At 57.1% G+C, this 168,743-nt stretch carries 167 protein-coding genes, 1 rRNA gene and 4 pseudogenes; 87 read left to right on the top strand and 85 right to left on the bottom strand.

Annotated elements, in window-relative coordinates; translation table 11 throughout:
* Positions 1-289 precede the first annotated feature (289 nt).
* Positions 290-520, top strand: coding sequence for a DUF2798 domain-containing protein (locus tag BLV48_RS08230; RefSeq protein WP_242530050.1), 231 nt, complete (start codon positions 290-292; stop codon positions 518-520).
* Between the two features lie 281 nt (positions 521-801).
* Positions 802-2,340 (top strand): alkyl hydroperoxide reductase subunit F, encoded by a 1,539-nt coding sequence (ahpF, locus tag BLV48_RS08240; RefSeq protein WP_091825829.1) that lies wholly within the window; start codon positions 802-804, stop codon positions 2,338-2,340.
* An 80-nt stretch (positions 2,341-2,420) separates the two neighbouring features.
* On the opposite strand, the gene BLV48_RS08245 is transcribed toward ahpF, so the two are convergent.
* Positions 2,421-3,305 (bottom strand): LysR family transcriptional regulator, encoded by an 885-nt coding sequence (locus BLV48_RS08245; protein WP_091825832.1) that lies wholly within the window; start codon positions 3,303-3,305, stop codon positions 2,421-2,423.
* Positions 3,306-3,465: 160 nt separating this feature from the next.
* Here BLV48_RS08245 and BLV48_RS08250 point away from each other — a divergent pair, with 160 nt between their 5' ends.
* Together BLV48_RS08250 and fghA are read left to right on the top strand one after the other, a co-directional pair.
* The gene (locus BLV48_RS08250) at positions 3,466-4,581 is read left to right on the top strand and encodes an S-(hydroxymethyl)glutathione dehydrogenase/class III alcohol dehydrogenase (RefSeq protein WP_091825835.1); all 1,116 of its coding nucleotides are present in this window, start codon (positions 3,466-3,468) and stop codon (positions 4,579-4,581) included.
* Between the two features lie 14 nt (positions 4,582-4,595).
* Positions 4,596-5,447, top strand: a pseudogene (fghA, locus tag BLV48_RS08255) (S-formylglutathione hydrolase).
* Positions 5,448-5,675: 228 nt separating this feature from the next.
* On the opposite strand, the gene BLV48_RS19475 reads toward fghA, so the two are convergent.
* Positions 5,676-5,807 (bottom strand): type 2 periplasmic-binding domain-containing protein, encoded by a 132-nt coding sequence (locus BLV48_RS19475; protein ID WP_302847876.1) that lies wholly within the window; start codon positions 5,805-5,807, stop codon positions 5,676-5,678.
* Positions 5,808-6,160: 353 nt separating this feature from the next.
* Between BLV48_RS19475 and BLV48_RS08265 the strand changes: the two genes are divergently transcribed.
* The gene (locus BLV48_RS08265; RefSeq protein WP_091825838.1) at positions 6,161-7,819 is read left to right on the top strand and encodes a sigma-54-dependent Fis family transcriptional regulator; all 1,659 of its coding nucleotides are present in this window, start codon (positions 6,161-6,163) and stop codon (positions 7,817-7,819) included.
* Positions 7,820-7,873: 54 nt separating this feature from the next.
* Here the strand turns inward: BLV48_RS08265 and BLV48_RS08270 are convergent.
* A pseudogene (locus tag BLV48_RS08270) lies at positions 7,874-8,080 on the bottom strand (IS4 family transposase); the annotation flags it as partial.
* A gap of 30 nt (positions 8,081-8,110) precedes the next feature.
* Complete coding sequence (locus BLV48_RS19550; RefSeq protein WP_340147926.1) at positions 8,111-8,245, bottom strand: hypothetical protein; 135 nt, start codon at positions 8,243-8,245, stop codon at positions 8,111-8,113.
* Positions 8,246-9,283: 1,038 nt separating this feature from the next.
* On the opposite strand from BLV48_RS19550, the gene BLV48_RS19355 reads away from it, so the two are divergent.
* The 3 genes from BLV48_RS19355 to BLV48_RS08285 all read left to right on the top strand — a co-directional run bounded on the left by BLV48_RS19355 (position 9,284) and on the right by BLV48_RS08285 (position 11,874).
* Positions 9,284-9,706, top strand: a complete 423-nt coding sequence (locus BLV48_RS19355; RefSeq protein WP_254774995.1) for a hypothetical protein — start codon at positions 9,284-9,286, stop codon at positions 9,704-9,706.
* Between the two features lie 108 nt (positions 9,707-9,814).
* The gene (locus tag BLV48_RS08280; protein WP_091825841.1) at positions 9,815-10,870 is read left to right on the top strand and encodes an aromatic ring-hydroxylating oxygenase subunit alpha; all 1,056 of its coding nucleotides are present in this window, start codon (positions 9,815-9,817) and stop codon (positions 10,868-10,870) included.
* 56 nt (positions 10,871-10,926) lie between these two features.
* Positions 10,927-11,874 carry a PDR/VanB family oxidoreductase gene (locus BLV48_RS08285; RefSeq protein WP_091825845.1) on the top strand — a complete coding sequence of 316 codons (948 nt, stop codon included), beginning with the start codon at positions 10,927-10,929 and terminating at the stop codon, positions 11,872-11,874.
* A gap of 182 nt (positions 11,875-12,056) precedes the next feature.
* Here the strand turns inward: BLV48_RS08285 and BLV48_RS08290 are convergent, their stop codons facing one another.
* Positions 12,057-12,977, bottom strand: coding sequence for a catechol 2,3-dioxygenase (locus BLV48_RS08290; protein ID WP_091825847.1), 921 nt, complete (start codon positions 12,975-12,977; stop codon positions 12,057-12,059).
* A 438-nt stretch (positions 12,978-13,415) separates the two neighbouring features.
* Between BLV48_RS08290 and BLV48_RS08295 the strand changes: the two are divergent.
* A pseudogene (locus BLV48_RS08295) lies at positions 13,416-13,850 on the top strand (transposase); the annotation flags it as partial.
* Positions 13,851-13,878: 28 nt separating this feature from the next.
* Positions 13,879-14,351, top strand: a pseudogene (locus BLV48_RS08300) (alpha/beta hydrolase-fold protein); the annotation flags it as partial.
* 73 nt (positions 14,352-14,424) lie between these two features.
* On the opposite strand, the gene BLV48_RS08305 reads toward BLV48_RS08300, so the two are convergent.
* Together BLV48_RS08305 and BLV48_RS08310 are read right to left on the bottom strand one after the other, a co-directional pair.
* Positions 14,425-14,901 carry a peroxiredoxin gene (locus BLV48_RS08305; RefSeq protein WP_091825850.1) on the bottom strand — a complete coding sequence of 159 codons (477 nt, stop codon included), beginning with the start codon at positions 14,899-14,901 and terminating at the stop codon, positions 14,425-14,427.
* A gap of 54 nt (positions 14,902-14,955) precedes the next feature.
* Complete coding sequence (locus BLV48_RS08310) at positions 14,956-15,309, bottom strand: YacL family protein (RefSeq protein WP_091825853.1); 354 nt, start codon at positions 15,307-15,309, stop codon at positions 14,956-14,958.
* A 95-nt stretch (positions 15,310-15,404) separates the two neighbouring features.
* Here BLV48_RS08310 and BLV48_RS08315 point away from each other — a divergent pair, with 95 nt between their 5' ends.
* Positions 15,405-16,748 carry an ABC1 kinase family protein gene (locus BLV48_RS08315; protein WP_091825856.1) on the top strand — a complete coding sequence of 448 codons (1,344 nt, stop codon included), beginning with the start codon at positions 15,405-15,407 and terminating at the stop codon, positions 16,746-16,748.
* Positions 16,745-17,506 carry an SDR family NAD(P)-dependent oxidoreductase gene (locus BLV48_RS08320; RefSeq protein WP_091825861.1) on the top strand — a complete coding sequence of 254 codons (762 nt, stop codon included), beginning with the start codon at positions 16,745-16,747 and terminating at the stop codon, positions 17,504-17,506. The genes BLV48_RS08315 and BLV48_RS08320 overlap by 4 nt, the downstream gene beginning before the upstream one ends.
* A 16-nt stretch (positions 17,507-17,522) precedes the next feature.
* On the opposite strand, the gene BLV48_RS08325 is transcribed toward BLV48_RS08320, so the two are convergent.
* Entirely contained in the window at positions 17,523-17,927 is a 405-nt protein-coding gene (locus BLV48_RS08325; protein ID WP_091825864.1) for a 3D domain-containing protein, read from the bottom strand.
* Positions 17,928-18,010: 83 nt separating this feature from the next.
* Between BLV48_RS08325 and BLV48_RS08330 the strand changes: the two genes are divergently transcribed.
* On the top strand, positions 18,011-18,673 hold the full coding sequence (locus BLV48_RS08330; protein ID WP_091826212.1) for a 2OG-Fe(II) oxygenase: 663 nt from the start codon (positions 18,011-18,013) through the stop codon (positions 18,671-18,673).
* 3 nt (positions 18,674-18,676) lie between these two features.
* Here BLV48_RS08330 and BLV48_RS08335 read toward each other — a convergent pair whose 3' ends face one another.
* Positions 18,677-19,669 carry a serine/threonine protein kinase gene (locus tag BLV48_RS08335; protein ID WP_091825867.1) on the bottom strand — a complete coding sequence of 331 codons (993 nt, stop codon included), beginning with the start codon at positions 19,667-19,669 and terminating at the stop codon, positions 18,677-18,679.
* A gap of 246 nt (positions 19,670-19,915) precedes the next feature.
* Here BLV48_RS08335 and BLV48_RS08340 point away from each other — a divergent pair, with 246 nt between their 5' ends.
* Positions 19,916-20,389: a YbjN domain-containing protein gene (locus tag BLV48_RS08340; protein WP_091825870.1), complete on the top strand. Its 474-nt coding sequence runs from the start codon at positions 19,916-19,918 to the stop codon at positions 20,387-20,389.
* Positions 20,390-20,431: 42 nt separating this feature from the next.
* Here BLV48_RS08340 and gcvA read toward each other — a convergent pair whose 3' ends face one another.
* Positions 20,432-21,331: a transcriptional regulator GcvA gene (gene gcvA / locus BLV48_RS08345; protein WP_091825873.1), complete on the bottom strand. Its 900-nt coding sequence runs from the start codon at positions 21,329-21,331 to the stop codon at positions 20,432-20,434.
* Between the two features lie 128 nt (positions 21,332-21,459).
* Between gcvA and BLV48_RS08350 the strand changes: the two genes are divergently transcribed.
* A complete protein-coding gene (locus BLV48_RS08350) occupies positions 21,460-21,645 on the top strand; it encodes an RSP_7527 family protein (RefSeq protein WP_091825876.1) in 186 nt (61 codons plus the stop codon).
* Between the two features lie 23 nt (positions 21,646-21,668).
* On the opposite strand, the gene BLV48_RS08355 is transcribed toward BLV48_RS08350, so the two are convergent.
* The 7 genes from BLV48_RS08355 to tkt form a co-directional block, all read right to left on the bottom strand.
* Positions 21,669-23,054: an HD-GYP domain-containing protein gene (locus BLV48_RS08355; protein WP_091825878.1), complete on the bottom strand. Its 1,386-nt coding sequence runs from the start codon at positions 23,052-23,054 to the stop codon at positions 21,669-21,671.
* A 56-nt stretch (positions 23,055-23,110) separates the two neighbouring features.
* Positions 23,111-23,989: an EamA family transporter gene (locus tag BLV48_RS08360; RefSeq protein WP_091825880.1), complete on the bottom strand. Its 879-nt coding sequence runs from the start codon at positions 23,987-23,989 to the stop codon at positions 23,111-23,113.
* Positions 23,990-24,071: 82 nt separating this feature from the next.
* On the bottom strand, positions 24,072-24,335 hold the full coding sequence (locus BLV48_RS08365) for a hypothetical protein (RefSeq protein ID WP_091825883.1): 264 nt from the start codon (positions 24,333-24,335) through the stop codon (positions 24,072-24,074).
* Positions 24,336-24,638: 303 nt separating this feature from the next.
* Positions 24,639-25,703 carry a class II fructose-bisphosphate aldolase gene (fba, locus tag BLV48_RS08375; RefSeq protein WP_091825889.1) on the bottom strand — a complete coding sequence of 355 codons (1,065 nt, stop codon included), beginning with the start codon at positions 25,701-25,703 and terminating at the stop codon, positions 24,639-24,641.
* Positions 25,704-25,736: 33 nt separating this feature from the next.
* The gene (locus tag BLV48_RS08380) at positions 25,737-26,903 is read right to left on the bottom strand and encodes a phosphoglycerate kinase (protein ID WP_091825892.1); all 1,167 of its coding nucleotides are present in this window, start codon (positions 26,901-26,903) and stop codon (positions 25,737-25,739) included.
* Positions 26,904-26,937: 34 nt separating this feature from the next.
* Positions 26,938-27,957 (bottom strand): type I glyceraldehyde-3-phosphate dehydrogenase, encoded by a 1,020-nt coding sequence (locus BLV48_RS08385; RefSeq protein ID WP_091825895.1) that lies wholly within the window; start codon positions 27,955-27,957, stop codon positions 26,938-26,940.
* A gap of 78 nt (positions 27,958-28,035) precedes the next feature.
* Positions 28,036-30,030, bottom strand: a complete 1,995-nt coding sequence (gene tkt, locus BLV48_RS08390) for a transketolase (RefSeq protein WP_091825898.1) — start codon at positions 30,028-30,030, stop codon at positions 28,036-28,038.
* 273 nt (positions 30,031-30,303) lie between these two features.
* Here tkt and metK point away from each other — a divergent pair, with 273 nt between their 5' ends.
* From metK to BLV48_RS08435, 9 genes are all read left to right on the top strand, one after another.
* The gene (gene metK, locus BLV48_RS08395) at positions 30,304-31,494 is read left to right on the top strand and encodes a methionine adenosyltransferase (RefSeq protein ID WP_091825901.1); all 1,191 of its coding nucleotides are present in this window, start codon (positions 30,304-30,306) and stop codon (positions 31,492-31,494) included.
* 276 nt (positions 31,495-31,770) lie between these two features.
* Positions 31,771-32,499, top strand: a complete 729-nt coding sequence (locus tag BLV48_RS08400; RefSeq protein ID WP_091825903.1) for a 16S rRNA (uracil(1498)-N(3))-methyltransferase — start codon at positions 31,771-31,773, stop codon at positions 32,497-32,499.
* Between the two features lie 34 nt (positions 32,500-32,533).
* Complete coding sequence (gshB, locus tag BLV48_RS08405) at positions 32,534-33,487, top strand: glutathione synthase (protein ID WP_091825907.1); 954 nt, start codon at positions 32,534-32,536, stop codon at positions 33,485-33,487.
* Complete coding sequence (locus tag BLV48_RS08410; protein ID WP_091825910.1) at positions 33,484-34,431, top strand: energy transducer TonB; 948 nt, start codon at positions 33,484-33,486, stop codon at positions 34,429-34,431. The genes gshB and BLV48_RS08410 overlap by 4 nt, the downstream gene beginning before the upstream one ends.
* 37 nt (positions 34,432-34,468) lie before the next feature.
* Positions 34,469-35,041, top strand: a complete 573-nt coding sequence (locus tag BLV48_RS08415) for a YqgE/AlgH family protein (RefSeq protein WP_091825912.1) — start codon at positions 34,469-34,471, stop codon at positions 35,039-35,041.
* Between the two features lie 13 nt (positions 35,042-35,054).
* Entirely contained in the window at positions 35,055-35,537 is a 483-nt protein-coding gene (gene ruvX / locus BLV48_RS08420) for a Holliday junction resolvase RuvX (protein ID WP_091825915.1), read from the top strand.
* Complete coding sequence (gene pyrR, locus BLV48_RS08425) at positions 35,512-36,021, top strand: bifunctional pyr operon transcriptional regulator/uracil phosphoribosyltransferase PyrR (protein WP_091825917.1); 510 nt, start codon at positions 35,512-35,514, stop codon at positions 36,019-36,021. Before ruvX ends, pyrR begins: the two co-directional genes overlap by 26 nt.
* Positions 36,022-36,041: 20 nt before the next feature.
* The gene (locus BLV48_RS08430; RefSeq protein WP_091825920.1) at positions 36,042-37,052 is read left to right on the top strand and encodes an aspartate carbamoyltransferase catalytic subunit; all 1,011 of its coding nucleotides are present in this window, start codon (positions 36,042-36,044) and stop codon (positions 37,050-37,052) included.
* A gap of 4 nt (positions 37,053-37,056) precedes the next feature.
* A complete protein-coding gene (locus tag BLV48_RS08435; protein WP_091825922.1) occupies positions 37,057-38,331 on the top strand; it encodes a dihydroorotase in 1,275 nt (424 codons plus the stop codon).
* An 84-nt stretch (positions 38,332-38,415) separates the two neighbouring features.
* Here BLV48_RS08435 and BLV48_RS08440 read toward each other — a convergent pair whose 3' ends face one another.
* Together BLV48_RS08440 and BLV48_RS08445 are read right to left on the bottom strand one after the other, a co-directional pair.
* On the bottom strand, positions 38,416-39,585 hold the full coding sequence (locus BLV48_RS08440) for a PilT/PilU family type 4a pilus ATPase (RefSeq protein ID WP_091825925.1): 1,170 nt from the start codon (positions 39,583-39,585) through the stop codon (positions 38,416-38,418).
* A 24-nt stretch (positions 39,586-39,609) separates the two neighbouring features.
* Positions 39,610-40,644 (bottom strand): type IV pilus twitching motility protein PilT, encoded by a 1,035-nt coding sequence (locus tag BLV48_RS08445; protein WP_091825928.1) that lies wholly within the window; start codon positions 40,642-40,644, stop codon positions 39,610-39,612.
* A 97-nt stretch (positions 40,645-40,741) separates the two neighbouring features.
* Here BLV48_RS08445 and BLV48_RS08450 point away from each other — a divergent pair, with 97 nt between their 5' ends.
* The 8 genes from BLV48_RS08450 to hemW are packed head-to-tail and all read left to right on the top strand — an operon-like array spanning position 40,742 to position 46,858.
* A complete protein-coding gene (locus BLV48_RS08450) occupies positions 40,742-41,434 on the top strand; it encodes a YggS family pyridoxal phosphate-dependent enzyme (protein ID WP_091825930.1) in 693 nt (230 codons plus the stop codon).
* Positions 41,435-41,461: 27 nt separating this feature from the next.
* Entirely contained in the window at positions 41,462-42,289 is an 828-nt protein-coding gene (proC, locus tag BLV48_RS08455; protein ID WP_091825933.1) for a pyrroline-5-carboxylate reductase, read from the top strand.
* A gap of 20 nt (positions 42,290-42,309) precedes the next feature.
* Entirely contained in the window at positions 42,310-42,867 is a 558-nt protein-coding gene (locus tag BLV48_RS08460; RefSeq protein WP_091825936.1) for a YggT family protein, read from the top strand.
* A 19-nt stretch (positions 42,868-42,886) separates the two neighbouring features.
* Complete coding sequence (gene metX, locus BLV48_RS08465; protein WP_091825939.1) at positions 42,887-44,059, top strand: homoserine O-succinyltransferase MetX; 1,173 nt, start codon at positions 42,887-42,889, stop codon at positions 44,057-44,059.
* Positions 44,049-44,639, top strand: coding sequence for a methionine biosynthesis protein MetW (gene metW / locus BLV48_RS08470; RefSeq protein ID WP_091825941.1), 591 nt, complete (start codon positions 44,049-44,051; stop codon positions 44,637-44,639). The genes metX and metW overlap by 11 nt, the downstream gene beginning before the upstream one ends.
* A 13-nt stretch (positions 44,640-44,652) precedes the next feature.
* Positions 44,653-45,105, top strand: coding sequence for a DUF4426 domain-containing protein (locus BLV48_RS08475; RefSeq protein WP_091825944.1), 453 nt, complete (start codon positions 44,653-44,655; stop codon positions 45,103-45,105).
* 8 nt (positions 45,106-45,113) lie between these two features.
* A complete protein-coding gene (locus BLV48_RS08480; protein ID WP_091825946.1) occupies positions 45,114-45,722 on the top strand; it encodes an XTP/dITP diphosphatase in 609 nt (202 codons plus the stop codon).
* The gene (gene hemW / locus BLV48_RS08485) at positions 45,719-46,858 is read left to right on the top strand and encodes a radical SAM family heme chaperone HemW (RefSeq protein ID WP_217632978.1); all 1,140 of its coding nucleotides are present in this window, start codon (positions 45,719-45,721) and stop codon (positions 46,856-46,858) included. Before BLV48_RS08480 ends, hemW begins: the two co-directional genes overlap by 4 nt.
* Positions 46,859-46,874: 16 nt before the next feature.
* Here the strand turns inward: hemW and BLV48_RS08490 are convergent, their stop codons facing one another.
* From BLV48_RS08490 to lptM, 6 genes are read right to left on the bottom strand one after another with little or no spacing between them, the layout of a single operon-like run.
* Entirely contained in the window at positions 46,875-47,609 is a 735-nt protein-coding gene (locus tag BLV48_RS08490; protein ID WP_091825952.1) for an HAD family hydrolase, read from the bottom strand.
* Positions 47,602-48,513: a tyrosine recombinase XerC gene (gene xerC / locus BLV48_RS08495; protein ID WP_091825955.1), complete on the bottom strand. Its 912-nt coding sequence runs from the start codon at positions 48,511-48,513 to the stop codon at positions 47,602-47,604. Before xerC ends, BLV48_RS08490 begins: the two co-directional genes overlap by 8 nt.
* Position 48,514: 1 nt before the next feature.
* Positions 48,515-49,213 (bottom strand): DUF484 family protein, encoded by a 699-nt coding sequence (locus tag BLV48_RS08500; RefSeq protein WP_091825958.1) that lies wholly within the window; start codon positions 49,211-49,213, stop codon positions 48,515-48,517.
* A complete protein-coding gene (dapF, locus tag BLV48_RS08505; protein ID WP_091825961.1) occupies positions 49,210-50,040 on the bottom strand; it encodes a diaminopimelate epimerase in 831 nt (276 codons plus the stop codon). Before dapF ends, BLV48_RS08500 begins: the two co-directional genes overlap by 4 nt.
* A gap of 15 nt (positions 50,041-50,055) precedes the next feature.
* Positions 50,056-51,309 carry a diaminopimelate decarboxylase gene (lysA, locus tag BLV48_RS08510; protein ID WP_091825964.1) on the bottom strand — a complete coding sequence of 418 codons (1,254 nt, stop codon included), beginning with the start codon at positions 51,307-51,309 and terminating at the stop codon, positions 50,056-50,058.
* Positions 51,302-51,436 carry an LPS translocon maturation chaperone LptM gene (gene lptM / locus BLV48_RS08515; RefSeq protein WP_206842283.1) on the bottom strand — a complete coding sequence of 45 codons (135 nt, stop codon included), beginning with the start codon at positions 51,434-51,436 and terminating at the stop codon, positions 51,302-51,304. Before lptM ends, lysA begins: the two co-directional genes overlap by 8 nt.
* Positions 51,437-51,575: 139 nt before the next feature.
* On the opposite strand from lptM, the gene cyaY reads away from it, so the two are divergent.
* Positions 51,576-51,896 carry an iron donor protein CyaY gene (cyaY, locus tag BLV48_RS08520; protein WP_091825970.1) on the top strand — a complete coding sequence of 107 codons (321 nt, stop codon included), beginning with the start codon at positions 51,576-51,578 and terminating at the stop codon, positions 51,894-51,896.
* 87 nt (positions 51,897-51,983) lie between these two features.
* On the opposite strand, the gene waaA is transcribed toward cyaY, so the two are convergent.
* Complete coding sequence (gene waaA / locus BLV48_RS08525) at positions 51,984-53,249, bottom strand: lipid IV(A) 3-deoxy-D-manno-octulosonic acid transferase (protein WP_091825972.1); 1,266 nt, start codon at positions 53,247-53,249, stop codon at positions 51,984-51,986.
* A gap of 126 nt (positions 53,250-53,375) precedes the next feature.
* Here waaA and BLV48_RS08530 point away from each other — a divergent pair, with 126 nt between their 5' ends.
* Genes BLV48_RS08530 through BLV48_RS08540 form a run of 3 tightly spaced genes read left to right on the top strand, consistent with a single transcriptional unit; the run spans position 53,376 to position 55,529 of the window.
* A complete protein-coding gene (locus BLV48_RS08530) occupies positions 53,376-54,383 on the top strand; it encodes a glycosyltransferase family 2 protein (RefSeq protein WP_091825975.1) in 1,008 nt (335 codons plus the stop codon).
* Positions 54,373-54,744 carry a GtrA family protein gene (locus BLV48_RS08535; protein ID WP_091825977.1) on the top strand — a complete coding sequence of 124 codons (372 nt, stop codon included), beginning with the start codon at positions 54,373-54,375 and terminating at the stop codon, positions 54,742-54,744. Before BLV48_RS08530 ends, BLV48_RS08535 begins: the two co-directional genes overlap by 11 nt.
* Positions 54,741-55,529 carry a ChbG/HpnK family deacetylase gene (locus BLV48_RS08540; protein ID WP_091825980.1) on the top strand — a complete coding sequence of 263 codons (789 nt, stop codon included), beginning with the start codon at positions 54,741-54,743 and terminating at the stop codon, positions 55,527-55,529. Before BLV48_RS08535 ends, BLV48_RS08540 begins: the two co-directional genes overlap by 4 nt.
* 25 nt (positions 55,530-55,554) lie before the next feature.
* On the opposite strand, the gene BLV48_RS08545 is transcribed toward BLV48_RS08540, so the two are convergent.
* The 4 genes from BLV48_RS08545 to BLV48_RS08560 are packed head-to-tail and all read right to left on the bottom strand — an operon-like array spanning position 55,555 to position 60,993.
* Complete coding sequence (locus BLV48_RS08545) at positions 55,555-57,024, bottom strand: glycosyltransferase family 39 protein (RefSeq protein ID WP_091825982.1); 1,470 nt, start codon at positions 57,022-57,024, stop codon at positions 55,555-55,557.
* Between the two features lie 5 nt (positions 57,025-57,029).
* Entirely contained in the window at positions 57,030-58,802 is a 1,773-nt protein-coding gene (gene msbA / locus BLV48_RS08550) for a lipid A export permease/ATP-binding protein MsbA (RefSeq protein WP_091825985.1), read from the bottom strand.
* Positions 58,792-59,814: an NAD-dependent epimerase gene (locus BLV48_RS08555; protein ID WP_091825988.1), complete on the bottom strand. Its 1,023-nt coding sequence runs from the start codon at positions 59,812-59,814 to the stop codon at positions 58,792-58,794. Before BLV48_RS08555 ends, msbA begins: the two co-directional genes overlap by 11 nt.
* Positions 59,815-59,823: 9 nt before the next feature.
* Positions 59,824-60,993 carry a nucleotide sugar dehydrogenase gene (locus BLV48_RS08560; protein WP_091825991.1) on the bottom strand — a complete coding sequence of 390 codons (1,170 nt, stop codon included), beginning with the start codon at positions 60,991-60,993 and terminating at the stop codon, positions 59,824-59,826.
* 148 nt (positions 60,994-61,141) lie between these two features.
* On the opposite strand from BLV48_RS08560, the gene lpxL reads away from it, so the two are divergent.
* Complete coding sequence (lpxL, locus tag BLV48_RS08565; protein WP_254774996.1) at positions 61,142-62,071, top strand: LpxL/LpxP family Kdo(2)-lipid IV(A) lauroyl/palmitoleoyl acyltransferase; 930 nt, start codon at positions 61,142-61,144, stop codon at positions 62,069-62,071.
* On the opposite strand, the gene asnB is transcribed toward lpxL, so the two are convergent.
* Positions 62,072-63,919 (bottom strand): asparagine synthase (glutamine-hydrolyzing), encoded by a 1,848-nt coding sequence (gene asnB / locus BLV48_RS08570; RefSeq protein WP_091825994.1) that lies wholly within the window; start codon positions 63,917-63,919, stop codon positions 62,072-62,074. It lies immediately after the preceding gene.
* On the bottom strand, positions 63,919-64,995 hold the full coding sequence (locus BLV48_RS08575; RefSeq protein ID WP_091825998.1) for a glycosyltransferase: 1,077 nt from the start codon (positions 64,993-64,995) through the stop codon (positions 63,919-63,921). Before BLV48_RS08575 ends, asnB begins: the two co-directional genes overlap by 1 nt.
* A gap of 104 nt (positions 64,996-65,099) precedes the next feature.
* Between BLV48_RS08575 and BLV48_RS08580 the strand changes: the two genes are divergently transcribed.
* Positions 65,100-65,867 (top strand): glycosyltransferase family 2 protein, encoded by a 768-nt coding sequence (locus tag BLV48_RS08580; protein WP_091826001.1) that lies wholly within the window; start codon positions 65,100-65,102, stop codon positions 65,865-65,867.
* 11 nt (positions 65,868-65,878) lie between these two features.
* Here BLV48_RS08580 and BLV48_RS08585 read toward each other — a convergent pair whose 3' ends face one another.
* The 5 genes from BLV48_RS08585 to BLV48_RS08605 are packed head-to-tail and all read right to left on the bottom strand — an operon-like array spanning position 65,879 to position 71,021.
* Positions 65,879-66,919, bottom strand: coding sequence for a glycosyltransferase family 4 protein (locus BLV48_RS08585; protein ID WP_091826004.1), 1,041 nt, complete (start codon positions 66,917-66,919; stop codon positions 65,879-65,881).
* Positions 66,916-67,752 (bottom strand): glycosyltransferase family protein, encoded by an 837-nt coding sequence (locus tag BLV48_RS08590; protein ID WP_091826007.1) that lies wholly within the window; start codon positions 67,750-67,752, stop codon positions 66,916-66,918. Before BLV48_RS08590 ends, BLV48_RS08585 begins: the two co-directional genes overlap by 4 nt.
* Positions 67,736-68,989: an O-antigen ligase family protein gene (locus BLV48_RS08595; RefSeq protein WP_091826009.1), complete on the bottom strand. Its 1,254-nt coding sequence runs from the start codon at positions 68,987-68,989 to the stop codon at positions 67,736-67,738. Before BLV48_RS08595 ends, BLV48_RS08590 begins: the two co-directional genes overlap by 17 nt.
* Positions 68,986-70,080, bottom strand: coding sequence for a glycosyltransferase family 4 protein (locus BLV48_RS08600; RefSeq protein ID WP_091826012.1), 1,095 nt, complete (start codon positions 70,078-70,080; stop codon positions 68,986-68,988). Before BLV48_RS08600 ends, BLV48_RS08595 begins: the two co-directional genes overlap by 4 nt.
* Complete coding sequence (locus BLV48_RS08605; protein WP_254774997.1) at positions 70,077-71,021, bottom strand: mitochondrial fission ELM1 family protein; 945 nt, start codon at positions 71,019-71,021, stop codon at positions 70,077-70,079. Before BLV48_RS08605 ends, BLV48_RS08600 begins: the two co-directional genes overlap by 4 nt.
* Before the next feature lie 178 nt (positions 71,022-71,199).
* Between BLV48_RS08605 and BLV48_RS08610 the strand changes: the two genes are divergently transcribed.
* Positions 71,200-72,195, top strand: coding sequence for a branched-chain amino acid aminotransferase (locus BLV48_RS08610; protein WP_091826018.1), 996 nt, complete (start codon positions 71,200-71,202; stop codon positions 72,193-72,195).
* A gap of 69 nt (positions 72,196-72,264) precedes the next feature.
* Here the strand turns inward: BLV48_RS08610 and glnE are convergent, their stop codons facing one another.
* Complete coding sequence (gene glnE, locus BLV48_RS08615) at positions 72,265-75,177, bottom strand: bifunctional [glutamate--ammonia ligase]-adenylyl-L-tyrosine phosphorylase/[glutamate--ammonia-ligase] adenylyltransferase (RefSeq protein WP_091826021.1); 2,913 nt, start codon at positions 75,175-75,177, stop codon at positions 72,265-72,267.
* Positions 75,178-75,831, bottom strand: coding sequence for a CYTH domain-containing protein (locus BLV48_RS08620; RefSeq protein ID WP_091826024.1), 654 nt, complete (start codon positions 75,829-75,831; stop codon positions 75,178-75,180).
* A 168-nt stretch (positions 75,832-75,999) separates the two neighbouring features.
* Between BLV48_RS08620 and BLV48_RS08625 the strand changes: the two genes are divergently transcribed.
* From BLV48_RS08625 to argA, 4 genes are all read left to right on the top strand, one after another.
* On the top strand, positions 76,000-76,677 hold the full coding sequence (locus tag BLV48_RS08625; protein WP_091826027.1) for a TIGR00153 family protein: 678 nt from the start codon (positions 76,000-76,002) through the stop codon (positions 76,675-76,677).
* A gap of 27 nt (positions 76,678-76,704) precedes the next feature.
* Positions 76,705-77,958, top strand: coding sequence for an inorganic phosphate transporter (locus BLV48_RS08630; protein WP_091826030.1), 1,254 nt, complete (start codon positions 76,705-76,707; stop codon positions 77,956-77,958).
* 98 nt (positions 77,959-78,056) lie between these two features.
* Positions 78,057-79,220, top strand: coding sequence for an acetylornithine deacetylase (gene argE / locus BLV48_RS08635; RefSeq protein WP_091826216.1), 1,164 nt, complete (start codon positions 78,057-78,059; stop codon positions 79,218-79,220).
* 22 nt (positions 79,221-79,242) lie between these two features.
* Positions 79,243-80,583, top strand: coding sequence for an amino-acid N-acetyltransferase (gene argA, locus BLV48_RS08640; protein WP_091826033.1), 1,341 nt, complete (start codon positions 79,243-79,245; stop codon positions 80,581-80,583).
* Here argA and BLV48_RS08645 read toward each other — a convergent pair.
* From BLV48_RS08645 to ald, 6 genes are all read right to left on the bottom strand, one after another.
* Positions 80,567-81,949: an ATP-binding protein gene (locus BLV48_RS08645; protein ID WP_091826035.1), complete on the bottom strand. Its 1,383-nt coding sequence runs from the start codon at positions 81,947-81,949 to the stop codon at positions 80,567-80,569. The genes argA and BLV48_RS08645 overlap by 17 nt on opposite strands.
* Positions 81,946-82,632, bottom strand: a complete 687-nt coding sequence (locus tag BLV48_RS08650) for a response regulator transcription factor (RefSeq protein ID WP_091826037.1) — start codon at positions 82,630-82,632, stop codon at positions 81,946-81,948. The genes BLV48_RS08645 and BLV48_RS08650 overlap by 4 nt, the downstream gene beginning before the upstream one ends.
* The gene (locus BLV48_RS08655) at positions 82,632-82,967 is read right to left on the bottom strand and encodes a PepSY domain-containing protein (RefSeq protein ID WP_091826040.1); all 336 of its coding nucleotides are present in this window, start codon (positions 82,965-82,967) and stop codon (positions 82,632-82,634) included. The genes BLV48_RS08650 and BLV48_RS08655 overlap by 1 nt, the downstream gene beginning before the upstream one ends.
* Before the next feature lie 116 nt (positions 82,968-83,083).
* Positions 83,084-83,275: a YgaP family membrane protein gene (locus tag BLV48_RS08660; RefSeq protein WP_091826043.1), complete on the bottom strand. Its 192-nt coding sequence runs from the start codon at positions 83,273-83,275 to the stop codon at positions 83,084-83,086.
* A 23-nt stretch (positions 83,276-83,298) separates the two neighbouring features.
* Entirely contained in the window at positions 83,299-83,532 is a 234-nt protein-coding gene (locus BLV48_RS08665; RefSeq protein WP_091826045.1) for a hypothetical protein, read from the bottom strand.
* Between the two features lie 49 nt (positions 83,533-83,581).
* Positions 83,582-84,703 carry an alanine dehydrogenase gene (ald, locus tag BLV48_RS08670; protein WP_091826048.1) on the bottom strand — a complete coding sequence of 374 codons (1,122 nt, stop codon included), beginning with the start codon at positions 84,701-84,703 and terminating at the stop codon, positions 83,582-83,584.
* A 135-nt stretch (positions 84,704-84,838) separates the two neighbouring features.
* Here ald and ilvD point away from each other — a divergent pair, with 135 nt between their 5' ends.
* The 4 genes from ilvD (at position 84,839) to BLV48_RS08690 (ending at position 91,685) form a co-directional block, all read left to right on the top strand.
* Positions 84,839-86,671: a dihydroxy-acid dehydratase gene (gene ilvD, locus BLV48_RS08675; RefSeq protein ID WP_091826051.1), complete on the top strand. Its 1,833-nt coding sequence runs from the start codon at positions 84,839-84,841 to the stop codon at positions 86,669-86,671.
* Positions 86,672-86,847: 176 nt separating this feature from the next.
* Complete coding sequence (gene ovoA / locus BLV48_RS08680; RefSeq protein WP_091826054.1) at positions 86,848-88,950, top strand: 5-histidylcysteine sulfoxide synthase; 2,103 nt, start codon at positions 86,848-86,850, stop codon at positions 88,948-88,950.
* Between the two features lie 70 nt (positions 88,951-89,020).
* Positions 89,021-90,250, top strand: a complete 1,230-nt coding sequence (locus tag BLV48_RS08685) for a nucleoside recognition domain-containing protein (RefSeq protein WP_091826057.1) — start codon at positions 89,021-89,023, stop codon at positions 90,248-90,250.
* Positions 90,251-90,350: 100 nt separating this feature from the next.
* Positions 90,351-91,685: a DASS family sodium-coupled anion symporter gene (locus tag BLV48_RS08690; RefSeq protein ID WP_091826060.1), complete on the top strand. Its 1,335-nt coding sequence runs from the start codon at positions 90,351-90,353 to the stop codon at positions 91,683-91,685.
* Between the two features lie 42 nt (positions 91,686-91,727).
* Here the strand turns inward: BLV48_RS08690 and BLV48_RS08695 are convergent, their stop codons facing one another.
* Entirely contained in the window at positions 91,728-92,132 is a 405-nt protein-coding gene (locus BLV48_RS08695; protein WP_091826062.1) for an acyl-CoA thioesterase, read from the bottom strand.
* A 203-nt stretch (positions 92,133-92,335) separates the two neighbouring features.
* Here BLV48_RS08695 and BLV48_RS08700 point away from each other — a divergent pair, with 203 nt between their 5' ends.
* The 13 genes from BLV48_RS08700 (at position 92,336) to phoR (ending at position 107,310) form a co-directional block, all read left to right on the top strand.
* Positions 92,336-93,379: a substrate-binding domain-containing protein gene (locus BLV48_RS08700; protein WP_091826065.1), complete on the top strand. Its 1,044-nt coding sequence runs from the start codon at positions 92,336-92,338 to the stop codon at positions 93,377-93,379.
* Between the two features lie 112 nt (positions 93,380-93,491).
* Positions 93,492-94,880 carry a phosphate ABC transporter permease subunit PstC gene (gene pstC, locus BLV48_RS08705; RefSeq protein ID WP_091826067.1) on the top strand — a complete coding sequence of 463 codons (1,389 nt, stop codon included), beginning with the start codon at positions 93,492-93,494 and terminating at the stop codon, positions 94,878-94,880.
* Complete coding sequence (gene pstA, locus BLV48_RS08710; RefSeq protein WP_091826070.1) at positions 94,873-96,147, top strand: phosphate ABC transporter permease PstA; 1,275 nt, start codon at positions 94,873-94,875, stop codon at positions 96,145-96,147. Before pstC ends, pstA (BLV48_RS08710) begins: the two co-directional genes overlap by 8 nt.
* A gap of 11 nt (positions 96,148-96,158) precedes the next feature.
* The gene (gene pstB / locus BLV48_RS08715; protein ID WP_175527628.1) at positions 96,159-97,055 is read left to right on the top strand and encodes a phosphate ABC transporter ATP-binding protein PstB; all 897 of its coding nucleotides are present in this window, start codon (positions 96,159-96,161) and stop codon (positions 97,053-97,055) included.
* A gap of 89 nt (positions 97,056-97,144) precedes the next feature.
* Positions 97,145-98,119, top strand: a complete 975-nt coding sequence (locus BLV48_RS08720) for a PstS family phosphate ABC transporter substrate-binding protein (protein ID WP_091826072.1) — start codon at positions 97,145-97,147, stop codon at positions 98,117-98,119.
* On the top strand, positions 98,109-100,325 hold the full coding sequence (locus BLV48_RS08725) for an ABC transporter permease subunit (RefSeq protein ID WP_091826075.1): 2,217 nt from the start codon (positions 98,109-98,111) through the stop codon (positions 100,323-100,325). The genes BLV48_RS08720 and BLV48_RS08725 overlap by 11 nt, the downstream gene beginning before the upstream one ends.
* 10 nt (positions 100,326-100,335) lie before the next feature.
* Positions 100,336-102,003, top strand: a complete 1,668-nt coding sequence (gene pstA, locus BLV48_RS08730; RefSeq protein ID WP_175527631.1) for a phosphate ABC transporter permease PstA — start codon at positions 100,336-100,338, stop codon at positions 102,001-102,003.
* A 50-nt stretch (positions 102,004-102,053) separates the two neighbouring features.
* Entirely contained in the window at positions 102,054-102,851 is a 798-nt protein-coding gene (pstB, locus tag BLV48_RS08735; protein WP_254775002.1) for a phosphate ABC transporter ATP-binding protein PstB, read from the top strand.
* Between the two features lie 29 nt (positions 102,852-102,880).
* Entirely contained in the window at positions 102,881-103,642 is a 762-nt protein-coding gene (gene phoU, locus BLV48_RS08740; protein ID WP_091826081.1) for a phosphate signaling complex protein PhoU, read from the top strand.
* A gap of 70 nt (positions 103,643-103,712) precedes the next feature.
* Positions 103,713-104,258 carry a chorismate--pyruvate lyase family protein gene (locus BLV48_RS08745; protein WP_242530055.1) on the top strand — a complete coding sequence of 182 codons (546 nt, stop codon included), beginning with the start codon at positions 103,713-103,715 and terminating at the stop codon, positions 104,256-104,258.
* A 16-nt stretch (positions 104,259-104,274) separates the two neighbouring features.
* A complete protein-coding gene (gene ubiA, locus BLV48_RS08750) occupies positions 104,275-105,165 on the top strand; it encodes a 4-hydroxybenzoate octaprenyltransferase (protein ID WP_091826084.1) in 891 nt (296 codons plus the stop codon).
* A gap of 105 nt (positions 105,166-105,270) precedes the next feature.
* Positions 105,271-105,966: a phosphate regulon transcriptional regulator PhoB gene (gene phoB / locus BLV48_RS08755; protein ID WP_091826085.1), complete on the top strand. Its 696-nt coding sequence runs from the start codon at positions 105,271-105,273 to the stop codon at positions 105,964-105,966.
* A 45-nt stretch (positions 105,967-106,011) separates the two neighbouring features.
* The gene (gene phoR, locus BLV48_RS08760; protein WP_091826088.1) at positions 106,012-107,310 is read left to right on the top strand and encodes a phosphate regulon sensor histidine kinase PhoR; all 1,299 of its coding nucleotides are present in this window, start codon (positions 106,012-106,014) and stop codon (positions 107,308-107,310) included.
* On the opposite strand, the gene cysZ is transcribed toward phoR, so the two are convergent.
* On the bottom strand, positions 107,264-108,049 hold the full coding sequence (cysZ, locus tag BLV48_RS08765; RefSeq protein ID WP_091826090.1) for a sulfate transporter CysZ: 786 nt from the start codon (positions 108,047-108,049) through the stop codon (positions 107,264-107,266). The two genes, phoR and cysZ, sit on opposite strands and share 47 nt — an antisense overlap.
* A 121-nt stretch (positions 108,050-108,170) precedes the next feature.
* Between cysZ and BLV48_RS08770 the strand changes: the two genes are divergently transcribed.
* Positions 108,171-109,109, top strand: coding sequence for an NADP-dependent oxidoreductase (locus BLV48_RS08770; RefSeq protein ID WP_091826093.1), 939 nt, complete (start codon positions 108,171-108,173; stop codon positions 109,107-109,109).
* Here BLV48_RS08770 and BLV48_RS08775 read toward each other — a convergent pair.
* Genes BLV48_RS08775 through BLV48_RS08785 form a run of 3 tightly spaced genes read right to left on the bottom strand, consistent with a single transcriptional unit; the run spans position 109,098 to position 110,481 of the window.
* A complete protein-coding gene (locus tag BLV48_RS08775) occupies positions 109,098-109,595 on the bottom strand; it encodes a hypothetical protein (RefSeq protein WP_091826096.1) in 498 nt (165 codons plus the stop codon). The genes BLV48_RS08770 and BLV48_RS08775 overlap by 12 nt on opposite strands.
* A gap of 17 nt (positions 109,596-109,612) precedes the next feature.
* The gene (locus BLV48_RS08780) at positions 109,613-109,870 is read right to left on the bottom strand and encodes a hypothetical protein (RefSeq protein ID WP_091826099.1); all 258 of its coding nucleotides are present in this window, start codon (positions 109,868-109,870) and stop codon (positions 109,613-109,615) included.
* A gap of 2 nt (positions 109,871-109,872) precedes the next feature.
* Positions 109,873-110,481: a YjaG family protein gene (locus BLV48_RS08785; RefSeq protein ID WP_091826101.1), complete on the bottom strand. Its 609-nt coding sequence runs from the start codon at positions 110,479-110,481 to the stop codon at positions 109,873-109,875.
* 139 nt (positions 110,482-110,620) lie between these two features.
* On the opposite strand from BLV48_RS08785, the gene BLV48_RS08790 reads away from it, so the two are divergent.
* The 4 genes from BLV48_RS08790 (at position 110,621) to BLV48_RS08805 (ending at position 116,812) form a co-directional block, all read left to right on the top strand.
* The gene (locus BLV48_RS08790) at positions 110,621-111,172 is read left to right on the top strand and encodes a TRAP transporter small permease subunit (RefSeq protein WP_091826104.1); all 552 of its coding nucleotides are present in this window, start codon (positions 110,621-110,623) and stop codon (positions 111,170-111,172) included.
* On the top strand, positions 111,169-112,548 hold the full coding sequence (locus BLV48_RS08795; protein WP_091826107.1) for a TRAP transporter large permease: 1,380 nt from the start codon (positions 111,169-111,171) through the stop codon (positions 112,546-112,548). The genes BLV48_RS08790 and BLV48_RS08795 overlap by 4 nt, the downstream gene beginning before the upstream one ends.
* 110 nt (positions 112,549-112,658) lie before the next feature.
* Positions 112,659-114,905, top strand: a complete 2,247-nt coding sequence (locus BLV48_RS08800; RefSeq protein WP_091826110.1) for a GGDEF/EAL domain-containing response regulator — start codon at positions 112,659-112,661, stop codon at positions 114,903-114,905.
* Between the two features lie 11 nt (positions 114,906-114,916).
* A complete protein-coding gene (locus BLV48_RS08805) occupies positions 114,917-116,812 on the top strand; it encodes a sensor histidine kinase (RefSeq protein ID WP_091826113.1) in 1,896 nt (631 codons plus the stop codon).
* Here BLV48_RS08805 and rep read toward each other — a convergent pair.
* On the bottom strand, positions 116,787-118,802 hold the full coding sequence (rep, locus tag BLV48_RS08810; RefSeq protein ID WP_091826115.1) for a DNA helicase Rep: 2,016 nt from the start codon (positions 118,800-118,802) through the stop codon (positions 116,787-116,789). The genes BLV48_RS08805 and rep overlap by 26 nt on opposite strands.
* Before the next feature lie 227 nt (positions 118,803-119,029).
* Between rep and BLV48_RS08815 the strand changes: the two genes are divergently transcribed.
* Entirely contained in the window at positions 119,030-120,274 is a 1,245-nt protein-coding gene (locus BLV48_RS08815; RefSeq protein ID WP_091826118.1) for a putative bifunctional diguanylate cyclase/phosphodiesterase, read from the top strand.
* Here BLV48_RS08815 and BLV48_RS08820 read toward each other — a convergent pair.
* Together BLV48_RS08820 and BLV48_RS08825 are read right to left on the bottom strand one after the other, a co-directional pair.
* Entirely contained in the window at positions 120,243-121,757 is a 1,515-nt protein-coding gene (locus BLV48_RS08820) for a YifB family Mg chelatase-like AAA ATPase (protein WP_091826122.1), read from the bottom strand. The genes BLV48_RS08815 and BLV48_RS08820 overlap by 32 nt on opposite strands.
* 29 nt (positions 121,758-121,786) lie before the next feature.
* Positions 121,787-122,074 (bottom strand): accessory factor UbiK family protein, encoded by a 288-nt coding sequence (locus BLV48_RS08825; protein ID WP_091826125.1) that lies wholly within the window; start codon positions 122,072-122,074, stop codon positions 121,787-121,789.
* 299 nt (positions 122,075-122,373) lie between these two features.
* Between BLV48_RS08825 and glnK (BLV48_RS08830) the strand changes: the two genes are divergently transcribed.
* The 4 genes from glnK (BLV48_RS08830) (at position 122,374) to BLV48_RS08845 (ending at position 126,759) form a co-directional block, all read left to right on the top strand.
* A complete protein-coding gene (gene glnK / locus BLV48_RS08830; protein WP_091826128.1) occupies positions 122,374-122,712 on the top strand; it encodes a P-II family nitrogen regulator in 339 nt (112 codons plus the stop codon).
* A gap of 46 nt (positions 122,713-122,758) precedes the next feature.
* Positions 122,759-124,033: an ammonium transporter gene (locus tag BLV48_RS08835; protein ID WP_091826130.1), complete on the top strand. Its 1,275-nt coding sequence runs from the start codon at positions 122,759-122,761 to the stop codon at positions 124,031-124,033.
* A gap of 159 nt (positions 124,034-124,192) precedes the next feature.
* Positions 124,193-124,531, top strand: coding sequence for a P-II family nitrogen regulator (glnK, locus tag BLV48_RS08840; RefSeq protein ID WP_091826224.1), 339 nt, complete (start codon positions 124,193-124,195; stop codon positions 124,529-124,531).
* 179 nt (positions 124,532-124,710) lie between these two features.
* Positions 124,711-126,759, top strand: a complete 2,049-nt coding sequence (locus BLV48_RS08845) for a putative bifunctional diguanylate cyclase/phosphodiesterase (protein WP_091826133.1) — start codon at positions 124,711-124,713, stop codon at positions 126,757-126,759.
* A gap of 7 nt (positions 126,760-126,766) precedes the next feature.
* Here the strand turns inward: BLV48_RS08845 and BLV48_RS18755 are convergent, their stop codons facing one another.
* Positions 126,767-126,919 (bottom strand): entericidin A/B family lipoprotein, encoded by a 153-nt coding sequence (locus BLV48_RS18755; protein ID WP_254774998.1) that lies wholly within the window; start codon positions 126,917-126,919, stop codon positions 126,767-126,769.
* A gap of 132 nt (positions 126,920-127,051) precedes the next feature.
* Between BLV48_RS18755 and astA the strand changes: the two genes are divergently transcribed.
* On the top strand, positions 127,052-128,095 hold the full coding sequence (astA, locus tag BLV48_RS08855) for an arginine N-succinyltransferase (protein WP_091826136.1): 1,044 nt from the start codon (positions 127,052-127,054) through the stop codon (positions 128,093-128,095).
* On the opposite strand, the gene BLV48_RS08860 is transcribed toward astA, so the two are convergent.
* On the bottom strand, positions 128,061-129,401 hold the full coding sequence (locus BLV48_RS08860) for a sensor histidine kinase (RefSeq protein WP_091826139.1): 1,341 nt from the start codon (positions 129,399-129,401) through the stop codon (positions 128,061-128,063). The genes astA and BLV48_RS08860 overlap by 35 nt on opposite strands.
* A complete protein-coding gene (locus BLV48_RS08865) occupies positions 129,398-130,108 on the bottom strand; it encodes a response regulator transcription factor (protein ID WP_091826141.1) in 711 nt (236 codons plus the stop codon). The genes BLV48_RS08860 and BLV48_RS08865 overlap by 4 nt, the downstream gene beginning before the upstream one ends.
* A 139-nt stretch (positions 130,109-130,247) precedes the next feature.
* On the opposite strand from BLV48_RS08865, the gene BLV48_RS08870 reads away from it, so the two are divergent.
* A complete protein-coding gene (locus tag BLV48_RS08870; RefSeq protein ID WP_091826143.1) occupies positions 130,248-130,712 on the top strand; it encodes a Spy/CpxP family protein refolding chaperone in 465 nt (154 codons plus the stop codon).
* A 27-nt stretch (positions 130,713-130,739) separates the two neighbouring features.
* Here the strand turns inward: BLV48_RS08870 and BLV48_RS08875 are convergent, their stop codons facing one another.
* The 9 genes from BLV48_RS08875 to ftsY form a co-directional block, all read right to left on the bottom strand.
* Entirely contained in the window at positions 130,740-131,177 is a 438-nt protein-coding gene (locus BLV48_RS08875; RefSeq protein WP_217632979.1) for a GlcG/HbpS family heme-binding protein, read from the bottom strand.
* A 21-nt stretch (positions 131,178-131,198) separates the two neighbouring features.
* Entirely contained in the window at positions 131,199-131,891 is a 693-nt protein-coding gene (gene trmB / locus BLV48_RS08880) for a tRNA (guanosine(46)-N7)-methyltransferase TrmB (protein ID WP_091826147.1), read from the bottom strand.
* 48 nt (positions 131,892-131,939) lie between these two features.
* Complete coding sequence (locus BLV48_RS08885; RefSeq protein ID WP_091826149.1) at positions 131,940-132,737, bottom strand: thiazole synthase; 798 nt, start codon at positions 132,735-132,737, stop codon at positions 131,940-131,942.
* A 56-nt stretch (positions 132,738-132,793) separates the two neighbouring features.
* Positions 132,794-132,994 (bottom strand): sulfur carrier protein ThiS, encoded by a 201-nt coding sequence (thiS, locus tag BLV48_RS08890; protein ID WP_091826150.1) that lies wholly within the window; start codon positions 132,992-132,994, stop codon positions 132,794-132,796.
* Positions 132,972-133,373: a DUF423 domain-containing protein gene (locus BLV48_RS08895; protein WP_091826152.1), complete on the bottom strand. Its 402-nt coding sequence runs from the start codon at positions 133,371-133,373 to the stop codon at positions 132,972-132,974. Before BLV48_RS08895 ends, thiS begins: the two co-directional genes overlap by 23 nt.
* A 99-nt stretch (positions 133,374-133,472) precedes the next feature.
* The gene (gene rpoH / locus BLV48_RS08900) at positions 133,473-134,330 is read right to left on the bottom strand and encodes an RNA polymerase sigma factor RpoH (protein ID WP_091826154.1); all 858 of its coding nucleotides are present in this window, start codon (positions 134,328-134,330) and stop codon (positions 133,473-133,475) included.
* A gap of 167 nt (positions 134,331-134,497) precedes the next feature.
* A complete protein-coding gene (ftsX, locus tag BLV48_RS08905) occupies positions 134,498-135,487 on the bottom strand; it encodes a permease-like cell division protein FtsX (RefSeq protein ID WP_091826156.1) in 990 nt (329 codons plus the stop codon).
* A complete protein-coding gene (gene ftsE / locus BLV48_RS08910; protein ID WP_091826158.1) occupies positions 135,480-136,145 on the bottom strand; it encodes a cell division ATP-binding protein FtsE in 666 nt (221 codons plus the stop codon). The genes ftsX and ftsE overlap by 8 nt, the downstream gene beginning before the upstream one ends.
* A 9-nt stretch (positions 136,146-136,154) precedes the next feature.
* The gene (gene ftsY / locus BLV48_RS08915) at positions 136,155-137,732 is read right to left on the bottom strand and encodes a signal recognition particle-docking protein FtsY (protein WP_254774999.1); all 1,578 of its coding nucleotides are present in this window, start codon (positions 137,730-137,732) and stop codon (positions 136,155-136,157) included.
* Positions 137,733-137,838: 106 nt separating this feature from the next.
* On the opposite strand from ftsY, the gene BLV48_RS08920 reads away from it, so the two are divergent.
* Positions 137,839-139,041, top strand: a complete 1,203-nt coding sequence (locus BLV48_RS08920) for a hypothetical protein (RefSeq protein ID WP_139253900.1) — start codon at positions 137,839-137,841, stop codon at positions 139,039-139,041.
* 18 nt (positions 139,042-139,059) lie between these two features.
* Complete coding sequence (gene rsmD, locus BLV48_RS08925) at positions 139,060-139,677, top strand: 16S rRNA (guanine(966)-N(2))-methyltransferase RsmD (protein ID WP_091826162.1); 618 nt, start codon at positions 139,060-139,062, stop codon at positions 139,675-139,677.
* On the opposite strand, the gene BLV48_RS08930 is transcribed toward rsmD, so the two are convergent.
* On the bottom strand, positions 139,651-140,268 hold the full coding sequence (locus BLV48_RS08930) for a TetR family transcriptional regulator (protein WP_091826164.1): 618 nt from the start codon (positions 140,266-140,268) through the stop codon (positions 139,651-139,653). The two genes, rsmD and BLV48_RS08930, sit on opposite strands and share 27 nt — an antisense overlap.
* 275 nt (positions 140,269-140,543) lie before the next feature.
* Between BLV48_RS08930 and coaD the strand changes: the two genes are divergently transcribed.
* Together coaD and BLV48_RS08940 are read left to right on the top strand one after the other, a co-directional pair.
* Complete coding sequence (gene coaD, locus BLV48_RS08935) at positions 140,544-141,026, top strand: pantetheine-phosphate adenylyltransferase (RefSeq protein ID WP_091826165.1); 483 nt, start codon at positions 140,544-140,546, stop codon at positions 141,024-141,026.
* 32 nt (positions 141,027-141,058) lie between these two features.
* A complete protein-coding gene (locus BLV48_RS08940) occupies positions 141,059-141,307 on the top strand; it encodes a YfhL family 4Fe-4S dicluster ferredoxin (protein WP_091826167.1) in 249 nt (82 codons plus the stop codon).
* Positions 141,308-141,350: 43 nt separating this feature from the next.
* Here the strand turns inward: BLV48_RS08940 and BLV48_RS08945 are convergent, their stop codons facing one another.
* Genes BLV48_RS08945 through BLV48_RS08955 form a run of 3 tightly spaced genes read right to left on the bottom strand, consistent with a single transcriptional unit; the run spans position 141,351 to position 144,866 of the window.
* The gene (locus BLV48_RS08945) at positions 141,351-141,887 is read right to left on the bottom strand and encodes a DUF501 domain-containing protein (RefSeq protein ID WP_091826168.1); all 537 of its coding nucleotides are present in this window, start codon (positions 141,885-141,887) and stop codon (positions 141,351-141,353) included.
* Positions 141,874-143,949, bottom strand: a complete 2,076-nt coding sequence (gene recG, locus BLV48_RS08950; RefSeq protein WP_091826170.1) for an ATP-dependent DNA helicase RecG — start codon at positions 143,947-143,949, stop codon at positions 141,874-141,876. Before recG ends, BLV48_RS08945 begins: the two co-directional genes overlap by 14 nt.
* Positions 143,946-144,866, bottom strand: a complete 921-nt coding sequence (locus tag BLV48_RS08955) for a hydrogen peroxide-inducible genes activator (RefSeq protein ID WP_091826171.1) — start codon at positions 144,864-144,866, stop codon at positions 143,946-143,948. Before BLV48_RS08955 ends, recG begins: the two co-directional genes overlap by 4 nt.
* A gap of 34 nt (positions 144,867-144,900) precedes the next feature.
* On the opposite strand from BLV48_RS08955, the gene BLV48_RS08960 reads away from it, so the two are divergent.
* Positions 144,901-145,752 carry an SDR family oxidoreductase gene (locus BLV48_RS08960; RefSeq protein ID WP_254775000.1) on the top strand — a complete coding sequence of 284 codons (852 nt, stop codon included), beginning with the start codon at positions 144,901-144,903 and terminating at the stop codon, positions 145,750-145,752.
* On the opposite strand, the gene ppk1 is transcribed toward BLV48_RS08960, so the two are convergent.
* Positions 145,753-147,927, bottom strand: a complete 2,175-nt coding sequence (ppk1, locus tag BLV48_RS08965; RefSeq protein ID WP_091826229.1) for a polyphosphate kinase 1 — start codon at positions 147,925-147,927, stop codon at positions 145,753-145,755. It lies immediately after the preceding gene.
* A gap of 50 nt (positions 147,928-147,977) precedes the next feature.
* Positions 147,978-148,988 carry a porphobilinogen synthase gene (gene hemB, locus BLV48_RS08970; RefSeq protein ID WP_175527629.1) on the bottom strand — a complete coding sequence of 337 codons (1,011 nt, stop codon included), beginning with the start codon at positions 148,986-148,988 and terminating at the stop codon, positions 147,978-147,980.
* 198 nt (positions 148,989-149,186) lie between these two features.
* Between hemB and elbB the strand changes: the two genes are divergently transcribed.
* Positions 149,187-149,840, top strand: coding sequence for an isoprenoid biosynthesis glyoxalase ElbB (gene elbB / locus BLV48_RS08975; RefSeq protein ID WP_091826175.1), 654 nt, complete (start codon positions 149,187-149,189; stop codon positions 149,838-149,840).
* A 247-nt stretch (positions 149,841-150,087) separates the two neighbouring features.
* Here the strand turns inward: elbB and BLV48_RS08980 are convergent, their stop codons facing one another.
* The 9 genes from BLV48_RS08980 to radC form a co-directional block, all read right to left on the bottom strand.
* Positions 150,088-150,834 (bottom strand): 3-hydroxybutyrate dehydrogenase, encoded by a 747-nt coding sequence (locus tag BLV48_RS08980; protein WP_091826177.1) that lies wholly within the window; start codon positions 150,832-150,834, stop codon positions 150,088-150,090.
* A 54-nt stretch (positions 150,835-150,888) separates the two neighbouring features.
* The gene (locus BLV48_RS08985; RefSeq protein WP_091826178.1) at positions 150,889-151,959 is read right to left on the bottom strand and encodes an MJ1255/VC2487 family glycosyltransferase; all 1,071 of its coding nucleotides are present in this window, start codon (positions 151,957-151,959) and stop codon (positions 150,889-150,891) included.
* The gene (locus BLV48_RS08990) at positions 151,959-152,489 is read right to left on the bottom strand and encodes a phosphatase PAP2 family protein (protein WP_091826179.1); all 531 of its coding nucleotides are present in this window, start codon (positions 152,487-152,489) and stop codon (positions 151,959-151,961) included. The genes BLV48_RS08985 and BLV48_RS08990 overlap by 1 nt, the downstream gene beginning before the upstream one ends.
* Positions 152,490-152,582: 93 nt before the next feature.
* Entirely contained in the window at positions 152,583-153,470 is an 888-nt protein-coding gene (locus BLV48_RS08995) for an alpha/beta hydrolase (protein ID WP_091826181.1), read from the bottom strand.
* Positions 153,471-153,478: 8 nt separating this feature from the next.
* Entirely contained in the window at positions 153,479-154,291 is an 813-nt protein-coding gene (gene mutM, locus BLV48_RS09000; protein ID WP_091826184.1) for a bifunctional DNA-formamidopyrimidine glycosylase/DNA-(apurinic or apyrimidinic site) lyase, read from the bottom strand.
* Entirely contained in the window at positions 154,284-155,186 is a 903-nt protein-coding gene (locus BLV48_RS09005; protein WP_091826185.1) for a DMT family transporter, read from the bottom strand. Before BLV48_RS09005 ends, mutM begins: the two co-directional genes overlap by 8 nt.
* 125 nt (positions 155,187-155,311) lie before the next feature.
* Complete coding sequence (gene rpmG, locus BLV48_RS09010; protein ID WP_027854336.1) at positions 155,312-155,479, bottom strand: 50S ribosomal protein L33; 168 nt, start codon at positions 155,477-155,479, stop codon at positions 155,312-155,314.
* Positions 155,480-155,492: 13 nt separating this feature from the next.
* On the bottom strand, positions 155,493-155,729 hold the full coding sequence (gene rpmB / locus BLV48_RS09015) for a 50S ribosomal protein L28 (RefSeq protein ID WP_091826187.1): 237 nt from the start codon (positions 155,727-155,729) through the stop codon (positions 155,493-155,495).
* Between the two features lie 198 nt (positions 155,730-155,927).
* Positions 155,928-156,602 (bottom strand): RadC family protein, encoded by a 675-nt coding sequence (radC, locus tag BLV48_RS09020; protein ID WP_091826188.1) that lies wholly within the window; start codon positions 156,600-156,602, stop codon positions 155,928-155,930.
* Positions 156,603-156,712: 110 nt separating this feature from the next.
* Here radC and coaBC point away from each other — a divergent pair, with 110 nt between their 5' ends.
* Genes coaBC through slmA form a run of 5 tightly spaced genes read left to right on the top strand, consistent with a single transcriptional unit; the run spans position 156,713 to position 161,368 of the window.
* Positions 156,713-157,933: a bifunctional phosphopantothenoylcysteine decarboxylase/phosphopantothenate--cysteine ligase CoaBC gene (gene coaBC / locus BLV48_RS09025; protein ID WP_091826190.1), complete on the top strand. Its 1,221-nt coding sequence runs from the start codon at positions 156,713-156,715 to the stop codon at positions 157,931-157,933.
* Complete coding sequence (gene dut, locus BLV48_RS09030; protein ID WP_091826192.1) at positions 157,930-158,385, top strand: dUTP diphosphatase; 456 nt, start codon at positions 157,930-157,932, stop codon at positions 158,383-158,385. The genes coaBC and dut overlap by 4 nt, the downstream gene beginning before the upstream one ends.
* 41 nt (positions 158,386-158,426) lie before the next feature.
* Entirely contained in the window at positions 158,427-159,815 is a 1,389-nt protein-coding gene (locus tag BLV48_RS09035) for a phosphomannomutase/phosphoglucomutase (protein ID WP_091826193.1), read from the top strand.
* A gap of 28 nt (positions 159,816-159,843) precedes the next feature.
* Positions 159,844-160,746, top strand: coding sequence for an acetylglutamate kinase (gene argB, locus BLV48_RS09040; protein ID WP_091826195.1), 903 nt, complete (start codon positions 159,844-159,846; stop codon positions 160,744-160,746).
* A 10-nt stretch (positions 160,747-160,756) separates the two neighbouring features.
* Positions 160,757-161,368: a nucleoid occlusion factor SlmA gene (gene slmA, locus BLV48_RS09045; RefSeq protein WP_091826196.1), complete on the top strand. Its 612-nt coding sequence runs from the start codon at positions 160,757-160,759 to the stop codon at positions 161,366-161,368.
* Between the two features lie 9 nt (positions 161,369-161,377).
* Here slmA and BLV48_RS09050 read toward each other — a convergent pair whose 3' ends face one another.
* Genes BLV48_RS09050 through gpmI form a run of 3 tightly spaced genes read right to left on the bottom strand, consistent with a single transcriptional unit; the run spans position 161,378 to position 165,434 of the window.
* Positions 161,378-162,715 (bottom strand): S41 family peptidase, encoded by a 1,338-nt coding sequence (locus BLV48_RS09050; RefSeq protein WP_091826198.1) that lies wholly within the window; start codon positions 162,713-162,715, stop codon positions 161,378-161,380.
* A 23-nt stretch (positions 162,716-162,738) separates the two neighbouring features.
* Positions 162,739-163,875, bottom strand: coding sequence for a murein hydrolase activator EnvC family protein (locus tag BLV48_RS09055; RefSeq protein ID WP_139253901.1), 1,137 nt, complete (start codon positions 163,873-163,875; stop codon positions 162,739-162,741).
* Positions 163,876-163,880: 5 nt separating this feature from the next.
* A complete protein-coding gene (gpmI, locus tag BLV48_RS09060) occupies positions 163,881-165,434 on the bottom strand; it encodes a 2,3-bisphosphoglycerate-independent phosphoglycerate mutase (RefSeq protein ID WP_091826233.1) in 1,554 nt (517 codons plus the stop codon).
* 166 nt (positions 165,435-165,600) lie between these two features.
* Here gpmI and BLV48_RS09065 point away from each other — a divergent pair, with 166 nt between their 5' ends.
* The 3 genes from BLV48_RS09065 to secB are packed head-to-tail and all read left to right on the top strand — an operon-like array spanning position 165,601 to position 166,777.
* Positions 165,601-166,014, top strand: coding sequence for a rhodanese-like domain-containing protein (locus BLV48_RS09065; protein ID WP_091826201.1), 414 nt, complete (start codon positions 165,601-165,603; stop codon positions 166,012-166,014).
* Between the two features lie 5 nt (positions 166,015-166,019).
* On the top strand, positions 166,020-166,274 hold the full coding sequence (gene grxC, locus BLV48_RS09070) for a glutaredoxin 3 (RefSeq protein ID WP_091826202.1): 255 nt from the start codon (positions 166,020-166,022) through the stop codon (positions 166,272-166,274).
* A 26-nt stretch (positions 166,275-166,300) separates the two neighbouring features.
* Positions 166,301-166,777, top strand: coding sequence for a protein-export chaperone SecB (gene secB, locus BLV48_RS09075; RefSeq protein ID WP_091826204.1), 477 nt, complete (start codon positions 166,301-166,303; stop codon positions 166,775-166,777).
* A 21-nt stretch (positions 166,778-166,798) separates the two neighbouring features.
* Here secB and BLV48_RS09080 read toward each other — a convergent pair whose 3' ends face one another.
* Positions 166,799-167,446, bottom strand: a complete 648-nt coding sequence (locus BLV48_RS09080; protein WP_091826206.1) for a tRNA-uridine aminocarboxypropyltransferase — start codon at positions 167,444-167,446, stop codon at positions 166,799-166,801.
* A gap of 98 nt (positions 167,447-167,544) precedes the next feature.
* Between BLV48_RS09080 and BLV48_RS09085 the strand changes: the two genes are divergently transcribed.
* A complete protein-coding gene (locus BLV48_RS09085) occupies positions 167,545-168,369 on the top strand; it encodes an HDOD domain-containing protein (RefSeq protein ID WP_091826208.1) in 825 nt (274 codons plus the stop codon).
* A gap of 144 nt (positions 168,370-168,513) precedes the next feature.
* On the opposite strand, the gene rrf is transcribed toward BLV48_RS09085, so the two are convergent.
* Positions 168,514-168,629 (bottom strand): 5S ribosomal RNA (gene rrf, locus BLV48_RS09090).
* Positions 168,630-168,743: the final 114 nt, after the last annotated feature.

Here is a 168,743-nt window from a genome sequence, read left to right on the forward strand (position 1 = left end):
CCGGTGTCTCGAATACCGAAGCTGCGTGAACAACGTGTTTAGTATTCACAGGTAGCAGCACTAGGAACAAGGAGCCGGCAATCATGAGCGCCAGCCCATTAATATATCGAATATTAATGTCCCATAAACAACGTTAAACGAGCCCTATCGCGTTACGCCCTGCCCAGCTGTTTTGTGTTTGTCAGTCACTCACATTAGAATATGCATAACGACTAATAAGTAATCCAACGCAATAGTCACGCCGTAGCTAATCAAATCGGTTCATTACTTTACCAAGCAGGAGCTTACTGTGCTGTCACAACGCTACACCCGTCTGGTCACCACACTACTGATGTCGATGGTCATGGTTACCCTGATGACGTTTGTGATCACCGCCATCAACACCGGTTTCACCGAAGGCTTCTCGTCACGTTGGGGCATGGCGATTCTGATTGCCTGGCCGATCGCGTTTCCGCTGATTTATGTGCTGCCCAAGCGCATGCAGATGCTGGCCGGTCGGATTTGCAGCCTGCCTCATTAAATCAGTGTACTGAGTTTGCCCCTCGAGCCTGCACCTTGCAGGCTTTTGTCCCCTTGGCACAGCCTAACCTTCGATCCATCCAACGGCCCCTTCTTGTCATCTTGGCCAGGCCAGAGCCTGTAATATATAAAAGCTATCGAACCATTAATTACGATTAATTTCACACATTCATTGCCGCTCGATACCATAGCTCCATATTCGAAATGCGCCCAACGCCGAACGGGAGATCTACAGGACAGGCGGACGGTCGCAACATATAACTTTACCGAGAGATGACGCACATGTTGGATACCAATCTGAAGCAGCAGTTGAACACCTACCTGAAGAACATTGTTACCCCGATCGAGCTGACACTGACCACCAATGACAGCGACAAGTCCAAGGAACTGGCGGATCTGACACATGAGATCGCCGAGCTGTCTGACCAGATCAGTGTGAAGGCTGGCAGCGATCGTCGCGCACCGAGCATGGCCGTTGGCGCCGCCGGTCAGACACCGCGGGTCAACTTTGCCGGTATCCCCATGGGCCACGAATTCACCTCGCTGGTACTGGCATTGCTGCAGGCCGGCGGTCATCCGTCCAAGACCGATGCCGCACTGCAGGAGCAGATCCGCAACCTGAAGGGCGAATTCCACTTCGAGACCTACATCTCGCTGTCATGCCAGAACTGCCCGGACGTGGTACAGGCACTGAACCTGATGGCGGTGCTGAACCCGAACATTACCCACACCATGATCGATGGTGCGCTGTTCCAGCAGGAAGTTGAAGAACGTCAGATCATGGCCGTGCCGTCCGTCTACCTGAACGGCGAACACTTTGGTCAGGGCCGCATGACGCTGCCGGAGATCGTCAACAAGCTGGATACCGGCGCCGCCGAGAAAAAGGCAGCCGAGCTGAACGAGCGCGAGCCTTACGAAGTGCTGGTGGTGGGCGGTGGCCCGGCCGGTGCCTCTGCTGCGATCTACGCCGCACGCAAGGGCATCCGTACCGGTGTGGTCGCCGAGCGTTTCGGCGGTCAGGTGATGGATACGGTCGGCATCGAGAACTTCATCTCAGTGCCTTACACAGAAGGCCCGAAACTGGTCGCCAGCCTGGAGCAGCACGTCAAGGAATATGAAGTCGAGGTGATCACCGAGCAGTCCGCCGCCAAATTGCGCAAGGGCGAGCTGATCGAGGTGGAGCTGGCCAGCGGTGCGACGCTGAAAAGCCGCAGCGTGATCCTGGCCACCGGTGCGCGCTGGCGTGAAATGAACGTGCCGGGCGAACAGGAGTACCGCGGCAAGGGCGTGGCCTACTGCCCGCACTGCGACGGCCCGCTGTTCAAGGGCAAGAGCGTGGCGGTAATCGGAGGAGGTAACTCCGGCATCGAGGCGGCGATCGACTTGGCCGGTATTGTTAAAGACGTGACCGTGCTGGAATTCTCCGACACCCTGCGCGCCGACAGCGTGCTGGTGAAGAAGGCGGAGTCTCTGCCCAACATCAAGATTATCAAGCAGGCGATGACCACCGAGGTTCTGGGTGACGGCAACAAGGTGATCGGCCTGAAATACAAGGACCGCAAGACCGATGAGTCTCACGTGGTGGATGTGGCCGGCATCTTCGTGCAGATCGGTTTGGTACCGAACAGCGAATGGCTGAAGGATTCACTGGAACTGACCGAGCGCGGCGAGATCGTGATCGACAGCCACGGCGCCACTTCCATGCCGGGTGTGTTCGCGGCGGGTGACGTGACCGCCACACCGTACAAGCAGATCATCATCTCGATGGGATCAGGTGCAACGGCTGCGCTGGGTGCCTTCGATCACCTGATCCGCAACTGATCGCCCCTTCAAAGCGAACTCTATCTCTCTTCAGCGTTTTGCTGACTTCCACCGCCCTTCGGGGCGGTTTTTTTGTTCAGTCACCACGGCAATCCGCCCTTGAAACGTTCAATCAGAAAATCACACAGCAGCTGCAGTCGTGGCGAGCGCTGTCGCGCCTGTGGATACACCAGCCAGACGCCGCTATAGGGGTAACGGTACTGTTCCAGCATCGAGATCAGCTCACCACGCCTCAGGGCCGGCTCGACGTAATAGTCGGGCAGTTGGGCGATCCCCAACCCTTTGCTGACCGCATCCAGCAACGCAGGGCCAGAATTGGAACGCCAGTTGCCGCTGGCTTTCAGCTCCTTGCGCTGGCCATTTTCACTGAACAGCCAGAAGCTGTTGGACCCCATCAGGCAGTTGTGTCGCCCCAGCTCTGACAGTGTATGTGGCATAGGGTGACGCTGCAGGTAACTGGCGCTGGCACAGAGGTATTCGCGCCGATCGCACAGGCGTCGCGCCAGTAAAGAGGAGTCCTTAAGCGTGCCCATGCGTACGGCCAGGTCATAGCCTTCGCTGATCAGATCGGTCTGACGGTTGGTCAGGTGCAGGTCGAGGCTGATTTTCGGGTACTGCAGCATGAAGTCGTTCAGCTGCGGCGCCAGAAAACGCTCACCGAAGGTGGTGGCACAGGTCACGCGAAGCGTACCGGAAGGCTCTGCCTGAAAACTGGACAGCTCTTCTTCCGCCGCGCTGAAGCCCTGCAGCAGTTCACGGCAGTGCTGAAAGTAGTGCTCGCCCGCTTCACTAAGCCGAAACTTGCGCGTGGTGCGATACAACAACGGCGTACTCAATTCAGCCTCCAGCCGGGCTACCAGCCGGCTGATATGCGAGGGCGAGACCCTGAGCTTGCGTGCCGCCGCCGAAAAGCTGCCCTGCTGTACTACCTCGACAAAGGCTTCTATAGCTTCCCAGTGCCGCATTCTGTGTTCCCCGCCCGTCTGATATAGACCCTGTATGCCAGAATTATTGCAGCTGAGCAAAAATAATTTTCGATTGCTGTCATTATCATGGAACAGTTCAGGGGCTACACTTGAACCATCGCGTTTATCTCAACATCTGTATTCGACTCGGGAGATCACCATGAAGTCACGCGCAGCCGTTGCCTGGGAAGCGGGCAAACCCCTCACTATCGAAGAAGTGGACGTTCAGGGCCCCAAGACCGGTGAAGTGCTGGTACGAATCGTTGCCACCGGCGTTTGCCATACGGATGCCTTTACACTCTCGGGTGCGGACCCTGAAGGGATCTTCCCATCGATTCTGGGCCATGAAGGTGCCGGTGTGGTGGAAGAAGTGGGCCCGGGCGTCACCACGTTGAAGCCAGGTGATCACGTAATCCCGCTGTACACCGCCGAGTGCGGCAAGTGCAAGTTCTGCCTCTCCGGCAAGACCAACCTGTGTCAGGCAGTACGCGCCACTCAGGGCCAGGGCCTGATGCCGGATGGCACCAGCCGTTTCTCCATCGGCGGCAAAACGCTGTTCCATTACATGGGTACATCCACTTTTTCCGAGTACACCGTGGTACCGGAGATTTCATTGGCGAAAATCCATGTCGATGCGCCACTGGAGAAAGTCTGTCTGCTGGGTTGCGGCATTACTACCGGTATTGGTGCAGTGCTGAACACAGCAAAGGTTGAACCGGGCTCCACCGTCGCGATCTTTGGTTTGGGCGGCATCGGTTTGTCCTGCATCCAGGGCGCCCGCATGGCCAATGCGGCACGCATCATCGCCATCGACGTTAACGAAGACAAGTTCGAGATGGCACGCCAGTTCGGTGCCACCGACTGCGTCAACCCGAAAGACTTCTCCGATCCGATCCAGCAGGTGATCGTCGACATGACCGACGGCGGCGTGGACTACTCCTTCGAGTGTATCGGTAACGTTCAGGTTATGCGTTCTGCACTGGAGTGCTGCCACAAGGGTTGGGGTGAATCCATCATCATCGGTGTTGCCGGTGCCGGTGAAGAGATTTCCACCCGTCCGTTCCAGCTGGTGACCGGTCGCGTCTGGAAAGGCTCCGCCTTCGGTGGCGTCAAGGGCCGCAGCCAGCTGCCGGGCTACGTTGAGGACTATATGAACGGCAAGATCGAGATCGATCCGTTCATCACCCACACCATGGGTCTGGAGGACATCAACAAGGCGTTTGACCTGATGCACGAAGGCAAGAGCATCCGCTCGGTGATTCTGTTCGATCAGTAATCAAGGAGAGTCCCATGACTCAAGCAGCCCCCGAGCTGGTCGCCAGCAACAAATGCTTTGACGGTTGGCTCAAGCGCTACAAACACAGTTCGACGACGACCGGCACGGAGATGGTGTTTGCCATCTACCTGCCACCGCAGGCACAAACGCAGCCGGTACCGGTACTGTACTGGCTGTCGGGCCTGACCTGTACGGATGAGAACTTCATGCAGAAAGCCGGTGCCCAACGCGTTGCCGCCGAACTGGGCGTCGCCATTGTTGCGCCGGATACCAGTCCGCGTGGAACCGACTTGCCCGGCGAGCATGACAGCTACGATTTCGGCTCCGGTGCCGGTTTTTATGTGAATGCGACCGAGACGCCCTGATCTGCTCACTATCGCATGTACGATTATGTGACCGACGAGCTGCCGGCACTGATCGAACAGCATTTTCCGGTAACCCAAAAACGCGCCATCAGTGGCCACTCCATGGGTGGTCACGGTGCGCTGATCTGTGCTTTGAAGAATCCGGGCCGATATGTATCGGTATCGGCTTTCGCGCCGATCAGTAATCCGATCAACTGCCCGTGGGGCGAAAAGGCGTTTTCAGGCTATCTGGGCACTGATCGCGAAGCATGGAAAGCCTGGGACAGCTGTGAACTGATCGCAACCGCGAAAGAACGGCTGCCGATTCTGGTGGATCAGGGCGAGGCGGATGATTTCCTGCAGGAACAGCTCAAGCCGGAAGCGCTGAAAGCAGCCTGTGCGTCGGCGGGACATCCGCTGGAGCTGCGCATGCGCCCCGGTTATGACCACAGCTACTTCTTCATCGCCAGCTTTATCGGAGACCACCTGCGCCATCATGCCCGGGCGCTGGGCCTGGGCTGAAGCGCCGCCTGAAACAGGCACAAAAACGCCGACCCGTGCAAGCCAGTCGGCGTTTTTCGTACGCTTTCGCGTGACGCTTAGAGCGCTGCCAGTACCGCTTCAGCGCCGCTAGTCTCGACTAGTCTTTCTCGTCCACGTTCAGCAACTCAACCACACCGTCGTTGACGATCATTGCGTAGCGCTGGCTGCGCTTGCCAAACTGGATACCGGCCAGGTCCAGGTCCAGCTTCAGACCCAGAGCCGACGCGCCAGCAGCGAAGAATCTTTCAACGTGCCCATGCGCACGGCCAGGTCATAGCCTCCGGTAATCAGAACCGTCTGGCGGTTGGTCAGGTACAGGTCGAGGCTGATTTCGGGCATTGCTCATGAAGTCGTTGAACTGGGGCGCCAGAAAGCGTTCACCGAAGGTGATGGCACAGGTGATGCGCAACTTGCCGGAGGGTTCGGATTGGAAACGGCCTTCCTGAACCACAGCCACATAGGCCTCGATTGCATTCCGCCGCCGCATTCATCTTTCCTATACAGATTATTGCTGTACTGCAATAAAAAATACCATGGCGGCGCTATTGGGGCACTAGATAATCGACTTCAGGAACCCTAAGATGAGAATGAGATCGTGGCATTTATTACCAGCGGGGATAGCTGGTTGAGAAAACACTAATATATAAAAGCGCTGATAATCGGCACCTTTTTAACTCAGAATAACTATAAAAATGGATTCATTAAAAAGCCTTCTAGGCCACCCGCTACTGGAAGACGAGATTCTGGACAAAACCGAAGAGGGCAGAATCTATCTTCTCAATCAACGCATGCTGTTACTCCATGGCTATTCCTTAGCCAACCTGCGACGTGAGTTCATCGAACACGCCGGGCTCAAAACCACCCGGGAGATATTCACAAGACTGGGCTACCAGCAGGGTGCCGAAGATGCTTTGAAGCTTAAGCAGAAGGGGGTCAAGGATCTGGATGAACTTTTCTATTACGGCCCCAAGATCCGGGAGATGGAGGGTTTCGTACTGAACCGTGCTGTAGAACGGATGCAGTACGATGAGGACACAGGCAAATTCTGGGGTGACTATATTTGGGAATCTTCCTGGGAGTCCAAGGCCCATCTGGAGCACCTTGGCGTCAGTGGTTTTCCCGCCTGTTGGTTGATGACGGGATACGCATGCGGCTACACCACAACCGTGATGGGACGCCCCATTCTGTGGAAAGAGGTCGAATGCGTGGCCATGGGTCACAAGCATTGCCGGGTTGTCGGAGTACCTCTCGAAGATGAAGAGGACATCGGCGAACATCTCAGCTTCATGCGGATAGAAGAGTTCGTCTCACCACCGAAGTCCAGCAGATGCTTGCAATTAGAGAGGTTACAGGCCGACGACAGCGAGACAGTCCTGCCCGATATCATCGGTTCATCACGCCAATTTAATGAGGTGGCCACACAATTAAAAAAAGTAGCGGTGACCAACTCTACCGTGTTGTTGATGGGTGAAAGCGGGGTTGGAAAGGAGCGATTCGCTCGCGCTCTACACTCCATCAGCAAACGTTCTGACGGCCCCTTTGTCTCAGTTAACTGTGCGGCAATACCCGCTGATCTGGTGGAATCCGAACTATTTGGTGTGGAAAAAGGAGCCTTCACCGGCGCTGTCGAATCCCGTCCGGGGCGCTTCGAGCGTGCTCACGGCGGCACATTGTTTCTTGATGAGATCAGCAGCTTACCCCTGGAAGCACAGGGCAAACTGCTGCGCGTACTCCAGGAGAGGGAGATCGAGCGAGTAGGCGGAACCAATACCAAAAAGGTCAACGTGAGAATCGTGGCCGCCGCCAACACCAACCTGTCAGAGGATGTGTTGCATGGCAAGTTCAGATCCGACCTCTACTACCGAATCAATATTTTCCCGGTGAAGATTCCACCGCTAAGGGAGCGAAAGGGCGATATCGCCTTGCTGGTCAACCTGTTTATCAACCGCTTTGCCAATGAAATAGACAAGCATATTACCGGCATTTCAAGAAAGGCATTTACCCGGCTACTTAACCATGAGTGGCCCGGAAATGTACGAGAATTGGAAAACGTCTGTGAGCGCGCGGTTATTCTTGCGGAAAATGACGGCAACATCGACATCCATCATCTGATGATCGACAACGACGATATCGCACTGGCTCAGAGCCATACACCGAACCCGATCACACAAGAATCTGCGATCGACCACCTGATCTCCAGCATTAATTCCTTCGATGAGATCGAAGACCTGATACTAAAACATGCCCTTGAGCGCAATGACGGCAACGTATCGGCTGCCGCACGATACCTGAACTTAAGACGGGGCCAGTTTGAGTACCGACTGAAAAAGCATCAGAATGCCGACAACTAAGCCTATCCCACCCGAAGAAAACCGCTACAAGTGCCGCATTACACGTAATGCTGTTCACTTAAGCGGAGCAACTTTTCGGTTCACGGGATAGCGGGTTTCGGAAATCTTGACCGCCCTCGGCCTTGAGGAGCGAGAACGGTTATCCAGAAACAGGCTGGCCACTCCAGCTCTCAGTTCCGAGAACCTTACTCCCGTTCTCGATACCGGCTGCGCAGCCGCCATCACGATTAACTGAGCCGCGATATATTGATAGGCCGGTTTAAGAGGGCTGCCCAACTCTGTCTTTTCAAACTAATGGTCCGCCATTACCCCACTCTCAAGGAACTGGCGCAACAGTGACAAGACACTGCCGTCCGTGAGCCGTCGGCTGAACTGGCGGATGATCAAGTCATGGTTTAACGTGTCGAAGTATTTCGACAGGTCCATGTCCACGATCCACTCACATCGATAACGACGAATAAACAGCGTCGCCTTGCCTATCGCGTGATGGCCACTGCGTCCCGGACGATACGACGGATGAAAGTCCGGACCAAAGATCGGTTCAATCAGGCTCTACCCATCGATTCCGGCCGCACCTCGGTTGAGTTTGACGTGTTTGAAGGCTTGATACAGACGCCGCATCGACAGCAACTGTCCGTAAAAACTGTAGTATTTCCTCATACCTGCTCAGCTTTAGGATGACGACTCCGGTCGTTCCGGTTTTATCCTCCATACTGTTGCCAGGCTTCTCAGGCGGGAACTTCATCACTACTACAGCTTCATCTGCCACCTCACACCCGCTGTGGCCTTGGCTTTTACCTTGAGCCTCAACGTCCGGTCGGGCCGGATAGAGTGTCAGGCTTCCCCGGTTACTGCACCGGCTCCCTGTCAACGATTCCACCCTCAAGCACAGCACAGGTCTGACCGAGTATCGGGCTTCGCGCTATTTTGCACGCTTACCCACCTGCACTGCCGAAGTAGGTTCACTTGCGTTGTGTACCGTTAACCTCCTATGGCTTCCTTCAGACCCTGCCGTTGGCCAGCAACACCCTTGCCAACCGGGTTGTCTTCCCCTCAGTCAGGGCGACTCCTCCTTTTTGCCGGCTTCACCGGGCAAACAAAAAATCCGGTATCCAATGAAGAATACCGGATTTTCTTAGAGCCTTCGGTCAGCAGCAAGTCTTAACCGAACAGCATTACGCGGCTCTTTTTATTTTAGTTCTGATTTCAAGAAAACATTCTGTTTTTTTTCGTCATATAGAAAAACCTGCGTATTGAAAACACTTCGAAAATCACCTAAATAAATTCAACTATTTGTTTTTAAACATTTATTCAATACTGGCCTGCTAAATGCTTAGTCATGACTGTCAATAAAAATAAAGATAGACAGTCACTATGCGTACCCCAATAAGAAGAAAAGAGAACGCCGTTTCCTGGCTTCGACCGGGAAATCCCGCCCTCGTCACACTGACACTAGCAGCCATCTTGCTGCTGAGCGCTTGCGAAGCCCCACTGAATTTGACCGGTGTCGATGGCCTGGTGCTGTCCCGCACCATCGGCAGCGAGGCCTGCGCCGATAGCAGTGTAATCGCGCTGGGCTTTGACAAGCAGCTCTGGCGTAGCGATGACGATGGCACGAGCCGGCAGGCGCTCTCCACCCCCACCCTGGAGAACCTGCTCGACCTGACCTGCGCCCCCGATGGCCGCTATTGGGCCACCGGCCAGGCCCATCCGGATCACCATCTGCCGGTGAACAAAGACACCTGTGTGTCCATTGATGACTCGCTCACCATGGTCGATGTCCAGGCACAGCACTGCACCACTGGCCAGTTCAAAGGGATTGTCGACCCCGACATGAGCCCACAAGACAAGTTCACGGTGCAAAACATGCATAGCTCAGGCAACTAAACAATAACGAATACCACCGGTCCCGTGGACATGGACAGCCCGAGACCTTTGAGAGGTGCTTGCACCAGTAACACCCCTCTTTTTTCAAATCCAAGACGAGGTTTAAACATGGAACTGATTAATAAGAAAGATACTTCATTTCTGAAGAACACCTGGTATGTGGCGGCACTCACAACCGAAATTGACGCCGACACCATGCTCAGTCGAAAAATCATCGGCGAAACCCTGCTGTTTTACCGCAAACAGAATGGCGAAGTGACCGCCATTCGCGACCGCTGCCCCCACCGATTTGCACCGCTGAGCAAAGGGGTTCGCGATGGAGATGAAATCACCTGTAGTTACCATGGTCTGAAATTCAACTCAGACGGTCAGTGTACCCATAGCTCCCACGGCAGCGGAAAGATCCCTAAAGCATGTAAGGTTCGCAGTTTCCCGGTGGAGGAGCGGGACGGTTTTATCTGGATTTGGATGGGCAATCAGGAGAAAGCGGACACTACCCAGATCATGGACTGTTCGATACTAAACCGTAAACCGGAAAGTGCCGTTGGCTACATCTACATGTACAACAAGTGCAACTACCAGCTGTTAACCGACAACATCATGGACCTGAGCCATATCGATCACCTGCATGGACCGCTCATCAATACAAACGGCAAACTCAGCCCACTGCTACCCAAAGTAGAGGAGAACGGTTCTGTAGTCTCTGTACGCTGGGACTGGCTCGCCGAGCCTGCCATGCAACTGCTCGCGGTACATCTGGAGCGCCCAGAAGATCAGGCCAACCAGTTCTTCCAGGTCAACTGGCATGCCCCCTCCAACATGCACCTACAAGTAGCTGCGGTACAGGACAGCATGGACTACGAAAACGACGGGAGGATGCTCTATGACTACCACATCATGACTCCCGAATCGGAGTTCTCCACCCATTATTTCTTCGCCTCCGCCCGCAACTATTTGGAGGATGACGCCGAATACAACGCCGCCAAGATGGCCGGTATGAAGCAGGCGTTTGTCGAAGAGGATAAACCGATGATCGAAGCGCAACAGCAGGAGATGGGCGAGGCCGGTTTCTGGGAGCTGAACCCGATTCTGCTCTCCAGCGACGCAGGCGGTATCCGCGTACGTCGAAAGCTCGCCGAACTACTCGAAATCGAATCTGCTTAAACAGACCAAAGCCTGGTCACTATAAGGGCCAGGTTTTCACACCTGAGTGCACCATTATGACGACCGAAGCCACAATAATTAAAAAAGAGACCATTGCCGACAACATCGTTCATCTGGTACTGGAAGACTGCCGGGGAAAAGGCTTTGCTCCCTTTGAACCCGGCGCCCATATCGACTTGCATATCGACGATAAGACGATTCGTCAGTACTCCTTGATCAATAGTCTCGATGGTGGGCATACGTATGAGATCGCGATCCTGCGCGAGGCCAATGGCCGCGGCGGCTCCATCAAGGTACACGACACCCTGCAACCGGGTGACAAGGTCAAGGTCGGTCCGCCACGAAACGCCTTTCCTCTGCAACGATCCGATTTCTCGGTGCTGATAGCCGGCGGTATCGGCATTACGCCAATTATATCGATGGCCGATTACCTGGAACACCAAGGCCAGCCCTTCACCCTGCACTACTGCACCCGTTCCGCTAAGGCTGCTGCACTGCGTGATCGTATCGAAAGCTCCACCTATGCCGATCGCACACGATTCTATTTTGATGACCAAGCTATGCGCTTCGACCCCACCGCGCTTGAGATCGATATTCCAGACAAACGTCTCTATGTCTGCGGCCCCCAAGGCTTTATCGAGTTCATCAAGCGTAGCGCGGAGGAAGCGGGCTGGCCCAAAGAGCGTATCCACTATGAGTCATTTCAGAAGGCCGAGGGCGGTAAAACAGGGCACGGCAAGGCATTCACCCTCATCATCGACGGCACCGGTGACCAAGTTGAGGTTGCAGCAGATGAAACTGCCCTGGAAGCGCTTGAACGCAAAGGTTATGAGATACCCTGCTCCTGTGAACAGGGGATCTGCGGTACCTGCATACTCGATGTTATTGCCGGCATTCCCGACCATCATGATGCATTCTTTACCGATAAGGAGCGACTGGAAAATCTTAGATTCACACCCTGTTGCTCACGCGCACTCACTCCTAGCTTGACAGTGAAACTCTGAGCAAACTTGGTATCTACTTCGTTAATTTTCCCGTCTGTACATATTTTAGCCGGAGCCAATCAGATAGTTCCGGCTCTTTTTTGTCTAACAACTTGTTAATAAAAACGGTAATTCAGATTTACGCACCGGAAGAGAAGGCAACCAACCAACTGAGTGAGCCGATTGGTTGCGAAGAATGTGGATCAGGTCAACACGCTGAGAAAAGCATCGTTGAGTACGCGATCATGGTAGAAGATAGCCTTGCCGAGTTGCTCCGCATCCCAGGTAATCGGCTCATGGTCGGAGTAGAAGTAGTTACCACCAGCAAACACCTCATTGCGGTTGCCGGAGGGGTCAAAGAAATAAATAGTCTTGCCGTGGGTGATGCCATGGCGAGTCGGACCGATATCGATAGATGTATCGGTCATGGAAATCAGGTCGGCAGCACGCAGCACTTCATCCCAAGACTCCAGCAGGAACGAGATGTGGTGCAATTTCCCCGGCTCCGGACACTCTATGAATGCAACATCGTGCGCTTTCATGCTAGAGGTCAAAAACGCGGCCACGCGGGTATCGCCATCCAAAACCTGTTCCACCAGATCGAAACCCAACACCTCGCGGAACAGGTCCACCGTACCGGCGATATTGGGACCATATAGCAAACAGTGATCCAGGCGCTGCGCTTTCATGCCCCTCAAGCCACGCGGCCAAGCTTCCGGGTTATGGTTGCTGACGCCCCAGCGACCGGTCTGCTCTTTGCTCGCGAACAGTTCGAATACATGGCCTGTGGGCGAGTCAAAACGCACACGACGTCCGCAACCGTTCAGTTCATTTTCGTGAATATCTTCAACCGTGCAGCCGTACTCAATCAGCTGCTGACGCAGAGTATCAACGGTGCTTTCGTTCAGGCACTTGTAACCGACAAAATCCAACCCAGGAACATCGGCTTCACGTAATACCAGAGAGAACTTGTCCACCTCGGTCCAAGCCTTAAGATAGACACGACCCTGCGGGTCTCGGTCCATTTCAATTAGACCCAGCACCTCGGTGTAGTGTTTAACTGCTTCATCCAGATCCAGTACGCGAATCTGCATATGTCCCGGTCTTAGTACGCCCTTTTTCATTTAGAACTGTCCTTTTTTGTTATAGGTAATACATTTTTTATCTTCGGAGCCCGATAGGCATGTAGATGATAAGCAATACTCATTCCAATCAGGGAATAGGTGCTTAATTTCCAAAAATTATCTTTAAAAACATAATCCTGAAAGACATCTACACATGAAAGGAGCAGTAAAACTAAATTTGAAAAAACTTTGTTCAAATTAAATTTTTTCATATGAGAAATTCAGAAGTCCGATTTCTTCATTTGAACAACTCTACCATCCCGATAAAGCGCCTTAATGCAATCACAACCAGCCCAGTGCAAAGCAAAACATTATTGCTGTAATGAAAAAATCATTTCTTATCCGTTCTATATTCGATCATATCGGTTGAACTAGGAAAGCTGCGAATAAGTCCGCCGCGTGGGATAATGCCTACTGCATACGATTAAGGACGCAGAGATAGATCAGAAACTTACATTTGCTGACAGCGAGTTCAGCAACAAGCGCCGTCAGACCCGCAAGGAGAAATTTCTGGGCCGAATAGATAAGTTGATCCCATGGACACGTCTCGAGGCCGTCATAAAGCCCCACGATCCCAAGGCCGGTAATGGCCGTCGGCCATACTCTTTTATCCACCATGCTTCGTATTCACTGCATGCAACAGTGGTATAACCTCAGTGATCCAGTCATTGAAGACGCACTGTACAAGATACCCTCAATACGGCTGTTTGCAGGCTGACACTGGATAAAGCGATCCCCGGTCACACCACCATTCTGAAGTTCCGGCATCTGCTCGAACGCCATGATATGGCCCAACAGGTTTTTGAAGAAGTGACTCAATGGCTATCTGAGATCGGTGTTCTTCTGAAAGAGGGCTCACTGGTTAATACCAGTCCGCGTGGCACCGACCTGAGAAACCAATGTGACCGACGAGCTGCCGGCACTGATCGAACAGCATTTTCCGGTAACCCAAAAACGCGCCATCAGTGGTCACTCCATGAGCGGCCACGGTGCGCTGATCTGTGCTTTGAAGAATCCGGGCCGATATGTATCGGTATCGGCTTTCGCGCCGATCAGTAATCCGACCAACTGCCCCTGGGGCGAAAGGCGTTTTCAGGCTATCTGGGCACTGATCGCGAAGCATGGAAAGCCTGGGACAGCTGTGAACTGATCGCAACCGCGAAAGAACGGCTGCCGATTCTGGTGGATCAGGGCGAGGCGGATGATTTCCTGCAGGAACAGCTCAAGCCGGAAGCACTGAAAGCAGCCTGTGCGTCGGCGGGGCACCCGCTGGAGCTGCGCCTGCAGCCGGGTTACGACCATAGCTACTTCTTCATCGCCAGCTTTATCGAAGACCACCTGCACCATCATGCCAGGGCGCTGATATCGGCCTGATATCAGCATAAAAAAACGCCGACTGCACAGAGTGCAAGTCGGCGTTTTTTATTGAGGCTCAGAACCTCAACACTTACAGCGCGGCCAGAACGGTCTCGGCGCTGCTCTTGTCGATGCCTTTTTCGTCGATGTTCAGCAGCTCGATCTTGCCGTCGTTGACGATCATGGCGTAGCGCTGGCTGCGCTTGCCGAACTGGATGCCGGACAGGTCCTGATCCAGGCCCATGGCAGAGGCAAATTCACCGATGCCGTCGGCCAGCATGATAATTTCGTCGGCGTTCTGATCCTTGCCCCAGGCGTCCATTACGAACACGTCGTTGACCGCGGTGCAGATGATGCTGTCCACGCCCTTGGCCTTGATCTCGTCAGCCTTGACCACGAAGCCCGGCAGGTGGGTCATGGAGCAACCCGGAGTAAAGGCGCCCGGTACCGCAAACAGTACCACTTTCTTGCCGGCGAAGAGGTCAGCGGTCTGAACCGCTTCCGGCCCTTCCTTGCCCATCACGCGCAGTTCTACATTGGGAATAGTGTCACCGATCTGGATGCTCATATGGTCTCTCCACAGCGTTATTGTTGACTGATTTACTCGGGATTGTAGCAGATCCTATTCATCAAGATAGTCAATCCAGCCACGCAGCAGACCGATAAAATCCTCCAGCCCCGACTCGCAGGCTTCATCGGCCAGACCAAAGCCTCCTCCCAGCTCATCCAGATCGCCTTCAGCCTGGAGCCAGACGCGTGCGCTTTCACTGTCCAGCTGCAGACTCAACTCTTGCCCATGCCAATCAAACTGCCCACGACGATCACTCAGCAGGGTTTCGACTCGCTGCAGGATACGTTCGGCTTCGCCCCGGTTATCACCCAGCGCCTCGCTCAGCCAGCGACCAAACAGCGCCTGTTCCATCTCGACGATCGCTTCGGGCTGATCGTAGAGGTCTCGTCTGAATTCGTATTCCATCGCGTTGTCTCACTCATGCATCCACTCGCGCCAGACGCGCGTAAGATGGAAATAGTACACCACCTGAACCGGGACCGGATGTCCCAGGAGATCCCATGACCGACACCCACAGCAAACCCCGCCGTGCTGCAGCAGTGCCCAGCAGCCGTTTTTCACGCATGGCCAGCCTGACCGGCCTGGCCGGGCGGGTGGCCGGCAATCTGGTTACCGAAGGCAGCAAGCAGTGGATGCAGGGCCGACGACCGGCGCTGTCCGAGCTGCTGCTCAGCCGCAAGAACCTGGAGCAGGTCGCCGACAAGCTGGCACGGATGCGCGGGGCGGCGATGAAGCTTGGCCAACTGATCTCCATGGACTCAGGGGCGCTGTTGCCACCGGAACTGGCAGCGGTACTGGAGCGGCTGCGTGATGATGCGGTGATCATGCCCGCGGCTCAGCTGGTCGGCGTACTGGAAAGCAACTGGGGCAGCGACTGGGATCAGCGCTTGGCGCAGTTCAGTTTTGATCCGGTGGCCGCCGCCTCCATCGGGCAGGTACACAAGGGCCGCACCCATGGCGGACGCGAGCTGGCGATCAAAATTCAGTATCCAGGTGTGCGTCGCAGCATCGACAGCGATATCGACAATGTTGTTTCCCTGCTGCGCCTCAGCGGTCTGCTGCCGCGAGAATTGGACATCGACCCGCTGGTGGCTGAAGCCAAGCAGCAGCTGCGGCTGGAGACGGATTACCTGCATGAGCAGCAACAGCTGCTGGCCTACGATGCGGCGCTGCTGGGCTCTCGTCATTATGATGCCCTGGCACTGCCCGGCGTCGACACCGAATTATCCACAGAACAGATCCTGTGCATGGATTTCATCGAGGGGGTCAGTCTGAAACAGGCGGCCGCTGAACAAGTCGCGCTCAAGGATCATATCCCCGCCCTGCTGCTGGAGCTGTTCTTCTGTGAGCTGTTTCAACTGCACTGCGTGCAGACCGATCCCAACCCGGCCAACTACCAGTACAACCTGCAGCAGGACCGGCTGGTATTGCTGGATTTTGGCGCCGTGCGCCGTTTCTCGATCGACTTTGTACTGCAGTATCACCATGCCATCTGTGCCGCCACCGATCGTAACCAGACGGAACTGGCGCAGGCACTGGAAACGCTAGGCTTTTTCAGTCAGCGTCATGATGCCGCCAACCGCCAGGTTGTGCTGGACATTTTCATGGAAGCCACCGAGCCGCTGCGCACGCCGGGGGCCTATGATTTTGGCAACTCAGATCTGGCCCAGCGGATTCATCAGCGCGGCATGGCAATCAGCAGCGACCCGGACGCCTGGCATACACCACCGGCAGATGTGCTGTTTCTGCACCGCAAGATGGGCGGGCTGTTCATGCTCGCCTCCCAGCTCGGTGCCAACGTCGATGTTCATGTCATCTTCAATCGCTATCGGGAGCTTTCGTGAGCCTGTTGAGTTCGTTCGATTCCCCCATCACTGCTGTACTGATCGGTGCCAGCGGCGGCATTGGCCAGGCGGTGCTGGCACAGCTGCTGGACGAACCACGGGTCAGCCGGGTATACGCTTTCGCTCGCCGGATTCCCGAGCCACTGAAACAACAGACGGAACGCAATCCGGATCGGCTCAGCCTGCACCCCATCGACTTGAGTCAGGAAGGCTCCATCATCGCCTGTGCCGAACAGCTCAAGGACGTAACCCCAAATCTGGTATTGATCACCTCGGGGCTTTTGCATTCAGAGGAGAGTTTGCCGGAGAAAAGCTGGCGCAACCTGGAGAGTGACTACTTCCAGCAGCAGATGCAGATCAATGCGTTGGCACCGGCCTTGCTGGCCAAACATCTGATCCCACTGCTGCCGAAGGATCAACGAGCAGTATTTGCGGCGCTGTCGGCACGGGTAGGCAGTATCGGAGACAACCGGCTCGGTGGCTGGTACAGCTACCGCGCTAGCAAGGCGGCGTTAAATATGCTGCTGCGCTGTACCGCGATTGAAGCCAAACGGCGCTGGCCCAAACTGGTGGTGGCGGGGTTGCATCCAGGCACCGTGGATACACCGCTGTCAGAACCGTTCCAGGCCCGTGTACCGGAAGGAAAATTGTTTACGCCCGAGTTTTCGGCCCGCTCACTGCTGCAGGTGATCGATGGCCTGACACCAATGGATTCAGGCAATGTGTTTGCTTGGGACGGTCAGCTGATTCAGCCCTGATGCGGTAGCGGGGGCCTCAACCTTCGTCTGAAACCGGCTTCCAGCGGATGGTGACATCGCGAACACCCCAGTCGAGCGCGGCCCCAACATCCTCGCCCATGTAAATGTCGATCTTGCGCTCCCAACGGGGGTGCATCTTATCCAGTACCCGGTAGGTGCCCGGCAGGCCTTCGATCTGTACCTGCATGTTGTAATCCAGGCCTTCTTCCAGCAGATCACGTGACACGGCAATCGCTTTCATTCCCGGTTTCAAGCGATCACCCCAGGCGGCAATCGCCGGGTTCCCCACCGTTTGCTCAGGTACCGAGTTATAGGCGGACGCCCTGACATCAAGTGCATGCTGCTCAGGTGCCGATTCGGCACAGCCCGAGAGCAGCAACCCACCGGCGAAGAGCAGACACTTGTATGAAGAAGATGGCATTTATCACCCTGATCGAATCTTTTGCGTGACTTTACCACTAACCGGGGGTATATAGCATCATCTCTGTTATGGAGGATACCCCTGTGTATTCACCGCCCGAACTTAATCTCGACCTGACCCAAAGCCTGTACGATAAGATCGCTGACGCACTGGTTGAGCAGGGCTATATCATTCTGCCCTCTGCCTTGCCTGAATCACTTGGCCATGCGTTGCGTCAGCACCTGCAGGCAATGGATGACGAGCAGTTTCGTCGCGCCGGTATCGGTCGTGAACAGGATCACCAGCTGCACGGCGAGATCCGCCGTGATCAGATCCGTTGGCTGAGCCATCAGTCACTGATCGAGGCACAGTATCTGCGGTGGATGAACGATTTGCGTGAAGGGCTGAACCGGCGGCTGTTCATGGGGCTGTTCGATTATGAGGCCCACTTCGCCCACTATCCTGAAGGCGCGTTCTACAAACGGCACCTGGATGCCTTCCGTGGCCAAACCAACCGCGTGCTGACAACGGTGTTTTACCTCAACCCTGACTGGCAACCTGAGCTTGGGGGCGAACTGTTGATCTGGCCGACCCATGACAGCGAAGAGGTGGTCGAAAGGGTGGTGCCCCAGATGGGCACACTGGTTCTTTTCCTCAGCGAGCGTTTTCCGCATGAAGTGCTGCCGGCACGTGCCGATCGCTACAGCATCGCCGGCTGGTTCCGGGTCAATACCAGCATCAACAACCAGATCGACCCGCCCCACTGAACCCTACAACAGTTTAAGCGGCGGCTGTTGCAACGCGCCCAGCTGTTCGCGCAACTGCAGGATATGCTCACCCCAGTAGCGTTCGGTGTTGAACCAGGTGAAGTTGTGCGGAAAAGCCGGGTCTTCCCAGCGTCGAGCAAGCCAGGCACTGTAATGCATCATTCTCAGGGTGCGCAGCGCCTCTACCAGATGCAGCTCACGCGGATCAAAATCAGCGAACTCACTGTATCCCGCGATCACCTCAGCCAGCTGCAGCTGCTGCTGCACGCGGTCATCGCCGGTCAGCAGCATCCACAGGTCCTGAATCGCCGGGGCCATGCGCGCATCATCAAAATCGACAAAGTTGGGCGTATCATCACGCCAGAGAATGTTGCCGCCATGACAGTCGCCATGCGCGCGAATCAGCTTCACCTCACCGGCGGCGGCAAAGCAGGCCTCGATCCCGTCGAGCAGATCGGCGCAGAGACTGGTGTACGCCTCACGCAGTGAAGACGGAATAAAGCCTTCACTGATCAATGCCACACTGTCACGACCGTAGGTCTGGATATCCAGCGCCGGACGGTGCACGAAGGGGCGCACAGCTCCGACCAGGTGGATTCGACCCAGAGTCTGCCCCAGCTGATACAAATGGTCGGGGTCATCCAGCTCCGGTGCGCGCCCACCTCGGCGCTTGAACAGGGAGAACCGATAATCCTTGAAATGGAACAGGCTTTCACCGGCACTGTTGGTCAAGGGTGCTACCACCGGCAACTCCTGCTCAACCAACTCAAAACAGAACTGATGTTCTTCCAGGATCTGTTCATCACTCCAGCGCAAGGGGCGGTAAAACTTGGCGATCAGTGGTTCACTTTCCTCTATACCCACTTGATAGACGCGGTTCTCGTAGCTGTTCAGTGCCAGAATACGGCCATCACTGAGGTAGCCCATCGACTCCACCGCATCAATCACAGTATCGGGCGTCAACTGGTAGAACGGTTGGAGATTTTCTTGCTGCATGAGTCACCCCGAGTCAGATAGAACGGCATTCCAGTATCATCATTTGCCACTTAAGAATCGCTAGGATGACTTGGTATGCAAAGATAAACCACCTTGATTTATTATGAATCTGCTCTTTTACCAGGAAAGATCAGGTTCTGTAATTGCAGGAAATGCCATATGTCACATCAGTCCAACGGCACTGAAGGTATAACCGAATGGGAAGGTGTACAATAAAGGACCTCAACTTAAAACATGGAGATAGTTATGAAAGCAGCATCCATTCTGCTGTTGGCAGCAGGAGTTGGCACCATGAGCAATGTTACCGGCGTTCAGGCGTCTTCTCTTGTTGAGGCCTCCGATCCGGAGAAGATCGTTCAACTGGCCCGTGGCTTCGGTTCCGCCACTTTGGGAACAGATGACTATGGTGACCCGCTTATTACGGGCCGGATTGACAGTAACAAATATGGTATCTATTTCTACAACTGCGAAGACAACAAAGACTGTGAAAACATCGTATTTTCCGCTGCCTGGGCTGACCAGCCTGTATCCTTGCAGAGAATCAATGAGTGGAACGAGACACAGCTTTTTGGCACGGCTTACCTGGACGAAGACGGCGACCCGAACATCGACATGCCCGTTAATTTGAAATATGGCGTCAGCAGCAGCAACTTCGATGACACTATCGACTGGTGGATGCTGACCATGAAGGAATTCGAAAAGTACATCCAGGACAACTGACCCACTATAGCTGACGCTGACTCATCCAGGAATGAGTCAGCGTCAGGCTTCGGACACAGGTGTCAGGTCCTGCTGCATCTCCTGCAGAATCCAGTCACGAAACGCTTGCATGCCATAGGTGAGCTGGCGCTTCTCCTGATAGACCAGATAGAACGCCCTTGGTTTGTCCAGCGTGATATCAAACGGCACCACCAGCTGTCCCGCTTCCAGTTCTCGCTGCACCAGCGCCCGATCAGCCAGTGATACACCTATCCCTTCAATGGCCGCCGACACGGCCAGTGCGGTACTGGAGAAAGACATGGTTCGGGTTGATGTGTTGGCTCTGACGCCCAGCTGCTGCAGAATCTGCTGCCATTCCTGCCTCCGTCCACTGACGTGAATAAGCGTTCGCTTGAGCAGATCTTCAGGGCTGTTCAGCCCCTCTGCCAACTTGGGGCTGCACACCGGCGTCGAGACCAGATAGCGCAGAAAATGGATATCCACCCCCCGCCAGTTGCCTTCGCCGTAATACACCGCCATATCGGTATCGGAGTGTTCGAAATCGATAAAGCCAGTGGTGGAACTGAAGCGCAGCTCCACGTCCGGGTACTGCTCCTGAAACCGGGTAATGCGCGGCACCAGCCAGCGGGTCAAAAACGCAGGCGCTACGCTGATGTTGACCGCACTCAGGTTCGGTGATGTCATCAAACGCCGCGTTGCACTTTCAATTTCATCCAGCGCCAGCTGTACGGAAGGAAGGTAGCGCTCGCCGGCCGCGGTCAGACTGACCTTGCGTTTCTCGCGCCGAAACAGCTTCAAGCCCAAAAATTCTTCAAGCAACTTGATCTGATGACTGATCGCAGACGGGGTCACGAACAGTTCCTCTGCAGCTTCGTTGAAGCTCAGGTTTCGCGCGGCAGACTCGAAACTGCGCAGGGCGTTGAGCGGTGGCAGACGGCGGATGGTGGCGCTCCTCTTATAGTTTAGTTTTTTTCAACTATAGCCTGAAAAACAATCTTTTGTGGCAATGCAGCATAGACCTTAGTATAACGCCTGAAAATTAACCCCCATTTGAGGAGCTCTACTCGAAAATGTCCGACTTCAATCGCATGGTAATGACACAAAATGGAATGGTAGACGTGGATTACTATGTTGAACAAGCTCGCCGTGAGCGTGCTGAATTCATCATGCAGGGAATCGCGTCACTGTACCGCCGCGTTGCTCGCCTGTTGAAACCGCGTCGTCCGCTGGCAGGTGCCACCGCGCTGGTTAACTGAGACAGAGTAGACTGTGGAGCGGGTCACAATCCCGCTCCTGCATTCACTTCAGCGACATCCAGTTCCTGAATCGCGGCTTTCAGCGCTGCAAAACAGTCGGCATCGATTGCCGTGTGCAAGTTCTCCGCCATCATCTCCAGTGCCTGTGCTACCGGAATGGCTCCTCGATAGGGGCGTTCAGCCGTAATGGCATCGAAGATGTCTGCGGTTGTGATAATCCGGGTTTCCCGCGTGATCTGTTCTGCCTTGAGCTGTTTGGGATATCCCTTGCCATCCAGCCGTTCATGGTGAGCGCCAGCCACCTGTGCCAATTCGCTGAATACGCCAATACGCGACAGAATCTCTTCCGTAAAGCGGGCATGATTCTGTACCTGTTGCCATTCATCCGCATCCAGCTTGCCAGGTTTGTCGAGAATGCTGTTACTCACGCCCAGCTTACCGATATCGTGCAGCAGTGCACCACGTCGAAGCCAGCGGCGCCGTTGCGGCTCGATATCCAATTGCTCGGCTATCAGATCGGTATAGAGAGCCACTCGCTCGCTGTGACCGGCGGTGTAGGGACTTTTGGCATCCACTACCTGACCAAAGGCTGCAGCCACTCGGTCCAGGTAGTCTTCATTCACCTCAATTTCATGTCCTGCCGGCGACAGAGCCAGCACGCGTTCAGGCAGCTCTGGGCTGGCCAGCATCGACCAGAAGTCAGCCGACTCCGCTGCCTGCTCAAGGGCTTTCACCAATGCCGGATCAAACCAGTGGCCGCTGCGCGCTCGCGCCTCATCCAGTGCTGCATCAGGCCCGGCCGCGGCATGGAACACCTCCACCACCTGCGCCAGTAGCGCCACGCGTGAATACAACGGAATGGCCTCACCGGACCGTTGTTCGGGTTGACCTGTTCCGCTCCAGTGTTCATCCAATGAATGGATACCGGCCGCTACCGACTCACTGAAACCCAGATCTCGCGCAATGGATGCACCCCGTTCACAGCGGGTCGCAATCAGCTCAGTGGCAATAGATTCACCGTTGCGGGCAATATTCAACAGCCGCTTGAAACGTTCGGCAACACCGGCATCACGCCCGGTATGCTGCAGCAGAAACCTGATCACCTGCGTCAGGCTACCGTTAACCCATTTAAAGTCACGCTTGAAGCCAAGATCATCCGTGCCATACAGCTGACAGATACGCGCGGCATTGCTGCTGCAGCCCAAGTCTTTCAGTAAAAGCGTGTAATACAGCTCCCAGCGTGCAGCGTCATCCAGGCCCAGCTGATCCGCCAGATGCATACCAATCCAGCAACAGCGCATGCAATGCCCCGGTGGTTGCCCCTCGGTCATGTCCAGCGCATGCGACAATGCACTGATCAGCTCTGACAGTTTCATGCCGGTGGTACCGGCCAGATTCCAGCGTTCCATTCACCGCTCCAGCAACATGTCTGGTACTCAGTATACGCACAGAGCAGCGGGTTGAGTCACCCTGCCCGCAACTCGGCCCGCGTCCACTGACGCCAGCGAGCATTCACCCAAAGCGACAACAGGATAATCGCGCCACCGATCAGCAAACGCGGGATGTCCGCATCCCGATTCCAGATCACGAGGTTGACGACCAGCCCGGCCGGCACCAGTGCATTATTCATGATGCCCAGCGTACCGGCATCCACCTGAGTCGCACCCTTGTTCCAGAAGAAGAACCCCAGCCCTGAGGCCACCAGCCCAAGCCAACTCAACACTGTCCAGTGTGTTGTCGTCTGAGGCAGACGTTCCATGTTACCCAGCATCAGAAAGGCGGGCAGTACCAGTGCAAACGCTCCGATAAAGAAAAAGCCAAACACCTGCCAGAGATTTTGCCCATCAGGATAATAGTGGCGCACCAAATGAGCATAGCCGACCTGACCCGCCGCAAAGGCAAGATTGGCCAACTGCAGAATCAGAAAACCGGTAATAAACGCCTCGCTGACACCATCGTAGCGGATAATTGCCGCGCCCAGCACAGCGACCAGCGTCGAGATAATGGGCCCGAGGCTGAAACGACGTTTCAGTGCGTTATCCACCAGTGCCACATAGAGCGGCGTGAAAATGGTGAACAGCAGCACCTCCGGCACACTGAGATATTCAAACGAGAGATACAGACAGGTATAGGTCAGCCCGAATTGCAGCGCCCCAACCAGCGTGACACCGACCATAAACCCGGGTGCAAAACGGGCAGGACGCAGCAGCGGGATAAATATCATCCCCGCCAGCACAATGCGAGTCAGGACTGAAAAGTAACTGTCCACCTGACCGGCGAGATACTCACCGATCAGGCTGAAAGACACCGCCCACAGCAGCGTGACGGCAATCAGGTAGTTCATTCATATGCTCCAGCATGATGGCATTACGCCGCAAGCATACTGGATTTTATCCCTTGAGCAGACCTGCTTGGTAGCAAGCGGTTCAACTTTGCGAGCGCGGCTGCATTACCAGCTCGGCCCATGACTGGGTCGATGTCAGATCCGGCCCTGTCACCTTGTCGGCCTCTTCCACTGCGCTGCTCTGTGTCTGCACACGCTGCGGGGCATGTGGATTGATTACATGCGGCACCTCTTCAGTATTGAACATGACCAGCCGAGGCGGACCACTCATCAAAAGGGGCTGCAGGACCTGAGGCAAGCCGGCAAAAGTCAGTATAACTGTCAGGATCATAATCAGACGCAGCATGGACGTTCTCCTTGAATCGTTTCTGAACAAACAACATCAAAAGCTGTGCCATATTAATCAAAATAATTTAATATCAATGGGTTACGAAAAAAATCAAGCGAAGATCATAAGCGTTCGGGGTTTGGCAGAAGGCAATACTGCCAAAAGTGTCGCAGAATACTTGACATATTGTGACGTGAAGAACCTATTTATTTAAAATCAATGACTTATGGCGTATCTTTTTTGCAACACACATTTACCCAACGTCCAGAAAGACAAAACCCGGCCTGAGCCGGGTTCTGGGGTATCGCATGTGCGCTCCGATCAGTTGATCTTTGCGTCCAGTTCTCCGCGCTCGTAACGCTCGGACATATGCTCCAGCGAGATCGCCTTGATCTTGCTGGCATGACCGGCGGTACCAAAGGCTTCGTAACGGGCGACACAGATCTCGGTCATCGCTTGCATGGTGGCCTTGAGGAATTTGCGCGGGTCGAACTCGGCCGGGTTTTCGGCCAGGAAGCGACGCACGGCACCGGTAGACGCCAGACGCAGGTCGGTGTCGATGTTGACCTTGCGCACACCGTACTTGATGCCTTCAACGATCTGCTCCACCGGTACACCGTAGGTTTCCGGAATCTCGCCACCGAACTGGTTGATCACCGCCAGCCATTCCTGAGGAACGGAGGAGGAACCGTGCATCACCAAGTGGGTAGTGGGGATACGTTCGTGGATCGCACGGATGCGGTCAATTGCCAGAATATCGCCTGTCGGCGGCTTGGTGAACTTGTAGGCACCGTGGGAGGTACCGCATGCGATCGCCAGCGCATCCACGTTGGTGGCCTTGACGAAGTCGGCGGCTTCATCCGGATCGGTCAGCATCTGGTCGTGGGTCAGGATACCCTCAGCGCCAATACCGTCCTCTTCACCGGCCTGTCCGGTTTCCAGCGAGCCCAGGCAGCCCAGTTCGCCTTCAACGGAGACACCACAGGCGTGCGCCATCTCAACGGTACGACGGGTGACGTCGACGTTGTAGGCATAATCGGTCGGGGTCTTGCCGTCTTCGCCCAGAGAGCCGTCCATCATGACTGAGGAGAAGCCCATGGCGATGGAACGCTGGCAGACTGCCGGGCTGGTACCGTGGTCCTGGTGCATGCACACCGGCACGTCCGGGAACTCTTCAATCGCCGCCAGAATCATGTGGCGCAGGAAGTTGGAACCGGCGTACTTGCGCGCACCGGCAGAGGCCTGAACGATCACCGGCGAGTCGGTCTTGGCCGCCGCTTCCATGATCGCACGCATCTGCTCCAGGTTGTTGACGTTGAACGCCGGAATGCCGTAGCCATATTCGGCGGCATGGTCCAGCAGCTGACGCATGGAGATCAAAGCCATGGTTTCACCCTTTGAATTGGTTCATCAAAAATCTTATTTGGCTGCACGCTGTTCCAGCATGGCAACCGCCGGCAGTACCTTGCCTTCCACAAACTCCAGGAAGGCACCACCGCCAGTGGAGATGTAAGAGATCTTATCAGCGATGTCGTATTTATCCACCGCAGCCAGCGTGTCGCCACCACCAGCGATGGAGAAACCGGCGCTGTTAGCGATCGCCAGTGACAATGCCTTGGTGCCTTCGCCGAACTGATCGAACTCGAACACGCCGACCGGTCCGTTCCAGATAATGGTGCCGGCGCTGCTCAGCAGGGCAGCCAAGTTCTTGGCGGATTCGGGGCCAATGTCCAGAATCATTTCGTCGTCGGCTACGTCGTCAGCGGACTTGATCACCGCTTCAGCGGTCTCGGCAAATTCCTTGGCAACAACGACATCAACCGGCAGCGGGATGTTGACCTTTTCCATCAGCGCCTTGGCCGCCGGAATCAGATCATGTTCGCACAGGGACTTGCCCACCGGCTTACCAGCTGCCGCGAGGAAGGTGTTGGCGATACCGCCACCGACGATCAACTGATCGCACTTCTCGGACAATGCATTCAGCACTTCCAGCTTGGTGGACACCTTGGAGCCGCCAACGATGGCAACCATCGGACGAGCCGGGTTGTCCAGCGCCTTGGCCAGCGCATCCAGTTCATTGGCCAGCAGCGGACCTGCGCAGGCGATGGGAGCGAATTTGCCAACACCATGGGTCGAGGCCTGAGCGCGGTGGGCAGTACCGAAAGCATCCATCACGTAGACATCACACAGTGCCGCCATCTTTTTCGACAGCTCTTCGTTGTCCTTTTTCTCGCCCGGATTGAAGCGTACGTTTTCCAGCAGGACCAGTTCACCTTCACCCACTTCAAAGCCGCCGTCCAGCCAGTCCTTGACCAGCGGTACCGGACGCTGCAGCAATTTGCTGATATGTTCGGCCACCGGCGCCAGCGAGTACTTTTCTTCGTATTCGCCTTCGGTGGGGCGGCCCAAGTGGGACATTACCATCACTTTGGCACCGGCTTTCAGTGCCACTTCGATGGTGGGCAGAGAAGCACGGATACGGGCGTCGGAGGTCACTTGACCATCCTTGACCGGAACATTGAGATCTTCACGGATCAGCACGCGCTTGCCGGCCAGATCCAGATCAGTCATCTTCAAAACGCTCATCAGAGGGATTCCTGTTTCTTGTTAGTTCAGTCAATCAGTCCTTGAGCTGCAGCCAGTACCGGGAGAGATCCAGCATCCGGTTGGCAAACGCCCATTCATTGTCAAACCAGCACAACAGCTTCAGCAGTCGGCCACAGGACACCCGCGTTTGGGTACCGTCAACCACCGCCGAACGGGGATCCGTATTGAAATCCACCGACGCATGCGGCTCTTCGGTATAGCCCAACAGCCCGGCCAGTTCATTGTCGGCCGCTGCGCGCAGCATAGTGTTGATCTGTTGCGGGTCGGTATCCTGCTGCAGGTTCACCGACAGGTCCATTAGCGAAACGTTGATGGTCGGCACCCGCACGTGCAGACACTCGAAGCGCCCCGCCAGATGCGGCAACAGGCGATCAATTCCACGGCTCAAGCCGGTATCCACGGGGATAATCGACTGCATGGCACTGCGCGCCAGGCGCAGGTCACTGCGGTGATAGCTGTCGATCACCGGCTGATCATTCATCGCCGAGTGGATGGTAGTCGTCACCCCACTTTCAATGCCGAAGTGGCGATCCAGCAGATCCAGCACCGGCACCACACAGTTGGTGGTGCAGGAGGCCGCCGAGGCGATGCGGTGTTCTGCCTTGAGGCTGGACTCGTTAAAGCCAAATACCACTGTGGCATCGATATCCGCCTGCGCCGGGTGCGAATACAGCAACCGCCTGGCACCGCTGGCCAGATGACGCTCGGCATCGGCTCGAGTGCGAAAGGCGCCGGAACATTCCAGCACCAGGTCCACATCCAGCTCGCCCCAGGGAATCTGCTCGGGCTCTGCCAAGCTGAATACCCGGATACGGTCACCGTTGATCAGCAGGGCTTCGCCATCGTTTTCGACAGAACAGGGAAAGCGCCCATGAGTGGTGTCATAACGGGTCAGGTAGGTGAGCGTGTCCAGATCCGACAGCTCATTGATCGCCACCACCTGCAACTGGTGCTGCAGGCCGCGTTGATAGACCGCCCTGAGCACGCCCTGGCCGATACGACCGTAGCCGTTGATCGCGATTCTGTAGCTCATCCGGCGCTCATGCTGACCAGAACTGCAACAACATGCCGCCGGGCGCACAGAGTGCCCGGCAGTACGTTTTGCAGCGGTTTACAGCAGGCCTTCAACAGTGCTGACCACATTCTCGACGGTGAAGCCGAAGTGCTTGAACAGGTCGCCGGCCGGGGCGGATTCGCCGAAGCTGCGCATGCCGACGATGGCGCCGTTCAGGCCCACGTACTTGTACCAGAAATCGGCGTGAGCCGCTTCCACGGCAACGCGAGCGGTAACGGCGGCGGGAAGTACCTGCTCCTTGTACGCCGCATCCTGCTTGTCAAAACGCTCGGTACAGGGCATGGAAACTACACGGATCTGCTTGCCCTTGGCGCTCAGCGCATCGGCTGCGTCCATGGCCAGACCGACCTCGGAGCCAGTGGCGATCAGGATCGCATCCGGAGTACCGGCGCAGTCACGCAGGATGTAGCCACCGCGTTCAATGGCGTCGATCTGAGCCGCATCGCGGTTCTGGTGCGGCAGGTTCTGACGCGAGAAAATCAGCGCGCTGGGGCCGTCGGTGCGCTGCACGGAAGACTTCCACGACACGGCGGATTCCACCGCGTCACAGGGACGCCAGGTTTCCATGTTCGGGGTCAGACGCAGGTTGGCGATCTGCTCGATCGGCTGATGCGTCGGGCCATCTTCGCCCAGACCGATGGAGTCATGGGTGTAGACGAACAGCACACGCTGTTTCATCAGGGCGGCCATGCGCACCGCGTTGCGGGCGTACTCCATGAATACCAGGAAGGTGGCGCCGTAAGGAATGAAACCTCCGTGCAGGGCAATACCGTTCATGATCGCGCTCATGCCGAATTCGCGCACACCGTAGTGGATGTAGTTGCCGTTGGCATCATTGCGGCTCAGGCCCTTGGAGCCGGACCAAAGCGTCAGGTTGGAACCGGCCAAATCGGCAGAGCCGCCCATAAATTCCGGCAGCATCGGACCGAAGGCCTCGATGGCATTCTGCGAGGCCTTGCGCGAGGCGATGGTGTCGCCCTTCTCGGCCACCTGGGCGATCCAAGCATCCGCCTTTTCAGTGAAGTCGGCCGGCAGGTCGCCGGACAGACGGCGCAGCAGTTCTTCGGCCAGTTCCGGGTACGCGGTCTGATAGGCGCTCAGTCGCTCATTCCAGTCATTTTCGGCGTTGGAGCCAGCTTCACGCGCATCCCAAAGCTCATACAGCTCTTCGGGGATTTCAAATTCAGGATGTGCCCATTGCAACGCGTCACGCGCCAGCATGATCTCGTCATGGCCCAGAGGCGCACCGTGGCACTCTTCCTTGCCCTGCTTGTTGGGCGAACCGAAACCGATGATAGTCTTGCAGCAGATCAGGGTCGGCTGCTCGGTGTTTTCACGAGCATTCTCGATGGCAGCACGAATCTGGTCGCTGTCGTGACCATCGATGTCACGGATCACTTGCCAGCCGTAGGCTTCGAAACGTGCCGGAGTATCGTCAGTGAACCAGCCTTCCACTTCGCCGTCGATGGAGATGCCGTTGTCATCCCAGAATGCGATCAGTTTGCCCAGACCCAAAGTACCGGCCAGAGCACAGGCTTCGTGAGAGACCCCTTCCATCAGGCAGCCATCGCCCATAAAGGTGTAAGTGTAATGGTCGATGATGTCGTGACCGTCACGGTTGAACTGGGCCGCCAGCGCTTTTTCGGCAATCGCCATGCCCACGGCGTTGGTGACACCCTGACCCAGCGGACCGGTTGTGGTTTCAACACCCGGGCAGTAGCCGTATTCCGGATGACCGGCAGTCTTGCTGTGCAGCTGGCGGAAGTTCTTCAGATCATCGATGCTGACATCGTAGCCGGTCAGGTGCAGCAGCGAGTAGATCAGCATGGAGCCATGGCCGTTGGACAGCACGAAGCGGTCACGGTCATACCAGTGCGGGTTGCCGGGGTTGTGCTTCATGAAGTCGTTCCACAACACTTCGGCGATATCCGCCATGCCCATGGGGGCACCCGGGTGACCGGATTTTGCTTTCTGTACGGCGTCCATGCTCAATGCGCGAATGGCATTGGCAAGTTCTCGGCGAGAGGACATCAATCTACTCCTGGGGCTGGACCCAACCTTGAGGTTTACGGAATCGGAATATAAAGGCGCAATTTTCGCCCAGATAGCGACCAGCTTCAAATCCATTTGTGCAAATGGAGTGTTTTTCATGCAGTCATCGCAAAATTTTCAGCCAAAATCGAACCAGATGTTATGCACAACCCCTGCGCTGACGTTAAAATGTGCGGTTTATTCAACCCAAACCGTATCAGCCCGGCATCGCCCCGGCTGCTCCTAACCACTGTGTGAGGATTATTACCGGAAATGAGCGAATATAGCCTGTTCACCTCCGAGTCCGTGTCTGAAGGGCACCCGGACAAAATTGCCGACCAGATTTCCGATGCCGTCCTGGACGCCATCATCGCGGAAGACAAGTATGCCCGTGTTGCCTGTGAAACCATGGTCAAGACCGGTGTGGCGATCGTCTCCGGCGAAATCAGCACTTCGGCCTGGATCGACCTGGAAGATCTGGTACGCGGCGTGATCTGTGATATCGGCTACACCTCTTCTGACGTGGGTTACGATGGCGAAACCTGCGGCGTGATCAACATCATCGGCAAGCAGTCCGTGGATATCGCCCAAGGCGTTGACCGCAGCCGTCCGGAAGATCAGGGTGCCGGTGACCAGGGCCTGATGTTCGGTTACGCCTCCAACGAAACCGACGTGCTGATGCCCGCGCCAATCACTTTCTCTCACCGCCTGGTGGAACGTCAGGCCGAAGCACGCAAGTCTGGCCTGCTGCCTTGGCTGCGTCCCGACGCCAAGTCACAGGTGACCTGCCGCTATGAAAACGGCCAGCCGGTGGCGATCGATGCAGTTGTACTGTCTACCCAGCACAACCCGGACGTGTCCCAGGCCGACCTGCAGGAAGCGGTACAGGAGCTGATCATCAAGCACGTACTGCCGGCAGAACTGCTGCACAAGGGCACCCAGTATCACATCAACCCGACCGGCAAGTTCGTCATCGGTGGCCCGGTGGGCGACTGTGGTCTGACCGGCCGCAAGATCATCGTGGACACCTACGGCGGCATGGCCCGTCACGGTGGTGGCGCGTTCTCCGGCAAGGACCCGTCCAAGGTAGACCGTTCCGCTGCCTACGCCGGTCGCTACGTAGCCAAGAATATCGTTGCCGCCGGCCTGGCCGACCGCATCGAGATTCAGGTCTCCTACGCCATCGGCGTGGCCGAGCCGACTTCGGTATCGATCAATACCTTCGGCACCGGCAAAATCAGCGACGACAAGATCATCGAACTGGTGCGCGAGCACTTTGATCTGCGTCCGTACGCAATCACCCGTATGCTCGACCTGCTGCACCCGATGTACCGTCAGACCGCGGCATACGGCCACTTCGGTCGTGATCCCTTCGAGATGACTGTGGGTGATGACACCTTCATGGCCTTCCCCTGGGAGATGACCGACAAGGCTGACGCTTTGCGTGCGGCGGCTGGAATCTGATTTCAGCCCATCCCCGGCTGATGGCCGCACTTGTGGGTGACACGCTTTTCGTCATCCATGACCGCTCGACTGCCGCCTCTGACCGCCATGGACGGCGGAAATGCCGAAAATGCAGGAGCAATTTTCGGCCAGGCGGCAGACGGTCACCCACAAGCACCGCCATCAGCCTGCCTTGACCAAAGCCTCAGTTTCGGACCGGACAATCCCCCTACAACTGGCATCCCCCACCTGCCCTGCGCCATAATAGCGGCTGAACTTTCAGTCAGCAGGACCGCTATGCGTATCCCCCGGGTATATGAACCACAGCCTTTGGCCCCCGGCCTCTGTATCGACCTCGGCGATACCACCATCCAGCACGTCATCCGTGCCCTGCGCCTGCGCGAAGGCGATCGCATCTGCCTGTTCAACGGCGATGGTCATGAATACCCTGCCGTGCTGACTCAGGTCGACAAACGCTCGGCCCAGGCAACGCTGGAACCGGCACTGACACCGACGGTCGAATCAGCATTGCAGATTCATGTCGGCCAAACCCTGTCCCGCGGTGAGCGGATGGATTATGCAGTACAGAAAGCCACCGAGATGGGCGTCAGTCGTATTACACCGCTGACCAGCGAACGCTGCGAGGTCAAACTCAAGGCCGAACGTGAAGACAAGCGTCTGCGTCACTGGCAGCAGGTAGCTATCAGTGCCTGCGAGCAGAGCCAGCGATCTCGGGTACCCGAGATCGCCGAAGTCAGCCCGCTGCTGGACTGGATTCAAACCGTCGAAGCCGATCTCAAACTGGTACTGCATCACCACACGGCTCGCCCGCTGCAGACGATGGAAGCGCCCGGCTCGGTTGCGCTGCTGATCGGCCCCGAGGGCGGACTGACCGAAGCCGAAGTGGACGCGGCACTGGCCGCCGGCTTCGAACCGGTCGCCTTTGGCCCGCGGGTGATGCGCACCGAAACCGCACCGGTTGCCGCCTGCGCCATTCTGCAGTATCTCTGGGGCGATCTGGGTTAAGATTGAACGCACATTCAGCACAGGAATTTTTCAGATGACGATTAAAGTCGGCGTGGTGATGGACCCCATCGAGCAGATCACCTACAAAAAGGACAGCTCACTGGCGATGCTCTGGGCCGCGCAACGCAAGGGCTGGGAGCTGCACTACATGGAACAGCAGCACCTGTTCCTGCGTGACGGCAAGGTGAAGGGGCAGATGGCACCGCTGAAGGTGGCCATGGACCCGGACAACTGGTTTGAGCGCGGCGAGTATGTGATACGCGACCTGGCCGAGTTGGACGTGATCCTGATGCGCAAGGACCCTCCGTTCGATAACGAATTCATCTACAGCACCCACCTGTTGGCGATGGCGGAATCCGAGGGCACCCTGATCGTCAACCGTACCGGCAGCTTGCGTGACTTCAATGAAAAGTTGTTTGCCACCCACTTTCCACAATGCTGCCCGCCGGTACTGGTGACACGCCGGGCCGATCTGTTGCGCCAGTTCCACGCTGAGCACAAGAATGTCATCTTCAAGCCGCTGGACGGCATGGGCGGCTCGTCCATCTTCCATATTCGTGAAGACGGCACCAACCTGGGCGTCATCATCGAGACCCTGACCGCCCACGGTACCCAGACCATCATGGCGCAGAAGTACATCCCCGAAATCAAGGACGGCGACAAACGCATCCTGATGATCAACGGTGAGCCTGTACCCTATGCGCTGGCCCGTATTCCCATGGCCGGTGAAACCCGTGGCAACCTGGCCGCCGGCGGTCGTGGCGAAGGCCGCCCACTCACGGATCGCGATCGCTGGATCTGTGAACAGGTCGGCCCAACGCTGAAAGAAAAGGGCCTGCTGTTCGTGGGTCTGGATGTGATCGGCGATTACCTGACCGAAATAAACGTCACCAGCCCTACCTGCATCCGCGAACTGGACCAGCAGTTTGATCTGGATATCGGCATGCAGCTGATGGACTGCATTGATGAGGTATTGAAAACACGATGATCAAAAGGGGCATGCACCTGCCGCTTTGGCATATTATGAACAGAGATCGCTTCGGCTTCATGCTGTTCATTGCCACGGCAGTACACGGTGTGCTCCTGCTTGCCTTGAGCTTCTCACTCCCTGAACGAGAACCTCCGCGCCAGACACTGGATGTCACCCTGGCGCAGTATCCGCAGCAGGACGCACCGGACAAGGCCGACTTCATTGCCCAACATAACCAAATGGGCAGCGGGAGCAATGATGACGCTACCACGCCGGCTACCACTGAAATGGCGCCACTGGCCAGTGAAACACCTCAGGAGCAGGCCGCTCAGCAGGCACCCGCACCGCCAGAACCTGAGCAACCCCCGGCACCGGAACCCGAGCCGGGCAACAGCCCCGAACAGCAGGAGAGCCAGGCACAGGGCCAGAAGGCTATTGTCGCCACTCAAAGCGAGCAAAAGCCCCGCGCCAGCGAGCCGAAGCCACAACAGGCCGCGGCTGCTCCTCCACCGGTCAACGCCAACTCCACTTCATTGCTAAACCGGGCTTTGGAAATGGCCAGCCTGCAGACACAGCTGGATCTGGAGCGTGAAACGCGTGCCAGAAAGCCTCGTGTCCTGCGCCTGACATCAGCCTCTACCCAGGCACATTCCTATGCCAGCTATCTGGATAACTGGCGTCGCCGAGTCGAGACCGTGGGCAACCTGAACTACCCGGAGCAGGCCCGCAATCAGGGGCTGCAGGGCAAACTGCGACTGCTGGTGGCACTGCGCCCTGACGGCAGTGTCGAAAACATCGAAATTCTGCAGTCCTCCGGCCACCGAGCACTTGATGAGGGTGCCATTCGCATCGTACAGCTGGCTTCTCCGTTCCAGAGTTTTCCCATTGAGCTGCGTAAGGACGTGGATCGACTTGAAATCATTCGTACCTGGAAATTTGAGAAACAGACACGGGTGTACTAAGCCTTAACCATACCCAAGCGGCGAAGAGAGATTCACCATGTCCCACACCCTTACCTCACTTCGTGATCATTTCCTGATCTCCATGCCGCACCTGCATGATGAGACCTTTACCCAAACCGTTGTCTACATCTGCGACCACAGCGAGTACGGCGCCATGGGGATTGTCGTCAACCGTCCCAGCGGTATTCGCCTGTGTGACCTGCTATCACACCTGGAGCTGGAAGACAACACCGGACTCTGGTCCGAACGCCCGGTTTTCAATGGCGGTCCTGTACGGGATGATCGCGGCTTTGTACTGCACCGCACCGAACCACAGCAGCAGTGGCTATCCAGCCATCCCATCAATGACGAAATCAGTCTGACCACTTCACTTGATATTCTGGAGGCGATCGCACGCAACGAGGGCCCTGATACCTTTCTGGTCGCCTTGGGCTACGCAGGCTGGGGTCCAGAGCAACTGGAGCAGGAAATGTGCGACAACCTCTGGTTAAGCTGTCCGGCAAATTCAGATATACTTTTCCATCTGCCGCTGGAAGACCGCCTGCAGGCGGCTGCCGCGACTCTGGGTATCAACCTGAACCTGTTGCCGGCCCATGCCGGACACGCCTGACTGAACGGACTTGATGAGCAGCGACACCCAACAGGTGCTGGGGTTTGACTTCGGCACCACACGCATAGGTCTGGCCATCGGCCAGAGCCTGACCGCCACTGCCACCCCGATTGAGCCAGTGCGGGCTCGCGACGGCATGCCTGACTGGTCACAACTGGATGCTGCCATTGCCGAGTGGCAGCCTGACGCACTGGTAGTGGGCATTCCACTCAACATGGACGGCACCATCTCCGAGATGGCACGCCGCGCACGCAAGTTCGCCAACCGGATTCAGGATCGCTACCAGCTGCCCTGTTATCTCTGTGACGAACGCCTGACCACCGCAGAAGCCAAACGCATTCACCTGGACGCCGGCGGCGGCACCAACTTCAAGCAAGAATCGATCGACGGTATCGCCGCCCGCCTGATTCTGGAGGACTGGTTCAACAGTCCCGACCGCATTCCCAGCCACACCCGACTGGAGGACCTCTATGGTATCGGGAACACTGAGTGTTGATGCACTGCTCGACAAGATGGCGAGCGAAACCCGCGCCCTGATCACCCGTCGCGATCTCAAGGACCCGCTGATGATCGGCATCCGTACCGGCGGTGTCTGGCTGGCAGAGCGCTTGCACCGGCAGCTGGAACTGACCAGCCCGCTGGGCGTATTGGATATCAGCTTCTACCGTGACGATTTCACTCAGGTGGGCATCAACCCGAAAGTACAGCCCAGCCAACTGCCCTGCGCCACCGAAGGCCGGGACATTCTGCTGGTGGACGATGTCATCATGAGTGGCCGCACCATTCGCGCCGCCTTGAACGAACTGTTTGACTATGGCCGTCCCGCTTCCGTCAGCCTGATTACCCTGCTGGATCTGCAGCGCCGTGAGCTGCCGATTCAGGCCGATGTGATCGGCGGCACTCTGGCACTGGGACCGGACCAGCTGGTCAAGCTGAACGGCCCGGAACCCCTTACCCTGACCATCCGTCAGCGTGACTGAACCGACAAGAGACTGCATCCATGTTTGAGGCCAATGACCCGAACTCCATTCAGCTGACCGCTGACGGTCAGCTGCGGCACTTCCTCACCACCGAGGGGCTGCCGCGAGAGCTGTTGATCGAGATTCTCGACACAGCGGATTCCTTCGTCGACATGGGCGAGCAGCAGGTGAAGAAAGTCCCGCTGCTGCGTGGCAAAACCGTTGCCAACCTTTTTTTCGAAAACAGCACCCGTACCCTGTCCACCTTTGAACTGGCCGCCAAACGCCTGTCGGCGGACGTGCTGAACCTGAACATCAACACTTCGTCCACCAAGAAAGGGGAAACCCTGAAGGACACGTTGATGACCCTGCAGGCGATGCACTCCGACATGTTTGTTGTTCGCCATGCCGACAGCGGCGCCGCCCATTTCATCGCTCAGCACGTGACACCCAATGTTGCCGTGATCAACGCCGGTGATGGCCGTCACGCCCACCCGACTCAAGCGATGCTGGACATGCTTACCATCCGTCGTCACAAAGGGGAATTCGCCCCGCTGAAGGTCGCTATTGTGGGTGATATTCTGCACTCCCGCGTGGCCCGCTCGCAGATCCATGCCCTGCGCACCTTGGGCGTACACGAGATACGCGTTATCGCGCCCAAAACCCTTCTGCCGCGCCACATTGAGGCACTGGGCGTTAAGGTGTATACCGAGATGGCATCAGGGCTGCGCGATGTGGATGTCATCATGATGCTGCGTTTGCAGAAGGAACGCATGCAGAGCGCCCTGCTGCCGAGTGAAGCCGAGTTCTACAAGCTCTACGGCCTGAACCGCGACAAACTGGCCTATGCCAAGCCGGATGCGGTGGTGATGCACCCCGGCCCGATCAATCGCGGCGTCGAGATCGAGTCCGAGGTCGCCGATGGCCCGCGCTCGCTGATTCTGGATCAGGTAACCAATGGCATCGCCGTACGTATGGCTGTCATGTCCAAAGCGATGAGCGGTCAGCTGTCCCAGCGAGCCGCCACTGACAATGCATCACGGGAGGCCTGAGTTGATGAATATTCTGATTTCCGATGGCCGCGTGATCGATCCGGCTCAATCGCTTGACCAGATCACCGACCTGTATATCAGCCAGGGTGAAATTTGCGCCATTGGCGCCGCTCCCGAAGGTTTTCATGCCGATGAGGTGATCAATGCTGAAGGTCAGATCGTCTGCCCCGGCCTGATCGACCTGTGCACTACCCTGCGCGAGCCGGGCCAGACCCGCAAGGGCACCATTGCCAGCGAAACCGCCGCGGCCGCGGCCGGTGGCATCACCACGCTTGTCGTGACGCCCGACACCAGTCCGATAGTGGAAACCGCTGCCGTGGCCGAATTGATCCAGGATCGCGCCTCCGATATCGGCTTTGCCCGAGTCCTGCCCATGGGGGCTCTAACCCAGGGCTTGCACGGTGAACAGCTCGCACCGCTGCACGGACTGGCCAGCTCCGGCTGCATCGCCTTTACCAACCTGCGCCGTCCCTTCGGTAACAGCCAGATTCTCCTGCGCTGCCTTGAATATGCTGCTACCCACGACCTGCTGGTGGTGTTCCAGGCACAGGATGCTGCACTGGCTGCCAACGGTTGCATGCATGACGATACCACCAGTACCCGACTGGGCCTGAACGGCATTCCCGAAGCGGCCGAAACCATCGAGGTATCACGCTGCCTGCTGCTGGTGGAGCAGACCGGTGTGCGCGCCCACTTCGGTCAGCTTTCCTGCGAACGCTCGGTACGGATGATCGAAGCCGCCCGTGAGCGCGGTCTGCAGGTCAGCGCCGATGTGGCGATCCAGAACCTGTTGCTGACCGATGAAAGCGTCAACGGCTTCAACTCGGCCTATCATGTGCAGCCGCCGCTGCGCAGCCAGCTTGACCGGGCCGGGTTACGCCAGGGACTGGTCACCGGCACCATCAGCGCCATCTGCTCCGACCATCAGCCGCATGACCCCATCGCCAAGCAGGCACCCTTTGCCGCGACCGAGCCGGGCATGAGCGGGCTGGAAACCCTGTTGCCGCTGAGTCTTCGACTGGTGGAACAGCAGTTGCTGGAGCTGCCGCAGCTGATTGAGTCACTGACGATTGCCCCTGCCCGCATTCTGGGTCTGGATGCCGGCACACTGGAAGTGGGGTCTCAGGCCGATATTTGCGTGTTTGATCCTGCAACCGAATGGACTGTGAGCGAGGACAGCCTGAGGTCCGCCGGCAAGAATACGCCATTCCTCGGTCAGACACTCAAGGGACAGGTCAAAGCCACCCTGATGGATGGTCGCATCGTGTTCCGGCGTTAACGGATCAAATTGACAGCTGCAGACAACAAAAAGCGGGAGCCTCCCGGATAGAGACTCCCGCTTTTTTTGTTCCCTGAAGCAGGATTACATCCCCTTCACGTCCACATTGCCCTTCAAGTTCAGGCTGTCGTCTTCATCCTGCAGCGTGAAACTGGGCATGTCATCCGCCGCACCATCGGCCTTGCCACTGGTTTCTTCATCCAGCTTGATCATCAGACGCAGGTCGTTGGCCGAGTCGGCGTGAGCCAGTGCCGCTTCGTAGGTGATGACACCATCGCGATACAGCTCGAACAGCGCTTGGTCGAAGGTGCGCATACCCAGGTTGGTAGACTTCTTGATCACATCCTTGATCTCGTGCACCTGACCCTTGCGGATATGATCCTGGATCAGCGGCGAGTTGATCATTACTTCAATTGCCGCACGACGCCCCTTGCCATCCACGGTCGGCAGCAGCTGCTGCGCCACAATCGCCTTCAGGTTAAGTGACATGTCCATCCAGATCTGGTCATGATGCTCGGGCCCAAAGAAGGAGATGATGCGATCCAGCGCCTGGTTGGCGTTGTTGGCGTGCAGGGTTGCCATGCACAGGTGGCCGGTTTCGGCGAACTGCAGGCCGAATTTCATGGTTTCAGCCGAGCGAATTTCACCCATCAAAATCACGTCAGGTGCCTGACGCAGCGTGTTTTTCAGTGCCACGTCAAAGGATTCTGTATCGATCCCCACTTCACGCTGAGTGACAATACTCTTTTTGTGATTGTGGATATATTCGATTGGGTCTTCGATGGTGATGATGTGACCAGCGTGATTATCGTTACGGTAGTCGATCATTGATGCCAGCGAGGTAGACTTACCGGTCGAGGTACCACCCACGAACAGAATCAGTCCACGCTTGGTCATGGAGAGCTCACGCAGCACGTTCGGCAGCTTCAGTTCATCCATGGTGGGAATATGGTTGTTGATGGCACGCAACACCATCCCCGGCGTATTGCGCTGCATGAATGCACTGACACGGAAACGGCCAATGCCGGGCGCACTGATGGCGAAGTTACACTCGTTGGTGCCTTCAAACTCGGCCAGCTGTTTGTCGTTCATGGTGCTGTACACCAGAGCGCGTGTCTGGCTGGGTTTGAGTGTTTCCTTGGTCAGCGGCCGGATGGTGCCGTCTACCTTGATCGAGGGGGCGGCACCTGCGGTGACAAACAGATCCGATGCCCCCCGGTCCACCATTACCTTCAGCAGTTGAGTAAAATCCACTGTATTGCTCCTGTTGAATCAGGCTCAGAATGAGCTGGGGGTCTTCGCCTTTTCACGGGCCGTTTCACGCGAGATCAGGCCCTTCTGAACCAGTTCAAGCAACGACTGATCCAGCGTCTTCATGCCGTAGGCGGCACCTGTCTGAATCGCCGAGTACATCTGCGCCACTTTGTCTTCACGGATCAGGTTACGTACTGCAGCAGTACCGATCATGATTTCGTGCGCCGCGACACGTCCACCCTTCGGTTTTTTCAGCAGAGTCTGAGAGATAACCCCCTGCAGTGACTCCGACAGCATGGAACGCACCATGTCCTTTTCCGCCGCCGGGAACACGTCAATGATACGGTCGATGGTCTTGGCCGCCGAAGTGGTGTGCAGGGTGCCGAACACCAGGTGACCGGTTTCCGCTGCGGTCAACGCCAGGCGGATGGTTTCCAGGTCTCGCATCTCACCCACCAGGATCACGTCCGGGTCTTCACGCAGCGCCGAACGCAGCGCGTTGGCAAAACTGTGAGTATCACGATGGACCTCACGCTGGTTGATCAGGCACTTCTTGCTTTCGTGGACAAACTCGATAGGGTCTTCAATGGTCAGAATGTGGTCGGAGCGGGTATCGTTGACGTAATCGATCATCGCCGCCAAGGTGGTACTCTTACCGGAGCCGGTGGGGCCGGTGACCAGTACCAAGCCGCGCGCCTGTTCCGCCAGATCCTGAAACACCTTGCCCATACCCAGATCATCCAGTGTGAGCACTTTGCTGGGTACGGTTCGGAATACCGCAGCCGCGCCCCGGTGCTGGTTGAAGGCGTTGACACGAAAACGGGACAGCTTGGGAACTTCGAACGAGAAATCCACTTCCAGATTCTCTTCATATTCCTTACGCTGTTTGTCGTTCATGATGTCGTACACCAGCGTGTGCACCTGTTTGTGCTCCAGTGCCGGCAACTTGATTCGGCGCACATCACCGTCTACACGGATCATGGGCGGCATGCCGGAGGTCAGGTGCAAGTCGGATGCGCCCTGTTGTACGGCAAATGACAAAAGTTCTGTAATATCCATAATCAGTCGAGATCCGCAGCAGCTTCCTTTAAACTTTACTGTTCTAGCAGAATAGGTACAGCCTGCCAATGACAGTCGTCAGTATTCATACAGCCTTATGTTAGCAGACAAATATTCAGCCGTACGCCAGCAGATCAGGCTGGCATGTGAAAATGCCGCACGCAGCCCTGACAGCGTAGCACTGCTGGCCGTGAGCAAAACGCGCAGTGCCGATGAAGTACGCGAACTGAGCCACTGTGGCCAGCGTGCCTTTGGCGAGAACTATCTGCAGGAAGCACTGGACAAGATTGACGCCCTGTCTGGCCTGGATCTCGAGTGGCACTTCATCGGCCCGATACAGTCCAACAAGACACGCCCGATTGCCGAGCACTTCGATTGGGTACACAGCGTGGATCGGCTCAAAATTGCCAGCCGCCTTTCAGAACAGCGTCCGGTACAGCTGCCACCTCTGAACATCTGCCTGCAGGTGAATATCAGTGATGAGGCAAGCAAGTCCGGCTGTACACCAGATGAGTTGCCCGCACTGGCCGACGCCGTTGCCCGGTTGCCGAATCTGCGCCTGCGTGGTCTGATGGCAATCCCGAAACCGGAAGATAATCCGCAGCGCCAGCGAGCGGTCTTTGCACAGGTGAGGCAGTTGCTGGAGCAGCTGCAGCACACTCAACCTGCGCTGGACACATTGTCGATGGGGATGTCAGCTGACACAGAGGCAGCCATACTGGAAGGCTCGACCATGGTACGTGTCGGTACCGCCTTGTTTGGTCCACGCAACCCGCCTTCAACCCGTTAAGCCACCTACAGGATTGAGACAGACATTATGAGCCAGTCACCCGTAATTGCATTCATCGGCGCCGGCAACATGGCCCGCGCCATCATCGGCGGACTGTTGGAAAACGGCTTTGCTGCCGCTGACCTCTGGGCCTCCGAGCCGGATACCGAGCGGTTGCAGGATCTGGCCGAGCGTGGCCTTAATGTGACCAGCGACAACCGTGCCGCGGTTGCCGCCGCCGATATTGTAGTGCTGGCAGTCAAGCCACAGGTGATGAAGGCCGTTGTCACTGATCTGGCAAGCGCTGTCCAGTCTCGTCAGCCGCTGATGGTATCGATCGCCGCCGGTATCAGCCTGGATGCGCTTGATCGCTGGCTTGGCGGCGAGATCGCATTGGTGCGCTGCATGCCCAACACTCCATCACTGGTACAAACCGGTGCCAGTGGCCTGTTTGCGAACAGCCGTGTCAGTGCCGAACAACGCCAGCAGGCCACCACCGTGCTGGAAGCGGTCGGCATCGCACTTTGGGTACAAAGTGAGGCTGAACTGGATGCCGTTACCGCCATATCAGGATCAGGCCCGGCCTATTATTTCCTGATGATGGAAGCAATGACCGCTGCCGGTGTCAAACTGGGTCTCAGCGAAGAGACCGCGCGCGGCTTGACTCTTCAGACCGCCCTGGGTGCCGCACGTATGGCCAGCAACAGTGAGGTGAACCCGACCGAGCTGCGCCGCCGCGTCACCTCGCCCAACGGTACGACTGAACGCGCCATCAAAACGTTCCAGGCCGAAGGTTTCGACGCACTGGTTGAAAACGCACTCACCGCTTGCCGTGACCGCTCTGTGGAGCTGGCCGGTGAGCTGTGCCAAGACTGATTACCGAGACAGGAGCCATTATGGGACAGGACCCGATCACCCTCATCATTCGCACGCTGGGTGAGATTTATGTCTTCATGCTGGTGCTGCGCTTTCTGCTGCAGCTGGCCAGAGCTGATTATTACAATCCGATATCCCAGGCCGTGGTACGCCTGACACAACCACCGGTGCGTCCGTTGCAAATGCTGCTGCGCCCGCGTGGTCGCTTTGATGCCTCGCCACTGATCGTTGCACTGGTGGTCAAGGCCGTAACGCTGCTGCTGATCTTCCAGCTCGCCGGCGCACTGGCCCAGGCATCGATCAATCCATTGCAGCTACTGATCTTCTCTGCCGTCGAGGTGATTGATACCATTCTGACAATTTATTTCTGGGCGGTGATTGGTGCCGTCATCATCAGCTGGATCTCGCCTGACAGCTATCACCCGGCACCACAGCTTTTGCTGCAGCTGACCGAACCCCTGTTTGCACTGGCACGCAAGGTAATCCCGCCGATTGGCGGACTGGATCTATCGCCGATTCTTATTTTTCTGGTGATCCAGATCCTGCAGTCCCAGCTGGGTCGACTGCTGGCGTTCTGAAATCGATTGAGAGACAAAAATGCCCGCTGTAATCCCTGAAGATTCCGTTGGTCTGGTTACACCTCGGAAAATCCATTTCGATCAGCCACTGGCGCTGAGCTGCGGCCGCAGCCTTGAACGGTGGGACCTGATGGTGGAAACCTACGGTGAACTCAATGCCGATGCATCCAACGCCGTGCTGATCTGCCATGCCTTGTCCGGCCACCACCACGCCGCCGGCTACCACGACATGGATGAACGCAAGCCCGGCTGGTGGGATTCGGCCATTGGCCCCGGCAAAACCATCGACACCAACCGTTTTTTTGTGGTCAGCCTTAACAACCTGGGTGGCTGCCACGGCTCCACCGGCCCGAACAGCCTCAACCCTGACACCGGCAAACCCTATGGCCCCGATTTCCCGATCATGACGGTTCTGGATTGGGTCAACAGTCAGGCACGACTGGCGGACCGGCTCGGCATCACTCAGTGGGCCGCCGTGGTCGGCGGCAGCTTGGGTGGCATGCAGGCCCTGCAGTGGTCGATCAGTTACCCCGAGCGGCTGCGCCACTGCGTCGTGATCGCTTCGGCTGCCAAATTGAGTGCCCAGAACATCGCGTTCAACGAGGTTGCCCGGCAGGCCATCAGCAAGGACCCGGAGTTCCATAACGGCCACTATTATGAGGAAGGCGTTGTGCCGCGTACCGGGCTGATGCTGGCTCGCATGGTGGGCCATATCACCTATCTGTCGGACGATGGTATGCGTGAAAAATTTGGCCGTGAACTGAAAGACGGTAAGCTCAGTTTCGACTTCAACCCGCAGTTTGAAGTGGAGTCATACCTGCAATATCAGGGCGAGCGATTTTCATCCTCCTTCGATGCCAACACCTATCTGTTGATGACCAAGGCGCTGGACTACTTCGATCCAGCCGGTGAACAGGGTGACAACCTGGCCGCGGCCCTGGCACCGGCCCGCTGCAACTACCTGGTGGTTTCCTTTACCACTGACTGGCGTTTTTCACCAGAGCGCTCACGTGAGCTGGTGGATGGTTTGATCGCCGCTGGCAAGCCGGTCAGTTATGCCGAAATTGACGCACCACAGGGGCACGACGCCTTCCTGATTCCGATTCCGCGCTACATGGAGGTGTTCGGTGGCTACATGAACCGCATCGCCAACAGTCTGACACCGGCCGAAGGAGAACTGAATGCGCGCTGATCTGGAAATTATTGACGAGTGGATTCAGCCCGGCTCACGGGTGCTTGACCTGGGCTGCGGTGATGGTGAGCTGCTGGCGCACCTGGTGCAGCACAAACAGGTCAGTGGCTACGGCCTTGAGATCGACCACGACAATCTGACCACCTGTGTCGAGCGCGGCGTCAGCGTGATCGAGAAGGATATCGACGATGGCCTGACCAGCATTCGCAACAACAGTTTCGACTACGTAATCATGACCCAGGCATTGCAGAGCATGCACCGCCCGGATCTCATCGTCGACGAGATGCTGCGTATAGGTCGCGAGTGCATTGTGACCTTCCCCAACTTTGCACACTGGCGTGCGCGTGGCTATCTTACCTTCAGGGGCAAGATGCCGGTTTCAAAGTTTCTGCCCTACACTTGGTACAACACACCGAACATTCATTTCTGTACTTTCAAGGATTTCGAGCAACTGTGTGTTGACCGCAATATCGAAATCCTGGAGCGGACCGTGGTTGACCACGCGCATCGCCATCGCTGGTGGATCAAGCTGTGGCCCAACATGCTGGGCGAAATCGCCATCTACCGTATTACCCGCTGACAGGAGGCCTGACATGAACCTGATTACCACCCACCTGACCCGGCTGCTATTGAGCAGCACACTGCTGCTGAGCACGACGGCTCTGGCGGAACAGATGATCTCTGATGGCCGTTATGAAATTCATTACAACGCCTTCAACTCCAGCTTCATCACCCCTGAAGTGGCGCAGCTCAACAATATTACCCGAAGCAAATACCGCGCTTTGGTGAATGTGTCGGTACTGAAGTTTGAGGAGGATGGCAGCAAGACACCGGTCACCGCTATCGTGAACGGGCAGGTCGCCAATCTACTGGGGCAGGCTCAACAGATGGAATTTCAGAAGATCGACGAAGGCAATGCGCTGTATTACATCGGCAGTTTCCGCTTTACTGAGGAAGAGCGTCTCAAAATCAGCCTGGAAGTACAGCCTGATCCGAATGAGTCTCCCTACAATATTGAATTTGAACAGACCTTTTACACGGATTGAATGAGTACATGATCAACAAAATCGTGCTGGCCAGCGGTAATCGCGGCAAGTTGAAAGAGTTCAACGAAATCTTTGCACCGCTGCAGATCGACGTAATGCCCCAGTCCGACTTTGCGGTGCAGGATGCCGATGAGACAGGCCTCAGTTTCGTCGAGAACGCCATCATCAAGGCACGACACGCTGCTCGGGCTACCGGCCTGCCGGCACTCTCTGATGACTCAGGGCTGGAAGTGGATGCGCTGAATGGTGCACCGGGGATCTACTCGGCGCGCTACGCCGGCGCCGGCTGCGGCGATGACGAGAACAACCGCAAGCTGCTGCAGGCGCTTGAACAAGTGCCCGCCGAGCAGCGCAGTGCCCGCTTCCAATGCGTGCTGGTGTTCATGCGTCACGCAGAGGACCCGACCCCTCTGATCTGTCAGGGAAGCTGGGAAGGTGTCATTCTGGATACTCCACGCGGTCATAATGGTTTCGGCTATGACCCACTGTTCTTCGTTCCCGAACTCAACTGCGCCAGTGCCGAGCTCTCGTCAGAGCAGAAACAAAAATACAGCCACCGCGGCAAAGCGGTGCGCCAGTTCATCGAACAGATCGGCCCCTGGCTCAAGCACGCATGAGCCTGCCGCCTCTGTCGCTCTACGTACACATCCCCTGGTGTGTACGCAAATGTCCCTATTGTGATTTCAACTCCCATGCCGCTCCAGAGCAGCTGCCGGAAGATGCCTATGTGCAGGCCCTGCTGGATGATCTGGACAGCGAACTGCCACTGATACAGAGGCGGCCCTTGCAGTCCATCTTCATCGGTGGCGGTACACCCAGCCTGTTCAGCGCACAGGCCATCGGACAGATCCTGCAGGGTGTTGCTGCCCGAATACCGTTTGCCGACGATATCGAGATCACTCTGGAAGCCAACCCCGGCACCTTTGAACTGGCCCGCTTTGAGGGTTTCCGGAACGCTGGCGTCAACCGCCTTTCCATCGGTGTGCAAAGCTTCAATGCCGAGCATCTGCAGCGCCTCGGACGCATTCACAATCCGGTCGAGGCCCTTGCCGCGGCCCGTGCCGCAGTGGAAATTTTTCCGCGGGTCAATCTGGATTTGATGCATGGACTACCGGAGCAGACACCGGCCGAAGCCATGGATGATCTGCAGCAGGCACTGGAAATCAACCCCGGTCACCTGTCCTGGTATCAGCTGACCATCGAACCCAATACCGAGTTTCACGCCCGCCCACCGAGTCTGCCACTGGATGAAGCACTGTGGGATATTCAGGAGCAGGGGCAGGCACTACTGGAAAAGACCGGCTACCGGCAGTATGAGATCTCAGCCTACGCTCGGCCTGGACAGCAGGCTCGACACAACCTGAATTACTGGCAGTTTGGTGACTACATCGGTATCGGTGCGGGAGCCCACGGCAAGCTGAGTCGGTATGAAGGGGGCCAACTGATCATCGAACGCCGTCACAAACTGCGCCAGCCCAAGGGCTATTTTGATCCGGCGTTGCGACTGGCAGGTCAGGAGGTGATTACGGCAGACGAGCTGGCGTTCGAGTTTATGCTCAATGCCCTGCGCCTGACGGATGGCGTCAGCGCCGAACTGTTCCGTGAGCGGACCGGCCTGTCACTGGAACATATCGAGCCTTTGCTGCAGCAGGCGCGCCAGCGAGGCTTACTGGTTGAAGCACCAAACCGGCTGGCACCTACGTTACAGGGGCGACTGTTCCTGAATGACCTGCTGGAGCTGTTTCTCGACTAGCACTCTCGCCATCGCGCTACAGTGTAGCGCGACTGTTGGCACGCAAGCCCATCTGTGACACCACAGCCGGAATGGCAGACAGACAGTTTACTGTTTCATCCGCACGAGCCGGCTGTGGCCAGTTTTGCCCTGGCAGATTCACCCAAATTGTCCACATGCCTACCTGCCGAGCCGCCTGCACATCATTGATCGGGTGATCACCCACATGTACCACCTGCTCCGGCCGCAACCCGGTATGTTCCAGCGCTTTCTCGAACATGCCGGGATGCGGCTTGGCCGAACCGACCCCGTCGGCGTTGTACTGGAAATCAAACAGGCTGCCGATCAGTGTCTGGCCTACATCGGCATTACCGTTGCTCAGCGCACCGATCACATAACCATCCCGGCGCAGCTGCTCCAGCATCGCCTGGGCGTGCTCAAACAGCTCAACCTGATGGCGGGCACGGATAAACACATCAAAGGCCGCTGCCGCCATCTGCCGAGCCTGATCATCAGAATAACCGGCACTCAGGCACCCCTGTTCCAGCAGGCGCAGGCGCACCTGAGTCATGCTGTGCGCAATATCCGGCTCCTGCTGCAGCAATCGCTGACGCATGGCCGAACCTTCGGCCAGATCGGCCAGCACATGGTTTTGAGTAAACAGCGGCGCATTCTGTTCCAGCCAATCCCAGAGCTCACGGTTTGCCTGATGGATCACCGGGTCGACCGCCCAGAGAGTATCGTCCAGGTCGAAGGTTACGCACTTAATCATCCGTTTTCTGCCTTGCCCGCGGGTGGGCCTGTTCGTAGACCTCCATCAGATGCTGGAAGTCGAGATGAGTGTAGATCTGGGTGGTGCTGATATTGGCATGCCCGAGCAGCTCCTGCACCGCACGCAGGTCACCGCTGGATTCCAGCAGGTGACTGGCAAAACTGTGACGCAGGCGGTGCGGATAGACCCGCCCCTGCGTGCCCTGTTGCTCACCGCGCTTGCGCAGGCGTTGCTCTACCGCACGTGTAGTCAAGCGCTTGCCTCGCTGGCCTGTAAACAGTGCCGTTTCATCCGGCGCGGCCAGCCCCTGCCTCACCCCCAGCCATTGGCGTATCGCCTGTACCGCCAATCGACCAATCGGAAGCTGGCGCATCTTGTTACCCTTGCCCGTCACCACAAGGCTGGCATCAGCAAGATCGATATCGCGCATGTTCAAGCTGACCAGTTCAGATACACGCAAGCCGGACGAATAGATCAATTCCATCATGGCTCGATCGCGAATATCCAGCGGTTCGTCCCCTTCCACCTCCAGCAGTGCCGATACCTGTTCGGTATCCAGTGTCTGCGGCAGACGACGTCCTGCCCGGGGGGCCTGCACAGCCAGTGCCGGATTACTCTGTACCCAACCTTCACGCGCCAGAAAACGGTAGAAGCTGCGAGTTGCCGACAGCAGTCGCTGCAGGCTGCGGCCTGACAGGCCCTGACCATGCAATCCTGCAATGGCGCGGCGCAGCACCGGCTCGGTCAGCTGGTCCCAGCACTCGTGGTGGGTGCGGCTCAGCTCGGCATGGAGGGTTTCAAGGTCGCGACGGTAATTCTTGAGGGTGTGCGGGGAGAGCTGACGCTCCACCCGCAGGTAGTGCAGAAAGGTATCGGGCCAGCCATGTACGCCCGGAGCCGCCATGTCAGCCCCGCTGTTCCTGAAGAATGCGGAAGATGATGCGGCTGAGGACCTCCCCCACATAACTCAGAAACAGGGTACCCTGACTGCTCTGGAAGTAATTGGGATCATAACTTCCGATCGCCAGCAGGCCGAGGGTATCACCCTTAACCAGCGGTACCACTGCCGCAGACTGTACCTTGACCGCGCGGTCCTGAAACAGGAAACGGTTCATCGCCTCCGACAGCTGACCGCAGCTGGGCAGATTGGTCTCGATCAGCGGCTGCACCAGCGAGTCTTCGGCTCGTGCCAGGGTACGGATGCTGTTGCTCTCCAGCGAACGCTCACTGAACAGCAGCAGTGCGGTTTCATCACCATAGAAATCGTGGCACAGACTCTCTTCAACCGCCACAGCCACATCATCCAGGGTCCAGGCCTCCAGCAGCGCCAGCACCATGCGCTTGGTCTTCTCGAACTGCACATCATTGTGACGTGCGGCATCGATCATATCGGCAAGATGACCGTGCAACAGCTGGTTGCGCTCACGCAGCAACGAGGTCTGGCGTTCCACCAGAGACACCGTCGTCCCACGCTGATGCGGGACATAGAGCTTTTCCAGCAGCCAGGTGTGTTCGGTAAAGAAATCCGGATGACTCGCCAGATAGTCAGCGACCTGTTCGGCGCTCAGCGTGGGTGCCTCCAGCACATTGCTTGCATCATTCATAAGTAGATCTGTCCTTCGTAAACGGTTGCTGCCGGGCCGGTCATGCGCAATGACGAGCCTTCACCCGGCCAGCGGATGCGAAGCTCACCACCAGGCAGGTGTACCAATACCTCTTCATCGAGCAGCCCACGCAAACGCCCAGCCACCACAGCGGCACAGGCCCCCGTACCACAGGCCAATGTTTCCCCGGCGCCACGCTCATACACGCGCAGGCGAATCTCGCCCCGATTGATCACCTGCATGAAACCGATATTGGCCTTTTTCGGGAACCGCGGATGGGCTTCAAGTGCCGGCCCCAGCGTTTCCACCGCCGCCGTATCCACATCATCCACCAACAGCACACCATGGGGGTTCCCCATGGAGACAACGCTCAACTCAATCGTCTCGCCATCAACCTCAACTGGATAGACAACCGCCTGCTGCTCGGCGCTGAACGGCACCTCGGCGGGACGCAGCTCGGGTACACCCATGTCCACATCCACCTGACGGTCAGGCAGCAGATACAGAATGGCCTGACCGCGAGCCGTCTCCACATGGATTTCGTCCTTCACGGTGAGCCGACGCTCGCGCACGAAACGACCGAAACAACGAGCGCCGTTACCGCAGTGTTCCACCTCGGAACCGTCTGCATTGTAAATGCGGTAACGGAAGTCCATGTCCGGTCGGCTTGGCGGCTCCACCAGCAGCAGCTGATCGAAGCCGATACCGGTATGGCGGTCGGCGAGTTTGCGCACGATTTTGGGTGTCAGACGAACCCGCTGTGACAGCGCATCGATCACCATGAAATCGTTACCCAAGCCGTGCATTTTGGTAAAGCGAACCAGCATGATGCTTAGACTCCGTCAGGCTTCAGGCAACAGCTGTTCGCCGCGCATCAGATCATTAAGCGTTTCGCGCGCACGGACCAGGCAGGCCTGATTGTCATCTACCATCACCTCCGCCGGGCGCGGACGCGTATTGTAGTTGGACGCCATCACAAAACCGTAGGCGCCCGCGGAACATACCGCCAAAAGATCACCTGGCTGCAGGTTCAGCTGACGATCCTTGCCGAGGAAGTCACCGGTTTCACACACGGGGCCCACCAGATCCCAGTGCTTGCTTTCGCCCTCTTCACGCAGCTCGACCGGAATGATCTCCTGATAGGCACCGTACAGAGACGGGCGGATCAGGTCATTCATGGCACCATCAATGATGGCAAAATTCTTGTCACCGGTCTGCTTGAGGAATTCGACCCGTGTCAGCATGACACCGGCATTGGCAGCGATGGAACGACCCGGCTCGAAGATCAGTTTGTAATCACGCCCTGCAAGCTTTTGCAGTATTGCGGCAATGTATGCGCCTGGTGCCGGCGGTGTTTCATTGGTATAGCAAACCCCAAGGCCGCCCCCAAGATCCAGATGATGGATATGAATCCCTTCCTGGGCCAATGTATCCAGCAGCGCCAACAGACGATCGATGGCATCAAGGAAGGGGCTGACGTCGGTCAGCTGGCTGCCGATGTGGCAATCCATACCCACCACGTCCACATGCTCCAGCGCCGCAGCGCGGCGATAGACATCAGCGGCCGTATCGATATCGATGCCAAACTTGTTCTCTTTCAGCCCCGTCGATATGTAGGGATGTGTGCCCGCATCCACATCCGGATTGACGCGGAAGGAGACCGGTGCCTTGACGCCCATCTCCCCGGCGACCGCATTGACGCGATCCAGCTCGGCATCGGATTCGATGTTGAAGCAGAGAATACCCACTTCAAGCGCGCGGCGAATTTCGGCGGGCTGCTTGCCGACACCGGAAAACACCACCTTGCGCGGATCGCCGCCGGCACGCAGCACGCGCTCCAGCTCGCCGGCGGAGACGATATCGAAACCGGCACCCAGACGCGCCAGTACGTTCAGCACCGCCAGGTTGGAGTTGGCCTTGACGGCGTAGCACACCAGCGCATCACGCCCCTCAAGTGCCTGGGCGTAATCCAGATAGGCCCGCTCCAGCGCATCGCGGGAGTAAACGTAGGTCGGGGTACCGAACTCTTCGGCGATGCGGCTCAGTGCCACTTCTTCGGCGTGCAGGCGACCGTTGCGGTATTCAAAGTTATCCATGGACACTCTCGTTGTGACTGATGTGGTGAGCCGCCGTCTCGTCCGGCAGATAGAGCGGGCCCTTCTGACCACAGCCCGACAGCAGCAGAGCGCCCAGCAGGAGTGCGGGCCAGCAGCGTTTCAGCATCATCAATCCCTTTTTAATCGGTTGACCACCCACCAAGGGCAGTATTTAACCGGCAATTATACCCTTAGCCACGGGGGCTGAGTACCGCTGCAGGCTGAGTTATACTCATCGCCCATACACACCTGCAGAGAGTGACCCGATGACCGAATCCGAATTCATGAGCCGAGTGGATGCAACACTGGAACGGATCGAAGAGATCCTGGACGACGCCGAAAGCGATCTGGACTACGAAAGCCAGGGCGGCATGATGACGGTGAAATGCGAAAACGGCAGCCAGATCATCTTTACCCGCCAGCCACCGGTGAAACAGCTTTGGGTTGCCACCCGCAACGGCGGCTTCCATTTTGACCATGATGGCGAACAGTGGCTGCGCGATACCGATGGCGCGACTCTGGCCGAGGTGCTGGCGGGCGCCTTTGCCGAACAGGCAGGTGAAAGCTTCGATTTTAAGGGCGTCTGATTTCAGTGAAGTCGGATTTGCTTGGGGGGAGTGAAACGGGGCAGCCCCGGCAACAGTGCCCCTCTCGATTCAACGGGTCACTGCCCTTCAGCCCTGACTGAGCAGGCGTGATACCGCCTGCTCCAGCCGATCCAGCGCGCCTCGATTGGCGGCGACAAAGGCCGCTGCCTGCTGCCCCGCTTCACGCCGCCGGTCCACGCCTTCAAGCCAGATCGATAACTGCGCCTGCAGCCCGGCAGCATCGGCAACCCGCACCAGCCCACCTGCTTCCTTCAGCGCATCGGTAATGCTCTGGAAGTTGAAACAGTCCGGTCCCATCACCACCGGCAGCCCCAGTGCCGCCGGCTCCAGCGGATTATGCCCGCCGGTACCGCTGAAGCTGCCGCCGACGAAGGCGATATCCGCCGCCGCGTAGAACAGCATCAGCTCGCCCATGCTGTCGCCCAGATACAATTCGGTATGTTCGTCTGGCCGATCGCCACGGCTGCGACGTACCAGCCTGTCGCTGTAGCCACGGCATAATTCCGCCACAGCATCGAAGCGTTCCGGGTGACGAGGCACCAGGATCAGCGCCAGCTCGGGATGCACCGCCTTGAGTTGCTGCCAGGCCTGCAGCAGAATCTCATCCTCGCCCTGATGAGTACTGGCCGCGATCAGCACCGGGCGCTCAAGGCCCAGCTGTTCCCGCAACGTGCGCCCCGACGCAACTTGCCCGGCGTCAGGCTCGAGATCGAATTTGATACTGCCGGTCACATCGACCCGTTCAGGTGGCATGCCCAGCACAGCAAAGCGCTCCGCATCCGCCGGCGCCTGAGCGGCGATCAGGCTCAGTTGCTGCAACATCGGTTTTGTCAGGGCTGAAAAACGCTGATAGCCGCGCGCCGAACGCTCCGACAGCCGCGCATTGGCCAACAGCACCGGCACCTCGGCGCGGGCACATTGGTTGATCAGATTGGGCCAGAGTTCGGTTTCAACAATGATGCACAGCTCGGGATGAGTGCGGCGCAAAAAGGCCCGCAGCGCCAGCGGCAGATCCCAGGGACAGAAGCGCTGTTCAACTCGATCACCGAACAGCGTGCGCACCTGAGCCGCACCGGTGGGTGTCATATTGGTGATCAACAGCCGATGCTGTGGATAACGCGCCAGCAGGCGGTTCACCAGGGGCGCAATCGCCACCGTTTCACCCACTGATACGGCGTGGATCCAGATCACCGGCTGGCCGACGGCAGGCCCAAGCCCCAGCCGCTGAGACCAGTTTTGCCGATACCCGGGTGCCTTGCGACCACGCCACCAGAGGCGCAGCAGCAGGATGGGCAGCAGCAGGTAGAACAGGAGAGTGTAGAGCTGTCGCATGGGCGCCGATACATGGTTGAATAAAGCCTGCAGTGTAACACTGCCGGAGCATACAGCCGAACGCTGGAACCCCCGGCGCATATCGGGGACAATGCAGGCAACTGCCACCGTTCAGCGGATCTGAATATGGATAACACTCAACATCTGCCCGAGGCCGACTCTCGGCCGAAGCGACCAAGTCTGACCTGCATACTGCCGGCCTTCAATGAGGCGGAAAACCTGCGTCACTTGATCCCGGAGTTGAGCCAGTACCTGCAGAAATTCTCCGATGAGATTGAGCTGCTGGTGGTCGACGATGGCAGTCAGGATGATACTGCTGCCCTGGTCAGTGCCCTGACCCATGAATATCCCGTCACGCTGCTGCAGCTGTCACGCAATTTCGGCAAGGAAGCAGCGCTCAGTGCAGGGATAGACCATGCCGATGGTGACGTTGTTCTGCTTATGGACTCCGATGGTCAGCATCCGCTTGCCGTGGTCGATCAGTTCTTTCATCACTGGCACCAGGGCTGGGAGATGGTCTATGGCGTGCGTGAAGATCGCTCGGACGAGTCCCATGCCAAGCGTCATCTGACCAATCTGTTTTACAAAATCCTCAGCCGCAGTGCCGAGATCGACATCCACCCGGATGCCGGTGATTTTCGCCTGCTCGATCGCAAGGTGGTGCAGGCATTGCGCCAACTGCCTGAGCGCTCGCGCATGATGAAGGGGTTGTATGCCTGGGTCGGCTTTCCCAGCAAGGCGGTGACCTTTCAAGTCGCACCGCGCATGGGTGGCAGCACCAACTTCCGCCTGCGTCACTTGTCGTCCCTGGCCCTGACCGGCTTCACCAGCTTCAGCAGTGCGCCGCTGCGCATCTGGATGTTGATCGGAGCCGGGGTCTCGGTGCTGTCAGTCTTGTATGCGTTCATTATCGTGCTGCGCACACTGATTTTCGGTTCAGACGTACCCGGCTGGCCCACCATCGCGGCAGGAATCGCTTTTCTTGGCGGTATTCAGCTGTTTTCGGTGGGGATTCTGGGCGAGTACATTGCCCGCATCTTCTCTGAAGTGAAGGCGCGTCCGCTGTATCTGGTTGGGCGTCAGGTTTCCTTCCGCGATCGTGCCGAAACTCGGGATAACAGCGATGACGCGTGAAGCCCTGAGCTTTATCGCGGTCGGGGTCAGTGCCCTGCTGGTACACTGGTTGGTAGTAATTGCACTGGTCCCTCTGGCCGGACTGCACCCGCTGATCGCCAACGTGATCGCCTTTCTGGTGGCGTTCAATGTCAGCTACTTTGGCCATCGCCACCTGACCTTTCGCGCAAGTGACCGCTCACACCGCCAGACACTGCCGCGCTTTGCGGCTGTCGCGGCCAGCAGCTTTCTGGTGAATGAGGCGATGTACTGGGCGCTGCTGACTCTCACCCCAATGCGCTACGATATCGCCATGCTGCTGGTACTGGGCACGGTGGCCGTGCTGACCTATCTGCTGGGCAAGTTCTGGGCGTTCGCATGACTCGATCACTTGTGCTGTGTGCCGATGATTTCGGCATGGCTGACGGCATCAACCGTGCCATTCTGGAGCTGATCGACCTTGGTCGCCTGTCGGCCACCAGCTGCATGACCACCATGCCAGCCTGGACAGAAGGCGCCGCTGCCGCTTTGATTGCACGACATGACCGCGCAGCGCTGGGCCTGCACTTCAATCTCACCGAAGGTGATAATGCCACTCCTCTGGGGAAGCTGATGCAGCAAAGCCTGCTGGGGCAGCTGGATACCGGACGGGTACAGCAGGCATTGAACCGGCAACTGGACCGTTTCGAGGCGTTAACCGGACTGCCACCGGACTTTGTCGACGGCCACCAGCACATTCAGATGTTTCCGGGCATTCGCGATATTGTGCTGCAGACGCTGCAGCAGCGTTATCAACAGCAGCGCCCCTGGGTTCGGGTATCAAACCCTGCAATCGGCGGTCATGATGCCGGTTTCAAGGCTGTGGTACTGCGGCTGATGGGACTGGGGTTTGAGCAGCGGCGACGACAGCACTCCGTTGCCGGCAATCGAAGTTTCGCCGGCATGTACTCGCTGCAACCAGATGCCGGTTTTGAACTCATGCTGCAGCACTGGCTGAAAACGCTACCCGAAGGTGCGTTGATCATGTGCCACCCGGGGCACACCGATGGCCAATCCGGACTGGCCCGTGCACGGCAACAGGAATGCGACTGGCTCGCCGGTGACGCCTTCGGCGCCGCCCTTCAACAGAGTCAGCGCTCACTTACGGTGATACCTGCACTGGATTGAGCCGTTGTTTACTGGCTGGAAACGTCTATCGGCTGCAATCGGCTTGCGGCAACCACAGTCGCCAACTGATCGACAACGGCGCCAGATCAGGCAAACGTGGCCAGGGCAGACTGAGTTCACCTTCGGAATCCCATTGCCCCGCTTCCGGCAGCGCTAACTGCCAGCGGCTGTCTTTCGTTTCCCAGATCAACACCCCGCCCTGCTGTTCTAAACGCGCCTGATCAGCCCAGGACGCCAGCGCCAGATCCCCATCCGGAATGACTGAGGCACGTGGGCTCAGATTGATCGCCACGGTCTCGGCCAGCCAGTAGTCACCGGCCACCAGTTGCAGCGGACAGTCGGTATGCTGCAGCCATTGTTGCTGCAGGGTGTTGGCCAATGCCTGATCCGGCCAACCGGTGCGAGACGGCTTGTCACGAACCTGATCCTTGAAGCCCACAAAGAGCAGCATCAATACGCTCAGCAGCAACAGGAAAATGGCAAATGCCCACAGCAGGCGCTTCCAGCGCTCTCGCAGCACCTCCAGCGGAATTATCGATGCCAGTATCAGGCCGGACAGGTTCCACATGGGCGCGCCCCACATGTCACGGGTGCCAGCCCCTGTGATCATGGCTCCCAGCGCCGTCAGCAGTGCCGGCATCAGCCCGATCCAGAACAGAAAGGCGGCGCCTTCAACGGGACGCTGCCAGCAACTCCGGCGCCAGAAGCCCGCCATCAATAACAAGAGCAGCAACGGCAGATGGTCTACAAGCTGTACCAGCAGGAACTTCAGCGGCCCCAGCCAGCGGGATTCGGTGGCAGACGCTGCAGCCGAGCGTGCCGCCGCATAGCTGAACGGCAGAAAATCATGCGCCACCAGCCAGAGCAGGTGCGGCAAAAAAACCAGCCCCATTACCAGCACACCGAGCCAGAGCTGCGGCTTCAGCAGCTTCTTCCTCAGCGGTGGATGTACAATCAGCCACAAGAACATGGGCGCCAGCAGCATGATGTAGGAGTACTTGGTGAGCAGTCCAAGCCCGGACACCAACCCGAGCAGCAGCCAGTTTAGCCAGCGATCCTGGCTGATGGCGCGGTGAAAAAACAACACTGCCGCCGCCCAGATCGGCATCTGTGCCACATTGTGGTTGAATTCGATGGTGGGCCAGGTAAAGAAATACACGCCCAGCAGCGCCAACACGCCAAAAGCTGCACGTTCCCGATCCAGGGTGCGGCAGCCAAGATGCCAGACACAGAGCAGAGTCAGGCCGATGCACAGCTGACTCAGCAGAAAGGGACCAACATCACCCAGGGCGAGCTCAAACAGGTACAGAATCCAGGCCGGAAGCGGCGGATGCTTGTAATAGCCCCACTGCCACTCCTGCCCCCAGTAGACACCCTCCACCACATCGAGCGGCAGACTCTCAACCAGCAAACCCGGCAGCAGTGCCCAGCTGATCAACTGCAGTGCAAGCAGCCACAGCAGCCCGCGGTAACAGATCGACTGCGCGGTTTTCATGCCTGCTACTCCGTATCGGTCTGCAGAATATGGAACTTGGAATAGGCCCCCTGCTGTTCCAGCAGTTCGGAGTGAGAACCCTGTTCAATGATGCGACCGTCCTCCATCACCACGATGATGTCGGCTTTTTCAATGGTGGACAGGCGGTGTGCTATCACCAGCGTGGTTCGACCACGCATCACCTCTTCCAGTGCATCCTGAATGTGCCGCTCAGACTCACTGTCCAGCGCCGATGTCGCCTCATCCAGGATCAAAATCGGGGCATCCTTCAAAATGGCGCGGGCGATGGCGATACGCTGACGTTGACCGCCGGAGAGCAACACACCATTTTCACCCACTCGGGTATGAATTCCCTGCGGCAGACGTTCGACAAACTCGGTTACGTGAGCAGCTTCTGCCGCCGCCAGAATGGCGGTCTCACTGGCACCGGCCATGGCGCCATAGGCAATATTTTCGGCGATAGTGCCGTTGAACAGCACCACATTCTGGTTCACCAGTGATATCTGGCTACGCAGGCTATCCAGCGTAAACGATTCCAGTGGCTCGCCATTGACCAGCAACTCACCCGTCCAGCCATCATTGAAACGTGGCAACAGGCTGGCCATCGTGGTCTTGCCGCTGCCGGAACGCCCCACCAGAGCAACACTTCTCCCCTGCGGCAGGCTCAGGCAAATATCCTGCAGCACCTCCTTGTCCGTGCCGGGATAGGCAAAATGCAGGTGGCGGAATTCGATATCCCCGATCCGCTCCAGCGTGCGGCTGCCACTGTCCTGTTCAACCGGCTCATCCAGCACTTCAAACAGACTTTCTGCTGCGGCGATCCCCTTCTGCACGATAGACGTGATATCGGTAAGCAGGCGCAGCGGTTTGGTGATCATGCCGGCTGCGGTCAGAAACGCTACAAAGCCACCGGTGCTCATGCTGCCCATCACATCCGGGTGCATCGCCAGAAACAGCAGCGCCGACAATGCCAGCGCGACCAACAACTGAATGATCGGAGTATTGAGCGACTGGGTCACCACCAGCTTCATGAACTGACGCTTGTTGTGCAGGCTGGCCTGCTCAAAGCGCCCCCGCTCGGCTTCGGCACCACCAAAGATGCGCACCACCTGATAGCCCTTGATCGATTCGGAGGCCGACTCGGTGATATCACCCACCGATTTCTGAATGCGGCGGCTTAACTTGCGCATCCGCTTGGCGGCCATGGATACCACTAATCCGATCAATGGCCCGGCGGCAATGAAGATCAGGGTCAACTTCCAGTTGAGGTAAAACATGTAGCCCAAAAGCCCCGCAACCGTAAGGCCTTCACGGAACAGAACCTTGATTGCATTGGTTACGGCCTCGGTTACCTGCTCGACGTTGTAGGTCAGTTTTGCCAACAGTTCGCCACTGGATTTGTGGCTGTAGTAATGAGAAGGCAGCAACAACAGGCGTTCGAAAACCTGGGTACGCAGGCGATGGATCACCTCCCGTCCTACATAAGCGATGCTGTAGTTGCCAATAAAGGCCCCCAAGCCTCGCAGAATGAAAATCCCCATCACGGCAGCGGCCAGAAACCAGCGCTGGTCATAGTCATTGCGCTGTACTGTATCGACCACCATTTCAAGCCATTTGGCTGAGAGCGCCTGGCCTGCACCATAGATGGCAAAACCGATAAAGCTGACCAAAAATATCAGCCAAAGCGGGCGCACATAGACCAGCAAGCGTTTGTACGTTTGCCAGGCGCTGTCTACTTCCGGATGACTTTCACTTTTCAAGGTCTGGTCAGACTGCATAGTACTCCCGATACCACTGCACAAATCGATTCACCCCCTCGTCAACAGACGTGGCCGGCTTGTAACCAACACTCTGCTGCAACGCACTGCTGTCGGCGGAGGTATCAGGCACATCACCCGGCTGAAGTGGCAACATTTCCTTGTGCGCTTTCTTGCCGGTGGCCGTTTCGATTGCAGCGATAAAATCACCCAGCTTGACCGCATCACTGTTGCCGATGTTGTAAAGCCTGAAGGGTGCCTTGCTGGTGGCCGGATCAGGATGATCGCTGTCCCAGTCCGGGTTTGAACAGGCCGGTTGATCACTGGCGCGAATCACACCTTCAACGATGTCATCGATATAGGTGAAATCACGCGAGTGATTGCCGTTATTGAACACCTTGATCGGCTCGCCGGCCAGAATACGACTGGTAAACAGATGAGGCGCCATATCGGGGCGCCCCCAGGGGCCATATACCGTAAAAAAGCGCAGCCCCGTGGTGGGCAGGCCAAACAGGTGACTGTAACTGTGCGCCATCAACTCATTGGAGCGTTTGGTGGCCGCATAGAACTGTACCGGATGGTTAACGCCGTCATGTTCACTGAAAGGCATGTGGGTATTGGCACCATAGACACTGCTGGTGCTGGCATAGGTCAGATGCCCGACCTGATGCTGTCGGCACGCCTCCAGTACGTTTACAAAACCGACCAGATTGCTTTCCACATAGGCGTGAGGATTTTCAATTGAGTAGCGCACACCCGCCTGAGCGGCCAGGTGAATGACTCGGTCAAACCGGTGTTCGGCAAAACAGGATTCAACCGCATCACGATCTGCAAGATTGGCGCGGATAAACTGGTAGGTTGAGCCGGTATCTGCTGCCGTCTGCTCCAGACAGCTCAGGCGAGCCTCCTTCAGACCGGTGTCATAGTAGTCGTTGACGTTGTCAAAACCGACCACCTCATCACCACGCTGGAGCAGCTTCATCACGGTATGGAAACCAATAAATCCGGCATTGCCGGTGACCAGTACTTTCATGGTATCGCCTCAGGAGTCGCTGCCAAACAGATCTCGTGTGAAAACCTTTGCTTCACAATCCTGAATCTCGTTCGCCAGCCGATTGGCCAGAATTACATCACTGATCTGTTTGAACTCGTTCAGATCACGAATCACGCGGGAGTTGAAGAAATAGTCTTCATCCAACACAGGCTCATATACCACCACTTCAATTCCCTTGGCCTTGATCCGTTTCATCACGCCTTGTATGGCAGAGGCTCGGAAGTTGTCCGAGCCGGATTTCATCACCAAACGATAGACTCCCACCACTTTCGGGTTACGCGCAATCACGGAGTTGGCGATAAAGTCCTTGCGGGTGGTATTGGAATCCACGATGGCGCGAATCAGGTTGTTGGGTACCTGATCATAGTTGGCCAACAACTGCTTGGTATCCTTGGGCAGACAGTAACCGCCGTAGCCAAAAGAAGGATTGTTATAGTGGTTACCAATACGTGGGTCGAGTCCAACACCTTCAATAATCTGTCGGGTACTCAGGCCATGCGACTGAGCGTAGCTGTCAAGCTCGTTGAAATAGGCAACACGCATCGCCAGATAGGTATTGGCAAAAAGTTTGATCGCTTCGGCTTCAGTGGAGTCAGTGAACAGAACCGACACATCCTGCTTCAGCGCGCCTTGCCTGAGCAGGCTTGCAAAGCGCTCGGCTCTCTCGGACTGTTCGCCCACGACGATGCGTGAAGGATACAGGTTGTCATACAACGCCTTGCCTTCGCGCAGGAACTCCGGCGAGAAAATCAGGTTGTGTGTGCCCAGACGCTGTGCCAGCTCACGGGTATAGCCCACCGGCACCGTGGACTTGATCACCATCACCGCCTGTGGGTTTATCGCCAGTACATCCTGCACCACGGCTTCAACACTGCGGGTGTTGAAGTAGTTGGTCTGTGGGTCGTAATCGGTGGGCGTGGCAATGATGACAAACTCGGCACCGGCATACGCCTCGTGCTTGTCCAGTGTTGCCCGCAATTGCAGCTTGCCGGAGGCCAGGTACTGGCTGATCTCGACATCCTCGATTGGCGACTCGCCTCGATTAAGCTGATCCACCTTATGACTCAGGATATCCAGCGCTACTACCTCGTTGTGCTGAGCCAGCAATACCGCATTGGAAAGCCCTACGTAGCCTGTGCCTGCAACTGCTATTTTCATCTATAACCTTTCAGCTATCGGGTCCGAAGATAAGTGGTGCATCATACCATGAGAAAATCGGGCAGGGATGTTACAGCCCGTATCGGTTTGCCGCTTGGGTGTCACCACTTTACAATCAGCCCTGTCATGACCTGCTGCAAGAGAGCCCGTGAGCCAACACACCGCACCTGACAAGCGCTTTATGAGCCCTCGATTCTGGCCTGCCCGAATCGGTATCGGTCTCTTATGGCTGCTTAACCGCCTGCCTTGGCGCTGGCAGATCCGTCTCGGCCGCGTATTGGGGCATATGCTTTTTTACATGAGCCCGCGCCGACGCCATGTGACAGAGGTCAACATCCGCCTGTGCTTTCCTGAGCTGAGCGACGTTGAACAAGCGAAACTGGTCCGCTCGGTGTTTGCCAACAACGGCATCGGCCTGTTCGAGACAGCCATGGCCTGGTGGACTCCACGGGAAAAGCTGAAGGGTCACTTTACACTCAAGGGGCAAGAGCACCTGGATGCTGCCTTGGCCAAGGGTAAGGGCGTTATTTTATTGGGCGCACATTTTTCGACCCTCGACCTGGGCGGACTTCTGTTTTCAGACTTTTACCCAGTCGATGCCATGTATCGCCGCCACAACAATCCACTACTGGAACGGATCATTACCCGTTGCCGCCAACGCTGTTTCGAGCTGGTGATTGAGCGCTCGGAGATTCGAACCGTCCTGAAGGCTCTGCGCAACAACCACATTGTCTGGTACGCACCTGATCAGGACTTTGGCAGTCACCAGTCGGTGTATGCACCCTTTTTCGGCGTTCCTGCAGCAACCATTACCGCAACCACACGCATGGTAAAGCTGAACAATTCACCGATTTTGATGCTGGCACAGCACCGCCTGCCAGACGACTCGGGCTACGAACTGGAACTGTTCCCTGCAATCGAGCCATTCCCGACCGGTGATGAAGAGATCGATGCAGCCCGGGTCAATGCCGAAATTGAGCGCGCCATCCGCAAGGACCCAGCGCAGTACATGTGGGTGCACCGTCGCTTCAAAACGCACCCACAGGGCAAGAATTACCTGTATCGCAGGCAGCCATAGTCAGCTCAGCAGCCACTCCAGCGGATCTACGGTTTCAGGCGGCCTGGCCCCCGCCTGTTCAACAAACAGGCGATACCAGATCGCCAGCTGAATCAGCGCAGCAACAGGCTCTACCAGTTTCCTGTCCAGTTGTGGCAGCTTGGCAAGCAGGCCCTGCAGCTCCTTTCTATCCAGTATCTCGGCCAACAACGGGGACCCCATAAGCGCCTGCTCAAGCCTGACAGGGTCCAGTGATCTGATCCAGTCGGCAACCGGCACGGAAAAGCCTTTTTTGCGCCCTTGCTCAACCTGAGGAAGGTGTGCCTGAAGCCATTTGCGCGGCAGATATTTACCGGTTCGCCCACGCTGTCGTAACGACTGCGGCAGCGACAGTCCGAACAACACCAGTCGATGATCCAGAAAAGGCACCCTGCCTTCTACACCCTTGACCATCATCATCCGATCCGCCTTTACCAGCAGATCATCCGCCAGCCAGGTCGCGATATCGGTCGCCTGCATGCGTGTCAAACGATCAAGGCCTGCAAACCGTTTCCAGTTCTGGATAAAGGGCGCTCGCCAATGGCCAAACAGACTTGCCTGCTGTGAAGGCTTGATCAGGTCCAGTGCCTGCGACCGATTAAAACGACCTTTGGTTCTGAAACCACCACTGCCGGGAACCCTCAGCTGAGCAAGCCAACGCTGAAACACAGGCATGCGATAGCGACCATAACCGGCAAACACTTCATCGCCTCCTTCGCCGCTCAATACCACTTTGTGGCTCTGCGAGGCCCTGTCTGCCAGTACCAGCGTTGGCAGCGACGCGAAGTCACCCATCAGCTCATCACTGGCCCAAATCGCATATACCAGTTGGTCAAACAGCCTGATCGGCTCTGATTTAACGTACTCAAGCTCAAGGCTACAGGCCTGGGCCACAGCACCTGCGGCCTCTGACTCGTCATGCACGGTTGTGCTGTTAAAGGCCAAACTCCAGGCTTTGGGCAGTTGTTTACCAAAACTGCAACGACTGAGCTCTGTAGCCAATATTGATGAATCAACACCTCCGGACAGAAAGAGCCCCACCGGCACATCGGAGCGCAGATGCTTTTGCAGCACATCCTGCAGCAGCTCATCAAAGGTCTCCAGGGCAGCCTGCTCGTCACCCTTGAATACCGGCTGTTCTTTAAGCGACTGTTCCAGCGACCACCAGATGCCTGTCTCAATATTTCCATCCGGCAAAACCTTGAGGAATCCACCCGGTGGTACACGGCAAATACCCTTGATCGCCGTTTCATCACCAGACGCAAAGTTGATCTGCAGGAATCGCCCTACCGCTTCCAGATTGGGCTGCAGTTTGTCCGGCAACACCCTGACCAACGCCTTGATTTCCGAAGCAAAAGCAATGCCGCCGGGCAATTCGCAGTAATAAAGCGGTTTGATACCGAAGCGGTCGCGTACCAGCAGCAGCTCACCGTTGCTGCGGTTATAAAGCGCAAAGGCAAACATGCCTTCCAGCTGATGCGCAAAGTCTGCGTCGGGGCCTGAGTCTGATGCAGACAGTGGCAAAATGGTTTCGCAGTCAGAGCCGGTATTGAATCTTTCACCCCGCCCCTGCAGCGACTGCCTCAGCTCCACATGGTTATAGATTTCCCCATTGGCGACCAGGACCCGCTGCCGGTCTTGTGAATACAGAGGCTGTTGTCCGTGTTCCAGATCGATAATTGAAAGTCGGGTATGGATGAGGGCGACCCCCTGCTCGGCAAACACGCCCTGCCCATCGGGTCCGCGATGAGACAGCGCAGCCGCCATCCGAGCAGGAAGTTCAGCATCAATGTCACGCCCTGGGGTGTAGATGCCGGCTATTCCGCACATCAGCGAGCTCCCGCCAAGAGCTGCTCATACAAGGCGTGATAGGCCGATACAATGGCCTCTTGGCCAAAACGCTGCTCCAACGTACAACGCCCGGCACTTATCATCGCGGCTTTCTGATCATCAGAGGCGGTCAGTACCTGCTGCATGGCGGCGGTCAGCGCCTCACAGGCATCGACCTCTGTCAGCACACCGTCAATGCCATCCGTCATCAGCTCCAACGCACCATCACTGCGTGTGGAAACAACGGGGACACCATGCGCCCAACCCTCAAGAATCACATTACCCAGTGGCTCATGCCGTGAGGGGCAAACGAACAGGTCTGCCATGGCAAAAAAGGGAGCTGGATCCGACTGCCAGCCCAGAAAATGGATGCGGTTACTGGCCGTACTTTTGCTCGCCTGATCCTTGAGCTGATCGGCCAGAGGACCATCTCCCGCCAGCAGCAACTGCACACGACGCCCACCGATCTCTTCCGGCAAGGCCGAAAAGGCATCCAGCAGCGTGTCAAAAGCCTTGTTGGTATGCAGCCGCCCAAGAGCAAAGATCACCAAGTCATCTTTCAGGTTTAACCGCATCTTCCACTGCTGCAGTTGTTCAGCTTCAACCGGTTCAGGACGAGGAACAAAGTTACTGATGTAGTGTACGCGATCAGCAGGGTAACCATGCCTGATCAGGTAATCACAAATCCCCCGGGTATTGCCAACCAGTGCATGTACATGCCGATAGTGATCCGGATTGTAGAAGCCTCCGAGCCGGGCCACATGAACCGGCCCCTTGCCTGGGCGCAGATGAACCAGACGCGTCGCCCGTCCCATCCAGGTTTGGACTATGTCGGGCTGCTCACGCCGGATCAAGGCCCCCAGACTGAAACGCGACAGAGGGTCGAACACACTGCGCATGGCACTGGTCGCTACAGGCGCAGACAGGCTACTGAGCAGTTCACTTCCAGGCGGCACGATGGCGGTTGAACCCAAATCACTCGTCTGGTTAAACGCACGGTGAAGGCGAACAAAAAAGCTTTCGGCGCCACCCAGTTTCTTGCTGCCGATGATCTGAAGCGTTTGAATCCGGCTCACGGGAACTCCTGTCGTTGTGCGAAACTTGCCAGGCGAACCTGTTTGCCCCGACAATAGAGCGCGATTATAGCAACCTCCAGACCCTTGAAACCAACAGGCATCACATGACCGACACCACCCTGCCCATCAGTGTCACCATCATCGCTCAGGACGAAGCGGACCGCATCGGCATGGCGATCGAAAGTGTGCGGAACTGGGTCGACGAGGTTGTCGTGGTGGACTCGGGCAGCACTGACGGAACCCAGGAGATCGCAGCATCACTGGGGGCGCGTGTCGTTCATCATGACTGGCCTGGGTATGGCCTGCAAAAGCGGTTTGCGGAAGATCAGGCCCGCAATGACTGGATCTTCAACATTGATGCGGACGAACGTATCCTGCCTGAGCTGCAGGCGGAAATAGTCGCCATGTTTACTCAGGCACCCGATGCCGATGGCTACTTCATTGCCATTCACGACCGTCTTTACTGCACCGACCGGTTGAGTGCTTACACACCCTACAAACCGGTACGGTTGTATCGGAAGTCAAAAGGGCGCTACAGCACCAGCCCGGTACATGATCGCGTACAGATGGAGGCAGGGGCGAAAACCGCCGCACTCAAGGGTCGCATGGCACACGATTCGCTCAAGTCTTTCCACCATCGCATAGAAAAAATGAACGAGTACACCGAGGCGCAGGCAAAAGACCTTCTGGCCCGTGGCCGAAAGCCGTCGACTTTTCGTATTCTAACCGAGTTTTGGACCGCCTTTATCGTGGGTTACTTCTTCCGCGGCTACTGGCGTGGCGGACTGATGGGTTATATCTATGCGGTTAACTTTGCGTATAGCCGATTTTTAAGGCAGATAAAACTTTATGAGTCTGAGCGAAAAAAGTAACCCTTTTGCGATTATTTTTTTCGGCCTAGATAAATACTCTGCTCCAGTATAGCTTTCAAACGGGGCTGAATTGCTTCTACAGTGTAACTTTCACTGCGTTTATACGCCATTGTGGCAACAGATGCTCTATGCTCTGCATGCTGCAATGCAGCACAAATACCGTCTGCCAACTGCTGCGCATTACCCGGGGGCACCAGCCAGCCGTCACTGCCTGATTGGATCTGACTGGCAGGTCCCGACACATCACTGGCTATGACTGGGCAACCATGGACAGCCGCTTCCAATATAACGATACCAAAGGTTTCACTCAAAGACGGCACGACTAAAAGATCAATGTCACGCAGCCATCCACCAATATTTTCCACCCAACCATGAATATGAACCTTGTGACGGATAGAAAGGGACTCTGCAAGAGCAAGAATATCCTCTTTATCCGGTCCGCTGCCAGCAAGATGTAACTGCGTGTCAGGCATTATTTCAACCACTTGAGAAAATGCCGTTAATAGCGTATCCAACCCTTTTTCAGCTGTCATACGCCCGACAAACCCAACATTGCCCGTGTCTTTTTTGATACTTTTAACAAAAGATGGTCGTTCAAATACAAAGTTGGGCAAAATCGCTGTTCTATCCTTTTCGTATCCAGCGTCCCAAAAGCGCTGACACATGTCTTCAGTAAGACCAATCAGGTAGTCTGCCTCAAGCATTCGCCGTATTTTATTGCTGTGAGAGAATCCAACAAGTGGCGTCGTCAGGCTTTTTAAGGCCAGACCAAGAATACTGGTAGCACGGGCGTTATGCGTTAGCACCAGATCCGGCTTGACTGTCCTCAAGCGCAGGTGTGCCTGAATAATACGAAAAACATCATAATAGCCCCGGGGAGAAAATGCGTAATAACTGTGGCTATCCCGTTGTAAAGAATCACGATAGGGTGATTCAAACGGTAGCCACACCTCAACTTCGTGGCCCAGTCTTATCAGCAACCTGTTTATATTAACAAAAGCCGTTTCCAGCCCTCCTTTCTGGCTGGAACAAAGCACATGTACGATTTTCATGCCTTGTATTCCTGCGGAAAAGAATCCAACAACTCTTCTTGTATACGCTTGACTGCCTCAACAGAGACTCGATCACTCTCCGCGACATCATACAGTTGCTCAGCAGTGATCCTCCCCTTTGTAAGCTCCGAGCAGTCAACTGAGCACAGTGCCTCGCGGCCAAATACCGAGAGGTAGTCATATATCTTATAGTCGCCACCAACATGAATATTGCTTCCTGTCTGTAGATAAGCAGTGGGGACATCATAGCTGTGGGCTACTATATAAGGGTGCATAGCTGTCGTAATCACCAACTTGGCAGATACTATCGCTTCGATAATAGTCACATGATCATCAGCCAAACTCATCTGTACAACGTTATCATTTGGAAATTTACAACGAATTGTATCGATCCATTTACCGGAGTGGTGGTCATGAAGGTGAGGGAGGCATAGTACGTGCTGGCCTTTACTCAGGTGATCCGACGGAAAGAAATGAGAGCACAACAGCCCGGGATCTCCCAAACAGATTTTATCAATATCCATATTGAAGCGAGCCGCCGACAGCTTACCTCTAAGTGCATGCGCACGAATAAACCTGCCAGATGTTGACTCTCCAGGTGCCAAAAAGCCTGTACCCCAAAGATGCAAAGGCCGACCAAGATTGATTAGCCAACGTTTGAAACGCTTTTTGACAACACGCTCGGCAAGACTTCCTATCGCGACCAGATCAGCATATTTCAAATCACTGAACGCAACATCAGCGCCAGATGCTTTCTGTGTAATTTCTCTGGAAAGGATATCGCCGAAGTTACCTTCAGAGTTCTGATAATAAAGCCTAACTGGCGATCTCATTTTTCATTTTCCCATTCGCTGAAATGATGGAGTAAGCCATTGATAACGCCAAGCATAAAAGGTAAGAGTTAGCACCGAGATTGTTACGTAATGTTGCACTGGTCAAACCAATAACCAAAAAAGACACTGTCACAAAAAAAGTTGGCGCTGCTTCAACAAGCGAAACCCCGTAATAACGAAGTATGTAAAAGGGGAACAATACAAACAAAAAAAGGCAGATCAGTCCAAATATACCACCTCTCTCCAGCATATAAAAATACTCAGAGTGGGTATGAAAACTCAACATATAATCAGGATAATTCCCTGATGCCAAGATTTCCTTTTTCACTTCCAAGGCTTCTTTTACACCATAGCCGAAAATAGGGTTGCGCAAAAAAACATCCCATGCCAGCCGCCATGACTCTATTCTTACTGCTATAGAGTTATCAAAGGATATGTCACCTGCCACCAAATAATTGCTTGCTTCAATATAGGCAAGAGTTATTCTATCCCAAAGTAAAAAATAAATTACAAGCAATATTATCAGAGCAAAAAATGACAACATCTTGAAATTTGAAAGACTTTTCAGGTTATACCTGTAATGTATGAAAACCATGATTATATTTATGATGGTAAAGGCTAGAATGGGTCCTCTGGCTTCAGTCATGACCAGAATAACCGATACCGCCACGAATCCCGACAACAGCCAGCCAAAGGGCGTCTTTCTCACAGGAACAAAAAACATACCTGCCAATAAAGAATAAAAAAACACGACAGCTGTTGAAAATGTTCCTTTGTTATACCATAAGCCTGGATATTCACCGTCATAGTGTTCGGACTGACTTGCAAATATTCCTCCTTCCTGAAGAAAAAGAAAGAACAATGTATAGAAAAACATCAGAACAATCGCTTTCGTCAGAAGATCATTCGATATATTCCTGTAATATAAAATAGCACCAACCGGCAACACCAGGAGCACATTACGTGATATTTTTTCAATATCACTTACTGAAGAATAACCTCTTGCCATGTTAATAATGTCAGGCAGGACAAAAACCAAAAGACTTATGGAAAAAAGTCTCGAAAACCGAAGATCAATTTTAAAACCAAAAAAAAATCCAATAATAAAAAAAATGGAAACAAGGTAGACAAAATCCTTGTACAGCCCTGGCCAAACAAAGTAATTTACGATAAAGAAACAGGCTATTATTCTAAAAAAGAGAGCCGTTTGCGTCTTTTCTGTCAGAATTTGATTCATATTTTTTCATATAGCGAGAGAGTTTTCTGTATCATTTTATCAAGTGTGTACGGCCCCTCCAGCATGTCACCACATCCCTTACTATCCAAACAGAAATTCACCTTTTGAGCAGCCAGTGAATATTGACCTGTAGGGACTTTTCCTTCCGAATAAATGGCCCCCAAGGTTTCAGCCACTGCCCCATGGGCATACCCCACCACCGGTGTACCAATCGACAAACACTCCACAACCGTTCGCCCAAACGCTTCTGCGGTTGTTGATGTAAGGGACAACATCACATCTGAAATGGCATACAGCTCTTTCATATCCGAGCGGGTACCGAGGAAAGAGAAATATTCATCCAGTCCAGCCGTACTAATGGCAGCTTTTACCTCATGAATAAACTTGTTCTTGGGGTCACTGCCGATGATCAGGACATGAAAGTCCTGCCGCTGTTGACTGAGCTCTGACACTACCTTGACCAGATCAAGATGCCCTTTCCAGCGCGTAATGCGGCCAGGAAAGCAGATCAGGTGTTTGTTCCGGGCCTGAGGACAGTCATCAAAGAGACGTGCTTTCCACTCCTCTGTGGGCTGATACCCACGCGGAAATTCTTCCGGGTCAATGCCCCGATGAATCACGGTTACCTTGGCAGGGTCCACTTCCGGGTAGTTGTCCAACAGGTAGCGTTTGGCCGTTTCAGATACGGCAATCACGCGCTCCCCCTTCCCCATGATGGCGCTGTAGCGATTTACAGAGTGCATACCATGCAGGGTAGTGATGAAGCGCGGCCGAGTCTCCGGGTTCATCTTGCGCCAGGCCAGCCATACAACCCAGGCGGGCATGCGTGAGCGCACATGCACGATATCCGGCTTTTCTTCGGCCAGCCAACGGCGCAGCCCGGCCACCTGCAGCAGCGTCAGCAACGATTTCTTGCCCAGCTCCCATTGCACATGGCGACTGCCTTCACGTTCAAGCTGTTCAACAAGGCGCCCACCGGCCGACACAACAATGGACTCATGGCCAGCGGCAACCAATCCACGGGCTACTTCAAGCGTACCTCGCTCGACGCCTCCCAGCTCAAGGGCTGGCAATACCTGTACAACCTTCACAGCCACTCCCTCCTGAGTACTTCCTCGGCACAGCGCTCTGCTTCATTCAATACGATGCTCTCTGCATCCAGTCCGTTCATCGACCAGTCCGGTGCACGCACCACCAACCCTTGCGCTGTCAGCTGCTCAACACCCTTGCCGATCCGGTTGTCCGCTTCACTACTCAGTGGCAAAACGCCAACCTGGCAGCCCGCCGTCAGCGCTTCATACACCATGGATGCGCTGTCTTCCGTTACCCAGCAGACCTCGGCACGAGCCAGCTGCTGCGGCAGCCAGTCAGGGCCGGTTGCGGAGGCAGGTACAAAACGATCCCCACACAACCCTGACAAAGCCTGTTCAGTGCTGGCAGGCGTACGCCGTGACGAGCCGATCAGCCAGTTGCGCGGCGCATGTTCCAGCAGTGCACGCACCTGTACAAGCATGCCGGTTTCATCCCAGTTGTAATGTTTTGACGGCCCGCCGATCAGTATGACACCGCTGCCTGGAGCCTTCTTGCCCGGTTGCATCCGGTTGAGCGCCCCGTGAGTGACAATGATATTGGGACGTTTCGGAGGCTGGTCATGCTCAGGCACCAGACAGAGATCAAAGAACCCCATCGGTATAGACGGTTTCATCAGTACAATGGCGGGTACACGGTACAGTTTGCGCAGCGCCAACAAGGTCAGGTGCGTGTCGTGTCCTGCACCGATCAGCAGATCAGGGCAATCATCCAGTTGCGGCAAGGCGCCGCCCAGGAAGAGCCTCAGTGCCTCAAAGCGCCCCATTGGCTCGCGCTCGCTGATCTCCACCGAAGTACGGCGGGCAATCGCTTCGGCCAGTCCCATTGACTGGTTGCGATGCCCGGGCTTGCCATCGCTGATAATCAGGATCTGTTTCACGCGCACCCACTTTGCTGTTTCCAATACGCTCGGCCCAACAGACCAGACGCTTGCCATAGGCATCAAATGATACCATTGCAGCCTCTGTGCAACGAAGGCTGCAACACTATTTATCCGCCAGGCAATTCCATTTTTTCGCTGAATGCATACAATCTAAGGGTCTGAATTTCTCGGATCGCTCGTGTCTGCTGGCTCCGCCCCGCCAGCCTTCGGTCTTAGCCCAGCTTGTTAGGAAGGTGATATGTCTGCTTTTGGTTCCGTTTTCATGCCTGAAATGGCAATTTCCTGGTTCGACGGCTCACAGTGGAGCAACGCCGAGGTGGTATCGAGCGACAGTATTCAGCTGCACCCCGGGGCACACGTGCTGCACTACTCCAGCAGTTGCTTCGAGGGCTTGAAGGCATTTCGCCATGAGGATGGCTCGGTCAAGATTTTCCGCATGGACCGCAATATCGCCCGCCTGCAGCAAAGTTCTGACATTCTGGCATTGCCGGAATTTGCACCGGAACAGCTGGAGCAGATGATTGTTGATATCGTCACCCGTTTCGCCGACCAGGTACCTGAGGCGCCTGGCTCCATGTACATTCGCCCAACTCATATCGGTACCGAGCCCGCCATCGGCAAGGCTGCTGTACCGTCACTGACTTCATGCCTTTACGTGCTGCTGTCTCCAGTAGGTGATTACTTCACCGGCGGTGACAAGGCGCTGCGCCTGTTGTTGGACGACGAGGGCATGCGCTGTTCACCGCACATGGGTGTGGTCAAGAGCGGTGGCAACTATGCCAGCGCACTGCAGCCGATCATGAAGGCGCGAGCGGAGTATCAGGCCGATCAGGTACTGTTCTGCCCGGGCGGTGATGTTCAGGAGACCGGTGCGGCCAACTTCCTGTTGATCGATGGCGATGAGATCATCACCAAAGCGCTGGATTCGACTTTCCTGCATGGCGTCACCCGCGATTCCATCCTGACACTGGCTCGAGACATGGGCATGACCGTGTCCGAGCGTCAGCTCACCGTTGAAGAGCTGCTTGAGCGCAGTGCACGCCCAGGATGCGAGGCCGCGCTGTCCGGTACCGCTGCGGTTCTGACCGCGGTAGGCACGTTCATTTACAAAGGCAAGGAGTATGAAGTCGGTAACGGCGGCATTGGCGAAACTACCCTGCTCCTGCGCCGGGCTCTGAATGATATTCAGTGGGGCAGAGCCGAGGACAAGCACAGCTGGCTGACCAGCCTCTGATCGAACAGCACGACTCTTGATTCTGAACAGCCGGCCCGGCTTACACCGGGTCGGCTTTTTAATGCCAAATTACGGCGCCAGCAGCCTCTGCCAGAGTTCGGCCACACCTTCACGATAGGCGGCCATTTCCTGATCGCCCAGCACACCGGAGAGGTTTTGCATCGTCTGACGGTGGCCGGCGGCACGATAGGCCTTGTAGGCTTCCCGCAGCAATTCCACCTCATCGGATGCCAGCAACCCTTCGGCTTCAACACTGGCCAGAATGCGGATGTTGTCAGTCCAACGCATCAGAGCAGGCATCTCGGCTGCGTGGCGCAGCACCAGATATTGCACCATGAACTCGATATCGACGATACCGCCACGGTCCTGTTTCAGATGGAATACACGACTTTCTTCATCGGCCGCAGGTTTGCTGCCCAGATGCCCGCGCATCTTCTCGCGCATCGTGGTCACATCAGATTTGAGTTTTGCTTCTTCCCGAGGCTGTCCCAATATTTCACGGCGCACGGACTGGAACCGCTCCGCCAGGGCCGGGCTGCCGGCCACCACACGCGCCCGAACCAACGCCTGATGTTCCCAGGTCCAGGCTTCCTTCTGCTGATACTCCCGGAAGGCGTTCAGTGAGCTGACCAGCAGGCCGGAGTTGCCGGACGGGCGCAAGCGCATGTCCACTTCATACAGAATCCCGGATGGGGTGAACGTGTTGAGGATATGGATGATCCTCTGCCCCAACCGGTTGAAGAAGACGCTGTTGGCGATGGGCTTGCCACCATCGGTTTCCAGGTTACCAGCCGCATCGTGCAGGAACACCAGGTCAAGATCAGAACCATAGGACAGCTCTATGCCACCCACCTTGCCATAACCGATGATGATAAAGTCGGGATCACAGGGCACGCCGGGGCTTTTCTGTGGCACGCCGTGTTTCTCGGTGAGGTTGCGCCAGGCGATGTCCAGCACCGCTTCAAGCACGGCTTCCGCCAGCCAGGTCAGATAATCACTGACCCGCATCAACGGCAATACTCCGGTAATATCGGACGCCGCCACCCGCAACATGTGGGCATGCTTGAAGTAGCGCAGGGTCTCCATCAACTGCTCGATGTCATCTTCCGGTATACGCAGCAACTGCTGGCGCAGCTCGGTACGCAGCGCCGTCAGGTTCGGCGGCGTGTAAAGAGTGCGTGGATCGATCAATTCATCCAGCAGAACCGGCTGTTTCGACAGCTGCTCGGCAAACCAGGCACTAGCGGAACAAAGTTGAACCAGCTGCTTCAATGCCGCCGGATTTTCGTTCAACAACACCAGATAGGCGGACCGGCGCAATACCGCCTGAATCAACACCAGCACCCGTTCCAGCGTAATCTCCGGGTTACTGCACTGGCCAACATTCTCCAGCAGTGCCGGCAATACCGCTTCCAGTCGTTCCAGTGCCACTTTCTGCAGCATCTGTACCGTGCGCAACCCCTTGAGATCCTGCAGCGCCTTCAGTGCCTGCTTAGGGGATTGATACCCCTGCTCAGCCAGAAATTCCAGCGCACTGGCATCCTCCATCAACCCCTGCCAGAGTGCCAGCCAGTCACCGCGCAGGTCATCCGGTTGCTCTTCTCCCTCGTCCACCGGAGCGATCACATCGGCAAAGTGACGCGACACATCCGCCCGACATTTCTGCAACGCCTGGTCCAGCGCATCCCAATCGGCAAAACCCTGGGCAAAGGCCAGACGCTCCCGGCCCATTTCATCTTCCGGCAACTCCTGCGTCTGCTTGTCGGCGATCGCCTGAATACCATGTTCTACATTGCGCAGGAAGGTATAGGCATCGGTCAGCTCGGTCACGGCCGCTTCAGGCATACCCACCTTCTCCGGCAGCTGCGGCAGAATATTGAGCAGTTCACGCTGCTGCAGCTCATGATCGCGACCGCCGCGTATCAACTGGAACGCCTGCGCAATAAACTCCACTTCGCGGATGCCACCGGCTCCCAGTTTTACGTTATGACTCAACCCCTTGCGGCGCACTTCACGGTTGATCATGCCCTTCATGTCGCGCAGTGACTCAAAGGCGCTGAAGTCGATATACTTGCGATACACAAAGGGACGCAACAGCTGGATCAGCTCTTCTCCGGCCTCCTGATCACCGGCTACAACGCGCGCCTTGATCATGGCATAACGCTCCCAATCGCGACCCTGATCCTGGTAATAGCTTTCCATGGCACCAAAGCTGCACGCCAGCGAGCCAGCCGAGCCAAAGGGCCGCAGGCGCATGTCGACACGAAACACAAAGCCATCGATGGTCAGGTTATCCAGCGCCTGGATCAGCTTCTGCCCCAGCCTGATGAAGAAATCCTGATTTTCCAGATTCTTGCGCTCGCCGTCAGTTTCGCCATTGGCCGGAAAGGTAAAAATCAAATCAATATCGGATGACAGGTTCAGCTCATGCGCACCCAGTTTGCCCATCCCGAGCACCACCATCCGTTGTGGATGACGCTGACCTTTGGCGTCCGGGCGCGAGTGCGGCACGCCCCAGCGCTGGCAGGCCTGCTGGTACAACCACTCCAATGTGCGATCAATGCAGGCATCCGCCAGCCATGACAGCTCGCGGGTAGTACCGCGCATGTCGCTGAGCCGGTTGAGATCACGCCAGATCAGGCGGATCATTTCCCGCTGACGGAACAGACGCAACTGGCGGTGCAGTTCCTTCTCATCTTCAATCGGTGTCAGCAACGCCTGCAGTCGTTCGGCATACTCAGTTTCGCCGTAGGCCTGTTGCAGGTCTCCGCTTTGAATCAGCTGAGCCAGCCAGTCAGGGTGACGCTGCAGCTGCTCGGCAACAAAATCACTGCCAATCAGTGTTCGCTGCAACTCAACCGTCAGCCAATCCGGCTGATCCTGCAACTCACCGAGGGCGGCTTCGATGCGGGCAAGGTTATCCTGCAGCAAAGGCCGCAATTGTTCCGGCACGTTCTGCAATTTCTGTTCATCAATCGACATTCATGCGTCTCCCCTGCAATCCATTGAGTGCTGGCTACACTGACTGAACAGTCGATAGCCGCGCTGTGCCTTACTGATATCGCCAGGCTGCAGTTCTGCCTGCTCGGCCAACCGATGTGCCAGCGCAAACAGAGCATCGGCAGGGCCTGATTTGAGCTCCAACTCCAACTCACTGATCGGATCGGTCAGGTGACGACCATCCCCGCAGTCGCACACCACTTCACCCAGATCCAGTGCCACTTCAATCTCGGCCCCCTCAAAAGTCAGCCACCAGAGACGTCGCGTGAAGTCAGTGGTAAACACCGGTATCAGCGCCAATTGATCCGGCGCAATCAGCTCGGCGGGCCAGATGTCGGCTTCAAGCAGGGAGAGATCGAGATGTTCGCTGGTCAAATCCCACTCCCATTCACCCCGCTGGTGCAGGCCATCGATGCTCTGCCCCCGTGTTTTCAGCGTCTGAATAAACCGCTCTCCCTGACGCCGAACCCGCAGTGCCACCTTTGCCCGGGCCAGGTCAAGGGCCGCTGTATCATAGTAAGTGTTATGCAGCAGGCGGGCCGCTTGCCCGGTTGCATGGCACAGCAGTGAATGCCGGCTCAACCGTTCCATTGCTGCCGGCTCGATCAGCAGCTTGAGTTCTGTTTCTGTTGCCATCGTTCAGACACCTTGTTGATCTTTCACCAGTGTACCGAATCCAGTGTCCTGATCATCATCAGATTCGCGCAAAATTTGTGACGCTTTTTATGACACTATCACTACAGATCTGTGACAGCAGCACGTATACTTGCGCCCAGTTTTTTCCACCTGCAACAGGAACGCAACATGGTTAATAGCCCAATTATGCAGATGTTCGCCCGTTCCCCGTTCAAGCCGATGCAGGAGCACATCATCAAGGCGCAGGCAAGCGCCGCAGAACTGATCCCCTTCTTCGATGCGGTGATCGCGAACGACTGGAACACGGCATCCGAATGTCAGCACCGTATCGCTGTCATTGAAGGTGAAGCGGATGACATGAAACGAGATATCCGCCAGCGTCTCCCTGCCAGCATTTTTCTGCCTGTCCCCCGCACCGATTTGCTCGATCTTCTGCGCATGCAGGACAAGATCGCCAACCGAGCCAAGGATATTGCCGGTTTGATGCTGGGTCGCCAGATGCAGGTCCCGGAACCGATCCAGGACGAGCTGCGCGAGCTGCTCCGCACCGCTTTGCAAACGATTGAACAGGCCGTACTGGCACTGAGTGAGCTGGACGAGCTGTTGGCAGCGGGTTTCCGCGGCCATGAAGTGGATATCGTTGAACGCCTGATTACCGAGTTGGACCGACTGGAGCACAAGACCGACGAGCATGAGCGCGAATTGCGTGCATCACTGTTCCGTGTTGAACGCGACCTCTGGCCGATCGATGTCATGTTTCTCTATCAGATCATCCAGTGGGTTGGCGATCTTGCCAACCGTGCCCAGCAGGTTGGCAGCCGACTGCAGCTGCTGCTGGCCCGTTAACTACACAGACGACCAAGGCTTAAACCTATGGAAATCATTGCTCAGTACGGCACCATCATGGTGGTTATGGCCTGTATCTTCGGCTTCTTCATGGCCTGGGGTGTAGGTGCCAACGATGTAGCCAACGCGATGGGGACTTCTGTCGGGTCCCGCGCCCTGACCCTGAAACAGGCCATTCTGATCGCCATCCTGTTCGAATTCGCCGGTGCCTATCTTGCCGGCGGGGCCGTAACCGACACAATCCGTAAAGGTATTATCGAGCCCTCCATGCTCAGTGCCAACCCGGAACTGCTGGTCTTCGGCATGATGGCCTCGCTGCTGGCAGCGGGCATCTGGCTGTTGATTGCGACCCACTTTGGCTGGCCGGTTTCCACCACTCACTCCATTGTCGGCTTTGCAGCCGTTGGTATCTCCATGGAGGCCGTACACTGGAATAAGGTCGGCAATATTGTGGCCAGCTGGGTAGTATCGCCCGTCACGGCCGGCGTCATCGCTTTCTTCCTGTTCCGCAGTGTACAAAAGCTGATTCTTGATACCGAGAATCCCTTCGCCAATGCCAAACGCTATGTACCCATGTATATTTTCCTGGTGGGCTTCATCATCGCCATGGTGACCTTCACCAAGGGCCTCAAGCATGTAGGCCTGCACCTGAGCTGGGGCGAAAGCGCTGCGGTTTCGGTGTTGATCGGCTTGGTCACCATGGGTATCGGCATATTTATGCAGCGCGGCATCAAGCTTGACCCCGAAGCCAATCGCGACTTCCACTTCACCAGCGTGGAAAAGGTATTTGGCGTCCTGATGATGTTCACCGCCTGCGCCATGGCCTTTGCTCACGGCTCCAACGATGTGGCCAACGCCGTCGGCCCGCTGGCCGCCATTGTCGGCATTGTCAATGCAGGTGGTGAGGTGGCGCAAAAAGCGGCCATGCCCGCCTGGATTCTGTTGCTCGGTGGTGCTGGCATTGTTGCTGGCCTGGTGATGTATGGTCATAAGGTGATCGCCACCGTCGGCCAGAACATTACCGAGCTGACCCCGAGCCGCGGTTTTGCGGCCACGCTGGCGGCCGCCAGCACCGTGGTGGTCGCTTCAGGTACAGGGTTGCCGATCTCCACCACTCATACGCTGGTGGGTGCGGTGCTGGGTGTGGGCCTTGCCCGTGGCATGGCTGCGCTCAACCTGCGCGTTGTAGGCACCATTTTTGTATCCTGGATCGTGACACTGCCGGCCGGTGCCATCCTGTCGATCATGTTCTTCTTCATGCTCAAGGGCATGTTCTCCTGACAGCTCGCCCGGGGTGGTCAATTTGACCACCCCTCGCTTCACACTCATGGACCCGCAACCGCAAAGGTAGCAAAATGGGCCAAACAGTGGAGCCCATCATGACCACACACTCGACCCGACACTCGCTCAGTACCCTTGAAATGATGCGCCGGCTTATCGCCGCGCCCTCCGTCAGCTCTGCATCTGTACACCATGACCAGAGCAACCTGGTTGTCATCGAACAGCTGCATGAATGGCTTGAAGCGCTTGGCTTTAACACTGAAGCGATGCCGGTGCCGGGACATCCTGAAAAAGCCAACTTGATCGCCACTCTGGGAAGCGGCCCGGGGGGGCTGGTGCTGTCAGGGCATACCGATACCGTCCCCTGTGATCCGGAGTTGTGGCGCTCGGACCCTTTTTTCCTGACCGAGCGTGACAACCGGCTGTACGGGCTGGGTACCTGCGACATGAAAGGTTTTTTTGCCCTCGCCATTGAGGCCGCCAAGCACTTCCTCGATCAACCCCTGAAGCAGCCGTTGATCATTCTGGCCACCGCCGACGAGGAAAGCTCCATGTCCGGTGCCCGCGCGCTGGCCGAAGCGGGTCGCCCGCTGGCCCGTGCCGCCGTGATCGGCGAACCCACCCGCCTGCAGCCGATCCGAATGCACAAGGGAATCATTATGGAGTCAGTGCGCATACAGGGCCGATCAGGCCACTCGTCCGATCCTTCACTGGGTGCCAACGCACTGGAAGCGATGCATGCAGTGATGAGCGAACTGCTGACCCTGCGCAGCGAGCTGCAACAGAAACACCGCAATGCCCAGTTCCGGGTCGACATACCCACCCTGAACCTGGGCTGCATTCATGGTGGCGACAGCTCCAACCGGATCTGTGGTCGCTGTGAGCTGGAGTATGATTTGCGGCCACTGCCCGGCATGTCCATTGACGGGTTGCGCAACGCCATCAGTGAGCGGTTGCGACCGCTGAATGACCGTTTTGGCGTTAAAATCGAGACCCACTCCCAGTTTCCGGGCATTCCACCCTTCGAGACACCAGCCGACTCGGAGCTGGTACGGCTGGCCGAACGTTTGACCGGCCACCGCGCCGAAGCGGTAGCTTTTGGCACTGAAGCCCCCTTCCTGCAATCGCTGGGGATGGATACCATAGTGATGGGACCAGGCAGTATTGATCAGGCCCACCAGCCGGACGAATACCTGGCACTGGATCAGATCAGCCCCACGGTGGCGCTGTTACGCAACCTGATTGCCCACTACTGCCTTTAATACAGAACAGCAGGAGCCTGACTTGAGCGCCGTGACTTCCGAATACGTTAACTGGTTTCGCCACTCGTCACCCTACATTAATGCGCACCGGGGCAAGACCTTTGTACTGATGCTCAGTGGCGAGGCGATTGCCGATGCCAACTTTGCCAACACGGTGCATGACATCGCTCTGCTCAACAGCCTCGGCGTACGACTGGTGCTGGTGCACGGCGCTCGTCCGCAGGCGGAGCAGCGGCTGCAGGCACGCGGGGTGGAAACACGACTGCACCACGACCTGCGCGTCACCACACCGGAAATACTGGAGTGCGTGATCGAGGCCGTAGGCAGCCTCAGAACCGAAATCGAAGCCCAACTGTCAATGGGGCTGGCCAACACGCCGATGCACGGGGCACGTATCCGTGTCTGCAGCGGCAACTTTGTCACGGCCCGACCGGTGGGTGTACTGGATGGCGTAGACATGGGCCACACCGGCGAGCTGCGGCGGATCGATCATGAAGGTGTGCGCCGCCTGCTGGACCTGAATCAGATCGTATTGCTGTCCAATCTGGGCTACTCGCCTACCGGCGAAGTATTCAATCTATCGGTAGAGGAAGTCGCCACTCAGGCTGCGATCGCCCTCAAGGCCGACAAACTGATTCTGTTCGGTTCCCGCCCCGGCATTCAGGACAGCCAGGGTGAGCTGCGCAGCGAACTGCTGGCGTCAACCGCCGCGCGCCTGGTACAGCAATATCTGGCCAAACTGGATGACCCCGAACAGCCTTACAGTGAAACCGCCTGCCTGCTGGAAGCCGCCGCGACCGCCTGCCAGCAGGGTGTAGCGCGCTGCCACCTGATCAGTTACCACGACGACGGAGCACTGCTGGCAGAGCTTTTCACCCGCGACGGCCAGGGCACCATGGTCGTGAGTCATTCCTATGAGCAGGTGCGACCCGCCAATATTGAAGATGTGGGAGGTATTCTGGAACTGATCGCCCCACTGGAAGAGAAAGGAGTGCTGGTGCGTCGCTCCCGCGAGCGACTGGAAGCCGAGATCGAGCGCTTCACGGTCGTAGAACGTGATGGCGCCATCATCGGCTGTGCCGCGCTCTACCCCTTCCCGGAAGAAGCGATTGGAGAGCTGGCCTGTGTCGCCATCGACCAGACCTACCGGGGCGGACAGCGTGGTGACATGCTGCTGGAAGCAATCGAGGATCAGGCCATTGCGCTGGGGTTGAAGCGACTGTTCGTACTCACAACCCGTACAGCCCACTGGTTCCTTGAACGGGGCTTTGGCAATGCACCGCTGGATGAGCTGCCGGGCGAGAAAAAGGCGCTCTACAACTTCCAGCGCAACTCCAAGGTGTTCTTCAAGCGTCTTGGCTGACCGGCCCACCCGGCAGCTCAACCCGGAAACAGGCACCACCCAGCGTTGAGCTGCTGACCTCCAGCGCACCGTCATAGCTGCTGACAATATCCAGCGCCACGGCCAACCCGATCCCCTGCCCCGGGGTTTGGCTGTCCAGACGGGCGCCGCGCTGCAGAATCACCTGCCGCTGTGCCGGTGCCACACCAGCACCGTTGTCGCTGATGCTGATCACCAGCTGGCCCGCCTCCAGACCCGCCTCAACCGCCACCTGTCCATTGCCATACTTGAAGGCGTTATCCAGTAAATTTCCCAACAGCTCCATCAGGTCGCGTTCGTCACCGGCAAACCCTGCATCCGGCTGCAACGACAGGCTAACTTCTGCCGGCTGGGCGGCGTATACCTTCTCCATCACCCGCACCAGTCTTTCCAGCAAAGGAGCGACTGCCACTGCCTGTGCCAACACCCGCCCCTCACTCTTGACGGCTCGAGACAGCTGGTACTGTACAATTTGCTGCATGCGCTGGGTTTGCTCTTCCACCAGCCGGCGATAGCTGTGTTGATCGGCGCAGTCGTCACCTGCACCGCGTATCACCGCCAGAGGGGTCTTCAAACTATGGGCTAGATCGGCCAGCGTATTGCGGTAGCGCTCGCGCTGACGCCGCTCGGACTCAATCAACCGATTCAGGCTCTGCGTCACTCCCTGCACTTCCTCCGGGTAGCGTCCATCCAGATGATCGGTCGTGCCCACCTCGATGCGTTGCAGGTCAGCCGCCAGCTGATCCAGTGGCCGTAACCCCCATCGCATGATGAAATATTGCGCCAACAGTGCCACCAACCCAACCCCGCTGAGCCACCCCAAAAGCTGCAGGCTGAAAGCTTTCATCTCGGAGACTACATGGCTATCGCTGCGCAATACCGACACCAGAAAGCGAATATCAGTACCGTCTGCTTCCCAGATCACCGGATACTGGAACAGATACAACCCCTGCTGTGGCAGGTGACTGAACAGTGCCTGTCCCGGCTGCAACAATGAACTCGGCAGCCGCTGCACCACATCCGGATCGATGCTCTGACTGGAGCGGGAGCGCCATAGCAGACTGCCGTCTGCGTTATGAATAAAGCCATAGACACCCGAGCCATCACGGCTGAACCCTGGTTCGAGCACAGTGCTGGGCAGTTTGAGCTGGTTGCCATCCACTTCAACAGCCCCCAGCAAGAGGTAGACATGCAGCCGCGCCTGTGACGCTTCAGCATTTTCAAGACTGCCATGAAAGGCTTTAAGCAGCGCCACCCCCGCCAAAATAATCACAAGCGGCAGTATAACCGCCGAGGCCCGCAGCAAACGTGCACGCAGTGACAGGGATACGGCGGCTTCTGAACTCACGCGGCGGATCCGCCTCCAAGGGCAAAGCGATAGCCCAGGCCACGCACGGTGGTGATCGGTTGCAGACTTTGATCCGGATCCAGCTTTTGCCGCAAGCGTCGGATGAACACCTCCAGCACGTTGCTGTCTCGGTCATAGTCCTGATGGTAAAGATGTTCGGTCAGTTCTGCCTTGGAGATGGTTTTGCCGGCGTTGAGCATCAGATACTCAAGCGTGCGGTACTCGTAGCTGGTCAGTCTGACCTCAGTGCCGTTCAGGCTCACCACCCGAGCTGCGGTATCCAGTTCCAGCGGACCATAGCGCAATATCGGACTGGCATGGCCGGATGCACGGCGCACCAATGCATTCAGACGCGCCAACAGCTCTTCGGTGTGGAAGGGTTTGGCCAGATAATCGTCCGCACCGGCCTCCAGACCTTCGACCTTGTCCTGCCAATCACCACGCGCCGTCAGAACCAGTACGGGCATGGTGTGTCCCTCTTCCCGCCACTGCCGAATCAGGTCCAGACCGGACATCTCCGGCAGGCCGATATCAACCACCGCGATATCGTATTCATACTCCTGACCGAGATAAAGCGCTTCACGACCACTGCCGGTCTGCTCAATAGTGTAACCCCGCTGCTCCAGCAGGTTGCACAACTGCCTTCTCAGGTCGGCATCATCTTCAACTATCAGGGCCTTCATCAGTCAGCTGCCTCCGCTATCTCATCAGGTAACAACATCTTGCCACTGGCGGCGTCCACCAGTACTTCACGGATACGTCCCTGTTCCAGCAGGCGGATGGTATAAACAGGCAACCCCTCGTGTTCAATCAGTTCCGCCTTGATCACCTCCCCTCCCAGCTCATCGCGTACACGCTTGGAAGCCTGCAGTAAATTAACCGCCACAGGGGTACGAGCACCGGAACCCTCGACAGGCTCCGCCGACAGCAATGGGCTTACACTCCAAAGCTGCAGGGTAATCAACAGGGCTGTAATCACAGCGGTATGTACAGAGCGGTGATGACGCTCGGCTAGCATGGTTCTACCTCATGTGACCTTCTATGGTCGGCGAACGGCTGCGGCTGAACCGCAACCGATTTCACCCGTCAATGGATGCGTAGGCTAAAGATCCTGATCTGAATCGCGCGTGAACGTCAGCCGCACTTACGACAGGTCCGCATGCCCAGCAGGCTGTAAAGAGGGCAGGTTCCGGAGATGGCGATCACGATGATCGGCACGCCAATCAACCCCCACCATGTCTGAGGTCCAAAAAAGATCAGTACAATCAGCACCAATCCAATCAGGATTCGCACCAGTTGATCCAGTACACCGATATTGCGTTCCATATTGCAGTCTCCTCGATGATATTTCAGCTCTGCCGGGTACGCTTCCGACGTTGTACCAGCAGCAGATACCTCAGGTTATAGGCAAATCCGATCAGCAGTACCAGCGGTGCACTGAGCACAAACAGCCAACCCAGCGCCGGTACACCAAATGTCTGCCCCAGCCACAGGCTGAGAATACAGATCAATGCCAATGGAATGCCGGTTTTCATCAACCGTCGCAGCCAGATATCAGAGCCGATCCTGTTATTTTCCTGCATCAGATACTCCTTATATCTGTGTCGAGCATAGAGCCGCCGGCGGTTTGGTTCAAGCGCTGCCCAGTTCAATCTGGGGCGGGTTAAAGGGCATATCAAAGGCCGCGGCTACCCCGGCACAGGCAACACGACCCGAATGGATGTTCAGCCCGTGAATAAAGCCCGGGATATCCTGCAAGGCCCGGCGCCACTCATGCTGTGCCAGTGCTTCGATATAGGGCAGGGTTGCATTGGTCAAGGCCAGCGTGGCGGTACGGGCAACCGCCCCCGGCATGTTGGCGACACAGTAATGGATGATGCCATCCACTTCGAACACCGGGTCGGCATGGGTTGTCGGGCGGCTGGTTTCGAAACACCCACCCTGATCGATCGCCACATCCACCAATACTGCACCTGGCCGCATCAGCCCCAGCATACCGCGTGTCACCAGCTTCGGCGCTGCCGCACCGGGCAGCAGCACGGCCCCAATAACCAGATCGGCCTGTGCCAGCTGCTGCTCAATATTTTCCTGCGTAGAGTAAAGGGTGATCAGCTCTCCGTTGAAACGCTCATCCAGCTGCCGCAGTCGGGCAATGGACTTGTCCAGCAGGCATACCTGTGCGCCCATACCCAGCGCAATTCGGGCCGCGTTTTCACCCACTACTCCCCCGCCAATAATCATCACCCGCCCCGGGCTCACGCCCGGTACACCGCCGAGCAACACACCACGTCCGCCCTGTGCCTTTTCGAGACAGTGAGCACCCGCCTGCACAGCCATTCGCCCGGCGACCTCGCTCATCGGCGCCAGAAGTGGCAGGCCTCCGTGCTGATCTTCTACGGTTTCATATCCGATGGCGGTACAGCCACTGGCCAACAAGGCATCCGTCAGCTGGCGATCTGCGGCAAGATGCAGGTAGGTAAACAGCACCTGATCGGCACTGAGCCAACTGCATTCATCGGGTTGCGGCTCTTTCACCTTGACGATCAAGTCGGCCCAGGTAAACACGGCACGTGGATCATCCACGATCACGGCGCCGGCCTGCTCATAATCCGCATCGCTGAAACCAACGGCTGCACCAGCATTCTGCTCCACTTGCACCTGATGGCCCTGCTCGGTCAGCTCCCGCACGCCCATGGGGGTCATTCCCACCCGGTACTCGTGATTCTTGATCTCTTTAGGCACACCGACTCGCATGGCCTTCTCTCCTTTGTGCTCTGAGTTCTGCTCTTCAGTCTAGCTGAAAAGACTCGGCTTTTACTTCCCTCGGCGCTAGGCGTTTATCTGATATACTCAGGCTTGTTTGCACAACCGAATTCCGAGGGGAGCCCCATGCCTGAGTATCGTTCCAAGACCTCCACCGCCGGCCGCAACATGGCGGGTGCCCGCGCACTGTGGCGCGCCACCGGTATGAAGGATGAAGATTTCCACAAGCCGATCGTCGCCGTGGCCAACTCCTTCACCCAGTTCGTTCCCGGCCACGTCCACCTGAAGGACATGGGCCAGCTGGTTGCTCGTGAGATCGAGAGAGCCGGTGGCGTAGCCAAGGAATTCAACACCATCGCCGTGGACGACGGCATCGCCATGGGCCACGACGGCATGCTCTACTCGCTGCCGAGCCGCGACATCATCGCCGACTCAGTCGAATACATGGTCAATGCCCACTGCGCCGATGCGCTGGTGTGCATCTCCAACTGCGACAAAATCACCCCGGGGATGCTGATGGCCGCCATGCGCCTGAACATCCCGGTCATTTTTGTGACCGGCGGACCAATGGAAGCCGGCAAGACCAAACTTGCCGAGCACAAACTGGACCTGGTCGATGCGATGGTACTGGCTGCGGACCCGAATGCGTCTGACGAAGAGGTCGAGGCTGTCGAGCGCTCCGCCTGCCCAACCTGTGGTTCCTGCTCCGGCATGTTCACCGCCAACTCCATGAATTGTCTGGCTGAAGCGCTGGGGCTGGCGCTGCCGGGTAATGGCACGGTTGTAGCGACCCATGCGGATCGCAAACAGCTGTTCCTGCGTGCCGGCCGTTCTATCGTTGAGATGGCCAAACGCTACTACGAGCAGAATGATGCTCAAATTTTACCCAGAGCCGTAGGCCTGAAAGCGTTCGAAAACGCCATCACTCTGGATATCGCCATGGGCGGTTCCACCAACACCATCCTGCACCTGCTGGCCATCGCCCAGGAAGCGGAGATCGACTTCACCATGAAGGATATCGACCGGCTTTCTCGCACCGTTCCCCAGCTGTGCAAGGTGGCACCCAATACTCAGAAGTACCACATTGAAGACGTACACCGCGCCGGCGGCATCATGGCGATCCTGGGTGAACTGGACCGTGCCGGCAAGCTTCACACAGACGTACCCACCGTCCATGCCCCGACAATGAAAGACGCTCTGGACCAGTGGGATATTATGCGCAACCCCACGCCAGAGGTGATCGAGTTTTACAAGGCAGGTCCTGCCGGCATCCCGACTCAGGAAGCGTTCAGTCAGGCCACCCGCTGGCCAACACTGGACGGTGACCGAGAGCACGGCTGCATCCGCTCCATCGATCACGCCTTTTCTCAGGAAGGAGGCCTCGCCGTGCTGTACGGCAACATCGCGCTGGATGGCTGTGTGGTGAAAAGTGCCGGTGTCGATGAATCAATTCTAGTGTTCGAAGGCAACGCCAACGTGATGGAATCACAAGACGAGGCGGTCCGGAAAATTCTCAACGATGAGGTGAAGGCCGGTGATGTCGTTGTAATTCGCTACGAAGGCCCGAAAGGCGGCCCGGGCATGCAGGAGATGCTGTACCCGACCTCCTACCTGAAATCCAAGGGACTGGGCAAGGAGTGTGCTCTGCTGACCGACGGTCGTTTCTCCGGCGGTACCTCCGGCCTGTCCATCGGACACGCTTCGCCTGAAGCCGCTGCAGGCGGTGCCATCGGTCTGGTGAAAAACGGCGATCGCATCCGCATCGACATCCCCAACCGCACCATCAACGTGCTGGTGCCCGATGAGGAGCTGTCGATCCGCCGCGCCGAGCAGGACAAGCTGGGCTGGAAGCCGGCCGAAGAGCGACCACGCAAGGTATCTGCAGCCCTTAAGGCCTACGCACTGCTGGCCACTTCGGCCGACAAGGGTGCCGTGCGTGACCTGAGTATGCTCGACTAAGCCCAACCCCGCTCTATCCGTCGGCAGGCACCCGCCTGCCGATGTCTTCCACTGGTCCAAATCCTTCTGTCGGCAGTAACAAGACCCATATTTTGCAGCCGGCACCTGTCCTCCCCCCTTATCCGGCTGTCTATACTGAACTGACGTTACCGTCGTTAACCGGATCAGGACTGCACATGGAACGCCTTAACCGTACCCCTCGGCTGGACAACCCGGACAGTGACACCTTGCGTCACGAGATACTGGGCTATTTCCATACCACCTTCGATCGCTACGAGCAGCTGTTCGAGGTATTGACCTGTGACGAAGCCTTCTTCGTCAAGCCGATCGCCCTGCGCCATCCGCTGATATTCTACTATGGCCATACCGCCACCTTTTTCATCAACAAGTTACTGCTGAGCGGACTGGTGGAACAGCGAATCAATCCTCACTTCGAGTCGATCTTCGCCATCGGCGTCGATGAGATGAGCTGGGATGATTTGAACGATGATCACTATAACTGGCCGTCAGTCGCTGAGGTAAAGGCCTACCGTGACCAGGTGCGTCAGACACTGGATCGGATCATTCGTGAAACGCCGCTGACATCCCCGATCAACTGGAACCATCCCTGGTGGACCATTATGATGGGGATCGAGCACGAGCGTATCCACCTGGAAACCTCATCCGTGCTGATCCGCCAGCACGAACTCAGGTACGTACAGCCCCACCCTGCCTGGCCAGTGTGTCGCGACTCAGGGCCAGCACCTGCAAATCAGCTGATTGAAGTGCCGGCCGGCAAGGCAGTTTTGGGCAAGTCACGTGAAGACTCCCGCTACGGCTGGGATAACGAATACGGCCATCGCGAAATCATGCTGGACAGCTTCAAGGCGGCACAGATGTTGACCTCCAACCAGGAGTTTCTGGCCTTTGTAGAGGCAGGCGGTTACACCGAACGCCGCTGGTGGAGTGAGGAAGGCTGGAATTGGCGTGACTTCACCGGTGCCGTATATCCGACCTTCTGGGTTGAATCGGAGGACGGCTGGCAACTGCGCCTCATGTGCGAGCAGGTTTACATGCCCTGGGACTGGCCAGTCGAGGTCAACTGTCACGAGGCGGAGGCGTTCTGCCGCTGGAAATCGGAGCAGACCGGCGAGTCGATCCGTCTGCCCAGCGAGGATGAATGGTATCGGCTCTACGATTTAGCCCGCGTGGCCGAGCCGGACAGCACAGCGTCGGTTAATGCCAACTTGCATCTGGACCACTTCGCGTCATCCTGCCCGGTGTATCGTTTTGCCCAGGGTGATTTTTACGATGTCAGCGGCAATGTCTGGCAGTGGACGCAAACACCGATCTACCCGTTTGAGGGGTTTGAAGTGCACCCCTGCTACGATGATTTCACCACACCCACCTTTGACGATCGCCATAACCTGATCAAGGGCGGCAGCTGGATCTCCTGTGGCAACGAGAGCCTGCGCAGCGCCCGTTACGCCTTTCGACGCCACTTCTTTCAGCATGCCGGTTTCCGCTATGTGGCCGGCGCACCTCCAAAGGCAGTGCCCTCATCACGGTATGAAAGCGATGCACTGGCGTCCCAGTACGCCGAGTTCCACTACGGTGACGAGCAGTTCGGTGTTGCCAACTTTCCGCAGGCGCTGGCCCGACTGGCGATTGAGCTGGTTGGCCAACGCAGCGGCAAGGCTCTGGACCTGGGCTGCGCCACCGGGCGCGCAAGCTTCGAACTGGCGCGCCATTTTGAGCAGGTAGACGGTGTCGATTTCTCTGCCCGCCTGATCAATCTGGGCGTACAGCTACAGCAGCAGGGCCGATTGCGCTATACATTGCCAGACGAAGGTGAACTGGTCAGCTATCACGAGCGAGACCTGACTTCACTGGGGCTGGCTGATACGGCTGATCGCGTCAGTTTCATGCAGGGGGATGCTTGCAACCTCAAGCCGATCCTGAAGGGCTATGACCTGATTCTGGCCGCCAACCTGATCGACCGTCTTTACAGCCCGCGTCAGTTCCTGTCACAGGTGCATACCCGTCTGAACCCCGGCGGCCTGCTGCTGATCGCTTCGCCCTACACCTGGCTGGAGGAACACACCCCAAAAGAGGAGTGGCTGGGAGGTTTCAAGCGTGACGGTGAGAATGTCACCACACTGGACGGTCTGCATGAAGTGCTGGACGAGCACTTCGAACTGATCCGCGAACCTGAGGCTGTCCCGTTCGTAATTCGCGAAACCCGGCGCAAGTTCCAGCATACGCTGTCGGAGGTTACCTGCTGGCGTTTACGGGGTTAATGACTAACCCTGTGGCCAGACCTGCTTTCGGTCGCTAGAATCGAGGCAGGTTTTCCACAGGACGTCCCCCATGCTGCACCGGATCTGGCTCGGTTTCTTTCTGATCGCCTTTGTCGCGGCCCTCTGGCAGTGGCTGGTCATGGGTGACTCTGCCGTGTTCCAGCGCCTGATCCAGAGCAGTTTCGACATGTCGAAACTCACCGTGGAGCTGTCCATCGGCCTGATCGGTACGCTGGCGTTCTGGCTGGGGATGATGAAACTGGCCGAAGCCTCGGGATTGGTAGATCGCATCGCTCGTCTGCTCGGCCCTCTGTTTACCCGGCTGATGCCGGAGGTGCCGCCGCGACATCCGGCGATCGGTTCCATGACCATGAACCTGTCCGCCAACTTTCTCGGTCTCGACAACGCCGCCACCCCCCTGGGGATGAAGGCGATGCAGGATCTGCAGAGCCTCAACCCTGACAAGGAAACCGCCAGCAACGCCCAGATCCTGTTTCTGGTGCTCAACACCTCGGCGGTCACCCTGTTCCCGATCACCATTTTCCTGTATCGCGCCCAGCAGGGCTCCAGCGACCCAACCGCCGTTTTTATCCCGATCCTGATCGCCACCAGCTGCTCAACGCTGGTAGGGTTGCTGGTCACCTGCTGGATTCAGCGCATCAACCTGCTGCAACGCACCCTGCTGCTCTGGTTCGGGGTCGGCTCAGCCCTGTTGCTCGCCTTCGTCGGCTATTTCGCCACGCTCAGTGCCGAAGAGCTGCAGCGCCAGTCAGCACTGACCGGCAACCTGCTGCTGTTCAGCGTCATCATCCTGTTCCTGTTGCTGGCGCAGCGACGCGGCGTCAACGTGTATGAAACCTTTATCGAGGGGGCGAAGCAGGGGTTCGAAACCGCCATCATGATCATCCCCTACCTCCTGGCGATGCTGGTGGCGATCGGCATACTGCGCGAGAGCGGTGCCCTGGAGGGCTTCATCTGGCTGCTGCGCGAAGGAATCGGCCTGCTCGGCCTGGACACCCGTTTTGCCGATGCTTTGCCCACGGCACTGATGAAACCCCTGTCCGGCTCCGGTGCCCGCGCCATGATGCTGGAAACCATGAACACCCACGGCGTTGATTCCTTCGCCGCTCAGGTGGCCTCTATCGTGCAGGGCTCTACCGAAACCACTTTCTATGTACTGGCGGTCTATTTCGGTGCAGTCGGCATCCGGCGTACACGGCATGCCGTGCTGTGTGGCTTGAGCGCTGACCTGGCCGGGGTGACGGCTGCCATCGCCTGTGGCTACTGGTTTTTTGGCTAAGCCTTTCTACACTTCCAACAAGGCCCTGCGACTAAAGTAGCCCACTGATAGACAACTGTGTAAAATCCGCGCTCTTTTGCAATCAACCCTGGAGACACCCATGCCCGGAAAGTGGATCACCTTCCTGCTGGCGGTACTGGCAGGTGCCGGTATCTGGTGGCTGGCGCCACTTGAGCCTCAGCTGCGTACCGGCCTGGCCATTCTGGCCGTTATTGCCATTCTGTGGATGACCGAGACCTTCAACATTACCGTAACGGCACTGCTGATTCCGGTGCTGACTGTGGTGGCGGGCGTGTTCAGCGTCTCCGATGCGCTCAAGAGTTTCGCCAACCCGATCATCTTCCTGTTCCTGGGTGGTTTCGGCCTCGCGGCGGCACTCAGCGCACAGGGGCTGGACAAGTACATCGCCGGTCATGTGATCCGTCTGGCGCAAGGCAAGTTGGGGATGGCAGCCGTGTTGCTGTTCCTGACGTCCGCGGGCCTGTCCATGTGGATCTCCAACACTGCAACCGCTGCCATGATGCTGCCACTGGCACTGGGCCTGCTGCGCCAACTGCCCTATGAAGGGCATGAGCGTACCTACTGGTTCGTGCTGCTGGGCGTGGCCTATTCCGCCAATATCGGCGGCATCGGTACGCTGGTCGGCTCGCCCCCCAACGCCATCGCCGCCGCTGAAGTGGGTCTGAGCTTTGCCGACTGGCTCCGGTTCGGTATTCCGACCGTTGCACTGTCACTGCCGCTGATGATTGTGGTGCTTTGGGCGCTGCTGCGGCCTGAACTGAACCACCGTTTCCCGGCGATCCACCGCCACGAGCCACTCACCAGCAAGCAGTGGATGACGCTGGGTGTATTTGCGCTGACCGTTACACTGTGGCTGTTCAGCAAGCCGGTATCAGGCTTCTTGGGCATCAAGGGCGGCTTTGACTCGATCGTGGCAATGTTCGCCATTCTGCTGTTGTGCATGCTGCAGCTGGTGAACTGGAAGCAGATCGAGAAAACGGCCGACTGGGGCGTACTGTTGCTGTTCGGGGGAGGGCTGACTCTGTCGGCCATGCTGTCGACCACCGGTGCCAGCCTGTTCCTGGCCGAGACTGTCAGCAGTCTGATGAGTGGTGCATCGGCTCCGCTGTTCATTCTGGTCGTCGCGGCTTTTGTGGTAATGCTGACCGAGATAGCCAGCAATACCGCCAGTGCCGCACTGCTGGTGCCGATTTTTGTCGGTATTGCCGGCTCCATGGGCCTCTCCACCGAAATCATGGCGGTGGTCATTGCCGTGGCCGCGTCCTGCGCCTTCATGCTTCCGGTGGCAACCCCCCCCAATGCCATCGTGTATGGCTCGGGATTTTTGCCTCAGGGTCAAATGATGCGCGCAGGCATGGTACTCAACGTGATGATGATTGCGATCATCGCAGGCGGCGCCAGCCTCCTGATCTGACCGGCCAGATCCGGCTGTCGCAGTGGCAGCCGGATCCTTGCATCAGTCCTGCTGGGGCAAGCTGCGGATATGCCCCTGACGATCGATGGCGACCTGTACACATTCGGTGCTGGTCACTTTGCGCAACTCACTGCCGTCCGGGCAGCGCCCCCAGACTTCAACCTGAATCCGCAACGAGCTGTTACCCCGCTCCAATACCCGAGTGTAAAAACTCAGCACCGTGCCGCACATCACCGGCGACATGAAGCTCATGCGTCCAACCGATACCGTGGCAATGCGGCCCTGCGCCTCCTGACCGGCACGGATCTCACTGGCGAGCACCAGCTGTGAGGCTACCCAACCGCCATACACATCACCAAACATGTTGACCGCCTCATGACCGGCAGGCAGCTGCAGTGTCAGCTCCCCTGCGGGTTTCAGCACCTCTGTGTCATCACTGCAACTCATGCTTGTCTCCTTTTATTATTCGGTAGAGCGAACGACGCGCTCTTTGCTGCAGTGCACATAATAGAGAATCTGGCCGCAAACGGCACTAGCTCAAGCTCTCTGAAAAACTTTTTTACGCTTTGTGACAACTGTCATAAATCAGTCATCTTTGCCCCCTATAGTGGGCCACATCAAAAAACGATCAGTTCAGAGAGGGTAACTCAATGAAATTGCGCACCAAAGCTCTTGCACTTGCCATGACTGCCGCTGCCGGCATCAGCCTGGCCGCACCGGCTGCCGCCCGTGACACCATCAGCATCGTGGGCTCTTCCACTGTTTACCCGTTCGCAACCGTAGTTGCCGAACGTTTCGGCAGTAACACCGAATTCAACACGCCGAAGCTGGAATCTACCGGCTCTGGTGGCGGCATGAAACTGTTCTGTCAGGGTATCGGTACCCAGCACCCGGACATCACCAACGCTTCACGTCGTATGAAAACCTCCGAGTTTGAGTTGTGCCAGAAGAACGGCGTGACCGATATCACTGAATTCCGCATCGGTTCTGACGGCATCGTTATCGCTAGCTCCAAGGATGCCGAGAACCTGAATCTCACCCTGGAGCAACTGTTCCTGGCGCTGGGTGAAAAGGTGCCGGTCGATGGCAAATGGGTTGCCAACCCGAACAAGAACTGGAGTGACATCGACGCTGGCCTGCCGAACAAGCCGATCCGCGTAATGGGTCCGCCGCCGACATCCGGTACCCGTGACTCCTTCAATGAACTGGCACTTGCCGCTGGCTGTGACAAACTGCCGGAAGCCAAGGATCTGAGCAAGGACGAGCACAAGGCTATCTGCGAAAGCATTCGTGAAGACGGCGTTTTCATTGAAGCAGGCGAGAATGACAACCTGATCGTTCAGAAACTGATCAGCGATACCGGCATGTATGGCGTGTTCGGTTTCAGCTTCCTGGAAGAAAATGCTGACCGCCTGCAGGCCGCTACACTCGATGGCATGGTACCGACCGCTGAAGATATCGCAGCGGACAAGTACCCTGTAGCTCGCTCACTGTTCTTCTACGTCAAGAAGGCACACGTTGGCGTGGTTCCGGGCATCGCTGAATACGTGGGTGAGTTTGCCAGCAACTCTGCGCTGGGCCAGAACGGCTACCTCAAGGATGTGGGTCTGATCATTCCGCCGCGTGACCAGCTGGCCGTGCTGATGGACAAGGCCGAAAACATGCCGAACCTGACCATTGACGAGCTCAAGTAAGCGGGTCGCATAGGCAAAACTCGGGGTGCGGTCCTGAAAACGGGGTCGCGCCCCTTTGCACGTCTGGACAATATTCGATTCATTTACCGAAAAATCGCAGACAGGAACACTCATGCAACCGGCAAATCTGCTTCTTTTCACGCTGGCATTCGCTGCGATCGCCTACTGGCTGGGATATACCCGTTCGCGCACGCTGGCCATGCCACTGGGCGGAATTCGACACCTCAAATCACTTCCGTTCTACTATGGTGCCCGCGCCGCACTCTGGTGCGGTATTCCGGCACTGATCATATTGGCGCTCTGGGTCGGCTTTCAGGGCAAGGTAATCCAGACACTGGTCGTCAGTTCGCTGCCACAGGAGATGATCCCCGACAGTGCGGGCCAGGCCAGTCTGTTGCTGAGTCAGATCGGTAACGTGGCCAGTGGCGCCCTGCCGCGAAACTTTGCTGAGCCCGCTATTGTCGAAGCAGCAGACCGTCTGGTACAGCTACGCGAACAAAGCCGGCTGTACATGAACCTGCTGGTAGTGGCCGTCGCAGTGCTGGCCGGTTTTCTGGCCTGGCTGCGTATCCATCCGCGGCTTAACGCCCGGGTTCAGGTCGAGATCATTCTGAAGTGGGTGTTCTTTGCCTGTGCCGGCCTGGCCATTCTGACCACCGTCGGTATCATCTTCTCGGTCGCTTTTGAGACACTGCGATTTTTCCAGCAGATATCCTTCATTGATTTTATTTTCGGTTCTCACTGGAGCCCTCAGACCGCCTTGCGTGCGGATCAGGTCGCGTCTCAGGGTGCGTTCGGGATGATCCCCCTGTTTACCGGTACTCTGCTGATCTCAGGCATCGCCATGTTGGTCGCCGTTCCCGTGGGGCTGATGTCAGCCATCTATCTATCGGAATATGCCAACCCGCAAGTTCGCGGTGTGGTCAAACCGTTGCTGGAGATGCTGGCCGGCATACCAACCGTGGTATACGGCTTTTTTGCCGCGCTGACAGTGGCGCCGTTCATCAGTAACCTGGCCGCATCCTTTGGCATTGAAGCCTCATCACAGAGCGCTCTGGCTGCCGGTGCGGTCATGGGCATCATGATCATTCCGTTCGTATCTTCCCTGTCGGACGACGTCATCAACGCCGTACCCCAGTCACTGCGCGACGGCTCGCTGGCGCTGGGTGCAACCCAGTCGGAAACCATGAAGAAGGTTGTCTTCCCGGCGGCGCTTCCCGGCATCATGGGGGGCATTCTGTTGGCGGTATCCCGTGCCATCGGTGAAACCATGATTGTGGTGATGGCAGCAGGCCTTGCAGCCAACCTGACCGCCAACCCGCTGGAAACCGTGACTACGGTAACCGTGCAGATCGTTACCCTGCTGACCGGGGACCAGGAGTTCGACAGTGCCAAGACGCTGGCGGCTTTCGCACTGGGCGCCATGCTGTTCCTGGTAACACTGGTCCTCAACATTATCGCCCTGCATATCGTACGCAAGTATCGGGAACAGTATGACTAAGCAACTTACACAGGCGGAAATCGTCCGCAAGTCATTGAAAAAACGCTACCGCAAGGAGAAGCGCTTTCGCGCCTACGGCATTCTTGCGATCGCCATCGCCTTGTCGGCCCTGCTGATTCTGTTCACCGACATCATCGGCAAGGGGTACAGCGGTTTCATGAAGACCAGCCTGAACCTGGAAGTGGTGCTGGATGGCGAGGTAATGTACCTGGATGACCCGACAGATCCTCGTCAGGTAAAAATGGCCGACTTCGTCGAGCCGCTGGTTCAGGCCCTGATGCGTGAAATTCCGAACGCAACCGACGCCAACCGTGAAGCGGTACGCAAGCTGATCAACCCCTATGCGTCTGCCGATCTGCGCGATGCGCTAAAAGAGAATCCGGAATGGTTGAACACCACTCGCAAGATGAGCTTCCTGGCTCACAGCGACGTGGATGTTTACTCCAAGCACGCCGGTGACAAGGCCTACTCGATCAAACTCTCGCCACAGCAGCAGGAATGGGTGAACATGCTGAAGGACAAGGGCGTGATCGAGACCTCGTTCAACGATGTCTTCTTCAAGGGAGGCGATTCTCGTGACCCCGCCAAGGCCGGTATCATGGGCGCCGTAGTCGGCTCGCTGCTGACCATGTTTGTCACGCTTGTGCTGTCGTTCCCGATCGGCGTGGCCGCGGCAATTTACCTGGAAGAGTTCGCTCCCAAGAACCGTCTGACCGATTTTATTGAGGTCAACATCAATAACCTGGCAGCGGTGCCGTCGATCATCTTTGGTCTGCTGGGTCTGGCCGTATTCATCAATCTGTTCGGCATGCCCCGCTCGGTTCCGGTGGTGGGCGGCATGGTGCTGACTCTGATGACACTGCCCACCATCATCATTTCCAGCCGGGCCGCAATCAAGAGCGTACCGCCCTCGATCCGCGAAGCGGCGGAAGGGATTGGCGCCTCGAAAATGCAGGTGGTATTGCACCACGTCCTGCCGCTGGCGATGCCGGGCATGCTGACCGGATCCATCATCGGCATGGCGCAGGCACTGGGTGAAACCGCCCCGCTGCTGCTGATCGGCATGGTGGCCTTTATTGTTGACGTGCCCGGTGGCTTCTTCGACTCGGCCACCGTATTGCCGGTACAGGTATTCCTCTGGGCAGGCAGCCCTGAACTTGCCTTTATTGAACGTGCTTCAGCCGCCATCATGGTGCTGCTGAGCTTTCTGATCGGAATGAATGCATTGGCCATCTGGCTGCGCAAGCGTCTTGAGCGCCGTTGGTAAGGAGAACAGATATGAACATGACCGCAACACTGAGTGATAACGCAGCCATGACCAAGACTACAGCCACGGCCACTGAGTCCACTGCCATCGAGAGCAGCTCGGATGCCGGTATTGAAGAGGGCAAAACCGTTGGCAAGCCCTATGCTGCCAAGGAGCCAAAGTTCAAGCTGCGTGACGTGGAAGTATTTTACGGCGCAGATCGGGCAATCAAAAATGTCAGCCTGGATATCGGCAAGAATGAAGTCATTGCCTTCATCGGTCCATCCGGTTGTGGCAAGTCCACCTTCCTGCGCTGCCTGAACCGAATGAACGACAGTATCGACATCTGCAAGGTCAAGGGCAGCCTGCAGCTGGATGATCAGGACATCTATGATCCGCGCCAGGACGTGGTTGAGCTGCGTGCCCGCGTAGGCATGGTGTTTCAGAAGCCTAACCCCTTCCCCAAGTCGATCTACGACAACGTGGCCTATGGCCCGCGTATTCATGGTCTTGCCAACCGCAAGTCGGATCTGGACGAAATCGTCGAGAACAGCCTGCGCAAGGCTGGTCTGTGGGATGAGGTGAAGGACCGTCTGGACTCCACTGCCACCGGCATGTCCGGCGGTCAGCAGCAGCGCCTGTGCATTGCCCGTACCATTGCGGTCAACCCGGAAGTGGTACTGATGGACGAGCCCTGTTCGGCACTGGACCCGATCGCCACGGCGAAAGTGGAAGAGCTGATCTCGGAGCTGTCCGAGAGCTATACCATCGTCATCGTGACCCACTCCATGCAACAGGCATCTCGTGTATCAGACCGTACAGCCTATTTCCATCTTGGCCATCTGGTTGAGGTCAACGATACTGTGAAGGTGTTCACCGCACCGGAGCACCATATGACCGAAGCCTATATCACCGGTCGTTTCGGCTGATCCGGCGGTGCCGCTAAGTGTACAGCCTGGCTGCCTGCGGCCAGTGCTGTACAATCAGCCACTGACTTGACCCAGCCAGGATTCAGACATTGAAGCACTCCGGACTCTTACTGTTGTTGGGCCTGCTGTTGCTGGCGACAGGAGCCCGCGCGGACGTGAGCAATACGGCCACCGAACTGCAGCCTTACCAACGCGTTGCCGGCATTTCCGGCAACCTGTCGAGTGTCGGCTCCGATACCATGGCCAGCCTGATGCTGCTCTGGTCACAGGAATTCAATCGTCTGTATCCCAATGTGAATATTCAGCTGCAGGCCCCGGGCTCATCAACGGCTCCGGTAGCCCTGATCGAAGGGACCGCAAGCCTTGCCCCCATGAGCCGCCCCATGCTGGAGCGAGAGCTGTTGGCATTTGAACGCCGACACGGCTACCCCCCAACAGCGATTACCGTCGCAATGGATGCTCTGGCAATCTTCGTACATCAGGACAATCCGGTAGCAGGTCTGAACCTGCAGCAGCTGGATGCGATCTTTTCAGCCACTCGGCGCTGCGGGGGAAAGCTCCGGATTGATCGCTGGCAACAGCTGGGTGTAGAGGGGCAACTCGCAACCCAGCCACTGCTGTTGTACGGCCGCAATGCCGTGTCCGGCACCTATGGCTTTTTCCGTGAACAGGCATTGTGCCGCGGCGACTTTCATAGTCGAGTCAACGAACAGCCGGGGTCGGCCTCGGTGGTTCAGTCGGTGGCAACGGCGTTGAACGCGATCGGTTACTCCAGCATCAACTACCGCAACGCCTCGGTGCGCGTGTTACCGCTGGCACGGCTGGGCAATGATTATGTCGTACCTGAGCCAGATAGCTTCATTGATGGCCGCTATCCGCTGGCTCGTCCCCTGTACATGTACATTAACCGACCACCAGGGCAGCCACTTCACCCTTTGGTGCGGGAGTTTCTGCATCTGGTGCTGTCACGTGAAGGGCAGGAAGTGGTCTTGAAAGAGGGCTACACACCATTGCCCGCCAGTGCCATCGCTCGTCAGCTGGGGAAGATATCGGATGTCGACTAGCCCGCTGCCACCGCCTCCAGAGTTGCGTCTCACGACACCACTGCGCAAGCGCTGGCTACAGCTGCGCCGCTACAAGGATCGACTGGCCACGCTGTTCATCATGCTCGGTGGACTGGGCGTGATCCTGTCGGTGTTGATGATCCTGTTCTATTTGTTGTATCAGGTGGTTCCTCTGCTGACATCGGCCCGAATCGTGCCGCTTCAACAGCAGATCGAGCAGCCTTTGACGGGGCAGAGTCTGTACATGGCCCTGGATGCCGAAGGTCGGATCGGCGTACGGCTCACGCAACAAGGTGAGCTGCAATTTTTTCAACCAGCCAGCGGCGCGCTTCTGCAACAACAGAGAATTGCCCTGCCCGACAACAGCCACATTACCGACCTGGCCGATGCCGGCGACGGCCTGATGGTACTGGCACTGAGTGACGGACGCGTGTTGCCGGTGCAGCGACAGTACTCTGGCACGAATAATCTTCAACCGGTTTTACACTACCCACTGGGTATCGAACCCCTGAGCCTGCAACCGGCTCCCGCCGGCCCGCTGGCGGCGGCCGTTAACCAGAAACAGCTGCTGCTGATCAGCTTCCATGACGGCCAATTACACCAGTTCCACTTTGATCTGAGCCAACCCGGGCCTACCCCTATACAGTCTGTCAGTCTGCCCACACCTGGTTTCGAGCCACGCAAACTGCTGTTGATGCCACAGCAATCCCGATTGCTTGCACTGGGCCCTGAGGGTCGCATTGGTGTAATCCCCCTGCAGGGAGAGGGCCAAACCTACGAAGTAATCCGCGCCGCTCGGGAGGAGATAACGCTGTTTGAGCTGCTGCCGGGGCGGCGCAGCCTGATGCTGGGTGATCAATCGGGTGCCTTGTCACAGTGGTTTTTCGTTCCGGATGAATATAACAGCCTGAAGTTGCAGCAGATCCGTCAATATGACCCCCTGCAGTCAGCACCCAAGCGGCTGGCCGGGCGAGAGCAGGACAACAGCTTCATAACGCTGGAACAGAACGGAACACTAAGTGTGTACAGCCTGACATCCAGCCGCGCCTTGCTGCGCACCAATCTGCTCGGTGACGAGCCTGACGCGCTGGCGCTGTCTGCGTACAACAGCTTCCTGCTGATGGAGCGCAACAACCGGGTCAGCAGCTGGCAGCTGCAGGCCCCCCACGCCGAAATCACGCTGAGCAGCCTGTGGAGCGAGATCTGGCACGAAGACTACGACGAGCCGGGCTACATCTGGCAGTCATCCACCAATGGCACGGACTCAGCCGCCAAATACAGCTTGGTGCCGCTGGTATTCGGTACGCTCAAGGCTGCACTCTATGCCATGCTGATGGCGACCCCCATGGCGATCTGCGGCGCCATCTATACCGCCTATTTCATGGCGCCGGCCCTGCGCCGCAAAATCAAGCCGATGATCGAAATGATGGCCGCCGTTCCCTCTGTGGTTTTGGGTTTTCTCGCCGGTCTCTGGCTGGCGCCGTTCATGCAGGTTCATCTGGCCGCCATCCTGTTACTGGTCCTTCTGCTGCCGATCAGCATTCTGCTGTTCGCCTTCGGGTGGGAGAAAATGCCGCAACGCATCCGTTTCCTGTTGCCTGAAGGCTGGGACGTGATCCTGCTGCTGGGGGTGATTCCGCTGGTGGCCTGGCTGGCCTTCCTACTGGCAGTGCCTATTGAGGCATGGCTTTTTGATGGTCAGCTGGTACTCTGGCTCGGCAATCAGGTGGGTATCAGTTATGACCAACGCAACGCACTGATCGTCGGTATTGCAATGGGGTTTGCCATTATTCCCACCCTGTTTTCCCTCACCGAAGATGCCATTCATGCCGTACCGCGCCACCTCAGTAACGGTGCTCTCGCACTGGGGGCTACCCCTTGGCAGGCGCTGACCTGGATGATCCTGCCTGCTGCCAGCGCCGGTATTTTTTCGGCCCTGATGATCGGCTTCGGGCGTGCCATCGGTGAAACCATGATCGTTCTGATGGTCACCGGCAACACCCCGATCATGGAGATGAACATCTTCGAGGGAATGCGAACCCTCGCCGCCAATATCGCCATCGAAATGCCTGAATCCAGCGTCGGCAGCAGCCATTACCGCGTGCTGTTCCTGACCGCACTGCTGCTGTTCCTGTTCACACTGGTCGTTAACACCATCGCCGAATTGATCCGTCAGCAGCTGCGGAGGAAATACCGTGCGCTCTGATAACCGACTGATGCGATGGTTTCATACCGATACCCCTTGGGTTTGGCTCAATGCCGGTGCCGTTGCACTATGTCTGCTCACCCTGCTGGGTATTCTGCTGCTGATCAGTATTCAGGGGCTGGCCCACTTCTGGCCCAAAGGCCTGGTGCAGGCAGAGGTGACGGCCGACAGTCAGAGTCGGCGCGTCATTGGTGCAGTCATCCGGCATGAGCACGTGAGCGTACGCCAGCTGCAGGAGGCAGGCCTGTCACTCGACTCGGAACAGGCTGAAGTACAGCGCACCCTGATCCACAGCGGCAATCGGGAATTCAGCGACAGTGACTATTTTTGGGTACTGGACAATGCCCTGTCAGATCGGCACTACCCCGATCATCTGGCTGTATTCGAGCGCACTCGTTGGGGACAGCTGTATGGCTATCTGCGTGGATTGAGCGAAAACGGCACCCTGCTGCAGCAGGGCCCGGACATCGACCAGGACATGCTGTGGCGTGAATTCGAGCAGCGCCGGCAGCGTACCGAGGCACTGCAGCAGGAAATTGATCGCATCGAAAGCAACATGCTTGGGCAGATCAACCGCACGCTGGAACAGTTGCGTCTGGAGCAGCGCCGGCTTGAGCTGCTCGGCCCACTGAAGGTGCCTCAACTGGAGGTTCTGGCCCGTGAACGGGCCGACCTGGAGCAGGACTATCATCTGCTGCAGAAACGGCTGACCCGCCTGCAACAGCAGGTCACCCGTGACCACTTCCACGTTGAAGTGGCTGATGGACGGGTGCTGGAATTCGCCATGGTGGACGTTATTCGCGCTTACCGCCCGAACGGCATGAGCCTTGTCGACAGGCTGGAACACTTTGGCATCAAGCTGTGGGAGTTCCTGTCTGACTCACCCCGCGAGGGTAATACCGAGGGCGGCGTCTTTCCCGCTCTGTTCGGCACCGTGCTGATGGTGTTGCTGATGTCACTGCTGGTCACGCCATTCGGCGTGCTGGCCGCCGTATACCTGCATGAATACGCTTATCAGGGACGGCTCACCCGAATCATTCGCATCGCCGTCAACAACCTGGCCGGGGTACCTTCCATTGTATACGGCATTTTCGGGCTCGGCTTTTTCGTCTATTTTCTGGGGGGCAGTATCGATGCGCTGTTTTTCCCGGAAGCCCTGCCAGCACCGACCTTCGGCACTGGCGGCCTGCTATGGGCATCGGCCACCCTGGCCCTGTTGACACTGCCGGTGGTGATCGTGGCCACCGAAGAGGGGTTGCGCACCATTCCGTCCAGCCTGCGCGAAGGCGCCCTGGCACTGGGTGCAACCCGGGCGGAAACCCTGTGGAGAGTTGTGTTGCCCATGGCCAGCCCGGCCATGATGACGGGAGTGATTCTGGCGATCGCCAGGGCTGCTGGTGAGGTCGCACCACTGATGTTGGTAGGAGTGGTCAAGCTGGTCCCCCAGCTGCCTGTAGACGGACATTTCCCCTATCTGCACCTGGACCAGAAATTCATGCACCTTGGTTTTCACATTTATGATGTCGGTTTCCACAGCGCCAACACTGAAGCCGCTCAGCCACTGGTCTATGCTACCGCTTTGCTGTTGTTGCTGGTGATCCTGCTGCTGAACCTGTCAGCGATCCTGATGCGCAACCATCTGCGGGCCCGATTCAGAACACTGGAACCGGAACTCTAGCGTGCAACCTTCATCAACGGAGCTATGCCTTGATACGCCTGGACACACAGATATCGGCCGATCCGGCTACCACCAGCCCTGAATCTGACCTCCCGGACACCCGGCTGCAAGTGCGAGACCTCAGCCTGCGCTATGGCGATAGCCGTGCGCTGAGCAATATCAATCTGGATCTTCCCGGCAACCGAGTAACCGCTTTTATAGGCCCGTCCGGCTGCGGCAAGTCGACTCTGTTGCGCTGTTTCAACCGCATGAGTGAGCTGGCAGCGGACTGTAATATTTCTGGAACAATTCTGCTGGATAATGAAGATATTTACGCTCGATCAGTCAATGTGGCAGAGCTGCGACGTCGGGTCGGCATGGTGTTCCAGAAGCCCAATCCGTTTCCGGCTTCGGTGTATGAAAATGTCAGCTTCGGCCTCAAGATTCAGGGCGTCCGCAAAAAGCGAGTGGTGGATGAAGCCGTTGAGTGGGCGCTGCGTTCGGCAGCACTTTGGGACGAGGTCAAGGACCGACTGCACGAGAGTGCTCTGGGGTTGTCCGGGGGGCAGCAACAGCGCCTGGTGATCGCCCGCACCATCGCCATTCGCCCCGAGGTCCTGCTGCTGGACGAGCCGGCCTCGGCACTGGACCCAATCTCGACACTTAAGATCGAGGAACTGATTCATGAACTGAAACGTGACTTCACCATCCTGATTGTCACACACAACATGCAGCAGGCTGCCCGCGTATCCGATTACACCGCCTTTCTGCATCAGGGGCGTCTGATCGAATTTGGCGAGACCGAGAAGCTGTTTACCCGGCCGTCCAGACGACAGACTGAAGATTACATCACCGGACGCTATGGCTAGGCCAGCTGTCCGTAACGGAGACAAACACTGTGGAACTGGAAAAAGACAACTACTCAACCCACATCTCCCAGCAGTTCAACGAAGAGCTGGAAACCATCCGTACCCAGATGCTGACCATGGGCGGCATGGTGGAACATCAGGTCAATGACGCCATCGAAGCGCTGCTGACAGCGGATGTGGATCGTGCCGAGGCGTCACGCAAGGTCGACCAGCAGACCAATGCCATGGAGCTGATGATCGATGATCTTTGCACCACTACCATCGCCCGGCGTCAGCCGGCAGCCAGCGACCTGCGTCTGATCGTGTCGATCAGCCGTGCCGTATCCGATCTCGAACGCATTGGTGATGAAGCGTCCCGCATCTGCAGACAAGCAATCGAACTGGCACAGAGCGGCACTTCGCAACGCGGTCATCAAGAAGTGCGCCACATCGGCAATCTGGTGCGCGACATGGTACGCAACGTCCTGACCGCTTTCGCTCGCAATGATATCGAGATGGCCTACCTGGTCGCCAAACAGGACAAGGAAGTGGACCGTGAATACCGCACGGCCATGCGCTCACTCGTGACCTATATGATGGAAGATCCGCGTGCGATCTCTTCCGTACTGAGTGTCATCTGGGCTCTTCGCAGCCTTGAACGCATCGGTGACCATGCCCGTAACCTGGCCGAGCACCTGATCTATCAGGTCAGCGGTACCGACGTGCGCCACCGCAGCCTGAAGCAGATCCGCCAGACCGTTGAGGACGAAGCCGACACACTGCTGAGCGATGAAAGCAGCACAGAAGAGTAACCCGCACTACAGCACTTGAGTGGGTGAAAATGCTAGACTTGGGGCCGTCTCACTAACGGAAGCCCTTCAGGTGTCAGCACGCGAATCTCTGCTCATCCATTCTCCCCACCGGCACTGGCTGCTTGCGGGCAGCAGCAGTTTCCAGGTGCCGGCACACTGGCGTCCCTGGCTGTATGACTCGGGCTCGCTGAGCCAGCGCCTGCAGCGTGCGGCCGGGGGCGAGTTCAGCGTTCGCGTGCTGAGCGAATGCTGGCAGTATCCGAGCGCCGACGAGGCACGGGCACTCGGGATCAGCCCGCGACGTCGCGCCCTGATTCGGGAGGTTGAGCTGCTGGGCCGTAATGCCGAACCCTGGGTGTTCGCTCGAACGGTCATTCCCGCCACCACGCTGACCGGGGTGGAGCGACGCCTGCTGCGACTGGGCTCGCGCTCCCTCGGTTCCTACCTGTTCCGTGACCCCAGCCTTGAACGTGCCCCGCTGCGCGCCTGCCGGCTGCAAGACAGCGGCGGGCAGCACTATTGGGCACGACGCTCCGTGTTCCGTCTGCACCACAAGCCCTTGCTGGTATGCGAGGTTTTTCTCCCGGCCATGGAGCACGTACAATACCCGCTCTGACCGCTCAGGAGTGATCATGCAGGCAACGACCCCGTCACAGCACCCATTAAAGCAGAAGCTGCAGGCCTATGTGCACCTGATGCGTGCCGACCGACCGATCGGCACCTACCTGCTGCTCTGGCCGACCCTGTGGGCACTCTGGATCGCATCGGAAGGCCTGCCGGCGCTGGATCTGCTGCTGATCTTCTGTCTGGGTGTGTTCCTGACCCGCTCTGCCGGCTGTGTCATCAACGACTTTGCCGACCGACATATTGATGGCCACGTCAAACGCACCCTCAATCGTCCACTGCCATCAGGCCGAGTCCGTGAGCGTGAAGCGATCTATCTTTTCTGCGGTCTGATGCTGGTCTCGTTTCTGCTGGTGCTGATGACAAACGGCATGACCATCCTAATGTCCTTCGGCGGCCTTGCATTGGCGTTTATCTACCCGTTCATGAAACGCTATACTCACCTGCCACAGCTGGTGCTGGGAGCGGCTTTTGGCTGGGCCATTCCAATGGCGTTTACCGCCACTCAGGAAGCACTGCCGCTGACCGCCTGGCTGCTCTACCTGGCCAAGCTGCTCTGGACCGTGGCCTATGACACCCAGTATGCCATGGTGGATCGTGACGATGACCTGAAAATTGGCGTCAAATCCACTGCAGTGCTGTTTGGCCGCCACGACCGTCTCATCATCGCCCTGCTGCAACTGGCCACTCTGGTAGTGATGCTCTGGGTAGGTCAGATTGAGCAACTGGGGCTCTGGTATTGGCTGGGGCTGGCCGGTGCCGCCACCCTGTTTGTCTACCAGCACTGGCTGATCCGCGCCCGCGAACGGATGCCCTGCTTCCGCGCCTTCCTCAACAACCACTATGCCGAGCTGTTGGTGCTGCTCGGCCTGATACTGGAATACGCGCTGCGCACCTGAGCCGACACTGACAAGTGAAAGAAAATCTGCCAATGTCATATTTGTGTAACCAAAACGTCTTGTAATACCAGACTCTGATTAAATGTCTGTAAAAGAGGCAGAAACATGTCTGCGTCCAAACGCGTACTGATCGTTGATGACGAAGCACCGATCCGCGAAATGATTGCGGTAGCATTGGAGATGGCAGGTTACGAATGTGATGAGGCAGACAGTGCCCAGTCCGCTCATGCCCGCATCGTCGATAACAAACCCGATATGCTGTTGCTGGACTGGATGATGCCCGGTACCAGCGGTATCGAGTTCGCCCGCCGCCTGCGCAAGGATGAAGTGACGGCTGACATCCCGATCATCATGCTGACTGCAAAGGCCGATGAGGACAACAAGATTCAGGGGCTGGAAGCCGGTGTGGATGACTACATCACCAAGCCGTTCTCGCCACGTGAGCTGGTCGCACGACTCAAGGCCGTGCTGCGCCGCGCCACACCCAAGGGGGTGGAAGAGCCGGTCACGGTGGACAGTCTGACTCTGGACCCTGTTTCGCATCGCGTTACTGCAGAGAGCCGACCGCTGGAGCTTGGGCCAACCGAATTTCGCCTGCTGCAGTTTTTCATGACACATCCGGATCGTGCCTATACCCGCAGCCAGCTGCTGGATATGGTGTGGGGCGGCAATGTATATGTGGAAGAGCGTACCGTCGATGTCCACATTCGCCGCCTGCGCAAGGCGTTGGGCGAGCGTCACGACTATCTGGTACAGACGGTACGTGGCACCGGATATCGTTTCTCGGCACAGGTGGCCTGATCGGCTTCGGTCACCACATTCACAGGATCGGAATGGAATGACTTCATGCACATAGCGCGGCACTCGCTGCTGATGAGCCTGCTGCTCAGTGCCGGTCTGGGCCTGATTCTGGGTGCGGTGCTGGGCTTCCCGATTGCCGGCATCACCCTTGGCATGATCGTGTGGGCCGTGATTCAGATCCGTCGCTTCAATGTCCTGCGTGAGTGGCTGGTCGGCGATACATCTGAAGAGCCACCCGAGCTGCCCGGTGCCTGGGGCGAAATTCTGGACGCGTTGGCACGCATGCAAAAGCGCACTCAGGCACGCGAAGCTTCTTTGCGCAACGTCATCTCACGCTTTCAGCAGTCTTCAGCGGCCCTGCCCGATGCAGTCATCATCATCGATCGCAACAATAACCTGGAATGGTGGAATCTGGCCGCCGAGCGGCTGCTTGGGCTGCGTCATGCATCCGACCGAGGCAAGCCGCTGCTGAATCTGGTACGTGATCCCGTATTTGTGGATTACTACCGCAAGGGCCGCTATCAGGAGCCGCTGGAGCTGCCATCACCGCTGGGCGGCGATACCCGACTGCAGTATCAGATCAGCCTTTTTGGCGCGGATGATCGCCTGCTGGTGGCCCGTGACATCACCCGACTGACCCAGCTGGAGCAGACTCGGCAGAACTTCGTGGCCAACGCATCGCATGAACTGCGCACCCCACTGACGGTCATTCGGGGTTACCTTGAAACCTTCCTCGATCAGGACCTGCCCAAACCGCTGATGCGGGGGCTCAGTCAAATGCAACAGCAAGCGCGACGAATGGAAAACCTGGTCCAGGATCTGTTGCTGCTGTCGCGACTGGAGGCCACCTCACGTCAGGCCGCCACGCTCAAACCAGTGCTGATCCAAAGCCTGATCAGCCATATCCATGAAGATGCCGTTACCCTGTCAGGAGAGCGTCAGCATCAATTCGAGCTGCAGATAGATCCACAACATGACCTGCTGGGTGTTCCGGCAGAGCTACAGAGTGCGCTGTCCAATCTGGTGTTTAATGCCGTGCGTTATACGCCCGATGAGGGCCATATCCTGATCCGCTGGTGGGCTGATGCCAAAGGCGGCCATTTCAGTGTGACTGACAGCGGTATCGGGATAGAAGCACGCCACATTCCTCACCTCACCGAGCGTTTCTATCGCGTGGACGACAGCCGCTCGTCCGCCAGTGGCGGTACCGGGCTTGGGCTGGCCATCGTCAAGCATGTATTGATGCGCCTTGGCGCCCGGCTGGAGATCGACAGTAAGCCCGGCAGGGGCAGCTGCTTCAGCTGCCATTTCCCCGCTGAGCTGGTAGTGCCGCCCCGGGATTGATATCCCTGGCTTCGGCGGCATACTCCTCCACCCAGAAAATAGTCGCGCCCACAACCGCCGCCGGCATCAAAAACAGATTCAGCACCGGCACCAGCATACCCAGCTGAACCAGCCCGCCAAACCCGATCGACGTTACTCGACGCGCCTTCATCAACTGCTTCATCTGTGGAAAGCTGACCTTGTTGTTGTCCATCGGGTAATCGCAGTATTGAATCGACATCATCCAGGCCCCGAACAGAAACCAAAGCAGTGGCGAGAGCAGATTCAGGCCCGGTATAAACGTAATCAACAGCAACAGCAGAAAGCGTGGCAGATAGTAGCCCAGCTTCTGCAGCTCCCGCTGCAGCGCCCGTGGAATCATCGCCAGCACCGCGCCCCAGCCCTCATCCACCAGCGGGGCACCGCGCAGCCTATGCTCCACCTTTTCGGCCAGAAAGCCGTTAAAGGGCGCTGCTATCAGATTGGCCACGATGGAAAAGCCGTAATACACCCCCACCATCACCACCAGGGCAAACAGGGGCCAGAAAAGCCAATAGAGAAAACCGGCCCAGTCCGGCAGATATCCCAACCCATACTCGACCCAGTGGGTGAATTGCTGAATCAGCAGCCAAATGGCGGCAATAAACAGCAACAGGTTGATCAGCAGCGGTACCAGCACAAAACGCCGAATACCCGGTTGCGGCAGCATGGCCGCTCCACGCAGCAGATAACTGCCGCCACGTATGGGGTTTCCCTTCATCTTGCCTCCTGAAGGTGATCACATAGCATTTGCCGACATGGCAGGATCACTTTACTCTTGGTATCAGTTAACGTTTGATGACGGCGGCTCACACCAGCCGAACAATCCGGGGAGAGTACACATGAAAGCGATCCGTATCCACGCCTTTGGCGGGCCCGAAAACCTGCAGCTCAACGAGCTGGAACAGCCACAACCGGGGCCGGGTGAGGTACTGATCCGCAACCACGCGGCCGGAGTGAACCCGATCGACTGGAAAACCTGCTCCGGTGGTGGCGCCAGCAGTTTCATTGAAGCCCTGCCCTTTTGCCCCGGTTGGGAGTTCGCCGGCCGTGTTGAAGCTCTGGGTGACGGCGTCAACAACGTGCGTCAGGGTGATGAAGTCATGGGGTTTATCCGCTTTCCGCAGCCGGCCGGCTGCTATGCCGAGTATCTGATCGCCCCGGCTGACCAGATCTGTCAGCGCCCCAGTGCACTGGATTCGGTAACCGCAGCAGGACTCGGACTGGCGGGCCTGACCGCCTGGCAAGCCCTGTTTGAAGCCGGTGAGCTAAAAGGAGGTCAGTCGGTTCTGGTACTCGCAGCTGCGGGCGGCGTCGGCCATCTGGCAGTACAACTGGCGAAGTGGAAAGGCGCCTATGTGATCGGCACAGCTTCACATGGCAACAAGGCATTCCTGCAAAGCCTGGGCTGTGACGACATCATCGATTACCAGCGTCAGCAGGTAGACAACCTGATTCATGACGCTGACCTGATTATCGATGGTGTTGGCGGTGAAACGGCCATCCGTGCTCTGAGCTGTCTGCAGCCCCATGGCAAAATGATCACCCTGCCTTCCGTCACGGCTGCCGAGGTGATCGCGGCCGGTGAGGCCAAGGGGCTTAAAGTGAGCGGCATTCGTGCCCGACCGGATGCCGGCCAGTTACATGAGCTGGCAATGCTGGCGTCCAGCGGCAAGGTGATGTTGAACCTGACCGACAACTTGCCGCTGGATCAGGCAGCCGAGGCACACCGCCTGAGCGCCACCGGGCATGTGCGCGGCAAACTGGTGTTAACCATCTGATTCGGGTTTAGGCAGGGATGCCGCCGTTTCATCTTCTGCCGGGCCACAGAACAGCTGCTGCTGACGCATCAGCAGGCGGCAGCCTTCGCCGCGAATGTTGCGGCCCCAACACTCATCCTTGGCCCAGGCCTTGTCATCTTCGGTCGGCTCTTCACGAAAACCCGGTACCGCTTCGCAGAAACCCTCGCTGATCTGTGCGGTTTCCAGGCAGGCCCGGAGAAAGCGGCCATAGTTGACAGTGCAGTCAAACCCGGTACAGCCGTCAAAGTTGCTCAGGCTTTGCTCCAGACAGGTTTGCTGATTATTCAATCGACCGAACGCCAGCCCATCATTGCGCCAGTTGGCAGCCGCCTCGGCACGTTCGGCATTGAATTCGGCCAGCCACTCGGCCTTCATCGACTGCCACCAGCTCGGGTTGACCTGCCACAAAAACAGAACGAACAGCAGGGGCAGCACGACCAGTATCAGCAGAATTTTTTTCCACATGCAGAAACTCCTGAGGATTAACGACGCCGGTACAGGCCTGCGATACACAAAAGCAGCCCCAGCACTGAAAGCAGCATGCCACCGTTAACCAGCAGTGGGTGCCGCGCCATATAGGGTACAAAAGGGTGCTGCCGTTCGGTGTCACAGCGCGCTTCGATATAGTCCCAAGAGCCGCCACTGTCGAGACAGGCCTCGACCAGCGACAGGTCATACAGGTAAGCACCCATCAGCAGCATACCCGGCAACACCAGCAATAACAGACCGAGCTTGAGCATGATCAGTCGTCTTCGTCGCTGATGCCGATGTTGCTGACACCCTCATTGCGCGCCAACTCACGCAACTCGCGCACAAATGCTGCACTCGGCTGTTTTTGATTCTGCAGCCGTTCGATCACTTCGTCACGAAAGCCATCTTCGGCCTGCATCAGCTCATGGGTATTGATTAGCCTGACCAGATCCTCGTCAGACAGCTCGTCATCACTTTCGGTGACTTCGATAAAGGTCGCCACACTTTCGCGGGACAGCTGGCCCACGTTAGCAGCCTCTGAGCGGTCTTTTTCCAGCAGGCAGTTGATAGTGGCATTCAGTGCTACGATCGCGTCCAGTGCCGGCAGGGCACCATACATGTCGTACTCATCCAGGTCCGGCATGTTGGCTTCCACCTGATCCAGCTGGACCTCAAAGTTTACCCTGGCACCGGTGCCAGCCAGGCTATCCCAAACGCCATCCAGCAGCAGACGCATTCGAGCCGGGTCACCAAAGTTGACCAGCCGGGCAAAGAGGGCAAAGTTGGGGAACATACGCTCCGTCAGTGCCGCGGAAAAGGCGGTCAACTGCCAGGGTTCAAATGTCTCCAGCTCGCGCTCCAGGTTCAGCATTTCGCTCATCAGTGTCTCCGCTTGGGATGTGTTGAGGTCTATTGTACGGCACAGCCGGCTCAAGCTGTAGTCATCTGCATTAATGCCATACCAGACTTTACTGATATACTTTCGCACCGTTGTCACACTCACAGAATCGAGAAATACAATGAGCCAATCTCATCCCGCTGCAGTGCTGGTGCGCTGCCTGGACTGCTTCAGTGAATGGACCGGGCGCACGGTCGCCTGGATGACCCTGCTGATGGTATTGGGTACCTTCGTTGTCGTCGTACAGCGCTACGTGTTCAATCAGGGCAATACGGCACTGCAGGAATCCATCATTTACATGCACAGCCTGGTGTTTCTGCTGGGAGCTGCCTACACCCTGAAGCACGACGGCCACGTGCGCGTGGACATCATTTATCGTCCGCTGGGCGAGAAGGGCAAGGCCTGGATAAACCTGTTCGGCACCCTGTTTCTGCTTATGCCGGTGTGCATTTTCATTTTCTGGATGTCCTGGGACTATGTAGCATCATCCTGGTCCATCAAGGAAGCCTCGCAAGAATCAGGCGGTCTGGCCTATCGCTATCTACTTAAAACCGCACTACTCGTCATGCCTGCCATGATGATCCTGCAGGGACTGGCAGAACTGCTGCGCAGCCTTCTGGTGATCAGCGGCAACGCCCATCTGCCCGCTGCTGAAGAGGAGCACGCACTGTGATCGAGTATTTGCCTCTGCTGCTGTTTGTCGGCGCCATTTTAATTCTGCTGATGGGCTATTCCGTTGCCTTCGCGTTGGCCGGCACAGGCCTGTTGTTTGCCGGCGTCGGCATTTTGACCGGTCACTTTGACAGCGTGTTTCTGCAGGCTGTGCCCAACCGCATCTTCGGTGTGATGTACAACGAAGTCCTGATTGCGGTGCCTCTGTTCGTATTCATGGGGGTAATGCTGGAGAAATCGAAGATCGCCGAAGAGCTGCTGGATACCATGGCGGCGCTGTTCGGCTCCATGCGCGGCGGTCTCGGCATCTCGGTGACATTGGTGGGAATGCTGCTGGCCGCCAGTACCGGCATCGTGGGCGCTACGGTTGTGACCATGGGGCTGCTGTCGCTGCCAACCATGCTGCGCCGGGGCTATGACCCGGCCGTTGCCACCGGTACCATCTGCGCCTCGGGCACGTTGGGCCAGATCATTCCACCCTCAATCGTACTGGTGCTGTTGGGGGATGTGATCTCGTCTGCCTATCAACAGTCGCAGATCGATCGGGGCATTTTCTCGCCGGATACTGTCACCGTGGGAGATCTGTTCCTTGGCGCGCTGATTCCGGGCCTACTGCTGGTGATCGCCTATATCGGCTACATGGTGTTTGTAGCGATCACCCGCCCCAAGGCGGTACCGGCCATTCCCGCTGAAGAGTTAAACCAGATCACCAACCTCTGGATGCGTGCATTGAAGGCTCTGCTGCCGCCTGTGCTGCTGATCGGGCTGGTACTCGGGTCCATTCTGGGCGGCTTTGCGACGCCCACCGAGGCCGCCTCGGTGGGTGCTGTGGGTTCCATTCTGTTGGCGATGATGCGTCGGGCATTCAGCCTCAAAACCCTTCACGCAGTAATGCGCTCCACCACTCAGGTCAGTTCCATGGTGTTCATGATCCTGATTGGCGCATCAATCTTTTCGCTGGTATTCCGTGGCTACGGCGGTGACGAGATGGTGAGCGACTTCCTCACCGACTTGCCCGGTGGCGTTGTTGGCGCCATGGCCGTGGTGATGTTGATCGTGTTTCTGCTCGGTTTCTTCCTCGACTTCATCGAGATCACTTTTGTGGTGGTGCCGATTGTGGCGCCGATTCTGCTGAGCATGGGGCTGGACCCGATCTGGCTGGGTGTCATGCTGGCGATCAACCTGCAAACATCTTTCCTGACACCGCCATTTGGCTTTGCCCTGTTCTATCTGCGCGGGGTGGCGCCCGACAGCGTGTCCACCGGACAGATCTACAAGGGTGTGGTGCCGTTCATCATGATTCAGTTGCTGGTACTCGCGCTGATTTCCTGGCAGAGCGGGCTGGCTACCTGGCTGCCCAAACTCGTATATGGATAATTTCTCATGATCATCTGACGCAAGCAGCATTTACAAACGGATTTTTGTAAACCATGCTGAAGCTGCCTGTTTTTTGACCACTTGGGCGTCACAGGAAAAGGATTGAAGCCATGCCGACGGATGATCTATTCAAGTTTGAGCCCTCTACTGTCTCCCAAGAGGCATATAGGCCGTGGAAAGTGCTGAGTGTCGAGGATGATCCTGTCTACCAGGCATCCTTGGTGCACGCTCTGTCTTGCATCAGGGTTGCCGGTCGACCACTGGAGGTCATTTGCACACAGTCGGCCCTTGATGCTGCACGAGTACTTCCAGAACATGCAGACATTGCACTTATCCTGCTCGATGTCGTAATGGAAAGTGATGACGCAGGCCTGCGCTTGGTCAGTACCATTCGTGATGTCATCGGCAATAACCAGGTCAGAATAGTCCTTTTGACAGGGCAGCCGGGGATGACACCTCCTCGCCAGGACCTGCTGGAGCACTTTGAAATTGACGATTACTGGTGCAAATCGGAGCTGACCCACGAGCACCTGTTGTCGGTCATTACCGGCAACCTGCGTGTGTGGGAACGTACAGCCCAGCTGGAAAAGGCCCGACAAGGATTACAGTTGATTGTTGACGCCTCCCAGGCACTCAGCAAACGTCGGGATCTAGACAGCTATACACAAACCGTTTTGTCCTCTTTGCTGAAACTGCTCAACATCGACACAGGTGGCCTCATATGCAGGCTGCGCTTCTCACCTTCTGTGCACCAGAACACAACGTATACGCTAGCGGCCTGTGGTGCTTTTCAGCATCTCAAGGGGCACACGCTGGACCGTTTGGAAGATCAAGACCTGCAACAGCTCTGCTCAATAGCGATTTCCCAGCGACAGCACCTGTACCTTGAGCACTACACGCTGCTGTATTTTCCTGCCGACAACGATAAGACAGATGACTATGCTGGCAGCAATAAGACAGATGACTACCTGGTGCTAGTCAAAACGGATCGCCAACTCACGTCACCCGAAGTCAGCATGCTGGAAGTTTTTTGTGAGAATATCAACAACGGGTTCACCAACCTGTCGCTTTATAACCGGCTGACACGTATTGCCTATCAAGACTCGTTGCTGAATATCCCTAATCGTAACTACCTGAAACGCACACTGAGGGCTTTATCCCCTTCCACGCTGTGCCAACATCAATTGCTCGTAATATCACTGGACAATTTGAACGAAGTTGCACTGTATTTTGGTGAATCGTTCTGCAACAGCACACTGAAAAGTGTTCACCGGCACTTGCAGGCGTCCATCACCGAACAGCTGCTACTCGCGCGTATTGATCGGCATGTATTTGCCATCTTAATCCCAGAGAATACGTCACACTCCCTGCATGATTTCTCTACAATACTGCCTGAACCATTGCTGATTGACGGCGGTGAGCATCAGATCTCATACGCAACTGCTTTGCTGCCCCTGTCAGGCTGTGACACGAGAGAGCCCGAACAGATTCTCAGATTGGCCGAACTGTCTGTAGAGTCAGCCAGACACGACGGTAAACGTTTTATCGAATATGATGATTCCCAACAACAGGTCATGCGCCAGCGCTACCACATGCTGGATGAACTGCGAAAGGCTTTACAAGCGGAAGCACTAAGCATTGCTCTCCAACCTAAAGTCGATATCGTCACGGGAGCAGCTGTAGGATTCGAGGCGCTGGTTCGCTGGCAGCAAGATGATGGTTCCATGACGCCACCGAGCGAGTTCATCCCTGTTGCAGAAGCCGCGGGGCTAATCAGTGAGCTGGATCTATTCGTTCTCAAAAAAACACTGGAAGCGGCACATCAACTGATTCAAGCAGGCCTGAGGTTGCCCATCTCATTCAATACCTCATCAAACGACCTCCTCCGCCCTGGCTATTTTGATGAGATGCTGAAAATGGTTACGGCATCGGGGTTGCCCTTCAATTTGCTTGAGCTGGAAGTAACTGAAACTCAGGCGATGATCGAATACCAGCATATTGCCACACAGTTGAGGAAGTTGTTGCAACTGGGTATGAAGGTCAGCATCGACGATTTTGGTACCGGTTACTCATCATTGGCCCACATCACAGAGCTGGCAGCCTCTACTTTGAAGATAGATCAAACTTTTGTTGCACGGCTAGGGCAGTCAGAAGGCGCGAACCATATCATCGAAATGATCATGCGTCTTAGTGATCGCTTCGGGTTTCACGTCGTTGCCGAAGGGGTCGAAACCGAGCAGCAACGTCAATTGTTGATTGCAAAAGGGTGTGTCGTTTGCCAAGGCTACCTGTTCGCAAAACCCATGCCGGTCGCACAGGCACTTGAGTGGGCTCAGCACCACATTCTGAATCCATAGAGGGGCCTATCATGCGGGTCTCAAAGCGCAGAGTGCTGTCAATTTGGTTCATCCTCATGTTGCCATTGACCGCAACCATTGTGGTTAGTGCATGGTTTGCCTACTCCGAACTGTTCCGCCTCAAGCTGGAGCCCATCGAAACACGTCACAATGAGCTAATTGATCAGATAAGCAATCGATTCAGTCGCGAGCTGGGATATTTCGGCCAGTTGACAATGCTGCTGAAGCGAAGTGGCCCCTTACAAAGTGGTCTTGATCAAACCGCTCCCCCGGATATAGATGCACTTGAGCGGCTACTGGTGCGTTTCAGTCGCGCATCATCGCTCATATCTCAGCTGCGTTGGCTGGATAGTGCTGGACAGGAACGGATTCGTGTCAATGTCAGAAACGGTGTCGCCATCACGGCTCCTGAGCATACGCTGCAAAACAAAAAAGACCGTTATTACTTTCAGTCAGGCTCATCGGTATCTTCCGATGAGGTTTATTATTCGCCATTAGACCTGAACATTGAGAATGGCGTATTGGAAATGCCCCCCAACCCGACACTGCGCACCAGTGTACGCACCGGGGTAAACGACGGTTTACACAATGGCTTGCTGGTGTTGAACTTCAGCCTGAGAAAGCTGTTTGATGAGGTGCGCCAGTTGCACAGCGCAGACACTCAAACAGAGATCGTCAACGCAGACGGGTATTGGCTTTTGCATCCCGAGCTCTGGCGTGAGTGGGGGTTCATATATCATCAACCCAAGCTGGTGATTCAAAATGAGTATCCAAGCCTGTGGCAGCATATGACCAAATCGTCCAGCGCCAGAGGCCTCAGGATCGATGAGCGCCTATGGAGCTACGCTCACATTACAGCACATACACAGGAGAAAACGCTCTCTCCTTCCGGTTGGTACCTGGTACTCACAACACCACCTGACCTGCTTGCATCACTGCGTCGGTCTGTATTACTCCCAACCCTTTCAGGTAGCCTGTTGGTCATGCTGCTATTGGGTGGCGTGCTGTACCGAATTGCGCAAGGGGAAGCTCAGAGAATGGCGCTGCTAGAGCAACTCAAAGCGGAGCAGAAAGAGCTTCAACATACCAATGAGGAGCTGTGGCAGTCTCTATCACGCCAGCAAAAACTTCAGGACGAGTTGGTGGAAACACGAAAATTGTCATCGCTGGGCATGATGGTGGCGGGTGTTGCTCACGAGTTGAATACACCCACAGGGGGAGCCCTCGTCACCCTCAGCACACTTTCAACCGCCCATCGGCAGCTTAAAAATTCTGTTCAGGCCGGAACCTTGACACGAGAACAAATGCAGAATTTTCTCGAGCACACTGACGAAGGGTTGTCTCTTGCTCAGAAGAATCTCGGCAAGTCCATCGAGCTGATTAAAAGCTTTAAGCGCCTAGCCATTGATCGGAACCAAGATCAGCCATCACATTTCGACCTGCAAAGCTGTGTTCAGGACTTAATACTCACGTTAAACCCAAGGCTCAAGCATTCACCTGTATCATTGGAAAGTGACATCCCCCCATGTGAAATGTTCAGTCATCCAGGCATTGTGTCTCAGGTTCTGCAAAACTTGATCAGCAATGCGCTCAGTCATGCCTTTAAACCAGATCAGCGTGGGAAAATTGTTCTACGTGGGGTATTAAGGGAGGACGGTCACACCATACAGTTGAGCGTCCAGGATAATGGCTGCGGCATAGCACCTGAAATACATCCCAAATTATTCGATCCTTTTGTAACCGCAGGCCGAGGCAAAGGACACACAGGTCTTGGGTTACATCTTGTACAACAGTGGGTTACACAAACACTCATGGGCAGCATACAGGTGAGCAGTACTCAAAACGGCGGAACATGCTTTACCATAGACATTCCGGTCTCGGTCACAGATCATCCAGCAACCCTTTGAGCCCGTTCAGCGTCGCACGACCGCGGGCCCGGTTCTGTTCCGGGCTCGCTTCACCCAACCCCTCACGCTCCAGATCTTCCTGCGGCAATTCATCGATGAATCGACTGGGTGTGCAGTCCATCCACTCGCCAAACTGCCGCCGCTGTTTGGCCAGCGTCATGGTGAGTGTTTTCTGCGCCCGGGTAATACCCACGTAGGCCAGCCGGCGCTCCTCCTCGATGGTATCCATTTCGATGCTGTTACGGTGCGGCAGCAGCTCCTCTTCCATACCGAGCAGAAATACATGGGGGAACTCCAGACCCTTGGAGGCATGCAGGGTCATCAGCTGTACCCGATCAGAATCGTCCTCTTCCTCCTGCCGGTTGAGCATGTCCAGCAGCACCAGCCGAGCAATCGCGTCCTCGATACCTGCGCCTTCATCTTCTTCCTGCAGCCGCTCCAGCGTGGACTGCAGTGACTCGATCAGAAAGTAGACATTCTGCATCCGCTTCTCGGCCACTACATCGCTGGAGGCATTCTGACGGATCCAGCCAGGGTAATCGATCTCGTCCACCAGCTCATGGATGGCAGCAATGGGGTCACCGTCACGGCAGCGCTGATACAAACGGTCGATCAAATCACAGAAGCGGCGCAGCCGTTCCACCGCTTGTGCCGGCAAGACCTGCTCCAGCCCCAGCTCGCCACAGGCGTCGAACAGACTGACTTCACGCCCGGACGCGTATTCGCCCAGACGCTGCAGGGTACTGGGGCCGATCTCGCGCCGCGGCAGGTTGATGATGCGCAGGAAAGCGTTGTCATCATCGCGGTTGATCAACACTTTAAAGTAACTCATCAGGTCTTTGATTTCGGCCCGGGCGAAGAAGGAGGTCCCACCGCTGAGTTTGTAGGGCACCTGATAGTGCTGCAGCTTCATCTCAATCAGACGTGCCTGATGGTTACCACGATACAGCACGGCAAAATCACGGAAGCCGATCCGTTCACGCAGATGACGGTCGAGAATCTCGGTGGCGATTCGCTCCGCCTCGGCATCATCGTTGCGGGTATGAATCACCCGGATCGGGTCGCCGTAACCCATCTCGCTCCACAGGGTTTTCTCGAACACATGCGGGTTGTTGGCGATCAGGGTGTTGGCCGCTTTCAGAATGCGGCTGGTGGAGCGGTAGTTCTGTTCCAGCTTGACCACCTTGAGGCTGGGAAAGTCGGTCTGCAGCTGGGCCAGGTTCTCCGGCCGAGCACCGCGCCAGGCGTAGATCGACTGGTCATCATCCCCCACTACGGTGAGACCGCTGCGGTGCCCCACCAGCAGGCGTACCAGACGATACTGGGACAGGTTGGTGTCCTGATATTCATCCACCAGCAGATACTGAATACGGCGCTGCCAGCGTTCCAGCACATCGGAATGGTTGCTGAACAGCTGCACCGGCAGCAGGATCAGGTCGTCAAAGTCCACCGCGTTGTAGGCCCGCAGATGGCGGTCGTAGGCCTCGTAGGCGCGGGCTGCCAGAATATCCTGTGGCAGCTGAGCCTCTGCCAGCGCCTGATCCGGCGTCAGCATGTCATTTTTCCAGTTGGAGATCCGGTGCTGCACCTCATTGAGTTGGTCGGTATCTTCGTCATTCTGCAGCATCAGATCACGCAGCAGTGCCTTGCTGTCCTGATCATCAAACAGCGAAAATCCGCTTTTCAGTCCCAGATGCTTACGTTCACGGCGAATGATCGACAGCCCCAGAGTATGAAAGGTAGACACGGTGAGGCCACGCCCTTCCTGCTTGCCAAGCAACTGGCTAACGCGCTCCTTCATTTCACGCGCGGCCTTGTTGGTAAATGTGACGGCGGCGATGCGACGTGCTTCGATGCCAGCGTCCTGCACCATCCAGGCAATTTTCCGCGTGATCACACTGGTTTTGCCAGATCCGGCACCGGCCAGAACAAGCAGAGGGCCGCCGATGTAGTGCACCGCCTCGCGCTGGCGTGGATTGAGTCTGCTCATGTCACCTCGAAAAAATTAAATCCGGATCGATACCGGCCGATACAGTTTTGATACAGCTGTTTGCTGTAATACTGCAAACAGAAGGCTGGATCGCGTACTTCTGGCCATCACCAAAGCGTGATAACCTCGAACGTCGATCATGGCAATCGCCTATTATGACATGGCCCCCTGATGAAATTCAGACCCTCTGCGGAGGTATTATTCAGGTGTAAAGGGGAAGCAGTACCATGCTGGCAGATGATGAGCCGCTAAACCCGACAGAATCCGGACACCCAGCTCTGGTACTGATCAGCGAGTCTGATGTACTGGAAACAAGCTGGCGAAGCTGGCTGGAACCCTGGTGGCAGGGGCACCTGTATCGCTGCCGCTCCCCAGAAGACGCCGTCCCCATCCTGCAACAGTTTTCTTCTTTGATCATCCTGCTGGAAACCGATTGCCCCGAGCACGCCAGCCGCACACTGAACCACCTACGCAAGCACTGCCCCATTGCCCCTTCTGTATTATTGCTGAAAGAGCCGCCTGACCAGCGCTGGCAGGCGCTGCTGACGGACCCCTGTAACGATCACATTCTGTCCTCCGGAGCCTGTGAAACCACCCTGCACCGCGTGCTGCGCTACTGCAGCAACCTGCTGCAGTGCCATGATCGGCTGCGCAAGCTGGAACAGCTGCAGCACCTGCAGAACCCTGAACCCACATCCAGCTATAACCCCGAACTCTGGCGCGCTCTGCAGCGGGAAGAGTTTGTGCTCTTCTATCAGCCACGCATCGACCTGCACGAAGGCAGTATCTGCGGCGCCGAAGCATTGATCCGTTGGCAGCACCCCAAGCGCGGTCTGCTCACTCCGGATCATTTCATTCCCGACTGCGAGGCTTCAGGGCTGGTGGTGCCACTCGGCTACTGGGTCATTCAACAGGTGGGCAAGTCACTGCCGAACATGCTGGCCTCTGGGTTGAAGGGTCGTATTGGTGTCAACCTGTCGTTCCGACAGTTTCAGGACCGCTTTCTCGCGACCACCATTGAACGCCTGATCAAACAGCACCTGATCGATACCCGAACCCTGGAGTTTGAGCTGACCGAAACGGCACTGTGCAGTGACGAAGAACATGTACGTGAATCGATCACCCAACTCAGCGCGCTGGGCGTGGAATTTTCACTGGATGACTTCGGTACCGGATACTCTTCGTTCAGCCTGCTGCAGAAGCTGCCGGTCGCCACGCTCAAGATCGACAAGTCCTTCATTGCCGGCATACCCGGTAACACGGACGATGAGGAGATCGTGCGTGCCATGATCAGCCTGGCTCACAACCTGAACAAACAGGTGATTGCAGAAGGGGTCGAAAACCGCGAGCAGCTGGAGTTTCTGATTCGGCATGAGTGTGATCAGGTTCAGGGCTACTTCTTCAGCCGCCCCATCTGCGAAGAGCAGTTTCTGACCCTGCTCAGTCGCAGTCAGCGCCAGCAAGCCCCCTGAAAGCCAGTGCCTCCAGCAGTTGTTCCTGACCCACTCGCTCTTCTCCCGCCAGATCTGCCAACGTCCTGGCCACCCGCAACAAACGATGACAGGCCCTGGCCGAAAGCTGGGTCTGCTTCATCACCCTGACCAGCAAGGCGCGAGTCGCATCATCAAGCGCACAATATGCTTCGAGATCACGGCCTCCAAGTTCTCGGTTCATGCAGCCCTGCCGCTCCAGCTGCCGTACGTGGGCTGCTACCACCCGCTGACGCACACGAGCACTGGATTCCCCCGGCTGATCCGGCTGCAGCAGTGCTTCGGGTGGCAGTGCCGGCACCTGCAGCTGCAGGTCGATCCGATCCAGCAAAGGGCCGGAGATCTTTTGCTGGTAGCGCCGAATCTGGTCGGGGGTGCAGATACAACGGTCCGTCCCATCGTCATGATAGCCACAGGGGCAGGGGTTCATCGCCGCCACCAGCTGAAATCGGGCCGGGTAGCGGGTCTGCCGCGCTGCACGGGAGATCAGTATCTCGCCTGTTTCCAGTGGCTCACGCAAGACCTCAAGTACACGGCGCGGATACTCGGGCAATTCATCCAGGAACAGAACCCCCTGATGCGCCAGCGATATTTCACCGGGACGGGGGTGACTGCCACCACCCACCAGCGCAATCGCCGAGGCCGTATGGTGTGGTGCCCTGAAACTGCGCACGCCATGACAGGCTGGTCGAACATCATGCCCGGCAACGGAGCAGATTGCGGCCACTTCAAGCTGCTGTTCAGTCTCAAGTGGCGGCAATAATCCCGGCAACCGTGCCGCCAGCATACTTTTACCGCTGCCGGGCGGCCCGGAAAACAACAGGTTGTGTCCCCCCGCAGCTGCCACCTCCAGCGCCCGACGCGCCTGCAGCTGGCCTTTCACATCGGCCAGATCAGGCCCCTCCTCAACAGGTGTAACAGAGAGCGAGCCCAGCACCGGCTCCAGCCGCTGCTTGCCGGTCAGATGCGCCACCAACTCCAGCAAATGGCCCACCGCAAACACTTCCGTGCGCTGTGCCATCACTGCTTCAGCCGCATTATCAAGTGCCACTATCAGGCTGCGGCCGCTGCGACCTGCCGCCACGGCAGCCGGCAGAACTCCCCTTACCGGTCGTACCGCACCGGACAGCGCCAGCTCACCGATCATTTCGGTTGCTTCGCTGCCCTTCCAGCGCTTCAACTGGCCGGATGCCAGCAGGATACCCACGGCAATCGCCAGATCATAACGGCCACCTTCCTTGGGCAGATCAGCCGGTGCCAGGTTGATGGTGATACGGCGCTGAGGAAAGTCGAATCCGGCCGTAATAAGGGCACTGCGTACCCTTTCACGGCTTTCCTTGACCGCCGTTTCCGGCAGACCAACGATCGACATTGAGGGCAGGCCACCCGACAGATGCACCTCAACGGTGACCGCTGGCGCCTCGATTCCGAGCTGGGCTCGGGTATGAATAACAGCAAGTGACATGACACGATCCTTGTGTCGCTGGAAAGGGTTCAGAGTTGAGTATCGTTATCCGTCGCTGCCGGAGCAGGGTTCTCCACCGACGGTTCAAGTGCCGCCAGGCGCTGCTCAAGCTGTTCAAGCTTATCGCGAGTGCGCATCAGCACCGCCTGCTGTGCTTCAAACTCATCCCGGGTTACCAGATCCAGTTTGGCAAAGGTTCCCTGCAGCATGCTGCGCACCTGGCTTTGCAGCTCTTGCTGACCGGGAAGGTCCGGGCGTCCGGCCAGCAGCTGGCTAAACTGGCCGGAGAGGCTATCGATCAATTTCTGGTGGATCATCCGGGGCTCCTGCACAAGGTTGCATCTCAATGCCGCTACTATAAACCAGATCGGCCTCGGCGTCAGATTCCAGAACGTGCACCAAAAGAGCACTTGCACCAAACCAGTGCATAAAAACAGACCTGTATCACCCGCATATCATTCGAAAATGCCCTTTCAGTCCTCAATACAAATCGCAACCTTCTGTTTTAAAAAGATAAAAACAAATTGGCACAAGCTTCGCTTAGTCAGTACACACGGCCTGACAACCCGCTCCCGAGGACGCAGGCCTTATGAGTACTGAGAAGAGGACCCAAAACATGAAACTGATCTCAGCCATCATCAAACCGTTCAAGCTCGATGATGTTCGTGAAGCACTTTCGGAAATCGGTGTGCAGGGCATCACCGTCACCGAAGTGAAAGGATTTGGCCGTCAGAAAGGTCATACCGAACTCTACCGCGGCGCAGAGTATGTGGTCGACTTCCTGCCCAAGGTTCGCATTGATGCAGCCGTAGCAGATGACATTGTCGATCAGGTACTTGAGGCGATATCCAAGGCAGCTCAGACCGGCAAGATCGGCGACGGCAAAATCTTCGTCACCAGTCTGGAGCAGGTGATCCGCATCCGCACCGGCGAGTCCGGTCACGACGCGCTCTGAACCTGCCTGACAATCGACGTTTTTTATCTCTCTGGAGGATAAAACAATGGAAGAACTACTCAATGCGACAGCCGGGGATTTGACCCAGCTGAAATATGCGGTCGATACCTTCTACTTCCTCATGTGCGGTGCACTGGTGATGTGGATGGCGGCCGGTTTCGCGATGCTGGAAGCGGGCTTGGTGCGTGCCAAGAACACCACCGAGATTCTGACCAAAAACATCGCGCTCTATGCCATCGCCTGTACCATGTACCTGCTGTGTGGCTACTACCTGATGTACAGCTCTGACGAAGGCGGCATCATTCCAAGCCTTGGCGCCCTGATCGGCGACGAGAACGGTGTTGATGCGGTGTTGGCCGGTGGCGATGATGCGCCCTACTACTCAGCCCGCTCCGACTTCTTCTTCCAGGTGGTGTTCGTGGCTACAGCCATGTCCATCGTCTCCGGTGCTGTTGCAGAACGCATGAAGCTCTGGGCATTCCTGGCCTTCGCTGTGGTCATGACCGGTTTCATCTACCCGACGTCCGGCTACTGGACTTGGGGTGGCGGTTTCCTGAGTGAAGCGGGCTTCTTCGACTTCGCTGGCTCCGGCATCGTACACATGGCAGGCGCCTCCGCTGCACTTGCTGGTGTATTGGTACTGGGAGCTCGTAAAGGCAAATACGGCAAGAACGGCGAGATCAATGCGATCCCGGGTGCCAACCTGCCGCTGGCCACGCTGGGTACCTTCATCCTGTGGCTGGGCTGGTTCGGCTTCAACGGCGGTTCCGAACTGAAACTGTCTGATGTGGGTGAAGCCAACGCAGTCGCTCAGGTCTTCGTGAACACCAACGCAGCTGCTGCCGGCGGTGTAATTGCAGCCCTGATCCTGGCCCGCCTGTGGTTCCGCAAGGCTGACCTGACCATGGCGCTGAACGGTGCACTGGCTGGCCTGGTAGCGATCACTGCTGATCCGCTGAGCCCGTCCGCTCTGGCATCCAGCCTGATCGGTGCGGTCGGTGGTGCACTGGTGGTGTTCTCCATCGTAACCCTGGACAAGCTGCGTATCGACGATCCAGTCGGTGCCATCTCCGTTCACGGTGTAGTGGGTATCTGGGGTCTGCTGGCGGTACCGCTGAGCAACGCTGATGCCAGCTACGGTGCACAGCTGCTGGGTATCGTGTCCATCTTCGGCTGGGTCTTCATCGCCAGTCTGGTGGTATGGTTCATCCTCAAGGCGATCATGGGCATCCGTGTCAGCGAAGAGGAAGAGTACGAAGGGGTTGACCTGGCCGAGTGCGGCATGGAAGCCTACCCCGAGTTCTCCGGTGGCAAGAAATAAGATCAAAACTCCGGGAGGCAAGCATGCCTCCCGCGTGTTTTTCAGGCTGCGCCGATATGCGCGGCCTTTTGATTATGGGTATACTGACGCCACTGGTTTCTCCGCCGACCTTTCGGCCGGAGCTCCGTGGGATTACCACAGATCATGAGGACTTGAATGATGAAACTCGTCACCGCGGTCATCAAGCCGTTCAAGCTGGATGACGTTCGTGAAGCCCTGTCCGATATCGGCATTCAGGGTGTGACCGTCACCGAGGTCAAGGGTTTTGGCCGCCAGAAGGGCCACACCGAGCTTTACCGAGGCGCCGAATATGTTGTCGACTTCCTGCCCAAGGTCAAGATTGAAGTGGCCATTGATGACGACATGCTGGATCAAGTGATTGAAGCGGTCAGCAAAACCGCCAATACCGGCAAGATTGGCGACGGCAAGATTTTTGTCATGCCGCTGGAGCAGGTGATCCGTATCCGTACCGGTGAAGCAGGCCCGGACGCTCTCTGATAACCAATGCCCGGCATTATTGTCGGGCATTCAATACACTACCAAGATCATCCCTCCTCATAAACGTCTCCATTCTGAATCACCATAACCGTTGCCAACCCCGCTTTCTCCTGCCATGATGCTTTTTTATACAAAGACTAGGGGTATTCTGATGGACCAGCAGCAAATGGCGCCCTGTCATGGCCAACACGCTACCTTGTAACTCGGCGCTTGTCGCACAGCTACTGCCGGCTCTGGAGCACTCACCAGCCGGCATTTGTCTGCTCGACCTTGATGGCCGCTGCCACTATAGCAACCGCACACTGCGGCGTCTGTTGCACCATACAGAGGGCGAGCTGCCACAGGATCTTTTCCTGCAGGCACCGTTGGGATCGTTGCTGAAAAAGAACTTGGCCCATTTGGCCAGCGGTCGCCAGCACGCCTTTTCCCTGTCGCTGTTTCGCGGTCGGCATCAGCACCATAGCTTTTCTCTTCAACTAAATGCTTCCGTGCTGTACGACGAGCAGCGCAAAGTGTGTGGCTGCCTGGTACTGGCGATTGACGAACAGCAGTATCATCAGCGTGAGCTGGAGCTGCGCCAGCTGTCCAGCGCGGTCGAGAACAGCGGCAGTGCCGTGGTCATTACGGATATCAGCGGCCGCATCGAGTACGTCAATTCCCGTTTCTGTGACATCACCGGCTACAGTCTGCAGGAAGTACTGGGCCAGACACCGGCACTCCTGCGCTCGGGCGAAACCGACCCCACCACCTATCGTGATCTGTGGCGCACCATTCGCGCCAATCGCAAGTGGCGCGGCACCCTGCGTAACCGACGCAAGGATGGCTCGCTGTACTGGTCGATGCAGTCGATTGCCCCGATCAGCAATGAAAAGGGTTCCATTACACACCTGGTTTCCGTAGGGGATGACATCACCCAGCTGAAAGAGTACCAGAGTCAGCTGGAGCAGCTGGCCTATTTTGACCCACTGACAGAATTGGGCAATCGCCGCGCCTTCCGCCAGAATCTTGATCAGATACTGGAGCAGCCCTCAGAGCAGTATCGTGCTCTGCTGCTGATCGATCTTGATCACTTCAAGAAGGTAAACGATACAATGGGACATGAGGCGGGTGACTTGATGCTGAAAACCGTGGCCAACCGGTTGCGCTTCTGCATTCCCGAGCAGGACCGGGTATTCCGCCTTGGCGGCGACGAGTTTTCAATTCTGATTGATAATCTGGACAGCCTCGATACCCTCCGCGAGCGGGTCAGTGAAATGATCGCGCTGCTGTCGCAGCCGATGGATATCGGTACCCATGAGCTGCAGACCAGTGCCAGTATCGGCATCACCCTGATCGGTATCGACGCCTGCGATAACAGCGGACTGCTGCGCAACGCTGATCTGGCCATGTACCGGGCCAAACGTGCGGGTCGCAACACCTTTGCCTTTTTCAATCACAGCATGAACACGGAAGCACGCCGTACGCTGACACTGGAACATGACCTGCGCCACTCACTGGAACAGGGCGAGTTACACCTGCACTATCAGCCTCAGGTTGACCTGAGCAGTGGACAGATAATCGGTATGGAAGCACTGCTGCGCTGGCAGCACCCGATTGATGGCAACATCCCCCCTGACGAGTTCATCCCCATCGCCGAAGAAACCGGCATGATTTTGCCCATCGGGCGCTGGGTACTGGAGCAGGCTTGCCAGACCGCCGCGCGCATCCGCCGTCTGTACACGCGCCCCTTTCGCATGGCAGTAAACCTTTCGGCACGGCAATTTGAAGACTCTGAACTGATCTTGCAGGTCGACCAGATCCTGGCTGATACGGGCCTGCCCGGGAATTATCTTGAGCTGGAGATTACCGAGAGCCTGTTGGTCAACAATTTCGGTCATATCAACGATATTCTGCGCCAACTGCGCCGTCGTGGTATTACCATCGCGGTGGACGATTTTGGCACCGGCTACTCATCACTCAACTATTTGAAGAAGCTTGAGGTCAACCAGCTCAAGATCGACCGCTCGTTTGTGCAGGATATTCCGGGGGACCGTGATGACGTGGCGATCACCTCCACCATCATCCTGATGGCCCGCCAGCTGGGGCTGGACGTGATCGCTGAAGGTATCGAGACCGAACAGCAGCAACAGTTCCTGCTGCAGCAAGGATGCCGCACGGGACAGGGCTTCTATTTCAGTCGCCCCGTGCCCTTTAGCCAGCTACAACAACGTTGGTCACACGGGACCTGACCAAGCATCACTGAGACTTGCGCGCGGCTTCCTTGATTGCCGAACCGGCTTTTTCAATATCCTTGCCTGCACCCTCAATGGTGCTGCAAGCGGTCAGTGCGCTGGCACTAGTGAGTACCAATAAAGCACCGAACAGCATGCCAAGTATTGTTTTGCGCATAGTGAATCCTCTTGCTGCAGTCTTGTTTATCATAGCGCCCCCAAGCCCCCTGCACCATGCACCATGCAGGGACCTGACCATTGTGTCCAGGCTGACTATACTCAGGCTGAACGGTACCATGCTGGAGGCTCGATGCTCAGAATAAGACCCATCGACATGGATGACCATGCACTGCTGCAAACCGTGGCAACCGAGTCAGGCACGGGGTTCACCTCGTTGCCCAATGATGCTGAACTGCTGGCACAAAAAATCGAACGCTCGGTCGAGGCTCTGCGCAGCACGGAGAAAAAGCCGCTGCCGGTCACCTACCTGTTCGTAATGGAGGAAACCGGCACCGGCGAGGTACTCGGTACCTGTGGCGTCACCGCCGCTGTTGGTCTGGACGCACCCTGGTATCACTATCACATTGGTACCATTGTGCATGCGTCACACCAGTTCAATATCCACAACGAATTTCAGACCCTCTATCTGTGTAATGACTACACTGGCAGCAGCGAGCTGTGTTCGCTGTTCCTTCGACCGGATTACCGAGGCCGTGGCGGCGGCGGGCTGTTGTCGCGGTCCCGCTTTCTGTTCATGGCCGAACACCCGCAGCGCTTTGCCGATCGGATCATTGCCGAGATGCGCGGTTTTACCGATCAGCATGACAGAAACCCTTTTTGGGAGGGGCTGGGGCAGCATTTTTTCTCCATGCAGTACCAGCAGGCAGATTTCCTGACCGGTTCTGGCAATAAGGTGGTGATCGCCGAGTTGATGCCAAAGCACCCGATCTATATCCACCTGCTGCCTGAAGAGGCTCAGGCGGTAATCGGTCGGGTACACCCCAATACCGAACCGGCCTGCCGCCTGCTGCAATCTGAAGGCTTCCGTTATGAAAACTACGTAGATATTTTTGATGCTGGCCCGACACTGGCGGCCCGGCCGAACGAAGTACGGGCCATCCGTCGCAGCCGCCGAGCCGAAGTATTCATTGATACGGCTCCGGTACCGCCTGATGCTCGCGATTTTCTGATCAGCAATACCCGTTGCCAAGGCTTTCGCTGTACTCAGGCACGCCTTAATCCCAGCCTTAACCGGGTCCGTGTCAGCCCCGAGTTGGCGGCCTGCCTGGAGGTAGAGGCTGGCGAAACCGTCAGGCTGGTCAGTTTGCCAGCACACTCAGGGGCAGGCGGATAATCAGCTCCAGACCTTCGTCCGGGTGATTGTGCGCCTGCAGCTCTCCGCCCAGTTGCACGATGGCTCGCTGAGCAATGCTCATCCCCAGCCCATAGCCCTCGCCATGCCCCCCACTGCCCCGCACAAAGGGCTCAAACAGTTTCGGCAGCAAGTCGGGGCTGACACCTGGCCCCCGGTCTCGCAGCCGAATTTCGACCGTATCATTGTTAAGGCTGGCGCTGATCCTCAGTGCCGCCGTTTCCGGTGTATGCCTGAGTGCATTATCAATCCCGTTGTGCAGGGCCCTTTGCAGCAGCGAGCGTTGCAGGTGCAATTTCAGTTGCGGGGGCTGTACTGCGATCTGCACGGGACGGTCAGGCTGCCGAAAATGCACATCCGCAGCCAGTTCGGCAAACAACGTCTCTACACTGAACACCTCTGTGTCAAAGTTGCTGTCTGCCTGCTGCAGTCGGGTGTAGCCGACAATTTCCGCAATCAGTCCATTCAAGCGCTCACACTCACGGTTGATTCGACGTGACAGAGGGTTGTCATCGCCAAGGCGCTGTTCAGCCAGCCCTGCCGCAGCCTGCAGCCGGGCCAGGGGTGCCCGTAATTCATGTGACACGTCCTGCAACAGTCGTTGCTGGTTCAGTAGTGTCGTTTCAACATATTCCGCCATCTGATCAAACTCGCGACTCAGTTCACCGAGTTCATCTCGGCGCCGACTGAGTCGGTCATCGGCCCTGAGACTCAGGTCCTGTTGCCGGTGCAGGTTATGCACATGTCGACTCAACTGTCGGATCGGTCGAACCACCAGTGCACTCAACAACAGCCCTGAGAGTGAAGAAACTACCAGTATCAACCCCATCTGCAACGAAAACAGGCGTCCCAGAAGGCGGTCAGCGAATACCCCATCGGGAGGTCGTGGCACATGCACGCGGTACTCCCTCCCGGCGTCCGATGTCAGGTTGAACACATAAGCATCCGCCGGTGGCTCACGCCGCCAGGTTGTGATCGGTTGATCACTGCCCTGCGGATAGATCCACAACCGCACACGATGGTGGTCCCGCCCCTCTCGCAGCCAGCGTGGGTCATTCTCTTCATACCGCTCCAGCATCAGCTGCGCCTGACCCCGGGCACGCGCTTCCAGCACCTCCAGCCGATGCACCGAGTCCACCCGACTGCTGAGGTAAAGAAATACGCTGGTCATGCCGATTGCACTCACCAGCCAGATCACCAGAAACATTTTCCAGAACAGCTGCCGAAACCAGCCTTTGGCCAAGACCCGCGACAGGCCAGACTGCAGACGCTGAAAGAGGGTTGTCACAGCTCCTCCCGCACAAACTGGTAGCCCTGACCGCGTACTGTCTTGATCAGATCGCACTCCTCACCAAAGCCCGTCGCCAGTTTCTGTCGAACCCGACTGACGTGAACATCCATCGCCCGGTCATAGGCCGTCAACTTGCGGTGCAGTACCCGTTCTGTCAGCAGTTCCTTGCCCAGTACCTGTCCGGCGTTTTGCATCAGCAGTGCCAGCAGGTTGAATTCCGTGCTGGTCAACTCCAACGCCTCATCATTGACTTTTACTTCACGCAGGCCCGGGTCCAGACAGATCCCCTGCATCGACAATACGTGTTGCGGCATACTGCCGGTCGCTGTGCTACCTTGGCTGCGCCGCAGAACAGCCCGTATGCGAGCCAGCAGTTCACGCGGATTGCAGGGTTTGGCCAGATAGTCATCGGCACCCATCTCCAAACCGACAATACGGTCGATATCATCGCCGCGCCCGGTCAGCATGATCACCGGCAGTTTGAAGCGTGGCCGCATCTGCTGCAGCAACTCCAGCCCACTCTGGCCGGGCATCATGATATCGAGCACCATCAGGTCAGGCACGCCCTGTGCCAGCCTCGCCAGTGCCGCCTCGGCATCATTCACCGACTCCAATTCAAAGCCTTCATGGCGCAGGTAGTCCGCCAGCAGCTCGCACAGCTCGACATCATCATCAACCAGCAATATCTGTTTCGACTGCATCATCCTGTCCTCCTGCTGACATCATAATGCCCCCGCCCTGCCAACCGGAAAAGCTTTACCCAACTTTACGCTTCAGGCACACAACTTTGCCTGTCACAGCGCCATACTGCAGCCATCTGAATGCAACAAGTGGAGAACAAACATGAAAGCACGTTCCTTGATTACCAGCCTGATCGCCGGCTCTCTGGTGCTGGGCAGCAGTGTCGCGGTGTTTGCAGGCCAGAAGGGCAACTGTGACCGTGACAGCCGACAAGAGCAGCGGGCGGAAAAACGGCTTGAGCGAATGACCGAAAAGCTCGCACTTACACCTGATCAGCAGGCCGCCATCAAGACACTGTGGCAGCAGCAGACCAGACCAGAACGTTCGGCGATGGCACGCAACGGGCTGCGAGGGCTGGATCCGAATGCCGATAACTATGACCGCCAGGTGCAGCAGCATATTGAGCAGGCACAGCAGCAGATGGCGAAGCACCTGCAGGCTCGCGCTGATCACAAGGCAGCACTGTATGACATTCTGACCCCGGAGCAGGAGCAGAAACTAGAGCAGATGCGTGATCGAAGTGATCGGCACAATGGCAAGGGATATCACGGTCGGGGAGTTGAATAAGCCTCCCTGATCCAGGCGAAGCCGACTTCAGTCGGCGTTCGCTCCGAGCGTCCCCAGCGCCGCTTCTGCGCAGGCGATGTCCTCTGCCTGAGAGGCTCCCGATACACCCACGGCACCGACACATTCGCCATTGAGGATGATCGGCAGACCGCCACCCAACATCAGCAGATCAGGGTGGGTATCCAGTGCCGCCAGCAGATGTACATCATCCGAGTTGTTGTCACGGAAAAAGTTGCTTGGCACCTTGAAGCCGGCGGATGTTCTCGCCTTGCGCAGCGCCAGCAACGACGTCTGCGGCGGTGCATCGTTCAGGCTCAACTGCGCCAGCGGCTGGCCGGAACGCCCTACCAGAGCAATGCTCACATTCACGCCCAGCGCTTCGGCCTGCTCGGCAGCGGCCGCAACCGCCTTCAATGCCGCACGATAGTCCAGTGTTGCTCGGTTGACGGTCAGATTTTCGCTCATCATTGCTCTCCCGTACTGCGCTCAATCGACGCGCTCAAAGATCAGATCCCAGACACCATGTCCCAGACGCTCACCGCGGCTTTGAAACTTGGTTACCGGCCGCCACTGCGGCTGAGGTGAATACTGCCCTGTACCGGCGGCATTGCGATATCCATCGGCTGCAGACATCACCTCCATCATGTGCTCGGCGTAGTTTTCCCAGTCAGTGGCCATGTGAAAACAGCCACCGATTGTCAGCTTCTGCCGGATTTTCTGCGCAAATTCAGGCTGTACAATGCGGCGTTTGTGGTGACGTTTTTTCGGCCATGGGTCAGGGAAGAACAGTTGCAGTGTATCCAGGCTGGCATCGGGGATACAGCGCTCCAACACCTCAATCGCATCATCGCAGTACACGCGAATATTGCTCAGCTCCTCTTCGGCCGCACGGGCCAGCAGGCGTCCCACACCTGGTGGATGCACCTCAATGCCGATAAAGTCCTTCTCCGGAGCCTGGCGTGCCATTTCGATCAGGGAATCTCCCATGCCAAAGCCGATCTCCAACACCACCGGTGCCTCGCGACCAAACACTTCGGCATAATCCAGGCGACCATCCGCCAGCTCAAGTCCATAACGGGGCCAGTTTTGATCCAGTGAACGCTGCTGACCTTCGGTCATGCGCCCGGCACGCACCACAAAGCTGCGCACACGGCGCAGCGGTTTCTGCTCTTCAGTCATTTTGTATCTGTCTGTTGCGGGCGCCCCTGCAGGCACCCGGATTCGGTATCAGTTGCTGATCACGCCATCCAGCGGTGATGAAGCACTGGCGTAGGCTCGACGCGGCATACGCACAGCCAAGTGAGCTTCACGACCGGCCTGCACCGCTTTCTGCATCGCTTTTGCCATCAGTATCGGGGTTTGTGCACCCGCAATGGCGGAGTTAACCAGCACACCGGCACAGCCCATTTCCATCGCCATGGCCGCTTCCGAAGGCGTACCGATGCCGGCATCGACCAGGATCGGCACCCGCGCCTCCTCCATGATCAGGCGAATGTTGTGCGGGTTCTGGATCCCCAGTCCAGAGCCGATCAGCGAGCCCAGCGGCATTACCGCCACACAGCCGATCTCTTCCAGGCGCTTTGCCACAATCGGGTCGTCGTTGGTGTAGACCATCACCTTGAAGCCATCATTGACCAGGGTTTCGGCCGCCTTCACCGTTTCGATGATGTTGGGGTAGAGGGTTTTCTGATCACCCAACACCTCCAGCTTGACCAGATCATGGCCGTCCAGCAGTTCACGGGCCAAACGACAGGTGCGAACGGCATCGTCAGCGGTATAGCAGCCTGCCGTATTGGGCAGCAGGGTGTAGCGTTCGGGGCTGATCACGTCGAGCAGGTTGGGCTCGTCCGGGTTCTGGCCCAGATTGGTGCGGCGTACGGCCATGGTGACGATCTCGGCACCACTGGCGGCAATCGCCGCACCGGTTTCAGCCATATCCTTGTATTTGCCGGTCCCAACCAGCAAACGGGAGTTGAAGGATTGTCCTGCAATGATCAGCGGATCGTTGTGTTCCAGTTCTGACATCATCTGTACCCTGATATGAAAATGGTTATGTACTGTGCCGTTGCAAGGTTATTGCATCAGCCGCCGCCGATCGCATGCACGATCTCGATCCGATCACCCGCCTTAAGTGGCGTATCCGCATGTGAGCTGCGTGGAATGATCTCCAGATTCAGCTCGATCGCGATACGCTTGCCACTTAGCTCCAGTTGAGCGACCAGATCACTCAGATTTGACTGTTCTGCCACCTCAAGCGGTTCACCGTTCACCTGAATCTGCATTGTTCTTACCCTGTTGATAGATCGAAAAGGCCAGTACCAGCCAACCGGCAATGAAGGCGCTGCCGCCAAGCGGTGTAATGGCTCCCAGCCAATGTACGCCGCTCAATGCCAACACATACAGGCTGCCACTGAAAATCAGGATGCCCAGCAGGAACAGCGCAGCGGCCCAGCGCAGACCTCGGCTGTCCCGTCGCTGCAACAGCAGCCCCACCAGCAACAGTGCGAACACATGGTAGAACTGATACTGCACACCGATCTGAAACACCTCCAACAGACGCTCACTCAGTTGACTGCGCAGGCCATGTGCGGCAAAAGCCCCCAGTGCTACAGCCACAGCCCCCAGCACTGCAGCTATTGTCAGTGTAAAACGCGCGGACATCGGACTCTCCTGAGCAGGCATTATAACGGTTTGGCGCCACCTGCCTGAAATGAAAAAAGCCGCACAGCGGCGGCTTTAAGATGGACACGAAACCGGGGCTCAGGCCTCCAGCATCGCACCGCGAATTTTCTTCATGGCATTTTTTTCCAGCTGGCGGATGCGCTCGGCCGACACACCATATTCAGCTGCCAGCTCATGCAGGGTGGCCTTTTCGTCAGCCAGCCAACGTCGAGCCAGAATATTGCGACTGCGCTCGTCCAACCCCTCCATGGCGCTCATCAGCCTGCGCTGGGACTCCTGCTCCCAGTTGGACTCTTCCAGCTGCATGGCAGGATCCGCCGAGTGGTCTTCCAGGTAAGCAGACGGGGCCAGGTAACGGCTGTCTTCATCCTCGCTTGCCAACGCGTCAAAGGCGGTGTCATTGGAGGCCATGCGGCCTTCCATCTGGCGTACTACCTTGGCATCAACACCCAGATCAGCTGCGATGGCATCAACTTCTTCGTTATTCATCCAGCTCAGTGACTTCTTCTGTGAGCGCAGATTGAAGAACAGTTTGCGCTGCGCTTTGGTGGTCGCCACTTTAACGATGCGCCAGTTGCGCAGGATGAACTCATGCATCTCGGCCTTGATCCAGTGCACCGCAAAGGACACCAGACGAACACCCATGGTGGGGTCGAAACGCTTCACGGCCTTCATCAGGCCCACATTGCCTTCCTGAACCAAGTCACCCAGCGGCAGACCGTAACCGGAATAGCTGCGTGCAATGTGTACGACAAACCTCAGATGCGACATGACCAACTGACGTGCCGCTTCAAGATCGCTCTGGTAATGGAGACGCTCCGCCAGCTCCCGTTCCTCATCTGCAGTGAGGATCGGAATCGCACTCACAGTCTGAACATAGGCATCGATATTACGGCCCGGTGACAGATGTTCAATAACTTGCAAGCTTGTGCCCATCTAGGAATGACCTCGCAAAATACGTTAATCCCAAGGATTGATTGCTCGTTACAGTGACCTTTTATAGCCGCGAAAGTTCCACTGTGCCACTGCCATGAACAAGCGACCGAAAAACTTAACGTGAAATGGTCCGCAGAGCAAGCCCTGCAGACCTGCTCCAGACGCGATCAGTTATCTCCCGGTTCGATCTCGTTCAGGTGACGCGTGACCGCAAGCCATGACCCGGTAAGCCCCAGCAGTGCAGCCGTTGCCAACAGGCTCAGCGTCCCGACCAATCCCAGCCCTCTGACCTCAAACCGGTTCAGATACAGATCGGCCAGGGCCTGCGCCGGTGCGGTCAGCATCAGCAGCGCCAGCTGTACCAGCAGCCAGGCCAACAGGCCTCCGATCAGGCCGTACCAAAAACCACTGTACAGGAAAGGCCGACGTACCCAAGCATCGGTCGCCCCAACCAGCTTACTGACGATGATCTCGTCACGGCGGCTCTCGATGGTCATGCGCACGGTATTGCCCACCACCAGCAGAACCGCCATTGCAAGCAGGCCGCCAAGGACATAGCTGCCGCGCTTGGCCAGGGCGATGATCGCATTGAGGCGCTGCACCCACTCCATATCCAGCTGAGCTTCATTCACGCCCGGCAACGCCTGCAGTTCGGCCTGCAGCAGCGGCAGCTGGACCGGGTCACTGGACAGGGGCGTCACCATGATTACCGCCGGCAGAGGGTTGTGATCAAAATAGTCCAGCAGGTCGGCAAAGGCAGTATAACTGCGGAAATCCTCAAGCCCCTTGTCCCGGCTGATCAGCTCAACCGAGCTCAAATCATCCCGCAGCAACAGCTCACGACTGAAACTGTCGATCGACTGATCACTCAACTCGGTCTGCATGTACAGGGCAATTCGTGGCTCCGGGTCCCAGCCTGAGGTCAGCGTCTGCAGGTTGCTCAGTGCCGTAAACAAAAACCCCGGCAGTGCCAGTGCAATCGCCAGTACCGCCAGTGTCATCAACGAAGCCACCGGTGTCTGTCGCAAACGCACCAGTGCCTGACGCGCTACAAGTGCATGATGGCGCCGCCAACTGCGGCTGCGGTCGGCAAACTGAATACGGTGCTGCTGCGCACCGCGTCGAGGGGGTTGGGCCTGTGTTTCTTTTCTAGCCATCTGCCACCAGCCTGCCGTTTCTGAGTGTGAGCATGCGATGTTTCATCCGGTTGATCAGCGACAGATCATGGCTGGCAATCAGAACAGTGGTTCCCACCTGATTGAACTGGCCAAACAGGCGCATGATATCTTCCGACAGTTGTGGGTCCAGGTTACCGGTGGGCTCATCCGCAAGCAGCAGCCGGGGCTTGTGCACAATTGCACGGGCAATGCCCACTCGCTGCTGTTCACCGGTCGATAGCGTGATCGGATTGTGTTTTTCTCGTGCCAGTAACCCAACCTTGTCCAGTGCCGCCCTGACACGACGGGCCGCATCGGCAGGGTCATAGCCGCTGATCTGGAGCGGCAGTGCCACGTTGTCAAAGATCGAACGGTCAAACAGCAGGTGGTGATTCTGGAACACCACACCGATCTGGCGCCGCAGATAGGGGATCTGCGAGCGGTGCAGGCGGGACAGGTCCTGTTGTCCCACCCAGATCTGACCTCGACTGGGCCGCTCCATCAGCATGATCAACCTCAGCAGGGTGCTTTTGCCCGCCCCTGAATGCCCGGTGAGAAACGCCATCTCGCCGGACTCCAGTTCGAAGTCCAGGTTGAGCAGGGCGTCCTGACCACTGGCATAGCGTTTGGAAACGTTACTGAACCGGATAGCTGCCATCGCGAAATCTCAATCGAACAAAGCGTGTACGAATTCGTCCGCTTCAAATGGGCGCAGATCATCGACCTGCTCACCCACGCCGATAAATCGAATCGGCAGGCCAAACTGCTTGGCAATGGCGAAGATGATGCCACCCTTGGCGGTACCATCAAGCTTGGTCAACGTGATACCGGTCACGCCCACCGACTCCTTGAACTGCTTGGCTTGGCTGATGGCATTCTGACCGGTACCGGCATCCAGCACCAGCATCACTTCGTGCGGGGCATCAGGATCCAGTTTCTGCATGACGCGTACCACCTTCTGCAACTCTTGCATCAGGTTATCCTTGTTTTGCAGTCGACCCGCCGTATCCGCGATCAGCACATCGACTCCCTTGGACTGAGCGGACTGCAACGCATCAAAGATCACTGACGCGGAATCGGCACCGGTGTGCTGAGCAACCACTGGAACACTGTTGCGTTCACCCCATACCTGCAGCTGCTCCACGGCAGCAGCGCGGAAGGTATCGCCCGCAGCCAGCATCACCGACTTGCCTTCAGTCTGATACTTTTTCGCCAGCTTGCCGATGGTGGTGGTCTTGCCTACGCCATTGACACCAACCATCAGGATGACAGCCGGTTTCTTCTCTGGCAGACGCAACGGATGCTCAACACCACCGAGCAGCTCTCCCAGTTCCTGCTTGAGCGCCTCTTTCAGGGCTTCGGCATCCTTCAGCTGCTTGCGCTCGACGCGATCCGTCAGACGCTCGATGATTTCGGTGGTGGCTTCAACGCCAATATCCGCCATCAGAAGGGTGGTTTCGATCTCTTCGAGCAGGTCGTCATCAATTTCCTTGGCACCGAGAAACAGATCACCCAGCTGCTCGGTCAAGTTCGCTTTGGTACGGCTAAGGCCAGACTTGATGCGATCAAACAGGCGCTTTTTCTGCTGTTCGGGTGCTTCTGCCGTCAGCTTTGCTTCTTCGGCAGCCTCAGCGGCCTTCCGCTCCTGCTCGGCCTTTTCAGCCGCAGCAGCCTGACGCTCTTCTTCGGCCTGCATTTCCGCTTGCGCTTGCGCAGCCCGCTCAGCTGCCGCCTGGCGCTCGGCCTCGGCGGCGACTTCTGCAGCCTTCCAAGCAGCTTCTTCCGCCTGACGAGCCACTGCTTCAGCTTCCTGCTGACGCGCAACTTCACGTGCCTGTCGAGCCGCCTCCTCTTCTGCCTTGAGCGCCACCTCTGCAGCAGCCTGCTCTGCCTGCTGTTTGGCCTCCGCTTCGGCCTTCTCGGCCGCACGGCTCTCAGCCTCTGCAGCCGCCTCGGCAGCAGCCTGTTCTTTTGCTGCCTGCTGTTCAGCCTTTTGACGCTCGGCCTTTTCAGCCGCTTCGGCCTCACGCTTCGCAACCTTCTCGGCTTCTGCCACTTCGGCGGCACGGGTCTCTTCAATCCTGCGCTGAGCATCCTCCTGAGCCTGCTGCTCCAGCCGTTGCGTGCGGCGTTTTGAAACCTGAGCAATCACCAGTACCAAAACGACCAGAAAAACCCCTGCAATCCAGGGCAAAGTGGCAGGGTCAAGACCGCGATCGGCCATCCAGGTGTAGAGCGCTTCCATAGTCTGTAATATCCACCGTAACAGCCCGTCTGACGGGCATGAATGAAACGAATCAACAAGGCTGGCTATCTTAGCACAGAGCCAACGCCGACAAACCCGGAGATGCATGATGGAAAGCAAATCCCGCCGTTCAGCCCTGTTAAGCCGGGGCCAGCTGCGACTGCTGATCTGGGTCCTGCCGGTTGTTATCCTGTTGCTGTCCCTGTTGGGACCAGAATCACAGCCAGAAGCTGTCATCAGTGCCGACTCGGATCGGCGTATCTATCAGCAGGTAATCCCACAGCAGACACTGTTCCGCCTGCACCTGATCGCTCCGCACCCACCCGCACTCGACGCCAGTACCCAGCTGCGACAGCGTCTGATCACACAGGCCTGCATCATGCGCCTGCAAAAACCGGATGAGCTGGGTGACTGGCTGTCAGCTCAGGGCTGGGAGGTACAGGTGCAGTCGAATGCCGGCTACCGGTTGCTGCAGCTGAAAAGCGGCAGACCCTTTGCCGATAGTGACGTGCGACAACTGCTGCAGCAACTGCAAACACCTCCCACAGTTGACTGGTCAGCGCTGTTGCAGCGTACCCAGGCCGAACAGTACATGATGAGGCAGAATGCAGAGGTCTGGCTGGCCAGTCCACCTTCAAGCAATGAGCACCTTTCGCTGGATCCGCTGGCTGATTATGCACGGCAGCTGCAGCCGTCAGACTGGCGAATAACACTGACCGGGCCTGAATACCAGTCATTGTCGTCCGTCATATTTGACCCGGCACCATCATCGGCACCCTTTGAGGATTTGATGCTGAGCCCGAAGCCGCTGCCGGTTACGCCAGCCGCAAACGCCCAGCTACAGCTGCACCGCTGGACTTTGCCTCAGGTGAAGTCGATACAGGACTTCGCACAACTGCTGTTGGGGCGGGAGCTGGTTGTCCAGCCGCTTTCACGATGGTTGAAACAGCAACTGGCAGACGCACCCGCTCATCAGGCCGGGTACAGCCTGCGCTGGGAAGCGACTCAAAGCGGCGGGCTCGTGACATTACTGCTGCAAGGCGAACAGTGGCCCGAGATCCCTGCCTGGCTGCCACAGCAGCTACAGCCAGAAAATGTGGAAACAGCACGCCAGACCCTGCTGAAACAGCTGGAGGGCAATACTGGGCAGCAGCAATGGATGGACCTGCTGGCCCTGTATCAACTGCCTCCGGACAGCCTGCAGCGCTTGCCCACACAGCTGGAAGTACTGGAATTGTCCGCCATGCAGCAGTGGTTGCAGTCACAGCTGCTGTCTGATTACTATCACACCCTTTCTCTGCCGCACTAAATTTCAAGGACTCTGCCCATGCCGCGCCGCAACAACCACCGCCCACAAAAAACCAGAGTTACCGATACATCCACGGTGCGTATCATTGGCGGTGAATGGCGCGGACGCAAACTGCATTTTCCCGATATAGAAGGGCTGAGGCCAACACCGGATCGGGTCAGAGAAACCCTGTTCAACTGGCTGCAGGGCTACCTGCCGGGGGCACGCTGCCTGGACCTTTTCAGCGGCAGCGGCGCGCTGGGCATCGAGGCTCTGTCTCGGGGTGCCGCCTCGGTAACCTTTGTGGATCAGGCCACGGAAGTGGTGAGTCAACTTAGAAGCAATATCAATCTGCTCAAGGCGCAAAACGCCGAGATCATCGCCGCATCGGCTCTCGACTGGCTCGACAGGTGCCAGCCGGATCAGGAACCCCGCTACGACCTGGTATTCATGGACCCGCCCTTTCACAAGGGGCTGGTGGCACCAATCTGTGAAATGCTGGAACGTCGCAGCCTGCTGCGTGAAGAAGCGATGATTTATATTGAGACGGAAAAATCGCTGACACTGGATACTTTGCCGGCCAATTGGGTTATACACCGGGAAAAAGCCGCCGGCCAGGTCGCCTATCGTCTATTTGTAAGGCAGCCCAGCGAATAGCAGCTCTACCAACTGCTCCCCCCGCGCCTTGAGCCCAAAGCTGCGACCGGTTCTTAACCATTCATGCAGCAAACCGTTCATGGCCTGTTGCAGGGTGAAGGCAAGCTCGACAGGGTCTGGCTTTTTTCTGAGCTGCTTCTGCTTGCGTGCCTGTTTCAGAAATCGGCGCAGCTGGTCAAGCCACAGTTCACGATTCTGTTCCAGAGAGTCAAACAAAGGCTTCAGGTCATTACACAGCACCACCGGCTGATAGAACACTCGATACAGGGCACATGCTTCGGCATCCTGCTCAAATCCATCCAACACGCCAAGCAGATACAGCTTCAGGGCCGCCAGCGCATCCTGTTGCAGTGCCTGACACTGCTCCAGCCAGACCGGCTCGAACGGCAGCATCCAGGCATGGTGGATCTGCTGCAGCAGATCAGCTCGATTGCGAAAATGCCAATACAAGGCTCCGTGGGTCACGCCCGCTACCTGTGCAATCTGCTTCAGGGTTGTGGCTTCAACCCCCTGTTCACTGAACAGCTTCAGCCCCGTTGCCAGCAGCTGCTGCCGCGTCTGTTCCGCTTCTTCCGGTGTACGCCTGGCCATGGTCGTTGTACCGCTCCCTGACACTTTTACATTTGAGGGGGTATGGATAACAAGCTAACCTAAGTGTAGTCGTACTGGCACGCAAGCCGGTTACGAAGGGTTTAACAAAAGCGTCATAATTGACATGGACGTATATAACCCTTAAAAATAAAAAGGTGAATTTTAATAACCTTTTTATTATCTCTCATTCCTCTAATCTATTTGTGTGCCCCCCGCAATTGGGCTAACATCCGCTCGAACAGTGTTGCCACATGATGCAAAGGTCAGCAACCGATATGAATACGGCGATCTATCCAGGCACCTTCGACCCGATCACCAATGGCCACTCCGATCTGGTTGGGCGCGCTTCGCGTCTGTTTGACCGGGTTGTGGTGGCTGTAGCCGCCAGCCCCAAGAAAAAACCGTTGCTGTCTTTGGATGAGCGGGTTGAACTGGCCAAAACCGCGCTGTCCCACCTGCCCAATGTGGAGGTGATCGGCTTCGATTGTCTGCTGGCAAATCTGGTCCGCGATCAACAGGCCAACATTATCCTGCGCGGACTGCGAGCCGTATCCGACTTCGAATACGAGTTTCAGCTGGCCAACATGAACCGCAAGCTGGCCCCTCAGGCTGAAAGCCTGTTCCTGACACCGGCGGAGCATCTATCCTATATCTCTTCCACCTTGATCCGCGAGATTGCGGCACTGGGTGGCGATGTGGATCAGTTTGTACACCCGGCGGTTGCCAGTGCACTGAAGCAGCACCAGAGCCAGAAATAACGAACCTGTCAGAGCGAGTGAGGTAGCCAGTCATGGCATTGATGATTACTGACGAATGCATCAACTGTGATGTATGCGAGCCGGAATGCCCCAACGAGGCAATCTCTCCGGGTGATGAAATTTACGAAATCGACCCGGGCAAGTGCACAGAGTGTGTCGGTCACTATGACACGCCGCAGTGCGTTGAAGTATGCCCGGTTGACTGTATTCCGAAAGATCCGGACCACGTCGAAACCGAAGACATGCTGATGGACAAGTACCACAAACTGACCGGCAACTGAGGTCAGGTGCAGGGCGTGAGTTCATACACGCCCGCAGCATTGTTTACAGCCGGATTTCGGTCCGGCTGAGTTCAAATTCCTGCTCCAGCCTTTCACCGATTACGTTGTCCCCTTCCGCCAGCCAGTGTGCATACTGCATGTGCAGGCAGCGTACCTTGTCCCACTGTGCAATACCGCCAATGCCATAGCGGGTATACAGCTCGGCAAGCCCCTTTTCCTCTATGCGCGCCCGATCTTTCGGTCGCATCAACGCCTGCCGACGCTCCACATAGCGCTGCTGCTGGGCGTAAAAGGCCTCGCGCAGTGTTTCATTCTGCTGCAGCTCTTCCTCGATCTGTTTGACCCAACCATTCGCCTCAATGCGACTGATCGCCACATCCAGGTCCTTCGAACTGAGCCAGTAGAGCGTCGGGAAAGGGGTATCCCCCAGCAGGCTGCGCATCTGCAATACCAGTGGAATACCCGCTTCTGTCTGGCAGGCGATCGCCTCAATCCCTCGAGGCGTGCGTCCGATCTGGCGCTCAATCAGCAGCAGCTGTTCCGGGGTCGGTTGCGTTCGGGTGGTATCAAACCTGTGCATAGTCTTCTCCGCTGCCCAACCAGCGCCGGATCAGGCTTTCATTCAGTGCTGGCAGCTGTTCAAGATCAGCTGCCAGCTGGTGTATTTTGGGCAACAGGTCGGCATCACGTTGCAGGTCAGCAATACGAAACTGCATCATGCCAGTCTGACGTGTACCCAGCACTTCGCCCGGCCCGCGCAGTTCCAGATCCTTTTCGGCAATGCGAAACCCATCGGTGGTCTCTCGCATCACAGCCAGCCGCTCACGCCCCTGTTTCGACAGCGGCGCATGGTACATCAGGACACAGAAGCTTTCGACACTGCCACGCCCTACCCGCCCACGCAACTGATGCAGTTGCGCCAGCCCCAGCCGTTCAGGGTTTTCAATGATCATCAGACTGGCGCTGGGGACATCCACACCCACCTCGATCACAGTGGTCGCCACCAACAGATCCAGTTCGGCAGCCTTGAAGCGGGCCATGATCTCGGCCTTCTCGGCCGGCTTCATGCGACCGTGTACCAGCCCGATGCGCAACTGTGGCAACGCTTCCTTAAGGCTCTCGGCCGCCACTTCCGCCGCCTGACACTGCAGTGCCTCCGACTCTTCAATCAGCGTGCAGACCCAGTAGGCCTGTCGCCCCTCTTCGCAGGCCTGACGCACCCGCTCGACCACTTGATCCCGGCGCGAGTCGGCAATCACCACAGTCTGAACCGGTGTGCGTCCCGGTGGCAGCTCATCAATGATGGAGCAGTCCAGATCGGCATAGGCGCTCATGGTCAGCGTGCGGGGAATGGGCGTTGCCGTCATGACCAATTGATGCGGACTGCGTTCTCCGTTACGCCCCTTTTCACGCAGACTGAGGCGCTGATGCACGCCGAAACGGTGCTGCTCGTCAATCACCACCACACCCAGATCGGCAAACACCACCTCCTCCTGAAACAGGGCATGGGTGCCAACGGTGATCTGTGCTTCGCCGGTGCGAATGGCCGCCAGCTGAGCCTCACGTGCCTTGCCTTTCACCTTGCCCGCCAACCAGGCTACTCGAATCCCCAGTGGCTCCAGCCAATTGCTGAAATTCAGATGATGCTGTTCAGCCAGGATTTCGGTGGGCGCCATTACCGCCGCCTGCAAGCCGTTTTCCACCGCCTGCAGTGCCGCCAGCACAGCAACGACGGTCTTGCCGGAGCCCACATCGCCCTGTACCAGACGCAGCATGGGAAGCGGTTTTTGCAGATCGCGGGCAACTTCTCTGGCCACTCGCAGCTGTGCCGCCGTGAGTGAAAACGGCAGCTGATCAAGAAAGGGGCGACTCAACTCACCCGTAGCACGCAACTGAGGCGCCCCCTGCTGCTGCACCTGGCGACGTATTTTTTGCAGTGACAGATGGTGCGCCAACAACTCCTCCAGCGCCAACCGACGCTGCGCGGGGTGCTTACCTTCCAGCAACAATGCTTGATCCGCATCCACCGGAGGATGATGCAGATAGCGGATTGAGTGCTGTAGATCGGGCAGTTGCCAGCGCGATCGCAAGGCTTCAGGCAGCAGGTCATCCAGCCCCTCCCGCTCCATCCATTCCAGTGCCAATGTAATTAACAAACGGACACGGTTCTGCGTCATCCCTTCCGTCAGCGGATACACAGGCGTCAGGCTTTCAGCCATCCGCGCAGCGCCTTCAGTTTTCAGCAGTTGGTATTCAGGGTGTACCATTTCCAGCCCGGCGGGGCCGGGACGAGCCTCACCAAAGCAGATCAGTCGTTTACCTGTCGACAGGCTGTTTTTCTGCGCCGCATTGAAATGAAAAAACCGCAGCGTCAATGTGCCGGTACCATCCTGCAGCCGGCACAGCAGGCTGCGTCGACGCCCCTGTACAATATCTGCCGCACGAATCGTACCTTCAACAACGCCTTCATCGCCAGGTCGCAATGAGCCGATCGGCAGAACGCGGGTACGGTCCTGATAGCGATTGGGCAGGTGTAGAATCAGGTCCTGCACCGTACGGATGCCGAGCCGCTCCAGCTTTAGCTCCAGCGCAGTACCGACGCCTTTCAGCTCAGTAACCGGCACACCGCCTGCCACACTCACGCTTTACCCTTGTCCTTGCTGACCTTGACGCTGCAATGATTAATTGCTTCCACCAGCACATCGATCGCCTGAGGTCTGGGGAAGCTGGCTCGCCAGGCCACTGCCACCGTGCGCATCGGCTGGGGCTGCTTGAAGGGCCTGACTTCAATCAGTTCAGTAGTGGGGTGATTTTCGATGGCTGACAGCGGCAACACGCTGGTTCCCAGCCCAGACGCCACCATCATGCGGATGGTTTCCAGCGAGCTGCCTTCGGTGACTGTATGCTGATCATGAAAGGACTGGTTCAGCGTCGGGCAGGCTTCCAATACCTGATCACGGAAGCAATGCCCTTCACCCAGCAACAGCATGCGAATTTCATTCATCTGTCGAGAGTCGATCTCCTGCTGTCCGGCCAACTCATGCCCCTTGGGCATTACCATCATAAACGGCTCATCATAGAGCGGACGCGTCAGCACATCAGACTCGTGGAACGGCAGTGCAACGATGATCGCATCCAGTTCACCGTTGCGAATTTTGGTACGCAAGTTCTCGGTAAAATTCTCTTCGATATACAGCGGCATGTTGGGTGCCAACCGTTGAATCTGCGGGATCAGCTGCGGAAACAGGTAAGGGCCGATGGTGTAGATGGCACCAATGCGAAGAGGACTGGCCAACTGGTCCTTGCCTTCACGCGCCAGCTCTCGCACAGCTTCGGCCTGCTCCAGAACAGTCTGGGCCTGACGGACCACCTTCTCGCCCACCGGGGTCACCCGCACGGCATTCTTGCTGCGTTCGAACAGCGCAACCCCCAGTTCTTCCTCCAGCTTCTTGACTGCAATCGACAGTGTCGGCTGGCTGACAAAACAGCGCTCGGCGGCATGGCCAAAGTGCTGCTCCTGGGCCAGAGTGACAATATATCGAAGCTCCGTCAGCGTCATCGGCGCGTACCTCTGTTAGGATGAACGTAAATCAATGAGTGGGGTAGTCATGCAGGAACAACGAGTGCTGATCGCGGGCTGTGGCGATGTCGGAACCCAGCTGGGGGTAAGGCTGAGTACGCAGGGAGCACAGGTGTTCGGGCTTCGCCGTACTATAAACCAGCTTCCCGCCGGCATCCATGGCATTGCCGCCGATATGACCGATCCGGATACGCTGGGGACTTTGCCGGCCTGCGACTGGCTGTTTTACACTGCTGCCGCCAAGAGTCGTGACCCCGACATATATCGCCGTACCTATGTCGATGGATTGAAACATGTGCTGGACGCCTTGCCGACGCCCCCACGCCACCTGTTCCTGACCAGCAGCAGCGGTGTGTATGCCCAGACCGAGCATGAGTGGGTGGACGAGCAGTCCGTCACCGGGCCGGACAGCGAGAGCGGCCGCATTCTGCTGGCCAGCGAACGGCTGGCCTTGAGCAGCGACATACCCGCCACGGTGGTACGGTTCAGCGGCATTTACGGCCCTGGACGAAATCATCTGCAGCGACTGGTCGAATCCGGCATTGCCGCCCCCCGTAAGCCACTGCATTACAGTAACCGCATTCACAGCGCGGACTGTGCCGGTGTACTTGAGCACTTGCTGCAGCTGGCATTGCAGGGGCAGACATTAAAACCGCTGTATCTGGCCAGCGATGACGCACCCACGCCGATACATGAGGTGATGGAGTGGCTTGCCGCTGAGCTGGGGGTCGAAGTTCGTGAGCGGCAGGCGGTGCGTCGAGGCGGCAGTAAGCGTTGCAGCAACCGCCGACTCAGAGCCAGCGGCTACCGCTTTCGCTATCCGGATTTTCGTAGTGGCTACGCGGAGCTGCTGCGAAAAGTGTGATCAGACCGCCAGCTCGTCCAGCAGCTTCTGCTGCGCACTGAAGCGCTCTTCACCCTCTTTCGGCTGCACCAGGGTGTAACTGCCATCCGAGTGCAGCTCCCAGGCCTGGGCGTTGTCCTGCAGATAGTAGTCCAGCTCCTTGCGAATGCGCTCGGCGTTCTTGCCGAACAGCTCGAAGCCGGTTTCCACCCGATTGAGCATGTTGCGCTCCATCCAGTCGGCGCTTGAGCCGATCACCACCGGCTTGCCACCATCATTGGCGAACCAGTAGATGCGGGTGTGTTCCAGGAAGCGACCGATGATGGAGCGAACCCGGATGTTCTCGGAGATCCCTTCCAGCCCCGGGCGCAGGCGGCACATGCCACGAATGATCAGATCAATCTGCACACCGGCCTGTGACGCCTCGTACAGGGCACGGATCAGTTTGGGTTCGGTCAGACCGTTCACCTTGATGATGATGTGCCCCTGCTTGCCTGCCTTGACGTTGCGAATCTCGTTCTGAATCAGTTCCAGCATCTTGGCGTGCAGCGTGAACGGCGCGTTGTACAGCTTCTGCAGCTTCTGGATCTTGCCCATGCCGGTGAGCTGCTGGAAGATCTTGTGAACGTCCTCGCCCACTTCGTTGTCGGCGGTCATGTAGCTGTAGTCGGTGTAGAGCCGCGCGGTTCCAGAGTGGTAGTTGCCTGTGCCGAGGTGGCAGTAGCGCACCAGTTCGCTGCCTTCGCGGCGCACGATCAGCATCATCTTGGCGTGAGTCTTGTAGCCCACCACACCGTACACCACCAGACAGCCCGCTTCCTGCAGACGGCTGGCCAGCTGCAGGTTGCTCTCCTCATCGAACCGCGCCCGCAGTTCGATCACCACCGTCACCTCCTTGCCATTGCGTGCCGCTTCCACCAGCGCGTTGACGATGTCGGACTTGACCCCGGTACGGTACAGGGTCTGCTTGATCGCAATCACGTCGTTGTCTTTCGCCGCCTGACGCAACAGGTCCACCACCGGAGTAAAGGACTGGAACGGATGCAGCAGCAGCTGGTCGTTCTTGCGCAGTGCGCTGAAGATGTCTTCGTTGTTCTTCAGCTTGTTGGGCAGGTTTGGGGTGAAGCTTTTCCAGCGCAGCTCTGAGCGCTCCACCAGATCCCGTACCGCCATCAAGCGTGTCAGATTGACCGGCCCGTTAACACGATAGACGTGGCTGTCCGGAAGGTTGAACTCTGCCTGCAGAAAGCTGATCAGGCTCTCGGGCGTACGGCTGTCCACTTCCAGCCGTACTGCATCACCGAACTTGCGCGAGTGCAACTCACCGCGCAGGGCACGGGCCAAATCTTCGATCTCCTCGAAGTCGAAGCTGAGGTCGGCGTTACGGGTGATACGGAACTGGTAGCAGCCATCCACCTTCATCCCCGGGAACAGCTCTTCGGCAAACTCATGGATAATCGATGATAGGAAGATCAGATTGTCACCGCCATCACAGAGCTCGTCCGGCAGACGAATCAAGCGCGGCAACGAGCGCGGAGCGGGAATGATCGCCATGCCGGTCTCACGGCCGAACGCGTCCTTGCCATCCAGCTCAACGATGAAGTTTAGGCTCTTGTTTACCAAGCGCGGGAAGGGGTGCGAGGGGTCCAGCCCAATTGGGCTGATCACCGGCACGATTTTCTCTTCAAAGTAGTCCCGCACCCAGGACAACTGTTCCGCCGTCCAGTCACTACGGCGGCGGAAGTGGATATTTTCTGCTTCCAGAGCCGGAAACATTATGTCGTTCAGAATCTTGTATTGCCGCTCAATATTGATGGCACAGATCTCGGCAATCTTGTCGAGCACCCTCTGCGGGTGCATTGCATCCGGCCCCACCGCCTCACGGCCATACTTGAGCTGTCGCAACTGCTCCGCCACCCGAATTTCGAAAAACTCATCCAGATTGCTTGAAAAGATCAGCAGAAACATCAGCCGTTCCAACAAGGGGTAGCTTTCATCCAGCGCCTGTTCCAGCACTCGCACGTTGAACTGCAGATGACTCAGTTCCCGGTTGATGTACAGCTCGGGCGCTTTCAGATCCACCGGCAGTTTTTCGATCGGATCAATGGTCGGCAGTATCTCCCGGCTCTCCAGCAGGGCTGCGGTGGCTTCGCTCTGCTCCAGCGTCACAGTCACATCCTGACTGATATCATTCATTGCACTTTCTCCCGGGTTGATACTGTCGTCCATTCGTTTCACTCGTTGGTTTAGCGCTGCAGCAACTCGGCAGCCCTGATCGCAAAATAGGTCAGAATGCCGTCGGCACCGGCGCGTTTGATGCATGTCAGGCTCTCCAGAATCACCGACTCCTCGTCGAGCCAGCCATTCTGGAACGCCGCCATGTGCATGGCATACTCGCCACTGACCTGATAGACAAAGGTCGGCACTTTCAGTTCGGTTTTCACACGGTGCACGATATCCAGGTAGGGCATCCCCGGCTTAACCATCACCATATCGGCCCCTTCGGCCAGATCCATCGCAACCTCGTGCAGTGCCTCATCGCTGTTGGCTGGATCCATCTGGTAACTGAATTTGTTTCCCTTGCCCAGATTGCCTGCCGAGCCCACCGCATCGCGGAAGGGGCCATAGTAGGCACTCGCATACTTGGCAGAATAGGCCATAATGCGAGTATTAACGAAGCCGTTGCTTTCCAGCTCATCACGGATTACGCCGATACGGCCATCCATCATGTCACTGGGGGCCACCACATCGGCACCTGCTTCGGCGTGGGACCGAGCCTGCTGCACCAGTGTGTCCACGGTACGGTCGTTGAGTACATAGCCAGTCTCGTCGATGATGCCGTCTTGGCCGTGGGTGGTATACGGATCTAACGCCACATCGGTCATAACACCCAGTTCCGGTACAGCGGCTTTCAGGGCACGCACCGCACGCTGTACCAGCCCATCTGGGTTGTAGGCTTCCTCGGCAAACTCGCTCTTGGCTTCGGCCGGCGTAACCGGAAACAGCGCCAGCATTGGAATACCCAGCTGATGCCAGTATTTTGCCTTTTCCACCAGCAGATCGATGCTGTAGCGCTCCACACCCGGCATCGACGACACCGCTTCCACCTGGTTCTCGCCTTCCAGCACGAAGACTGGATAGATCAGATCATCTGTGGTGAGGACATTTTCACGCATCAGACGACGCGAAAATTCGTCGGCGCGCATTCGGCGCATGCGGGTTTCAGGGTAGAAACGCTGACTGTTGGTAAAAGCCACGGCTCGATTCCTTTTTCAGGTGCATTGGACGACAAAAAGATGACATACAGGTGACAACGGCCCGTTTCACGGCACATCACCTGTTTGGTATTGGTCTCATCTTAACGTAATCTGTGACCAGTGCGACACGACCCCTGTGGGGCGAGTACGGAAAACACTCAATTGCATCGATGGTTACAGCCAAAAGGAGTTCAGCCCATGAAAAAGATCGCGGTGATTCTGTCCGGAAGTGGTGTATTTGATGGCTCCGAAATCTACGAGTCGGTCCTTACCTTCCTGCGCCTTGAGCATAACGGCGTGGCGTATCAGTGTTTTGCCCCCAATGTGGAGCAGATGCACGTGATCAACCACCTGACCGGTGAAGTGGCCGAAGGTGAAGGCCGCAACGTACTGGTTGAAGCGGCACGTCTGGCGCGCGGTGAAATCAAGGATCTGGCCGAGGCTAACCCAGCCGAGTTTGATGCGCTGATCATCCCCGGTGGCTTTGGGGCCGCCAAGAACCTGAGTGATTTTGCCGTCAAGGGCGCCGACTGCACCGTCAACCCACAGTTGGTCACATTTGCCCGTGCCATCCATGACGCCGGCAAGCCCGTAGGCCTGGTCTGCATTGCGCCAGCCATGACGCCGAAGCTGCTCGGTACCGGTATCCGCTGCACTATCGGCAGTGACGAGGGCGTTGCCGGCGCGATCAACAGCATGGGTGGCATACATGAAAACTGCCCGGTGGATCAAATCGTGGTCGATACCGACAACCGGGTCGTGACTACCCCAGCCTATATGCTGGCAGGCTCAATCAGCGAAGCCGCTTCTGGAATCAATCGCCTTGTGGATGAAGTGATCAAAATGGTTTGACCCGCAAAATTAGGAAAAATTCCTATATCCATAATTTTTGGACTCGGCATAATGGGTCTTGTGGATCTCCTGTTCAGGGAACGAATACAAGGACGGCCACGCAGCAGTTCAGGACGCACGGAGTGCACAGGCAAGAAGCCGCTTTTACAACTGCAGGGATACGGATGCCAGAGAGAGGAGCCTGATGATGGATCATCGGCTCCTTTCGCTTTTTATGGGATTTGCAAAAGCCTCTATGGACAGCTGTTCAGCGTGCCGTCCACCCCCCATCAAGCGTGATGGTCTGACCGGTCATGTTGCGCGCCGCCGGGCTGATCAGAAACTGACACACGCCCGCCAACTCCTCTATACTGATGAACGCGCCCTTGGGCATCGGCTTGAGCATAATCTCGTCGATCACATCCTGCTCCGAAATTCCGTTGGCCCTGGCTTGTGCCGCGATCTGCTGCTCAACCAACGGTGTCAGCACATAGGATGGGCAGACCGTATTGATGGTAATGTCGGTATCGGCCGTTTCCAGCGCTACAACCTTTGAAAAGCCCAGCAGGCCATGCTTGGCCGCCACATAGGCGCTTTTATACGGTGATGCGACCAGTGCGTGTATGGAACCGACATTGATGATGCGCCCAAATCCCTGCTGGCGCATGCCGGACAGCAGCGCACGAGTCAACATGGCGGCCCCGGTGAGCATCACCTGTATCAGCTGATCGAACTTTTCCGGCGGAAAGTCTTCCAGCGGAGCTACATGCTGCAGCCCTGCATTGTTGATCAACACATCAACAGGCTCGCCATTCAGAGCCTCAATACTGCCGTGATCCGACACATCCAGTGCCAGCGCCCGGGCTTCTCCGCCTGACGCCTGAATTTCTCTGGCCACGTCGTCTGCAGCCTGTTGCCTGAGATCCGTCACCAGAATGGTATGGCCCTCGGTCGCCAGCGCCAGCGCAAGCCCCTTGCCTATGCCACTGCCGGCACCGGTAATCAATACGCGCATCTGCTCTCTCCTTCATAACGTCACTAAACGGGCATTTCAGACGAGTGCAGATAACTATAGCAGGGGTTGGCGCAACCTGGCATGAGAGGGTGAAAACTGACGGACATATTCCTGCTGCCAAAGCTCGCGCCCCAGTGCATCCAGCGACTGTTGACGACCCGAGGCAATCCACTGCGCCAGTGCAGTTGCCACATCCGGCCAGGGCGACGGACTTGGAGACGACTGTGCCAGCCATGCCTCTACCGGCTCCAGCGCCAGCTCCGACATGGTATTGGCCAGCCCCATCTGTTTCAATACAGCGGCGTTGGAGCGCTGTTCCACCTGACTGTGCAGCGGTTTGACCAGCAGTTTTTTTCCCGCCTGAATCGCCTCGCTGCACAAACCAAAACCGGCATTGCTGATCACGCCGGCACAGCTGCACAAGTCACGCTGAAAACCGTCACGCGAGAAGGGTTGCAGTTCCAAAGGCCCGCGCTGCTCAGGTGTTGCAATATTGCAATAAACGCGAAAGCGATACTTCGGAAAGGCACTCAGCCAGTAGATAACCTCATCCATGGACTCAAACGGCAGATACACCAGAATTTTGTCCGGTTCCTCAGTCAACGGATAGGGCGGAGGGGCTACCAAGGGTGGCAAAATGGGAGCATCGAAGTGGTACCAGTGCACACCCACCGCCTCATCCACAGGTGCGAACAGTTTGAGTGACGGTTTCAACCAGGGTTTGAATCCGGTCCCGGGAATGGGGTGATGGAAAGCATACTGGTGAGCAATACCGAGTGAGGGTACGCCCTGATGCCGTGCTGCCCAGGCCGTGACAGGTTCAAAGTCACTCAGCACCAGATCGTAGCGGCTCAGATCCAGCTGGCGGTAATCGCGCCAGAACTGCACTGGCCGACTTTGCCTAAGAGTTTTCAGCCAGCCCACCCGCCCTGCAGAGGTGACAAAGGTAAAACCACGCCGGGTTTCAAACCGACCAAAGCACTCCATATTGAACAGTCGTTCAGGCGCCCGTCCACTCAGCAGCACATCAACCTCAACGCCTGCCGCCTGCAGCGCAGGCAGCAGCACCCGAGCCCGGGTGATATGTCCATTCCCGGTTGCCTGCACGCCATACAGAATACGCATCAGATCCACTCCCAGACGCCCAGCGCCAGCAGGGTCGAAGTGATGCCAAGCAAAGCACCTGCGGCAATATCAGTCGGGTAGTGAACACCAAGCAGCACTCGGGAGCTACCGATCAACAGTGCCAGAATAAAACCAGGCAGCATTAGTGAAGGGTAAAATTGCGCCAGCAGCATGGCAAATACGAAGGCGGCTGCGGTATGTCCGGACGGGAAGCTGAATTTGTCCGATGGCTCGATGGCCGCTCGAAACCCCTGCAGACGATGGCAGGGCCGGTCACGCCGGATGGTGTTTTTCAGCAGCAGATAGAGCGGCAACTCAATGCCGTAGGCCAAAAGCCCGACCAGCAGAAAGGCCTGGCCATCTTCAGGCTCCCACAGAGCCAGCGTCAGGCCCAGTATGAGATAGAGGCCGCCATCCCCAAGCCGGGAGATCCATCGGCTGCCCGCCATCACCGGTGCATGCTGACCGTAGCCGTTGCACCAGAAGAAGGCGCGGGTATCGAAGGCGTTAAGCTTCTGCAAACGGTTCATGGCGACCACCCCTTGTTGGCACTCAGGTGATCATTTTTCGTTCAAAGCGGTGAAAGTGCAGTTACATCAAGGTGAAGCTTTAATGACAGCCACTCAGTGCTGCAGCCAGTCAGTAATCAGTTGCGTCAGGCGATTCGGGTTGTCCCAGGGCAACATATGCCCCTCCCCTTCCACATTGATCAGTTCAAATGGCTGTTTTAGCCATTCCTGTACCCGTTGGGAGTAACTCAGTGGCAATACCTCGTCTTCGCTGCCGTGGATGATCAGGCCGCGGAAGTTGAACGTCCTCGACAGGCTGCCGAAGCGGTGTGTGAACAGGCTGGACAGGGTGCGTAGCGGATAGTCGAAGACAATCAGGGGATCGCTGTTGATCTCTTCGCCGGCAGGGTGACCGGCCAGTAGACGATCGTAGTCGATGAAATTCTTCATCGGCAGCTGTAAGCCCGGCAGCAGCAACGCACTGCTCCAGATCCATGACCAGCCGACTTGATGCAGCATATCCGGTGCCATTTCGGGTACCAGCAGCGTACCGCAAACCAATCGTTCAATACGTGACTCCCTCTCGGCACAGGCCAGCCCCAGCAATGCTCCGATGGAGTAGCCGTATAAGTATACGGGGCCACTGAAAGTCTGCTGGTAATAGTCGAGGATCTCGCTCAGATCGGTGCAGACCTGGTCTACTGTGTACAGGCCACGCTCGCCACCGGAGTAGCCATGGCCACGCAGGTCCACACCGACCACATTGAGGCCCTGAGCGGAAAGATCGGACAGCAGCTCGGCATAGAGCTCGGAATACGTGCCGATACCGGGAATGAACAGCAGCAGGGGTGCCGTCTCATCAGCACAGGAGTATAGCTCGGTATGCAGCGGTAACGTGCCGATACGAACACATCGACGCAGTTCCAGCCGAGACTCAATACCCAGCTTTCGGCGCAGCTCGGTACGCTGAAGATCAACGGGCGGGTTATAGCAACTGTTCATGTAACTCCTCAACGCTGGCAGCGGCGACAGAATACGGTACTGCGCTGACCCAGCTTTATTTCGGTAAGGTGCTCGCCACAACCATTGCAGGGCTGACCACCTCGGCCATACACATCCAGCACCTGACTGAAGTAGCCAGGCTTGCCATCGCCCCCCACAAAGTCGCGCAAAGTGGTGCCTCCCTGTTCAATGGCGGCTGCAAGTACAGTCTTGATGGTTTCAACCAGTACCGACAGCCTCTCTGCAGAGATACGCCCCGCCGCTCGGCGTGGATCGATTCCGGCACGATACAGGGCTTCATTGGCATAAATGTTACCGACCCCGACCACAACCTGCGCATTCATGATCAGTGCCTTGATTGCTGTTCTGCGCCCTTTGCAGGCGGTCTGCAGATACTCGGCGGTAAAGTCCTCGCTCAGCGGCTCCGGCCCCAGATGGGCCAGCAGGCTGTGTTCGGTACCGTTTTCCTGCCACAGCACGGCACCGAAGCGACGTGGATCAGTCAGCCGCAGCAGCTGCCCGGACGCCAGCACCAGATCCACATGGTCATGCTTGCCCGGAACCGTACCCTGCGGCAGGATGCGCAGACTGCCTGACATACCCAGGTGCACGATCATCTGTCCTCGACTGAAACTCAGCAGCAGATACTTCGCACGCCGCTCGACGCACCGCACCTCATCACCTTCAACCCATTGTGCCAACTGCTCGGGAATGGGCCAGCGCAGTCTGGATTGACGCACCTCCAGCCGCGTGACACGCTGATGAACAATATGGGGCGCAATCCCACGGCATGTGGTTTCAACTTCTGGCAACTCAGGCATGACCCTTCTCCCGTGAAGGCTTGGCAGGGCGCAGTACCAGATAAACACCGAATACCGCCAGCGCCATGCCACCCAGCGCCAGCACCGACAGCTCTTCACCGAACAGCCACCAGGCTTCCAGTGCCGTTACGGGCGGCACCAGATAGAAGTAGCTGGCCACACGTGCCACTTCGCCCTCTCGGATCATCAACATCAGCAGCAGAATGGCACTGACCGACAGACCAAACACCAGCCACAGCAGGGCACCAATAAGCTCCGGGTGCCATTCAACTTCTCGCGTTTCCAGACCAAAACTCAACAGCGCCATCATCAACGCCGTGGACAGGTACTGGAAAAAAGATCCCGTCAGCAGGTCCGTCCCCGCCCCGAAGCGCTTCTGGTACAGCGTGCCTATCGAAATACCCACCAACGCCACCATCGCTGCCAATACAGCCTCAATGCGCACCTCAAAGTTGCCCGGCTGCAGCCCGCTGCCCAGCACCAGCACCACCCCCAAAAGCCCCAGCAGCAGCCCGCCCCACTGGGGCCGGCGCAAGGTCTGCCCGGTCATCATCCAGGCCAAAACCGCTGTCAGAACCGGTTGCAGCCCGACCAGAATGGAGGTCACACCCGCCGGCAGCTGCCATTTGATCGCAGCAAATACACCGCCCAGATAGCATCCATGCACCAGCGCCCCTGCAACGAGCTGATGCATCGCCTGCGACGGCGAAGGCCAGCGGGCACGGAATATGAAGATAAACGCAAGGAACACGCCCAGCGTCAGCAGCATGCGGATCAGCAACAGGTTGAATGGCTCGATGTACGGCAGGCCGTAACGGGCACCGATAAAACCGGTACTCCACAGCAGTACAAACGCCAGAGGTACAAAACGAATCAACGCGGGAGGAACAGACATTCAGGGGCCTTCTGCACAGGAAACAAACCTTACAACAACGGTCGGATATACAGCATGCCAGAAAATAAAAAACCCCGCAGCACATTCAGCACTGCGGGGTTCCGGGATCTCCAGTCCAGAACCAATTACTTGATCTTGGCTTCCTTGTAGATCACGTGCTTACGAACAACCGGGTCGTATTTCTTGAATTCGAACTTGTCCGGAGTGTTACGCTTGTTCTTGTCGGTGGTGTAGAAGTGACCGGTTCCTGCAGAGGATACCAGACGGATCTTCTCGCGTGCGCCTTTAGCCATGATTCAAATCTCCTCAGACTTTCTCGCCACGGGCACGCAGTTCGGTCAGAACCGAATCGATACCCTTCTTGTCGATGATACGCATGCCCTTGGAGGAAACACGCAGACGTACGAAACGGTTTTCGCTCTCTACCCAAAAACGGTGCCAATGCAGGTTCGGCAGGAAGCGACGACGCGTTTTACGGTTTGAGTGGGAAACGTTGTTCCCGGTTACCGGGCCTTTGCCCGTTACCATGCAAACTCGAGACATAGTGACTAAACCTTTCTAACAAGGGTTATGTTTACTTCTGTTCGATGTTTATTGGCCACACAACCGGTGCGACCTCAGGCGGAGCGTCCCATACGAATAAGCCGGACAGAATACCGTACCATTAAGGAACAGAAGGCCGCATATCATACAGAAGCCAATGCAACCACGCCAGCGAATTGTTGAATTTTTCACCAGCGGTCACAGCAGCCCGCGTTCGGCGAACGAAACCGTCTCGCCATCACCAATCACCATATGGTCCAGCACCCGAATATCGACCAGTCCCAGCGCCTGAATCAACCGATCGGTGATCTGTCGATCGGCCTGCGATGGTTCGGCCACGCCGGAAGGATGGTTGTGCGCCAGGATAACCGCCGCGGCATTATGTGCCAGCGCCAGCTTAACCACCTCGCGCGGATGTACGCTGGCGGCATTGATGGTGCCATAGAACAGCGCCTCGTAGCGGATCACTCGGTGGCGGTTATCCAGCAGCAGACAGGCGAACACTTCACGCGGCTCATGCCGCAGACGACTGGCCAGGTACTGACGCACCATGGTCGGGCTCTCCAGCGCCGACTCCCGCACCAGCTGAGCTTCCAGGTGACGCCGCGACATCTCCAGCACCGCCTGCAGCTGAACATACTTGGCCGGCCCCAGACCATGAGCTGTGCAGAAATCCGCCTGGCTGCACTCCAACAGCGGTCGCAGGCCGCCGAAATGTTCCAGCAGTTGTCGCGCCAGATCTACCGCGCTGCAGCCCTGCACACCGGTGCGCAGAAAGATCGCCAGCAGCTCGGCATCCGACAACGCAGCAGCCCCCCGCGCCAGCAGTTTTTCTCTTGGCCGCTCTTCCGCCGGCCAGTCACTGATCGCCATGCTCACCTCCCTGTGAGTGTGAATCCGGGCTGAATCGTCTACGCATTGCCCGGCTGAAGTGGTATCTTAACGCTCCAAACCAGAATGAGAAACTATCGGACATTCAGGGTATGCACAGACTCACTAACCGGCAGATTCTGCTCGGAATCACCGGCGGCATTGCCGCCTACAAAAGTGCCGAACTGACCCGACTGCTCAAGGGCGCCGGGGCCGATGTACGCATTGTCATGACCGCCGCGGCAACCGAATTCATCACCCCGCTGACACTGCAGGCACTGTCTGGACACCCGGTACATCAACATCTGCTCGACCCCGAAGCCGAAGCGGGCATGGGCCATATCGAACTGGCCAAATGGGCCGACCTGATTCTGATCGCACCGGCCAGTGCGGACTTCATCGCCCGCTTCAGCGCCGGCATGGGTGACGATCTGCTGACTACCTTGTGTCTGGCCACCGATGCACCCATCTGCCTGGCACCGGCGATGAATCAGGCGATGTGGCGCGACCCGCGCACCCAGCACAATATCCAGCAGCTGAGCCATCAGGGCGTCAAGGTGTTTGGTCCTGGGGTTGGTGCTCAGGCCTGTGGCGATACCGGCCCCGGACGCATGTTGGAGCCGGAAGAGCTAGCCGAACTGACCGCCGAGCAGTTTCAGCACGGTGCACTCAGTGGCAAACGGGTATTCATCACAGCCGGCCCCACTCGAGAGCCCCTGGACCCGGTGCGCTTCATCTCCAATCACAGCTCCGGCAAAATGGGCTATGCGCTGGCGGAAGCCGCTGCCGATGCCGGTGCTGATGTGCGCCTGATCAGCGGTCCTGTCAATCTGCCATCCCCCCCGCGAGTGGAGTGTGTTCAGGTGGAAAGCGCCGAACAGATGCTGGCCGCTTCGCTGGACGGCGTTGAGCAGTGCGATATTTTTATCGCCGCCGCTGCCGTGGCCGACTATCGCCCGGTGGCGGTCGCCGAACACAAGATCAAGAAAGGCAGTGAAGAGATCATGGAGCTGCGCCTGATCAAGAACCCGGATATCGTTGCCACGGTTGCCGGGCTGGAACGGCAGCGCCCCTTTACCGTGGGGTTTGCCGCCGAAACCCGTGACGTACTCGAATATGCCCGCAGCAAGCTGGAACGCAAGGGGCTGGATCTGATCATCGCCAATGACGTGTCTAATCCCGATATCGGTTTCAACAGCGATGACAACGCCGTTACGCTGGTCAGTACAGCCACGACCCTGACCCTACCACTGGGTCCGAAGCGGTTGCTGGCACGCCAGCTGATTGATCAGATCGCCGAGCATTTCCACCGCAAGAGCCAGAGAACAGAATGAAAGCACTGCAAGTCAAGATTCTGAACGACCGCATCGGTCGTGACATCCCCCTGCCCGCCTACGCCACTGAAGGCTCCGCCGGTCTCGATCTGCGCGCCTGCCTTGATCAGGCACTGACGCTGGAGCCGGGGCAGACCGAGCTGATTCCTACGGGACTGGCGATCCACATCGCGGACCCGGGCCTGTGTGCCATGATCCTTCCGCGCTCGGGCCTCGGCCACAAGCACGGCATCGTATTGGGCAACCTGGTCGGTCTGATCGATTCTGACTATCAGGGCCAGCTATTTGTGTCCTGCTGGAACCGGGGCCAGACCACCTTCACCATCGAGCCGGGTGAGCGTATCGCTCAGATGGTTCTGGTACCGGTGATGCAGGCCGAATTCGAGATTGTCGACGAATTCAGCAACTCTGAGCGCGGCGCGGGTGGCTTCGGCTCTTCCGGTCGCCACTGAATCAATCAGTAAACACTTACTCACGACAGGGAACAGTATCAATGCCCTATCCGTTACAGCAGTTCGACCGTGACATTTTTCGGGCCTACGATATCCGCGGTATCGTTGGTCAGTCGCTGACCGATGCAACCGTGTATCACATTGGTCGCGCCTTTGCCGCTGCAGCCGCTGCACGCAACATTCGTGAAGTCGTCGTTGCCGCCGACGGTCGTCTTTCCGGCCCGTCACTGAAGCAGATTCTGATTCAGGGACTGACCGACAGCGGCTGTCAGGTGCTGGATATCGGCTATGTACCCACACCGGTACTGTATTTTGCCGCGCACCAGCGTGACGACCAGACCGGCATCATGATCACCGGCAGCCACAACCCGGCTGACTATAACGGCTTCAAGATGATGCTCGGTGGCGAAACCCTGTCCGGCGATCAGATTCAGGATCTGGCTCGCTGCATCGAGCAGCAGGCATACGTGGACGGCACCGGTGCCGCCGAACCGCTGGCGATCGAGCGCGCCTACAGCGAGCGCATCCTAAAGGATATCAACCTCAAGCGTCCGATGAAGGTGGTGGTGGACTGCGGCAACGGCATCGCCGGTGGCATCGCGCCCGAACTGCTGGAGCAGCTGGGCTGCGAGGTTATTCCGCTGTTCTGTGAGGTGGATGGCACCTTTCCCAACCATCATCCTGACCCGGGCAAGCTGAAAAACCTGCAGGATGCCATTGCGGCGGTTAAGGAATATCAGGCCGATCTGGGGCTGGCGTTTGACGGAGACGGTGACCGCGTCGGCGTGATTACGCCATCCGGCCATGTGGTCTACCCAGACCGGGTCATGATGCTGTTCGCCGAGGACGTTTTAAGCCGCAACCCAGGGGCCGAAATTCTGTTCGATGTGAAGTGCTCCCGCCTGCTGCCGCAGGTAATCGAGCAGGCCGGCGGCAAGGCCACCATGTGGAAAACCGGCCACTCGCTGATCAAGCGGCAGATGAAGGCGTGCGGCGCCCTGCTGGCCGGTGAGATGAGCGGCCACATCTTCTTCAAGGAGCGCTGGTACGGCTTTGATGACGGCCTCTACAGCGCGGCTCGCCTGTTGGAGATTCTGTCCGGCCGTTATGAGGATGCCGATGCCATCTTCAGCACCTATCCTGAAGATATCAGCACCCCGGAGATCAATATCGAGGTGCGTGAAGACAACAAGTTCGCGCTGGTTGAAGCGCTGCAGCAGGCGGCGTTCCCCGGCGGCAATGTCAGTCACATTGATGGTGTGCGTGTCGACTATGCTGATGGCTGGGGCCTGATGCGTGCGTCCAACACCACACCGGTATTGGTTCTGCGCTTTGAGGCGGAGAATGACGCGGCGCTGTCCCGTATCAAGCATGAATTCCAGTCGCGCCTGAGCGCGATCGATCCCGGTCTGCTGATTCCCGATGCCTGACCGGCACTTATATATGCAAGGAGAGAATATGCCTCTGTCCCGTGAACAAGCCATGTCGACCGCTCACATTCTGTCGGTCGCCCTGCCCTACATCCAGCAGTTTGTCGGCAAGACCATCGTCATCAAGTACGGCGGCAACGCCATGATCGACGAAAAGCTCAAGGCCAGCTTTGCCCGCGATATCGTGATGATGAAGCTGATCGGCATCAACCCGATCGTGGTCCACGGCGGCGGACCGCAGATCGGCAGCCTGCTGGAACAGCTGAAAATCGAGTCCCACTTCATCAACGGCATGCGTGTGACCGACTCCAAGACCATGGACGTGGTTGAGATGGTGCTGGGCGGCATGGTCAACAAGGAAATTGTGGGCCTGATCAACTCCGCCGGCGGCAAGGCGATCGGCCTGACCGGCAAGGATGGTGAACTGCTGCGGGCACGCAAGCTGAAGGTCAAGCACAAGACCCCAGAAATGGAGGCGCCCGAAATCATCGATATCGGCCATGTGGGCGAGGTCGAGAGCGTCAACGTCAAGGTGCTTGGGATGCTGGAGAACTCCGACTTTATTCCCGTCATCGCCCCGATCGGTGTGGGTGAAGACGGCCATGCCTACAACATCAATGCGGACCTGGTAGCCGGCAAGGTGGCAGAAGTACTGAGGGCCGAGAAGTTGATGCTGCTGACCAATATCGCAGGCCTGCTGGACAAGAACGGAAAGGTTCTGACCGGACTGACCACTGCGCAGGTAGACGAGCTGATCGCTGATGGCACCATCTATGGCGGCATGCTGCCCAAGATCGATTGCGCCCTGAGCGCCGTGAAAAGCGGTGTTCGCAGTGCACACATCATCGATGGCCGGGTCGAGCACGCCTGCATGCTGGAGATCTTCACCGATGAAGGTGTCGGTACTCTGATCACCAACAAGGCACTGTGACAGGCGGATGATGAGCGACAAGGAACAGAAAATTTCACGCCGCGAGCAGATTCTGCAGGCGCTGGCACAGATGCTGGAAAACAACCCGGGGCAACGGATCACCACCGCGGCCCTGGCGCGTGAGGTGGGCGTGTCTGAGGCGGCCCTCTACCGCCACTTCCCGAGCAAGGCACGCATGTTCGAAGGATTGATCGGCTTTATCGAAGAGACTCTGTTCTCGCGCATTACGCTGATCACTCAGTCAGATGTGGGCGGCGTGCGCCAGTGTGAGCAGATTCTGACCCTGCTGCTGGCATTCGTGGAAAAGAACCCGGGCATGGCCCGGATTCTGACGGGTGACGCCCTTTCGGGTGAAACCGAGCGCCTGCGAGTACGCATCAACCAGTTGTTCGAACGACTGGAAACCCAGTTGAAGCAGATCATGCGAGAGGCAGAGGTGCGTGAGGGGCTGCGTACGGAGATCCCTGCCGGCTCGGCTGCCAACCTGATGCTGGCCGCAGCCGAGGGTCGTATCCGTCAGTTTGTGCGCAGCGAATTCAAACGCCGTCCGACCGAGTTCTGGCCTGAGCAGTGGGCGCGGCTGGGAACCGGGCTGTACCGTGCACCCGTCGCCTCGGCATAACGAAGGGCGTCAACCCTCGGAGCCTGCCTCAGCAGGCTCCCGCTTCAGGATGTGCATCGCCTTGAGCAGATTCAGAGATTCGTACAACTGATAGTCTCGCTCAGCAAGATCACGACTGCTCGAGCTCTGCTCTGACTGAACGTTCTCCGCATTTCCATTTTCCAGATGCCCTGCAAGATTGCGCTCCTTTACACCCATCTCCTTACGGATCCCGGTGAGCTTGCCCTCATCTACCCGCAGATCAGGCGTAATACCCTGCGCCTGAATGGAACGCCCACCAGGGGTATAGTAACGTGCGGTTGTCAGCTTGATCGCACGCTCCCCCCCCAATGGCAACACGGTCTGTACCGATCCTTTGCCAAAGCTGTCTGTCCCCATGATGATGGCACGTTTGTGATCCTGCAGAGCGCCTGCCACAATTTCAGACGCCGAGGCTGAACCACCGTTTATCAGCACCACCAGCGGCGTATTGGCGGCCGCTGTCTGGGCATTGGCATTGAAGCGCAGCTCGGAGTTTGGCAGCCGGCCTTCGGTATAGACGATCAGGCCTGAGTCAAGGAATGCATTGCTTACCTCAACCGCTGCCTGCAATACCCCTCCGGGATTATTGCGCAGATCCAGTACCAGCCCCTGCAGTGGCGCTGCCTGCTGCATCTCGTTAATCGCCTTGACCAGGTCTTCACCGGTATGGGACTGGAACTGGGATACCCGCAGATAACCGTAACCCGGCTCAAGCAGTTCATGACGCACGCTGGTCACCTTGATCACGTCGCGTACGATTTCCAGTTCAAACGGCTTGTCCTCTCCATCACGCATGATGGTCAGGCGGATGCCGGTACCTACTTCTCCACGCATCAGCTCAACGGCCTGATTCAAGTCCATCCCCTGCACCGGTACATCGTCGAGCTTGATGATAAGGTCACCGGCGCGTACACCGGCACGTTGTGCAGGTGTATCATCGATCGGGGCTATCACGCGAATGAAGCCGTCTTCCTGTCCCACTTCGATGCCAAGGCCGCCAAATTCACCCCGGGTATGAACCTGCAGGCTTTCGAACGCCTCAGGTTCCAGATAGGCGGAATGCGGGTCAAGGCCTGCCAGCATGCCGCGGATGGCATCTTCAAGCAGCTGCCGGTCATCAACCGGCTCCACATAGGCCTGCTTGATGCGGTCAAATACATCCGCAAACATCCGCAATTCTTCCAGCGGCAGAGTTTTCTCTGTCGTCTCTGCAGCAGCACTGGGCTCGGCTGACGCTTGCTGAGCCAGTGGACCAAAGAAAGGCAGTAAACTCAGCGCCGTGATGGCTGTGGCAGTTGCCAGCGGTGTACGCCCGTAGAGCTTCATAAGTGTGTTCCCTGCATGGTGAATTAGCGTTTGCCAAGCCAACTGATTGGATCGATTGAGCGACCCTGATGTCGGATGGCAAAATAGAGTCCCGTTTCCCCGTTACCGCCGCTGCTGCCCGCCAGAGCAACTGCCTCTCCGGTACCAACCCATTCGCCCGGCTCTCGCAGCAGGCTGTCGTTGTGACCGTAGAGGGACAGGTAACCACCTCCGTGATCCAGGATCAAGACCAGTCCATAGCCCCGCAACCAGTCTGCAAATACAACCCGTCCATGGTGTACCGCCTTGACCCGAGTACCTGCCTGAGCAGCAATCAGCATGCCTTCGTAGCTGACATTGTCAACCTGACTGCCAAAGGCCCTCCTCACAGAGCCACTGAGCGGCCAGTCCAGCTTGCCCTTGCGTTGGCTGAACTGAAGGCCGTCTGTCTGCAGCCTGATCTTCTCGAGTGACCGACGAATCTCGGCCAGAACCGACTCCAGCTGTTTCTGATCCTGCTGCAGCTTACCCAGTTTTGACTGCTCTTCCTGCAGACTTTGCTGCAGTCGAGCCAGAGCGCTGGCCTGCCCGGTACGGGCCTGCTTCAACGCTTCCCGTCGCTGTACCAACGCATCACGGGTCGTTATCAAATCGGTATCGGCACGCGCAATCTCGCTGCGTGTTTGCTCCAGCTGTTCAAGCTGTTGCCTGAACTGCTCCAACTGACTGGCAAGCCCTGAACTGACACTATCATAATAGCGCAGCATGCGAGCCAGCTCTTGCGGATCCTGCTGTGACAGGATCAGCTGAACACCGGGCTGCCGCCCCAGCCGGTACTGCTCCTGCAGTAACGTTCGGATCTGGGCCTCACGCTCCTGCAGCCCGGACAGCAGACGGCTTTCATCCGCGCCCAGATTACCGCGATGCTGCTCCAACTGCTCCAGTCGCTGCTGCAGCTGATCCAGCTCGGCCGTCACTTCGCCTATCTGACGGTCAAAACGGCGCAGCTCTGACTGGGCGTTCTTGAGATCATCCTGGCGCTTGCCTACCTGCTGCTGCAAACGCTCGATCTGCTGCTTGAGTGCCTGCAGCTGCTTTTCCGTGGCGACCGGATCCTGTGCCGCCAGCGATAGTGGCAGGCAGAGACACAGGCCGTACAGCAAACGGCGGAGTTGTCTCAAGATAATCAGCCCAGACTGACCAGTGAGTGGCCAGTCATCTCTTTGGGCGATTCCAGCCCCATCAATGCCAGCAGTGTGGGTGCCAGATCACACAGGGCACCATCACTGAGTTTTACACTGCCTGTACGCGGTCCGTCATAGATCAGAGCAACCGGCCATGTGGTGTGCGCGGTATGGGGCTGACCACTGTCAGGATCCACCATCAACTCCACGTTTCCATGGTCGGCAGTAATCAGCGCTTCACCGTCGACCTCCTTCAGTGCTGCCAGTACGCGGGTCAGGCACTGGTCAACGGTCTCAACCGCCTGGACGGCTGCATCGAACTTGCCGGTATGACCTACCATGTCGCCATTGGCAAAATTGCATACGATCAGGTCAAAGCGACCACTGCGAATGGCATCACAGAGCTTGTCGGTCACCTCAGGCGCACTCATCTCCGGCTGCAGATCGTAGGTTGCGACCTGAGGAGACGGCACCAAAATACGTTCCTCACCGGGGTAAACAGCTTCCTGACCTCCATTGAAGAAGAAAGTCACATGTGCATATTTTTCGGTTTCGGAAATACGCAGTTGCGTCTTGCCAAGGCTGGACAGGTACTCACCCAGATCGTTGTGAATTGCCTCCGGTGGATAGGCTACCCGAGCAGCAATATCAGCCGAATACTCGGTCAGCATGACATAGGCGCTCAAGTCTGGACGCTGTTTGCGGTCAAAGCCGGTAAAAACGTCACCGTCAACAAAAGTGCGTGTTATTTCACGCGCCCGATCAGGACGGAAGTTGGCACAGATCACAGTGTCACCGTCGGCAATCAGCCCAACAGGTTGAGCGGTTTCATCGACAATTACGGTTGCCTGTACAAATTCGTCGTTTTCATCCCGGGCATAGGCATTGTGCAGCGCCTCCAATGCACTGTTTGCCTGTTGCGGTGCATCTCCATTGGTCATGGCATTGTAGGCCAGTTCAACCCTATCCCAGCGATTGTCTCGATCCATGGCGAAGTAGCGCCCGACCACCGTCGCAATCGCACCCGTGCCGAGGCGTTCAAAAACCGCCTCGGCAGCGTTGATGGAAGGCTCGGCGGAGCGTGGCGGCATGTCACGCCCATCCAGAATCGCATGCAGATATACCTGCTTGGCGCCACGCTTCACTGCCATTTCCAACAGTGCAAACATGTGATTTTCATGACTGTGCACACCACCTGGCGACAACAGCCCCAGCACATGCACTGCTCGTCCCTGCTCGATGGCTTTATCCATAGCTTCACAAAGCACCGGATTTTCAAAAAAATCACCATCCGCAATCGACTTGGAGATGCGAGTGAAATTCTGGTACACGGTACGACCTGCACCGATGTTCATGTGGCCTACTTCAGAGTTTCCCATCTGCCCCTCAGGCAAACCGACCGCCATGCCCGATGTCTGGATGCGAGAGTTCGGGTTGGATGCCAGGAGACGGTCCCAGGTCGGGGTGCGGGCGGCATCCACCGCAGACGAGGGGGTCGACTCGACTCCGAAACCATCGAGAATAATCAGTGCCTTGGTTGCGCGTGCGTCTGTCATGATCAGCAGTTCTGTCCGGTCGGTTAAAAAACAGGCAGCCATTTTACTGCCTTGGCGTCGGTTTAGCTAACCGAGCACCTGCGGATTTGGCCTCAGCCCTTATCCCTGTCACGGCAGCATTGTATACTTGTTTACCTGATATCCCGCTCATCTGACCGGAACGACTATGGAACGCCTGATCGAATTCGCAATACAGCACTATTATCTGGTCGCTGCCTGGGTTGTGACCCTGGCAGTGCTGCTCTGGACCGAGAAGCGCAAGGCCGGCAAATCAGTATCACCAGCAGAAGCCACTCGCTTGATCAATAAAGAAAGTGGCGTGGTACTCGATATCCGCCAGCGCAAGGAGTGGGATACCGGCCACATTACCGGCGCACACCACATCCCCTTTGCTGACCTCGATCGCCGCCTCAACGAACTGGACAAATTCCGCGACAAGCCTGTTATTGTTGTCTGCAATCTGGGCCAGGCTGCCGGCAGCGCCGCCAAGAAACTCAAGGCTTCAGGCTACAACCATGTTGTGCGCCTGTCTGGCGGAATGACCGAATGGAAAGCCCAGAACATGCCGATCATAAAGTGAGAGCCATGCCTGAAATTACCGTTTACCTGACCCGCTGGTGCCCGTTCTGCACCCGTGCCATCGCACTGCTCGACAGCAAGAACGCTGAATACAAAGCCATTGATGTGGATGCCGACCTCAGCCTGCGTCAGGAGATGATGCAGCGCAGCGGTCGACGTACGGTACCGCAGATTTTTATTGGTGAAACCCATGTGGGCGGCTGTGATGATCTGTTCGCCCTCGAACGACAGGGCAAGCTGGATTCCCTGATCAACGCCTGAACCCATCTTCAAATAAGGAATTATTCATGTCTGACGCTCAAGCCGCCAACCAGCAAGCTACTCAGCCCCAGTTCGCCCTGCAGCGTGTTTTTGTCAAGGACGCTTCGCTGGAAACACCGGCAGGTGCCAAAGCCTTTACCCAAGCTTGGCAGCCTGAAATCAACCTTGAAATGAACACCCGTACCAGCCAACTTGACGAAAAACACTATGAAGTCGTTTTGACTCTGACGGTCACCGGCAAGAATGCTGATGAAACCGCCTTTCTGGTTGAAGTACAGCAGGCAGGCATCTTCCTGATTGCAGGTATCGAAGGCCCTGAACTGCACCACACACTGGGCGCATTCTGCCCGAACCTGCTGTTCCCCTACGCACGTGAAGCGGTAGACAACTTTGTGACCAAGGCCAGCTTCCCTCCGCTGATGCTCGCCCCTGTGAACTTTGATGCCCTCTATGCTCAGCAAATGCAGCAGCAACAGGCTGCCGCAGCAGAAGAGGCTCACTGAGTGCATGCAGGAGCGGTGACCTCACCGCTCCTGTTTGGCCCAGCGCCGGCGTGAAGCAATATAGCTGGCGTTGAAGCGCTCGAAATAACCCTCCAGATGTTCTGCTGCTGCTTGATCTCCTGCCTGCTCAAGCAGCGCAACCGCCACTTCAGCCGTGCACAGGTGCTCCTCAACCGTAGAGCGTCGCAACTGATAACGGCTAAGTCGATCAGTTTCCGGCTCAATCACCGGCAGGTGTTGCAGGTAACGGCTGTGCCTAAACATGCGCCGCGCCTGTCGCCAAGTTCCATCCAGAATAATGAACACCGGAATACGCTCATCAGCCGGTACCTGCTTGAGCATTCGGTGCTCGTAGTCCTCCCCTGCAGGAAACACCAGACAGGGCACATAGCGGTCATTCTGAAGTGCATCAAGCAGATCCTGAGTCGGCTCGGTACGTGACCACTCGAAGATACGGGTATTGGCAATTGAGTCAAGGATCAGTCGCCCCGTATTGGTCGGCTTGTACAACTCATAGCGGTGCGTTAACAGCCAAAATTCACAGCGCGCTTGAACAACCTTGCGCCACTGGCAGATACACACATCAGTCGGCAGCCTGCAACCATCACAACGCTTTACACCCGAGCCTCTGGCGACAAAGGGCTTGCGCGGGGGATTATCGATTTTCACCCTCTCTCCTGCTGAATCCTGAACGGGCAGGCACTATACTGTGAGGCCACCAGAACAGACAAGCTCTGTTAACGACGCCTGCAAGAGCCACTTTCACAATGAATGACAGCCGCTTTAACTCACTCATTCCCCCACAGCCGGAAGTACTGATTGACATTGCACGGCTACTTAAGGCCGAAAACCCTGATCTGACCCACATCGCAACACTGATCAAGTCCGATGTGGCACTCTATTCGGTAGTCCTTAAAAGCATCAACAGCCCCTACTATGGCCTGCGCGTCAGCGTAACCTCCATAGAGCATGCCATCAGTCTGCTGGGGCTAGACCAGATATATAATCTGGTACGACTAACGATACTGCGCAACACATTGAAAAAGACAGGCCGTATGGAGCGCTTCTGGGACACAGCCAAGGATGTGTCCCAGCTGTCGCTAAGTGTTGCACGCAAGCTGCGTCTTCATCTGAACAAGGATGATATATATACCCTTGGCATGCTGCATGACTGTGGATTGCCACTGATGATCCAGGCCTTTTCAGGCTTTCGTGAGTTCCTGCAGTCATCACCCGGTTTCAACGTGACAGAACTGGCTAAACAGGAGCGTGATAGCTTTGGCTTCAGCCATTATCAGGTAGGTGCCAGAATGGCTGAGCGCTGGAACCTGCCTCAGCACGTTGCAGATGCCATCCGTTTACAGCCTCAGCTGGATGATGTTCTGGCAGACAAGGTTGATACTGACGAGAAGACACGACACCTGCTGGCCGTGCTGGCTCTGGCACAGGATATCAGCTCTGAATACCGCTACTACTGGCGTATTCAGTCGGCTCAACAGCTGGAGCAGCTCCAGCCGGCATTGCGCTTCCTGTCGACAACCGATTATGACTATCTGACCCTGAAGGAGAGGCTGATCGAGGAGATGGCGTAGTTTCGCGCCCAACCGGCTTGAGATCAGTGACAGGGCCCGCCGCAGGGAGTGCGCCGGGCCCTTTCTTTTGTCTGGCGCCTGCCTGTGCTTCGCCCCAATGCAAAAACCCCGGCCTCAACGAGACCGGGGTTTCTGGTATTAAGTGCCTGGCGATGACCTACTCTCACATGGGGAAGCCCCACACTACCATCGGCGATGACGCGTTTCACTGCTGAGTTCGGTATGGGATCAGGTGGTTCCACGTCTCTATGGTCGCCAGGCGAAACTGGTACAAACCGGATCTGATTGAGCCTCGTGCTTATATGTCACGTTGCTCTGATTGTCTGTGTTGTTGCTACAAGCGTTCAATCGGTGCTCTTTCGAGCCGATAATCG

Origin of the sequence: Marinobacterium iners DSM 11526 (genome assembly GCF_900107855.1) — a bacterium.
Classification (GTDB): Bacteria; Pseudomonadota; Gammaproteobacteria; order Pseudomonadales; family Balneatricaceae; genus Marinobacterium; species Marinobacterium iners.

Coding starts and splice junctions, on each gene's coding strand:
- BLV48_RS08990 (WP_091826179.1), bottom strand. CDS start 152,489: ATGAACCGTTTGCAGAAGCTTAACGCCTTCGATACCCGCGCCTTCTTC.
- dapF (WP_091825961.1), bottom strand. CDS start 50,040: ATGCTGGTTCGCTTTACCAAAATGCACGGCTTGGGTAACGATTTCATG.
- BLV48_RS08805 (WP_091826113.1), top strand. CDS start 114,917: ATGCGGGTCTCAAAGCGCAGAGTGCTGTCAATTTGGTTCATCCTCATG.
- BLV48_RS08610 (WP_091826018.1), top strand. CDS start 71,200: ATGTCTGCTTTTGGTTCCGTTTTCATGCCTGAAATGGCAATTTCCTGG.
- pstA (WP_091826070.1), top strand. CDS start 94,873: ATGACTAAGCAACTTACACAGGCGGAAATCGTCCGCAAGTCATTGAAA.
- xerC (WP_091825955.1), bottom strand. CDS start 48,513: ATGGCGGCTCCGGGCGTACATGGCTGGCCCGATACCTTTCTGCACTAC.
- hemW (WP_217632978.1), top strand. CDS start 45,719: ATGAGCCTGCCGCCTCTGTCGCTCTACGTACACATCCCCTGGTGTGTA.
- BLV48_RS08400 (WP_091825903.1), top strand. CDS start 31,771: ATGCGTATCCCCCGGGTATATGAACCACAGCCTTTGGCCCCCGGCCTC.
- BLV48_RS08665 (WP_091826045.1), bottom strand. CDS start 83,532: ATGCAGGAAAATAACAGGATCGGCTCTGATATCTGGCTGCGACGGTTG.
- BLV48_RS08960 (WP_254775000.1), top strand. CDS start 144,901: ATGAGTGGGGTAGTCATGCAGGAACAACGAGTGCTGATCGCGGGCTGT.
- BLV48_RS08450 (WP_091825930.1), top strand. CDS start 40,742: ATGTTAGCAGACAAATATTCAGCCGTACGCCAGCAGATCAGGCTGGCA.
- BLV48_RS08835 (WP_091826130.1), top strand. CDS start 122,759: ATGGAAGAACTACTCAATGCGACAGCCGGGGATTTGACCCAGCTGAAA.
- argB (WP_091826195.1), top strand. CDS start 159,844: ATGCCTCTGTCCCGTGAACAAGCCATGTCGACCGCTCACATTCTGTCG.
- BLV48_RS08820 (WP_091826122.1), bottom strand. CDS start 121,757: ATGTCACTTGCTGTTATTCATACCCGAGCCCAGCTCGGAATCGAGGCG.
- BLV48_RS08280 (WP_091825841.1), top strand. CDS start 9,815: ATGGAACTGATTAATAAGAAAGATACTTCATTTCTGAAGAACACCTGG.
- BLV48_RS08595 (WP_091826009.1), bottom strand. CDS start 68,989: ATGAATCAAATTCTGACAGAAAAGACGCAAACGGCTCTCTTTTTTAGA.
- BLV48_RS19550 (WP_340147926.1), bottom strand. CDS start 8,245: ATGGACCTGTCGAAATACTTCGACACGTTAAACCATGACTTGATCATC.
- lysA (WP_091825964.1), bottom strand. CDS start 51,309: ATGGATAACTTTGAATACCGCAACGGTCGCCTGCACGCCGAAGAAGTG.
- metK (WP_091825901.1), top strand. CDS start 30,304: ATGAGCGAATATAGCCTGTTCACCTCCGAGTCCGTGTCTGAAGGGCAC.
- BLV48_RS08700 (WP_091826065.1), top strand. CDS start 92,336: ATGAAATTGCGCACCAAAGCTCTTGCACTTGCCATGACTGCCGCTGCC.
- argE (WP_091826216.1), top strand. CDS start 78,057: ATGACCACACACTCGACCCGACACTCGCTCAGTACCCTTGAAATGATG.
- BLV48_RS08365 (WP_091825883.1), bottom strand. CDS start 24,335: ATGCTGCGTCTGATTATGATCCTGACAGTTATACTGACTTTTGCCGGC.
- BLV48_RS08655 (WP_091826040.1), bottom strand. CDS start 82,967: ATGCTAGCCGAGCGTCATCACCGCTCTGTACATACCGCTGTGATTACA.
- BLV48_RS08410 (WP_091825910.1), top strand. CDS start 33,484: ATGATCAAAAGGGGCATGCACCTGCCGCTTTGGCATATTATGAACAGA.
- BLV48_RS08945 (WP_091826168.1), bottom strand. CDS start 141,887: ATGCACAGGTTTGATACCACCCGAACGCAACCGACCCCGGAACAGCTG.
- BLV48_RS08775 (WP_091826096.1), bottom strand. CDS start 109,595: ATGTGGAAAAAAATTCTGCTGATACTGGTCGTGCTGCCCCTGCTGTTC.
- BLV48_RS08895 (WP_091826152.1), bottom strand. CDS start 133,373: ATGTCCGCGCGTTTTACACTGACAATAGCTGCAGTGCTGGGGGCTGTG.
- ubiA (WP_091826084.1), top strand. CDS start 104,275: ATGCAGGCAACGACCCCGTCACAGCACCCATTAAAGCAGAAGCTGCAG.
- BLV48_RS08315 (WP_091825856.1), top strand. CDS start 15,405: ATGACCGACACCCACAGCAAACCCCGCCGTGCTGCAGCAGTGCCCAGC.
- gshB (WP_091825907.1), top strand. CDS start 32,534: ATGACGATTAAAGTCGGCGTGGTGATGGACCCCATCGAGCAGATCACC.
- pyrR (WP_091825917.1), top strand. CDS start 35,512: ATGGTATCGGGAACACTGAGTGTTGATGCACTGCTCGACAAGATGGCG.
- rsmD (WP_091826162.1), top strand. CDS start 139,060: ATGCCGCGCCGCAACAACCACCGCCCACAAAAAACCAGAGTTACCGAT.
- BLV48_RS08560 (WP_091825991.1), bottom strand. CDS start 60,993: ATGAAAATAGCAGTTGCAGGCACAGGCTACGTAGGGCTTTCCAATGCG.
- elbB (WP_091826175.1), top strand. CDS start 149,187: ATGAAAAAGATCGCGGTGATTCTGTCCGGAAGTGGTGTATTTGATGGC.
- BLV48_RS08535 (WP_091825977.1), top strand. CDS start 54,373: ATGACGCGTGAAGCCCTGAGCTTTATCGCGGTCGGGGTCAGTGCCCTG.
- waaA (WP_091825972.1), bottom strand. CDS start 53,249: ATGCGACAGCTCTACACTCTCCTGTTCTACCTGCTGCTGCCCATCCTG.
- BLV48_RS08800 (WP_091826110.1), top strand. CDS start 112,659: ATGCCGACGGATGATCTATTCAAGTTTGAGCCCTCTACTGTCTCCCAA.
- BLV48_RS08785 (WP_091826101.1), bottom strand. CDS start 110,481: ATGAGCGAAATGCTGAACCTGGAGCGCGAGCTGGAGACATTTGAACCC.
- ftsE (WP_091826158.1), bottom strand. CDS start 136,145: ATGGCAGCTATCCGGTTCAGTAACGTTTCCAAACGCTATGCCAGTGGT.
- BLV48_RS08845 (WP_091826133.1), top strand. CDS start 124,711: ATGGCCAACACGCTACCTTGTAACTCGGCGCTTGTCGCACAGCTACTG.
- BLV48_RS08770 (WP_091826093.1), top strand. CDS start 108,171: ATGAAAGCGATCCGTATCCACGCCTTTGGCGGGCCCGAAAACCTGCAG.
- BLV48_RS08815 (WP_091826118.1), top strand. CDS start 119,030: ATGCTGGCAGATGATGAGCCGCTAAACCCGACAGAATCCGGACACCCA.
- glnK (WP_091826128.1), top strand. CDS start 122,374: ATGAAACTGATCTCAGCCATCATCAAACCGTTCAAGCTCGATGATGTT.
- cysZ (WP_091826090.1), bottom strand. CDS start 108,049: ATGAAGGGAAACCCCATACGTGGCGGCAGTTATCTGCTGCGTGGAGCG.
- BLV48_RS08825 (WP_091826125.1), bottom strand. CDS start 122,074: ATGATCCACCAGAAATTGATCGATAGCCTCTCCGGCCAGTTTAGCCAG.
- BLV48_RS08955 (WP_091826171.1), bottom strand. CDS start 144,866: ATGACGCTGACGGAGCTTCGATATATTGTCACTCTGGCCCAGGAGCAG.
- ahpF (WP_091825829.1), top strand. CDS start 802: ATGTTGGATACCAATCTGAAGCAGCAGTTGAACACCTACCTGAAGAAC.
- metX (WP_091825939.1), top strand. CDS start 42,887: ATGCCCGCTGTAATCCCTGAAGATTCCGTTGGTCTGGTTACACCTCGG.
- BLV48_RS08540 (WP_091825980.1), top strand. CDS start 54,741: ATGACTCGATCACTTGTGCTGTGTGCCGATGATTTCGGCATGGCTGAC.
- ftsY (WP_254774999.1), bottom strand. CDS start 137,732: ATGGAAGCGCTCTACACCTGGATGGCCGATCGCGGTCTTGACCCTGCC.
- thiS (WP_091826150.1), bottom strand. CDS start 132,994: ATGCAGATTCAGGTGAACGGTGAACCGCTTGAGGTGGCAGAACAGTCA.
- BLV48_RS08250 (WP_091825835.1), top strand. CDS start 3,466: ATGAAGTCACGCGCAGCCGTTGCCTGGGAAGCGGGCAAACCCCTCACT.
- glnE (WP_091826021.1), bottom strand. CDS start 75,177: ATGTCGATTGATGAACAGAAATTGCAGAACGTGCCGGAACAATTGCGG.
- BLV48_RS08530 (WP_091825975.1), top strand. CDS start 53,376: ATGGATAACACTCAACATCTGCCCGAGGCCGACTCTCGGCCGAAGCGA.
- BLV48_RS08350 (WP_091825876.1), top strand. CDS start 21,460: ATGTCCGACTTCAATCGCATGGTAATGACACAAAATGGAATGGTAGAC.
- tkt (WP_091825898.1), bottom strand. CDS start 30,030: ATGTCCTCTCGCCGAGAACTTGCCAATGCCATTCGCGCATTGAGCATG.
- ftsX (WP_091826156.1), bottom strand. CDS start 135,487: ATGGCTAGAAAAGAAACACAGGCCCAACCCCCTCGACGCGGTGCGCAG.
- phoB (WP_091826085.1), top strand. CDS start 105,271: ATGTCTGCGTCCAAACGCGTACTGATCGTTGATGACGAAGCACCGATC.
- metW (WP_091825941.1), top strand. CDS start 44,049: ATGCGCGCTGATCTGGAAATTATTGACGAGTGGATTCAGCCCGGCTCA.
- BLV48_RS08380 (WP_091825892.1), bottom strand. CDS start 26,903: ATGAGCGTTTTGAAGATGACTGATCTGGATCTGGCCGGCAAGCGCGTG.
- glnK (WP_091826224.1), top strand. CDS start 124,193: ATGAAACTCGTCACCGCGGTCATCAAGCCGTTCAAGCTGGATGACGTT.
- BLV48_RS19475 (WP_302847876.1), bottom strand. CDS start 5,807: ATGCCCGAAATCAGCCTCGACCTGTACCTGACCAACCGCCAGACGGTT.
- BLV48_RS08245 (WP_091825832.1), bottom strand. CDS start 3,305: ATGCGGCACTGGGAAGCTATAGAAGCCTTTGTCGAGGTAGTACAGCAG.
- BLV48_RS08875 (WP_217632979.1), bottom strand. CDS start 131,177: ATGAGCGAAAATCTGACCGTCAACCGAGCAACACTGGACTATCGTGCG.
- BLV48_RS08340 (WP_091825870.1), top strand. CDS start 19,916: ATGAAAGCAGCATCCATTCTGCTGTTGGCAGCAGGAGTTGGCACCATG.
- BLV48_RS08585 (WP_091826004.1), bottom strand. CDS start 66,919: ATGAAAATCGTACATGTGCTTTGTTCCAGCCAGAAAGGAGGGCTGGAA.
- BLV48_RS08625 (WP_091826027.1), top strand. CDS start 76,000: ATGGTTAATAGCCCAATTATGCAGATGTTCGCCCGTTCCCCGTTCAAG.
- BLV48_RS09035 (WP_091826193.1), top strand. CDS start 158,427: ATGCCCTATCCGTTACAGCAGTTCGACCGTGACATTTTTCGGGCCTAC.
- BLV48_RS08660 (WP_091826043.1), bottom strand. CDS start 83,275: ATGGAACGCAATATCGGTGTACTGGATCAACTGGTGCGAATCCTGATT.
- BLV48_RS08545 (WP_091825982.1), bottom strand. CDS start 57,024: ATGAAAACCGCGCAGTCGATCTGTTACCGCGGGCTGCTGTGGCTGCTT.
- BLV48_RS08930 (WP_091826164.1), bottom strand. CDS start 140,268: ATGGCCAGGCGTACACCGGAAGAAGCGGAACAGACGCGGCAGCAGCTG.
- BLV48_RS08290 (WP_091825847.1), bottom strand. CDS start 12,977: ATGAAAAAGGGCGTACTAAGACCGGGACATATGCAGATTCGCGTACTG.
- BLV48_RS08475 (WP_091825944.1), top strand. CDS start 44,653: ATGAACCTGATTACCACCCACCTGACCCGGCTGCTATTGAGCAGCACA.
- BLV48_RS08430 (WP_091825920.1), top strand. CDS start 36,042: ATGTTTGAGGCCAATGACCCGAACTCCATTCAGCTGACCGCTGACGGT.
- BLV48_RS08590 (WP_091826007.1), bottom strand. CDS start 67,752: ATGAGATCGCCAGTTAGGCTTTATTATCAGAACTCTGAAGGTAACTTC.
- BLV48_RS08870 (WP_091826143.1), top strand. CDS start 130,248: ATGAAAGCACGTTCCTTGATTACCAGCCTGATCGCCGGCTCTCTGGTG.
- BLV48_RS09050 (WP_091826198.1), bottom strand. CDS start 162,715: ATGAAGCTCTACGGGCGTACACCGCTGGCAACTGCCACAGCCATCACG.
- ilvD (WP_091826051.1), top strand. CDS start 84,839: ATGCCTGAGTATCGTTCCAAGACCTCCACCGCCGGCCGCAACATGGCG.
- BLV48_RS08445 (WP_091825928.1), bottom strand. CDS start 40,644: ATGGATATTACAGAACTTTTGTCATTTGCCGTACAACAGGGCGCATCC.
- trmB (WP_091826147.1), bottom strand. CDS start 131,891: ATGACTGAAGAGCAGAAACCGCTGCGCCGTGTGCGCAGCTTTGTGGTG.
- asnB (WP_091825994.1), bottom strand. CDS start 63,919: ATGTGCGGAATAGCCGGCATCTACACCCCAGGGCGTGACATTGATGCT.
- BLV48_RS09065 (WP_091826201.1), top strand. CDS start 165,601: ATGGAACGCCTGATCGAATTCGCAATACAGCACTATTATCTGGTCGCT.
- BLV48_RS08940 (WP_091826167.1), top strand. CDS start 141,059: ATGGCATTGATGATTACTGACGAATGCATCAACTGTGATGTATGCGAG.
- BLV48_RS09085 (WP_091826208.1), top strand. CDS start 167,545: ATGAATGACAGCCGCTTTAACTCACTCATTCCCCCACAGCCGGAAGTA.
- gpmI (WP_091826233.1), bottom strand. CDS start 165,434: ATGACAGACGCACGCGCAACCAAGGCACTGATTATTCTCGATGGTTTC.
- lptM (WP_206842283.1), bottom strand. CDS start 51,436: ATGCTGAAACGCTGCTGGCCCGCACTCCTGCTGGGCGCTCTGCTGCTG.
- BLV48_RS08490 (WP_091825952.1), bottom strand. CDS start 47,609: ATGATTAAGTGCGTAACCTTCGACCTGGACGATACTCTCTGGGCGGTC.
- BLV48_RS08690 (WP_091826060.1), top strand. CDS start 90,351: ATGCCCGGAAAGTGGATCACCTTCCTGCTGGCGGTACTGGCAGGTGCC.
- BLV48_RS08685 (WP_091826057.1), top strand. CDS start 89,021: ATGCTGCACCGGATCTGGCTCGGTTTCTTTCTGATCGCCTTTGTCGCG.
- BLV48_RS08325 (WP_091825864.1), bottom strand. CDS start 17,927: ATGCCATCTTCTTCATACAAGTGTCTGCTCTTCGCCGGTGGGTTGCTG.
- BLV48_RS08620 (WP_091826024.1), bottom strand. CDS start 75,831: ATGGCAACAGAAACAGAACTCAAGCTGCTGATCGAGCCGGCAGCAATG.
- BLV48_RS08555 (WP_091825988.1), bottom strand. CDS start 59,814: ATGAAAGTACTGGTCACCGGCAATGCCGGATTTATTGGTTTCCATACC.
- BLV48_RS08780 (WP_091826099.1), bottom strand. CDS start 109,870: ATGCTCAAGCTCGGTCTGTTATTGCTGGTGTTGCCGGGTATGCTGCTG.
- radC (WP_091826188.1), bottom strand. CDS start 156,602: ATGGCGATCAGTGACTGGCCGGCGGAAGAGCGGCCAAGAGAAAAACTG.
- grxC (WP_091826202.1), top strand. CDS start 166,020: ATGCCTGAAATTACCGTTTACCTGACCCGCTGGTGCCCGTTCTGCACC.
- BLV48_RS08985 (WP_091826178.1), bottom strand. CDS start 151,959: ATGCGTATTCTGTATGGCGTGCAGGCAACCGGGAATGGACATATCACC.
- BLV48_RS08310 (WP_091825853.1), bottom strand. CDS start 15,309: ATGGAATACGAATTCAGACGAGACCTCTACGATCAGCCCGAAGCGATC.
- BLV48_RS08630 (WP_091826030.1), top strand. CDS start 76,705: ATGGAAATCATTGCTCAGTACGGCACCATCATGGTGGTTATGGCCTGT.
- slmA (WP_091826196.1), top strand. CDS start 160,757: ATGAGCGACAAGGAACAGAAAATTTCACGCCGCGAGCAGATTCTGCAG.
- ruvX (WP_091825915.1), top strand. CDS start 35,055: ATGAGCAGCGACACCCAACAGGTGCTGGGGTTTGACTTCGGCACCACA.
- rpmG (WP_027854336.1), bottom strand. CDS start 155,479: ATGGCTAAAGGCGCACGCGAGAAGATCCGTCTGGTATCCTCTGCAGGA.
- BLV48_RS08360 (WP_091825880.1), bottom strand. CDS start 23,989: ATGAACTACCTGATTGCCGTCACGCTGCTGTGGGCGGTGTCTTTCAGC.
- BLV48_RS18755 (WP_254774998.1), bottom strand. CDS start 126,919: ATGCGCAAAACAATACTTGGCATGCTGTTCGGTGCTTTATTGGTACTC.
- pstC (WP_091826067.1), top strand. CDS start 93,492: ATGCAACCGGCAAATCTGCTTCTTTTCACGCTGGCATTCGCTGCGATC.
- BLV48_RS09005 (WP_091826185.1), bottom strand. CDS start 155,186: ATGTCTGTTCCTCCCGCGTTGATTCGTTTTGTACCTCTGGCGTTTGTA.
- BLV48_RS08650 (WP_091826037.1), bottom strand. CDS start 82,632: ATGAAGGCCCTGATAGTTGAAGATGATGCCGACCTGAGAAGGCAGTTG.
- coaBC (WP_091826190.1), top strand. CDS start 156,713: ATGCACAGACTCACTAACCGGCAGATTCTGCTCGGAATCACCGGCGGC.
- BLV48_RS08605 (WP_254774997.1), bottom strand. CDS start 71,021: ATGCCTATGGCAAGCGTCTGGTCTGTTGGGCCGAGCGTATTGGAAACA.
- msbA (WP_091825985.1), bottom strand. CDS start 58,802: ATGCAGTCTGACCAGACCTTGAAAAGTGAAAGTCATCCGGAAGTAGAC.
- BLV48_RS08725 (WP_091826075.1), top strand. CDS start 98,109: ATGTCGACTAGCCCGCTGCCACCGCCTCCAGAGTTGCGTCTCACGACA.
- cyaY (WP_091825970.1), top strand. CDS start 51,576: ATGACCGAATCCGAATTCATGAGCCGAGTGGATGCAACACTGGAACGG.
- BLV48_RS08920 (WP_139253900.1), top strand. CDS start 137,839: ATGATGGAAAGCAAATCCCGCCGTTCAGCCCTGTTAAGCCGGGGCCAG.
- ovoA (WP_091826054.1), top strand. CDS start 86,848: ATGGAACGCCTTAACCGTACCCCTCGGCTGGACAACCCGGACAGTGAC.
- BLV48_RS08980 (WP_091826177.1), bottom strand. CDS start 150,834: ATGCGCGTATTGATTACCGGTGCCGGCAGTGGCATAGGCAAGGGGCTT.
- BLV48_RS08435 (WP_091825922.1), top strand. CDS start 37,057: ATGAATATTCTGATTTCCGATGGCCGCGTGATCGATCCGGCTCAATCG.
- BLV48_RS08790 (WP_091826104.1), top strand. CDS start 110,621: ATGAGCCAATCTCATCCCGCTGCAGTGCTGGTGCGCTGCCTGGACTGC.
- mutM (WP_091826184.1), bottom strand. CDS start 154,291: ATGCCTGAGTTGCCAGAAGTTGAAACCACATGCCGTGGGATTGCGCCC.
- BLV48_RS08580 (WP_091826001.1), top strand. CDS start 65,100: ATGACCGACACCACCCTGCCCATCAGTGTCACCATCATCGCTCAGGAC.
- BLV48_RS08460 (WP_091825936.1), top strand. CDS start 42,310: ATGGGACAGGACCCGATCACCCTCATCATTCGCACGCTGGGTGAGATT.
- pstA (WP_175527631.1), top strand. CDS start 100,336: ATGCGATGGTTTCATACCGATACCCCTTGGGTTTGGCTCAATGCCGGT.
- BLV48_RS08335 (WP_091825867.1), bottom strand. CDS start 19,669: ATGCAGCAAGAAAATCTCCAACCGTTCTACCAGTTGACGCCCGATACT.
- BLV48_RS08305 (WP_091825850.1), bottom strand. CDS start 14,901: ATGAGCATCCAGATCGGTGACACTATTCCCAATGTAGAACTGCGCGTG.
- phoR (WP_091826088.1), top strand. CDS start 106,012: ATGCACATAGCGCGGCACTCGCTGCTGATGAGCCTGCTGCTCAGTGCC.
- fba (WP_091825889.1), bottom strand. CDS start 25,703: ATGGCTTTGATCTCCATGCGTCAGCTGCTGGACCATGCCGCCGAATAT.
- BLV48_RS08285 (WP_091825845.1), top strand. CDS start 10,927: ATGACGACCGAAGCCACAATAATTAAAAAAGAGACCATTGCCGACAAC.
- astA (WP_091826136.1), top strand. CDS start 127,052: ATGCTCAGAATAAGACCCATCGACATGGATGACCATGCACTGCTGCAA.
- rpmB (WP_091826187.1), bottom strand. CDS start 155,729: ATGTCTCGAGTTTGCATGGTAACGGGCAAAGGCCCGGTAACCGGGAAC.
- pstB (WP_175527628.1), top strand. CDS start 96,159: ATGAACATGACCGCAACACTGAGTGATAACGCAGCCATGACCAAGACT.
- rep (WP_091826115.1), bottom strand. CDS start 118,802: ATGAGCAGACTCAATCCACGCCAGCGCGAGGCGGTGCACTACATCGGC.
- BLV48_RS08385 (WP_091825895.1), bottom strand. CDS start 27,957: ATGAGCTACAGAATCGCGATCAACGGCTACGGTCGTATCGGCCAGGGC.
- BLV48_RS08480 (WP_091825946.1), top strand. CDS start 45,114: ATGATCAACAAAATCGTGCTGGCCAGCGGTAATCGCGGCAAGTTGAAA.
- BLV48_RS08865 (WP_091826141.1), bottom strand. CDS start 130,108: ATGATGCAGTCGAAACAGATATTGCTGGTTGATGATGATGTCGAGCTG.
- secB (WP_091826204.1), top strand. CDS start 166,301: ATGTCTGACGCTCAAGCCGCCAACCAGCAAGCTACTCAGCCCCAGTTC.
- BLV48_RS08355 (WP_091825878.1), bottom strand. CDS start 23,054: ATGGAACGCTGGAATCTGGCCGGTACCACCGGCATGAAACTGTCAGAG.
- BLV48_RS08695 (WP_091826062.1), bottom strand. CDS start 92,132: ATGAGTTGCAGTGATGACACAGAGGTGCTGAAACCCGCAGGGGAGCTG.
- ppk1 (WP_091826229.1), bottom strand. CDS start 147,927: ATGAATGATATCAGTCAGGATGTGACTGTGACGCTGGAGCAGAGCGAA.
- BLV48_RS08885 (WP_091826149.1), bottom strand. CDS start 132,737: ATGTCAGAACTGGAACACAACGATCCGCTGATCATTGCAGGACAATCC.
- BLV48_RS08415 (WP_091825912.1), top strand. CDS start 34,469: ATGTCCCACACCCTTACCTCACTTCGTGATCATTTCCTGATCTCCATG.
- rpoH (WP_091826154.1), bottom strand. CDS start 134,330: ATGGGCACAAGCTTGCAAGTTATTGAACATCTGTCACCGGGCCGTAAT.
- BLV48_RS08500 (WP_091825958.1), bottom strand. CDS start 49,213: ATGAATGATGCAAGCAATGTGCTGGAGGCACCCACGCTGAGCGCCGAA.
- BLV48_RS08995 (WP_091826181.1), bottom strand. CDS start 153,470: ATGAACAGTTGCTATAACCCGCCCGTTGATCTTCAGCGTACCGAGCTG.
- BLV48_RS08265 (WP_091825838.1), top strand. CDS start 6,161: ATGGATTCATTAAAAAGCCTTCTAGGCCACCCGCTACTGGAAGACGAG.
- coaD (WP_091826165.1), top strand. CDS start 140,544: ATGAATACGGCGATCTATCCAGGCACCTTCGACCCGATCACCAATGGC.
- dut (WP_091826192.1), top strand. CDS start 157,930: ATGAAAGCACTGCAAGTCAAGATTCTGAACGACCGCATCGGTCGTGAC.
- ald (WP_091826048.1), bottom strand. CDS start 84,703: ATGCGAGTCGGTGTGCCTAAAGAGATCAAGAATCACGAGTACCGGGTG.
- proC (WP_091825933.1), top strand. CDS start 41,462: ATGAGCCAGTCACCCGTAATTGCATTCATCGGCGCCGGCAACATGGCC.